This is a genomic window from Paracandidimonas lactea (assembly GCF_021653995.1).
Lineage (GTDB): Bacteria > Pseudomonadota > Gammaproteobacteria > Burkholderiales > Burkholderiaceae_B > Allopusillimonas > Allopusillimonas lactea.
Genome location: NZ_JAJJOZ010000006.1, coordinates 54,862 through 277,301 on the forward strand (window position 1 = coordinate 54,862; position 222,440 = coordinate 277,301).

Here is a 222,440-nt window from a genome sequence, read left to right on the forward strand (position 1 = left end):
AGGAACCGTTTGGCCCCTTGGTGCCCATCGCGCGCTTCGATGATATAGATTCCGTACTCGCGCGCGCCAATAGCGTGCCCTACGGGCTGGCCGCTTTTGTTTTCACTAACTCGCTCCAGCGCGCGCACCGGATATCGACGGCGCTGGAAGCTGGCATGGTGAACATCAACCACTTTGGCATGGCCTTCCCGGAATGCCCGTTCGGCGGCGTCAAGGAAAGTGGCATCGGCAGTGAGGGTGGCCAGGAGACATTCGATGGCTATCTGGTAACGAAGTTTATTACCCAGCGCTGAGCCGGTGCGTTGCGGCGGGCCACGGTTTGACGCTTCCGTCGGCTTGGCCCACCGCCGGCATAGCGTGGCGTTGCCGTCCGGTCACCGTGGTGCCGTTGTGGGTGCGGTTGGCGTCGCTGCCGCATGGCCCGACGCCGGCCCAATCATGGCCTAACGTTGCCGCATATTGTGCGGGCCGCCACCCCGGTGCATATTGCCACCACCGAGTTCTTGCGCGGCCGCTTCGATCTGCAGGGTTTCACGCTTGCCGGATGCGGCTTCGACAACCAGCGAGACGGGGATCTTCTCGCCCGCCTTTATCGGCTGCTTCAGGTCCAGCAGCATGATGTGATAGCCGCCGGGCTTGAGCATGACCGTCTGGCCGGCGGGCAGCGCCAGCGATGGGATCTGCCGCATTTTCATGACGTTCCCGTCCATGGCCATCTCGTGGATTTCCACCGTGCCGGCTATGGGCGAATCGGCTGCCACGAGTTTCGCGTCGGTCTTCGACTTCAGCGTCATGAATACCCCCGTGGCCTGTTGGCCAGAGACAGTGCCGCGCACCCAGGCATCCTCAACCGAAACTTGCGCATGGGCGGGCGTCGCCAACGCCACCGTGAGCGCCATCAGTGCTGTGCTCAGTATGGCGGTGGCTTTGTTCATGGAAGTAGGGAAAACTGTGCGCATGGTTATTCTCCTGAGAGTGCGGACGCGGGCGCGACGGCCCGTTGCAATGAAACTGAACAGTGATGAGCAAGAAGCACGTGTAAGGCGTTCGGGCGGGATCAGCCGGCTGGATTAACCGAGAGCCATTACTTTGCGGATATCGCTTACGAATTCTTCAATGGGCTGATTATGGCCAAGTGCCAGCCGCAGCTTTCCGTCTGCGTCAAAGACGTAGCTCAAGGCCGTGTGATCCATGGTGTAGGACGAGCCCGTTGGCACCTTGCGGTAGTACGCTTTGAAGTCCGCCGCCGTTGCGGCGATTTGTTCAGGAGTGCCATACAGGCCAAGAAAGCCCGGATCGAATGCCTCGGTGTAGGCGCGCAGTATCTCCGGTGTATCCCGTTCGGGATCGACTGAGATGAAGGCGACCTGCAGTCTGTTGCCATCAGCACCGAGTTCCCGTTTTACTTCGGATGCGCGATACAGCGCGGTGGGGCAGATGTCGGGACATTGGGTGAACCCGAAGAAAACCAGCAAAACTTTGCCCTTGAAGTCGGGCAGCGAGTACTGTCGCCCGTCCGCGCCTTGCAGCGCAAAGCCTGTGCCGATACCCGAGCCATAAAGATCCATGCCGGACACGTTATCGAGTTTTTTCTCGCCGCTGCATCCGGCCAGCAATAGCGTGGCCAGGCTGGTGGCTGCCAGCAGAACCGCTCTTCTGCTTATTGACATGCTGAGTGCTCCAGTCGTTGCGATCATGAGCGACATGAATAGCCGCACAGCGGTGCCGCCTGCGGAACCGCTGCCCGGCAAATGAATGCCGCCAAACGTCCATGTCTGCATTCTATCGGCACGTACGATAGAAAGTGACGCATCGCCCCAGGAAATACTCCCACTCTTTGCGCCAGATCACACTGACGCGTATATCGCAGCGATTCGGGTGTCAGATACGCCGAGCGGTGATGTGTTGGGACACCACCCGCCCCGTCAGCGGGTATGCAGGATCCGTATAGCCGTGCGTCGACGCATACCCAGGCGGCACCAATGCGTCGACCGCAGCTTCGTCTTCTTCGGTAATGCGCACCGACAGTGCCGCGATGTAGTCGGCCCATTGCGCCAGGGTTCGCGGCCCCCCGATAACGCCATTGATCAATTGATTGTTCAGCGCCCAGGCGATTGCGAACTGGGTGGGGCTCAAGCCGCGTGATTGTGCATGGGCCTTCAGTTTCTGTGCCGCGTCCAGCGATTCGGTTCGGAACTCGGTCTGCATAATGCGCCTGTCGCTGCGGCCTGCTCGCGTATCCGCGGCGGGGGCTGTGCCTGGTTCGTACTTGCCTGAAAGCACCCCGCGCGCCAGCGGGCTGTAGGCTACGACACCCACGCCATAGTGGGCGCAACTGGGAAGAAGTTCGGTTTCGATCAGGCGCGTGACGGCACTGTAGGGCGGCTGGCATGCCACAGGCTGCGGGATACCCATGCGGCGCGCGGTTTCGACAAACTGTGCCACGCGCCAGGCTCGGAAATTGGAGAGGCCGTAATAGCGAATCTTGCCTTGGTCGATGAGGCGGGCGAACGTAGAGAGGATTTCTTCGATCGGCGTGTCCGGGTCGTCGCGGTGCATGTAATACAGGTCGATCCAGTCGGTGCCCAGACGCTGCAGGCTGTTCTCCACTTCCTGCAGTAGCCAGCGCCGAGACAGGCCGCGGCTGTTTGGGTCGTTGCCAATGGGGTTGGCCACCTTGCTGGCGACGACCCAGCGTGAACGTTCCTGCGCGATCAGCCGGCCCACGATGCGCTCGGACTCGCCGTCGGCGTAGTTGTCCGCCGTGTCAATGGCGTTGAGCCCTGCGTCGCGCGTGGCGGCGACGATTTCGCGTGCGGCTGTCTCGTCGGCCTGGTTGCCGAACATCATTGCGCCCAGCCAAAGACGCGGCACCTTGAGGCCGCTACGGCCGAGTGAGTGATATGACACCATTTCGTATTGCCCCTGTATGTTTGTTTGCAAGGTTGGCAGGCGAATCACGAGCGACGAACAGCGAACGACGAATCGTCAGCTATGAATGAGGAATCGTGAATCGCCCATCGCGAACCATGAATCGCGCATCGCGCATCGCGCATCGTGAATCGCGAACGCGTCGTCGGTCGCGGCTGCCGTGTTCAGGAACTATACCCTGACGAAACACCGAGGACGAAGTTATGCCCCGTTGCCGGCAGCGGCCCACCGCTTTCACGCCTCAGGCAAGCCATGGCCGCGTTGCAGGCTAGGGAGGATCAGGAAGCGGTGTCGAAGCCGTAAAGCCTTGCGGGGTTGTCAACCAGCGTCTTGCGGCGCTGCGTTTCATCGGGAATCCATTGCGCCAGTTGGTTCCTGAGTATGCCGGTATCCACCATGCGGCTGATGTGTACGTGGGGCCAATCGCTGCCCCACAGGATATTGTCGGGCGCTGCGTTGGCCAACGTCTGTGCCCAGGCTGTGACGTCGCGAAAGGCTTGCCAGTCGTCGCTGATGCGGTACGCACCCGAAAGCTTGACCCACCAGCCATGCGCCTGGAGCAGGTGCAGGAGCGCCTGCCGGCCTTGCGCATCAGGCCCTTCGGCAACTGGCATATGGCCCATATGATCGAGCACGCCGGGTATGGGAAGCCGTTGCATCAGAGGCATGAGATCGGGCAGTTGCCGGGCGTCGAGCAGAAACTGCATGTGCCAGCCCAAATCGCGTATGCGATGGGCCAGCCGCACCATTGCATCAAATCCGATGCCGCCCTTGAACAGCACATTGAGCCTCACGCCGCGGACGCCGGCACGATGCATGGCTTCGAGTTCAGCGTCGGAAACGTCGGGGCTGACCACGGCCACGCCGCGCAGGCGCTGGGGGTGGCGCCTGAGTACATCGAGCATATAGCGGTTGTCGGTGCCGTAGACGCTGATCTGCACAAGTACACCGCGCGTCATGCCTTGCGCGGCAAGCATTCGCAGATAGTCGCCTTCTGGTGCGGGTTGAGGTGTGTAGCTGCGATCAGCAGACAGTGGGAACTGCGTAGTGTCCGGCGATACAACGTGGGCATGAGTGTCGCAGGCGCCCACCGGCAAGGTGTAGTCTGCACGCGTAAGCTCGCTGTGGGGCGGCAGGCACAGCGGGGGCTCGGTATGTGCAGTGCTCATTGTTTGCGTCCCGTTGAATTCAACAGCCCCCAACTGCGCGCCCATGCCAGGCCCGTGTCCGTATCTTCGCGGGGGGTGTACTCGCAGCCCACCCACCCCTCGAAACCCTGCGAGGCGAGAAGATCCAGGAGATAGCGATAGTTGATCTCGCCGACGGTGGGCTCATGCCGGCCGGGAACGCCCGCGATCTGGATGTAGTCGATCTCGTCGCAATATCGCCGCAGCAGGGCCGCAAGATTACCTTGCTCCATCTGGGTGTGGTAAAGGTCAACCTGTAGGCCCACGTTGGCGCATCCCGCGTGTCGGATCGCTTGTAGCAATTCCGAGGCGGCTTCAACCCGTGTCAGGGAGTAGTCGGGCAGCACCTGGCTGCTCAACGGTTCGAGCAGCAGCGCGATGCCATGGGGGGCGAAGCGCTCGGCCGCATAGATGAGGTTGACGAGCATGGTCTGGCGCACAGCCTCGCTGGGCGCACCCGCGGGAATGTTGCCCGTCAGCACATGCACATTTTGGCAGCCTGTGACGTTGGCGTAGTCGATTGCGCGCGTAATGCTGTCGCGGAAGTCCTGCTCACGCCCCGGTATGGCAGCGAGCCCGCGCTCGCCTGCCGCATAGTCTCCTGGCGGTGCATTGAGCACAGAGAGCGTCAGGCCGAATTTACGCAGTGCGTGCGCGAGGTCGTCTGCGTTGTGCTCATAAGGGTACATAACCTCGATAGCCCCGAAACCCGACTGTGCGGCCGCTTCGACACGCTGCAGAAACGGGAGATCGGGATAGAGCAGGGAAATATTGGCGGACAGCTTGAGCATCGTCGTTCGCGCACCGTTCTCAGTTCATCTTGACGTTGGCTTCCGCAGCGATCTTCTGCCATCTCTTGAGCTCTTCGGCGGTGTAGCGCTGTCCGTCCTCGAGACTGTAGGCGGCGATATCCGCGCCCAGTTGGCGCACCTTTTCCTTGACTGCGTCACTTTCCAGCGCCTTGGCCGCGGCGGCGTGCAACTGCTTCATCGTTTCGGGAGGCGTGCCAGATGGTGTCAGCACGGCCCACCATGACGTTGTCTCGAAATCCGGAAACCCTTGTTCCGCAACGGTTGGCACGTCTGGCAACTGATCCCAGCGTTTCTGCGAGCTGACGGCAAGCACCTTCAGCTTGCCGTCCTTGATCAGCGACATCGATGACAAGGGCTGGTCGACCATGAAGTCGACGCGCCCCGACACCAGGTCGGGATACGCCGCGGCGCTACCCTTGTAAGGGACACTCACCATTTTGGCTGAGGATTTGGCCTCCAGCCATTTTGCATTGAGTAGATGCATGGTTGCCCCGGTTGCATAGGCCACGCTTTCTGGGGATGATTCCGCCTGCTTGAGCAGGTCTGCAAGCGAATTAAAGCGGGAATTGGACGGCGCTAGGAATACGTTCGGCGATGACGCAATCATGGCCACGGTCGAGAAATCCTTGGCCGGCGAGTATGGGATCTGCGAGAAGATGGCCGGGTTGATGGCGTAGACGCTTGTGGTGACCATCATCATGGTGCGGCCATCGGATGCGCTGTTTTTCAAGTCGCGGGCTGCAATAAACCCTTCGGCGCCCGGTTTGTTTTCCACCACGATTGTTCTACCCAGCGTGTTTCCCATTTCATTGGCCATCAGTCGGGCCAGAATGTCTGTGGAGCCGCCGGCGGAGAATGGCACCAGCATGCGCAGCGGGCCGTCAGGCAAGGCTTGCCCGATGGCCGCGGTGCTGGCTGTGGCCGAGAGGATCAGCGTGTATACGAGCCGTTTAATCATTGTTTGTCTCCATTGGACGAATTACGGGCAATATGGGCCCGGAGCATGGCAGTGCACTCGTCAGGCACGATGTGCTGAATCATGTGGTAGGTTGTGCTGACCTGTTGAATGGTCAGATTCTTTACGTGGCGTTCCAATGTTTCCTGCTGTTCGCGGTTGGCAATGGCGCCTTGTTGGGGGTAGAGGCACAGCGTGGGTGCAGTGATATCAGCAAGGTAACGGGTGGCGTCGGCATCGAGCGCAAACTGGGCCAAAGCCGCCAGGACGTCCGTACCTGTTTTTTCTACAGTTGCCGTATACCATGCCAGGAAGCCCGCCTCGGTCTGGGGCGGAAAGCGGGTCGAAGCATTTGTGCGGTCCAGCCATTCGCGCGGGCCAAGTTTGCGGACGGCATCGGGCCAAGAACCCTGGCCCAGCGCATAAGCGGTTCGGGCACCTTGCGAAATGAATACGGGGCCGGATATGTTGGTCAGCGTTGCGACTCTGTTTGCGTATCGACCAGCAACGGCCAGGCCGACCAGTCCGCCGATGGATTCGCCCGCATAATGAAACTGCTTGATGCCGAGAGAGTCTGCGATGGCGATTACATCATCGCTCAGGGTTTCGAGCGTGAACCCTGTATCCAGGTCGAATGCCCGATCAGACTGTCCATGTCCGCGAAGATCCGGGCAAATCACTTTGAAATGACGGCACAGCTGTGGAACCCATTGGAACCAGAAGCCGCCGTTGCGCCCGTAGCCGTGTTGAAGAAACAGATAGGGTGCATCCGTCCAAGGGTCGGTGTAATCACAAAGTGTGTAGTGCAGGGAGGGAGAATCGGCGCGGGAGACGATAGGCATGGCGTAATTCCGTTCTAGGAGGCGTGGAGGCGGTGCGCCCGATTGACGCAATGCTGTAATACTACGAAGGGTTGTATCATTCGTCCAATATATGAAAAAGATGATTTGATATGTTATTGATATGGAACTGAGGCATCTTCGGTACTTCGTGGCGGTGGCGCAAGAGCTGCACTTCACCCGCGCGGCGGAGCGGCTCGGGATAGGCCAGCCGCCGCTCAGCCAGCAGATCCAGCAGCTCGAGCGCGAGCTCGGCGTGACTTTACTGCTCAGAGGGCGTCGGGGCGTGGAACTGACCGAGGCGGGGCAGGCCTTTCTCGATGAGGCCACGCGATTGCTTCAGAGCGCAGATCGCGCGGTCGAGACTGCGCGCCGTGTGGGGCGAAGCGAGATCGACACGCTGACAGTCGGGTTTACCGTGTCAGCGAGTATTCATCCCTTCGTGCCCCGCGTCATACATGCCTGCCGAGAGCGTTTTCCAAGCGTCGCCATTACCTTGCTGGAGCGCACCACCAATGAGCTGGTCAGCGCTGTCAGGGACGGCCAGGCTGACTTGGCCTTTATCCGCGCACCGGCACCGTCAGCCGCCGATGTGCAGATCGAAACGCTGCTGCATGAACCCATGGTGGCCGTGCTTCCAAGCGCGCATCGCCTCTCGGGCCGAGCCGCTATCAGTCTGCGCGATCTGAACGGCGAACCGTTCATTTTCTACCCACGCAAGGTGGGGACCGGTATCTACGACGCCGTTGTCCAGGCGTGCGCGAGTTGCGGATTTGAACCGGAGGTAAGGGTCGAGGTGCCGCAGATGACATCAGTGATCACGTTTGTGGCCGCAGGCATGGGGGTTTCGCTGGTGCCGCACACTATGCAGCAGCTGCGGGCCGAAGGGGTGGCGTACGTGCGGATTGCAGACGAGGCGGTGCCGCAGGCCCATCTTGCGATTGCCTATAACCGCCGCGCCTTGTCGATGGCGCTCAGCCATTTCATCGTTCAGATCCGGGAGTCCGCGGCTGGCTATGCGCAGGATGCGTTGCTGCGCGGTTAACGCTCCGCGCGGCGTGCGTGGGCAGTGCGGCTTCGCGGACTATGGCGCGGCGTGGGCGCTAGCGTTGCCTATATTGAGTGACACGGTGTGCGTCGGGACGCTCAGGGGCGTCGCGATGGCTGCCGGAGCATGCTGCGTGCCAACAGGTGTGCTGCGATATGCACCGCCGCCAAAGGCAAGGGGTGAGGCGGTGGCCGAAGGCCGCCAGGCATCATGTTGGCGCATGAGCATTTCGTAGTGCTGCGTCGGGCCTGTGGCCCGCGCGATGATGTACGTGCCGGCGTTGGAGGTCAGCAGGGCAGGTGGCGAGGCGGCGATGGCAGGCAGGCGCTGTGGCTGCCCGGCCTCTGTCAGCCACAGCGCGCCGCCTGGGGTTTCCAGTGTGGCGACCATGACATTGCCTGCGCTGTTCAGGGCGATGGCGGGTGGGCCGCTGAAAACGATGCCCAGGTCGCTTGTGCCCAGCCAGTCCAGCGTGTCGGCCCTGCGGGGCAGGGAGGGGGCGGACGGTGTAAGGTGCGCGGCGGCCGCGCCCAGGGCGGGCGCGGCGATTGCGCCTTGGTGGTTGGCAAGCATTGCCGGGATGATGCGCGGCGCGGCTGGATTGCGGTAGCGGCCAGTCATGCGCAGTAGATGCCCATCGTCGCGTTTGCGCAGGTACAGCTCGACATCGCCAGCGCCATCGCGTATCACAGCCATGTCGCCCTGTATGGCAGGTGCGGCCACATGCTGCCATACGGCTCCGGCCGTTGTGTTATGCCAAGCCAGGGTGTACAGACGCCCCTGGGAGTCAGCCGCGAAGGCGCGCAGGCCGCCGCTGGGTTCGCGCAGCAGGGCGGTGTAGCGCGTGGCGCCCGGCAGGGGCGGCAGGGGCTGCCAACTGCTCCAAGTGTGGGTATGCGAAGGCAGGGCTGCCCAGTAGTACAACCCGTCGTTGGCCAGCAGCAGTAGGGCGGGGGCGCCTGCGGCCGTCTGCGCTGGCAGGTGTGGCGTGCGACGTCCGCCCAGGGGCTGCCAGCCAGACCAGGCAGTACCCGCGAGTTGGTGGTTGTACCAGAGATGGCCCAGCGTATCCCGGGAAATCAAACCCGCTTGGCCGCCTGTGCCGGCGACGGCAAGCACCGGGCTGGCAGTGCGCCCGCCCAAGGCATGCCAACCCATTGTTCCGCCCTGCCATATATTGACTGCGTTGTTGTATTCGCCAGGCGCGGCCAGCAACAGGCCGCCTTGGGCGTCCAGCAGGGCGGCCGGCGGGGTGTTGCGGCGTGAAACGAAATAGGTGCGGCCCACCCATGCTGCCGCCGGCCCCGCAGGTTCGTTGCAGGTGTCGGCGCGCGCGCAATAGCGGTAGTCATTCCAGGCGTAATGCCTGAAAACGTCCGCCTTAAGGCTGGTTTCTGAATTGCTTAAATTAGCCGTTCGTTCCTGGGTGGGGTAATTCACGTACCCGATTTCCGCATAAGTGCCCGGTGCCAGCAGCATGGCGTCGCGCACCAGGCGTGCGCTGGCGATGTGATCGGGGTGGTCATGCCCGGCACAGCGCCAGCAAAGCTGGGTGTAGGGTACGCTGATCGTGTCGTCCAGGTGCCGCACGGAGGTGGGCTGGTAAGCCTGGATGATGGCCGCGAGCGTAGCGACGAGATCGGCACGGGTGTATTGCTCGCGGTAGTCGCCAAGTGTTTCGACGACCGCACCGGACACGGATTCCGTTTGGCTCAGTGGGGTCAGGCTGCCCCAGCCGCGGCCCAGCCAGGGATCCTGCAACCGCAAATGCCATAGCTCCACCCGTGGGTTGCCCTGCAGCGTAAAGCGGGCGATATGGTGATGCCCGACAACGACGCTGTCTTCGCGCCACTGGTCAGGCACGCCGGCCATATAGGCATAAGCCGCACGCACGCCGCGCTCGCGTCCCAGCATGTATGGGTTCCCCTCGCCGCGATCGCTGGCGGTCAGATACACCATGCGCAAGCAGCCGCCTGCTGCGATGCCATCGCGCAGATCGGGGTTCATGAACAGCAGATCGTCGTCCTGGTGCGCGACAAAAGCCAAGTCTTTGAGGAAATTGCAGGTAGCGGGGGCGGGCGATACCGTTGCCGCTGCGTTGGCTATTGGAACTGGAAGCGCGGTTGTTGCGCTTGGGGCGGTGGGTAATGCCACCGTTGCCGCCATGTCGGCGTATGCGCCGGCATGCGCGGCTGCGCACAGGATGGCTGCAGCAAGCAGGCGGACGAGTCGAGCCGGAAGGGTAGGCATCATACAGCCATTGCCGGGCTGGCCGCCCGCGCGCTTATGGACGCGAAGGAGTATAACGGAGCGCAGTTGTCAGCTTGCTGAATAAGGCGGCTTTTCAGCGAGTTCGAACACTAGGGATTACGCTCACAGGCGGTGCCATGTATGGCCTATGATGGCGGTTGCGCAGCACGACGCGGATGCCGCATGCCGCGGGTGTCAGCGTCAACGGCCGCCCGTGGCTGTCGTGCCTCTCCGCAACACTTGTTTTTATCTGGATGTCATGCATGTTCTGTTGATTGAAGACGACGCACTTGTGGCCAGCGGCATCTCCGCCGGCCTGCGCCTGCACGCCATGACCGTTGATCACGTCAGCAGTGCGCAGGCTGCCGAAACGTCGCTGGCCACAGGCCATTTCGATATCGTGGTGCTGGATCTCGGCCTTCCTGACGAAGACGGGATGAGCCTGCTGGCACGGCTGCGCAGCGGCGGACAGTCGTTGCCCGTTCTCATTCTTACCGCACGTGACGCCATCGAGCACCGTATTGCGGGCCTGCAGTCCGGCGCGGACGATTACCTGCTCAAGCCCTTTGACCTCGGCGAGCTTGTGGCCCGCCTGCAGGCATTATTGCGCCGAGCGGCGGGGCGCAGCGCCAATGTTGTGCAGCATGGCCTCCTGTGTGTCAATCCGGCCGATCAGCGGGTCTTGCTGGCCGGCAAGCCGGTGGAACTGTCGCGGCGCGAGTTCGCGCTGTTGCAGGCGCTGCTGAATAACCCCGGCCGCATCCTCACGCCCGAACAAGTCAAGGACAGCTTGTACGGCATGGAAGGTGATGTCGAAAGCAACGCGATCAATGTCCACATCCACCATCTGCGGCGCAAGCTGGGGCCCCATATCGTCGAAACCATACGGGGCGTAGGCTTTCGGCTCGGAGAGGCTGGTCCATGACCCTGCGCTTGCGGCTCATGGTCATTATCGGCCTGTCTTATACCGTGCTGTGGCTGGCGACGTCGGTCTGGATGTACGCCGATGTGCGGGCGGAGTTCCGCCGCGCACTCGACAGTAGGCTGGCTGCCTCCGCGAGCATGGTGGCCGGGTTGGTCGCTGATTTTTCGGGGCCGGGCGCCGCGTCATCCGAGCCGCGCAGTATTCTGGATGTGATTGCGAAAGACGGTGTGGCGTGTGAGATTCGCATGCTGAACGGGGGGGTGATTGCCCGTACATTGGACAGCCCCGAAGGGCTGGGCGCCGTCAGCGTCGGCTACCGTACCCGCACGATCAATGGGGTGCGCTGGCGCAGCTATACGCTCGAACAGGCGGGCAAACGGGTGACAGCCGCTGACAGGGTCGAAAACCGGCTTGCGCTGCTGCGCAAAATTTTGCTGTCCACCATTCTTCCTGTACTTGTCGCCATGGCGGGCAGCCTGGTGGTGCTATGGTTCGGCATACGCAAAGGTCTGGCGCCACTCGAGTCATTGCGCCAAGTGCTTGCCCGGCGTCAACCCGAAGCAACCGATGCTCTTTCGTTGTCGAGGCTGCCGGCCGAACTCACGCCGCTCGTGCAGACTATTAACTCGCTGCTCGACCGCACCCAGCGCGCTATCGAACGTGAGCGCCGATTTGCCGGCGACGCGGCGCACGAGCTGCGTACGCCATTGACTGTGGTCAAGACGCACATCCAGGTTGCGCGCCTGGCGCAGGGTGAAGACAGGGCGATCGCCCTGGCTAATGCTGAGCAGGGCGTCCAACGCCTGCAGCGCACGCTGGAGCAGTTACTTATGCTGGTTCGCGTCGAGGGGCCGTTCGATTTTGAAGGCCAGGACATCGCCTATGCCAAGGATATCGCCCGCTTCGCCATCGATGATATTCCCGCCGCCGGGGCGCGCCGCATATGCCTGCGGGCGCAAGCGCCCGACTGCCTGATCGACATGCCGCCGGTGCTGGTGATTACCGCGTTGCGCAACCTGCTCGACAATGCGCTGCGCTACTCGCCGGAGGGGACGACAGTGTTGCTGTGCGTGGAGCCCGATGAGGCGATGTGCCGCTTTGCCGTGCACAACACGGGCCAGGGGCTCTGGGCCAAGGACAGGCCATTCGTCGTCCAGCGCTTCTGGCGCGCGGGCCCGGGGCAGGGCAGCGGCCTGGGTTTGTCCATCGTCGATGCGATCGTCAGGCGTTTTGGCGGCAGTTTCGAACTTCGGCAGGATGCCGAGGGTGGAACCGTCGCGGAAATCCGCTTGCCTGTGGCGCAAGCGCAGTGAGCGCACCCTGGGGCGCCTGTGCGCCCCAGGGGCAGTTATTGCTTAAAAGACATCGAATAGGACGTCAGCGATGATGGCGGTGCCCAGCGCCACGAGGATCAGATCCCGGCCAGCGATCCGCCACTCGTAGCCATCGTAATGAGGCAGACGGGCGAGCATGGGCCCCGGTACAAGTTTTTTTGCGATGCCCGGAGGCAGCGGCTTGCCGCGCGCCAGGTTCTTGCGGATACCCGGGGGCAGCGGGGAATAGCCGTGGTAGCCGTATTCGCTGGCGTAGCTGCGCGCCGTCGCCAGCGTGATGCCGGCCCGTATCAGCACGTCTGTGCCCGAGCCACCGCGTACACTGCCGCGGTAACCGTCGCCATCGTGGCGGCCGCCGGCGCGGTAGACTTTGTCGGAGTTGCCTTTGTCGGCGCGGTGCGCGTTGCCGTTGCCTTGGCCTTTGCCGCCCGCGTTGCTTTTGCCTTGTCCATGCACTTGGCTGTTGCCTTTGCCACTGTGCCCGGGGTTGCCTTTGCCTTCAGGAGGGGCGGCATACGCTGTGCTGGCCAAGGCTGCCGACACAAGCGTCGCAATCAATAGTTTGCGGTTCATTCGTCGTAGTCCATTTGGCCCGTGGGGCCGACGAAACCAGTGTAATGGTCTCGCCCGCCCTATGGGTTGCAAATTGAAACGACGGCGACGCGATGTAAGTGGATACGACGGTCGCGTTCAGAATGTCACGTTGCGTGGATGCCGCACACGGCGATTGATGCGTAGCGCTATCAGCGTACACACGCAGCCGGACAGCAGGTATAGGCTGATCGAACCCAAGCCGAAGTAGGTCGTGAGGCCCAGCACCACTAGCGGCGCAAACGCGGCGCCCAGCAACCAGGCCAGGTCGGATGTCAGCGCGGCGCCCATATAGCGGCACTGCGGGACGAAATTGGCGGTCACCGTGCCCGAAGACTGGCCGTAAGAGAGGCCGAGCAGGGCGAAGCCCACGAGAATGAAGGCATCCTGGCCCACGACCCCGCCGGCAAGCAACCAAGGCGAACCGATGGCGTAGATTGCAATCAGGATGGCGACCAAGCCCAGTGTGGTGCGTCGCCCGATGCGATCGGCAAGCAGACCCGACAGCAGCATAAAACCGGCCGCGATCACTGCGCCAATCATTTGCACGATCAGCACATCGCCAATGGCCTGGCTTTCATTCAGCGCGATCCATGACAGCGGAAAGATGGTGACCACATGGAAAAGCGCGTAGCTGGCCAGCGACGCAAAAGCGCCGATGAACAGGTTGTAGCCCTGGGTGTGCAGCATTTCAAAAACGCGGATTGGTTTGAGTTCGCGTTCTTCCAGCATCTGGGTATATTCGCTGGCCAGCACCAGGCGAAGGCGGGCGAACAGACCGACCACGTTGATGGCAAAGGCCACGAAGAACGGGAAGCGCCAGCCCCAGTCGAGGAAATCAGCTTTCGAAACGCTCTGGTGCAGGTACAGGAACAACGCGCCAGCCACCACAAAGCCCAACGGCGCCGACAGTTGCCCCAGCATGGCGTACCAGCCGCGCTTGCGCGCGGGGGCATTCAGGGCCAGCAGCGAGGGCAGGCCATCCCAGGAGCCGCCGTAGGCGATGCCCTGCACGCTGCGGAACACCCCCAGCAGTACGATGGCTGTGGCCCCCGCCGTGGCATAGCCGGGCAGGAAGGCGATCCCCGCCGTGGCCGAACCCAGCAGGAACAATGCCGACGCTAGCTTGGCGCCGCGGCTCCAGCGGCGTTGAATACCCATGAATATTGCAGTGCCCAGCGGCCTGAACACAAAGGCCAGGGCAAACAGCGCGAAGGAATAGATAGTGCCAGTGAAAGGGTCGGCAAAAGGGAAGAAGACGTAGGGAAACACCAGGACGGACGCAATACCGTAGGTGAAGAAGTCGAAGAATTCTGAGGTTCGGCCAATAATGACGCCGACCGCAATGTCACCTGGCGTGACGGATTCGTGGCCTTGGGCGGCCCGGGCGAGGCGGGCGTCGTCATCCGCCTGGGCGCGTGCGCCGGGACCGGGGTATTGCAGAGCCTGGACATTCATAAGCTGTTCATCCTTCCAGTGTCGAAAGCACTTTCATTTGCACTGTCATTTGCTACAGTTGACGCCTCAAGCATCCCATCCGCCCAGCCGGTGCGCCATTGGACAAAACCCTTGTCTTGAAGTGTTGCGTCGATCAGACAAAGTAGGACAAAATGTCCAATTCCCCTCGGGGGAAGTTCAAGCCTATAGTAGCGGCCGTCAGTCCTCCTAAGCTATTTCCGGCCTTGCGGCAATGATTCGTATCAAATATCTGCGGCTTTTCCTCCTTTCCTCCATCGCTGTTCTCCTCTCTGGATGTAACGCTGTGTTGCTCAATCCGTCGGGCGATATTGCCGTTCAGCAGCGCGATCTTCTGCTTCTGGCCACCGGGCTGATGCTTATCGTTGTCGTGCCCGTCATGATTGCGGTGGTGGTTTTTGCCTGGCGTTACCGCGCGTCGAACACCTCGGCTCACTACGATCCCGATTGGCACCATTCCACCAAGCTCGAATTGGTGATCTGGTCCGTGCCGCTGCTGATCATCATCGCCCTGGGTATCGTTACCTGGGTCAGTACGCACCAGCTCGACCCCTATCGCCCGCTCGACCGCCTCGATGCGCAGCGGCCCATCCCCGCCGAAACGCGCAACCTTACGGTCGAAGTGGTGGCGATGGACTGGAAGTGGCTGTTCATCTATCCCGAATACGGCATCGCCACTGTCAACGAGCTGGCCGCGCCGGTCGACCGTCCCATCGAATTCAAGATTACGGCCTCGTCGGTCATGAACTCGTTCTTCGTGCCGGCGCTGGCAGGCCAGATCTACGCGATGGCCGGCATGCAGACCAAGCTGCACGCGGTCATCAACCAGCCCGGCGTCTACGAGGGTATGTCTGCCAACTACAGTGGCGCAGGCTTTTCGGGTATGAATTTCAAGTTCCATGGCTTGTCCCAGGCTGATTTCGACGCCTGGATCGAGAAGGGCCGCGCCGCTGGCGCCAGCCTTGACCGCACGTCCTACCTTGCGCTCGAGCGCCCCAGCGAAAACGAACCTGTGCGCCGCTATGCCAGCGTTGCGCCCGACCTCTACGACGCCATCCTCAACCGCTGCGTCACGCCCGGCACGGCGTGCATGCGAGACATCATGCACCTTGACGCCCAAGGCGGCGGTGGTCTGGGCAGCCTGCAGGGCGGCCGCGACGAGGCCGGGCACCAGCCCGTCGCGACCGGCGACGCCGGGCACCAACCGGCAAAGGCTGGCAGCGCCGGGCACCAGCCCGCCATGACCAACGCCGCGTCGTCCTCCCATGGAGGCCACAACATGAGCACCCCGGCCGCTGCGCCAACGAGCCATGGTAGCCATGCTGCCCACGAGGCGCGCTCGTAACTGATCCGACGTGCGCGCGTCAGGCGTCTTGGGGCGGAGTCCCCGGGCCTGCGCGCCGCGTTCGTCCTAAGCGGGCTGCCACGGCAACCCGCCCTGTTTCGCCCCGACGCGCCTTGTGCGCCGCCGTTTTTCAATCCTTGCCGTTCCGGCAAAACCAGATGTAAGACTTATGGACCTGCAAAAACTGGTATTGGGTCGTCTGACCTGGGAATCCATTCCCTATCACGAACCGATCCTGGTCGCGACGTTCGCCGCCGTGGTGTTGGGCGGCTTCGTGCTGCTCTATCTGATTTCCCGAAACCGCCTGTGGGGCACGATCTGGCACGACTGGATCTGCAGCATCGACCACAAGAAGATCGGGATCATGTACATGATCCTGGGCATCATCATGCTGCTGCGCGGCTTTGCCGACGCGCTCATGATGCGTATCCAGCAGGCAATAGCATTCGGTGATGCCGCAGGCTACCTGCCGCCGCATCACTACGATCAGATTTTCACCGCCCATGGCGTGATCATGATCTTTTTCGTAGCCATGCCGCTGGTCACGGGCCTGATGAACTACGTCATGCCCCTGCAGATCGGCGCCCGCGACGTAGCGTTCCCATTTCTGAACAACTTCAGTTTCTGGATGACGGCAAGCGGTGCGGTACTGGTAATGATCTCGCTGTTCGTGGGCGAATTCGCCAAGACGGGCTGGCTGGCCTATCCGCCGCTCTCGGGGCTTGAGTTCAGCCCCGATGTAGGGGTGGATTACTACATCTGGGCCTTGCAGATCGCCGGGGTCGGCACGCTGCTGTCGGGCATCAACATGGTGGTTACCGTCGTTAAGATGCGCGCCCCAGGCATGGGCCTGATGAAGATGCCGGTGTTTGCCTGGACGACGCTGTGTACCAACATCCTGATCATCATCTCCTTCCCCGTGCTGACGGCGACGCTGGGCTTGCTTAGCATGGACCGCTACTTGGGCACGCAGTTTTTCACGAACGACCTGGGCGGCAATCCCATGATGTACGTGAACCTGATCTGGATCTGGGGCCACCCCGAGGTGTATATCCTGATCCTGCCGCTGTTCGGCGTGTTCTCCGAAGTGGTGGCCACATACTGCCGCAAGCGCCTGTTCGGCTACACCTCCATGGTGTACGCCACGATGGTCATCACTGTGCTGTCCTATCTGGTGTGGCTGCACCACTTCTTCACCATGGGCTCGGGCGCCAGTGTGAATGCCTTCTTCGGCATCACTACCATGATCATCTCGATCCCGACCGGGGCCAAGATCTTCAACTGGCTGTTCACCATGTATCGCGGTCGCATTCACTTCGAGCTGCCCATGATGTGGACGGTCGCTTTCATGCTCACCTTTGTGATCGGCGGCATGACAGGCGTGATGCTGGCTGTACCGCCTGCAGACTTCATCCTGCACAACAGCCTGTTCCTGATTGCTCACTTCCATAACGTGATCATCGGTGGCGTGCTGTTCGGCCTGTTTGCCGCCATCAACTATTGGTTCCCCAAGGCTTTTGGCTTCAAGCTTGATGTGTTCTGGGGCAAGTGGTCGTTCTGGTTCTGGGTGGTGGGCTTTTGGGTCGCCTTCATGCCTATCTATATCCTGGGCCTGATGGGTATCACGCGCCGTGTCAGCCATTTTGATGATCCTTCGCTGCAGATCTGGTTCCAGGTCGCAGCGGTGGGCGCGTTCCTGATCGCGCTGGGCATTGCCTGCTTCTTGATCCAGATCTACGTCAGCTACCGCAACCGCGAAGCGTTGCGCGACCACACGGGCGACCCCTGGAATGGCCGCACGCTGGAATGGTCCACGTCGTCGCCGCCGCCCAGCTATAACTTTGCCTTCACCCCCCGCGTACATAGCCTTGATGCGTGGTGGGACATGAAGCAGCGGGGCTACCAGCGTCCGATCGATGGCTTCGTGCCTGTGCACATGCCCAAGAACACGGGTGCGGGATTCATTGTCGCGATGCTTAGCACGGCGTGCGGCTTCGCCCTGATCTGGCACATGTGGCCGCTGGCGGCGGTGTCTTTCATCGCCACCGTGGCTTATACGATCTATCACACCTTCAACTACAAGCGCGATTATCACATCCCCGCCAACGAAGTCGCCCGTGTCGAAGAAGCGCGTACTCTGCAGCTTGCCAACCATGTCTAATACTATCGCCATGCACCAAACGGGCGCCGCCGGCCAGCCGGCCGTGGCGGGCGCCAAGCCTGACTTCATCGTCAGGGAAGACCACCACCCCGAGAACGGCACCATGCTCGGGTTCTGGATCTACCTGATGAGCGACTGCCTGATTTTTGCCTGCCTGTTCGTCGTCTATGGCGTGCAGGGCCGGGCGTACGCGGGCGGCCCGTCGGGCGCCGACCTGTTCGACCTGAATCTGATCGCACTGAACACGGCCATGCTGCTGTTCTCGTCCATCACTTACGGCTTTGCCATGATCAAGGCGCAGCAGAATCGCGTGGGAGGCACCCTTGGCTGGCTGATCGTCACCGGCCTGTTCGGGCTCGCCTTCCTGGCCATCGAGCTGTACGAGTTCCAGCATCTGATCCACCTGGGGGCCGGCCCGCAGCGCAGCGCTTTCCTGTCCAGCTTCTTCACGCTGGTGGGTACGCACGGCCTGCACGTTACCTTTGGCGTCATCTGGCTCGTAACCTTGCTGTTCCAGATCAAGCGCCATGGCCTGATCGCTGCCAACCGCCGCCGCCTGATGTGCCTGTCGATGTTCTGGCACTTCCTGGATGTGATCTGGATCGGCGTGTTTACCTTTGTCTATCTCATGGGGGTGCTGTAATGAGCGCGAATCACCAACACCATGACGCCCACCACGGTGCCCATCACGACGAAGGCGGGCACGCCCACATTACGTTCAAGGGGTACATGACCGGGTTTATCCTCTCGGTTATCCTCACCGTCATCCCGTTCTGGCTGGTCATGGGCAATGTGTTCGAGAAGCCCGGCGTCACCGGCCTGGTGATCCTGGCCATTGGCGCGGTGCAGATGGTCGTACACATGGTTTACTTCCTGCACATGAACCCGCGATCCGAAAGCGGCTGGACGGTTCTGGCGCTGATTTTCACGGTGGTGATCGTGGTGATCGTCATGGCTGGTTCACTATGGGTGATGTACCATATGAACACCAATATGATGCCGAACATGCTCCACGATTGATGACACCTGTCCAATCACCGCATCCCCGCGCACATCGCGCGGGGGTGTTGATACTGTGGGCGCTGGCGGCCGTTATGGCCTTCAGCGCCTTTGTTGCGCTGGGCTCCTGGCAGGTGCAGCGCCTGCACTGGAAGCGCGATCTCATCGCCCGGGTCAACCTGCGCATTAATGCCGCGCCGGTACCCGCGCCCACACGGCCGCAGTGGTCCACCGTCACCGCGCAGGCCGATGAATACCGCCGCGTTACGGTCACCGGCACCTTCCTCAACCAAGACGAAACCCTGGTGCAGGCGGCCACCGACTTTGGCGCGGGCTTCTGGGTGCTTGTGCCGCTGCGTCTGACCGACAGCAGCTATGTCCTGGTCAACCGTGGTTTTGTTACGCCCGATAAGCGCGACCCAGCCCGACGCGGCTCACCCCAGCCGCAAGGGGTGGTCACCGTAACGGGTTTATTGCGGATGCCCGAACCGGGCGGCGGGTTTCTGCGCGACAACGACCCGGCCGCCGGCCGTTGGTATTCTCGCGATGTCGCAGCGATTGGGGCGCTGCACGGCGTGGCGCCCATGGCACCGTATTTCATCGACGAAATCGGGCCCGACGGCTTGCGCCAGCAGGCTGAAATCCCCGCCTTACCGGATGCCTGGCCCGTGCGAGGGCTGACGGTGGTCCATTTTCGCGACAACCATCTCAGCTACGCGATTACATGGTACATCCTGGCTGCGATGGTGGCGGCTGCCGCCGTATTTGTGGGCTTGCTGGAGCGCCGGCGCTGCCGCACGCCGGCTGCTGCAGGCGAACCTGAGGCATGATGATGGCAGCCAGCCACACCGCAGATGCTGCGCAGGCAGGCAGCAGCGGCTCAAGCCGCCAGAACTTGCGGCAGTTGATCCAGCTGCGCTGGATCGCGGTGCTTGGGCAGGTTTTCACGATCCTGATCACACGGGTCAGCTTTGGCATTCCTCTCCCGCTCGAACCCATGCTCGCCGTCGTGGTGGGGTTGGCGCTGTTCAACTTATTCAGCCTGTTGCGCCTGCGTATCCGCACGCCGGTCACACAAATAGAGCTGTTCCTGGCACTGGCGCTGGATGTGGCCGCGCTGACGCTTCAGCTGTATCTCAGCGGTGGTACCACCAACCCCTTTGTGTTCCTGTTTCTGCTGCAGGTTGCATTGGCCGCAGTGCTGCTCAGGCCTCTCGCAACCTGGGTCGTGGTGCTGCTGACGGCCCTGGCATTTCTCGGGCTTGCCTTCGCCAGCCGTCCGCTGGCCTTGCCCATCGATCCTCTGCGGGGCGTGCCGCCCCTCTTCGTGCTCGGCCTGCTGGTATGTTTCGTGCTCAATGCCGTGTTGCTGGTGATTTTCATCACGCGCATCATGCACAACATGCGGGCGCGCGACGCCCGGCTTGCCGCGCTGCGCCAGCGCGCGGCCGAAGAAGAGCACGTGGTCCGCATGGGCCTGCTCGCGTCGGGTGCGGCGCATGAACTGGGTACGCCCTTGTCGACGATCGATGTGATCCTGGGCGACTGGGCGCACGCCGAGCCCGTCAGCCGCGACCCCGATTTTGCCCAGGATGTGCTTGAAATGCAGGCACAGTTGCAGCGCTGCAAAACCATCGTTAGCGGCATCCTGATGTCGGCGGGCGAGGCGCGCAGCGAGGCACTTACCGAAACCACGGTCAACACGTTTCTGGATACACTGGTGTCACAGTGGCGGGCATCGCGGCCGGGCAATCGCCTGGCGTACGACAATCACTTTGGCGACGATGTGCGCATTATTTCCGACCGCGCCCTGCAGCAGATGATTTGTAATGTGCTGGACAACGCCCAGGAAGCCTCGCCCCGGGGCCAGCGCCTGACGGTTGCGCGCGATGGCGGTACGCTGGTGCTCGATGTTACCGACATTGGCCCGGGTTTTCCGCCGGGCATGCTTGAGCGCCTGGGCAAGCCATACCAGTCCAGCAAAGGGCGCCCTGGCGGCGGGCTGGGCCTGTTTCTGTCGCTGAATGTGGCGCGCACGCTCAGCGGCACGCTGCATGCGCGCAATCTACCCTTTGGCGGTGCGTCAGTCACTATACGGCTGCCGTTGTCCGTCCTGAGGCCCGAGGAAACCGATGATGACGATGACTGAATCCGGCGATCACGCCACGGCAGCGCCCGAGCGCCTGCTGCTGGTGGTGGAAGACGACGCGGCGCTTTCGCGTACGCTATCGCGCTCGTTCGAGCGCCGCGGATACCGGGTGATCACCGCCGACAGCCTGGAGCGTGTGCGCGCGCTGCTGGCCGAGTATTCGCCGGGCTATGCGGTGGTCGACCTGAAGCTGCATGGCGATGCCTCGGGCCTGGCCTGTGTCCAGGCCCTGCATGAGCATGATCCCGCGATGTTGATCGTGGTGCTTACTGGTTTTGCCAGTATCGCCACGGCGGTCGAAGCCATCAAACTGGGCGCCTGCCATTACCTGGCCAAGCCATCCAATACCGACGACATCGAACATGCCTTTCAGAAGACGGAAGGCAATACCGATGTCGAGCTCGCTACGCGTCAGGCCTCTATCAAGACGCTGGAATGGGAGCGCATCCACGAAATGCTGGTGGCCACCGATTTCAATATCTCCGAGGCGGCGCGCCGCCTGGGCATGCACCGCCGCACGCTGGCACGCAAGCTGGAAAAGAAACAGGTCAGGTAAGCAGCAGGCCTCACGCCACTTGAGTATGCGCTGCCATACGCCGGTGGGGCGCTCTATCGTGGTGCAAATGGGCCGGGCGCGATGGCCGGCTTATGATGCGACACCATCGATTCGAGCAATACCGCGCTGCCGCAGGCCAGTGTGAAGCCCAGCGCCCCGTGGCCGATGTTGAGCCATAGGTTGGCTGCTGCCTTGCTGCGCCCGATGATGGGCTTGCCATCGGGCGTGGCGGGCCGCTCGCCAGCCCAGGCTTCTGCCTGCCCCAGCGCCAGGCCAGGGAATGTATCATCCACCTGCTTTTTCAGAAACTCCACACGGCGCGCATTGATTACCGCGCCCGGTTGGCCCATGTCGACCATGGCCGCAATGCGCAGGATCGAGCCGATGGGGGCGTAGACAATGCGGCGTTCGTAATCGGTGACACTAATGGCGGGTACGGCGGAATCACCCATGGGCACGCTCAGGCTGTAGCCTTTCAGGCCGTACAGTAACGCGTCATCGCCCAGCGGGCGCAGAAGGGCGCGGCTGTGCAGGCCGGCGGCAATCACGAAATGGTCGGCCTCGATCGCGCCGCCGTTTTGGAATTGGGCGGCCACAATGCGGCCGCGCTCACGGCGCAGCCGAATAACGCGGGTGTTGAACATCAGCGTAGCATCGCCATTGCGCTGCAAGGCCTCCGCCAGCCCGCGCGTGAAAAGATAGCAATCGCCCACTTCTTCGCCGGGGGTATATATGGCGCCCGCTAGCCGCGTGCCCAGGCCCTCCAGCGCAGGCTCGAGCGCGACACACTGGCGCTGATCGAGCACGGATTGATCCGCCCCCTGAGTGGCTTGGTATTCGACCTGCCTGCGCGCCTTGTCCAGCAGCGCATGGCTGCGGTAGACGATGAGCTTGCCGTTGCGCTGGTGGTAGAAATCCAGCGCGGCGTCTTCCTGCCAGCGGTGCAGCGTATCGCGGCTGAGGTAAGACAGCGTCAACAGGGCAGCGGTGGTGTCGCGCACGGCATCGGCGCGGCAGGCTTTCAGGAACGCCATGCACCATTGCCATTGTTGTGGATCCAGCCTGGGCCGGAAACGCAATGGCGAGCCGCTGTCGAGCAGCCATGCGGGCAAATGGGGAAACACGCTTGGGTCGGCCAGCGGAGCAACGTAGCTATAGCTGAGCTGGCCGCCATTGGCGAAACTGGTGACTTGGCCCGGGCCGGGCTCGGCATCGATCAGTGTGACGCGCGCGCCTTCTTGCGCGAATTGCCAGGCGGTGGCGACGCCGATGACGCCGGCGCCGATGATGCAGACATGCATGGAAAGTAAATGGTGTGGTTTTTGTTACACCTATTCTTGCATGTTTGGGCCGGATTGTCCCTCGCGCCGCAGAAGCTCGCGCTTGCGGTCTATGCCCCAGCGGTAACCCGCCAGATCGCCGTTCAGCCGCACTACGCGATGGCAGGGGATGGCGACCGCCAGGGTATTGGCGGCGCAGGCGCTGGCGACCGCGCGTACTGCGCCCGGTGCCCCGATGCGGCGCGCTAGTTCGGTGTATGTGACGGTGGCGCCCGCAGGGATCTCGCGCAACGCGCGCCAGACGCGCTCCTGGAAGGCGGTGCCGCGAATGTCCAAAGGCAGGTTCAGGCCCACCGCAGGTGCTTCAATAAAACCCACCACCTGTGCCACCAGGTGCTCGAATTCAGCGTCTCCGCCCACCAACCGAGCCTTGGAAAACCTATCCTGCAGCGCGCGTACCAGCGCGTCAGGGTCGTCGCCCAGCGAAATCGCGCACAGGCCGCGGTCGCTGCGCGCCACCAGCAGGGCACCCAGCGCGCACTGCGCTACAGCGAATACGATAGTGGCCTGCACGCCGCCGTCGCGATAGTGGCGTGGCGGCATGCCCAGCAGTGTGTCGGACTTTTCGTAGAAGCGGCTGCTGGCGTTGAAGCCCGCATCATAGGCAGCCTGCGTCACGCTGGCTCCGCCCTGCGGCGCCAGTGCGCTGCGCAGCCGTTGGGCTCGGTGCGCGTCGGCATAGGCTTTGGGCGTCAGGCCGGTCTCGGCCTTGAATTGGCGATGAAAATGAAACGGGCTCATGCCAGCATGCGCGGCCAGACTGTCGAGCGTAGGCGGCGTGGCGGCCGTCTCGATCTCGCGGCAAGCCCGCGCGATCAGCGCTGCACGGCGCACCGCGTGGGCCCGCGAGGCTTGGCTGCGTGCGTCGTCATTCTGTGCCATGCGGGGTGGGGTCGTGTTGAATGGTTTGTTCGCAAAAGAATACGCCATGATCAGCCTCCTGGACAGCAGGGCCCGTGCGCAATCCAGTACATGCGGGAGGCGGGCGCCCGTGTTGTTGCATGCCTATACGATAGGCTGAACCGCCACTGAAAACATCCCGTTTCTTGCTGCGATTGTTTCATACGCCAGGCCTTGCTGAGCATGGTGCAAAGCGGCGGGGCCTGCCGGAAACCCTGCCGCCACCGCAGGTGGTATGCGGCATGCAACTGCCTTGCGGCTGCCGGCTAGATCTCGATTTGCGCGCCCAGTTCGATGACGCGGTTGCGCGGCAGGCGGAAATAATCCGCCGCCGAGCGGGCGTTGCGCGCCATGGTGACATACAGCGCTTGGCGCCAGTGCGCCATGCGGCCGCGGCCCGATGCAAGAATGGTTTGGCGCGAAATAAAGAATGAGGTTTCGAGCATTTCGAACGTCAAGCCATAAGGCGCGCATGCCGCCAAGGCGCGGGGGATATCGCGTTCTTCCTGGAAGCCGTAATGCAGATCCATCTGGTAACAGCCGTGGCCGAGTTCGGTGATCTTCATCCGTCGCGCCGCAGGTATGTAAGGCACGTCGGCATCATGCACGGTAAGGAAAATGATGCGCTCGTGCAGTACTTTATTGTGCGACAGGTTGTGCAGCAATGCATGCGGCACGCCGTCGCCTACGGAGCGGAAGAATACGGCGGTGCCGGCGATGCGGGTGATGCCGTGTGTGAACAGCGACGACAGAAAATCATCAATCGGGATCAGATGCCGTTCCATAGTTTCGGCCACCATCAGACGGCCAGTCTGCCACGTCAGCATCAGCAACATGACGCCGGCGCCCAGCAACAACGGGAACCAGCCACCGCTTGCCACCTTGAGCAGGTTGGCGCTGAGCAGTGCGACATCAATCACCAGGAACATCAGCGTGGCGCCGATGCACAGCGCAAGATTCAGGCGCCACTTGAAGCGGATGACAAAGAAAGTGAGGCAGGTGGTGGCCAACATGGTGGTGGTTACGGCAATGCCGTATGCGGCGGCCAAGTGCTCGGACGAACCGAAGCCGATCACCACCATCAGTACCAGCGTCATCTGCAGCCAGTTTGCAAAGGGGATATAGATTTGCCCCATATGCCTTTCGGACGTGTAGTTCACCTTGAGCCGGGGCAGATAGCCCAGCGCAACTGCCTGCTGCACGATTGAGAAGGTGCCTGAGATCGTGGCCTGTGACGCAATGATGGCTGCAATGGTGGCCAGCATGACCAGAGGATAAATGCTCCAGCTGCCAAGCTGGTGAAAGAACGGGTTTACGATGGCTGCCGGATTGGCCAGCAGCACCGCGCCCTGGCCCAAATAGTTCAGTGCAAGGGCGGGAAACACAGCATACAGCCAGGCAACTTGTATCGGCTTGGCGCCGAAATGGCCCATGTCGGCATAGAGCGCTTCGGCGCCCGTCAGCGCCAGCACGATAGCGCCCAGCGAAATGAAGGCGAGCCAGCCATTTTGCGCCAGGAAACCGAATGCGTGCATGGGGTTGAACGCCTCCAGCACGATAGGGTGCTGGATGATATTGAGACTGCCCATGATGGCCAGGGCGATGAACCAGACGAGCATGATGGGGCCAAACCACTTGCCGATATGGGCTGCGCCTTTGCGCTGCAACATATAAAGGCCCACCAGTATGCCCACCGCCATCGGCATGACGTAACCAGACAGTGCTGGTGTGGCGATGCTTAAGCCCTCTACAGCGCTGAGCACTGAAATGGACGGCGTGATGACACCGTCGCCGAAGAACAGCGCCGTGCCGACCAGGCCGATGAATGTCAGCACATAGTGGGTGCGCGACTGTCGCTTGAACGTTGAAAGCGCCAGCGCCAGCAAAGCCATGATCCCGCCTTCGCCTTCGTTGTCGGCCCGCATGACGAGGATGACGTACTTGAGGGTGACCACAATGATCAGGCCCCAGAGGATCAGCGAGACAACGCCAAGAATGTTATCTTGCGTAGGCGCCAGGCCATGCACCGGGGCAAAGGCCTCTTTCATGGTGTAGAGCGGGCTGGTGCCGATGTCGCCGTATACAACACCAATGGCGGCAAGCGCGAGGGTTTTGAGATTGCTGCTGGGCTGGGAATCGGGGTTGGTCAAATTGGGTCTCCGCAGCGGAGTCGGCTGCCGGTTGAAGCAGTGATTCTAGTGATTTTTGCGTTGCACAATCAACAATTTTCGATAGAAGTGGCCGGAGAATCGGCGGTTGGCACTGTGCTTGATCGATGCGCTGTCGCATTGCAGCAAAGATCGTGCCGAGGAAGGCTATGGTAGTATCCCATCGCATTGTTCCGCAGTTTTGCCAGAGGCTGATATGCTCAGGTGGTTAACGGGGCGGGGCGCGTCGCGGCGTCAGGTGGCTCGCGAGCTGGCGCTCATTTCCGCCGATGCGTGGCGCGCCGTGCTTGCCCGGTACGGCTTTCTGCACGGGCTGGACGAGCACCAGGACGCCGCGCTGCGCGAGCGCGCCGCCTGGATACTGGCCAGCAAATCCTTCAGCGGCGCCCACGGCTTCGCGGTCACCGACGACATCATGTTGTCCGTCGCCGCTCAGGCCGCGCTGCCCATTCTCGAACTCGACCCCGCCTTATATGAGGGATGGACGGAAATCATTGTCTATCCCGGTGGGTTCCTGATCCCGCGCACCGAAATGGACGAAAGCGGCGTGGTGCACGAATACATCCAGGAAGCGGCCGGCGAAGCCTGGGAGGGCGGCCCAGTGATCTTGTCCTGGGAGGACGTGTCGGCGATGCCGTGTGAGCATGTCAACGTGGTTATTCACGAGTTCGCGCACAAGCTCGACCTGTACGGCGGCGGCCCCGACGGCGTGCCGTTCCTGGGAGGGCGCCGCGACATTCCCGTGCGCGAATGGCGGCGGGTGCTGGATGCATCATTCAAACTGTTCTGCAACGCGGTCACGGTTGCCGAAGAGGCGGTGCCGCCTGATGTCGACCCCGAGTCCGACGAAGCGGCGCCTTGGTTCGATGCTTTGCCGCTGGACCCTTACGCCGCCACAGATCCCGCTGAGTTCTTCGCCGTCAGTTCCGAGACATTTTTTATCGACCCCTGCCCGTTGCTGCACGCCATGCCAGCATGGTATGACATGTTGCGCAGATACTATCGTCAAGATCCGGCGGCCCGTCTTCCGATGAGGACGATGGTCTGAGCGCATATTTATTTCATTAATGAATTAATATATTGGCTCCCTCGTTGTCTGTAATTGCATATGTCCAATCCTGTGTTGATAGAGCAGTTGCTTGCCCACTCGTGCGAGCAGTTTCCGGATTATCCGCGCCAGATCGCTGCGCTTTCGCGCTTTATTCAGCTTTCGGCCAAACGTATCCAAGAACATGGCGCCGCGACAGTGCAGCCCTGGGGCCTTACTTTTCCTGAGTTCAACATACTGATAATGCTGCACGGCACTGAAGGGCACAGCATGACACCCTCGTCGCTGGCCAGTGTGTGCGGCGAGAAAGGGCCCAACATGACTCGGCTTCTCGGCCAGTTGTCCGCAAGGGGCCTGGTTTCGCGCAGCATCGGTGAAAACGATCGCCGCAGCATTGTTGTTTCGCTCACCGATGCGGGCCGCACCCTGCTCGACGATCTGCTTCCTTATGTCAGTATGCGCCTGCGTGACGCCTTTTCCATCTTGTCGCCGGGGCAGGCGCGGCAGCTCGAACAGATGCTCAAAATGATGCTTGAACACATGGCTGTCGCAAGCTGACGCGAAACGCTGTGCCGCGCATGGCGGCCGGTGCGCTGGGCTGTGTGCTATACCTATGCTTTTTTCGACTGAGGCGGGCGGGTCTTATGTTTACAGGTATCATTCAGGCGGTTGCGCAGGTTGCCTCCATCCACGATCGTGAGGGGCTGCGCACCGTCGCCATCGACTTCCCGCAAGGCTTTTGCGAAGGCTTGGCCATCGGCGCCAGCGTGTCTGTTGATGGCGTGTGCCTCACTGTCACCGAGTTGCTTTCTCCCACGCGCGTCACCTTCGACATCATGCTGCAAAGCCTCAATCTCACCACGCTGGGCGCTTACCGGCCAGGCACAGCGGTCAATGTCGAGCGCGCCGCGCGCGATGGTGCCGAGATCGGTGGGCACCCGCTGTCGGGGCATGTAGACTTCGCTGCCGCCATCGAATCCGTGCGTACGCTGGACAACAACAAGGTACTGCGCATCCATATCCCGCGTGCGTTTCGCAAATACGTCTTTGCAAAAGGCTATATTGCCGTCAACGGTGCCAGCCTTACGGTGTCCGACGTTGATCGCGAAGCAGGCTGGTTCGAGGTCTGGCTCATCCCCGAGACTCGCCGCGCCACGGTATTCGAGCAAAAAGCCACAGGCGACCGCCTCAATATCGAGATCGAGCGGGGCACACAGGTCATGGTCGACACGGTCCGCGACGCCGTCAACGAGAGCCTCGGCCGCCTGCGGCCTGCGCTTGAACTGGTGCTCAAAGAAAAAGGCCTGTCGCTCGACGAGCTTCTAAGCACGAACGTGCCACCAGGCGATTAACGTGTAGATTCGATGAAGGTGCCGAGCTGGTCCAGGTCGTGCGACCAAAATAAGGTCAGCCCCAGATCCTGGGCCTGCTCAAGGTTGAGAACCTTGAAAACGCCAGCGAGCGCGGCTGCTGGAACCACCTGCGCTTTCCCGAACTGATTGATCCAGCGTTCTGCCTTGGCGGCAGCGTCATTATTGAGGCGCTTGACGCTGTTTGTGGCACTGTTTGAAACTTTGCACTCGATGGCCATGAGGCGAGTGTCGTGCAGGCGCACGACAACATCGGCCTTGCGTGTGCCAAGCATGCATTGAGCGTGAATTGCGGTGGTCGACGGGCCATGTAGGTGCAGAGAATCGGTGCAGGCGCCTTCAAGCCCACCGACCACCAGGCCTTGCGGTGCCTTGCGATATAGCTTTGATCCGCGCCATGTGATTGCGCCCATGACAAAAAGTCGTAGATGCGTCGCCGTTCATCACCTGTAAAATCGTCCAAATCCGCAGGCAGGTCGATGACGCGTCGTAACTCGTCGGTCGAGCGCAGATGCGCGCCGGCTAGTATCAGGTCTCTGGCCTTGGTCACGGCAGGGAGCTTGACGCGATCGGGCAGGCCTACAGCATGTTCGCCGGCGATCCAGATACTGTTGGCGCCGGTGACCTGGCCGCGATGCACACGGAACAATTCACCCAACTCAAGGCCGTCTGCTGCTGGCAACCCAGAGGGACGGATGATTGGAGACCAGCGTGCCGCAGCGCGTAGTTGCTCACGCGGAATGTCTGTTCCTGCGCGCAGATTGTTAAGGCGTTTCAATTCGCCAACGGCGCGTACGCGTATGGGCTCGAGTGTCTCGCCGACGCGAAAGCATGTGATTGCGGCTGTGGTTGCCGTGCCTGGAAAAGCTTCGACAGTCGGTTCAAGCACATGCAAGGCGATACCGCCTAGTTCGCCGACCAGTAGCCGGCGAAGCGCTGACCCGTAGTTCACATCCATCCATTCGGCTGATGTGATGAACGCGCCGATATCGCCGGCTTTTGCCAATAAACGCGTTTGCAGAAAGAAGTGCAGATGCAGACCAGCCAATGCGCTGGCCTTAATGCCGAAATCGGCAAAACGAGAGGCGTACCAGGCTTTCCAATGCTCATCAATGCCGTGATGGCGAACATAAGGAGGATTGCCAATGAAGGCCGTTATGCCGGCACAGCGCGGAAGCCTGACCTCTCGATAATCCTTGACCATCAGGTTCACCCGATCCGACCAGCCACGGGCGCTGAAATTCGCGCGCAGCATCAACGCGGCGAGCGGATCCATTTCGACCGCAATGAGCTTGGCGTCGGGAAACGCCTCGCCGGCAGCCAAGATGAAGCGCCCCGAGCCGGCACCTGCATCGACGATGCGAGTCGGCTGCCCTTGACGGGCTAGCCACGACATCATGGAGCGGACGATAGGTGCCGGTGTGTAGACCGCCCCGGCCGCGCGTCGTGCATTTGCCGGGCGAATCGACGAGAAGGCTTCTCCGAGCGGATCCGCGCCGCGAGCAATTGCCTTGCGGGTCGCCTCAATGTTCTGAGGCGCGGGTGAGAACCCACGGGCGGTTTTCGCCAGCTTGCGTTCGGCGGTGGACAGCGTTTGCTGTTCACCGATGAGCGCAAGGCACAGGGCGACCAATGTTTGTTCCGAGCACACATTCATTTCTTGCGCCTCTTGGGGGCGGCAAACAGGTCGGCCAGGCCTTGTGACTGCCTTGCTGTGGAAGCGCGGATGAGTTCTGGCAATACATCAGCGGCGTGCCGGTCTTGTATACAGCATATCTGTACGAACGCCTCGCGCGGTTTGTCGTCGACCTGAATGCGTATCCCGCAATCTTTCAGTAGCATAGGCGGCATCGTAGCAGATGGATAAATATCTGTATATTAATACAGTATTTGGCCCAGGTTTTCACGTGCCCAGCGTTCGCAGGCGTTGGCCAGATACCACGCGATGGTGTGTATCGAGGACTTGCAGGTGCGCAACATGAGCAAATCAGCGGCAGGTAGCGCCAACAAGCTGGGTAAAAACGTTCGAGCCAAATCCGGCCTGAACAAAAGCCATTCTCGATCAAGGCTAGTTCGAGTTCCGCAGGCAGCTTGAGTACAAGCTGGCGTGGGCGGGCGGTTGGCTCATTGCCGTGCCGCCGCACAACACCAGCCGGACATGCCCAGCCTGCGGCCATGTCCACGCGGACAACCGCAAGACGCAGGCGCGGTTTGCGTGCGTGCAGTGCGGCTACGAGGAAAACGCCGATCTTGTCGGCGCCCTGCGCGGGCGCATGGGCAACGTCGCGCTGGTCGTGTGCCTGGATTCTGGTGCGGGCAACTACGAGCAATTGTGAATGACCACATCGCTGCGCGGGCTGGTAAGCGGAACGTTCGAGGTGCAGGTGCTGGACGAAGGGGTGCATTCCGGCGATGCCAGCGGTGTGGTGCCGTCGAGCTTGCGCATCTTGCGCCATGTCGCCCTGGCTGGCCCGGGCTCTGGACGACGCCTCTACGTAGTATTATGGCGGCCCCTGCGGCTACATCGGGCAGCGGCACCATCCCCTGATGAACCTGTTGCAGGCGGGGTTTCCGGCCTCTCAGTTTCTGGTGTGTGGGGTGCTTGGGCCCAAGTCCAACGCCCACGGGCCCAATGAGTTTCTGCATGTGCCCTACGGCAAGAAACTGACAGCGTCTGTGGCGCACGTGATCGCCGCCATGCCGGCATAGGGTGGTTTGGCGCCTGCCTGCGGCTGTTCAGATTAGCCGGTTGGTGTTGGCGCCGTGTATGGCGGGGTCAGTGCGCCAGCAGGTCCAGTTCTAGATTCACGAACCTCGGCGGAAACTCCAGACGGGCGTAATAGATGATGCGATCGTTGGCGCAGGCGTAGCGGCGCACTTCGGCCACGCTGTCGCCGGGATTAAGCCGCAGAGCGTGGGCTGACTGGAAACCTGCTTCGATCATCGTCAGCTTCTGGCGCGACTCGGTGATCGTCAAGCCGGAGATGCGCGCCAGCACTGATGCCGCCGCGCTGGCTTTGAACCGCTTTTTGTGCGCACGGAACAGGGTGTCGTCGATATACACCTCGCTATAGCAGAAAGGTTGCCCATCGGTGCTGTGCAGCCGGCACATGTACTGATACTTTGCCGCGGGCTGCCCCTTGCATGCCATGCCTAGAGGGGGCAGTTCGGTCACCATCTGTTCCGATTCGAGGATACTCTGGGTGCCCAGCACATCGCTTAATGCCACGGCCTCCCGCCAGCTTGTGGGTATGGCCAGGGACGGCGCCTGTGGAGCACGCGGCATGACAAAACTGCCTTTGCCGCGGGCGCGACTGATCCTGCCCTCGCTTTCCAGCACGCTTAGCGCCTGCCGCAATGTCATGCGCGATACCTGGTACGAGGCCATGAGGGCTTCCAGCGTAGGCAGGCGCTGCGATTCAGGCCAGGCGCCAGACTCGATACAGTGCCGGAATTCCGCAGCCAACTGCAAGTAGATCGGCAGGCGGCTGCGGCTCATGACGGCGCTGTTCAAGCTGGTATTTGGCATGGTGTGTGTCCTGATCGGGCAGTGGCGGGCCGCACCCGCCGCCTGGAGGCGGGCTCATGCTCCCGGTGGTGTGTGGGCACCCGCAACGGATGTGTTGCGGGAGGCTGCGGCGGAACCCGGTGTGTCGAGCAAGGCCCTTGCCATCTCCTGCAGCCGTCCGCGCTGGATTTTATTCGAGTTCGCGCTTTCCACCACAGGGAAGGTGTCGATCATCGCTGCGCGCACTGGCACTTTGAAGTGCGCCAGGCTGGCTTTGCAGTGCGCGATGATTGCCGCCTCGCTGACAGCCTTGCCCGCAGCGGTGATGAAGAATGCGACTGGTACAGTCTTGCCAGCATGCTCGGCGCCGACCACTTGGCAGGCCTGTACGCCATCCAGGGTTTCGATAAAGCGCTCGATTTCGACCGGGTTGACCAGAAAGCCGCTCAGGCGCAGATAGTCTCCCTTGCGGGCGCGAAAGATGAAGCTGCGCTCGTCCAGTGCAAGCCCCAGGTCGCCAGTGCGAAAATAGCCTTCGTCGTCAATGGCTGCGCGGGTGGCCGCGTCGTTGTCCAGATATTGTTTCATCAGGCTGGGTGAGCGTATTTCGATCTCGCCCACTTCGCCATACGGCAGCAGTGCTCCCGAAGCAGTGTCGCGCACACGCACGCTGGCCTCTGGCCAAGCCAGGCGCCCGCCTGCCTGGTGACGCTGCGTCGCGGGGGCGTCGGCGGGCTGCGCCGCGATCAAGGCCTGCAGCTCGCTGGATCCGTACAGCCCCACCAGCGTAATCCCCGCGCGCGCAGCACGCTCGGGCAGGTCATTCAATGAGGGGGCGAAGCTCGCGAAACCAGCGATCCGCAGCGTTGGCAGGGGAGCGGGTTGATCGCCGGCGGTGTCCAGGATACGCGCCAGCAGTTCATTGTTGGCGAATGTGTGCGTCACGCCGTACTGCCGGATCTGCCGCACGCACTGGGCCGCGTCGAGCACCGGTGACGATACCAGTGGCGCTCCTACCGCCAGGCCCGCCAGCGCGCTGGAGAAGCCGAATGCGCCACACAGCGGCGCGCCCAACAGCACGGCATCGCCGCCGGTAATGCCTTGGAAGGCCGCCACGTGTGCGCCATGGCCCAGCAATGTACGTTGATCGTGTACCACCAGCTTGGGCAGTGATGTGGTGCCCGATGTGGTGTACACCAGTGCTTGCGTCGTATCGGCGGGTGTGGGCACCCTGTCGAGTATGCCGGCGGGGGCAGTATCTGTGTAACGCAGTACATCTTTGCCAAGTACGGGGGCCTCCGCGCCAGCGGCGTCTTCGCCTACTACCAGCACAGCCTCCAGGCCCGCCAGCAGTGCGGGCTCCACGTCATTCAGTATTTGCCTGAAGGGCAGCCCCTTGAAGCTCGGCCACATCGCTAGCCAGCGGCAGCGGCCCCGCGAGATCAGATCGCCCACTTCGCGGCTGCGAAAGCGCGTATTCATGGCCACCACGGTGACGCCCAGCCGTGCGCAGGCCAGGAAGATGACCAGCCAGGGCGTGCAGTTGGGCAGCCATAACGCAAGCCGGTCGCCCGCCCGAGCACCCCGTGCATGCAGCAGCGCGGCCACGCGGTCGGCCTCGGCGGCAAGCGTGGTGTAACTAACTGCCGCATCAACATCGTAGAACGCTGTGGCGTGGGGCTTTTCGGCGCAGTGCCGAGCGAGCAGCGCGGGGAAGTTCATGGCGACGGCGTCCTTACACAGTGGCGATGGGTGTGACCGGCGAACCCACCGCGCCCGGCAGGCGCAGCGGCGGCGCGGTGAGCAGGAAGCGATTGCGCTTGTTGTCGTGCAGCCATTGTGCAAGGTCGCGCAAGTACCACAGCTCCGCCAGCGGCAACCCTAGCTTGAACAGGCAATGGTGATGCAGCGGCAGCAGGGATTTCTTGCTGCCCTGGTTGCGGGCGGGGTAGGCTTCCACTGCGTAGTTGTCGGCGCACAGGGCGGCAATGCCGCTGTCGGTAATCCACGCCAGCAAATCGTTATCGGCGCCGTCAAGCACTGCGCCGCTGTTGTGCAGCGTATCAGCGTCCGGTTTGCCGGCCATGTCTATCACCGTTTCCGCAAAACCCGTGCGCAGCACCAGCATGTCGCCGGCTTCGACGGTCACTCCGTCCTGCTCCATGATGCGCATGAGATCGCGGTGGCCGACTACCGTCCGGCCATGACCAAAATGGCGGGCAAGGTCTACCAGCACCCCGCGCCCCTGCATGCCCTTGACGGCAAAATTCTCAATGCCCAGCTTGCGGGCGCCGAAGGTATGGTGGTCGCAGCAGCCGCCTTCATTGTCGCCGGCCGCATCGGGTATGTCGGTGCCGGCCGCATAGCCGTTGTAATAAACCTTGCGCGTCGAACCATCGCCGTGCGTGTCGAACTGCGCACCCACATGCGCCAGCGCGTCCCATTGGGTAGAGTATTGCAGCGACAGGGTTACCTGGTCATCGCTGAGTACATCGATCGATGTGGCGTCCAGTTTTTCCATGGGGAAATTGATGTACGGCACGCCATCGCGCTCGGTGGCGGCCAGGCGGGGCGGCTTGCGGCGCGGGTTCAGTACGCTGCCACCAGGCAGATCCAGCGGCAGGGACAGACAAAACACCTTGCCTTCACGCACCTCGTGCACGCCTTTCAGCACCTGCGCTTCAGTCAGCAGGTTGACACGGCCGAGTTGGTCGTCGGCGCCGAAATCCCCCCAGTTTGCGCCTTCCGGCCGTTGTGTCCAGCGTTGCTGCATCTGTGTCTCCTATGTTTTGAATAAGCTGCAATGGTGTTGCGTTGGGGGCGGTTCTTTCACAACAAGGCGGTTCATCGCGGCCCGCCTGCGCGTTAGCGGCGGGGCTGGCGCCTGACGGCCCTCAGGCCGCGCCTATGGTGATGCCGCCGCAGACGAAGTGCGTCTGCCCAGTGACGAAACCGCAGCGCGGATCGATGAAATATGCCGTTGCGTGCGCCACGTCTTCAGGTTGGCCGATGCGGCCCACCGGGATGCCGGCCAGCAGTTTCTGTGTTGCCGGATCGTCGCCGCTGTTGACGCCCTGGAAAAACTCTGTGGCAATGGGGCCTGGGGCGATGGCATTCACGGTAATGCCTGCTGGTGCAAGCTCGAGCGCCCAGGTGCGCGTCATGCCGAGCACACCCGCTTTAGTCATGCTGTATAGCGTGCGTGCGGGCTTGCCCAGCGCGGCGCGTGAGCTGATATTGACGATTCGGCCGCGGCCCAGCGATTTCATACCCGGCAGCAGTGCCTGTGCGCACAGGATATCGACTTCGACATTGAGCGCTACCGCCTTGTAGAGGTCTGCGCTGTCTACGTCCTCGAGCCTGCCGGCTGGAACAAAGCCGACATTGTTCACCAACCCGTAGAACGGCCCGCCGTTGGCAATAGTGGCGAGCGTTGCGCGGGTGGCTTCGCGGTCTGAGAGATCTGTGCAGTGGAAAGGAAGGTTTGCGGGCCAGTCGGTGGGGCGTGTGCGCGCGATGCCGGTGACGTGGTAGCCGTCGGCTGCGAGGCGCTGGCAGATGGCGCGGCCGATGCCGCGGCTCGCGCCGGTGACGAGGACATTCAGGGCGGTGGGCATAGTGTTGTCGGGTAAAGGGTTGATCTTGACGAACGCTGATGTTGGCGATTACTGTATAACACAATAGTCTATAAAGCTAGACTATTGATATAAATTTGATGGGTGCTGCTTAGCGGCGCCCCGTTGAACATAAGCACCGTATATGTGCGAGGAGACAAAAAGAAATGGAAGCGAAGAAGATCGAGGCAACTCTGGACGTGGACACTGTAGCGACCTGTGCGGCGGCGTCGCCCACGCGGGTGCTCATGCGCCATGTGATCGCTGGCGTAATCGCGGCTGCGGGCCTGGCCGTGGGTGGCGCGCCTGCCAGCGCGGCAGAATTTCCGGCACAGCCGATCAGACTGGTGGTGGGCTATGGTGCGGGTGGCGGCACCGACATGTGCTTTCGCGCGTTGGCCATCACGGCAGGCAAGAAACTGGGGCAGACCGTGGTTGTCGAGAATAAGCCCGGTGCCGGGTCGTCGCTGTCGATCGGCTATATCGCACGGCAGAAAGCCGATGGGTACAACGTTGCTGCATTGTCCACCGGGGCGGTGCTGAACCAGTTTCTGGTGCCCAATATTGATTATGACGTCATGAAAGACCTGACGCCCATTGCCATGGTGGCCCAGTATCAAGTGGGTCTGCTGGTGCGCGCCGATGCCCCTTATCAGTCCTTGAAGGACGTCATCAAGGCGGCCAAGGAGAAGCCTGGCAAGCTATCCTTCAGCACGGCGGGGGTTGGTACGCCGCAGCACCTGACGATGGAGAAACTGGGTGAACAAGTCGGTGTGTCGTGGACGCACGTGCCATACAAGAGTGGTATCGAGGCCTCCACCGCGCTGGTTCGCGGTGATGTGGATGTCATGGCCCAGACGGCTGAATGGGTGCCCTATGTGCGCGATGGCCGCTTGCGCCTATTGAATGTGTTCACCGCAGATCGCATGGCGGGCTTCGAGAAGGCCCCCACACTGGTGGAGGCTGGGTATGATCTGGTGGCGCCCAGCATCCTGGGGCTGGTGGGTCCCAAGGGTATGGACCCCACAGTGGTGGCAAAGATCGACAGCGCATTTAAGGCGGCGATCGATACGCCCGAATTTCGCCAGTGCGCAGATCAGTTCGGCTTGAAGACCGACTACAAAAACTCCGCTCAATTCTCTGACTACATCCAGAACACGATCAATACCTGGGCGCCTGTCATCAAGGGCCTGGCCAAACGCTGAGCAGCCACGCGCCCATTACAGACGGAATCATCATGATCAATGCACAAGAACATTTGTCCTGGCCTTTTTTTTCAGACATGCATGGCTCGCTGGCGCGTGAGCTCGACGCCTGGTGCGTGCAGCACCTGGCCGATATTGACGACCGCGATGTGTTTGCGACCTGCCGCCGGCTGGTCGCTGACCTGGGGCAAAGCGGCTGGCTGGCCTATTGCGTGCCGGCCGGCGAACGCGGCGAACTGGGTGGCCGCCTGCCAGTACTGGATTCGCGCGCCTTGTGCTTGATACGTGAAACGCTGGCGCGCTACCACGCGCTGGCCGACTTTGCCTTTGCCATGCAGGGGCTGGGCAGCGGCGCCATTTCGTTGGTCGGCAGCGAGGCGCAAAAGCGCCATTACCTGCCGGACGTGGCGGCGGGCCGGCGCATTGCGGCGTTTGCACTCTCCGAGCCGCAGGCGGGTTCGGATGTGGCGGCGCTGTCATGCGCGGCGGTGCGCGATGGCGGCGATTATGTACTTAACGGCCATAAAACCTGGATTTCCAACGGCGGCCTCGCGGATTTTTATTGTGTGTTCGCCCGTACGGACGCCAATGCAGGGGCGCGCGGCATCAGCGCCTTTGTGGTAGATGCGGGCACGCCAGGCTTGGTGATTGAGGAGCAGATCGACGTCATGTCGCCGCATCCGTTGGCTTTGCTGCGCTTCGATGATTGCCGTGTACCTGCACGCAGTATGTTGGGTGACGAAAACCAGGGCTTCAAACTGGCCATGCGCACGCTGGATATTTTCCGGTGCTCGGTGGCGGCGGCGGCGCTGGGTTTTGCGCGCCGCGCGCTCGATGAAGGGCTGGCCCATGCCCGCCAACGCAAGATGTTCGGCCAGACGCTGGCAGACTTCCAGCTGACGCAGGCAGCTTTTGGGGATATTGCCACCGATATCGACCAAAGCGCCTTGCTCACCTATCGTGCCGCCTGGACGCGTGATGTTGCGGGCCAGTCGGCCACGCGCGAAACCGCGATGGCAAAGATGACGTCGACCGAGTCTGCCCAGCGCGTGATCGATCGCGTGCTACAGATGTTTGGTGGGCTGGGGGTCAAGTCTGGCATGCCCATTGAGCGGCTGTATCGCGACATCCGCTCGCTGCGCATCTATGAGGGCGCAACAGAAGTGCAAAAGCTGATTATTGCGCGCGAACTGATGAAGCAGGCGGACGATTCGGGCAATTGAACACGCGCCGGATGCGACCGCGATTGCGGCTGCTGTTGATATGTTTTGGGTTATGCTTCGCAGCGCCCGGCCCCGGTGCAATAAAACGATTTGCACCGAGGCCGGGCCAAGCTCAGACGGGGCTTGTTCTCTGCTTACGCCTCATGATAAATGCGGGCGCCTTTTTCAAGAAACTCCACCGACTTCTCCCGCATGCCTTCGGTGAGGGCGCTGGATGCATCCAACCCTTTGCTTGCGGCATACTCGCGCACGTCCTGCGTAATCTTCATACTGCAGAAATGCGGGCCGCACATGGAGCAGAAGTGGGCCACTTTCATGGACTCCTTCGGCAGGGTTTCGTCGTGGAAGGACTTGGCTGTGTCGGGATCAAGGCCCAGGTTGAACTGGTCTTCCCAGCGGAACTCGAAACGTGCCTTGGACAGTGCGTTGTCGCGGATCGCCGCGCCCGGATGGCCCTTGGCCAGGTCGGCCGCGTGGGCGGCGATTTTGTAGGTGATGATGCCGTCCTTGACGTCTTTCTTGTTAGGCAGGCCCAGATGCTCTTTGGGCGTTACATAGCACAGCATGGCGGTCCCGAACCAGCCGATCAGCGCGGCGCCGATGCCAGACGTGATGTGGTCGTACCCTGGCGCGATGTCGGTGGTCAGTGGCCCCAGCGTATAGAAGGGCGCTTCATGACAGTGCTCTAGTTGCAGGTCCATGTTTTCTTTGATGAGCTGCATGGGTACATGGCCCGGCCCCTCGATCATTACCTGCACGTCATGCTTCCAGGCGACTTGCGTGAGTTCGCCCAGCGTCTTGAGCTCGGCGATCTGGGCCTCGTCGTTGGCATCGTAGCCCGAGCCAGGCCGCAACCCATCGCCCAGCGAGAAGCTGACGTCGTAGGCTTTCATGATTTCGCAGATGTCTTCGAAGCGCTCGTACAGGAAGCTTTCGCGGTGATGTGCCAGACACCACTTAGCCATGATGGAGCCGCCGCGTGACACAATGCCCGTCATGCGGTCCGCCGTCATCGGTACGAAGGGCAGCCGTACGCCCGCGTGGATGGTGAAGTAATCCACCCCCTGTTCGGCCTGTTCGATCAGCGTATCGCGGAAGATTTCCCAGGTCAGTTCTTCAGCCTTGCCGTCCACCTTTTCAAGTGCCTGGTAGATCGGCACGGTGCCGATGGGCACTGGGGAATTGCGCAGGATCCATTCGCGGGTTTCATGGATGTTCTTGCCTGTAGACAGATCCATGACAGTGTCGCCGCCCCAGCGCGTGGCCCAGGTCATTTTCTCGACCTCGTCGCTGATGCTGGAACCCAGGGCTGAGTTGCCGATATTGGCGTTGATCTTTACCAGGAAGTTGCGGCCGATGATCATCGGCTCGATCTCGGGATGGTTGATGTTGGCCGGGATGATGGCCCGGCCGCGCGCCACTTCGTCGCGCACGAACTCGGGGGTGATTGTGGCGGGGATCGCCGCGCCGAACGATTGCCCCGGGTGCTGTCGCGTGAGGCGCTTTGCCAGGCGTTCGCCATTGGGGCCGCTGGCGCGCAGCGATTCGATGTACTGTTCGCGCCGAAGGTTTTCGCGGATGGCGATGTATTCCATCTCGGGCGTGATGATGCCGCGCCGTGCGTAGTGCATCTGCGTGACGTTGGCGCCGGCCTTGGCCCGGCGCGGCGGCCGTACGCGCGGGAAGCGCATGTGATCAAGGCTGGCGTCCTGCTCGCGCATGCGCCCGTACTCGCTGGTGATGCCGGGCAATACCTCGGTGTCGCCGCGTTCGGTGATCCACCCCTCGCGCAGCGGCGCCAGGCCTTTGCGCAGATCGATGACCGCATCGGGATCGGTATAAGGCCCGCTTGTGTCATAGACGGTGATGGGTGGGTTTTTTTCGCCGCCGAACATGGTTGGCGTCGAATCCTGTGTGATTTCCCGGAACGGCACGCGAATGTCGGGCCGCGAGCCGGTTTGGTATACCTTGGTTGAGCAGGGAAGGGGCGCGACGGCGGCTGTATCGACGGCGGCGTCCTGGGCGGAAAAAGCGGTGTGGGTTTTCAAGCGATGCTCCAAGAAAAAGTTGGAGCCGATGGGAATTGTCTCGTGTTGTTATGTGTGGCGCGAGGCCGATGGATATCAACGAGTACGCTCCCAGCATCGGCGTTATCCGTACTGGTACGAAGGGTTTTATCTCAACCCGCAGGCCGCGGATGCGGCCGGCAAGTACCCCTGCGTGCTGCCTAGTATAGGCGATTGTTGCGTGTTTAGCGCCCCAGCAGCTTCATGCGCTGCTTGCGGCCCTTGACGGCGATATTGCGCAGGCGCGCAAACGCGCCGTGTGCGACGCCGCGATCAAGTGCAACGTACGACACCTGGTCGGTGACGGTGATCTTGCCCACGTGTTCGCGCGACAGCCCGCCGTCGCCCGTGAGCGCGCCAAGCAGATCGCCGGCGCGCATCTTGGCCTTTTTGCCTTCCAGCACCAGTAGCGTGACCATCGGTGCTTGTCGGGGGCGGCTGGTAGGCGCCTTCAACTTGTGCAGCGGGTTCCAGCTCAGCGGCCGCGCCAGGTATTTTTCAATGCGCGCGGCGACGAACCTTTCGTCGGGTGCGCACAGGCTCAGCGCCAGGCCTTTTGCGTGCATGCGCCCGGTGCGGCCGATGCGGTGCACGTATACCTCGGCATCGCGCGGCAGCTCAGCATTGATCACCATGGATAACTCGGGGATATCCAGGCCGCGCGCGGCCACATCGGTGGCCACCAGGATATTGCAGCTCTGGTTGGTGAACTGCGTCAGCACGTCGTCGCGGTCGCGCTGGTCGACGTCGCCGTGCAGCGCGAGGGCGGTGAAGCCCTGGCCTTGCAGATAAGCGGCAAGGTCGGCGCAGGCGGCCTTGGTATTGCAGAACACCAGCGCCGAATCGGGCGCGAAGTGCCCCAGCAGCCGGGCCGTCGCTTCGAAGCGGCTGCCGGGGTCGATTTCGTAGAAGTGCTGGCCGATTTGGGCGTCGCTGTGCAGTGCCGGCGCCTGCACCATTTCGGGGTGGTTGAGCAGGCGGTCGGCATCTTCACGGATGCTGTCTGGATATGTGGCCGAAAACAGCATGGTCTGCCTTTCGATGGGGCAGACGTTGACGATATCGACCACATCGGGAAAGAAACCCATGTCGACCATACGATCCGCCTCGTCCAGTACCAGTGTGTGCACGGCGGAGAGGTCGAGCACTTGGCGGTCGAGCAAGTCGAGTATGCGGCCTGGCGTCCCGACTACGATGTGTGCGCCATGCCCCAGCGACTCGATTTGCGGCCGGGCCGACGCGCCGCCCGTAAGCGTGAGTACTTTGACGTTGCCCAGCGCGCGCGCCAGGCGGCGCAATTCGGCAGCGACCTGTTCGGAAAGCTCGCGCGTGGGGCAGATGATCAGCGCCTGCACCACCCAGCGCGCCGGGTTCAGGCGCTGCATGATGCCCAGGCCGAACGCGGCGGTTTTGCCGCTGCCCGTCTTGGCCTGGGCGATGATGTCTTTGCCTTCCAGGATGATGGGCAGGCTGCGCGCCTGGATGGGCGTCATGTCGGTATACCCGAGCTGCTGCAGATTGGACAACTGGGCCTGGGACAGGGGAAGGCTGGAAAATGGATGTGTCATCTTGATACCTGCCTCGCGTAGCTTGAGCAGAAAGTATCAAGTCTAGCAGGTACGAACGGTCGTCTAGCGCATATCGAATGCTTCTTGGCGCATGGTTACACCTTTCAGCTCCAGCGCTTGGAAACCGTTCTTCAAACTGGCCGAAAATCCCAGGGCAGGCGCGCGCGCAACGCTTTGCCTTGGTTGATGAACGGATCGGCGGCGTCGCGCATACGGCACGCGATTCCGCCCGAGCTACCTGCTCAATCGTGCTTGCGCTTGGCTTCCTTCACCTCCCCGGACGCCGGGTTGCCATACACTTTGACGCGGTTTCCTTGTGCATCTGTGGCCTTGGCCTCGTATTGGCCATGCTCGAGCTCGATTTCGGTAATATCGCGGTAACCCGCCGCATTGAGCGCTTCGTCAATCCTGCGAAGATCAAGCCGGTCCGCCGTGGCGGCGGGCTGCGCGGCCTGTATCGGCTGAGGCGCCGCCTGTTGCTGCTGGGCGTGGGTAATGGCTGCGGTTCCGGCGAGCAGAGCAACGGCAATGCCGAGCGCGGAGGCAATTTTCTTTGTGCGGATCATCATGGTCTTTCCTTTGAGGCTGGAGCCTGGCGAGTGCCGGACTGCGACGCCATTATTTGTCTGGACGCATGAATCGTCCGTGAAGCGGCCGTTCATCTTCTGTTCATCCTGGAAGCGCTAAAACAAACCCATGAACAGCATCCCGTTCTCACACCGGCCAATCCGGTGGCGCATTTTCCGGGGCGCACTGCGCGTCGTGGTGCTTTTTTTCGCCATGGCGGCTGGCACTGCATCGGCAGACCATGGCGGTAGCCATGACCACGAAGCCGCCCGCGAGGCCGTGCTGCAGGGGCGCGTGCTGCCCTTGCGTGCCGTTCTCGACAAAGTCGAGCGCGAATACCCCGGCCAGGTCGTCAAGATAGAATTCGAAGAGGACGATGATCTCTATGTGTACAAGATCAAGGTCCTTCGCAGCACGGGTGATATCGTCAAGCTCAAGGTCGACGCGACCGACGGCCGCGTGCTGGCTGTCCGGGCACGTGAGACGCTATCCGGAGATGACTGAACAATGCGGATACTGGTGGTAGAAGATGATCCGGCACTCGCGTCCCAACTGGCCGATGCCATCTCGGACGCCGGGTATGTTGTCGACCGTGCCGGGGACGGAACCGAGGCCCACTATATGGGCGAGGTCGAGAATTACGATGTCGTGGTGCTCGACCTTGGCTTGCCCGGCATGGACGGCCTGACGGTATTGCGCAAATGGCGCGCGGCGCGGCGCAATATGCCGGTGCTCATTCTCACTGCCCGCGACAACTGGAACGACAAGGTCAGTGGCATCGATGCGGGGGCGGACGACTACCTGGCCAAGCCGTTTCACATGGAAGAGCTGCTCGCACGCCTGCGGGCGCTGATCCGGCGCGCCGGCAACCATGCAAGCGCCGAGTGGGTCTGCGGCGATCTGGTGCTCGACACACGGCAGGCACGCGCGACGGTGAATGGCCGCGCACTGAACCTCACCAGCCATGAATACCGGGTGCTGGCTATCCTGGCGCAGCGCGCGGGTGAGGTCGTCTCGCGCACCGAGTTGACAGAGCATCTGTATGCGCAGGATTTCGACCGCGACTCCAATACGATCGATGTGTTTATCGGCAGGCTGCGCAAGAAGCTGCCCACGGGCATGATCGAAACGGTGCGCGGAATGGGATACCGGCTGGCGGTGCCCGAATGAGAGCCTGGTTGCGTGCGGCCTTTTCCGGTTCGCTGCGCGCGCGGCTGCTGGCCGGAACGCTGGCGTGGATACTTGCATCGGTGGCTCTGGCCGGATGGGGCCTGGCTGATCTCTTCAGGCAGCATGTCATGCGCCAGATGCAATCCGAGCTCGTGCTGCACCTGAATCAGCTTACCGCGGCCTTCAATGTCGGCGATACGGGCAACGCCATAATCTCGTCGTCGCTTAGTGATCCGCGGTTCGAACGGCCTTTGTCAGGCCTGTACTGGCAAGTAGACGAGCTGGGGCGCAATACTCTCCTCGATTCAGGCGTTCTGCATTCCCGCTCATTGTGGGACGAGGTATTGGCCTTGCCTGCGGCGTCTGCAGCCCGGGCTGCAGACATCGGCGTACCGGGCATGCCGCGCGACCGGGTATATGAATTTGCCGGCCCCGATGGAGAGCCGCTGTTGGTGCTTGCCCGTACCGTCAACCCGCCGGAGAGCCCCTCAGCCTATCGCCTTATTGTTGCCGCCGATATGGCTACGGTGGCCGAGCCCGTGGGACGCTTCACGACAATGATGTGGCTCGCGCTGGGCGTCCTGGCGGCTGGGCTTACGCTTGCCGCGGTACTGCAGGTCGTGGTGGGGCTTCGGCCTTTGGCCCGCCTGAGGAAGCGCCTTGCGGATGTGCACGAAGGGCGCGCTGCGCGGGTAGAGGGCGGCCTGCCGTCTGAAGTGCAGCCGCTCGTCGATGAACTGAACGCAGTGCTGGCCGCGAACGAGGAAATCGTCGAGCGGGCCCGCACTCAGGCTGGCAACCTGGCGCATGCTGTAAAGACGCCGCTGTCGGTGCTGGCCAACGCCGCCAGCTGCGAAAACTCCGCCTTCGGCAAGCTCGTCGCGGAGCAAACGGCGCTTGCACAGCGCCAGGTGGCGCATCACCTGTCTCGGGCCCGTGCTGCTGCCGCAGTGCGCAACCCGAGTGTCCGCACACACGTGGAGGCGCCGCTGCAGGCGTTGGCTCGCGTTTTGCGCAAGCTATATGTCGAGCGACAGCTCGATATCGAGTTGGCGCCTGTTCCCGAGGGGGCGATGTTTCGTGGCGAAGAGCAGGATCTGCACGAAATGCTCGGCAACGTGATGGAGAACGCCTGCAAGTGGGCGCGCAGCCGCGTGGCGGTGAATGTCGGGCTCGACGGCCACGAACTGTGCATCACCGTCGACGACGACGGGCCCGGGCTGCCACCAGAACAATATGACGCCATATTCGAACGTGGCGTACGCATGGATGAGCGGCGTCCCGGTCATGGGCTTGGCCTTGCGATCGTACGGGATCTAGCGGGGGTCTACGGCGGCGGCGTCAGCGCTGCCAAGTCGCCGCTGGGGGGCTTGCGTGTGCATCTGCGGCTACCCGCCGCCGGGCGTATGCCCGGCTGAGGAAATCGGGGGCTGGCATCGACCCGGATCGCGGGTGGTGGTACAACATAACCTGGCGGTATGCACGAAGGCCTGACGCGCGGTTGGCAGGCCTGCCGCGATGTTCCCTTCCTGGAGCGACCATGAGTGCCAAAAACGACAAGCCCGAGGGGCTCGACGCTTTGCGTGCCCGCTTTGGCGGCGAAAACGAATACGCCATCCATGATCCACACTTCCACGAGATGGCGTCGCTGATCATTGAGCCGCATGGCTCGCGCCCCGCGCCTTATATAGGGGTGCCCACACTGCTCGACGCCCCGTACAGGCAGATGGACTGGGCACGGCCGGATTTCGGCGATCTACAGGTTGCACTGCTGGGCGTGCCGATGGACCTGGGCATTACCAACCGAAATGGCTGTCGCTTTGGCCCGCGTGCCTTGCGCGCCATCGAACGCGTCGGCCCTTATAACCATGTGCTCAAATGTGCGCCCGTGCATCAGTTGCGGGTGGCCGATATCGGCGATGTGCCGCTGCGCAGCCGCTTCAGTCTCGATCGCTCGCACCGCGACATTGAAACCACCTGTGATGCGATTCATGCAGCGGGAGTGCTGCCGCTGTCGGCGGGCGGCGATCATTCCATTACGCTGCCGATTCTGCGCGTACTGGGCCGCGAACGTCCAGTGGCGCTGGTGCATATCGACGCCCATTGCGACACTGGCGGGCCGTTTGAAGGCACGCGTTTTCATCATGGCGGTCCGTTTCGGCAGGCCGTGCTCGATGGCGTGCTGGATCCCGAGCGCACGATACAGATTGGCATACGCGGCGCGGCGGAATATCTATGGGAGTTTTCGTACGCATCTGGCATGACGGTGCTGCACATAGAGGATGTCGAGCGCATGGGCATGGAAGCCGTCATCGCACGGGCGCGCGATGTGGTGGGCGATCATCCTGTCTATGTGTCGTTCGACATCGACAGCCTGGATCCCGCCTTTGCGCCGGGCACGGGCACGCCCGAGGTGGGCGGGCTGACCACGCGAGAGGCGCTGGCCTTACTGCGTGGGCTGGCGGGCGTCAATATTATCGGTGGCGATGTGGTCGAGGTGTCGCCGCCCTACGATGCCACGGCCAATACCGCGCATGCGGGCGCGCAGATGCTGTTCGAGATACTGAGCCTGATGTGTGTGCGGCTGGCGGGGCAGAAGTAGCGCCCTGCGGGTGGGCGCCGCAGGGGCTTTACGAAGTTTGCGTTCAGAACCCGCACAGGGCTACGAAATTGGCCCATTGCACCCGCATGTCGGGCGTCAGGTAGCCCAGGAACGCCAGCGCGAGCACGAGCGCCAGGGCGATGCCGCCGGCAAGGCGCCAGGAGCGGCGATGCAAGGGTTGAGCGGAAGGGGTCATTACGGCCTCGATCAATGCCACGACGCCGGTGCCGTGGTATCTATGATTCTTGCTTCATTGTAGCGGCCCGGCCCGATAATGTGCACGCATCCATCCGCGCGCGTACCAGCGGCGTACGGCGGTATGGCCGTGCGCACGGGGAAAGACGGCTGGCTGGCCTGCGCGCTGCTCAGGCTGCTGCGGCAGCCGGGGCGGGCAAGGGCTTTTCGCGCACGGGCAGGCATAGTGCGGCGGCCGCCACGGCCAGGGCGATCCCGGTGAGCCATACGCTGGTATAGCTGCCGGTGGCCTGGTAGGCGTAGCCGCCCATCCATACGCCAATGAAGCTGCCGATCTGATGGCCCAGGAAGGCAATGCCCGATAGCGTGGCCGCGTAGCGCAGGCCGTAGATCTGGCCGATCAGCCCCTGCGTGAGCGGCACAGTGCCCAGCCAGAACAGGCCCATCCAGGCGGCGAATACATAGGCCACCCAGGGCGTGAGCGGCATGGCAAGAAGGAAAATGATGCCGAAGGCGCGCAGGAAGTACACCGCCGCCAGCAGGTTCTTCTTGCTCAGCCGCCCCCCCAGCTTGCCGGCATAGAAGCAGCCCCATACATTGAACAAGCCGATCAGCGCAATGGCGATGGCGCCATGCCCGGCGCTCAAGCCGCCGTCGGTGAGGTAGGCGGGCAGGTGCAACGTGATGAAGGCCGTATGAAAGCCACAGACTGAGTAGCTCCAGAACAGGAAATGAAAGGAGCGGTGCGCGAGCGCCTGGCGGATGGCGGCGCCCAGCGAGTGGCTACCCTCGGCATGCACGTCGGGTTTGCCACGCAGAAAAAATGCCAGAGGGATGCCGACGGCGGTAAACAGCGACAGCGCCCAGAGCGCGCCAGTCCAGTCCAGGCCGGAGATCAGCATCTGGCCGGCCGGCACGACGGCGAACTGCCCCAGCGAGCCGCCCGCGCTGGCAATGCCCATCGCCGTGCTGCGGTACGCTGCGGGCACCGCGCGAGCGACTACGGGCAAGATGACAGGAAAGGTGATGCCGGCCTGGCCTATACCCACTAGCAGGCCGGCTGTCAGGTAAAGCTCGGTTTCAGTGGTGGCGAAGCGCAGGCCCAGCATGCCCAGCGCATAGAGCAGCGCACCGAGCGCAACCGTGCGGCCCGAGCCGTAGCGGTCGGCCAGGATGCCCATGAAGATCGCGCCCACACCCCACACGATGTTCTGGATGGCGAAGGCCAGCGAAAAAACATCGCGGCCCCAGCCGTTGGCCAGACCCATGGGCTGCATGAACAGGCCAAAGGTTGCCCGCACGCCTAGGGCGATCAAGACGACGAACGCGCCGACATAAAGCGTACGCAGCGAGGTGGTTTGGGTTGTGGGTGACATGATAAGTGCGGTGCCTGGTGCGGTGCCGGGAGGGGGCGGGCGGCGCACCGAAGCGTTACGCTATCGGGCGCTAAAAGGAGATGACAGCAGGCAATGTTAGCACTCAATCATGATGGGGCGAGGGCGAACGGGCATCGCTGCGGGAGGCGCGTGTGGCCATCCGGTAAAATCCAGGCCTGAATAGTTTGCGTCCGCGCCTGCCTGTGCGCAGGCCACCCGGCCTGGCGGCAATGTGCGGCGCCCTGTGGTTCTTCATGTCTTCTTCCGTATCGCGCCGCCAAGTCGGCGCGCCGGCGCCTGGCCTTGTTTTGTTCGTACTGGCCATCGGCGCCTTTGCCATCGGCACCACCGAATTCGCCACCATGAGCCTGCTGCCGTACTTTGCGCCTGATCTGGGCGTGGATGCGCCCGCTGCGGGGCACGTGATCAGCGCCTATGCATTGGGGGTAGTAGTGGGGGCGCCCATACTTACCGTACTCGCCGCACGTATGGCCCGGCGCACGCTGCTGATCTGGCTGATGGGCGTCTTCGCGCTGTTCAACGGCCTGTGTGCCTTCGCGCCTAATTACGAAACCATGCTGGTGCTGCGCTTCCTGAGCGGGCTGCCGCATGGCGCATATTTCGGCATTGCGTCGCTGGTGGCTGTTTCGTTGGTGCCGCTCAATAAGCGCAATCAGGCAGTGGGGCGCATGTTCCTGGGCCTGACAGTGGCCACTATTATCGGTGTGCCATTCGCTAACTGGCTGGGGCAGGCGGTGGGCTGGCGCTGGGGCTTTGCCATGGTGGCCTTTACCGGCTTGCTGACGGCCGTCTTGGTGGCGCTGGTCGCGCCATACTCACCGCCCAAGGCAGGCGCCAGCCCTTTGCGCGAACTGGGTGCGCTGAGGCATGGGCAGGTATGGCTGACGCTCGGCGTTGGCGCAATAGGGTTTGGCGGGCTTTTTTGCGTGTATACCTATCTGGCCGATACCCTGATGGCCGTCACTGGCGTAGCGCCGGCCAGGGTGCCGGTGGTGCTTGGCATATTTGGCCTGGGCATGACGTTCGGCAACATCATTGTGCCCTGGTTTGCCGACCAGGCGTTGTTGCGCACGGCGGCCGGCTTGCTGCTTTGGAGCGCGCTGTCCACACTGTTGTTTGTCGTGGCGGCGCACAATGTCTGGGCGGTGTCGCTGAACGTATTTATGATCGGCATGGGTGGTGCGTTGGGCACTGTTCTGCAGACGCGCCTGATGGATGTGGCGCGCGACGCCCAGGGCCTGGCAGCCGCCCTCAATCATTCTGCATTCAACCTTGCCAATGCGCTGGGCCCCTTGTTGGGTGGGCTGGCAATTTCAGCGGGGCTGGGTTGGGTGTCCACCGGCTGGGTGGGCAGCCTGCTGGCACTGGGGGGGGTGTTGCTTCTGCTGCTGTCGGTCTGGCTGGACCGCCGGGCGCACGCTGCGGCGCCTTCTCTTCGGTAGCCTGGCGTGAGAAACAGTGGTCCGCCGCGCGCAACGGCGGTGCCGCAATTAAACGGCGTGGCCGCGAGGGCACGCGTTGCCGTCGGCTTGTTCTGCAACGCAGCGTCGCTCGCATATGTGCACGGCCCAGGCTGTGCGATGCGCGACACTGCGTCAGAAGGCGCGAACTGGCTTGCTTGCGTTAGGCGGCCGCAGCGAGCGCGCGCTCCAGGAAGTCCAGCCTGTCCTGGCCCCAGAAGGGCTCGTTGTTGTAAATGTACCAGGGGGCGCCGAACACTTTTCTGTCGATGGCTTCTTGCGTGTATTGGTGATACAGCTCTTCGCTTTCACTACGGTCGGCATACAACGCGGCGCCGTCCAGGCCGCATTCATTGCCAATCTGGGCCAGCGTTTCGCCATCGGCAATATCACGCTCCTGTGCCCATACAGCGCGCAGCACCGCCCCCGTCAGCTGCAGCGCCGCATCGGCGCCGTGTCGTTGTAGCGCGGTAATGATCATCAGCGAGGCAATCGATTCATCGGCGGGAAAATGACGCGGATTCAGGGCCAACGGGATACGCAAGTATTCGGACCAACGTTTCAGCTCGACCTGGCGGTACATTAGCCGCTGGACGGGCCGCTGCTTGAGCGACAGGCCGCCCGATACCGGGAAGATCGCCTTGTTCAGCGCACAGGGTCGCACCGTGATGCTTGCGTTGTGTGCCTTGGCAATAGCGATCAACCGCTCATGGCCCAGGTACGTCCACGGGGACTGCGGGGAAAAAAAATAGGAGATGGATTTCATAGTGCTGCATGCCTGCGATAATTGATGCATGCCCAAAAATGCCCGCGCTGGGGCTGGCACCGCTGCGCGCAACATGCGGCTGGACGTCGCGCACAGGGTGTGTGGTTCCGGCTGCCGGCGGTGTCAGCCGGTGCGGCAGGCCTGCCGCCCGCCGCGCGGTGCTCAGTCCTGGCGTTCGGTGACTTCAACCAGGTGGTAGCCGAACTGCGTCTTTACTGGGCCTTGCACCACGCCGACGGGGGCGCTGAAGACCACCTGATCAAACTCGGGCACCATCTGGCCGCGGCCAAAACTGCCAAGATCGCCACCCTGGCGGCTGGACGGGCAGCTCGAGTTTTCTTTGGCCACCTGCGCGAAATCCGCGCCGTTTTCGATGGCTGCCTTGAGTTCCAGGCATTTTTCTTCGGTATCCACAAGAATGTGGCGAGCGGAGGCTCGAGCCATATTGCTACTCCTGATAGGGTAAAAAGCACAGCGTAACGCAATTCGCGATTCGCTGCCTCAGGTCACGAGAGGGCAGTACCCGCCGAGTACACAGGTGGCCTGAAGGCCAGCGAACCACCTGGCCTAACTAAGCATCGCGATCGTAGAATAGGCATTGCTTCTGACACGTACTCGCCACCACCATGTCCTCCCTTCGCACACAATGTCCGCCCGGCGCCTGTATCTGCGAGCGCGACCAACTGCTGGCGCAGCCAGGCGGTGACGCGCGGGTGCTGATGTTGACGCGCGAAGAAGAAAACCGGCTGCTGGACAGGCTCAAGCGCCTGTCCAGCTTGGCAGACCTGCGCCGCATGCAGGCACGTATGTACGAGCAACTGGGCATCTCACTTACGGTCGAGCCCGGGCCCAACGAGGTGCGCACCATCATGGGCCTGCACATCGAAGTCGCACCGCAGCCGGGCTTGTGCCGCAAGACGCGCAAGTCCATCCCCGCTGCGGTGCGGCGCGGGCTGGAAGCCAATCTGGATATCGTGTTCGATCTGCTGAACGAAGGCGATCTGCTGGGCCTGGCCTCGCCGCGTTCGTAGCGCAACGACGTGTATAGTCTCATCATGGCGGCGCCGCGGGGCGCGGCCTTTAATACATTGATTGCGGGGGTCGAACGTGAAGCACAACGTCCATCTCTTGATTGTCGATCCACAGAACGATTTCTGTGACCTGCCGCCGCTATATCGCGGCATCAACCCTATCTCCCCGGCAGGCGAACGGCTGGAACCCAAGCTGCCTGTGCCGGGTGCGCACGCAGACATGATGCGACTGGCGCAGTTCATCCGTGCGCATGGCAGCCTGCTTGCCGATATTACGGTCACCTTCGATACGCATCATCATGTCGGCATTGAGCGCCCTGCTTTCTGGCAGATGGGTGATGGCGGCGCAGTGCCACCCTACACACAGGTAACAGCCGAGGATGTGCGCGCAGGCCGCTACGTACCGCGCGACGCTGCCCGGCGCGAGCGCGCCCTTGCCTATCTGGATGCCCTCGAGGCGCAGGGGCGGTATGCGCTCATGATCTGGCCGCCGCATTGCGAGGTGGGCACATGGGGGCACAACGTGCATGCGGACGTTGGCGCGGCCTACAACCAGTGGGAAGAAGAACGCGGCCATCCAGTGGGCAAGATACTCAAGGGCCTGAATCCGGGCACCGAGCACTACAGCGCCGTCAAGGCCGAGGTGCCTGATGAGAACGATCCGTCCACCGGCGTGAACCAGGGCTTGCTGGCCCGACTCGAACATGCCGACGTCGTGGTCATCGCGGGTGAGGCGGGCAGCCATTGTGTTCGCGCCACCACCGAGCACCTGCTGGAATACCTGCGCCCGCAGCGTCCGCCCGCATACGTGCTGCTCATCGATTGCATGAGCCCGGTGGAAAACTTCGAGGTGCAATACCAGGACTTCCTGGAAGACATGCGCGGCTGCGGCGTCGAAACAATGACGGCGGTGGCGTTCGCCAAGTCGTTGCGCGCGCATGCGCAGGCCGAGCCGGCCGGCGCCTGACTATGAGCCAGCGCCGGCCGCGTCGATGATACGCGGCTGGCGTGCGGCGCCTCGCATGGCTTGCTGCAAGCTCGCATGCCGCCCATCGCCACGGCAGGGGCGTGGCCGCGCGCGCATGGGCGTTGTTGCAGGCGCTGTCAGGCCGGCGCCAGGATGGGGTACAGCGAGGCGACCAGCAGCAGCGCCATGCAGACATTGAAGTAACGGATTGCCAGGCCCTGGCCCAGCAAACGCCCCACGGCGCTGCCGAACAGCGCCCACACGCTTACACTCGGAAAATTCACCACCACCAGCACCGCCGATGCCAGTACCAGATTCTGGAAAAAAGCTTGCTGCGGCATATACGTGGCCACGATCCCGATCGCCATCATCCAGACTTTCGGGTTGATCCACTGGAACGCAGCCGCTTCCAGAAACGTGAACGGGCGCTGGCGCGTCGCGCCAGCGCTGCCGTCGCCGGGGCCGGCGCAGGCGATGCGCCAAGCCAGATACAACAGATAGGCGGCGCCCAGGTATTTCAGCCCAGTGTGGAGTGCAGGCTGCGCTTGCAGCGCGGCGCCCACGCCCGCGCCTGTGAGCAGCACCACAATCGCCGCCCCCAGGCTGACGCCGAGAATATGGGGCAGGGTGCGCCGATAGCCAAACGTAGCGCCGGATGCCGTAAGCATGACGTTATTGGGGCCCGGCGTGATGGAACTGACGAGCATGAAAAGGGCGAGGGACAGCAAGATATCGGAAGTCATGGGGGAACACGCATGGCATCGGGTAATAGTCATGGGCGCGCGGCGCCCGGCAAATCGCGGGGCCGTTCCGGTTGTTCACCGTCAAGCCGCGACAATATTGATCCTACCCGTATTGAGCGGTACAGTACCGGTACAATTAAACAGTTCAAAGTTCAAACTGGCCTGGTGTGCTTTCCATGACAATTACCGATACTGACGCGCGCAACCTGGCGCCCGCGCAGCCAACTGTGGCCGAAACACAAGCCATAGCGGGCGGCGCAACGGCTGTGCGGCGCCCCGCCGCATCGCCGGGCATTCCGGTGCCGCTTGGCGCATCGCCGGGCATGTGGGCGCCGGTGCGTCGGTCGGGTATCTCGCTGGCCGATCAGTTGGCCAATCATCTGGCGGGGCAAATCCACAACCACGGCCTGCGGCCTGGCATGCGGCTGCCGCCTGTGCGCACCATGGCGCAAGAGGCTGCGGTCAGCCGCTTTACCGTTGTGCAGGCCTACGACAGGCTGGTAGCGATGGGGCTGGTGCAGTCGCGTCGGGGGTCGGGCTTCTACGTTTGCCCGCCCGTGCGGCTGGCCAGCGCGCCGGACGATGCCGGCGCCCCCGGTTTGGCGCCTGATGCCGCCTTCGATACCGCCTTTCTGCTGCGCAGCATGTTTCAGCCGGGCATGTCGGGGCCCGATGCGGCGGGCGCGGGCCTGCTGCCACCCGCTTGGCTGGATCACGACATGGTGTGCGCCGCAGTGCGCTCGGTGGGGCGCACGCTGGGGCGTGGCATTTCGGGGTATGGGCTGCCGCAAGGCTATCGGCCTTTGCGCCAGCAGGTTGCCTCCATGCTGCAGGCGCAAGACATCCCCGCTCATCCAGATAATAATTTGATGACGGTTGCCGGCGTTACGCATGGCCTGGACTTGATCGCTCGCTGTGTGGTGCGGCCTGGGGACACCGTGCTGGTCGAGGACCCTGGCTGGTTCATGATCTTCGGCCGCCTCACGGCGCTCGGCGCCAACGTCATCGGCGTTCCCCGGCGCCCCGACGGGCCGGACGTTGAAGCGCTTGCTCGCCTGGCCCAGGCACACCAGCCACGCCTGTTCATTGTCAACTCGGCTGTGCACAATCCCACTGGCTATACGCTGGCGCCTGGCGTTGCCTACGAGATCCTGCGCTTGGCCGAACGCCACGACTTTCTGATCGCCGAAGATGACACTTACGCGGATTTTCATCCGGGCGCACCAGTGCGCCTGGCGACGCTCGATCGCCTGAACCGGGTCATGTTGGTGGGGGGCTATTCCAAGACCTTGGCGGCAAGCCTGCGGGTGGGTTATGTAGCCGGGCGCGAGGCGCTGATTCGTCAGCTCACAGACTTCAAGCTTCTCAGTGCGCTTACGACACCGGAAATGAATGAACAGGTGGTATGCCGCGTTCTTGCCGAGGGCCAGTACCGCAGGCATGTGGCTCGCCTGCGCGCACGCGTGGATCAGGCCCGCAGCCTATGTCTGAAGCGTATCGCCGAACTGGGTTGGCAGGTGCGCCAGGAGCCGCACGCGGGCATGTTTGTGTGGGCCGACTGCGGCGTCGATACCGAGGAACTCGCACGCCGTGCCGCTTCGCAAGGCGTGCTGCTCGCGCCCGGGGCGTTGTTCTCGCCGCGCCAGGGCCCCTCGTCGTACATGCGTGTCGCAGTGTCCATGGTGGACAGCCCGCGCTGCTGGGAAGTGTTGGGCAGCCTGTCCGCACAGGCTTGATCGCTGTGGTCCAGTGCCCGGGTGACCGTCGAGCGCATCTGCCGCAGGATGCGCCGGGTCAATCGCATCGGCAGGGGCCGCAAAGGTATGCGGCGTGGCGATGCTCTACAATCAATCGCAGTCCCGGCGCCGGCCTCAAGCGGCCTCAAGCGCAGAAGCGCCAGTTGAATGCTGGCGCCATGCGCTACCCCGTCAAACACCTGCGCGCCGGTCGCACATTACAAGAATCACAAAGGAGAACACCATGCCCGGCTTGCTGCCCGACGTCGATCCTGACGGCCTGCTCGAATATTCCGTGGTCTATACCGACCGCGCGCTGAACCATATGTCCGCCGCCTTCCAAGGCGTGATGCGCGATATCTCCGCAACGCTCAAACGTGTCTACAAGGCCGAGGCCGCTATTGTGGTGCCGGGTAGCGGCACCTACGCAATGGAAGCGGTGGCGAGGCAGTTCGCCACCGGCAAGCGCTGCCTGGTGCTTCGTAATGGTTGGTTCAGCTATCGCTGGACACAGATCTTCGACATGGGTGGTATCCCAGCGCACACCGAAGTGTTGAAGGCGCGCCCGGTCGAGGCAGGCCCGCAGGCGCCGTTCGCGCCGGCGCCGATTGAGGATGTGGTGGCGGCCATCAAGGCTAGCCGGCCCGATCTGGTGTTCGCCGCGCACGTGGAAACCGCATCCGGAATCATGCTGCCGGACGACTATATCCGCAAGGTTGCCGATGCCGTGCATGCGGTCGGCGGCATGATGGTGCTCGATTGCATTGCATCCGGCACAGTGTGGGTCGACATGGCGGCGACCGGTGTCGACGTGCTGATCTCCGCCCCGCAAAAAGGTTGGAGCGGCCCTGCTTGTTGTGGTCTGGTCATGCTCAGCGCCTTGGCCCGCAAACGCATCGACGGCACCACCAGCACCAGTTTTGCATGCGACCTGTGCAAGTGGCTGCAGATTATGCAGGCCTATGAAGACGGCGGCTTTGCCTACCACGCCACCATGCCCACTGACGCGCTTTCTACGCTGCGGGACGTCATGGCCGAAACAGAAGCCTATGGCTTCGACAAGGTGTGCGCAGAGCAACTGCAGCTGGGCAAACGCGTGCGTGCCATGCTGGTTGAACGTGGCTTCAAGAGTGTCGCTGCACCGGGCTATGAGGCGCCGGGAGTTGTGGTCAGCTATACCATCGACGACGGCATCCAGTCCGCCAAAAAATTCGCCCAAGCCGGCATCCAGGCGGCATCCGGCGTGCCTTTGCAGTGCGACGAGCCCGCTGAATTCAAGACCTTCCGGATCGGGCTGTTCGGCTTGGACAAGCTCGCCAATATCGATCGCACGGTCCAGACACTGGCGGGGGCGCTGGATCGTATGAAGTGACGGCCGCTGCGGCCGCCATTTGATCAGGTGTGTTCATTTCATCAGGTTCGGCAGCCACATCACGGCGTCCGGCCAGAGGATGATCAGGAACACGAACAGCAGCATCACCGCCAGGAAGGGCACGGTACCCACGATCACATCGGTGATCGACCCGTGCCCCCGCACGCCCTGCACCACATAAAGGTTCATGCCGATGGGCGGGGTGATCAGCGAGATTTCCATCATGATGACCAGGAAAATGCCGAACCAGACGGGATCGAAGCCGAACTGGACGATCAGCGGCACGACGATGGGCACGGTCGCGATCATCATCGACAGCGTTTCCAGGAAGCACCCCAGCACCAGGTAGAACAGCACCAGGGCCAGGATCAGCTCGGTGGGGCTGAGGCCCAGCTGCGACACCCAGCGCGACAGGGCGCCTGGCACGCCCATGATGCCCACTACGTAGTTCATGAAGTACGCGCCGATGATGATCAGCATGATCATTGCCGTCGTGCGCGCCATCGACAGGAAACATTCGTGCAGCATCTTCAGGCTGAACTTGCGCTTGTAGATGGCGATGGCAGTAGCGGCCACCACACCCAAGGCCGCGGCCTCCGTGGGCGTGGCCCAGCCGCTGTAGATACTGCCCATCACAATGAAGAAGACGAAGGCGGGCGGCAGCAGGTCGGCCAGTGCGGCCAGCCGTTCGCGCACGGGCGCGGGCGGCTCGGCATTACCGGCCACCCCCGGACGCAGCAGTGCGCAGGCAGCGATTGTGAGCATGAAGGCGCCCGCCAGCGCGATGCCGGGCAAGATGCCGGCAATGAACAGCTTACCGATGGAGGTGTTGGTGATGGCCCCGTAGATGATCATGTTGATGCTCGGGGGGATCAGGATGCCTAGCGTGGCGCCGGCCGCCAGCGAGCCCAGCGCCATGCGCTCGGAGTAGCCACGCTGCTGGAAGGCGGGCAGGGCGACGGTACCGATAGTGGCTGCCGTTGCCACCGATGACCCCGACATGGCGGCAAAGACGGAGGAGGCGCCGATGTTGGTGTGCAGCAGGCCGCCTGGCAGGTGTTGCAGCCAGGACGACAGCGCGCTGTACATGCGCTCGGTGATGCCGCTGCGCAGCAGCAGCTCGCCCAACAGGATGAAGAGCGGTATGGCGGTGAGCAGGAAGTCGTTCAGCGTGCCCCAGAGGTTGTTGCCGAAGTTGAACAGCAGCGAGGGCGTGAGGTACATCAGCGCGCCTACCGTGGCCACCGAGAAGATTGCCACTGCCACGTGGGCGCCCAGGGCCATCAGGGCCAGCATCAGGATGAAGCCGCCGGTGATTCCGGTAATCGTGATCATGACAGGGCTCCTTCTGTATCACTGGCGACGCGGGGTTCGCCCGTGGTGGCTTTCACGTCCTCCAGTGCTTCCTGCAGCTCTTCCTCGGCCGTGCGCGGCCCCAGTTCGCGGTTAATTTGGTTGGTATTGCCGCGTGCCAGCAGCTGGATCCCGCGCAGGGCATAGGCCAGCGTCACGGCCGCGAAGGCGGCCAGACCGGCCACCCACAACGACTGGGGTATCCACAGCGGAGTCTGCAGCGGCGTGGAAGCGCGGCTGCCATATTCAAGTGTTTCGAGCAATGTGCGGATGCTTTGCCAACAGAAGAAAATGGCAAGGGCGGCAATGAGCAATGTCGCCAGCACATTGAACAAGCCCTGGCCGCGCCCGCCCAGCTTCAACAGCAGCACGTCGACCCGTGTGTGGGCACGCATGATGAAGGCATAGGCCAGGCTGAAGCTGACGCCGATGGCCAGCACATAGCCGCCGATCTCGTCCACGCCCTGCAATGAGAAGTTGAAGAGTTTGCGCGACACGACCTCAATGGCGATCAACAGCGACAGAATGAATGTCGCATAGCCGGCGATCAGAGCGCCGGCCTCGATGATCCGGGAGGCGGTTCGGGAAGGTTTGCCAGACATGGATGTCTCCTTGCGGCAGGGCGATAGGGCTTGCCGGCAGGGCCGGCGCGTCAAGCCATGATGCCGGGCACGGCGCGGCGACAGGTGCCGCCGCGCCGTGCAGGTGATGGCCGTTCAGGCCTTGCTTGGCCCTTACTTGGCCGGCGGCGCGATGCTGAAGCCCGTCGCCTTGCCGACCGTTTCGTTCCATACCGGCACGCACTCCTTGTAGCCGCGGGTGCAGCTTTCGGCCCAGGGCGGCAGCACCACCTTGTTGGTCAGTTCGACAATGCGGTCGCGGTTCTTGCCGCCGACATCGACCAGCTTCATGTCGTAGCGGCCATGATGCTTGCAATCCTGCTGGCCCGTATTGCAGCGGATCGCGTCGTCGTTATAGTCGGCGGCGATGTCCCACATGCGCGCTTCCATCTCGTCGAACTTGACCTGCAGCGTCTTCTGCTGGTCAGGCGTGAGCGAGTTCCAACGGTCAAGGTTCATCAGGTGGCCCTGCACCGAGTAAGACAGCGAGAGCGGCACGAACACCTTGGTGACCTCAGGCCATTTCCCGCTGTTGCCGGCGCTTGGCGCGGTGACACCGCAGTCCGCGACACCACGCTGCAGCGCCAGGTATACCTCGCTGAACTGCAGGGTGACAGGCGTGGCGCCGAGGGCCTCCACCAGCCGCGACATCGACGCGGTGAACACCCGCACCTTCTTGCCCTTCAGGTCGTCGACGGAGCTAATATCGCCGTTACAGAACATCATCTGCGGGCCGAAGGGCCAGAGGGTGAGCAGCTTGGCGTTGAAGCGCTTTTGCAGCCGCTCGTCCATTTTCGGCTTGAATGCCTTCGCGGCGGCGCGCTGGCTCTTCAGGTCAGCGGCGACGCCGGCCAGGTCGATACCCTCGAAGAATGGGTCGTCGCGGGCGGCCATGCCGATCTGCACCGACATGATGTCGAACGATCCCGACTTGATCATGCGCAGCGCGTCGGCAGCGTTCACGCCAATCGCGTCCATGGGGTTGTAGACCATCTGCATGCCCATGGTTTTTTCCAGGTCCTGGAAAAAGGGCCGCTCGACTTCCTCTACGTGGATTTTGTTGCCCGAAAAGTTGCCGACTACCCGCATGGGCGCCTGCGCGAATGCTGCAGCCCCGAGGGCGAGGGTTGCGGCGCCTGTGATGGCGGCCGTCCAGCGTGTCAGGTTTTGCATGGCGTCTCCTCCTGCGTTCAGACCTGATTCAGGCGATCCCGGCGATGTTTGTGCGGTGTGGTGTAAGGCCGAGATCGGGGTTGGTGAAAAGGCGGCCCCAGCGCTTGATCTGGCCGGGGTCTTCGTTGACCAGCAACAGTGATTTCCAGACGGTCAGGCTGACCGAGTCATAGACCGGGATGCCGATTTCCGCCTCGACCTGCGCGGCCAGGCGAGCCCCGCGCAGGTTGGTGCAAAGAATGGTGATGGCGTCGGGGCGCGCCTTGGCGACCTCGAGCACCATCTTGCGCAGGGTGGTTTCGTCATATTCGGAAAACGAGAAATTGCCCTTGTCTTCCAGGTGCGCCTCGGCGGGCACGGTATAGCCCGCCCGCTCGTAATTGCGCACGATGGCCTCCTGCACGGAACCCAGGTAAGGAGTGACCAGGCCAAGCCGCCGTGCGCCGGTGCGCTCCAGTGCTTCATTCAGGGCCAGCACGCTCGTGGTGGCTGGGGCCCCGGTGCGTGCGGTAATGGCCTTGCACAGCGCTTCGTCCACCTCGAAGCCCAGCCAACTGGCGGCGGTGCCGCTCCAGGCGATGGCGTCCATCCGTGCGTCCTGCAGCATCTGCGCCGCCTCGAGCAGAGGTTCATTGTCAAACTGGGCCAGAGCCTGTGACGACAACGATATCTCCCGCACAATGAACCGCTGGAAATGGGCGGTGACCCGGGGGAACAGCTCCCCGAGGACCGCGCTGGTATAGGGCTCGAGCACGGTGTTCGAGGACGGCGTGATCATGCCAAGCAGCTTTCTGTTCATGGTGCGCTTGTCTCCAACGCGAAGGGCTAATTGCTGATGCTGCCGCAGACTGCTGTAGATTGTGTTTTTAATTTTGTATACAAGATGCAGTGTGAGATAATTCTAGCCAAGCGCAATTGACTTGACAATAATTATTTGCGTGCGTTCGCCGGATGGCGGCGCCTCGCTACAGGGCACGATGCGGCCCTATAAGGAAAAACCATGAGTGTTGGCGTGTCTGAAGGCATGCCGGCGGAAGATCTGAGCCGGCAGCCCATCTTTCCTCTCAAGCGCGAGCCGCTGTACGTGGCTATTGCAAACCAGATACGGCAACTTATACTCAGGGCGGAACTCAAGCCTGGCAGTCGCGTCCAGGAACAATATCTGTCCGACCTTTTCGATGTCTCGCGCACGCCTCTGCGCGAAGCGCTGAAAGTAGTGGCCCAGGAAGGCCTCATCGAAATCCTGCCCAACAAAGGCGCGCGCATCACCGATATCGACGTCGACGAACTGGCGGAAATCTTCCAGGTGCTGTGCACGCTGCAGCGCCTGTCCGCCGAACTGATGCTGGCCAATGTCACCGAGCAGCACCTGGCTGAACTGCGTGCCATGCATGCGGCAATGCTGGCCGCCGGCAACAACGGCGAGCGCGACCGCTATTTCAGCCTGAACCAGGATATCCACCGCTACATGACCCGCATCGCCGGCAACGGTGTGCTGATCGACCTGGAGACTCAGCTGGGCTTCAAGATCTCCCGTGCGCGCTACTTGGCCAACCTCGATCCGGACCGCTGGCACGAATCGATGCTGGAACACGAAGAGATCATGCGTGCCCTCGAAAGCCGTCAACTGGATCGCCTGGTTCAGGCCATGACCACCCACATCCGCAAGACGGGGCAGGCCGTCATAGAAGGCGTGCGCCGCGCCTGAGGTCTTTCTCGCGCTTCAGGGGTCGATCGCCGTCGCGGCGGCGACGGCCTTGAGCTGCGCGATGAAGGCGCGGCTGGCCGGCGACAAGTGCCGGTTCTGGCGATAGACCACGCCGATGCGCCGACGGGCCGATTCTTCGTCGATAGCCCGGTGTTGCAGCTTGCCCATGGGCAATGCGCTCAGCGGCAGGCGGGGCAGCACGGCAATGCCCAGCCCTTGCTTCACCAGCACGACCGCCGTTGTCATATGGGTGATGTCGTAATGCAGCAGCGCGGGCGCCGGCGCCAGCCGGATCGCCTGGTCGAATTGGCTGCGCGCACTAGAGCCGGGCGACAGCAGAACAAGCTGGTGTGACGTCAAGTCATTCCAGGCAACCGAATCGAGGTCGCCGATAGGATGCCCCGGCGGGTACACGGCGCAAAAGGTGTCGTCCAGCAGTGGCTCGAATGCCATATCGGCCATGTCGCCCAATTGCGCCGCAATCGCAAACTCGACCTGATTGGTGCGCAGCATGTTCAGCAGCTCGTCGTTATAGGCTTCGACCACGCGGGTTTCCAGGCCAGGATGGCTGACGCGCAGTGCGGACAGCGTGGGCGGCACCAGCATCAACGAAGCTGAAGGCAGGGCGCCGACGACGACTTGCCCGCGGCGCACCGCAGCCAAGTCTCCCATGCTGCGGTAGGCCTCTTCAAGGTCGGCAATGGGGCGCTGGATGCGATCGCGCAGCTCGGCGCCGGCAGCTGTCAAGGCAATGGTGCGGGTATTGCGTTCGAACAGTTTCAGCTCAAGCACGTGCTCCAAGTCTTGGATCAACGCAGTGAACGAGGGTTGCGTCACGCCCAGGCGGCTTGCGCCCAGCGTGAACGAGCCGGCCTCCACCGCGTAAAGAAATGCCTTGAGCGAACGGTATTTGATATTGAGCGCCATATGAAAGCCGCCTGTTTGCTATATCAGCGAGGCGCCCCTCAAGGCGCAGCCCGTGGATACACGCCCAATTATTAGGTAAAAGCTAATAGTATCTTATTATTTTCGAATTGTTTCTATAAATGAGCTCAGGCACCATAGCGGACGCTTGTGAAAGTTTCATGGAGACAACCCGCGATGGCGACCCAAACCGTCAAACCCTTCCGGATCGGCAGCATTATTCGTGACTCGTCCGCTGATGTCGGCATCATTACTTCCATCAATCCTGCCGACGGCAGCATAGCGGGGCAGGTCGTGCGCGCTACGCCTGACGATGTGGAGACGGCCGTCAATGTGGCGTGGGATGCGTTTCGCAACAAACCATGGCGCAAGTTGCGCCCCGACCAGCGCGCCTCGGTGCTGTTTGAGGTCGGGCGTCGGCTGCTTGCCGAGCGCGAGAGCCTGGCGCATCTGCAGATGCTCGATAGCGGCAAGCCCTACAAAGAATGTTTGAATATGGTGACCTCGGCGGCGGGGCATTTTCGCTATTACGCCTCCGTGTGTGAAACCTGGCAGAACGAAGTCACCTCGCCGCGCGGGGAGTATTTCTCGATGGCGTTGGCCGAGCCTTATGGCGTGGTGGCCTGCATCACGCCCTGGAACTCGCCCATCATGAACGAGGCGCAGAAAGCAGCGCCGGCGCTGGCGGCCGGCAATGCGGTGCTGATCAAGCCCTCCGAAGAAACGCCGCAGTTAGCGCTCGAACTGGTGCGCATCTGTACCGAGGCGGGGCTGCCCGAAGGGCTGCTGATTGCCCTGCCGGGCTATGGCGAAGACGTAGGCGCGGCGCTGGTGAAGCACCCCGGCGTGCGCATGGTTTCGTTTACAGGCGGTACGGAAACCGGTCGGGTGATCGGCGCCATTGCGGGGCAGCGCCTTATACCGGTGGGCTTGGAACTCGGCGGTAAATCGCCTCACATCGTATTCGACGATGCTGATCTTGATCGCGCGGTAGCAGGTGTCATGTCGGGCATATTCGGCTCGGCCGGCCAGAGCTGCGTCGCCGGATCTCGGCTTTTCGTGCAGAAGTCTGTCTACAACAAAGTAGTGGCGGATTTGGTTGCGCGTACACAGGGCATTCGTGTGCGCCTGCCCGATGCTTCCGACGTGCAGATGGGGCCGTTGGTGTCCGCGGCGCATCGCAATAAAGTTGCAGCCTGCGTAGACCTGGCCCGCAGCGAAGGCGGCAAGATCCTGGTGGGTGGCAACATACCTGACACGCAACCCCTGGACAAGGGCATGTTCTACATGCCGACCATTATCGACGGCCTCGATAACTCGTCGCGCTCGGCACAGGAAGAGATCTTTGGCCCTGTGCTTGTTGCCATCCCCTTCGACGATGAAGACGATGTCATTGCCCAGGCAAACGACACCGTATTTGGCCTGGCAGCCGGCATGTGGACGGCTGATTACGCCCGCGCATGGCGCGTTGCCCGCGAAGTCGAGGCTGGTTCCGTCTGGATCAATACCTACAAGCAGTCCCACATTGCCACACCTTTCGGCGGCTTCAAGGATAGCGGCATTGGCCGCGAAAAAGGCCTGCATGGCCTGCGCCTGTACAGCCAGGTAAAGAGCGTGTTTTTTGGCATGCACGAAAAGAGCATGACCCTGTAATTTCCACTAAAGGAGAGACGAATGCAATTCAAGCAGTATGTTGCGGCAGCCCTTGCGGGTACAGCGTTGATGGTGTCCGGTGCGGCCCAGGCGTGGCCGGACCGCCCGATTGAACTGGTGGTCGGGTTTGCACCCGGTGGCGGCACGGACATCACGGCCCGCTCGCTGGCCAAATTCATGGAAGAGGAATTGGGGCAGACGGTTACCGTCCTGAACAAGCCGGGTGCATCGGGTGCAATCGGCCTGGCTTACGTCGGACGCGCAAAAGCCGATGGCTATACCCTCGGCATGACCAATATGCCCGGCCTGGTGAGCCTCCCCATCGAAAGGCAGCCCGGCTTCACGCTCGACAGTTTCACCTACCTTGCCAATTTGGTGCGTGATCCCAGCGCGTTCAGCGTCACCATGGATGCCCCCTACAAGTCCCTGAAAGACTTGATCGAGAAGGCCCGCGCGAAGCCCGGCGAGATCAGCTACGGCTCGACCGGTGTGGGCACGGATGATCACTTGGCGCTTGTGCTTTTCAAAGAAGAGGCAAAAGCCGTGCTGAATCACGTGCCCTATAACGGCGCCGGCCCGCTGCGCAACGCGGTGCTGGGCGGCCATACTGCCGTGGGCGGCATGAACCTGGGAGAGGCAATGCCCTACAGCGGCAAGAATCTTCGGATCCTGGGTCAGGCCAGTGAGAAGCGTTCGCCACTCGCGCCGGATGTACCCACCTTCAAGGAGCAGGGTATTGATCTGGTGTTTGCATCCGAGCGCGGGCTGGTCGGCCCGCAGGGCATGCCCGCGGACGTTACCGAACGCCTGCGCGGCGCGCTGAAGAAGATCGCCGAGAACCCTGAGTTCCAGAAGCAGATGCAGCAGCAATTCACGGAAATGGATTACCTGAACGGCGATCAGTGGCTGGCGCGCCTGAAGCTTTCCGACCAGCGCTTCCGCAAGCTCTGGACTGAGAAACCGTGGACTGAATGATTGGCAGGTGTCATCAATGAGTGTCAAGCAAGTCGCCCTTTATGGGTTGGGCAATATGGGGTACCTGGTGGCCGAGCGGATAGCCGCCAAGTTTCCGATTCAGGTGGCAGATCTGAACGAAAGCGCTGTTGAGCGGGCGCGGCAGGTATTGGGTGCCACACCTGTGCAGGTGCCCGAAGACCTCGCGCAGACCCGCGTCGTCGTGCTATGCCTGCCCAGCCCCGCCGCCTCGCAGGCCGTGCTCGCTCAGATCGCACCGCATTTGCCGAAGGATGCAGTGGTGGTTGAGACCAGCACCGTCAATCCATCCGACATCCATGCCAGTGCGCGTATGCTGGCGGGTTACGGCATTCCGCTGGTCGATGCCTCTATCATGGCGGGTGTCAGCCAGATGGCGGCGGGGTCGGCCATGCTGTTGGTGGGCGGCGACGACATCGCGCTCGCAGCATGTGAAGACGTGCTCGCGGCTATCTCGGACAAGCGCATCCATTTTGGTGGGGCGGGTTCCGGGGCCGCAGCGAAGGTGATCAACAACGCCGTGGCGCACGCCGTCATGGTGGTGGTTGCCGAGGCCGGGTCGATGGCGACCGCTGCGGGCGTCGACTGCGAGAAGTTGGTGGGCTTGCTGGCCGACAAGCAGATGGGCCTGCATCGTCCGCTCACGCACCGCTATGCCGAGCGGATCATGCAGGGCAATTATGAAGGCGGTATGCCGCTTGAGGCCGCACGCAAGGATTCGGTGCTGGCGCTGGAGCTGGCGCAATCGTTGCGTGTTCCACTGTTTGCAATCCAGGGTGCGCATAGCGTTTACGAGATCGCGGCAGCCGCCGGCTACGGCCGCGACGATTACGCCGCTATTGCGAAAATCTGGGCCGACTGGGGCTGCCCGGCAGTGCCTCACGGGGGCGCCTCAAGGGCGTAAGCGGGCGACAATAGGTCAGGCCGGATGCGAGTTTTCGCATCCGGCCTTTTTTGCGTCCACCGCACGCCCGCCGTTCGGGGGTGTTGTGTCAGGTACGCAAAGCTCCTACCATGAAGCTGTCTCCGTCATGAGGGCTGCTGCCGTCGCGGGTTGGCAGCCACTGCCTTGGCATCCGCCAAGCCGGAACGCATCACGCCACATCCGCCACAAGGAGCGCGACCATGAGCAATCACGTCTACAAGCATCTTGAGTTAACCGGATCTTCCCCCACCAGTATCGAAGACGCAGTCAGCACCGCGTTGGCCAAGGCCAGTGCGACGGTGCGCAATATCCAGTGGTTTGTCGTCACCGAAACGCGCGGGCATGTTGAAGGCGGCAAGGTCGCGCATTGGCAGGTCACGATCAAGGCGGGGTTTACGCTGGAATAATCGACGATGTCGTTGCGTATGAAGTAGGCCGTAATTCCGTGAAGGAGGGTAATACATGAAACGTACGACGAGCAATGAGGCAAGCCTGTCGAGCCTGCGCAGCGAGCAAGCGCTGGTCGATATGGAACAGCGCTTTCTGGCGCAGCAGCAGCACGACCCGGATTCTCCGTATTATCGTGGCGATACACCGCAGCAGCCCCCGGGCGGTGTCCCTGCACGCAGGCGCTTCATGCTTGGCGCCGTTGCCGCGCTTGGCGCTGCCGGGGTGCCCGCCGGCGCCAACGCCAAAATCCCGGGTGCCATCGAGCGCGCGGTACCACCAGACGCCACCAAGATACAGGGTGTAGGCGTAAAGGACGACGACGGCGGCTATGGCAGCCGATCCCAGTTCGAAACCGAAGTGCGCGAGCGCTACGCCACCAAAACCACCCAGTCGTCCTGGAGCTTCACGCCCCTGCAAAACAGCATGGGCATGATCACGCCTTCTGGCCTGCATTACGAGCGACACCATGGCGGCATCGCCACCATAGATCCGTCCAGGCACATGTTGTACGTGCACGGCATGGTCAAGCAAGCCAAAAAGTTTTCTATGGCCGACCTGAAACGCTACCCGGCGTTGTCGCGGCTGATGTTCATGGAATGCTCTGGAAACGGCCTGACTGAGTGGGCCAAGCCCACCCTCAAGACCGTGCAGGGCACGCACGGGCTCACCTCCTGTTCAGAGTGGATAGGTGTGCCGCTGTCCACCGTCCTGAACGAAGTGGGGGTTAAACCGGGTGCCAAGTGGCTGTTGGCCGAAGGCGGCGATGCCGCTGTCATGACACGTAGCATCCCGCTCGAAAAAGCAATGAAGGATTGTCTGCTGGCCTACGGGCAAAACGGCGAGGCCATCCGGCCCGAACAAGGCTACCCGATTCGTCTGTTCGTGCCGGGGTATGAAGGCAATATATCCATCAAATGGCTGCGGCGTATCGAGGTCTCCGATGTACCCTTCATGACGCGCGAAGAAACCTCCAAGTACACCGATCTGATGCCCGACGGCTCGGCACTGCAGTTCAGTTTCCTGATGGAGGCCAAGTCTGTCATTACCTACCCCTCGGGCGAGATGCTGCTGCAAGGCCCCGGTTTCTACGAGGTATCAGGCCTGGCCTGGTCAGGCCGCGGCACCATCAAGCGGGTAGAAGTGTCGGTTGACGGCGGCAAGACATGGCGCGATGCCCAGTTACACGGCCCGGTGCTGCCCATCTGCCATACCCGCTTCACACTGCCCTGGGAGTGGGACGGTAAAGAGGCCATATTGCAAAGCCGGTGCACCGACGATACCGGCTATGTGCAGCCCACAATCAAGGCGCTGGCCGACGCGCGCGGCCTGTATTCCGTCTACCACTTGAATGGTATTCAAAGCTGGAAAGTCGCCGCCAACGGGGAGGTGTCCAATGTTCACCATTACTAGACTGGGCGCCGCCCTTGCCGGCGCGGTGCTGGCCTGTACGGTTGCGCAGGCGCAAAGCACAGCCGCTGCGGGCGGGGCCGAATCGCCGCACCAATACGGGTTCGGCACACCAGTGACGGATGCCGACCTGCAGCAGTTCGTGTCGCCCTTGCCAGACGGACGCGGGCTGCCAGACGGGTCTGGCACGGTCATGCAAGGTGAAAAGGTATATGCGGCGCAGTGCCTGGCCTGTCACGGCGCCAAGCTCGAAGGAGGCATCGGCGACAGGCTGATTGGTGGGCGCGACAGCCTGGCCCGCAAAGAAGGCGCCGGCCCTCCCGTCAAGACAGTGGAAAGCTACTGGCCGTATTCCACCACGCTGTTCGACTACATCAAGCGCGCGATGCCGTTCACTACGCCCAACAGCATGTCCAATGATGATGTCTATGCCGTTACCGCCTACATCCTGAACGAGGCCGGCATTGTGCCGGCGGATGCGGTTATGGATAAGACGACATTGCCCAAGGTGGAAATGCCCAATCGCAATGGGTTCAAGCCTGCCGGCCGTTGATGGCCGGCCGCCTGCCCCGCTTGGCGGCATCGGGGCAGGCACGTTACGTGGCGCGCTGAAGACGACGGTTACCGCCCCGGCGCAGGCACAGGCGGCGACAACGCGGCCACCACCTCAAGCAGGGCGTCTTTCACCTCACCCCTGATGCGGGCTTTGGGCAGGATGCTGTCTGGCCCGCCGCAACTGATCACGAACGTGCCTTCCCCCGTCAGGGCCGTGAACGGCGCCGCCACCGCGTGGATGCCAGGCTGCCAGTCTCCCAGCCCATAGCAGCAGCCGTATTCGGCGAATTCGCGGCAGGCTTTTTCGGTGATGACAGCCATGTTGTCGGGCATGTGTGCCGAGGCCAGGATGCGGCTGCGCTCGGATGCCGGCAGGGTGGCCAGATAGGTGCGCCCCATGGTGCTGTGCATGGCCGCCCGGTAGCCGGCCGGCAGGCGCAGGTACAGGGCCGACGAGCCATGCACTGCCTCGATGTATGTCATGGATTCGCCATCGAAGGTGCCCAGTGCGACGGCTGCGCCGGTATCGCGCGCCAGCCGTTCCATCAGCGGCCGCGCGAGTTGCCGCACGTCCAGGCTCGCCAGGCAGCCGAACCCCAGGGCCAGCACCCCATAGCCCGGGGAGTAGCGGCCTGTGTCGCTGTGATAGCGCAAATACCCCAGCGTTGTCAGCGTATAGACGATGCGGCTGATAGTGGATTTTGGCAGCCCGGTGCATTCGGCCAGTTCGAGATTGCCCAGTGACCCTGTTTCAGGCGTGAAACAGCGCATCACGCTCAGGCCGCGCGCCAGCGCCTCGACGAATTCTGGTGAGCCCGTGTCGCCCGCGCCTGGCTGCCGTTTTCTGCGTGCTGGCCGCCGGCCTGCGGCGGATTTTGCGGAGCTGGGCGCCGCATGGTTCGAGAAGGATTGCAATTGCCACGCTCCAGTTTTATAGTGGACTGCAAATAAAAGGAATTGAATTCCATTGTACGGAATTCAAAAGAATAATCCATATGCAGTGCACAAAGAACGCACATAACCAGGAGACAAAAAACCATGCCAGGAGTATCAATTCGATTACTTGCCGCCATCATGCTGAGCGGCGTCGTAGGTCTTGCGTCTGCCGCGGGCTTTCCGGAGCGCGCGGTGACTGTGGTCACGCCGTTTCCCGCCGGCGGCGCCACAGACGCGCTGGCGCGTGTGCTGGCCGAGCACATGGGCAATACGCTCGGGCAGTCAGTCATCATTGAAAACCGCGCGGGTGCGGCCACCACAATTGGCGCATCGCACGTCGCCCGCGCCGCGCCTGATGGCTATACCTTGCTGTTGGCCACTAACTCCACGCTGGTTACCAATCGCTATCTGTTCAAATCACTTTCCTACGACCCCGATGCGTTTGCGCCAGTGGGCATGATAGGCGTCGGGCCTATGGTGCTCCTCACGGCCAAAAAGCATCACTTCGAATCGCTCGAAGATGTCGTCAAGGCAGCAAAAGCCAAGCCACAATCGCTCAGCATCGCGTCGTTCGGCGCGGGCACCTCGTCGCATCTGGCGGCCGAATACTTCCAGCAGATGGCCGACATCTCGCTGCTGCACGTCCCGTTCAAAGGGTCCACCCAGGCCTTGCCGCAGTTGGTGAGCGGCGATGTCGACCTGTTCTTCGATATGGTCAGCACGGGGATGCCGCAAGTACAGGCAGGCAAAGTGGATGTGCAGGCTATTACCAGCAAGGCACGCATGTCGGCGCTGCCCAAACTGCCCACGGTAGCCGAGAAGGGCTACACAGGCTTCGACATCACCGCATGGTTCACGCTGGTAGCGCCGCCTGGCACGCCGAGCGACGTCACTGCAACGCTCACCAAGGCCCTCAAGGCGGCACTGGCCGATGATGCCGTGCGCAAGCGTATGCTGGTCATGGGCATAGAGCCTGCCGATGGCGAGCCGCAAAGCATAAAAACCCAGATCCGTACCGAACAGCCGATCATCCAGTCGCTGGTGAAACGAGCCAATATAACGGTGCAATAACAATGTGCGGGTGTGAAGCACGCTGCCCCCGCAGGGGCGCACGGCAGGATAAAGCGAGTGCGAATGCGCATGAGCGGCCGGCCCGGCGCCTACCTGAATTTTTCTTCGTCGGATATCACCATGACTAGCAGCCTCTTCTGGGATTTTCCCAACGCCAGCCGCATGCCGGTGCTCGCCGCCAATGCCGTCAGCACTTCGCAACCTCTGGCCGCGCAGGCAGGCCTGCGCATGCTGCTGGCCGGCGGCAACGCTGTTGACGCCGCGCTGGCCACCGCTATTGCGCTTACGGTGGTCGAGCCCACCATGAACGGCATCGGCGGCGATGCCTTTGCGCTTATCTGGCACGACGGGGAACTGCACGGGCTCAACGCATCGGGCCCGGCGCCGCGGGCCTGGACGCCCGACTATTTTGCGGCGCGCGGCAGCATACCCGAGCTGGGCTGGGACACGGTGACGGTGCCCGGCCAAGTGGCGGGCTGGGCAGAGCTTTCCAAGCGTTTCGGCAAGCTGCCGTTCGCCAATCTCTTCGAGCCCGCCATCGCTTATGCGCGCGATGGCTTTGCGGTATCCCCCGTTATTGCGCGCCAGTGGGCGTTGCAAGCGCCCCGGCTACAGGACATGCCCGGCTACGCGCAGGCGTTCCTGCTGCAAGGTGCGCCGCCTGCGGCGGGCAGCGTGTGGCGCTTCCCCGAACAGGCCGATACATTGGCACGCATCGCCCAAAGCAAGGGGCGCGATTTTTACGAAGGCGACCTGGCAGAGAAAATCGCGGGGTTTGCGGCCGCTACGGGCGGCGCCATCACACAGGCCGACTTGAAAGACTATGTCTGCGAATGGGTCGAACCCATATCCATGCGCTACCGTGGCGATTACGCGCTGTATGAAATCCCGCCCAACGGCCAGGGCATTGCCGCACTCATGGCGCTTGGTATGCTCGATCATTTCGAGCCGCCGCGCGCGGACCAGCCGCTTGCCAATTTCCACCTGCAGATCGAGGCAATGAAGTTGGCCTTTGCTGATCTGCACGCGCACGTGGGCGATCCGGTTTCCACTGCGGAACTGACCGCGCAGTTGCTGGATGCGGACTACTTGCGCCGCCGCGCCGCCTTGATTGATACGGCGAGGGCTGGCGCGCCAGCGGCGGGCGTGCCAGGGCAGGGCGGCACGGTCTACCTCACCGCGGCCGACAGTAGCGGCATGATGGTGTCGTTTATTCAGTCCAATTACCAGGGCTTCGGTTCGGGCGTGGTAGTGCCGGGCACCGGCATCGCGCTGCACAATCGCGGCCGCGGCTTTACGCTCACACCGGGGCATCGCAACCAAGTGGGCCCGGGCAAGCGCCCTCTGCATACCATCATCCCCGCATTCATTACCCACAAGGGCGAGCCTTTCGCCAGCTATGGCGTCATGGGCGGCAATATGCAGGCGCAGGGCCATGTACAAATAATGCGGCATCTGGTCGATCTTGGTCGCAATCCTCAGGCCGCCATCGACGCGCCCCGCTTTCGCGTTGAGGCGGGGCCGCGTATCATGCTTGAAGCTCATACGCCCGCGGACATCATTGCGGGGCTGCAAGCGGCGGGCCATTATGTCGACGTACAACCGGCCGGCAGTCTCGAGTTCGGTGCGGCCCAGGCCATACTCCGGCAGGCGCATGGGCACTATGTCGCCGCGTCTGATTCCCGTCGCGACGGACAAGCGGTCGGGTACTGAAGCGGCATAAGAAAATGCCTGCACAAGCAGGCAACACACAAGGAGACAACACTGTGACAAAGCCCAGTCAATTTCCCCATGCCTTCATCCGCTACGCGTGCGCGGGCATCGGCGCGCTGACGCTGGTCGCCGCCGCGCAGGCGGCGGGCTATCCCGAGCATGCCATCACCATGATCGTGCCCTATCCACCAGGCGGTACAACAGATATCGCCGCGCGCACAGTTGCGCAAGCCATGGAAAAATCGCTGGGCCAGACCGTGGTGGTCGAAAACCGAGCCGGTGCGGGTGGCTCTATCGGTATGGGGCAGTTGGCGCGCGCCAAGCCTGATGGCTACACCCTTGCCATGGGCACCATCGGCACCCAATCCATCAACCAGTACCTGTACAAAGACCTGCCCTACGATCCCGAAAAGGATTTCTCGCCCATTGCCCTGGTGCTTACTACGCCCAACGTCATAGCGGTCAACGCCAGTTCCGATATCAAGAACATGAGTGACCTGATCAAGGCAGCCAAGAAACAAAAGCTCAGCTTCGCATCGCCGGGCGTGGGTTCGTCGGTTCACCTGACAGGCAACTATTTCGAGCAGATCGCCGGCATCGAGATGCTGCATGTGCCCTTCAAGGGCGCATCGGCGTCAATGCCCGCTGTTATCGGCGGGCAGGTTGACGTACTGTTCGACAACCTGCCCAGCTCGCTGGCGCAGATCAAGGATGGTTCCAAGTTGCGTGGCATTGCAGTCACATCCGCCAAGCGCTCGCCCTCGGTGCCCGATATCCCCACCGTTGCCGAAGGCGGCCTCGATATGGACGTCAATGCATGGTTCGCGCTGTATGCGCCCGCCGGCACGCCGTCGGACGTGATGAGCAAGCTGATTGCAGCAACCAAAGATGCGTTGGCCACCGCATCGGTGCGAAAGAAATTCGAATCGGTGGGGGCTACTGCGGGTACGTTCACTGGTAAAGAGTTGACGGCCTTTGAGCAGGCCGAGCGTGCGCGCTGGAGCAAGCTCATCACGGATCGTCACATTACCGCTCAATAAACACAACACCACGCCCCCGCGGCGCGCTGCGTTCGCGTGCGCGGGGCCTTCCCGCATTGCTTGTCTTTCCAAGGAAACCTATTACTCATGAACGGTGCAGATAGCCTTTGCGACACGCTGCTGGCCAATGATGTCGATGTTTGTTTCGCCAACCCGGGCACGTCCGAAATGCATTTCGTGGCGGCCCTGGACAAGAAGCCGCGCATGCGCTGCATACTCGGCCTGTTCGAAGGTGTGGTCACCGGCGCCGCCGACGGCTACGCCCGCATGGCCGATAAACCGGCCGCGACACTCCTGCACCTGGGGCCCGGCCTGGCGAACGGGCTGGCCAACCTGCACAACGCGCGCCGTGCGCATACCCCCATGGTCAACATCGTGGGCGAGCATGCCAGCTACCACATCCAGCACGATGCGCCCTTGCATACCGACATCGAAAGCCTGGCCGGCCCGATGTCCGACTGGGTGCATCGCATTGAGTCGGCAGGGCATGTGTCGTCCGCCGCAGCGGCGGCGGTAGAGGCCGCAACAGCCGGGCAGGGGGGCATTGCCACCTTGATACTGCCGGCCGATGCCGCATGGTCTGAAGCCCCGGCAAGCATACAGCGCGCACGGCCTGCGGTGCATACCTCTGTGGAGCCCGCCGCGCTCAAGCGAGCGGCCCAGGCTTTGCGCAACGGCCGCAGGACGGTGATGCTGCTGTCCGGCAAAGCGCTGCGCGCCGGTGCACTTGAAGCCGCCGCCCGCATCGCCGCGAAAACGGGTGCGCGCATCATGGCGCAACAGTCCAACGGCCGCATGGAGCGCGGCGCTGGCCGCGTAAAGATTGATCGGGTGCCTTTCAGTGTCGATCTCGCTGTCAAGGCCCTCGAAGGCACCGAGCAGCTCATCCTGATCGGTGCGCGCACGCCAGTGGCATTCTTTGCATATCCGGGCAAGCCCAGTGTGCTCGTGCCTGAAGGCTGCCACATCATCGAGCTGACGCGGCCGCAAGACGATTTGCCACAAGCGCTGGCGCAATTAGCCGACGAGGTGGGTGCCAAAGAGGCGGGGGTCGCGCAGCTATGTGGCCGCACGGCCACCGAACTGCCGAAGGGCGAATTCAACGCTGGCGCCATCATTCAGGCGTTGGGCGTGCTGGCACCCGAAAACGCTATCATCTGCGATGAGTCGGTGAGCTCGGGGCGCGATTCATTCAAGTCTACCTACGGCGCCGCGCCGCACGATTTTCTGCAGATCACGGGTGGCGCGATCGGCATCGGCATTCCGCTCGCCACCGGCGCAGCGGTGGCCTGCCCCGACCGCAAGGTAATCCTGATGCAAGCCGACGGCAGTGGCATGTATACGCCGCAGGCCCTCTGGACGCAGGCGCGCGAGCAACTGGACGTGGTGACGATTATTTTCGCCAACCGCCGTTATGCCATCCTGCACAATGAGCTAAAACAAGTCGGCGCCGGGGAGCCCGGCCGCAACGCGAGCCGGATGCTGGATCTGGACGAGCCCGCCATAGACTGGGTCCATCTTGCCAAGTCCGCCGGCGTCGAAGCTGCGCGCGCCAGCGACACCGCCACGTTCATTGATGTACTGCGCGCCGCGCTGGCGCGCAAGGGCCCTTTCCTGATCGAAGCGCTGATCTAGGCCAGCACCCGCATAACTTTTCTTGGATTCAATACCATCATGACGACGTTGACCCCGACACAGGAACGCGACATCCGCTATCAGCTGCACCCCTATACCAACGCGGTCAAGCACGAGCAGATCGGCCCCCGCATTATTGACCGGGGCGAAGGCATTTACGTTTACGACGACCAGGGCAGGCAGTACATCGAGGCTATGGCCGGCTTGTGGAGTGTGGCGGTGGGCTTCAACGAGCAACGCCTGATCGATGCAGCCAGTGCGCAGATGGCCAAGCTGCCGTTCTATCACACGTTTACGCATAAGGCGCATACACCGTCGATTGCTCTTGCTGAAAAGCTGGTTCAGTTGACCGACGGCGCCATGGATGCAGCCTTCTTCACCAACTCAGGCTCCGAGGCTAACGACACTGTCATCAAGATGGTGTGGTACTACAACAATGCCCTGGGCCGTAAGGACAAGAAGAAAATCATCGCGCGCAATCGCGGCTATCACGGCGTGACGGTTGCGTCGGCCAGCCTGACCGGGCTGGCGCCCAATCATCGCGACTTTGACCTGCCGCTGCCGCGCATGAAGCACACCACCTGCCCGCACTTCTATCGCGAGGGCAAGCCGGGCGAAACCGAGGCCGATTTCGCGAACCGCATGGCCGACGAGCTGGAGGCGCTGATACTGCGCGAAGGGCCCGAAACGGTTGCCGCCTTTATCGGTGAGCCGGTCATGGGGGCGGGCGGCGTCATCGTGCCGCCCGATACCTACTGGGACAAGATCCAGGCCGTGTGCCGCAAGCACGACATACTGATTGTCGCCGACGAGGTCATCACAGGATTCGGACGCCTGGGCACCATGTTTGGCGCGCAGAGGTTCAACATCAAGCCCGACATCATGGTGCTGTCCAAGCAAATCACATCGTCATATATGCCGCTGGCGGCCGTGCTGATCAACAAACCGGTGCATGAGGTGATTTCACGGCATAGCGGCGAGCTCGGGACCTTCGGGCACGGTTACACCGCCAGCGGCCATCCAGTCGCCACCGCCGTTGCGCTCGAGAACATCCGCATCATCGAAGAGCGTGGTCTGGTCGAAAACGCCGCGCGTATAGGCCAGGTGCTGCAATCCTCCCTGCGCGCATTCGTCGATCATCCGCTGGTGGGCGAAGTGCGTGGCACCGGGCTGATCGCGGCCGTTGAGCTGGTTGCGGACAAGGCCGCTCGAACCCCTTTCGATCCGGTTGGCAAGGCCGGCGCCGCCATCTACGAAGCCGCCCACAACCACGGGCTTATCGTTCGCGGCATCCAGGACAGCATTGCCTTCTGCCCGCCGCTGATCATCAACGAAGAGCAGGTGCGCGACGTCGTGCGCCGCTTTGGTAACGTCCTGGAGGACGTGGGGCCGACGCTGAAGGCATAGCACCCTGTGGTCCGCCGTACGTCCGGACGCCACCGCATTGCCATTTCGCGGTGCGGCGGCGGATTTTCATTGCACGCTCACTGGCATTACATGCCTTGCAGCCCGGGCCTTGCGTGGCACCTCTCCAATCGCACAATACACATTTTTCAACGCGGGAATCAGCCCTGCCGCGCCGGCTGTATTAGCTATTTCACAATTGAGAATAGTTTGCGATAATCCTCGCGTTCTGTTTTTATTCTGGCTCCGCGAGTCTCCTCCCGCCTCATGTTCCGTGCACGCATCCGTCTTATTGTCGTGCCTGCCGATCAGGGTTTCAGGCCAATAACGTCGGCTATACAAACCCCGCAGGCCGCGTGCCGTCTTTCCCATCCTCTCGCCTGGCGGTGCGGCCCCTGTAATTGAGCGCCGGCCCCGCACGGCAGTGCAGGGCCTTTCTGTTCACCGAAGCGGCCAGCGTTGTCGACGCAGGCAGTGCGTCCATGCGTCGGCCGTTTCACTCAGGGTCTCTCGCATCATGAATACGCATTTTCCACGCGCACCCATGCCGGCAAGCTCGCCGGTCTTTGGCGGCGCCCGCTTCTCCGTTGTGTGCCGCCTTACTCCTGCAGCTTCTCGCCCGTCACCCCTTCATATGCCTGCGCGTGCTTCGGGGGGCCAGCACTTATCCCGCTTGCGCGCGCAGGCATTCCTGGTCGCCCTCGTACTAGGCTTCGCCCAAACACCTGTGCTGGCGCAGCGGGGTTTTGCTGCGCGGTTGGCGCCGATAACGGTAAGCGGCCAGAGGCAATCCGCTGCTCCCACCGAAGGCACAGGCGCCTATACCGCGCCGGCTGCCGAGACGGCCACGCCACTGGGCCTGGCGCCGCGCGACACCCCGCAGTCTGTCAGCACGATGACCCGTCAACGCATGGACGACCAGGGGCTGAACCAACTCACCGATGTCATCGCCCAAACGCCCGGCCTTACTTACAGCTCCAGCGCCAACACGGCCACCGACCAGAGCGTTACCTACGCACGCGGCTTCCGGGTCGAGAATTTTCAGGTTGATGGCGTGGGGTTGGTGTACAGCAGCTATAGTTCTATCTTCCAGGCTAACGATATGGCCATATACGACAGGGTCGAGGTGGTGCGCGGCGCCACCGGCCTGATGAACGGCGTAGGGTCGCCTGGCGCTACCATCAACCAGATCCGCAAACGGCCTACACACGGCTTCCATGCGTCGCTCAAGGCAGAGGCCGGTGCCTGGGACTACTACCGTGGCCAGGCGGACATCTCCACGCCACTGAACGAATCGGGGTCGCTACGGGGCAGGCTGGTCGTTGCCCGCCAAAAAAACCAATCCTACATAGATCGCCTCGAAGAGCGGGCGAGCGTGCTATACGGCATCCTCGAGGCCGACCTTGGCGAGTCGACGCTGGCAACACTGGGTTTCGCTTACCAGCAGCATGATGCCACCGGGCATGCGCGGTCAGCGCGGCCGCCGTTCTATTCCGATGGTACGCGTGCGCACTGGGGCCGCAGCGACTCGGCCGCGGCTGTCTGGGCATATGGCAAGCGCCGCACCCAAGACTTGTTCGCGTCGTTGGAGCATCGGCTGGAAAACGGCTGGCGGCTAAAGGCCATTTACAGCAATGCCGTCAACGTCTATGACGAGAAGCTGGGCTACGCGATGTTTGGCGCGCCCGACAAAGTCACGGGCGCAGGTCTCGGCCTGTGGGCCGGTCGCTGGCGCGGCAAACCCACGCAACACACGCTCGACCTATCCGCGAAAGGGCCTTTCCAGCTGTTTGGGCGCAGGCATGACGCAGCAGTCGGCGTCACCGCATCTCGCGTCACCGATCGCGCGCCCAACTACAACCTCTGGTACTTTTCGGGCTGGAGCAATGCGATCCCTAATATCTACACGTGGGATGGCCGCACGCCGGCCGAGCCCCCTAACCCGTCGAACGGCAACCGACGCGAGCGTGAGAATGTCGCCAGCGCCTATGCCACAGTACGCCTGCGCCCCACCGATCAACTAGCCGTCATCGCGGGTGCCCGTGTCACCAACTGGCGCCAGAGCAAGGCTACCTATCCCATCGGTAAGCCCGCGCGTTTTGAGCATCGCGCTGAGTCCGGCCGCATTACGCCATACCTGGGTGTTGTCTACGACCTCAACGATCAGTGGTCTGCCTATGCCAGCTACACCAACATCTTCAAGCCCCAGAACAAAAAGGGCCTCAGCGGCAAGACACTCGATCCGCTCGTTGGCAACAGCTATGAAGCCGGCCTGAAAGGCGAATTCATGGATGGGCTGCTCAACGTCGCGGGGGCAGTGTTCCTGATCCAGCAAGACAATTTCGCCGTGGCTCTGCCGGGGCAGCTCGCCCCCGACGGTTCAACCGCCTACGAAGCCGTCGCGGGCGCACGCACGCGCGGTTTCGAACTCGAACTCGCCGGGCAACTCGCGCGCAACTGGCAGGCATCGGCCAGTTACACGCGTGCACTCTCGCAAGATCGAAACCATACATCGCTCAATACCCAAATACCGCAAAACACCTTCAAATTGTTCACCACCTATCGCATCCCGGGTATTGGCGGTGGCTTGACCGTGGGCGGCGGGCTGCGTTGGCAAAACCGCATCTACAGCGACAACATCGGCTCGCGCAAGGCGCGTGTCACCCAGGGCGGTTACGCGCTGGTCGACCTCATGGCGCGCTACGACATCAGCCGCAGGGTGTCGGTATACGCCAATCTGTATAACGTTTTCGACAAGGTCTACTACACGACCAGCGGCTACTCCTACTATGGCGCGCCGCGTTCCATCAAGGCTGGCCTGGATATCCGCTACTGATGATGATGCAACTTCAACGCAAAGGCGCAGGCTGGCGCCCTATGGCAATGGCACTGGTCTTGCTTCTGGCAATCGTGGCCATTGTTATCTGGAACGCGCGGCGGCAGGCACCGGTGTATCCGTCCGCGCCGGTTGTGCGGGGGGCGCTTGAGGCAAGCGTCGCAGCCATCGGTGTGCTGCAGCCGCGCCAGTATGTGGATGTTGGGGCGCAAGTGTCGGGGCAGATCAATCGCCTTCACATCAAGCCGGGCGACAAGGTGGCAAAGGGTGACTTGTTGGTCGAGATCGATCCCAGCGTACAGCAGGCGGCGGTCGACGCGGGTCGTGCGCAGGTTGCAGGGCTGCGCGCGCAGTTGCAAGACCAACTGGCCCAGCACAGGCTGGCGCAGCGCCAATACAACCGCCACACTTTGTTGGCGCGTGAAGGGGCCACGCGCGACGAAGACGTACAGGTGGCCGAAGCCGCTGTAGCCTCGGCCGCTGCCCGTGCTGATCACCTGAGAGCCCAGATCGCGCAGGTGCGGGCGACGCTCAAGGCCGACGAGGCGCGGCTGGGCTACACGCGCATCTATGCGCCCATGGAGGGCACTGTTGTTGCGGTTTATGCACGCGCAGGGCAGACGCTGAATGCGGCATATCAAACGCCCAATATCCTGCGCGTTGCCGATCTCTCCGGTATGACGGTCTGGACCGAGGTCTCCGAGGCAGACATCGGGCGCGTCAAGGCAGGCATGCCGGTTTACTTCACCACGCTGGGCGCTGGCGGCGACGACGCCGCGCGGCGTTGGCATGGCACGGTGCGCCAGGTGTTGCCCTCTCCGCAGGGCATGCCGTCTTCAGGTGAAGGCCCTGCTGGTGTGCAGCAACAGGCAGCCAGTAAGGCGGTGATGTACACCGTGCTGTTCGATGTCGACAATGCCGACGGCGTGCTTATGCCCCAGATGACTGCGCAGGTAACGTTCGTTGTCGCGCGGGTCGAAGACGCGCTGTTGGTGCCACTGACAGCGCTCGTGGCCGGCGGCCAGCCTGATCACTATACGGTTCATGTGTTGGGCCGCAGGGGCGGCCCGGCCCAGCGGGAGATCGTCACGGGTGTGCGCAGCCGCATTGCCGCACAAGTGGTCGATGGCTTGCGGCCGGGCGAGCTGGTCGTGACCGGCCCCGCCGCCAGCGATGGAGGGGAAAAATGGCTGCAATGGTAAACGAAGGCGTTGGGGCTCCAGGTGCCTGCCCACTCATCCAACTAAGCGGCATCCGTAAAGCGTACGGCGGCACTGCAGGTCAGCCTCATGTAGAGGTGCTGCGGGGCATTGAGCTGTCCATTCATGCGGGCGAATTCGTGGCTGTCGTTGGTGCGTCGGGGTCAGGTAAATCCACGCTCATGCACATACTAGGTTGCCTGGACCGCCCCAGCGCCGGCACCTATCGCTTTGGCGGGCGCGACGTCGGTACCCTGTCGTCAGACGAGCTTGCCGCGTTGCGCCGATCCGCGTTCGGCTTTGTTTTCCAAGGCTATCACCTGATCTCCACCGAAACAGCCCAAGAAAACGTAGAGGTGCCAGCTGTCTATGCTGGCTGGCCTCAGGCCAGCCGCAGCAGCCGCGCGGCCGTCCTGTTGGCGAAGCTGGGCCTGGAGGGAAAGCTCGGCCACCGTCCGCATCAGTTGTCGGGCGGGCAGCAGCAGCGTGTATCCATCGCCCGCGCACTCATGAACGGCGGCAGCATCATACTTGCCGACGAGCCCACCGGCGCGCTTGATACGCAAAGCGGCGCGCAAGTGATGGCCTTGTTGCGTGAGCTTGCCGCCGAAGGCCATACAGTTGTGTTGATCACGCATGACCGCGCCGTGGCGGCCCAGGCGTCGCGCATCATCGAAATCAGCGATGGCTGCATCGTCAGCGATTCAAGCGGCGGCGCGGCGCCTGGGCCGCCTGAGGCAGGCGCTTCAGGCGGCTGGTTGCAGAACACCTCCGTTCCGCTCAGCGCTACAGAGGGCGCCAGTATATGGGCCGATCTGCGCGAGGCAGCCCGAGGCGCCTGGCGCGGTATGTGCGTAAATCGGGTGCGAACCGCGCTGACGCTTCTCGGTATTGTCATCGGCGTGGCTGCCGTCATCGTCATGCTGGCGGTGGGCGAGGGCGCGCGGCAGCGGGTGGCCGCGCAGATGGGCACGTTGGGCACCAATATCATGTATTTGGGCAGCCGCGTGCCGCCGTCCGGTGGTCCGGCCGGAACGCTGACGCCAGACGACCTCGATGCCATCGCGCATGTAAGGGGTGTGCACCGCGTCATGCCGGTGATCGGCGACCCTGTCTCGGTGCGATACCGCAATGCCGAGCGTAGCGTATATGTGTTCTCCGCCAGCCATGAAATGCCCGACGTGCATCATTGGCGCGTTGCGGTGGGTAGGTACTATACGCGCCACGAAGACCTGTCCCTGGCGCCGGTGGCCGTCTTGGGCAGCAAGGCGCACGCCCAGTTCTTCCCCGACGGGGGTGATCCGCTGGGCCGGCTGCTGCTGATAGGCAACTCGCCTTTTGAAATCATTGGCGTCATGAGCGAGCGCGGTTCGATGTCAGGGGCGGAGGACTACGACAGGATGGTTTTCATCCCCTATCAGTCGGGGCGCGCCAGGGTATATCAGGCGCAAACGCAGCCCGACTACGTAGTGATTGATGCGAGTGCTGCCCATGACGTGCTGCGGGTCGAGAAAGCGGTGCAGGATGTGCTTCGCCTTCGTCATGGCGGTCGCGAAGACTTCTCCATCGCCAACGCCGCGGCGTGGATACGGGCCGAAATGGCCACCCGCGACACCATGACGATGATGCTGGGCCTTATCGCACTGGTGTCGCTGGCGGTGGGCGGCATCGGCGTCATGAACGTCATGCTGATGACAGTGCGCGAACGCACCCGTGAGATCGGCATTCGCGTGGCAACGGGTGCGCGAGAGCGCGACATTCTGCGCCAGTTTTTAACCGAATCCATGCTGCTTACCCTAATGGGCGGGGTGGCGGGCATTGTGCTGGCGGTTGTGGTCTGCACCGGCCTGTTGATGGCTGGCGTGCCCGCGGTGGTGTCAGTCAGGGCCATGGCGGGCGCTTTTGGCTGCGCCATCGCCACAGGCCTGTTATTCGGTTATATGCCAGCCCGCACCGCGGCGCGGCTCGATCCTGTTGTTGCGCTGGCTGGCGTGTGAGCGGCCGTTGTATGTCAGTGCCCACGGTGTCCCGGTAAAGCTGGTCATTCATTGCCGGCTGCAGCCAATGCCTCAGGCCTGAAGGCCAAGGTTTTTCGCACAAGTTGATAAAACAATGACGACTATGACAACGAAGCTGGCCACAAATATGGGTTCAACCATAGTAGCCACGCCACCCCTATCCTCGGCCTATCGATATGCCGGGTGCAAGCCGCTCGCCCGAGCCATGCCCCCAGTGTTGCACACCAGGGCGACATGCTTCGGCGCCGCGTCTTCAGTGGTACATCGCAGCCGGCGCCGAGCATCGTGCGCCGGCAAGGTGCGGCGTCGGGTTTCACGCTGCGCGATTGCTGTTTGCGCCACCGTCATCATGGCTGGATGCACGGTTGCCCGTGAGCCCAGCACGCGCGTGCTGGCGCTGCCGCAGTCCTGGTCCGCCCCGAGCGCTACAGCCTCGGCGCCAAAGGCCACGGCGCGATGGTGGGCAACTTTCGGCAGCGCCGAACTGGCCCGCTTTATCCGCGATGCTCAAGCCCAAAATTTCGGCCTTGCAGCCGCCGACGCCCGCATCCGCCAGGCACAGGCTCTGGCCGTTGCCGCAGGCGCTGCGCAATGGCCACAGATAGGTGCGCGGGTCGGCAGCAGCCATGGTCGGCATGGATCACGCTCCTCGACCGCACAGCAGTCGTTGGGCATTGAAGCCTCTTTTGATGTTGACCTCTGGGGCGCCGTCGCCGCCCGGCGCGATGCCGCGATTGCAGACGCCGCGGGTGCGGCATACGCACGTGACGCCGTGGCGCTCGAGTTGGCCGCCAACGTAGCCGCCACATACCTGCAAGCCGTATCCGCACGCGAACGCACGGGCTTTGCCCAGCAAGCGCTGCAAACCGCTGAACGCATCCTCCACCTCGTTGCAGTGCGCGTGCGTGCAGGCGCCGCGGCGCCGCTCGACCTGGCCCAGCAGCGCGGCCTGGTCGCCAGCCAGCGCCAAGCCCTCAGCGCAGTGCGCGAAACAGCACAGAACAGCATGTCGGCGCTTGCCATCCTGTTGGGGCGCGCCCCGCAGGGCATGTGGCTGAGCGCCGATACACTGGAGGGCATAACCGCAACAGATATCTCGCCCGGCGTACCAACCGACATCCTCACCCACCGTCCAGATATTGCCGAAGCTGAGCAGCGGCTGGCCGCCGCCGATGCCAACGTGGCCGCAGCGCGCGCCGCCATGTTGCCCGCGCTCACGCTCACGGCACAGGCCGGCGGCGGCGCCAGTGCCTGGGGTGCCATCCTTGAGCGGCCTTTCCACGAACTCACCGCTGGCCTGCTTGCGCCCATCTTCAACGCAGGCCGCCTTAAGGCCGGGCGGGTTCAGGCCCAGGCGCAGCGCGATGCGTTGCTGGCCGCATACCGCGGCGCCATTCTCACTGCGCTCAACGAAGTCGAAACATCCCTGACCATCGTACGCGAAGCCGATTTGCGCCACGCAGCACAAACTGAAGTACTCAACCAGGCCCAGACCGCCCTGCGGCTGGCCGAGGCCCGCTACCGCATGGGCGGTGAAACCCTGCTTACCGTGCTCGACGCGCAGCGCACCCTATACGCCGCCCAGGATGCAAGCGTGCAGCTAACGGTGGCGCGACTGCTCGCCAGGGTTGAGCTGTTCAAGGCTTTGGGGGGCGGGTGGCACGGCAAGGTCAGCAAGGGCTAAGCGCGGATACCCTAGTGCTTGAGTCGTTTGTTGCCAAAGCTCATCCAGGAGACGCTCGGGCTCGCCGACCAGGCGTGAGACAAAATGTTCGGTGTTGGGGTGATCACTGGCCTTGTGGCGGGCCACCCCTGGCCCCGCGCCCCACATAAGTGTCGAACTCCGCAAGCTGTGCCTCGCTGCGGGCGATTTCGTTCAGGCTTGTCTTGCCGCCGCTGGCGACCAGCATTGCCACGAGTGTCTGGGCGACGGCCAGGGCAGGCACCACGGACGGGAAGAGCGAGGGCGTCTGGTTGCTGAACGAGATGGTGACGTTGGCCAGTTTGGCAACGGGCGACACGGCACTGTCTGTGACCGCTATGATGCGGGCGCCCTTGCGATGGGCGTAGCGGGTTGCCGCCAGCGCATCCTTGGCATAGGGCTGACAACTGAAGACGATCAGTGCATCGCCGGCGCGGGCGCGCCGCAGGCTGTCGGCGAAGCCGCCGCCGGTGCCCGCAAGCAACACCGTGTTGTTCAGGAACATGCCGCACGAATAGCTGAAATAGTAGGCGGCGGGAAACAGGCTGCGCAGCCCCACCACGTAGATTTGCCCCGCAGTGCGCAAAGCGTCGTGCGCTTGGGTGAGCGCGCCGGCTGTTGTCTCGTCGAGCAATTGCCCAAGGTTGTCGAGGTCGGCCTGGAGGATGTCCTGAATGAGCGGGGACGTGGCTTTGCCGCGATGGCGCTGCAATTGCGTGGCGCGGGCCGAAAACGAGGTGTCGCCGCGCGCGAGCCATTGTCGGTAGACGTTGCGGAAGGCCTCGTAGCCATCGAAGCCAAGCTGCGTTGCCAGTCGGTGCATGGTGCTGGCTTGCACGCCGGCCTCGCGCGCCACTTGACGCATGGACGCCATTGCGACCGTGCGCGGATGGTCGATGGCAAACTGGGCGGCCTGCTGCAGCATCGGCGGCAGCGCCGCAAAGTCTTTTTTGATGAGGCTGTCCAGTTGGGGTTTTTCCATACCGGGTGGGGGCGTCAGTAGGCTGCCGTGGCGGTGGTTGATATGGCTGCGTCGATGGCGGCAGCTAGGATGTCTACGGCGGCGGAAAGCTCATTGATGTTGGTTGTATAAGGCGGCGCCAGCAAGACATGGTCGCCTGAGCGGCCGTCAATTGTACCGCCGCCGGGGTAGCACAACAGGCCGCGCTGCATGGCTTCGCGCTTGATGCGCGCATGCATCTGGTGTTTCGGGTCGAAGGGGGCTCCTGTATCGCGGTCGGCCACCAGCTCGACGGCCTGGAACAGCCCGCGGCCGCGAATCTCGCCCAGATTGGGGTGGCTGCCCAGCCGCTGCGCGAGCATTTCTGTTAGCGCAAGCCCCAATTCGGCGCAGCGCGCAACCAAGCCTTCGGACTCGATCACTTGTTGTACCGCTAATGCGCCCGCGCAAGCGACGGGGTGGCCGACGTAGGTATGGCCGTGCATGAAGGCGCCCGATGCCTGCACGATGGTTTCTACGATACGCCGTTGCGCCATGACGGCGCCAATGGGCTGGAAGCCGCCGCCCAAGCCCTTGGCCAGGCAAAGAATGTCGGGCTCTACGCCTTCCTGCTCGAAAGCATGGTAGGTGCCGGTGCGGCCCATGCCGCTCATCACCTCGTCAAGGATCAGCAAGACCCCATACCGGTCGCACACGTCGCGGATTGCGTGAAAGTAGCCCGGTACGGGCGCTACGGCGCCTGCGGTTGCGCCCACGACGGTTTCGGCCACGAATGCGGCAACAGTGCGCGGTGGCTGGGCCAGGATGGCCTGCTCCAGTTCGTCGGCCAGGCGAAGCACATACTGCTGCGTCGACTCGTGCTTGTGCTGATAGCGGTAGGCGTAGCAGGGCGTAACCTGTATTGTTGAGGCAAGCAGGGGCTCATACAGTGCGCGGCGGGCGACATTGCCGCCTATGGCTAATGCGCCCAGCGTATTGCCGTGGTAGCTCTGGCGCCGCGAAATAATTGTGCTGCGCTCAGGTTCGCCGTTGTCGACATGAAACTGGCGGGCCATCTTCAGTGCGGTTTCGACGGCCTCTGAACCGCTCGACAGAAAATACACGCTGTCCAGCCCAGTGGGCGAGTGTGCGGCCAGGTGTGCCGCCAGTGCTTCGGCGGGCTCGGAGGTGAAGAAGCCCGTATGTGCGTACTCGATCTGCCGCACTTGCTTTGCCACCGCATCGGCCACTGCGGGGTGAGCATGGCCAATGCAGGACACAGCGGCGCCGCCGCAGGCATCGTAATAGCGCTTGCCGCTGGCATCAATGATGAAGCTGCCCTCGCCCTGGACAGCCACGGGAGGGGTAGGGAGCAGGGGAGTGCGGTGCAGAATGTTGGTCATGGTGGGGAGAGGCGAAACGAAGGGTGGCGTAGCGCCGAAACGGAGCGAGAACGGTATCGTCTGGCCATTATAGATCAAATGATCTTGCAATATTAAAAAATGGATCATATGATCTAACAATGGTCTGCGTCGCGCCTCCACCTCCTGTTCTCATGGCCGTCGATCGAGTGCGCTGGCACAGCAGCTTATCCACATTTATCAGGCGAGGAATCATGCATTGCTTCAATCGACATTATTTCGGCAAGTTGCTGGCTCCAGTTCTAGGCGGCCTGCTGGCGTTGGGTTGTACGCCTGCGCATGCCTGGCCTGACCAGCCCATACGTATCATCGTTCCCTTCTCGGCGGGCGGTACGACCGATCTGCTTGGGCGTCTGCTGGCAGAAGGCATCAGCGGCGAGCTCGGGCAAAGCGTCGTCGTCGAAAACAAGGGTGGTGCGGGGGGCAATATAGGCGCCACGGAGGTCGCGCGGGCCAAGCCTGACGGCTACACCTTGATGATGGGCACGCCGGGCCCGCTGGCCATCAATCCGCTGGTATACAAAGACATCGCCTTCGCACCGGAGCGCGACTTTGCGCCTGTGGCCTATATTGCAGATGTTGCCAATGTGATCCTGAGTAACCCGAAAACGGGCTTCAAGACGGTGGGAGATCTGCTTGCCGCCGCCAAGGCGGCGCCAGATGCGCTCAACTGGGGGTCGCCTGGCGTGGGCAGCACCGGCCATTTGATGCTCGAGATGCTCAAGCAAAAAACGGGGGCCAAGATCACGCACATCCCATACAAGGGCGCCAGCCAAGCTGCCAACGATCTGCTTTCCGGCCAGATTCAACTTTCGGGCGATAACCTGCCTACTGCGCTGGCCATGATCAACTCGGGCAAGCTGGTCGCGCTGGGGGTGACAAGCGCAAAACCCTCGGCAGCGGCTCCTGAAATACCCGCAGTGGCAGAAACCGTGCCAGGTTATGCCCTGACTTCATGGTTTGTACTGATGGCGCCGGCGGGTACGCCGGAAGCGGTGATCAGCAAACTGAACGAGGCGGTCAATCACTGGCTGGCTCAGCCCGCCAGCCGCGAGCGTCTGCAGCGCTTGGCGGCCCAGCCGGTGGGTGGTACGCCAGCCGACCTGGGCAAGCACCTCACTGCGGAGCGGGCTAAGTATCGCGCGCTGATCGAGGCCGCGGGCATCGGCACGCGCTGAGTCCATGGGGCGTGCACTGGTGGCTAATAGCAAGAAAAAGCGGCTGGCCGTCGCCCGCTTTTGGTACGAAGGCAATGCGTTCAGCCCCGTGCCGAGCCGGTTCGATGACGTACGTCGCCGCGAATGGACACAAGGCGTCGAGGCATTGGCGGCCGCGCGCGACACGGCGACCGAACTCGCAGCCGTCGAGTATTTTGCGCGTACGCGCCCGGATTGGGATGTCACTGTATTGCGTTGCGCGTCAGCCATGCCCGCCGGCCCGATGGAAGATGATGTTTTCGATACCCTCAAGCGGGAAATCATCCAAGGTCTCGCTGGGGGGCGCTGGGATGCCATTTACTTGTCCTTGCACGGTGCCGCGATAACCGCCACCCGGCAGTCGCCGGATATCGAACTGCTGCAGGCGGTCAGGGCGTCGGCGCCTGGTGTGCCGGTGGGCGCCAGCTTTGACCTGCACGCCAATATCGGCCCACGTCACGCGCCGTTGTTGGATGTCACCGCTGGCTATCGTACTTATCCCCATATCGACATGCGGGAGGCGGCGGAGCGTGTCCTCGATGGCTTGGTTGGCATGGTCGAGCAGGGGCGCCGCTTCAGTGTCAAGGTGTTCAAGCCAGGTTTGATTCTGCCCAGCTTTAACATGCGTACTGAGGCGGGGCCGATGAAAACGCTGCAGGATGAGGCTGCCGGGTTGCGTGGCGGCGCTATCGCGGATGCCATTGTATTTGGCGGGTTCCCCTATGCGGATTCGTACGACACTGGGGCTTCTGTTGTGTTGGTCACGGACACAGGTTCGGCGCGGTATGAAGCTGCGTCGCAAGCGGCGGCCGACGTCCTGCTGAACACCATGCGCCGCCTAGCGCCCGAGTTCCAGGTCAGCCTGCCTACGCCCAGGGAGGCGCTGGACATGATCGTGGCGCGTGCCCGTACCGAGCTGGGGCTGTTCGCCATCACCGATCCCGCCGACAACCCCTTATCGGGCGGCACCAACGATACGCCGGCACTTTTTGCCGCCATGCTGCAAACCCCTTCGCTGCCGCCCTCGGTGTTTGCCTGTTTCACGGCGCCTGATGTCGTCGAACAGGCGCATGCGGGCGGTGTTGGTTCGGAGCATGATGCGATTCTGGGAGCGCGCCACAGCAGCGCGTTCGGCGCGCCGGTGGCGGCGCGCATGCGTGTGGTGAGGTTAACAGCGGGCGAGTTTGTGAACGAAGGGCCCATGGAACATGGCGTGCTTTCCCGCTGCGGCCGCACCGCCTTGCTGGAAGTGTGTGATCGTCCCGAAATCCAGGTCATTGTGAGCGAGGCGGTCGCGCCAACGCATGATCCGGGCCTGTTTACCCTGCACGGCATCGATTTGGGCCAGGTTCGCCTGCTGTGCGCAAAAGCAAAAAATCACTTTCGCGCTGCGTTTGGGCAGCGCTGCGTATCGATTATCGATGTGGATGCGCCCGGCCCTGCGGCATTGAATCTTGATTTGCTGCCTTTTAAGAATGCGGCGCCTGCACGTGAGGGCGCCGCTACATGAAGGTGTTTTGATGCGCCCCATGAGCAAGAGATCGCCCGCAGGCCGCTTTTCATAAAAATGCACCCGCGCTGGGCAAGCCCCGAAGGCGTATACGCGATAATGGGTGCGTTCTCGCAGCTGCATGCCGCTGCTGCGTGTTTTTCCGGTGATTCATGCAAAAGCGTTTGATGCCGTCAATGATGGCCCTGCAATGTTTCGAGGCCGTGGCTCGCCACATGAGTATTACGCGCGCCGCTGAAGAGCTGCATCTCACGCAAAGCGCGATCAGCAAGCAGATCACGCAGCTCGAAGCCTTGCTGCGCCAGCCGCTGTTCCTGCGCGTGCGCCGCAGGCTGCAGCTCACGCCGGCGGGTGCGCTGTATCAGGAAGAGGTCAGGAAGATCCTCAACCAGGTCGACATGTCCTCGCGCTACATCCTGACCTACGGCAGCGAAACCCAAGTACTCACTATCGGCACGCAGCCTACCTTCGGTGCGCGTTGGCTGATCCCGCGCCTTCAGGCTTTCATCGCTGCGCACCCCGACATCCAGTTGCGGGTGCGCAGCGAAACACAGCCTTTTGATTTGATGCACTCGCGTATAGATGTTTCGCTGTACTTCGGCCACGGCACGCTGCCGGGGGCTGAATGCCTGCCCTTGTTCGAGGCCGATGTTGTGCCGCTTTGCGCACCCGGCTTCCTGCCGGGCGACAAGGCCAGCAGCCTGGAGCATCTGAGCGAACAGGTGCTGATACAGTGCGCAACGCGCCCAGAGGCCTGGCACGACTACTTCTCGCACCAGAAGTTCTTGTCTGATCGCAGCTACCAAGGGCCCACCTTTGACACATTGAGCATGTGCATGCGCGCGGCCGCAGCCGGTTGCGGCATTGCGGCGGTGCCGCGCATGCTGGCCGAGCACGAGCTGAAGACGGGTGAGTTGGTGATTCCGTGGGCCTACGTGCAGCCCAGCGACGGCGCCTACTATGTGGCCTACGCCGAGCATGCCGCCCAGGTACCCAAGATCCGGCAGTTCGTGGCCTGGGTGCGGGGCGAAGCGGCTGGGGGCGATGCGCCTGCGGCAAAGCGGATGCGGAACATGAAAATTCGGAATGAATAGGGCGATTTTTTTCAATTGCCCATTGCCGGGCGACATGCTTTGATTGAGGCCGTTTTTTCAATCCTGAAGCATGTGTCATGAATCCTGAATACGTCAGCCCCGACCAGATCCGCGCCTGGTTCTCCCGTGCCATGTCCGACATGTACAAGTCGGAAGTTCCGCTTTACGGCACACTGCTTGACCTGGTGGCCGAAGTAAACGCTGCCACACTTGCTGGCGATGCTGCGCTGGCGGGCCAACTTGCCCGCACCGGCGAAATCGAACGTCTGGATATCGAACGCCATGGCGCCATCCGCCTGGGCACGCCCGAAGAGCTGGCAACCATGCGTCGCGTGTTCGCCGTGATGGGTATGACGCCCGTGGGATATTACGACCTTACCCCCGCCGGCGTGCCGGTGCATTCCACCGCCTTCCGCGCCACGCATGAGGCTTCGCTGCAGGTCAGCCCGTTCCGCGTGTTTACGTCTTTGCTGCGGCTGGAACTGATTGCCGACGAAGCGCTGCGCGAGAAGGCTGCGCGGCTGCTGGCCGCGCGCAATATCTTCACCGACCGTGTGCTGGCGCTGACCACGCAGTTCGAAGCGCAGGGCGGGTTGGGCGAAGCGGCCGCGCGCGAGTTTGTGTCCGAAGCCTTGCATACTTTCCGCTGGCATGGCGACTCCATGGCCAGCCTGGACGACTACCACGATCTGCACAATCAGCATCGCCTGATTGCCGATGTGGTGGCCTTCAAGGGCCCGCACATCAACCACCTGACGCCGCGCACGCTGGATATCGATGAGGCCCAGGCCGAGATGCCGCGCCGGGGCATCGACGCCAAGGCCGTGGTCGAAGGCCCGCCGCGTCGCAGCTGCCCGATTCTGTTGCGCCAGACCAGCTTCAAGGCATTGGCCGAGCAAGTATGGTTCAGCGATGGTAAGGGCGGCCGCGCTGTGGGCAGCCATACGGCGCGATTCGGCGAGATCGAACAGCGCGGCGCGGCGCTCACCCGCAAGGGGCGCGCACTATACGACCGCTTGCTCGACGCCGCACGGCAGCGCACCGGTGCCGCGCCCACCGACAGCAATGCCGCTGAGTACATGCGCAATCTGCAGGAGGCCTTTGCGGCGTTTCCAGATAGCTACGACGAACTGCGCCAGCAGGGCCTTGCCTACTTCCGGTATTTCCTGACGGAAAAAGGCCACGCTTACGCGGGCCCCGCGCCCGACGACGACACCGATGTGGAAGGGCTGATCGCCGACGGCTATCTGCGCGCCGAACCGCTGGTGTACGAAGATTTTCTGCCCGTCAGCGCCGCCGGTATTTTCCAGTCCAACCTCGGCGATGGCGCACAGGCCAACTATGCGTTGGATGCCAGCCAGATCGCCTTCGAGCAGGCCTTGGGCGCGCCCGTGCAGGACGAGCTTGCGCTGTACGAAGCCAGCCAGGCGCGTTCGCTGCAGGTTTGTCTGCAAGCGCTGCGCGAGCAGGGCACAGTGGAAGCGTAAGTGGCCGATGGCCGCCCGCCTGTTTCGGGTGGGTGAGCCAGCCTGCGCAAGCCGAACATAGATTCTGCGTGTGGAAGGGCGGTTTATAGGCGCGGCCTGTTTCTTGGGGTAGTGTGTTAGCGGATACCCAGGAATTTATGGCTCTGCACCGACAGCCGCCACTGCGGATGGGCAAGGCAGTAGGCGATGGCCAAATCGGTATTCTGGATACGCGTGGGGCCGTCCATGGGTTGCAGCAGCAGGTGGTCAAATTGCAGGGCGTCCAGATCCAGGTCGCCTGGCAATAGGCCCGGCTGCGGAAAAACCAACTTCAGTTCGTCGCCACGCTTTTGCACCAACGGCGCGCCCGCTTTCGGGCTGACACAGAGCCAGTCTATGCCCGCTGGCGCCGCAACGGTGCCATTGGTTTCCACGGCGATGCGGAATTGCCTCGCGTGCAAGGCATCGATCAGTGGGGCATCCAGTTGCAGCAGAGGCTCGCCGCCTGTCGCCACCACCAAGCGGTGGGCCGCATCATCCGCAGGCCACAGCGATGCAATCGCGTCGGCCAGTGCGTCGGCCGAGCGGTACTTGCCGCCCAGTGTGCCATCCGTGCCCACAAAATCGGTATCGCAGAATCTACAGGCTGCGTCGGCGCGGTCCGCCTCGCGCCCCGTCCATAGGTTGCAGCCGGAAAATCGGCAGAACACAGCCGGCTTGCCGATCTGCAGGCCTTCGCCCTGCAGCGTATGAAAAATCTCTTTGACCGCGTATGTCATGGCGTTACACCGGCAGCGCCGGGCCCGAAAGATCCAAGCCGATCACCGAACCACCGCCTTGCGAGCCGAACATGTCGACCCGCGCCAGTTGGGGGATGTCCTGCCTAACATCGTGCAGAATCCAGCGTGCGATGGATGCGGTGCCGCTGTCGCCCAGTTCGGGGCGTTCGTACAGTGGATGATGGTCCAGTGCCTTGAACACCGGCGCAAAGATCGCCTTCACGTCTCCGAAATCCACCGTCCAGCCCATCACTGCATCCAGCGGCGCATGCAGATGCAGCCGGAGAGTATAGGTATCGCCATGAATGGCGTGACGCGGATCGCCTTCGGGCGCCTGCTTGAACTGCACCGCTGAATCGATGCTGAAGTCCTTCCAGATGCGGTAGTGGCTGCCGTCGAAACTGGCGCCGCACGAAGCGGTTTCGTACACCGACACCCATTGCAGCGACGGCAGGCCGGGCTTGAGCCGCGCCCACAGCCAGGACGAGAGCATTTCGCTGGTGGGGTTGGACAGCCCCTCGATATCGTTCAGGCAGTGGTATTCCAGTTGCGCGGCCAACGGCGCCCACATAGCGTCCAGGTCTTCGTGGCTCGCACGAACTGTGCTGGGGCCGCCATCTTGCGCAACCTGGATCATCACTTCAAAGCCATGGCCGTGCATGCGGCCGCATTTATGGCCTGCCGGCACGTTTGGCAGTTGGTGTGCGGCCAGAAAGCGGTAGCGACGCCAGAGATGTGCACGGCCGTCTTCGCCTATGCCGGCGCCTTGGGACGGCGTACTCCATACCGCGACGCGGGCCGCTTGGACATCCAGCCTGGCCCTGATCCAGCGCGCGATGTTTTCATCGCTGGGGTCGGGTATCGAATCGTTCAACACGCAGTAAGTCAGCAGATCCGTGCAGGCAGCCATCTGGCGGCCCAATACGCCTTCTTCGGCGCCCGGATAGGGGGCCTGGCCTTCGGCCAGGCGTGCAAACGCCGTGGCGACAAAACCGTGGCCATGCGTGGCATGCATGCGGTGATCGCGGGGCAGCGCATTGAGATGCCGTGCCGCTTCGAAGCGGCCGCTGGCAACGGTGAGCAGTGATTCGTGTTGCATGGATGGTAGAAGCGGATGATGCCTGGGCGGCGCGGGCTGCGTGCGGCCCGATGTATTGTGCGCCGCAAAATCGATGACGAGCGGGGTATCGGCCGATTGCCGCCCCGTGCCATACGGCACGGCACAAGGAGGGACGAAAGGGCGTTATTTTAGTTCAGAATGACGGATTGCCGAGGGCCGGGCACAGGAGGGGGCGCCGAAGCCATGCCGTATTCCGCCGCCTGATGCCATAATAAGCATTCTGGCCCGCTGTTGGCGGCCGCGCATTCCAGCCCTATCAATGTGAATCACTTGTACAGGAAGGTCCCGTGAGCAGTATTCTCTTCTCGCCCCTGACACTGGGGCAGCACACTTTGCCGAACCGCATCATCGTGTCCCCAATGTGCCAGTACTCGGCCAATGATGGCTGCGCCAGCCCTTGGCACTTCAAGCATCTGGGCATGCTGGCCGGCTCGGGCGCGGGGCTCGTCGTGGTCGAGGCCACAGCCGTCGAGCGCATCGGCCGCATCTCCCATCATTGCCTGGGCCTATACAACGACGCCAATGAGCAGGCCCTGGCCAGCGTCATTGCGTTCTGCCGCACTGCAGGTGCGGCCAAGTTCGCCATCCAGCTCGGTCATGCCGGCCGTAAAGGCTCCAGCCAGGTGCCCTGGGAAGGCGGCGCCCGCCTGGGCGAGGATGCGGATCCCTGGATTACCGTGGCGCCATCTGCTACACACGATGGTACGGCCCGCGCCTGTACCACGGATGATCTGGCGCGCATCAAGAAAGCCTTTATAGACGCCGCACGGCGCGCCGTGCGCATAGGCTTCGACATCATCGAGCTGCACGCTGCGCATGGCTATTTGCTGCATCAGTTCCTGTCGCCGCTGTCCAATCAGCGTACTGACGAATACGGAGGCTCGTTGGCCAACCGCATGCGCTTCCCCCTCGAAGTGTTCGAGGCCATGAAGGACGACTTGCCCGCGCACGTGGCACTCGGCGTGCGTATCACTGGCACAGACTGGCTCGAAGGCGGTATCACGCCCGACGAAGCCGCCGCGTTCGGCATGGAGCTCGAAGCGCTTGGCTGCGCCTTCCTTGACGTCACCAGCGGTGGCGTCGCGCCCGCCAAGATCCCGGTGGGGCCTGGCTATCAGGTTCCCTGCGCCAGTCACGTCAAACGGGCAGTCGGCATCCCTGTCTGGGCTGTGGGCATGATCGTCGCTCCGCAGCAGGCCGAAGATATCGTGGCTTCGGGCGATGCCGACGCCGTTGCCATGGCCCGCGCCTTCCTTGACAACCCTCACTGGCCGTACGAGGCGGCGCGCGTGCTGGGCGGCGATGTTGCCTACCCCGCACAGTATGCCCGCGCGAACCCATCTTTGTGGCCCGGGGCGCGGCTGAAGGACGCAGAAGCAGTGGGCGGGTAAGCCCCGCACGTTGTTTGCGAGGGGCCGCGAGGCCTCCAATACGGCCGGCGGCGGGCCGCGCTTGCCCTGTGGGGCAGCGAAACGGCGTACTGTGCCAGCCGGCGCGGTCAGCGCAACATGAACGACATTGCCGACAGGCAGTTCAGCGTACGGACAACGGCCTCCATGCTGTCGCAGCCGAAGGCCAGCGTATTGGCGCGGGTACGCTCCAGCGCCGGCCATTGGCAGAATAAATCCGCCTGGCCCGGCGCCTGGGTTTCTACTTCACAACGAAAGCGCGGGCCTGACGCAGCCTCTGCGATGGCATAAGGGCACAGGCCTGGGCTTGTCGAGACGGCGCGGGCGGCTGCTTCGTATATAAGCGCACAGGCGCGCGCCGGCGCCAGCGACGTACACGTGGCATTTCCCTGTGCCTGCTTGGTTTCCACGTATTGCGCACCGGGGAAGTGGTCCAGCGTTTCGTCCAGGAAGACATCATCGCCACATAATAGAGCCACCGGTACGTTCATTTCGCCGGCCAGTGCGCCGTACAGCAACGCTTCGTTTAGTACGATGCCGTTGACCGCAACACGGCGGAACGCGAAGCTGTTGATGGTATGGGCCAGCACGCCTCGCGTACCGGCGCCGGAATGATAGCCGACCATGAATACCGCATCGCACCTTTGCTCCAAGCCTGCCATCATACCTAGGTAGCGGGGCTTGCCAGTCACCATGCAAGCGCGCGGGTCCAGGCGGTCCAGCAGCAGATTACGGAAACCCCCATGTGAATCATTCACCAGCACTTCTGTTGCACCGCCTTCGAACGCGCCGCGTATGGCCGCGTCGGCCTCGGCCGTCATCCACGCGCGTGCGCGTTCGTACTCGGGATTGCCGGGTCGAACCTGCTCGGCATGCGTGACCCCGGCCACGCCTTCGATATCGACGGAAACAAGAATTTTCATGCAAGTACCTCGCGCCAGTCGGGCATGAGTTCGGTGATGGTGCGGCGGCGATGGCCATCGCGGCCGATAACAGATTCGGCGGCCCAGAGGGCATTCACAATTGCCTGCTCGGTTGCTTCAGCGGCAGCTTCGAACAGCGGGTCCAACTGTGTTTCGTGCAGCATGGCGACCGCAGGCATGGCCTGCGCCGCATGAAAGGGGATGCGGTACGCGGTGCTGAACGCCAGCGCGATATCGCCGCTGCCGTGACCATACACCGAGCCGGTGCGTGCCAGCCCGGCAGCCGCGCGCATGGACAGGCGCCGCAGTTGACGCGTATCGAGTGGGGCGTCGGCGGCCAGCACGATAATGATGGAGCCTTGGTCTACCTGGTCTTGCTGGCCGGATGCCTCGCGTTGCAGCAGCATCTGCCCCAGTGCTTTACCGCGCACGGTCAGGTTGGCGAGCCGGCCAAAATTGGCCAGCACCAGCGCGCCCACAGTATGGCGTGCACCCGGGCCGATATCCGCCACACGCGACGCGGAGCCGATGCCGCCCTTGACCCCGAAGCACGACATGCCGCGCCCCGCGCCCACCGAACCCTGCAAGAAGCGTGTCGATGTGTCGGCGCATGCAAGGCGATAATCTGCCTCGCATACCGCGAAGGCTTGAATGTCGTTGAGATAGCCGTCATTGCATTCCAGCACAAGTGGATTTGCGGTGGGCCATTCGCGGCCGATGTCGGGGTGTTCGGCGATTGCCTGGCGCAACTGCGCGGTGGCGATTCCCCCTACCGAGAATGTATTGGTGAGTGCGATCGGGGTTTCGATCACGCCCAGCTCTTCCATCTGTAGCAAGCCTACACTTTTACCGAAGCCGTTGATAACGGTTGCCGCGGCCGGCGTGCGTTCGAGGAAAGCATCGCCGTCGTGCGGATGAATGACCGTGACGCCCGTCTGGACGCGCTCACGGGCCAGGGTTGCATGCCCGACGCGCACGCCGCGTACATCGGTGATCAGATTGAGCGGGCCCGATGGCAGGCGGCCGGTAACAGGTGCGTCGAGTTGTGAAGTTTGCTGCATGTCTTGCTTTGAGGCTCTGTGCGCCCGTCAGCGCTTCAGCGTGGCGGTTGGGAAGTACAAGGCGGGCGTAAGTGTTGGCGGCGTTGACACGGCGTGGGGCGCTGTGATCCGGATGTTTCCGACCGGTTCAGCGGTCGATCTTGGGATCCAGCGCATCGCGCAGGCCGTCACCCAGCAGGTTGAAGGCTAGCACCGTCAGGAAGATAGCCAGTGCCGGAAATATTGCCACATGCGGCGCAAGCAGCATGTCTGAGCGCGCAGCATTGAGCATGGCGCCCCATTCGGGTGTGGGCGGTTGGGCGCCCATGCCCAGGAAGGACAGGCTGGCGGCGGTAATGATGGACGTGCCGATGCGCATGGTGCCATACACCACAATCGGCGAAATTGTACCGGGCAGGATGTGGCGGAAGATAATGACGCGGTCTGGCGCGCCGATGCTGCGCATGGCCTCGATATACGTCATATTCTTCAGCGCCAGTGTGCTGCCGCGCACCAGGCGCGCGAAAGCGGGCACACTGAAAATCGCCACGGCAATGATCACGTTCACCATGCTGGAGCCCAGTACGGCAACCACGCCGATAGCCAGCAATATACCCGGAAAGGCCAGCAGTACATCGGAAATGCGCATGGTGATGCGGTCCCACCAGCCTTCGTAGTAGCCTGCCAGCAGGCCCAGCACCGTGCCGACGAGCGCGCCCAGCGCCACCGACACAAAACCGGCCGACAGCGAGATGCGCGCGCCCATCAGTACGCGGCTGAAGATGTCCCGACCCAGCGAATCAACGCCCATCCAATGTGCCCACGAGGGCGGGCTGTTCAGGGCATCGTAGTCGAAGTAGTTCTCGGCATCATAAGGCGCTACCCAGGGCGCGATCACGGCCAGAAGCACAAGGAATACGACGAATATCCCCGCCAACACGGCGAGCTTCTGTTTGCGGAACTTGCGCGAGAACTCCCGCATGGGCGTGCGTACGGGTGCATTGCGTTCGGGTGGCGGAGCCAGTTCGGCTGATGTGGCTTGCGTCATGGCGGTTGCCTACTTGTAGCGAATCGTGGGGTTGATCAGGCCGTACAGAACGTCCACGATCAGGTTGATCAGTATAAACTCCAGCGAAAACAGCAGAATCAGTCCCTGGATCACCGGATAGTCGCGCATATTGACCGCGTCGATCAGCAGGCTGCCCATGCCCGGCCAGGCAAACACCGCCTCGACCACAATAGAGCCGCCCAGCAAGAAACCGAACTGCAGGCCCATCATGGTGACCACCGGGATGAGCGCGTTGCGGAAGGTATGTTTGACGACCACAACGCGCTCGGCCAAGCCTTTAGCCCGCGCCGTACGGACGTAGTCTTCCTGCATCACTTCAATAAATGCTGCGCGGGTAAAACGGGCCATCACGGCGGCAACCCCGGCACCAAGGGTAATGGACGGCAGCACATAGTGCAGCCAGGTATCGGCGCCTACAGTGGGAAACCACCCCAACTGCACAGAAAACAGTTCGATCAGCACCATGCCCAGCGCAAAGGCAGGGAACGAAATACCGGATACGGCCGCCGTCATGCCGGCTCGGTCGGGCAGGCGGTTGCGCCATACGGCGGACACCACACCGATGACCAGGCCGAACACGACAGACCACGCCATGCTCGTGAGTGTGAGCAAGAAGGTTGGCATGAAGCGCTCGGAGATTTCGACCGAAACAGGGCGTTTGGTGCGAAGTGAATCCCCCAAATCACCCTGAAGCAGATGGCTGACGTAGCGCACGAACTGCTGTGGCAGTGGAAGATCCAGCCCCAGCTCGTGCCTTACGACTTCGACAGTGGCCTGGTCGGCCTCGGGGCCGGCAGCCAGGCGCGCCGGGTCGCCCGGCAAGAGGTGTACGAACATGAACACCACCACTGCGACCAGCAGTAGCGTGGGTATCATGCCGAATAAGCGTTTGACGATGTATGTGAACATGAGCTGCTGCGGCCCAGCGGGCGTATCCGCGCATGCGTGCGCGCACGCCGGGCCTTCTATGTTGCCGGTCAGGGGGTGAGGTCGACGTCCTTGAACAGGAAGGAGCCGTCAGGCATGACCACAAAGCCGGACAGTTTCTTGCTCTGCGCCGACAGCAGTTTGATCGTGGTCAGGAAGGCCCAAGGGGCGTCCTTCCAGATCTGCTCCTGCGCATCGGCATACAGCGCGGTCTTCTTGGTTTCATCAGTGGTGAGCAATGCGTCGGCAATATCTTTGTCGACCTGCTTGTTCGAATAGTAGGCCGTATTGTTGAACACAGGCGCCCATGCGCTGGTTGCCAGCAGCGGGCGCAGCGCCCAATCGGCTTCGCCGGTAGATGCCGACCAGCCTGCGTAGTACATGCGCACTGGCGCGGTCTTAGGGTCTTGCGCCTGCTGTACGCGTTGCACACGCTGGCCCGATTCAAGCAACTCTACCGATGCCTTGATGCCGACTTGTCCAAGCTGCTGCTGCAGGAACTGCACTACTTTTGCCGATGTGCCGTCGTTGTATGCGGACCAGAGCGTGGTGGAAAAGCCATCGGCATAGCCTGCTTCTTTCAGCAATGCTTTGGCTTTCTTGGGATCATAGGGCCATGGCTCCATCTTCTTGGCGTATTTCACGCCCTGGGGCACCACGCCTTCCGAGGGGAAAGCATAGCCGGCGAAAGCTACCTTCGCGAGCGCATCTTTGTTGATCGCGTAGTTCACGGCCTGGCGCACGCGCACGTCGTCGAACGGCTTCTGGAGCATGTTCATTGAAATGTAGCGCGCAATGATGGACGGCGCGGCGACGACTTCAAGCTTGTCGTTTTTCTCGAGCAGCTTGGCCTGCTCGAAGGGTAGTGGGAAGGCGAATTGCGCCTCGCCCGTCTGTACCATCGCGGCACGCGTGTTGTTATCTGTAACGGTGCGGAAGGTCAGCGTGTCGATCTTGGGATAGCCCTTCTGCCAGTACCCGTCGAACTTCTTCACCCTCAGGTACTCGGCCGGCTTCCACTCGGCAAACTGAAAGGGGCCGGTGCCGGTGGGGTGGAAGGTGATGTCTTTGCCCCATTTTTTCAGCGCGGTGGGCGAGATGATCATGGCTGACGGGTGGGCGAGCGCGTTGATGAATGCGGAGAACGGCTCCTTCAGCGTAATCTTGACGGTATGCGGGGCGACGACCTCAACCTTGTCAATGCGGCTGAACTGGTTGTAGCGCGCCAGGCCGTTGGACTTGTCCAGTACGCGCTCGAGGTTCGCTTTTACGGCATCGGCATTGAAGTCTGTGCCGTCCTGGAACTTCACGCCTTCACGCAGCTTGAAGGTGTACACCAGGCCGTCGGCGCTGGCGTCGTAGCCGGTCGCCAGCAGTGGCTGCACTTGAAGCTTGTCGTCGAACGCGAACAAGCCTTCATAGTAGCTCTTGCCAACCGCCTGAGCCAGTGTGGAATTGGTGTTGTAGGGGTCGAGTGAATCCAGGGCAATATTGACGGCGATGGTCACGTCTTCGGCCGCCAGGGCGGGAGCGGCCGCCGCCAGCCCGAATGCCAGCCCCAATGCGGCGGTTGTACGCCTGAGCGTGAAACTCTTCATTTCTGTTCCTCCGGATGACTAATAAGATGCACCAGCCTGTGGCTGTGCTACGTAATGGCCCGCACCGACCTGGATCAGCGGAAGAACGATGGGTTCGTCTCCCACGTCACGGACGGGGCTGGGAATTTCTCCCGCAAGCAGCTTGCGGTCCAGGTGGCGGCGGGCCGGATCAGCAATCGGCACCGCGGCCATCAACTTGCGCGTGTAGGGGTGCTGAGGATTCTCGAAAATCGCCCGGCGCGGGCCAATCTCGACAATTTGACCCAGGTACATCACGGCAACACGATGGCTGACACGTTCGACCACAGCCATATCGTGCGAGATAAACAAAAATGCGATGCCCAGTTCTTGTTGCAGATCGATAAGCAGATTAACGATCTGGGCCTGTATCGACACATCCAGGGCAGATACGGATTCGTCCGCGATCACCACTTTGGGGTTGAGGGCCAATGCGCGCGCAATGCAGATGCGCTGGCGCTGGCCGCCGGAAAACTCGTGGGGGTAGCGCTGCGCGGCTTCGCGCGGCAAACCTACTTTGTCCAGCAGCCAGAGCATGCGTTGTTCAGCTTCTTTTGGTGGCATCGTTTTGTGGATCAGCAGCGGCTCGATGATGGAATAGCCGACTGTCAGGCGTGGGTCCAGCGACGCGAACGGGTCTTGGAATATGAACTGTATATTGCGTCGCAAAGACTGCAGTGCCGGCCCTTGCAGCTTGCCTATGTGTTGCCCTTCAAATTCGATCTCGCCGCCTTGTGTCTGCACCAGTCTCAGCAGCGATCGGCCTGTCGTGGATTTGCCGCAGCCCGATTCACCCACCAGGGCAAGGGTTTCGCCAGGATAGAGATCGAAGCTCACTTTCTCGACGGCATGCACGCGACGCGTAACACGGTTGAAAATGCCGGTGCGAATATCGAAGCGGGTGACCAGGTCGCGTACGCGCAAAATGGGTTCGCGGGTGGACGGCGTGGCGGGGGCGTGCTGATCCTGCATCGGCGCATATGAGGCGCGCTGAGGAGCTTGCGTGGATTGGGGGAGGGCGTGCGGCGGGGTAGTGCGCACGGCGTCCTGCACTGCGTGGGCGGCGGCATCAGGCACTGTCTGCGCGCCTTGCGTGTTGTTTGCCGCGGGCTGTGTCGACACCGCTGGAAAGTGCGCCGGCTGGTCAGTGCCTTTCATCGAGCCCAGGCGCGGCACGGCGGCGAGCAGTGCACGAGTGTAGGTATGTACGGGGCGGTCGAAGATCTGTTGCGCCGGCCCTTCTTCCACCTTGTCGCCCCGCAGCATGACCAGTACGCGGTCGGCCACTTCGGCCACCACACCCATGTCGTGCGTGATGAAGATCACGCCCATGTTCATCTCGCGCTGCAACTCGCGGATCAACTGCAGTATCTGGGCCTGTATCGTTACATCCAGTGCGGTGGTCGGCTCATCGGCGATCAGCAGGGCGGGCTTGCAGGCAAGCGCCATGGCGATCATGACGCGTTGGCGCATCCCCCCGGACAGCTGGTGCGGATAGCGGCCCAGTACGTTCTTTGCGTCGGGTATGCGAACCTGATCAAGCATGTGCAGCGCGCGCGCCATGGCGGCGCGCTGGTCCATGCCCTGATGCAGGCGCAGGCTTTCCGCGATTTGTTCACCAACGGTGAATACCGGGTTGAGCGATGTCATTGGTTCCTGGAAGATCATCGCCATATCAGCGCCGCGCACACTGCGCAGCCTCGCGCCCGGTGCGCTGGCCAAGTCCAGCACCTGCCCATTGCGCCGGCGCAGCAGCATTTCGCCGTTCAGGATGCGCCCGCCGCCATAGTGCAGCAAGCGCATCAAGGCCAATGAGGTTACCGATTTACCCGAGCCCGACTCCCCTACGATTGCCAACGTTTCGCCGCGGTCGACGTGAAAGCTCATGTGGTTTACCGCGTCTACCACGCGTTCGGCACTTTTGAACTGCACGCTCAGGTCGGTGACGCGCAGCACACGGTCGGGTTCAAGCTCGGTGGAAATATTATGCGAAGCCGTCATAGGCTTGATTGTCCATTCAAGTGCGCCGCGCTGGTATTGCATTCAAGCGTGGCGCCTAAGTTTCGTTTGTGGGTGCCGCTGTGCATCGCATGCAGTCGTGCTTGACGATGCCCGGTGCTGCCACAGCCCTGCGGCGGGCGCTTAACGATGTATCGCCACAAAAGGTGTCTGGCCCGGCACGATGCTGCCGCGATACATGCCCTCGGTATTGAAAGGCATGGCCACGTTACCGTGCCGGTCGACGGCGATCAGCCCGCCGGCGCCGTCTATGCGCGGCAGCTTCTCGTTGATGACGCGCTCGGTAGCCTGCGCCAGCGTCAGGCCGCCATATCCCATGAGCGCGGATACATCGTAGGCGGCCACGCAACGGATGAATGCCTCGCCCTTGCCCGTGGTGGACACCGCGCAGGTGGCGTTGTTGGCATAGCAGCCCGCGCCGATCACGGGGCTGTCGCCCACGCGCCCGGGCCATTTGTTGGTCATGCCCCCTGTTGAGGTGGCTGCAGCCAAGTTGCCGTGCCCGTCAAGTGCCACGGCCCCAACGGTGCCCAACTTGGTGCCTTCGTCCAGCGGCGCGGCGGGCGTGGCCGCCTGCGCACGGGCGCCGTCGTGGTCCAGCACGATGGATTCAGTGCCGGTGCGACGGGCCGCCTCGAGCTGTTCGCGCCGGGCCTCGGTCGAGAAAAAGGTGGGGGCCACGATCTCCAGGCCGTGCTTGCGCGCCAGCGTCTCGGCCCCTTCACCCACAAAGAAAACGTGCGGGCTGTGCTCCATGACCATGCGCGCGGCCAGTACGGGATTGCGAACGGTGCGCAGATTCGCGACCGCGCCACAATCGAGCGTGCGGCCGTCCATGATCGAGGCATCGAGCTCGTGTTCTTGTGTGCTGGTGAACACCGCACCATAGCCGGCATTGAACAAAGGGCATTCTTCCAGCAGGCGCACCGCTTCGGTGACGGCGTCCAACGCCTGGCCTCCCTCGGCCAGAACGCGGGCGCCACCGGTCAGGATGTCGCGAAGCGCCTCTTCGTACTGCTGGCGCAGCTCGGGTGTGATCTTGGTGCGCGAAATCGCGCCCGCGCCGCCATGTATCGCAAGGACAGGGGTTGTCATTACTTTGATCCTTCATGAAACAGCCACGGCATGACGGATTCCGCAAGCAAAGCGGCCGCCGTGACAGAATGCCTGGACTGGTGCGCTACTGCCGCCGACAAGGCCTCAATCAGCCCCAGCGCTGCTGTCTCTGAGTTGGACAGCAACTGGCGCTGGCTATGCGCGTACAGGCAGATGTCTGCCAGCGGCACGAGCGGCGAGGAGGGTTTGTCTGTCAGTGCCAGTACGGTCACCCCTGCTGCTTTTGCGCTTTTGGCCAGCGTGATCGTATCGGCGAGATACCGGGGGAATGCTATGGCGATGACGAGATCGTGCGCGCGTATACGGGACAACTCGCGGGCGGCATGTGACACGCCCCCCGGGCCCGCCAGCGATTCCACCATGTCGCAATGCAGGCTCAAGCCTCGCTGGAGCAGGCCAGCGAGAAAGCCGCTGGAGCCGAAGCCAATGATGAATACACGCTGTGCGTTGAGCACGGCCTGCACAGCCTTTTCGCATGCTTCTTCGCTGAGCGCCAAACGTGTCAACTCGAAATTGCGCTGGTCTTCATACAGAGAGGCTGCAAAGATATCGGCAGCGCTGGCCGCCTTGCCGCGTTCAAGGCGCAGGCGCTCAACGGGTTCGAGCGCCGCCTCGAAGCCGCGCGCTAGCTCGGCGCGAAACTGTGGGTAGCCGGGCAGGCCCAATGCACGGGCAAAGCGGTTGGCCGTAGCGATAGACACCTTGCACTGCAGTGCGAATTCATCGATCGACATCGTGGCGACCTTGAAGGGATGCGCCAGCACGTAATCCGCCATGCGTCGATGCGAGGCGCTGAGCGCCTGCATAACGCTGGAAATACGTTCGGCGATAGTCGGCGCGGCCTTGCGGCGTGCTGGCGATTTGCTCACAGCGTGTAGTCCGGGAAATAGAGAGGTAGCGCGATCATCGCAATCGGAAAGATAATAAATTTACATGAAAACACTGCGCGTGAAAATAAATATTCATCGGGGTAAACCCAGATGGCGCAGTGGATTGTTATGCAGTGGAAAGCAACGCCCCTGCGCAGACATTCGGGGCGCTGTGTGGAAAACAGCCTGAGGCCGCACATGAACGAGTACGCGCCAGGAGGATATGCGCTTGAGCCTATTCAAGAGCAGCATGGAGGCCCCGCGGGGAAGCGGGGTCAAGTTTCAGAAAGTGCTGGTATTTGATGGATGTGCCTAATCTATTGATAAATAGATGTATTTGGCATCAGCGCACCCCGGTGCTCAGCCCGGACGGGGAGTTATCGCTGCCTTACCAGTTCCTTCAACTCCGGCAGCACCTGCTGTGCTGCGCGTTCGCCTTCTTCAATGGCCACGGCGGCGCGGTGAAAGTCCATCAGGGCCAGGTTGGTCAGGCGCGGGCGGATCAGGACGTCTGCGGGTTCGCCGGCCAGACGGCTGCGGGTGATGCGCACTTGCATGATGTTGAGGCTGATGCTCAGCACGTCGAATATCGACGGCATAGTGGCGGCGGCGGAGGCGGGCCCGCTCTTGAGGCGGCCCAGCCCTAGCGGGAGCTTGTCCAGTACGGATGCGAACGGACTTGGGCTGGGCGCGGGCGGGGGATCCGCGGCGTCGAAATGCCGGCCGACGAGGTCGGCGTTGAGATCCACGGCAATGACGATGTCTGCGCCCATGGCACGGCACAGTGATACCGGTACCGGGTTGACCAGTGCGCCATCGACCATCAGGCGGCCATCCATGAGCGCGGGCGTGAACAGGCCGGGCAGCGCCACCGACGCCCGCACCGCATCCACCATTGAGCCTTCGCGCAGCCACACCTCGCGCCCCGTGACCAGTTCGGTGGCGACGGCCCCGAACGCCTTGGGCAGGGCGGAGATGTCTTTGTCGGAAAAATGGGTGCGGATAAAGGTGAAGAGCTTTTCACCAAGAATCAGGCCGCCACTGACGGTGAAGTCCAGCAGGCCGACCACACCTTGCCAAGTGAGGCTGCGCACCCAGGTTTCCAGCCGCTCGAGCTGACCGTCGGCATACGCAGCGCCCACCAGCGATCCGATCGACGTGCCGCAGACAATGTCGGGCACAATGCCCGCTTCTTCGAGCACCCGGATGATGCCAATATGAGACCAGCCGCGCGCCGATCCGCTGCCCAGTGCGAGCCCGATTTTCGGAGTGTGTGATCTCATGAGCGTATTTCTCCATGGCGTACCGGCCATGCCTTGCGGCAGTGAATACGCGTTATTGTAGTCGCCGGAGAGCGTCTACAGCTTCATGCTTTTGACGATGCGGCCGAACTTCTCTCGTTCGGCTTTGACGAACTGTTCGAAGTCTGCGGTGGGCATCCCGCTGGGCTCGGCGCCCTGGTTCTGAAGCTTGGCCCGCAGGTCAGGCAACTGCAGCACCGCGTGGATGTCTTCCTGGATTTTCCCGACAACGGCGTCGGGCGTGCCTGCGGGCACAAATACACCAAACCATTGCGTCAAATCGAAGGCTTCCATGCCCTTCGTTTCGTCTACGGCGGGCACATCGGGCACGGCGGGGGAGCGGTCTTTGGCGGAGACTGCCAATGGCCGCAGTTTTCCCGACTGGACGTGGGAGTAGCCGATGGGCAGCCCGACGAATCCAATGTCTATCTGATTTGCCAGCAGCGCGGAAATGGAAGGCGCGACACCTTTATAGGGGACGTGCAGCAGGCTGGTACCGCTGAGTTGTTCGAACAGCGCGCCGGCCAGGTGCTGAGGGGTTCCGTTCCCGGACGATGCGTAGCTGACGGCACCAGGATGGGCTTTCGCGTAATCAATGAGTTCGGCGGTCGTCTTGTAAGGCTTGTCGGGATGCGTGACGAGCATAAAAGGCAGTTTGACGGCGAGCGTCACGGGGCGAAGATCCTTTTCGGGGCTGTACGGCATCTTTGGCATGATGTGCTGGCTGATCACAACCTCCGCCGTTGCTGAAAGCATGATTGTGTAGCCGTCCGGCTGAGCATGCGCCACATAAGATGCGCCGATCGTGCCGCTTGCGCCGTCCTTGTTCGATACTACGACAGTTTGGTTCCAGCGCTGGCTCAGTTTTTCGGAAAGCAGGCGTGCGACGGAATCGGTGCCGCCGCCCGCAGTGTAGGGAACGACGATGGTTACGGGTTGGGCGGGCCACGTCTGAGCGGCATAGGTGTGGGCAGTGAGGCTTGCAAGCAGTGCGCCTGCCGCGGCAATGCGTCCGAATTTCATGGTTTGTCTCCAGTGCTGTTGCTTAAAAGATGCTGCGACACGCGCTCGGCAATCATGGCCGATACGCGCATGTTGGATTCCAGGGTCACGCCTGCGATGTGGGGCGTCAGGATAAGATTGGGTGCATCGGCCAGTGCGGAGCCTGCTGGCAACGGCTCGTGGGCATAGACGTCGATGGCGGCGCCGCCCAGGTGCCCGTCTTTGAGGCTTGTCGCCAGCGCGGCCTCATCGACCACGCCGCCGCGCGCGACATTGATCAGGATGGCGCCCGGTTTCATGGCGTTAAGCTGTGTGGCGCCGATAAGGTTCTTTGTGGCGGCGGTGAGCGGAACATGAAGGGACACGACGTCGGCGCCGGCGAGCACGGCGTCAACGCTCGGGCTGCGTACAACCGTATTCAGTGTATCGGCGCGTGCGGCGGGGCTGGGGTCGTACGCCATCACCGTCATGCCCATGGCCTGTGCCAGTTCGGCGGTGCGCCCCCCCACCGAGCCCAGTCCAATGATGCCCAGCGTTTTGCCGCCGATTTCCTGGCCATTGACCAGCGCGTCGCGCGGCCATTGTCCCGCCGCAACTGCACCGGTAACGGTATACGCACGGCGCAGCAGCATCATGGCGCAGCAGATCACATACTCGGCCACCGTGTTTGCGTTGGCGCCCGTTGCGGGAAAGACGGCGATGCCGCGTTCGCCACATGCGGCGGTATCGATATTGTCCAAGCCGACGCCTAGGCGTCCCACAGCCCTCAGCCGATGCGGTTGGCTCAGCAGCGCCTGGTCAACACGTGTGCGGTTGCGCACGATCAGTCCATCCGCGTCATGTATGGCGTGAATCAATGCCTCCCGGTTTTCATGCAACTGCGAGTCGTAATGGACATCGAAGCGTGCGCGCAGTGACTCGACGGCAGCGCTGTCCATGAATTCCGCGATGATGATTTTGTTCATTGAATTCACCCTTCCTGTATAGGCACAAGATAGTTTTTTGCTTCTTCCAAGATTGGCTCAACGCCCAGCCCAGGCAGGTCGGGCAACGTGACCGTGCCATCGACCACCGTGAAGTCGGGAGCCGCGAGCGCGGCGCGCAGGGGATTCGGGTTGGCGTCGATCTCGACATAGCCATCGCCGCCGACAGCCGCTTTCAGGTGCATGGACGCACGCAGCCCGATGCCGGCGCCGAGCCAGTGCGGGCAGAACCACTTGCCGTGTGCGAGGGTGCTGCGGCCCACTTTCAGGCAACCGCTGAAGCCGCCCCATTTACCGATGTCGGGCTGGAGGACGCTTACCCCGCCTGTGGCCATGGCTTCATTGAACGCGGATTCTTCACGCAGGTTTTCGCCCGCCGCAAGGCGCTGCGTGGTGCCATTTGCTAATTGCTGCCAGATTTCCCAGGGCGTATCCGCGGCAACCGGCTCTTCAATCCAGGCAAGGCCATACGGGGCAAGGCGGTCTATCATCACCTTCGCATGGGCGGGGCTCCAGGCTTGATTGGCGTCGGCCATCACTACACCGTCGTGCCCCAAGGCGCTGCGGACAGTGCGGATATTCGACTCGTCCTGGTCGTCGCCGAAACCCACCTTGAGCTTGAACGCCCTGTAACCCTCTTCGCGTTTTTCGTCAACCACGCGCATCGGCGCGTCGGGATTGATGCCCGATGCGTAGACAGCCACTTTGGGTTGCCCCCCTAGCAGCTTCCATAAGGGCTGGTGGGCCCGCTTCGCGAGCAGGTCCCATGCAGCGATGTCGGTTGCCGCGATGACTTGGGCAAGCGGGCCCGGTTCGCCAGCCTGAATGGCCAGAATCCGCGTTTGTGCAGTGAGGGTGTCAAAGCACTGCTCGGGGGATTCCCACCATTTGCCGCACAGGATGGGCGCAATAACGGATAGAAACAAGCGAGCCCGATGCTCCGCACCCACGGCGGGGAAGTTGCACCACACCTCGCCCCAGCCGATGATGCCGTCGGCGTCTGTAAGCCTGACGAGCAAAGCGGGCCGGTTGTGCATGACACCAAATGATGTACGCACCGGCGGCCGTGCAGGTGCACGAAAGACAAAGGCGTCGGCTTTATCGATGCGAAATCTACGGGTCAATTGCTGTGATGCGTCTACCGCCATTTATCCGCCTGCTTATCTGCTGCCAGCGCGCCATGCGACACGCTGATGTATTGATTAAAGGTAAATAAGTATATACTTTATCACGGTATCGGGCGCTACGCTACACGGGGTCGCGATGCAACACATCGCGTGGTGTTACGCCGCGGCGAATCTGGGCGCGCCACATCGCGTCGATAACAGCCAATAAGTTGCGTACACTATCGTGTCGCCGCGGTTGTGCGGGGTTTACAAGCAGGCATGGGTGCAGGCCCGGTTTTCGTCAAACGCATATGAAGTCCAAGAGTCCGAGCGATGCTCGCCCAACGTCCAGTACAGCAACGCCAGATAAAGCTTGGCCGGCGAGTCATATCCCACGCTACGTGGTTATTGCCGATCGCCTGCGCCAGCGGATCGCGTCGGGCGCGTGGCGGGCAGGCACGCTGCTGCCATCGCTGCATGCGCTGGCCGACGAGTTCGCGGTTGCGCGCCCTACGGCGCGGCAGGCCGTGCAAATCCTGGTTCAGGAGGGGCTGCTCAGCAGTCAACGGGGGCAGGGTACGTTTGTGACGCAGGCGGCCACGCCGGTGAAAACAACGCCGCTGGAGACCTCCCTGCAAGCGCTTGCGGCCACCTATCACGGCTTGAAGCCAAAAATCCTGGAGATTGACGAGACGCCGCGACCTTTGCCTTGCGATCCCGACGGCGCGGCAGACTACGTCTATATGCGACGTTTGCATTCCCTGGATGGCCGCCCCTATTGCGTCATCTCGCTATACATTGCACAAGACGTTTTCAATGCCAAACCTGCGCAGTTGCGAACACAGCCCATCATTCCGGTGCTGCTGGCCCTGAAAGGGCTACGCATCAAACAAGCGCATCAGACCCTCAGCATCGCGTCCGCCGATGCCGAGACCGCTGGCCTGCTCGGTATCCCCGCCGGCGCGCCACTTGCAAACATGACACGTGTTTTTCGTTCGCAGAAGGGGAAAATCGTCTATTACGCCGAAGTCAGCTACCGGGGCGATGCGGTGCGCATTGAGATAGACCTCAAACCATAACGGGTGGCTGGCATATTCTGCGATTGATGCTAGACTTGGGCCGTCCTGTATGGACGACGACGCGGGCTTTGTTCGTGCCGCCCGCGGAACCAAACACAATAATCAAGCGGGGGCATCTATGCACTACATCATTCAAATTCTGGCCGCAATCGTGGTGGGCACCGCCTTCGGGGCCTTGCTGGGGCCGCGCAGCAGCAAGCTGTTCTTCGGGTCCATCGTTGCGATCGCACTGGGAGTCGCAGCCATTTTCACCACCGCCTGGCTGCCTCTGGCAGGCGCTGCCGCAGTACTGTTCATCGCTACTGCGCTGCACCGAGATCCGGCGCCTGTGCGCGCCTGACGACGGCGTGGGCTGCGTTGCGGCCCCGCCATATGAACTGCACCCAAAAAGTTGGACGCTGATCCAATCCTTGGGGTGCAGTTCATATGGCGGGGCTTTTTTCAACCTGCGGCGAGCATCCGCCGGAGGTCTTGCGCGACAATCTCCAGTTGCAGGCGGAACGCGTTGGCAAAATCGGGCGTCAGTCGCGACGAGGGATTGACGCGCGAGTACGAGGCAAAGGTGTTCACCTGGATGGCGGGCAGGAAGGGGCGCACCGCGACTTTGTCGGAAAACACTGGCACCAGGTAGGGGTTGACGATGCCGACGCCCAGGTCTTCCGCAGCCATCATGCACAAGGTGGCATAGTATGAGGTCTCGATATAGCTGGGCGGTTTGACGCCAGCCCTTTCAAGACGCGTCCTTAGTTCTGTACCCAATGAGTCGCCTTGGTGCAGATAGAGCAGCGCGTGCTTCTTCAAGTCGCGTACGCGGATGGCCTTTTGTGCCGTGAGCGGGTGGTGCTTGCTCATCACGCATACCGCATTGTCCGTGTGAATGGCTTCGCTGCGGCAGGCGTCATTGTCGAGAGAATTGTTGGTGAACGCGATGTCGTAGAGGCCATGCATAAGGCCCTCCTGTATCTGTGCGCTGCCCAGGGTATCGATGGTGGCATGCACCTGGGGGTGGCGTTGGCGAAACCCGCCTAGCGCGCGAGGCAGTACACCGAGGCCGAGGGTGGGGGTGCAGGCGATGCGCAATACGCCTGTGCCCGAATCCCGCAGCGCCGCCACCGCCTGTTCTATCTTTTCCGCACCCCGGTAATACAACTGCACCGTATCAAAGAGCTGTTGCGCTTCCTGCGTAGGCTGCAGCCTTCCCTTGCGCAAGTGAAACAGTTCCAACCCGGTGGCCTGCTGAGCATGGGCGATCAGCCTGCTGACTGTCGGTTGAGTGGTGTGCAGCATCCGTGCGGCCGCAACCGTCGTGCCGGTGAGCATGATTGCCCGAAATGCTTCGATCTCGTGAAAAGTAAGTGGTCTCGCCATAGCCGGCAGTATATCCCCAGGGTATATCCAGTAAGCATACTATGCGTAAGAAAAAGCATTGGTATGAATTGATAGGCTGGCCGTAGACTGCGTGACTACCTACCACAATTATTCAGGAGACACGGGCAATGAAATGGAAAACAACCTTTGCCGCGCTGGCATTTCTGGTGGCGCCACTTGCTTTCGCAGGGGCCGCCGTTGCGCAGGGTACCGACAGCTTTCCCGACAAGCCAATACGCATCGTGGCGCCGTTCTCGCCGGGCGGTACGGCAGATGTACTGGCGCGAGCGATCGCCAAAGAGCTCAACGATAAATATGGCCAGCCCGTCGTGGTCGAAAACAAGGGTGGATCGGGCGGCAACATTGGTGCAGCGGACGTTGCCAAGGCCAAGCCCGATGGATACACCCTGGTATTGGGGACCATAGGCATACATGCTGCCTATACGCTTTACAAGTCTCTCTCGTACGATCCCGCAAAAGAGCTCCAGCCTGTGGCCATCCTGGGTGGTGTGCCCACTGTGGTTGTCGTGCATCCCAGCGTACCCGTGCACACGCTGGCCGAATTGATCGACTATGCCAAGAAGAACCCAGGCAAGCTGAATGTGGGCTCGGCGGGCGTGGGCTCGTCCACGCATATGGTCAATGAACTGTTTCAGCATGCCGCGGGCGTCAAGTTCACGCATGTTCCCTATCGGGGCAGCTCCATGGCCATGAATGACCTGCTGGCCGGGCAGATCGATCTAATGTTCGAGCTGGTAACCACGGCTGGGCAGATCGTGCAGTCGGGGCGCCTGCGGCCCCTCGCCGTCACCAGCGCTAAGCGCAGCGACGTGCTGCCCGACGTGCCGACGGTGGCGGAGCTGGCCATACCCGCCTTTGAGGGCACCGGGTGGTTCACCATTGCCACGGCATCGAGTGTGCCACGCCCCATCGTCGAAAAACTAAACAAAGACATCGATCTCATCTTGCGCTCGCCCGCAATGCAGAAAACCTGGGCATCGCTGGCGTTGCAGGTGCAAGGCGGGTCGGTTGACGAAGCGCGTGATTTTATTTCCCGGGAGCGCAAGAAGTGGGGCGAGGTCATCCGGGTGGCAAACATTAAGGCAGGCTGATTGCCCTGTTATCCAGGCGCCGTATGCGGCGCCCATCATCAAGGTGTAGAAATGTTCAACGGTATTGTGCTCGAACTTTTGTGGCGGCGGCTGATTTCGATTGTCGACGAAGCGGCCGTGTCGCTGGTGCGGACATCGTTTTCATCGGTTGTGCGCGAGTCTAATGATTTCGCGTGCGTGATCACCGACGCGCAGGGGCGGTCTATCGCCCAGGCGTCTAACAGCATTCCGTCTTTTATCGGTACGGTGCCCCGCACAATCCGGTGCTTTCTGGAGCGATTTCCCGCGGATACGCTTCGGGAAGGCGATATCCTGATCACGAACGATTGTTGGCTGGGCACGGGGCATCTGCCCGATATCAGTGTGGCAAAGCCCATCTTTTTCGGCGGCAAGCTGGTTGCGTTCGCTGGCTCGGTTGCCCATGCGCCCGACATCGGCGGGCGTGTGCGCTCCGCGGATGCGCGCTCGGTGTTCGAAGAGGGCCTGCAGATACCGCCCTTGAAGATCATGGAGGCCGGCCAGATCAACCCCACGCTCGAGGCCGTGCTGCGGCAAAACGTCCGTGTACCCGACCAAGTCATGGGTGACCTGTATGCGCAGTTCACGGGCCTGCACCTGATCGAGCGCCAAGTGTGCGCGTTGATGCGGGAGCGTGGGCTGGATACGCTTGAGAAGCTTTCAGCGGAACTGCGCGCACGCAGCGAGCATGCCATGCGCAAGGCAATTGCCAAAGTGCCCGATGGAACCTATCACGCCGAAGCCATCAGCGACGGCATCGATGCCCCTATCCGCCTGAAGATGGCGCTGACCGTCGCCGGTGATGAAATCTTTATCGACTTTACAGGCTCCGACCCGCAGGTGCAGCGCTCCATTAACGTGTGCCTGGCCTATACCCGTGCGTATACGTCATATGGCGTGAAGGCGGTGCTGTGTCCTGACGTACCCAACAACGAGGGAGCACTGGCGCCGCTGCATATTTCGGCGCCCGAAGGAAGCATTCTCAATTCATTGCCGCCCGCCGCCGGCGGGGCGCGTGCACTCATCGGGCACTTCTTGCCTGCCTTGGTGCTCAGCGCGCTCGCCAAGGTGGTGCCCGCAAAAACGATTGCTGGTGTCGGCTCGCCGTTGTGGTGCGTGAACATGGCGGGCGCATACGATCATGGCAAGCCATATACCAGCCTGTTCTTCCTTAACGGCGGCTATGGCGCCAGCGCCAACCGCGATGGTGTGGAAGTGCTGTCGTGGCCCAGCAATATTTCCTCGACACCGGTTGAAGTCATCGAACAGATGGCGCCGGTGAAGATTCACTACCGGCAGTTCCGCGATATGGACGCACCGAATGGCGCATATCGCGGCGGCGCCGGGCAGGAGCTCCTGCTCGAGAACCTGAGCGCGCAGCCAACCACGATTTCGTTTATGGCCGAACGTACGCGCCCGGAATCCGCTGCGCCTGGCGTAATGGGCGGTTTGCCAGGGATGCACGGCGAAATACGCATTGATGGCGCGCTCGTCAACCCCAAGGTTCAGTACGCCATATCACGCGGCACCAAGGTATTGCTCAAGACGCCGGGTGGCGGTGGCTACGGTAATCCGGCAAACCGCGGCGCTACCTTGCTGGAGAATGATTGTTTGAATGGGTACACGAAATGAGCCAGAAACAGTATGCATTGGGCATTGATATCGGCGGCACATTCACCGACGTAGTGCTGTACGACCAAGACGAAGGCAGCGTGTTCAGCCATAAAGAGCTGACCACACCTGATGAGCCTACGACAGGCGCTTTGCGTGGCGTGCAGGTGCTGCTGGCGCGCGAAGGCGTGACGGGTGACCAGATCTCGCGCGTTGTTCACGCAACCACGCTGTTTACCAATGCGCTGATCGAGCGGCGCGGCGCTAAAACAGGGCTGATCACGACCAAGGGTTTTCGCGACACGTTGGAGATGCGCCGCGAGTTCAAGTACGACCTGTACGACTTGTTCATCGAGCTGCCTTCGCCATTGGTGCCGCGCGCCCTGCGTATGGAGGTTCAAGAGCGCATGCGTCCTAACGGTGAAGTTGATACACCGCTCGACGAGGAAGGCGTCCTGCGCGCGGCCAGAGCGCTGGTGGAGCAGGGCGCGGCGTCAATCGCTATTGTGTTTCTGCACGCATACGCCAACGGTGCGCATGAGCGGCGGGCGCGTGAACTGATCGAGGCTGCATACCCCGGTCTGTATGTTTCTGTGTCATGCGAAGTGGCACCCCAAATACGGGAATATGAACGCACGTCCACTACGGCTGCCAATGCATACGTTCGGCCGATCGCCGATCGTTATCTGGCGAGCATGGTCGAGCGCCTGGCACAGATTTCCGTACGATGCCCCTTTCTGATGATGCTGTCCAACGGCGGCTTGACGCACGTGGATGAAGCCCGACGCTTTCCCATTCAATTGCTCGAATCGGGGCCGGCGGCGGGCGCTATTGCCGCCGCATACTTCAGCAAACGTTCGGGCATAAACAGCGTGCTGGCGTTCGACATGGGGGGCACCACAGCCAAGATGAGTATCGTGCGAGACAATGCGCCGCTGATCGCCCACCAGTTTGAAGCCGGCCGCGAGAAGCGTTTTGCCGCGGGCAGCGGCTTGCCTATCAACATCTCCACGGTTGAGCTGATCGAAATCGGCGCCGGCGGCGGCAGCATTGCACACCTGGACAGCCTTGGGCTGCTCAAGGTCGGGCCGCAGAGCGCCAGCTCCAAGCCAGGCCCGGCGTGCTATGCGCGCGGTGGTACGCGGCCAACCGTCACCGATGCCAATCTTTTGCTGGGCCATCTCGATCCGGAATCGTTTGCGGGCGGCACCATGCGGCTGAGCACAGAGGCTGCGGACACCGCCATGCACACGGTAAGCGTTGGCCTGGGGATGGACGAAGACAGCGTGAGCGCGGGTATCCTGGCAGTCGTTAATGAAAACATGGCCGCCGCCGCACGCGTGCACGTTGCCGAGCGGGGGTTCGATGTTCCTGCGTTTTCGCTGCTGGTGACGGGCGGGGGCGGGCCGCTGCATGGTTGCGATGTGGCGCGCCGTCTGGGCATACGGCGGATGATTTGTCCGCCGGGCGCGGGTGTAGCCTCCGCCATTGGCCTGCTGATGGCGCCAGCGCGCGTAGATCGCTCAGCGACGATGGGGCGCGCCCTGGAGAAGGTTGGCCATGAAGAGCTCGAGTCTGCGTTCGCGGCGCTGGAGCGCGATGCAGCCACGGTGATGGCGGAAACGCTGAGCCCCGGCACACCTTATACCCTCGTACGGTCGGCCGACATCTGCTTTGCGGGCCAGGGGTTCGAGGTCATCACGCGTCTGCCCGACGGCCCCTATGGTCCCGAGACTGCTGCGCAGATCCGCAGTGCATTCGCTGAAGGCTATCGCCAGGTGTTCGGCCAAGTGCCGCCCGTCCAGTCCATTGAGATCGTCAATCTGCGCCTGACTGCCCAGGAAACCCGCGTATATCGTCCGCTGTCGCTGGATGTCTCGGGCAAACATGCATGGGTGCCGCGCCAGAGCTGCCGCGACGTCTGGAGCGAGCCCTTGCAGGCCTTTGTCAGTGCGCCCGTCCTATCCCGCGATGCCATGACGACTGGCCAGGTGCTGCATGGCCCCGTGATCGTGGAGGACGCCTCGTCCACGCTCGTTGTTCCCGCGGATGCGAGTGTCATGAGCGACGCGGCCGGCAACTTGATCATCGATCTGGGCACGGCGTTCGATGCGCATGCCGACGCCGCGGTCGAACTGGAGGCATGAGCAGGTGATCTGAACCGGTAGGCTGAACGGGGCGCGTGCCCCGCAGCCCACAGCCTCACAGCCCCGCAGCCCCACAGCCTCACAGCCCCGCAGCCCCACAGCCTCACAGCCCCACAGCCCCACAGCCCCACAGCCCCACAGCCCCACAGCCCCACAGCCCCACAGCCCCACAGCCCCACAGCGAGTGCGTGCTGCATCAGCCGTGCTGATGTCAGTATTTCCCATGGGCAATATAAGCAATGTTATAACATTGCATTCTTGGCCATGCACAAGACTGTTCAAGTGCAAGAGAAAGGGGAAATCGTGCTTCGATGCATAAAAACACGCGAAAAAGCCGTACTGGTTGCGGCGGTGCTGGGGGTGGGGGCGCACGGCGCGGCAACGGCGCAGCCAGCGGACGATGCAGCGCCCACCCTGGCACCCATTGTGGTCACAGCCACATCCGGCGAGCGCGCGTTGCGCGATGCGCCTGCAAGCATCTCGGTTGTCGAGGGCGATACATTGCGCGAACGCCCGGTACGCAATCTGGCCGATGCCCTGGAAGGGGAGCCTGGTGTGGGGCTGGCGGGCATAGGCATGGGGCGCCGCGGCGTGTCCATACGGGGCATGCGGCCTGATCATAGTTTGTTTTTAGTGGACGGCATGCGCATCAGCAATTCATCGTCGGCCGTTGCGCACTCCGACTTCGAGCTCGGCTGGGTGCCCGCGGTCGCGATCGAACGCATCGAAGTCGTTCGCGGGCCGATGTCGTCGCTCTACGGTTCCGAGGCACTTGGCGGCGTCGTCAATGTGATCACGCGGGCACCCACAGATACATGGCGCGGTGAGTTGTCCAGCTTTGGCGCCTGGCCGGAGCACAGCCGCGGCGGCGACCTGCGCACCGCCGGGGCATACGTGAGCGGCCCGCTGCTTCCGGGCGTACTTGGCATGAGCCTATGGGGCCAGTTTCAGCACCAGGACGCAATGGTGTCCGCCCAGAACCCCAGGCGTACGTCCATGGGCGAACAAGAGGCGTTCAACGGAAACATGGCCTTGACATGGACGCCTGATGCCCAGCAGCGCATCGATCTTTCCTACGGGGCGGGCAAAGAAAACCGCTGGCGCGATACGATGGGTGCGGGTCGCTACCCGCGATACTATCGTTCCGAGGAAGACCTTCGGCGTACGCGGCTTGCGCTGTCGCACGAGGGGAAATGGGGCTGGGGCGACAGCCGCGTGCGCGTGTATCGCACCACGCTCTCGCGCGACAGCGCACGTACCCAAGGCGCGCCCGTATGGGGGTCGCATCGTTTTGTGGATACTGTGGGCGATGCGCAGGTGGCGTTTTCTCCCTTGGCCGGCCACCGTTTCACGCTGGGCGGCGAAGTACGCGGCGAACATCTCGAAGACCCAACGGTCAATCATCGCGGCAAGGCCAGCCAAACGCACTTTGCCGCTTTCATTCAAGACGAAATCGTACTGGGCGACCAATGGGAACTTGTGCTGGGCAGCCGGTTTGACCGGCATTCGGCGTTTGGCTGGGAAGCCAGCCCGCGCGCCTACCTGCTTTACCACGCCACAGACGCCCTGACACTCAAAGGCGGGGTGGGCGGCGGCTTCAAGGCACCCACCCTGAAGCAGCTTTCGCCCGAGTATGAAGCGATCATCGCTGGCGGCCGTTTCACCATCGTCGGCAACCCAGACCTGAAACCCGAAAAGAACCTATCGTTCGAAGCCGGGGTCGACTACGAAGAAGGCATATGGTCCGCCCGCGCCACGGCGTTTCAGAACGATATTACCAACCTGATCCAGGCCGCGTGCATCGTGGGCTGCACGGGTCGCCCTGGTGCGCTCTGGACCTACCAAAATGTCCACAAAGCACGCATTCGCGGCGTTGAGCTGGGAGGCGGCGTCGAATTGCCTTGGAGCATGGCGCTGGATGCCAACTATACCTATCTCGATGCGAAGGACCGTACGACGGACGAGCGTCTCATTGGCCGTTCGCGCCATGCGGCCAATGCCACGCTCAAGTGGGCGCCCCTCGCGAAGCTGACTGCCTCTGTACGCGTCAACTATGTTGGCCCCCAAAAGACGTCCTCAGGCAGCGGGCGGCAGGGCGGTTACAGCTTCGTATCCGCCTATGGCGATTATGCGCTGAGTAAACATGTCAACCTGAGACTTGGCGTCGAAAACATCGGCGACGTGCGGCTCGCTGATGATTCCGACGAATACGCTTATGCGAATCCTGGGCGGCGTTATGTCGCGGGCCTGCAGGCGAGGTTCTGATTCATGCGCTGCATTGCATTGATCATCGCCGCGCTCACTATGCTGCTGGCTGCGGCGCCGGCGCACGCATCGTCGCCAGGCACGCCGCTGACAATTCGCGTACTCACCAGCGGCTTTGTATTGCCGGCCAAGTTTCGGGCGCTGCAGCCGGTAGCCGGGCGTGCGGGTGTGCACCTTGAGCATATCGATGTGGAGGCCGAGGCCGTGAAGCCCGAGCAGTGGCTGTTGGGTGCGGACTTTCTCGTACTCGATGTTCCACGCCCCAGCGACCGCGCCCGTGTCGAAGCCGCGCTGGGCGCAGCCTTGCAGTCATCAAATACACCCTGGCTCGCGATAGGCGGTGGCACGCCAGCCTGGGGTGGGCTCACCAGCAGTCAGGCGCGGCTGCTGATCGGCTATTACGCGGCCGGCGGCGCTGCCAATATGGCCGAGTTCTTCAGGGCAGTTAGTGCGCGGCCAGCGGGAGACGATCTGTTTGCGTTCCCCCCGCCACAGCGTTTACCGGCCGTGGGCTTTTACCACCCTGGCGCGTCGCAGGTTTTCGATACGCTGGGCGCCTATCTTGCCTGGGGCCAGGCGCGCTGGCGAGCGCCCGCTGGGCGTGTCGGCATCGTTATTCATAGCGGGGCGGTTGCAGACATGCAGACGGCGGTCGTCGATGCGCTGGTCGCCCGCATCGAGCAGCAGGGCCTGCTGCCCATTGTGTTCTGGTTCAACGGCGCTGATCCGCGCGGGCTGAGGGCGGTCGCGGAACCTGGTCGCTTCGATGTGCTGATCAACCTTACACATATGGTGAACGGGCAGGCGCGTAAGGCCGAGTTCGCCGAACTCGATATTCCTGTCATCCAGACGGTCGGTTTTCGTAGTGGCGGGCAGCAGGCATGGCGGGATGCCGCGTCGGGCATGCCTGCCCGCACTGCCGCCGTGCTTATGGCGGGCCCCGAAGGCTGGGGCATGATGGATCCGTTGGTGCTGAGCGTTGTCGAAAACGGCGCGCAGCTACCGTTGCCGGGCCAGGTCGACGCGCTGGCGGGCAAGGCCAAGGCGCTCGTCAGCCTGCGCCGCAAACCTGCCGCAGAAAAACAGCTTGCCCTCCTGTTCTGGAATTATCCCGCAGGCGAGAAAAACCTGTCGGCCTCACATCTGAATGTGCCCGCCAGTATCCAGGTCATCACTGCAAAGCTGGCTCAGGCGGGTTATGTGGTAACGGCTGTCGGCGAGCAAGAGATGATCGCTGCCGGCCAGGCCATGTTGGGTGCGCTATATGGTTCAGTGTCGCTGGAAGACCTGCTGGCACGCGATCTGGCAGAAGCCTTCCCGGTGCGGCGCTATACGCACTGGCTGAAAAGCCTGGCGCCGGCCAGGCGCCATGCTTATGCGCATGGCGGCGACCCGGCTGCGCATTGGGCCGTGCGTACCGTGGATGGCGAGCCTTGCTTCATCATCCCGCGCCTTAAGCGCGGCAAGCTGGTGATCATGCCGCAAATGCCACGCGGGCGCACGCCCAGTGCGCACTATCACGATACCAAGGCGCCTCCCGACCATCTGTACATGGCGGCCTACTTGTACGTACGGGAGCACGCGGACGCGATCGTGCACTTAGGCACGCACGGCACACAGGAATGGCTGCCCGGCAAGGATCGCGGGTTGGCCGCTGACGACGATCCCTTCCTGGCCGTGGGCGACGTGCCGGTGTTCTACCCATACATTCAAGACAATGTGGGTGAAGCCCTGCAGGCGCGTCGGCGCGGGCGGGCTGTCACAGTCAGCCACCAGACGCCGCCGTTCGCTCCGTCAGGGCTGTACGACGAGCTGCGCGATATCCATCACCTGGTGCACGAGTACACGCAGCTCGACGAAGGCGCGGCACGCCGCAAAACCGGCGCAGCACTGGCGGAAGCGGCTATTTCGGCCGGTATGGAGGCCGATCTGGGTTGGGCGGCGCAGGATGTGCGCCGGGATATCGACGGTTTCTTGCCTGTCCTGCACGACCATCTGCATGAGCTGGCGCGCACGGCCATGCCGTTGGGCTTGCACACCTTCGGGCAGGCCGCCTCGCCGGCGCATCGGCTTGCAACCATCGTCCAGCAGTTGGGCAAGCCGTTCTACGACGCTGTCGGCGCACAGGCCGACGAACTGTTCGCAACGGATTTCAAGGCATTGGAACAGACGGCGCCTTTCGGGACGCTTCAGGCACATCTGCACCCTGCCGAAACGGAAGCGGGCGGCACCGACGCTGGGCGCCCGGATGCGGGTGCAATGCCGCCGGGGAAGCTGGCCCCCTTTATTGCGCGCGCCCGTGCGCTGGACGCGGCGCTCGCCGCACCCAACGAAATCGAGGCGCTGCTTGCCGGTCTGGAAGGGCGTTTCGTACCGCCAGGGGCGGGCGGGGATCCCGTGCGAAATCTGGATGTGCGCAGCGGCAGAAACCTGTATGCCTTCGAGCCCGATCATCTCCCCACCCGAGCGGCATTCGACGCGGGGCGCGAAGCCTTCGATCAATTGATCCAGGCTTTTCGCGGCGATCATGACGGCGCCTGGCCCGAAAAGCTGGCCTTCAGCCTGTGGTCGTCCGAAGCCGTGCGCCATTTGGGCGTCACCGAGGCACAAGTGCTGCATGCATTAGGCTTGCGCCCTGTGTGGGAACCCAGCGGCCGCGTGCGCGCGCTGGAGATCATTCCCGCGCGCGAGCTTGGACGCCCTCGCGTGGACGTGGTGGTGCAGGTCACCGGGGTGTATCGCGACCAGTCCGATGGCTTCATGCGGCTGCTGGCCGACGCCATTGAGCGCATTGCCGCGCTGGACGAGGCAGGCAACCCCGTTGCTGCCAACAGTGCGCGCATTGCCGCCGCCCTGGGTGCGCAAGGCATGGACGCCGGGCAGGCCGCCGAGCTCGCCCGGTTGCGCATCTTCGGCAACGCACCGGGTGCTTATGGTACCGGTGTGCCCGATCTCGCCTTGCGCTCCACCGAATGGCAGGACGATGCGGAGCTGGCCAAACGCTTTCTGGATAGCGCGCAGTTTGGGTTCGGCGTGCGGCATTGGGGCGTTGCACCCCAGGCCGCAAACCTTTTTGCGGAGCAACTGAAAGGCGCACAGGCGGCGGTTCTGGCGCGATCTTCCAATCTGCACGGGGTGTTGTCCAGCGACCATCCGTTCGAGTTCCTGGGCGGGCTGTCAGCGGCCATACGCCATGTCAGCGGCGAACGTGCGGCGCTGTATGTATCGGATCTGCGCAAGGGCACGCCCGCCACAGCAACGCTGTCGCGATTTCTGTCGAACGAACTGCGCGTGCGGTATCTGAATCCCCATTGGATACAAGGCATGCAGGCGGAGGGCTATGCCGGCACCTTGACCATGCTGAACACCGCCAACAATCTGTTCGGCTGGCAGGTGATGGATCCCGCAACCGTGCGCAGCGATCAATGGCAGGCCATGTTCGATGTTTATGTAGACGACAAGCGGAAGCTGGACATGAACGCCTATTTCGAACGGCACAATCCTACCGCGCAGGCTCAGATCATTGAACGCATGGCCGAGGCGATACGGAAAGGTTATTGGGATGCGCCCGCCGAAACGCGCCAGCGGCTTGCGGCGCGTTGGCGAGAACTCGAAACCGAGCACGGTGTGAACACCGGTGCGCAGATCACCAAAGACAGCATCGCCGCGATGGCGGCAGGGTACGGCATGGCGGCGCCGGATATGCCGGCGTCTTCGGCGGATGCCGCGGATGCGCCGGCGTTGATCGAGCCCGACCATCCTGCGGACGCTGCCGAGGACGGCTCCGCGGCCAAGCAGGTTCAGGGCCTGGCGCTAGAGCCTGTAGCTCAATCAGCCGAAGCCGCCGATACTGGGCAGACGCTGGCGCTGCTGCTTGGCCTGCTGGGCCTGGCAGTGCTGGGCGGCTGCCTGCAATGGCGCGGCAATACGCTGCGCGCGCCGATTCGATGAACCATCATTATCAAGCGTGAGAGAACAATGCATGAATTTGAAGCGGGTCTTTACGACCTTTCCCACCTTTTCCTATTTCCTGTGCAGCTGCTGATCGCTGCTTCGCTTGCATATGCCAGCGTTGCCCTAGGTATGTTTCTGGTAGAGCTTTTCCAGCGCGCGCGCGGCAGTTACTGCCCTATGCTGGCAATCACGCCGGCTGTGCAAAGCCCCGATCTGGAGCTGCGCATCATGAAAAAGCTGGAAGGGCTGCGCATCGTGTCGCGCACCTCGCCCATGCTGGGGTTGGTCGCCACCATGATCCCGATGGGGCCAGCCCTGCTGGCGCTGGGCGAAGGCCGTGCGGCGGCCGTTGGCGAAAACCTCGTCGTCGCGTTTTCCGCAGTCATCCTTGCGCTGGTCAGCGCCAGCATCACCTATTTCATCCTCATCATTCGCCGGCGTTGGCTGCTGGAAGAGCTGCGCGCGGCGGAACGCAGCGGGAGCCAGCCCTGATGCGCTTTCTAGACCACGAAGACGCCGACGACCCCATTCTTTCCGTCGTCAACCTGATCGATCTCTTTCTTGTCGTTATCGGCATACTGATGATCGTCATCGCCACCAACCCGCTCAATCCCTACTCGTCCGCCAAAGTCACCGTCATCGAAAACCCCGGTGAACCCGATATGCGCATCACCATCAAAGAAGGCCGGGAGCTCACCCGTTACGAAGCCAGCGGGCAGATCGGCCAGGGCCACGGGACACGCGCCGGCACCACCTACCGGCTGGACGACGGGCGGATGATCTATGTGCCCGAAAGCAAAAAGGAAAAAGGAGATGGGAAGCCGGCCCGAACCGGGGATGGTGCCTAGCCGACCCCCATGGAACCCATGCACAAGCGGGTTACGCGAGGTGGCCCGCCAGAACATCCGCTCGTCCCGCTGCGACCGCGCGGCAAGCGTCTGTGTCCGCGCGGATTACATCGCCGTCGATGACGGGGGAGAACAGTGCCCGTCCATATGGATTCTGCTTGAGGGCTTCGAGTACTGCGGGTGCGCGCTGGGCGTCGAGCAACGCTTGAACAGGCACACGCCCTTGTTGGAGTTGGATGCTGGGCGTGCCGTCTTCCATATTCTTCGTCTCCCGCCGATTGTGTAATGCGGGGATTCTACCGAAAGCCGCAGACCCGAGAGACGGGAGGGCACGGCCCTCTGCCCATGAGGGGCGCCATGCATCAGTGTCTGCGCATCGATACATTCGAGCTGAGGAAAACGGGACTTTCTCACTTGTATTGACTTATGTTAATGCAAGAAATAGAATTTGCCGTTCGCAAGGAATCCGCACATGAGCACAACCCTGAACCGAAACGCGCAGAAGGCGCTTTATCTGCAGTTGGCTGAGAAGCTAATGGACGACATCGCGTCCAAGCGGCTGCTGCCTTTGGAGAAGCTGCCGTCCGAATACGAACTGACCCAGCTTTTCGACGTCAGCCGCGTCACGGTCAGGCAAGCGCTGCGCCTGTTGGCCGATCGTGGGCTGGTAGTCAGCCGCCAGGGCAAAGGTGTTTTTGTTTCGGGGCCCCAGGTCAGCCAGGATCTGAACGCGCTGCGCGGCTTCTATGACAGCCTGATCGCCCAAGGCCACACACCCGAAACAGAGGTGATCGATTTCACCCTGTCGGGTGCCGCGAACCCAAACCGCGAGACCCTGTTTCGCGGCTATAGCGAGGTGGCGGCGTTTACGCGTGTCTATCGCGTCAGCGATGCGGTTGTCGCAGTCGCGGAAGCAGCTGTTTCGTGCTTTGGCAAAACAATATCCAGGCAGATGATCGAGACGTATCCCGTTTATACGCTGCTGCATGACGTTATACACCGCAAGGTCGAGCGCGCCACAACGTCTATTCGCGCCGCCCAGGCGCCGCCCCGCATCGCCGAGCTCATGGGTTTGGGCGACGAAAGCATGGCACTGCAAATGGATCGAACGTCGTTCGACAGCGACGGCATTGTTCTGGAACAGACACGCTTCCATATCCAGCCCGAGATTTTTGCGTTTGAGTTGAACGTATCGGGCCCGATGCAAATCGCTCCATCGCTACGCAAGGTGGAGTAACCAACCTCTGAGAGGAGACTCAACGCAATGCGCACACTACAACACATCAAGCGCGTCGTCCTGTCTGCCGCTTTCGCGGCACCGTTTTTCATATCCCCCTGTGCCAGTGCCGCTTACCCCGAACAGGCCGTCAAGATTATCGTCGGGTTTCCCGCTGGCGGCGCAACCGATGTCATCGCCCGCATTCTGGGGGCCGAGTTGTCAAAGATATGGGGCCAGACCGTCGTGGTGGAAAACCGTACGGGGGCGGGCGGCAATATCGCAGCCGGTTACGTGGCGAAGGCGAATGGCGATGGCTATACGCTGCTAATGGGCTCACCGGCCGAAACAGTCGTCAATCCCCTTCTGTATCCCGAGATGCAGTACAACGCGCAGAAGGATCTGGCGCCTGTGTCTCAGGCCGGCAGTGCGCCATTGCTGCTGGTTGCCCACCCTTCCGTTCCCGCCACCGATGCACAGGGGCTGATTCACTACATCAAGCAGAACAACGGAAAAGTCTCTTATGCCTCGTCCGGAACGGGCGGCCCCCAGCACCTGGCGGGGGAACTGTTCAAGCTGATGACGCAAACAAATGTCCTGCATGTGCCTTATAAGGGCGGCGCACCGGCAATTACCGATCTGGTTGGCGGCCAGGTGCAGATTTTTTTCGCGGGGCTGCCGCCCGCCCTGCCGTTCGTCAAATCCGGCAAGGCGAAAGCGCTGGCGGTTACCACCCAATCCAGATCCGAACTCGTGCCCGATATTCCATCGTTGGATGAAAGTGGCCTTAAAGGCTTCGATATCCAAAATTGGCAGGGCATCTTTGCGCCCGCAGGCACATCGCGGGCCATCATCGGGAAGATCTCAGCAGATATCCGCACCGCCCTCAGCGGCGAGGCAGTCAAAGCATCACTCGCGAATCAGGGCATCTCGGCGGCACCCAGCAGCCCCGAGGGCTTCAAGCTGTTTGTCGACAACGAACGCCGTAAATACGCCGACATCATCAAAGCGGCACATGTCTCAGTTAAATAAGTGTCAGGACGCAGCGTGCTCCGGCAAGGAGCCACAAGGATAAGCATGAAACTGAACCAGGAAGAGCTCGCCATGCTCAATGGCGAAAAAGGCAAAGCGGTGCAGGAGGCAATCAAGTTCCAGATAGAGGTCGGGAAGTTCTTCAATGCCGAACGCTTTGTGCCGATCACCAACGCGCATGTCATGGGCGACATTGAAGTCATGGGCGACGGCGGTTTGGACATGATGACGCGCATCGCTGAAGAGGGCGCGAAATGCGCCGTGCCGTCCACCAGCAACGCGCGCTGTATGCATTTCAGCGACGAGCCTGCCTTGCTGCCCGACGAGGCCGAGGAAAACAAGGAACGCAAGCTGGTGATTCAGTTGCGCAAGATGGATATCAATACTACGGACACCTGCATCAACTATCAGACCGTGTATCAGCCCAAGCTGGGCGAGCACGTGGCCTGGGGAGATACCGGCACCGTCATCTACGCCAATTCGGTGTTCGGGGCACGCACCAACTTCGAAGCGGGGAAATCCAGTTTCGCGGCCGCGCTGACCGGCCGCACCCCCGCTTACGGTTTTCATCTGGACGAGATGCGGCGCGGAAACATACTGGTCAATGTAGATGCGCCAATGGAGGACCTGGCGGATTGGGGCTCGTTAGGGAAAATCGTCGGCCACCCCAATCAAGACTATTTCGCCGTGCCCGTGTTCGATGGCATTAAGGTTACGCCGCCGCCCGATGCGCTCAAGCATCTGGGGGCGTCCCTTGCCAGCTATGGTTCCATGGCCATGTTCCATATGGTCGGCGTCACCCCCGAAGCGCCCACCGCCGAGCAGGCGCTGGGCGGAAACACGCCGCGCAGCATCATCACCGTTAGCGAGAAAGACATTCAAGACGTCTACGATGCCTATCGCTATGTCGATGCGCGCAAGAACATCGTCGTGTTTTCGGGGCCGCAGCAATCGCTCTTTGAGATGCAGACGCTGGCGAAACTGTTCGAGGGGCGCACCGTGGCGCCCGATATGACGGTGGTGGTTACCACCAACCACGCAGTCTATAGCGACGCCAAACGGCTGGGGTATGTTGATACCCTGGAGAAGGCCGGCGTAACGCTGCTCCAGGGTGTCTGCTTCTATATCCTGCAGCGTCTTACGCAGATCAGGGAGGAAAACGAATGGGCTAACCTGGTTTCCAACTCCGCCAAGATCGTCAACACCATCACCGCCCATCGATTCAACACGGTACTGCGCCGCACCGCCGAGTGCGTTGACATTGCCTGTACGGGAGACCTGAAGTGAGCACTATCGTACATGTGGACCGCGCATGGGGCCCCACCGTGACCGGCCAGGTTCTCGTCATGCGCGAGGGTTTCAGCCCTCGCTACGATCTGGATCGTGTGACCGGCATTATTTCCCGCATTGGTCATAGCGTCGAAGGCGAGTCGGTCAAGGGGAAAATCCTGGTGATCCCAACCTCAAAAGGCGGTGTAGCCGGCGGCTGGGCGTTCTTCGACCTGCTGCACAAAGGCATTGCACCGCTGGCGCTCGTGTTCGGAAAGCTCAACCCCGTTATGGTGCAGGGTGCGGTGCTGGCCAATATGCCCATCACAGAGGGCTGGGACAAAGACCTTGTGCAGCTGCTCAAGACAGGAGACACGATCACGATTGATCCGGAAGGCAGGCGGATCAGTGTTGCCTAGCGGGGTGCCAAGGCTGGCGCAACGCCGCTAAAAGCAAACCGAAAAGGGCGGCGCTGCGTGGTGAGCCCATGTGGGCCGGGCTAGCACGACGGAAGCCGGCGCTGCGTCAATGCCGTCCGGCTTCATGCTGGCTTTGACAGGCTGTGCAGCGAATCGCGGTAGGCAGGGCGAACAGGCGCTCGCGGGCGATGGGCTGGCCGCAGGTGATGCATAAGCCATACAGGCCTTCCTGCATGCGGGCCTGGGCGGCTTCAATCTGTGCGAGGGTTTGCAGATCGAGTTTCAGTTCTCCATGGCGAACTTCATGCAGCCGCAGCTCTTCGGCTTCGTCGGCCATTGGGCCGACGTCCTGGTCGCCATCTGCCTGGTCCTGCGCGAACTCTGCGTTCGCTGCATCGACTTCGGCCTGTGCCTGCCGCTTGAGTGCGGCAAGCTGGTTTGCCAATGCCTGGAGATCCGCTTTGGAAAGATGACCCATACAATCCTCGCATTCGAGTTGATGACTGCACAACCTCTATTGTAGAACCCAAGTCGCGTCAGGTGTCGTGGCGGTATCCGAACGGTTGAGTTGGATCAACGCGGCGTATTGCCGCCCGGCGGCCGTTGATGGCAGGTTTGATGCCATACAGGATTAGGCGTGCCCTGTGCGGCGAATTGCTGCGCCCGGCGTGGCGCGCGCCAGACGCCGCCGCCGATGCCAGCCTGCGGTTGGACAGCGTACCAGAACCATCGCCCGTCTTCATCCTGCGCCAGCCAGTTCCACCCTGGCGGTGCGTCAGACCAATCCGGGGCGGCCGGCGTTGCGAAGGTGTCGGTAACATTCATGCGGAAAGTTTACCGCGTCGCGGATAAAATCCGACGAGACCTCTGGTTCGCCGGCGTTTTCTGTCGGCAGCCATTGTCCGCAGCGATTGTTGGCGGCCAGCGCCTCTTGCCGGTGCATAACGATGCCGGCGGGCCGTGGGCCACCATAAAACATAACGATTATCGGAGACGGCTATGGAAAACAGGAAACAGGACGAGGAAAACGGCGCGGTAGCCTGCGCGGCATTGGCGTTGGCGCCGATTGCCCGCGTGGGCGATCCCATTACCGCGATTGATACGCCCGCACTCGTTCTGGACATGGACGCCTTCGAGGCGAACGTGCAAACGATGCAGGCATGGGCCGCGCGGCATGGCGTTGCGCTGCGGCCGCATGCCAAGGCGCACCGCTGCCCGGAGCTTTCGCGGCGCCAGCTTGCGGCAGGCGCGGTGGGTGTCTGCTGCCAAAAAGTGTCCGAGGTCATCCCGTTTATTGCGGCTGGTGTGCAAGACATCCACGTCAGCAATGAAGTCGTGGGCGCCGACAAGCTGGCGTTGTTGACCCGTCTGGCCGGGCAGGCTCGAATCACGGTATGCGTCGATCACCCTGACGCCGCGCGCGCATTGTCGGAAGCGCTGGCCCAGCAGGGTAACACCATGGGTGTCCTGGTTGAAGTCGATATCGGGCAACGACGCTGCGGGCTGCAGACGCCGGAGGGGCTGGTTGCGCTTGCACGCCTCGTCCAAGATCTGCCCCAGATACATTTCGCGGGTATACAGGCATACCAAGGGGGGCTGCAGCATATCCGCGGCGTCGAATCGCGCAGGGCATCCTGGCAGGATGCCTTGGCGCGCGTACGCGCCTATCTGGCGGCGCTCGAACAGGCCGGCATCGCCTGCCCCATTGTGACGGGCGGCGGCACCGGCTCCGCCGTGTTCGACGTGGCCAGCGGCGTCTTCACCGAGATTCAGCCAGGCACCTATGCCTTCATGGATGCCGACTACGGTGCGATCGGCTGGACCGATGCGCTGTCGTTTCGCAACAGCCTGTTTCTGCTGGCCACGGTGATGAGCCTTCCTTCGGAGGATCGTGCAGTGGTTGATGCCGGTCTGAAGTCCACGACGGCCGAAAGCGGCATGCCGGGTGTAGCCGGCCGCCCTGGCGTACGCTGCGTCGCCGTCAACGACGAACACAGCATGCTGCAGATCGACGAAGGTGCGCAGGGCCCCGCGCTGGGCGACAAAATCCGCTTGATTCCGGGCCATTGCGACCCCACCTTCAATCTGCATGACAGCGTCGTTGCCGTGCGGAACGGGCGCGTGGAAGCCGTATGGCCGATCAGCGCGCGGGGGATGAGTCGCTGATTCAAAATCAGCCTCCACATCCAGTGTTCGTTACAGTGCCCGCAACTCAGCCTTTCAGCGTGTCCAATAGCTTGTAGTACGCGATCATGGCATGCACGCCGACCATGTGAAATGCATGCAAGGGGATGCGTTTGAGCGGTGTCGCCGGATAGGGCAGCCCTTCGATCGAGCCGTGGATGCAGGCGCTGGCGAGTATTTTCCCCATCATGGTGCCCAGTGCCACGCCGCGGCCGTTATAGCCCAGGGCCGTAAACACGTTGGGCGCAAGTTGGTGTAGATGTGGGACGTGATCCGCTGTCATGGCGACACGTCCCGCCCATCGATAGGGGAACTCTACATTCTGAAGGACGGGGTACAGGCGCCGTGCCATGGCGGTAAGGCGTTGAGCGTCCTGGCTGGTCGGGCGGGCGCGGAAGGGGCCTCGTGTGCCGAATATGAATCGGCCGCTTGCGTCGCGGCGAAAGTAACTGACCAGATTGCGCATATCGGCGACAGCAGGCACACCCGCCAGCACGCCGCGCCTCAACGGCTCGGTCAGCGGTTCGGTGGCGATCTGCATGGAGTAAACCGGTACGAGCGATTCGCGCAGCCCGGGCCAGAGTCCGGTCGTATAGCCGTTGGTGGCGATAAGCAGCATATCGCAGAGCACGGAGCCGTGGTCGGTGTCCACCTGCCATAGCGGCCCCTCGCGGCTGATCCGCGTGGCAGGAGAGTATGAATATAGCTGTGCGCCAGCGGCATGGGCCGCGCGCGCCAGGCCTTGTGCGTAGCTCAGTGGCTGCACGGTTCCCGCATTATTGAAGTACAGGCCCGTATGGTATTGCGGTGTGCCCGTCGCGGCCGCGAGGCGCGCCGCATTCCAGAGTTCGACGGGTGCGCCCCGAGACTGCCACTGACGAAATCGGGCCTCCAGTGTTGATGCACCGCTCCGCGTGTCGGCAACCTGTACCCAGCCTTGCTCGGGCTCGCATTGGATGTCGTAGCGGCGGATGTAATCGAAGACCGTGTCGGCGGTCGCGCCGATCATGCGAAGCATGGTTTGCCCCAATGTATCGCCATAGCTTGCGATCAGCCGGTCGGGGTCGTATTTGAACGCAGGGATTACCTGGCCGCCATTGCGGCCGGATGCGCCAAAGCCCGGTTCTCGAGCGTCCAGCACAATCGTGTCGCGCTGGTTTTCGGCCAGTGTGATTGCGGCCGACAGACCTGTGTAGCCGCCGCCGATTATCGCCACATGAGCGCGCTTGCGGCCACGCAGTGTCGGAAAGCTGCAATGCTCGGTCGAAGTGGCCTGCCATAGCGACGTCCGGAAGCTGTCGTGTTCGTCGCTCACAAACGCGGGAGGCGTGCTTGTCATCATGGCTGCGGATCGGCTGCATAGCCGTTCAGTGTGTCCCATTGCCGCATATCGGGCGTGCGGCGTGAAACGGGGCCCCAGCCGCCGCCGCCGGCGCTTTCCAGGCGAATGATGTCGCCGCGCTTGACCGGCAGGGCAATCTCCTTGGTGCTGAGCGGCCGGGTCGCCCCGTCGGCCGTCTGAAGGCTGGATCTTGCCGGCCTTCCACTGCCCCCCCCTTGGGCTCCCCAGGGTGCTGTGTCGGAACCACCCTGCTGAAAGAATACGCTCACGATCAGGTTATCGCACAGCAGCTCGTATTCTCTGCGCATGGCCAGGCCACCCCGCGATTGCCCCTGACCGCCGGAATCCGCGATCAGCTCCGAGCGTCGCACGCGGACGGGGCTGATGGTTTCCAGGATCTCCGCCGACAATACGCCACAGTTTCCGCCATGGGTATCCACGGCGGACAGGCCATCGCCACCCGCGTGACCTCCCATGCCACCGCCGATGATGTCGTGGACGATGAAGTAGCGCGGCTTGCCATTTTGCGCCAAGGTGGCCTTGCGCGTGTCCAGCCCGCCGGCACGAAACGTCGGAAATGAAATATGACATCCCGCCGCCGTGTGGTCGGGCAGCACATCCGCCATGGCTTTCAGCACGGATTCGGCAACGGCTTGTTGCGCGAAATGCCGGTTGCCCACCGCGGCGGGGCGCCACGGGTTCAGGAATGAGCCCTCGGGCACCTCAATGTCGACAGCGCGGTTGCAGCCACCGTTCGCGGGTGTATCCATCCCCGTCATGCAGCGCAGCGCATAAAGCGTCATGGAGTAGGTTGATGCCAAAGGGCAGTTCAAGGCGTTGCGGCGCTGTGCATCGCTGCCGGTGTAATCAACGCGTATCCGGTCTCCCTGTACGGTAACCGCAACCTGGATGTTGATTGGCGTTGGTCCGGATACATCGTCTTCGATCAAAATGCTTGCGTTGTACACGCCATCGGGTATGCGGCTGATGGCGTTGCGCATGAAGCGCTCCCCGTAGTCGAGAATCTCATTCATCAGATGGCTGAATCGATCCGCGCCGTACTTGGCCACCAGAGCGTGCAGCCGCTTTTCCCCCGTGCGGCAACCCGCGATCTGGGCGATCAGGTCGCCTGAGCATGCCCGTGGGTTGCGCACATTGCCGGATATGAAACGAAACACGGTGTCGTTCTGTATGCCTTCCTTGACCAGATGCATTGGCGTGAAAATCAGCCCCTCCGCAAAAACCTCGAGGTTATCCGGGGCCGTCGTGCTAGGCAGCTTGCCGCCGATGTCCACGTGGTGCGCGACCGTGGCGGTGATGGCGACAATCTGGCCTTCATGGAACACGGGGCTCATCAGCACGATATCCGGCGTGTGGGTGCAGCCCCGGTAAGGGTCGTTGCAGATCAGCACGTCGCCCTGGCGCCATGTGTGCAGGGGGATTTCTTTGGTGATGCCCAGGAACGCGTACGAAAGAACCCCGAGCTGCGCTGGGATGGTTTCCGCCTGGGCGAGCAGCTCGCCCTGAGGCGACAGCAGGGCACAGGAGTAATCCAGCATGTCCCAAATGATGGGCGAAAACGCCGACCTGCGAAGCGATGCCGACATTTCTTCCGCGATGGAGATGAGCTGGTACTGAAATACGTCGCGATCAATGATGTTGCCAAGCATGTGGTGTCAGCCTTGTGTGGAGTGTCTGGAAACGCGCAGCAATCCGCCTGCGTCTGTATAGCCGTGCTGTCCGGGCAGCAGAAGGATGGTTGTATCGGCCTGCGTAATGACAGCTGGGCCGTCGATGCGCTGATTCAACCCTAGCGTGTGGCGGGCATAGATTTCCGCATTGCAATAGCCCATTTCCGGGCCCAGGTATAGCCGGCGATGGGTCAGGGGCATTCCCGCGCAGGCGGGCGGTTTGCGTTCTTCTGTATCGGGGCGATCTATCATGCCGACGGCTTCCAGTCGAACATTGACGACTTCGCAAGGCATGGTGATATCTGAAAATCCATATGCCTGCTCATGCTGCCGCACAAAGCGCCGCACCATGTCCTCGCTGTTCCAGGAAGACGCTTGGCCCGCAACGGGTGCGGCCATGGACGTGGATGCGGCAGGCATGGCAGAGGGGTTGGGCGTGATGGGCACAACCAGTTCATGTACTTGCCCGATATGCCGCATGTCTGCCGAAAACTGGAAGATCCGGCGGTCGGTGGGCACACCGTCGCGGTCAAATGCCGCTTCGGCCTGGCGCGTCAGTGCATCGAGAGCCGATTGGATGTCTGCGGCGTCAATGTTGTCGATCTCGCGGGCGTAGGCACTCTGGAAGTGATACTTGATGTCGCTGAGCAACAGCCCCGACGCTGAGAAAACGCCCGGGCGCGCGGGGATCACGATCTCGCGCATATCCAGTTCCTCCATCAGAAAGGGTGCGAAGAGCGAACCCGCACCGCCGAAGGACAACAGCGAAAAGGCGCGGACATCGAAACCCTTCTCGACAGAAAGACTGCGTATGGCCTGCGCCATCTGGGCGTTGGCGATTGCGACCATGCCGAAGGCGGCTTCCTCCACCGATATGCCGAGTTTGTCCGCAATCTCCGTTTTGATGGCGGTGCCGGCTCGCTCTTGGTCCAGCGCAAGCCCATTGGGCAAACGCATGTCCTTATCAAGCAGGCCCATCACCAAGGCTGCGTCGCTCAGTGTGGGAAGTGTGCCGCCCTGGCCATAGCATGCGGGCCCCGGCACTGAACCCGCCGACTCGGGGCCCACGCGGATAGCGCCGCCCAGATCCACGCTGCCTATGGAGCCGCCACCCGCGGAAATGGTGGAGATGTCCAGCGCGTTCATCCGTATGATCTCGCCCGCCACGTTTCGCTCTGTGGCGGTCATGGCGCGTCCCTCCGCAATCAGCGAGAAGTCTGCCGATGTGCCGCCCATATCGAAGGTAATGATGTTGGGAATATGGTTGCGCTGACTAATCGACAGCGCTGCGACAACCCCGCCCGCAGGCCCGGACAGCAGCATGTTGATGGGTTGCCGGCGCGCGGTTTCAGTCGTGGCAACCCCACCATCGCTGCGCATGAGCAGCAGGGGGGCGGTCATGCCTATGCGCGGCAGCGCGGCCTGCAGATCCAGTAGATAGCGGTCCACGATGGGGCCGACGTACGCGGAGGTGACGGTGGTGTTGGTGCGGGGATACTCCTGCGCTTGCGGATTGATGGCTGAACTTTTGTACACCGTCAGCTCGGGGCGCAGTGCATGTATGGCGGCGGCCAGGCGATCCTCATGCGCAGGATTCAAATGACTGAACAGGAAGCTGATGGCCACCGCCTCGGGCTCCAGGGCGCAGATCCGCCGCGCCGCAGCGGTGGCCTGTGCATCGGACAGCTCGCGGACGACTTGTCCGAAGGCATCCATGCGCTCGTCCACTTCCACGACCTGCGCGCGTGGCGCAAGTGGGACCGGCTTGCCGTGCTTGAGCGAATAAGGAAAGGGGCGGCGCTGCGTGCCGATTTCAAGTACATCGCTGAAGCCTTGCGTGGTGGCCAGGATGACGCGGGCTCCTGAGCGTGTGAGCCACGCGTTGGTCGCGATGGTGAAGCCATGCACAAACACGTCGATGTCCGCAGGCAGGATGCCCGCCTTTTCCGAGATGTGTTGAATGCCGCTGATAATCGCCTGGCTGGAGCCTGGCGTCGACAAAACCTTGTCCGCGTAGATACGGTTTTGTCTTCCGTCGGCCAGAATTATGTCTGTAAACGTGCCGCCAACATCCGCAGAGATCGAGATCATGCTTTACTTCCTGCTTCGGGTCAGATAATCGTAATGGCTGAAAATACGGGTGCCGCTAGGCATGGTGGATCTGGTCATAGGGTGCTAGGCCGCCGAACACGCCAACGGGTATGTTTGCGAGCTTCTTGTTGTAGACCGTCATATAGATGCCTTCATTGGTCCAGACAAAGGGCAGGTCGGTGGTGACCTGCCGCTGGAATTCCCGGTAGATTGCCTTGCGCGCTTCCAGATCCGCTTCAGAGGCGGCCTGGCGCAGCCACGCATCGACTTTTTCGTTGACATAGCCTTCGGTGTTGGTCCAAACCTGCTGCTTGATGTTCGAAGACAGGAACGACCTGTCCACACCGACCACCGGGTCGGACCAATTGAATGTGGAGTTCATGGTCATCTGGTAATCCCAGGCGCCGATGCGTTTGGCCCAGCTTGCAAAGTCGGCACTTTTGCGCAGGGAGATGTCCAGCCCGATCTTGCGCAACTGGGGTTTCAGATAATCGGCCACCAGTATCGTGCTGTCCGGCTCGAAGGTGGGTATGTCTAGTGTGAAGCGCGCCCGTATGCCTTGTGCATCCGGGCGCAGGCCCGCCTGGTCGAGCAGAGTTTTGGCCTTTTCCAGATCGTAGCCATAGAGGGTGACGGCTTCTTCGTCGTAGTAGGCGTTGTGGCTGTGGAAGGGGCCATGCAGGGGATTTGACATGCCGCGATGCAGGCGTTCGGTAATGAACTGCTTATCGATGGCATGCGCGATGGCCTGCCTGACCCGGAGGTCGTCCAGCGGCTTGACGCGCAGGTTGAACTCCAGATAGTTCACGGGCCCGATTGCGCTGTAGCCTTCAGGGGTAACGATCAGGTCTTTGTTCGACTTGAGCCGAATGAGATCTGACACGCGAAGAAAGGAGAATGGCAGATAATCTATCTCTCCTTTTTCCAGCATCAGCGTTTTATTCAGGGAGTCCTCGCTCAGGCTGAAGGCGAGTTGCTCGAAGTACGGTTTGCCTCGGAAAAAGTTGTCGGCGCGCACCATGCGCAACTGATTCGAACGCTGCCACTCGACAAACTTGTATGGCCCTGAGCCGACAGGGTTGTCGTTTGCCGGGTTCTCGCGCAACGGGCCTGCATGTGGGCCGTACACGTGCTCTGGAAGAATAGGGGTCAGCGGCGGCGTCAGCAGGCTGAACAGGCCGGTGAACGGTCGCTTCAGCCGTATTTCCACCGTACGCGGATCGGGCGCGGCCACGCTGTCCAGTATCGCCTTGTAGGTGACGGACATCAACGGGTGATGCTCTTTGACCGCGTTGATGGAGAAGACGATGTCTTTGGCAGTAACAGGCCGCCCATCATGGAAACTCGCGTTATCGACAAGAGAGAAGCGATACAGGCGCCCATCGCTGGAAACCTCCCATGACTTCGCCAGGTAGGGTACCGGCTTGAAATGGCCGTCCATCAGCACCAGTCCGGCAAAAAGCTGTGAACCCGGCATGGCTGTTACGTTTCCCGACTGTACGGCGGGGTTCAGCGTGCGTGGATTCTGGCATCCGACGGTAAGAAGGGCCTTGGATGACGCCGCCGGGGCGGCAAGTGTCAGGCCAGGTAGAGATGCCGCCGCGGCCAGGCTTGCGGCTTGGCCCATAAACGTTCTTCTGCTGCAATGCATATCGATAGCTCCTTGTTGGCTATGTGATTACGAATGCTCGGAGGTTTGCTGCGTGAGGAGCGCCTGACTGCGGGCGCGGCGATAGAGCCACCAGCCGTACTGCGGTGGCCAAACGTGGTTATAGAATTCAGGGCCGCCCAACGCGACCGCTGCCTGTAACGGCCAATGCGGGTTGTAGAGCGCCTCCCTGGCCAACATCACCAGATCGGCCTGCTCATTCTCAAGTATGTGTTCCGCCTGCGCGGGCTCGGTGATCAAGCCGACCGCCATGGTGGGCAGGCCGGGGTTTTCCTTGCGGACCCTTTCCGCATAGGAAACCTGGAACATCGGCGGGCGCGCGGTAACCTGCGCCGTGGAAAATCGCCCGATCCCGCCTGAAGAACAATCGATAAGGTCGACGCCGCACCGGCGCAGTTCGGCAGCAAGAACAACGGTGTCTTCGATCGTCCAGCCGTCGCGCTCCGCGCCGTCCACGCACGACAAGCGGAAGAAAAGAGGCTTGTGATCGGGCCAGTTGCGCCGGCAGGCGCGCGCGATCTCCAGCGCCAGGCGCATCCGGCCGGGGCGGTCGCCGCCGTAGCGGCCGTCCATGTCGTTGCCTAGCGGAGAATAAAAGGAGTGAATCAGATAGCCATGCGCCGCGTGCACTTCCAGGATATCGAAATCGGCCTGCGCACACCGCCGCGCGGCGGATGCAAATGCTTCCACAATGGCAGGGATCTCATCCTCTCGGATCTTTGCGGGAGGCAGCCAGCCGGGGTTCTTCAGCACGGCCGATGGCGCGATAGGTGTCCAGGGATGTTCGCCCTTGGCAAACTGCGTCGGCCCCAGCATGCCGTACCCTTCCCAGGGGCGCTGGCGGCAGGCTTTGGGGCCTGTATGCAGCAACTGTGCCGCAGGCGATGCGCCGAGTGCGCGCAGGCTGCCTGCAAGACGACGAAGGTTAGGCACGAACTCATCCGACCAGACCCCCAGGTCGCCATAAGTATTGCGGCCGCGCTGCTCAACACACAGGCCTTCCGTAAACACGGTCCCGAAGCCGCCGACGGCATACTTCGCCAGATGCTGGAAATGCCAGTCCGTCAGATGGCCGTTCTCGCCAACATACATCTGCATTGGGCCGAGAACCAAACGATTCTTGAGACGGATATCCCGCAGGCGCAGCGGTTCGAATAATCTCGGGGAAGGCAATTCTGCCTGGTACATGGGGGATTCCTCTGGTAGCATCAAATCAGCAGGGCCGTTCAAATACCGCATTCCTGTGCGCGGTTTTTAATGCCTGTTGTTGATGCTCAGTCTAGGAATCGCGCACACCCCAGTCCAATCGTCATTTCTGATTGTGCGGATCACCATTCCTGATGTTGACGCGTTGCTCGCCAAGACGCGCTGCGATCGGGTCGTGGCCCGCGTTCGATGGTCACCAACGCAACGCCATGCAATTCAGTCAAATCAAAACCTTTGTTACGGTTGCCCGCCTCGGCCATCTCACCAAAGCGGCGGGGCTGTTGAATCTCACGCAGCCCGCTGTGAGCGGGCAATTGAAAAGCCTGGAAGACGAGCTGAACGTGAAGCTGCTTGATCGGACGCCAGGCGGAATGGTTCCGACGCAAGCTGGCCGCGCATTGCTGCCGCGAGCAGAGAAAATCCTGGCCTCGATCGACGAATTCCGCATCGCCGCAGAGACGCTTCAGTCCACGCTATCGGGGCAACTGCGCATCGGTGTCATCATGATTGATCCCGACTACTTGCGGTTGGGGCAGATCATAGCGCGGATGACTGCCCTGCATGCGGATGTTGGGGTGGATCTGGAGGTGTGCGGGGTGCAGCGATGCATTGCCGGTGTGGAAAATGGCACCCTGGACGGTGCTTTCTTTGCCGGGGAGAGCCCGCACGGGATCCTTGATGTATTGAAACTGGTGACGCTTCAGTATCGTATCGTTGCGCCGGCTTCGTGGGCGCACCTGCTCGAGAACGTGAGCTGGAGCAACCTCGGTTTGATGCCCTGGATACGCGCACCCAAGCCGAGCGCACACCACGCAATGGTTGCGGGCATCTTTCGCCATGCAAGCATCGAGCCGATGCGCATCCTCGAGGTCGACCATGAGTCGGTCATTATGTCCTTGGTGCGGGCAGGCGTGGGGCTAAGCGTAATAAGAGAGGATCTGGCCCGCTCCGCCGCCGCGCGCGGGGAGGTCATCGTCTGTGAGTTCGCGCAGGCCGTGCCGTTGCCGCTTTCCTTCATATTTCGCGGCGACAAGCGGCACGATCCTTGCCTGAAGGCCTGGGTCAATGTTTTGCAGGCTGTGTGGGCGGGCGATATGGCAGCCCGACAAGATGTCATCCCAGTCGGGTAAGCGCCGGCTACGCTCGGGATTCTTCTGAACTGATTAGCCCCGCTGTCAAAGCCCCCCGCAAGCAGGGCCGCCAGGTTGAGAAACGGATGTCCCGGGCGCGCGTAGGGCTGGGATGCGCGCCTGGGTGTTCTGCCGTTCGCTTACTTCTGAAGCGACAGCCCCGTCTCTTTTACGAACTTGTCCCAGCGCTTATATTGCTCGACCGCATACCGGTCTACCGTCGGCCCGTCAGTGGCCATTACTTCGAAGCCCAGGTCGGTGAGCCTCTTCTTGACGGATGGGTCGTTCAGCGCTGCCTGGAAGCCTTTGGTCAGAGTGTTGGCGATCTCGTCGGGGATGCCCGCAGGCGCAAAAATACCAATCCAGGAATAGGCTTCAAAATTGGGATAGCCCGACTCCTGCACAGTAGGTACGTTCGGTAGATCGGGCAGGCGCTTGGCACCCGTGACGGCGAGCGGCTTGATGTCGCCCGACGCGATATGCGATTTTTGCGCCGCGTAACTCAGAAAAGTGATATTGGAGACATTGCCCAACAACGCCTGGATGACGGGGCCCCCGCCGCCGTACGGAATATGCAGCAGGCTGATGCCGGCGTCGCGTTTCAGGTCTTCGGCCGCAAGGTGGTTGAGCGAGCCGGCGCCGGTGGATGCGTAGTTGTACTTGTCGGGCGCTTTTTTCACCTCGGCAATAAACTCTTTGAGATTGTTGCCCGGGGTGTTCTTGGATGCGCCGATGACCAGCGGGAAGCGCAGCGCAAAGGTGATGCCCCGGAAATCCTTGAAGGTATCGTAGGGTAGGGGGCGGATAATGGGGTTGATGGAATGGCTGTCGAAGCTGACCAGCAGCGTGTTGCCGTCGGGCCGCGAGCGCGCCACGTACTGACTCGCAACCTGTGTGGCCGCGCCGGGCTTGTTTTCGACAATGACGTTGCGGTTCAGCACTTCGGCCAGTTTGGGCTGGATAATGCGCGATGCGATATCTGTGCTGCCGCCGGGCGGGAAAGGCACCACGAGCTTGATGGGCGGCTCGTCCGCCGCCGCGGCCGACGGGGCCAACGCGGCGGCGAGCGCCAACAGGCTGCCTGCGGCCGCATGTAGCAGCCCGGTGTGCGCACGGCGCGCGGTATATGTGAAGTGCATGGTTTGTCTCCTCCTGTTTTTATCTGGGATCAGCCCATCCATTGGCTGACGGGTACAGCGGTGTCTTGTAGCTGCTGAGAGATCACGTTGATCAGCACGGGGCCGTCGTATGCAAGCGCTGCCTTTATTGTTTGATCCAGGTCGGCCGGGTTGGCTACTGTATAGGCTTTGATGCCGAACGCTTCCGCGACGCGCGCATGGTCGGTCTGGCTGAAGTCGACAGAGAAGTAACGCTCATCATAGCCGGCTTTCTGGCTGGCTTTGATCCACCCGAATACTGAGTTCGAGAACACAATCATCTTCAATGGGATGCGGCGGCGCGCGATGGTTTCCATTTCGCCGCATGTAAAGCCGAAGCTGCCATCTCCCATTACCGATACGACTGTGGCGTTGGGCCGGCCGACTGCTGCGCCGATCCCGGCCGACATGGCAAAGCCCAGCGCGCCGTGCGCGCGGTTGGTGATGAAATGCCGGCCTGCCTGGGGGGCGTTGAAGTACGCCGAGAAGTAGGGGCAGGGCGTGCCGGGGTCGGCCACGACGATTGCTTCAGCGGGCAGCAGTCGGTTTAGTGCGTCGAGGACACGTTCGGGCTTGATCGGGGTGCTGTCGGACCGCGCCAGTTCCACAAAACGCGCAAACTTTTCGGCGCGCGCATGAGCGACGATGGCGTAGCCATCCACCGCATCGGAAGGACGTTCGGCCAGGCGATCAACCATCGCCTGGTTCAGTGCGGTAAGCGTTAGCAATGCATCGCCCACCAGGCCGACGTCTGTCCGGTAGTTTGCGCCCACCACCATGGGATCGGTGTCCAGGTGGAGGATGGTCGTGTCCGCGTCCGGGAAGCGCCAGTGTTCCGTCGTGGTTGAGCCTGCCCGGCAGCCAATGAACAGGACCAGATCTGCCTGCTTGACCACATCGCGCGTGGCCATGACGCCGCCGTTGGACCCGACGACGCCCGCGTTCAGCGGATGCAGGTCGGCCAGGCTACCCTTGCCGCTGACAGTCGTGCAGACCGGCGCCTTGAGCGCTGTCGCCAGGGCTTCCAATTGCTCGCAGGCCGAAGACAGAACAACCCCGCCTCCGCAGATGATCACCGGCGCGCGCGCGGCAAGCAGTTTGTCGGCTGCTCGTTCCACGTCTGCGGGCGCCGCGCAATTGCGCATGGCCGGGAAGGTGGCGTGCTCGGGCTGGGCCCAGATATCGCGCGGGTCGACGTCTTGCTTCTGCACATCGTAGGGGAGGCAGATATGGGCTGCGCCCGGCTTGCCAGTGGTCATGGCGCGGAATGCGCCCCGCACCGCGCCGGGCACTTGGCTGGCCAGGTCAATGGTGGTGTTCCACTTGGTAAGCGGCCGATACAGTGACTGCTGGTCGAGTTCCGTCAGGGGGTATTTTCCGCGGGAGCTGACAGACACATCTGATGTGATACCCAGTACGGCCACCGACGACTCGTTGGCTTCGACCAGCCCGGGCAGCAGATAGGTGGCGCCGCCGCCGCTCGGGCCTTCGCACACGCCGACCTTGCCGGTAACACGCGCATAGCCGTCGGCCATGTAGCCCGCGCTGCGCTCGTCGCGCGTGAGGATGTGATCAATGCCGTGATCCAGACGCGCCAGAGCGTCGTAGAACGGTAGGCTGGTATCGCCGCACAAGCCAAAAATATGCTTCACGCCATAGAGCTGCAGCATCTTTACCATGGCCTCGGCGCCGTTTGTCTTGGACATGTCGCCCATCTCCCCACTATTGAGTTGAGTATTTAATTTAGTATACTTAAATGTATGCTGGAAATACAGCGGTACGTGAAAATGGGATAATCCGCATGCCTGAGCGGCACGCATACCCAGCCTTGCCGTGCCTTGACGACGGCGGCTGACGTCAACCTTTGTTTCCCTATCTATGCAAGCTAGAACCATCTCCCGGGCACGCGGCAAGCGTGGTGAAGAAGTCCTGGATCGCCTGCGCGACATGGCAATTTTTTATGATCTGAAGCCGGGCGAGAAGCTGAACGAGGCTGAGCTGGCCCAGCAACTGGGGGTCAGCAGAACGCCGGTGCGCGAGGCGCTGATGGCCTTGGCCTACGAAGGTTTTCTGGATGAGTCGGGGCGCGGCTATGTGCGGCGCCGGCTGGATGTGCGTGAAATGAAAGACCTGTACGAGTTGCGCCTGGGCCTGGAAAAAGAATGTTGCCGCTACGCCGTCGAACGTGCCAGCGACGCACAAATCGCCGAACTTGCAGACTACCTCGCTCACAGCCGCGCGGTGCCTTCGTCAGAGCCGGTCGCAAGGCTGGTCGGGTTGGATGAGGGGTTTCATCTGCGGTTGGCTCAGATGAGCGGTAATGCAGAGTTGGAAAGAATGATGGTCTGGCTTAATCGACGTATCCGCTTCATGCGCTGGATTTCAATGGACGCCGGCGTACGCGCGTCCACGCAAGGGCAGCACCAGGCACTGCTCGACGCGTTGGCCAGGCGGGATGCGGCGGCCATGGAAGCGCTCATCACCGCGCACATCTCTTTGCGGCAGGATCAAATCGTGGCCGCTGTCACCAAGGGGCTGGCAAAGATTTATCTGTAATCTGCAGCGCACGGCGGCAATCGGCCGCCGCCGCATGCGGTGATCGATTCTTTATACGTGCGGGTCGAATACCTGCAGCCGTCCGTCGCGATGGCGCACGGTGGCTTGCGCGATGCGCGCCTGCGCAAGGTCGGGTCGAAGGCGTATATGCAGCGCGAGATTGGGCAGTTGGATGATATAGCCGTCTTCTGCCGCGACTGCGTTGCCGTTTGCCAATCGGGCAAGCACCTGCGCGGCTTGGGCATCCGGTGCGTCCACGATAATGCGGGCCAGCGATTGCGCGCCGTTCGGGTGGTTCATGACCTCTGGATACCAGACGTATTCTGGCGTGAGGTGCTGACAGAAGTACACGCGCAGCCCCGCCACTGGTTGCACCGCAAAGCGCAGCGTATCAAAGCGCACCACCCCGGCGGTGCGCCCCGGCGCGGGGCGCTCAAGGCGCTGCACCTCTCCTGGCGTGAACCCATCGTCGAGCAGCCGCAGCCGGGTGGCGGCGGCATCGGCCATCCTGAACACCAGAGCGTCCAGGCCTAGCGGTTGCGCGGCGATTTCCTTGCGTTCAGGCGGCTTGCCTGGTGGCCATCCCAGCAACTCGATGTAGCTGGTGTCCAGCGTGATCAGGTGATTCATCGACCCCAGATTGTGCACGGCCAGTTCGGTGAGGTGGTAGCCGTCGCGCGCCAGCAGCGGTGCGCGATCTTGCAGCTGGTCGCGCATGATGACGACCAGGTGATCGAAGGCAAGGGGCATGTGGGACATGGATGGTATCGCGTTCATCGGTGGTTGCGGATTATTCTACGCAACTTTATGGAGACGGTGCCACGCCTGTGGGCCGCTGCTACGATTGCCGTTTACTCCCCGATACGAACGATGCCACGCCATCGCGAAACGCAGCGCTGCCGTACACGTGCTCGATCAAGTCTTCATCCCGCAGGCTTTGCTCGGCGACGATGCGCCGCAGGCTTTCCTTGGCCGCCTGCTGGGTAACGGGCGAGAGCGCGGCCAGCCTGCGGGCCAGATCGAACGCGGCCGACGTCAACGCCTGCGGGTCGCAAGCCTGGTAGACATAGCCGCAATCCAGCGCCTCCTGTGCTGTGATGTACTCGGCCAGCAGCAGCATTTTCTTGACGCGCGGCACGCCCAGCGCAGCCGCCAGCCGCGCGATGTTGCGTGAAGACAGTGTGTTGGAGAGCGTTTTGGCAATCGGCGCCCCGAATTTCGACGCAGCGCTGCAGAGGCGGAAATCACAGGCCGTGGCGAGCGCCAGACCGCCGCCCACCGCCCAGCCGTCGATCACGGCTACGGTAGGCACGGCGATGCGTTCGACCGCATCGATGACACGCTCCACGAACGCTTCGTAGCGCAGCCCCTGGCTGCCGGCCGTAAAGTCGCTGAAGTAGGAGATGTCTGTGCCCGAGATGAACGACTTTCCGCCTGCGCCGCGAAACAGGATGCATCGCAGACCCGCATCGCCGGAACAGGCGCCGATCAGCCGCAGCATGTCTTCGTACATGCTCAGCGTCATGGCGTTGTGGCGCTCGGGCCTGTCGATGAGGATCTCGGCAATGCCCGCCTCGTGCCTGATCAGCTTTACGTTGTCGCTCATGATGCCGCCTGCCCGCGTTGTGCCGGGGCGTGCGGCTTGCCCGCCTCGATTTCGGCAATGATCTCGGCGTTGTGCTCGCCCAGCAGCGGCGGGTGACGGCGCACTTGCTGCGGCGTGCCCAGCATTTTCACCGGGAAGCCGATGTTCCTGACCTTGCCTTCGATGGGATGATCGATGTCCATGCTCATGCGGCGGTGCGTGCCATGTTCGCCCTCGAAGGCTTCAGGGTAGCTCAGGATGGGGCCCGCGGGAATGCCCGCCGCCAGCATCAGGTCTATCCACTGCGCGCTGTCGCGCTTGGCGAATTCGCGTTCGAGTTCCTCAATCATGGCCTCGCGGTTCTTGAGCCGCAGCGGAATCGTGCCGTAGTCGGGGTGGTCGGTAAGGTCGGGGCGTTGCAGCAGCTCGCACAACCGCGTCCACAGCTTCTGGTTGGTTGCGCCCATCACAAAATAGCGGTCGCGCGCTTTCACGGCCTGGTACGGGGCGCTCATCTTGTTGCTGGTGCCCAGTTGGGCAGGCGGGACGCCGGTGCCCCAGTATTCGGACATGTCCCAGATGGAAAACGCCATGGCGGCATCGAAGAGCGAGGCGTCGATGTGCTGACCCTCGCCCGATTTCTGCGCCCCAATGTATGCGGAAAGCAAGCCGTACACGGCAAACAGGGCACAGCCGATGTCGGCCACGGGTACGCCCGCCTTAACCGGCTTCTCCCCCTTGTAGCCGGTGACGCTCATGATGCCGGACATGGCTTGGGCCATCAGGTCGAAGCCAGGCCGTTCCGCCCATGGGCCGCTCTGGCCGAAACCGGAGATGCTGACGTAGATGATCTTGGGGTTGATAGCCTTGATGGTTTCATAATCGATGCCCATGCGCTTGACCGCGCCGGGGCGGTAGTTTTCGACCATGACATCCGCCGTCCTGGCCAGGTCGTAGAAAAATGCGCGGCCTTCTTCGCTCTTCAAGTCCAGCGTCACCGAACGCTTGTTGCGGTTCATGTTGAGGAAGCCCATGCTGTCGGGCCCCTTCATCTTGAACCCCATTGCGCCCCGCGTTTGGTCGCCTGTGGGCGGTTCAACCTTGATCACGTCGGCACCCATGTCCGCCAGCAGCATGCAGGCAAAGGGTCCAGCCATCACCTGGCTGACATCAAGCACGCGTATGCCCTGTAAAGGCAGGTTGTGTGTGTTTTTCATAAACTCCTCTCCGGTGAGCCCGCCGATGCGTGGCAGGCCTGGTTCAACGCGCTACACGAGCACGGGGCGCGGGTGCTGGCCATGGGCTTCCAGCGTCGGCCCGGATGCCGGCGGCACGAACCACCTTGGCGTATTTATTGCGCTGGGCGGTCAGCATGGTGGCGGCGCCCGCCAGAAAACACACCGCTTCATGATGTCTCCCGCTGCTTTGTTATGGTTGATGGAGGCCATTCTTTATCGTGCGGCGTGCGGGGGCAAGGATGCGTCGAGTGTGTCTGGTTTCGCATTCTGCGAAACCAGAGCGCAACAATGTAGAGAGAGGCCTCTATTGAGGGGACAGAAGGATGTCGAGCACGTTCCGCATGGCGACAGGCTGGGCCTCGCTGTCTATGGCCGACAGCACATAGTGGCGCTCCGGCCAAGCGGCGTCGAGCGTGGCGCTGGCAATGGCTGCATCCTGGCGGAACGCGTGCAGGACGTCCGGCGGCATCAGGCCCACGCCCAGCCCTTCGCGCACCAGCGCCAGCATTGTGTCGAAACCGCTGACCACGAATCGCGCTTCGAACATGCGGCCGCGGCTGCGGTAGACACGCTGGACTGCGGAGAGGATGGCAGACCCCTTGCCCAGCGCGATAAGCGGAGCGGCCAGCACGTCATCCAGCGGTACGGGGCAGGCAGGAAACGTGAAATGTGCCCGGCTGTATACGAGCACTAAGCTGTCACTGCGATAATCGCTGCGCTGGAGCGGCAGAAAGCCGCTGGTTCGTTCGTAGATGCCGATGTCGATCACCCGATCGCGCAGCAGCTGCTGCACAATCTTGCTGTTTTCTTCGATGACGTGAACGGTGATACCGGGATACTGCCGGTGGATGCGAGCGATATCCTTGGCAAGGAATTGCATCACCACCGTCTTGGGCGCGCCGATGACGATGCGCCCGTTCAGGCCCTGACTGATGGCGTCCGCATCGTCCTTCAGGCGCAGGATCAGACTGTCGAGCTGGCGAATGTGCCGTAGCAGCATGCGACCGGATTCCGTCACCTTGGTGCCGTGCGGGACGCGCTGAAAAATGCGGGTGCCGCATTGTTGCTCGAGTTCGCTTACGCGGCGCGAGGCGGCCGCCACAGCAAGATTGAGCTTGTCGGCCGCACGCGAAATACTGCCTTCTTCGGCAATGGCCAAAACAAGCTGGATTGTAATAGCGTCTATTTTCACGGCTGGCGAAGCGGTAATGGGCCTCAGAACGACCGATTGTAGCCGCCGCGTCTGTGTTCTCGGCACCAGGGCGGCAGAAAAGAGGGGGCGGCCCGAGCTGCGCAGGCGAGGCCCCGCCCCTTGCATTGGGATGCTGCCAGGCAAAGCGCTTGGCGCTGTTCAGTCCGCATGCTATATGTCTCGAACTGCAACAATAAGAAGAGGTAGGCCATGCAACGTAGAACTCTGCTAGCCGGAACCGCGGGCGGCATTATTGCGGCGGCCTTGCCGGCGTGGGCCCGCGCGGACGCGGGCACTCCGGGCGCCATCGAACAGGCGCTGCAACACTTCGGGGCCATCACGGCAAATACGGCGGTCTGTCTGCGAATCCAGCGCCAGGGCGGCGCTGCTCGCCAGTACGCCCATCAGGCCGATCAACCGCTGTTCGTCGGCAGTGCGGTCAAAACATTCATTCTTGCGCAGTACCTAAAAGAGGTTGAAGCGGGCAGGCAATCGGAAGACATGCAGGTCGGCATAGGTCCTGAGGTATGGTCGCCAGGCAGCCCTGTCTTCATCAAGCTGCAGGGCACAACGGCCGCAAAAAGCGTGCTTGAGGCTATGATCTCGCACAGTGACAATACGGCCACCGATGCGGCGCTCAAGGCCGTGGGGCCCGATAGCGTGCGCGCGCTGATCCAGCAGTCGGGGCTGCGTGCGACACGTATCCCTGACTCGACCCGCATATTGTTCTCATATCTCGCGGGCGCGCCAGACGGTACGGATTTGGGTTGGCAAGGCATGGAGCAACTGCAGGCCGGCCATTATCCAGGGGCGCCGCGCTCGCCAATGAACGAGCGCCAGACCATGCAAAGCACCGCCGCTGAAATGGCGCAGTGGTACGAGCAAGTGCTCGCGGGAAAGGTATTTCGCGAGGCAGGCACCTTGGCTGAATTCAAGCGAATTTCGGCCATGGCGGATGCCATGCCGATGATGGTGCCGCCAGATATCATGGCTTACGGCAAGGGCGGCAGCATTGATTGGGAAGGCTTCCATTGCTTTTGTGGTGCGGGCCAGATGGTACAGCCCACGCAGCGCACCAGTTTCTGCTTCATCGTGAACTGGCAGGGGCCCGACGAAAGCGTACCCAAGATGTTCACGATGTTCGCGGAACGTTCCCGCGCCGTGCTGGCATTGGTGGCGGGGCAGTCGAACCCCGCCGCGTGACGGCGTATTGACGTTGCCCGCCAGCCATGTGGTGTGATTGTGGCGGGGCCGGGCATCCTTCGGGATGCGCGGTTGCCCGCACCAGCATCAATGCGCGAGGTCGATCGGCTTCCACCCCTGATGGTTGAAGTGTTCCCCGTACGCATTAAGGGACTGCGCGATTTTCAGCAGGCCTGCAGGCCGTGGATGGCCGGCCTCTTTGCCGCGCACGGTTTCAATGCCCTGTGAGATGTGGCCTAGCACGATGTGCAGTTGCGCGTCGGCCTCGGGTTTCAGGTGACAGTTCTGTACGATATACGTGAACTGCCCGGATACCGCCTCGGCCAGGGCGTCGTATTCTGCGTCGGTCAGTGAATTGGCATGCGCCTTGGGCAGGGCGCCCGACACCTGTTCGTGGATGGCGTTCATCCCTTTGCGCAGCGGAGCGTCGGTTTCCCACTTCTGCCCGGCATTCAGTTGCAGCGGCGTTTGCGTGCCTTGGGCATGGTCGTGCGCAGCCTCTGGCGCGGCAAACGCGCTGAGCGATACTACGGAAAGCGGGAAAGACAGGGCCACGGCAATGGCGAGTTGTTTGATGCGGTTCATGGTGTACTCCTGAAGAGAAGGCATATGCTTCACAAGATTGTGTTTGCCGGAATGCATAGTGCGTTGCGGTGAATCCATAGTAGGAGTATCGCGGCGGCAAAAAATTGACGGTGGTCAATCGGCGGCACGCGATCCAATGCCCAGGAGCAACCATGCACAGAAGCAGATCAGGCCTGCATCATCATGACGACGCGCACGCGGGAGCGGGGGCGCACTCAAAGGCGCTTTGCGTTTCGCTCGTCCCCATTTTCAACCATCTGCCCGAAGACGAACTCGAGAATGTGGCGGCCTGCGCCCACATGCGCACCCTGGAGAAAGACGCCTTCATCCATCGCGCCGGCATGCCTGCCGATCAGTTGTTCATCGTGCACGCAGGGCGTGTCAAGGTGTACAGGCTGGCCGAAACCGGCAAAGAGCAACTCGTGCGCATGCTGGGGCCGGGCGATTTCCTGGGCGAACTGAATCTGTTCAACGATGGCTGCCACGAATCTTACGCGCAGGCGACCGAGACATCACAGATATGCTCGATTGCGCAACGGGATCTGCGCGAGCTGCTATTGCGGTATCCGGCCATCGGCCTGCATGTGATGGCCGAACTGGCGCACCGTCTGGGTTCCACCGAAAAACAGGCCGCCGCCATCGGCACTGAGTCCATCGACACACGGCTGGGGCGCTATCTGCTCAAGTTGGCGGCAGCGTCCGGCAGCAACGCTATCCATCTGCCATTCAGTCATCGCGACCTGGCCTCCTACCTGGGCATTACCCCCGAAACACTGAGCCGGCGGCTGACAGCGTTCGAGGTTGAAGGCTGGATCAAACGCTCCGGGCCCCGAAACATCGTCCTGCTCCTGCCAGATCGTATGCCTGGGGCCGCCTGAGCGAATAGGGCAAGGCAAATCCGCATCCTTGTCGAGCAAAGCCCGCACAACGCCGTCGACAAGGCGAGGCAGCGCGCTCTTTGTTCGATGTGTTGCTCATATTTACTCAGTTTAAATTGAAACAAAATCTATAGAATTCCTCGCCAATGAGTCAGCGCCTACGTTGCTGGCCAGCGAATGGAGTCCAGGATGATGCGCAGGCGATCCGGATGCGCTGGCGGGGGTGCTGGCCACTCCATCAGAGGCGGAGCGGGTATCGATGACGTGCGGCAAAGTGAAGTGGCTGGGTGCGTTCGCCTATGTAATGGCGACAGCCGCTTTCCCAGTGAGTGCTCAGGTGCTTCCCGACGCGGGGCGCATCACGCAAGAATTATCCCCTCCGCGCGAGGCGCCCAGGCGGGCTGTCAACATAGATGTCCAAGCACCTGTAGCCGCGCCTGCGGAGTCAGGTGGTGCAGTGGTACAGCTGGCATCGGTGTCCTTTAGCGGCAATACATTGTTCACCGGCGAGGTGCTCTCGGCGGTACTAGGCCATCTGCGCGGCCGCACTATGGATTTCTCGGAGCTGCAAGGCCTAGCCGGGCAGATCACGGGTTTCTATCGAAAGCGGGGCTATCCCTTCGCGTACGCTTATCTGCCCCAACAAAAACTGGAGGGTGGTCAGCTTCGCATCGCTATTATCGAAGGGCGCTACGGCGAGGTGGCTGCACGCGGCGAAGCGGGGCTTGCGGTCCAGGCGCAACCATATCTAGGCGCGCTCAAGCCCGGTGAGGTCATTGCGCTGACTTCGCTGGAGCGTTCGCTGCTGCTGCTATCCGATCTTCCTGGCGTGCGCACTCAACCGATTATCCGGCCGGGCGCCGCCGCGGGCACGGGGGACCTTGATGTGGACATCGGGCGTGCGGCCCGCTATATGGGCGATGTAGGCCTGGACAACTACGGTAATTATTATTCGGGCCAGGTGCGCGGCCGTGCAGGGCTGAGTGTGAACAGCCCCTTTATGCTAGGTGATCGCATCGACATCGCGGCCGTTTATACGCAGGAAAATCTATGGATGGGCAGCCTCGCGTACAGCGTCCCGCTGGGCAGCGAAGGCATGCGGGGCTACGTCTCGCATACGCAGACGCACTACCAACTGGCTCATGGCTTCGAAGGCAACGCAGGCCTGGCACGCATTGGCAGTGCGGGGCTGGGCTATGCGATTGTGCGTTCACGGATGGCAAACCTTTCGGTGCGCGGCGACTTACAGTACAAGCGCTTTTACAACAGTTTTTTTGACGGAGCCCTCAGCGAAAAATATCACTCCGTCACGCTGCCCTTGGTGTTGTCTTTCGATCGGCGCGACACCTTGGGCGGCGGCGGGATCACCTACGGCGCGCTGACGTGGGCATATGGAGACCTTTACAAAGACGACCCGGTGCGCGAGGGAGGCTTCAACAAGCTGAGCCTGGACTTGATGCGTCTGCAGGCGCTGCCAGGTGGCTTTACGTTGTTTGGGCGTTTCAGCGGCCAGCTTGCCAATAACAATCTGGATAGCTCCGAGAAGATGTTCCTGGGCGGCCCGTTGGGTGTGCGCGCCTATCCGCTGGGTGAAGCAGGTGGCGACGAAGGCTGGTTGGTCCAGCTCGAGCTGCGTTATCGGCAAGGGAGAGTAGAGCCGTATGTGTTTTATGACCATGGCCGTGTCAAGGCGGATGCCAGGCCGAGCCAGGTTGCCATGCCTGCGGCCGATCAGACGCGCGCCGGCGTGGGTGCTGGTGTGCGCGTGGACAGCGGCCTCTGGAGCCTGAATGCCGCAGTGGCTTGGCGTACTAATGGAGGGGCGCCTGGCTCGGACACCCATTCCGATCCCAAACCGCGCCTTTGGCTGGCTGTAGCCCGCAAGTTTTGAATTTCCCGGCCTGATCCGTGTGCGCAGTGGCGCCACTCAAACCAGGATTGATTGTTTGATGCATACAAAACCTATTTATCAGTTGATCTGCAATGGCGCGATGTGCGCCCCGCAAACCGCCGCGTGGCAGGGAGAAACGGCGAACGGGCGCATGCGTGCAGTGGCGCGGCATCGTCTACAGCCCAAGGTCTTTGCGCATACAGCGTTGGTGGGGGCCACCTTTGGAGCGTGGGTGGGTCTGGCAACGGCCAGCGGCCTGCCGCAGGGCGGTGGTATTGTGGCGGGGCAGGGCGTGATCAACCAGTCAGGCGCCACCATGACCGTCACGCAAACCAGCGGCAAGTTGGTTGCAGATTGGCAGTCGTTCAACATCGCCCAGGGCAACATCGTGAACTTTGTTCAACCGTCCAGCAGCGCGGCAGTCCTGAATCGGGTGCTGGGTGCGGACATATCGGTGATACAGGGCAGCCTGACTTCCAATGGCCAAGTGTTTCTGGTGAACCCGAATGGGGTGCTGTTCACGCCCAGCGCGCAAGTCAATGTGGGCGGGCTCGTGGCATCGACGCTGCTCATCAACAAGGAAGATTTTCTTGCCGGTAGGTATCAGTTCCAGGGTGCGGGAGGCGGCAGCATTGTCAATCAGGGGGAGCTTTCCGCCTCCGACGGCGGCACGGTGGCACTCATCGCCGCCAGGATCATCAACCAAGGGAGTGTGAAGGCGCCTTCGGGCAACGTGCTCATGGGAGCAGGTAGTCGGGTGTTGCTGGATCTTGGAGGGGTCGTCAAACTCAGTGTGCAGCAAGGCGCCATCGATGCGCTCGTGGAGCAGGGCGGCGCAATCCGGGCCGATGGCGGGCTGGTGTACCTGACCGCCAAGGCAGTGGGCGATCTGACGAGCACTGTTATCAATCATACCGGCGTCACCGAGGCGCGTACCCTGGCCACCGGCGAAAAAGGCCGGATCCTCCTGATCGGGGGCTTGGAGCGCGACCGCATTTCGGTGGCTGGCACGCTGGATGCCAGTGCTCCCAACGGAGGCGATGGCGGCTTTATTGAGACCAGCGCCGCCGCTGTGCGAATTACCGATGATTTGCGCGCCACAACGCGGGCGCCGCGCGGCACGATTGGCCAGTGGTTGATCGACCCCACCGATTTCATCGTTGCTGCCAGTGGCGGCGACATGACGGGCGCGTCTTTGAGTAACCTGCTGGCCGATAGCTCGGTCGAGATTTCAAGTATTTCAGGATCCAGTGGCACCGGGGGGGATGTCTTCATCAAAGACCCGATCACCTGGAACAGCGGCACGACACTGACGCTGAGCGCCCAGCGAGACATCCGCATCAGCGCGGACATCACCGCCCAGCACGCCTATGGGAAGCTGAGTCTGTGGTATGGATTGGGGGCGCCCGCAGTCGGCAACCCCGCGTCCTACTATCTTGCGAACGGCGCAAAGGTAAACCTGCAGGCGGGCCAGAATTTCTACACCAAAGTTGGCAGCGATGGTGCTTTGCAGGGCTGGAAGGTAATCACGGCTTTGGGCTCCCAGGGCAGCGCGACGAGCACCGATCTGCAGGGGATGCAAGGAGGCCTGTCGACGCGCTATGTATTGGGCGCCGACATTGATGCGACGGCCACTACGGCATGGAATGGCGGACAGGGCTTTATGCCTGTCGGCAGCCAGGCGGCGGCGTTTATCGGCAGCTTCGACGGCCTGGGCCATGTCATCAGCAATCTGACAATCAATCGGGCCGGTACCAATGTGGGGTTGTTCGGTTACGTGAACAGTGCCAGTACCACGCTGGGTAATGTCGGGCTGGTTAACGCATCGATCACGTTGAACCCCGCGGGGCAAATGGTAGCCACTGGCGTCCTGGCGGGTTGGGTGCTTGATGGCTCGGTACGCGACGCCTATTCTACGGGCTCGGTAAGCGGCGGCAATTATGTTGGCGGCCTGGTTGGATGGTTAGGGACAGGCGCGCGCTCAACCGTGGGCACTGTTGTTCGTACCTATTCAGAGGCGACGGTGCGTGGCGCCCGTGACCTCGGCGGCTTGGTGGGGCTGAACTTCAACCATGCTATTTCGCAGTCGTTTGCCACAGGGGCGGTGACAGGGTCTGGCAATTATGTGGGTGGTCTGGTGGGCCGCATATACTACACATCTATCACTGACGCCTACGCAACCGGCGCGGTGACTGCGGCGCCGAGCAGCGTCGCGTATGGCACCGGCGGCTTGGTGGGGCTCAGCTTCTACACCACGCTGGCCCGCACTTACGCCGCCGGCGGCACGTTGCAGGGTAACCAGCCCGGTGGGCTGGTGGGGCAAATCGTTGGCGGCTCAGTCTCCAGCAGCTTCTGGGACATGCAATCCAGCGGTGTGGAGACGTCCGGGGGTGGCGCCGGCGTGGTCGGCAAATCCACCGCCGATATGCGAACGCTCGCGACATACGCCGGATGGAGCATGTCCAGCGCCGGGGGCGACCACACGACTTGGCGCATGTACGAAGGCAGTGCCACGCCTTTGTTGCGCAGCTTTCTGACACCGATAGCGCTGAGCGGCGCGCCACGGTCAGTGCCCGTCGTTAAGGTATACGACGGTACGGCCACCATGGCGACGATTGTGCCTGGCATTGTGTGGACACGCGATGGCGTGCCTTTTGCACCCGATGCGAGCCTGCTACTGGGCGATACCATTCGGCTCGCCAGCAAGGATGTCGGCCTGTATAACGCGTCATTCGACGGAAATTATTCGCGCCATACTGGTTATGACATAGCTGTGAATGTGGCGGATCCGGCCATGGTCCAGATTCAGCCCAGGCCGCTGAGCATCTCGGGCAGCTACGCGCTGCCCAAAATAGCGGATGGCTCGACGTTCGCGTTGGTTTTCCCGGGTGTGCTGAGTGGCTTGCTTGGCAGCGAAACACTTGGGGTGAGTGCGTCGGGCGTGTTCGATAGCCCGATTGCTGGTGTGCGTCGCGTAACGGCCCACTATACGCTGACGGATGGCGCCAACGGCGGGCTTGCCGGCAACTATTTTCTGCCTGGCGGGCAGATATTAAGCGGCATTATCACGCCCTCGATGCAGCCGCCTGTGACACCACCGGTGGCCTCGCCGGTCGTACCCTCGTCGCCGTCCCTAATCTCGGCGCCGGCAACGAGCCCACGCGCCGCAGGTGCTGCATCCCCCGGCATTGACGGCGCCATGACAGACGTGTCGGTGCTTGCGGATATTCCGCTTGGGTTGGGCACAGGTGTCAGGATGGCGCAGAACGTCGTTTCAAGCACCGACGCTTATCCCACCGGCATGAATCCCGGTCTAGGCGCGACCGTATCCGCTACTGACTATGCATTCAGTGGCGTGGCCATCAACCTGCCGTTGTCGGGGCAACTGACTGCAATGCCCGTCGGCGCAAATGTACTCCTTGCGACAAGTGACGTTCCCTCTAACGTAAATGTCGAGCAGCCTTCTGCATCGGGCACTAAGCCAGGGGATTAAGCGGCACCCGCTGCCGTCCTTTACACAAACCTGCCCATGCCCACGGAAGCCCACAAGCGGTGGGTAGTGGCGAAGCCATCCGTTTTGCCGCTATGCTGTAGCCCTGTATCGCCGATGGAGCAATGAATGATCGCCTGTATAAGCAGGGTTTTCGCCGTCCTGGTTCTGGGGGCGGCCGTGCTCGCCACGACTGGGTGCCAGAAAGAGGAAGGGCCGGCTGAAAAAGCAGGCAAAGAAATAGACAAGGCCATGACCGAGGCGGGCAAGCAGATGCAGGCCGCCGAAAGCAAGCTGCGCGAGGCATTTAAATAAGGCCTATGCGCCGTGCCGTGTCGGCCGCTTGCGTTATCGCCTGATGACGGCAACATAGTGGCGGCGGTGCGCCGCGGATAAACGATGAGACACGACCTGACTGACCTGCGGCTATTCATCAATGTGGGCGACGCGCTGAATCTGACGCGTGCGGCAGAGCGCACCTTTTTGTCGCTGCCGGCGGCGAGCGCGCGCATCAGAAATATGGAAGAGGCGTTCAACACGCGCTTGCTTGAGCGCCATGCATCAGGCGTGACGCTTACGCCCGCTGGCGAGGTCTTGCTCAAGCATGCCCACGCTGTGTTTCATCAACTCGAATGCCTGAACGCAGACCTGCAGCCGTATTCCAGGGGCATCAAGGGCAGGCTGCGGTTGTTGGCCAACACCACGGCCACGAACTCCTTCCTGGCCGATGCGATGTCCACGTTTCTTGCAGAGAATCCCGATGTCGATATCGAACTCGAGGAAAAATCCTCAGGTGATATCGTCCTTGCCGTCCGTGCTTCCACCGCCGACCTCGGTATCGTGGCCGGCAACGTCGACGTCGAAGGGCTTGATGTGATGCCGCTGTTCCGCGACGAACTCACCATCGTTACGTCGCTCGGTCATCCGCTGGCAAAACTGGCGTCTGCGCGATTCATCGATGTCGTTGACGCGTATCAGTTTGTCGGCATTCATCGCAGCAGCGCTATCCAGAGCTTTCTGGAAGATATTGCCACGCGCATGGGCAAACGCCTGTATCAGCGTGTTTACGTTGGCAGCTTTGAGGCGGTGTGTCGCATGGTGGAGGCGGGCGTGGGCATTGCCGTGGTACCGCGTGCCTGCGCCGTGCGCTATAGCCGTCCGCAAGGTTTGCATATTGTCCGGCTGCAGGATGCCTGGGCGCAGCGTGACCGCCTGCTTTGCCGCCAGCGGGGGCGCGACTTGCCGCACTTTGTCGAAGACTTCATCAACCACGTACTGGCCGCTGCGCGGGAGGCTGGTACGGCATGATACCGCTGCATACTGGCCGCGAACCGGGTTGCGTGACTGCGCAACCGCATCGTCGAGGCTTCAGTTTTGCTTAGGCCGGGGTTTGGATGTTCCTAAGCAACAGCCTTCCGAAATAAGACAAAATGCTTGTTGAGTCCAAGCTGAAAATTCTTATTCCTGAAGGAGCCGCGCAATGGCGCATGCGTATCGACATATTACGTTCAGTTATGAAGGAGGCGTGGGGCGCATCACGCTGAACCGCCCGGATACGCTGAACAGCTTCACGCAGATCATGCATGAAGACATCCGTGCCGCGTTGGGTTTTCTGGAAGGCCGCGACGACTTGCGCGGGCTGATCATTACGGGCACGGGCCGCGGGTTCTGCGCGGGGCAGGATCTCTCCGAGCGCAAGCCTCTGTCGGGCACCGAAAAGCGCGACCTCTCGTTGGGCATTGAGCAGAACTACAAGCCGCTTGTGCTGCGCCTGAGGGCGCTGCCGGCGCCCGTGATATGCGTGGTCAATGGCGTGGCGGCAGGCGCGGGCGCCAGCGTTGCATTGGCGTGCGACGTGGTCTATGCGGTGAAATCGGCGCGCTTCGTCCAGGCGTTTGCGCGTATCGGTCTGGTGCCGGACGCGGGCGGCACCTATTTCTGGCCTCGGCTGGTTGGCATGCCGCGCGCCATGGGCGCGGCGCTGTTTGCCGAGCCGGTCTCGGCCGAGCAAGCTGAAAAGTGGGGTTTGATCTGGCGTTGTATCGAAGATGGCGAACTGGAACAGACCTTGGCCGCGACCCACGAACGCCTGGCGCAGGGCCCCACGCGGGCTTATGCGGGCACTAAGCAAGCGCTTTACGCCACCTATGAAAACTCGCTGGAAGCGCAGATTGACCTGGAGCGTGATCTGCAGAAAACGATGGGCTACACCGACGACTATCAGGAAGGCATGCGGGCATTCGCGGAGAAGCGCCCCCCTGCGTTCCGCGGCCGCTGACGCCGGCCGCTGGATCAGTCTTGCACTGGTTCGGCATGCGCAGATAGTGAAACCAAAAAACATCAAATGGAGAAGACACATGAAATTGAAAGCCACATTGCTGTGCTCGCTTGTGCTGCTTGCGGGCGGCCCCGCCATGGCAGCCTGGCCCGATAAACCGATTACCCTAATCGTGCCCGCCGCACCCGGCGGCACGACGGATATCGCCGCACGTATCGTGGGCGAGAAGATGGCCGAAGACCTTGGCCAGAACGTTGTGGTCGAGAACAAGGCCGGTGCGGCCGGCATTATTGGTTCGCAGGCGCTGGTGCGCGCAAAGGCCGATGGTTATACGCTAATCATGGGTAACATTGGCCCCAACGCGATCAACTACAGCTTGTATAAGTCGCTGCCGTACAAGAAAGAAGACTTCAAGGCGATCACGCTTGTCATTTCGGTGCCCAACGTGTTGGTCGTCAACAAAGAAACTCCCGTCAACTCCGTCAAGGAACTCGTCCAGTATGTGAAGAGCGATGCCGCTCACCGCACGTTTGGCTCCTCTGGAAAAGGCCAGTCTCCGCATATGTCCGCGGAAATGTTCATGCAGCGCACTGGCCTGACGGCTGAGCATGTTCCCTATAAGGGTGCAGGTCCCGCTGTAACAGGCCTGCTCGGCAATCAGTACACCTTCATGATCGACAACTTGCCTAGTTCTCTGCCCTCTATCAAGGCAGGCAAGTTCAAGGCGCTTGCCGTTACCAGCGATCATCGTGTTGATGAGTTGCCTAACGTCCCAACCATGAAAGAGGCGGGCGTAGACAACATGGTTGTCACGGCATGGTTTGGTCTGTTTGCGCCAGCGGGTACACCGGACGACGTCATCGATCGCCTTTACCAAGCAGCCCACAAGGCGCTTGAGAGCGCGGACGTCAAAACTCGTTTTGCGGGCATGGGTGGTAAAGCAGGTGGCATTACGCCCGTACAGTTCCAAGCCTTTGTCGAGAGGCAGCAGCAAGACTGGACGGAGCTTGTGAAGGCCGCGAACCTGAAGATTGATTGAATATGATCAATAAAATCCTCTCCTCGCAGGCTGAAGCCTTGCAATCCATACCTGACGGAGCATCCGTGCTTGTCGGCGGGTTTGGCGACGCGGGCGTTCCGTTCGAACTGCTCGACACGCTGCGCCAGTTGGGCACGCGCGACCTGACCATCATCGCAAATAACGCAGGCACCTTCGATGTCGGTATTGCTGGGTTGATCAAGAACCGCCAGGTCAGCAAGCTTATTTGTTCGCACCCGCGCCCACCTAATTCGGAGGCATTTGCGGCGGCGTACAGGGCAGGGGAGCTCGAACTGGAGTGCGTACCGCAAGGTACCTTGGCGGAACGGCTGCGTGCCGCGGGCGCCGGCCTGGGGCCCTTTTTCACGCCGACAGGGTACGGCACTCGCCTGGCCGAGGGCAAGGAGCAGCGGGTGGTGAACGGCGTGGGCTACGTGCTCGAGCAACCGCTGCATGGCGACTTTGCCTTGATACGCGGGCATCTAGGCGATCGTTGGGGCAATCTTACTTATCGTTGGGCCGCGCGCAACTTCAATCCCGTTATGTGTACGGCGGCGCGTCATACCATTGTCCAAGTTGACGAGATCGTCGAACTCGGCGCGCTCCATCCCGAGCAGGTCATGACGCAGGGGATCTTCGTTCAGGCTGTCGTTCTTGCAGGAGTACACCATGCATAATCAGCACACTGCATTTGACGGATCGGGCGGCAACGGCCGCGCGGCAGCCGCTTTGGTCACGGCCGGCAGCACGGGTGCGGACGTGTCCGATCACGATACAAGCTACCAAGCGCTGAACCGCGACCAGATCGCCAAACTGGTTGCCGATAGCCTGCCCGATGGTGCATACATCAACCTTGGCATAGGTATGCCGACCAAGGTGGGCGACTATCTGCCGTCAGACCGCGAATTTGTACTGCATAGCGAAAACGGCATCCTCGGGATGGGCAGCGCAGCAAGTGGCGATAGCGCGGATCCCGACCTCATCAACGCCAGCCGGGTACCGGTTTCGCTGTTGAAGGGTGCGTCCATTACCGAGCACACCAATTCATTCGCCATGATGCGCGGTGGGCATCTCGACTACTCTATTCTTGGAGGTTTCCAAGTCGCCGCCAACGGCGATCTGGCCAATTGGATGACAGATGCCGATAACGCCATTCCTGCCGTGGGGGGCGCCATGGACCTCGTCGTCGGCGCCAAGCATCTGATCGTGATGATGGAACATACGACGCGCGAGGGGCAGCCTAAGTTGCTGGCGCAGTGCACGTATCCCGTGACGGGGCTGGGCGTGGTGGACTGGGTGTATACCGACCTGGCCGTCCTGCAGCCGCGTGACGGCGTGTTCGATGTATACGCCATGGTCGACGGCCTGAGCATGGATGTACTGCAAGGTAGAACTGACGCTCCTCTAGCGGTGGGATCACCCAGAATCATTAAATTGGATGAAAAAGGCCTGCCTTACTATGAAACGTGAAATGCCGGCCGGCCCCCCGGGGTGACCGCCAATAAAGCACCTACGCACACAACATAAAGCAGGCAAGGATGCTGAACAGGAAAAAATTGCCGACCGCATAGTTTGGCGCGCCGGGCGCAACGCCCAACGCCCAACGCCCAACGCCCAACGCCGTCATCCAGAGGCTGAGCGACGCTTTCAACCGCGCGACACGAGATCCGGAGATCAAGAAGCAGCTCAATGGTTACGGGTACGAGATCGAGGGAACCACACCGCCGGTGTTGACCACGCACATTCATGATGAGATCCGGAAATGAAAGGTGGCTGTGGAAAAATCCGGCGCCAACGTGCAGTAAGCCTTCCGGCGGGGCCAGCATTACAATCTCCGTTCATGCCATATACGAGGAAGACATTACGATGACTCAGCCATCCGTAGCCATAATCGACGATTACCAAAATGTCGCGCTGACGATGGCCGACTGGGGCACCGTGGCGCGCCATGCACGGATCCAGGTTTTTACGCAGGCGTGGCAAGACGAAGACGATCTCGTCCGCCAACTCGAGCCGTTCGAGATCATCTCCCTCATCCGCGAGCGTACGGCGTTTCCAGAGCGAGTGCTGGTGCGTTTGCCCAGGCTCAAGCTCATCTCCATGACGGGCGCGCGTACCACGACACTAGACATCGCGGCATGCACGCGGCTGGGTATTCCGGTGGCGGTGACGGGCGGCTCTCCCTCCCATGCCGCCGCGGAAATGGCGGTGGCACTCATACTCGCGTGCGCGCGCGGCCTGCCCCAGGGAGAGCGCGCCATGCGCACAGGAGGCTGGCAGAACGGCGTACCCATGGGTATCGAGCTAGAAGGCAAACAGTTGGGTATTGTTGGCTTGGGTAAGCTGGGCAGTCGTGTTGCACGCGTGGGGCAGGCGCTGGGCATGGACATAGTGGCCTGGAGCCAGAACCTTACCCCTGACCGCGCGGCAGACCTGGGCGTGCGCCGTGTCGAAAAAGACGAGCTCTTCTCTACGTCTGATGTGGTCTCCGTGCACCTTACCTTATCTCCGCGTACCGAAGGTATCATCGGCGCACATGAGCTGGGCCTGATGAAGCAGGGCGCTATCATCGTCAACACAGCCCGCGGCCCGCTGGTCGACGAAGCCGCACTGCTGCAGGCGCTCGGTGCGGGGCGCATTGTTGCCGGCCTGGATGTCTACGACATCGAACCGCTGCCTGTCGACCATCCGCTGCGCACACTGCCCAACGTCGTCCTATCTCCACACCTGGGCTACGTCGTTGCCAGCTCCTTCGAACACTTCTTTCGCGAAAGCGCCCGAAACATCGCCACCTTTTTGGAAGGCGGCACCCCCAAGTTGATGAACCCAGAAGTCATGGCAGGGCGCATCGCCGGCGAGCGTTAATGGGGTGGCGGGGCCGCGCCACTACTTCGTTCCCCGATCCTGAGGTTGCCGTAGCGGCTGCTTCGCGCATCCCGATAACCTGTTGTAACCAGGCTCCAATGAAGCAAGGCAAACTTAAAAAAACCCTCGCCTCGTGCCCTTGCGGCGACACCGCCAGCTACGAAGCCTGCTGCGGCCGCTGGCACCACGGCCCGCGGCATTTGATGGCGCCGGATGCGCAAACCCTGATGCGCTCCCGCTATACAGCCTTCGTGCTGGATGAGCTGCAATATCTGCTGGATACCTGGCATGTGAGCACGCGCCCGCAAACCTTGGACGGTAATGCGCCCGGCGTAAAGTGGCTGGGCCTGACAGTGCGCAACGCTCGCGCGCAGGACGCTGACCACGCCACCGTCGAGTTTGTGGCGCGGTCGCGCCACAACGGGCACGCCGTTCGCCTGCACGAAATCAGCCGTTTCGTGCGTGAAAACGGGCGCTGGTTTTATCTGGATGGCCAGTTTGTGCAGAAAGCGTAATGCGCTTGCTGCCGCAACCCCAATCGCCAACAAAGCAATGCTAACCAGGCAATGTTACGGTCCAAAAAACACCATCCTTCAGTAAATCTGCTAATCTTTCATCGCCTTCTCAATACTGAGGCATCTGTTCATTGCTTTTTAAAGGGAGCGTGCTCATGGCCGGTAAGTTCGAGATTTATAAAGACAAAGGTGGCGAATACCGATTCAGGTTGAAAGCCAGCAACGGGCAAACAATTCTTGCCAGCGAAGGCTACAAAGCTAAGGCGTCCTGTACCAGCGGCATCGAGTCCGTCAAAACCAACGCCGGCAATGATGCGCGCTATCAGCGCAAGCAATCACAATCCGGCAAGTTCATGTTCAATCTCATGGCCACCAACGGCCAAGTCATCGGCACCAGCGAGCACTACGACTCCGAAGCCACGCGTGAGGGCGGCATCGAGTCGGTCAAAAAACATGCGCCGCAGGCCTCGGTGGACGATACGTCATCCTGATACGCGTCCCGCGAAAGCGGGGCTGTGCACCACCACACTCAATGAAGCCATCCGTGCTGACGCGGGGCCGCTCGACCAGGGCGGCAACGCAGTATTGCGAAACCATTAGTCTCTTGGTTGATAATTAATATTAATAAGAATAATTCGCAATTGCATCAAAAGTGATAAACTTGCCGCCTTTAATGCCTAACGTAAATAGGGAGAAGGTCATGGCAAGGAAGGCCAGCAGAGGGCAGCGCAATCGACGCGCGGGTGTGGTGGTATTGTTCAGCGCGAGTGTTGCCGCAGCGCCTGTGGTGGCGCAAACGGGCGCCGCAGGTGGCCCCGTTGCCAAGCTATCGAACGTCACGGTGAAAGGCAGCGCCATCGATACCACGCTGCAGCACCTCGAAGCGCCTGTCGATGGCGGCGCGTTAGGCAGCCGCAAGCAGCTTGAAACGCCGTTTTCCACCACCATCGTCACCAGCGAAGACATGTCGCGCCGCCAGGTTGGCAAGCTGGGCGACGTGTTTGGGCTGGACGCCTCTGCGTCTGACAACAGCAGTCAAAGCGGTGCCTGGGCCAACTACCTTTCGGTTCGCGGGCTGGTGATCGATTGGCAAAACGGCTATCGCATCGATGGCAAGCCCTTCATCAGCTTTGGCACCACCATGCCGTACGAGCAACTGGAAAGCGTACAACTATTGAAAGGCGCTACCGGCTTTCTGTATGGTTATGCCGCACCGGGCGGGCTGGTCAACTACATTACGCGCAAGCCCACCAATGAGCCGGTGCGCGATGTAACTCTGGGGTACAAGTCCAACAACGTCTGGCGGGAAAGCGTGGATATCGGCGGCCGTGCGGGCAATGAAGGCGGGTTTGGCTACCGGCTGAATGCCACGCATGAAGAAGGCGAGACCTATAACAAGGGCGGCCTGTACCGTGATGCCGTATCGCTGGCGTTGGATGCACGGCTGTCTGAACGTCTTACCTGGGATATGCAAACGCTTTACCAAAAGCGCAAGGCAAATTCCATGGATACCACTATTAAAACAAGCGGGCTGACGGGCAGCCAACTGCCAGACCCGATCAGAAACGACAGCCGCAGGCTGGTGGGCCAGGGCACTTATGCCGACAATGAACTGCGCTACTTCTCCACCGGCCTGAAATATGCGCTGGCCCCAGACTGGAAGGCCAGCACCTACTTCAGCCATGCCACCACCCGCACACGCCGCAATGAGCAAGTCATTGCGCTGAAAGACGCGGCAGGCAACTACGATGATTTCCGTTCCGACTACGGCGAGTACTACCAGTTCAACGCCTGGCAGGCCCAGATCGAAGGGCGCTTCAATACCGGTGCTATCCGGCACGATATCGTGGCGGGCCTGTCGGGGCAAACGCAGCACAATGATTATGCCGGGGCATGGGTCTACAAACAGGTAGGTACTGGCACCCTCTGGCAACAGAACCACAACAGCTACTTCAGCCAGGGCACGATGGATCGCGGCCTGGGCATGTACCGCGCTGTTGAAATCGAACAGCAGGCCGCTTACCTTAGCGATACGATAAAGTTCTCGGATCACTGGTCGCTGCTGGCGGGGCTGCGCTATACCAATTATCGCCAAAAGGGCTTCCAGGCCACGGGCCAGATGGACAGCAGCTACAAGAAAAACGGCGTCGTGACGCCAACGGTTGCGCTGATGTACAACCTGTCTCCGCGCACCATGTTCTACGGCAGCTACATCGAGTCACTCGAGCCGGGCAAGGCAGTGCCTAACTATTATGCCAATGCCAACGCCTTGCTCGATCCGCTCAAGAGCCGGCAATACGAGTTGGGCCTCAAGACCGAGCAGGATGGCTGGGCCGCCACGGCAGCGCTGTTCCGCATAGAGAAGGCGGCAGAGTTCACCAATGCCGGCAATGCCCTGGTGCGGGATGGCGAGGCTATATATCAAGGTGTGGAAGCAGGTGCTTCGGTAGAGCTGGGCAGCAACTGGATCGTGGGCGGCAACGTGATGCTGCTGGGTTCCGAATACCGAAAGGGCTTGGCCAATATTGGCCAACGCGTGGCCGGCTCGCCGCGCTTCGTTGCCGCGTTGCAGGTGGGCTACGATGTGCCGCAACTGCCTGGCTTGCAGCTTTTTGCGGATGCCAAGTACACGGGGGCGACGCCTCTGCGTCCTGCCAATGATATCGATGTCGATGGCTACACGATATTCAATGTGGGCGCTAACTACGAAACGCAGATCAACGGCTATGACACCACCTTCCGTCTGGCGGTGAACAACCTTGCCAACAAGAAGTACTGGATGTATCAATATGCCGATTACATCAAGGCGGGAGATCCACGCACAGTCAACCTGAGCGCGACGTTCAGGTTCTAAGCAAGGCGGGCGCAGCAAGGCAGCGGCATCGCAGGCCCAGTGCGCGATTGCGTTTGGTGATGTATTCGACAAAAGCGCGGATCCGCGATGGCAACTGCTTCTGGCTCACAGATAGCGGCTGCCATCGTTGGGGATACTGCGGCAGGTGCCGATCAGGTGAGATTGGCTTTGTCCAGGCCAAACGCCTTGTCGGCCGAGTCGGGTGTTGTGCGAAAGGCAACGCCCACGCGGTTCCATCCATTGATGATGCCAAAGTATTCATTGGATCGTTCAATTTCGATCTTCGCTCGGCCAGGCTGAACACTGAACTTGGATTCATCGTCGACAGCCCCAACCTTGCCAAGACTATCAGCGAAATATTCCTGGACAAGGTGCCCAAAACTGCCTATGAAGTGTGGTTATCGGAGGATGGCGGCCTGTATTGGTTGGAACACAAGGATGGCCAAGTCGTACGCCACGATAGTGAGCCCGGGGCCAGCATCTGGCGACGGATGCTAGTTGCGGTGCTATCGCATTTACCGATTGAATGGTTGTTGTGAGGCGATGTGTCGTCATGCATGCGGGGTTGCAACATGCGTGACGGTATTCAGCCCAATCAGCCCTTCTTACGGGCTTCGAAGAATTCCCGCATATAGTTGCCGGGCTCGTCGCTTTCGAATGCCTGGCCGAAATGCCCGATGCTGTCGCGGGTGGCTTTCTGCAGGTACGGGGCTTCCCAGTCGATTAGCAGTTCTTTCTGCTTGCGCATGCCGGTTTCGCCATGCGATGCCAGCTCGGCGGCAAAGTCCGCCACGATGGCAGCCATCTCGTCGGTGTCGCCGATTTCGTTGAGCAGCCCCCATGCCATCGCGGTGGACGCGTCGATGGCGCGGCCCGAGAGCATCAGCCAGCGTGCGCGGCCTTCACCGATCAACCGTGCCAGCAAGGCGCCCTGTATTACAGAGGGGATGCCGATCTTCACTTCTGGCATCGTGAATTGCGCGTCGTGGGTGGCATAACGCATATCGCAGCACGCGGCGAGTTCCAGACCGACGCCGATGCACCAGCCTTGGATGTGGGCGATGGTGGCACGGGGGAACAGGCGCACGGCTTCGCACAGTTCATAGAGCGCGGTAATGAAGGTGCGCGCGGATGCGGGATCCAGCGCCTGCATTTCCTTGATGTCGGCGCCGCCCACAAAGGTTTTTACCCCAGTGCCGCGTATGACCAGCACTCGGACGCGGCTGTCTTCGGCGAGCGCGCGCAGCGCCTGTGTCAGCTCCCGGGCAACCCGGCTGCTAATGATGTTGAGCGGGCCGCCGTTGTTGATGATAAGCGTTGCAACGCCGTGCTTATCGATTGTGATCATTTCCATGTGTCGTTCTCCTGTTCAGGCCGGCTTGGTGCGGCCGTCGTGTATGACGCTGTCGTTCAGCAATGCCTGTATACGGGCGTCTTCCACGCCCCAGTCGGCCAGCGCCTGGACGGTGTGTTGTCCCTTGATCGGTGGTTCGCTGTGGGCGCGATCCACATTCTTGTTGATCGCCCGGTAAACCGTGCCGGTTTGCGAATGCCGGTAATGGGGCAGAAAGCCGATGGCCTCCAAATGCGGGTCCTCGACCAGATCGGGCACCGTATTGACGGTCGTGCAAGGGATGTCTGCCGAGCCAAGCGTGGCGATCCAATCAGCGGTTGTTCGGCTTGCGATGACACCTTCGAGGTAGGTGTAGATCAGGTCGTAATGGCCTGCGCGGCCGGCTGCGGTCGTGAAACGCGTGTCGCTCAGTTTGTCCGTATCACCCGTCAGCGTCAGAAAACTCTGCCAATGCTTGTCGTTGTAGACCAGCACAGCGACGTAGCCGTCCAGGGTTCGATATGGACGCCGGTAGCGCGTCATGAGCCGGGAATAATATGGCGCGCCATGCTCGGCATCGAAGGTGAGCCCGCCCAGATGGTCAGACAGCGTAAATTCCGCCAGCGTCTCGAACATCGATACATTGAGATAACCGCCTTCGCCGGTGCGCTGGCGGTGAAAAAGCTGCGCCACGATCCGATGTGCGGCCGCCGTGCCGGTGTAGCGGTCGGCGATCAGCGCGGGCAGGTAAGCTGGCGCTTCGCCGGTGTGTTCCGCATACAGCGCGGGCACGCCTGTCTGTGCCTGGATGATGTCGTCGAATGCGGGCCGCCCCGCATAAGGGCCGTCTTCGGCATAGCCGGTGAGGGCGGCATAAATCATGTCGGGCCGCCGCGCCCGAACCGATTCGTAATCCAGCCCCAACCTGCGTATGGCGTCTTCTCGGATATTGTGGACGAAGACATCGCACTGCCCGGCCAGCTCGCGCACCAGCGCGGCGCCATCGGGGTGCTTAAGATCAATGACGGCGGACTGTTTGTGATGGTTGACATGCAGAAACATGGCACCCATGCCTGGGTCGCGACGCGCGCCCGCATGCCGCATGATATCGCCTGCGGGCGGCTCGACCTTGAGGATATCGGCGCCGTATTGCCCCAGTATCTGGGTGCAGGCCGGCCCCATGATGACTGAGGTCAGATCCAGCACCCGTATACCGGCCAATGGCAGCGCAGCAGACGTGCGGGCCATTATTGGGCCTCGATCCCGGCCGCCTTGACGCGTGCCGTCCAGACGTCTTTTTGCTGCTGCGTGAACTGCGCATGCTCGGCGACGGAGTTGGGTGCTACTTGCATGCCCAGGCCCTTGAAGCGTTCGACGACATCGGGGCTGGCCAGTATCTGCGCCACCTCTTTGTTGATGAGCGCTACCACGTCCTCAGGTGTGCCGGCCGGCGCGGCCAGCCCCACCCATACGGTGATGTTGAGTTTGTAGCCCAGCTCATCCAGCGTGGGAACATTGGGAAAATCGTTGAGGCGGGCATCGGATGATGCTGCAATACCGCGCAGTTGCCCATTCTTGATCAGTGCGGTGACAACCGACAGGTCGCCGAACAGATAATCGATATGCCCGCCCAGCAGATCAGTGATTGCCTGCGGCTGACTCTTGTAAGCGATGCGGTTGTCGGTGAGCCCCGCTTCCAGGTTGAAGGTGGCGCCCGCAGTCTGTGCGGAGGCCGAGCCATAGCCATAGTTCAGCCCACCGGCTTTTGATGTTTTGACCAAGTCGGCGACGGAGTTGATTTTGCTGTTGCCATTCACTACCAGCATCATCGGGATCGTGGCGATGCGGATGACATGTGTGAAGTCGGTAACGGGATCGTACGGCAGGTTCTTGAACAAGGCAGGTGTCGCCGAGTGCGTGGAGCTGCTGGTCAGGATAAAGGTATAGCCGTCATTCTTGGCCCTTGCGACTTCGCGCGACCCAATGGTGCCCGACGCGCCTGCCTTGTTGTCAACCACGACGGGTGTCTGAAGACGGGCGCTAAGTTTCTCCGCCACGATGCGCGCGGTAGTGTCGCTGGCGCTGCCGGTGGAGAAAGGCACGATGATCTTGATGGGATGGGAGGGGTAGGCGGGCGCGGCGGAAGAGGCCGCCGTGGGGATAAGTGCCAGCGCCGCGGCGAAACCGGCAAGCATGCGTGTGAGCATTTGTGTCTCCAGCTATTGTTGGGGGATGAGTGAAAAATTCTAGGCGGTGTAGTTATTCCAAACAAACGAATAATTATCATCAATAAAGTCTTTTATGGAATGAATATTCGGTCACGCCAGACGAGGGCAGGGTTGGCTGGCAGGGCTGCGTGGGTCACGGGAGCTCCGACCGGGGCCGTGACTGGCCTGCCGCAGGGGCGTGGCCGAGCCTGTATTGCGCTTGCGGCTCAGGTTGCAACGGCGGGCGCTGTGGCTGCTTCAGTAATGCCTGGTGGTTCGGCGCCGTAGCTCAGGTTCTGGGGGTGGGGCCGTCCGAATGCGCGGCCTTCCGTCTGGAAAGATAGGCCAGCAGCTCGTCCTGGAAAACCCGCGCCGCCATGGATGGCATGGCAGGGTAGCGCAATACGAGCGAAATCGGGTGGCGATAACCATTCGCCCCCGAGATGACACGCGTCGCAATGCCGAGCTGCTGTGCGAACTCACACACATAGCCCGGGATCACGGTAATGCCCATACCCCTGCGCACCATGGACAATGCAGTGGTGAGCATATTGGTCTGAATGGTGGACGGCTGTTTGATTGGATACACCGACATCAGTGTATCCACCGCCCGCCGTACGCTATAGCCTTGATGCAGCGCGATATGGGCATAGTGCACCACGTCGGGCCATTGCACGCGCCGCTTTGCCGCCAGAGGGTGGTCGGCGGGGCAGGCTACGAACATGCGGTCGCGGAATACTTCGCGCACCATCAGCTTTTCGTTATTGATGTTGGACGAAACCAGCCCCATATCGGCTTGCCCATTCAGTACCGCCGCGATGGTCTGGTCTGTGGTGGTTTCAAGCAAGTTCAGCTTGACCCGCGGATAGCGGGCGTGAAAATCGGCCAGCACATCACCAATGAGCCCTTGCATCATCATGGGTGATGCCGCGACATTGATCGAGCCGCTTTCCAGATTGCGCAGATTCGACAGGCTGCGCTCGGCGGAAAGCAGCGAGCCGAGAATTTCCCGCGCGTGTGCATACAGCACATCCGCGCCGTCGCAAGGCTCTACGTGCCGGGTTGAGCGTTCGAACAAAGGCAGGCCGAACTCTTTCTCGAGTTCAGCGCACAGCTTGCTGACCGCCGATTGCGTCAGATGCAGCGCCTGCGCAGCCTTGGTGAAGCTGCGCAACTCGTAAACCGTGCAAAAAGCGCGCAGTTGCTTGAGGGTGAGGTTCATGCGGGACTGAAGGGGTGTAATGCGGCGAGCGTAGCACGCCTTTCCCATTCGTGACGAGCAGGTTCCGGGCGAGCGATTGGCACTCGCTACATGCAGATGAGTTCAATGAACGTGTGCTAGCCGTTCCTAGGGAATCCCCTAGCTAGGCATGCTCGGCGTCACTTCGATACGATCTGAAAATTACATAAATATGAAAATTTCAGAAAAATGAAGTTTTCAGGCGGGCTAAGAAATGGCAGGCAGACAACCTACGGAAGCGAAACTCTTGCACACCAACGCTTTCATCGATTTTTGGCTTGGCCAGCGGCTAAGGGAGTTGCGCAAAGCGCAGAATCTTTCTCTGAGTCAGCTCGCGGCCGCGTGCGGTATGTCGGTTGGCTTGCTGAGCCAGATCGAGCGCGGGCTCAGTGCAGTGTCGCTGAAGAATCTGAGATCCTTGGCGCGCGAACTGAATGTATCCGTCAACTCGCTTCTCGAGAATTTCGAACGAAGCGAGGATGAGCTGGGGGGATGGATCGCACGCAAAAAAAATCACACACGCCTGCAGATGAGCGACCGAAAGATCATCAAAGAGATCATCTCTCCCCCGCAGGCGAGCGCCATTGAGCTGTATCGCGCACGCATCAAACCAGGCGGATCCTCGGGCGAAGAGTTGTTTGTCACGGCTCGCGGCACCATGGTTGGCACGGTACTGGAGGGTGTGCTGGAGCTGTGGATTGAAAAAAGCACAGTTCTATTGGCGGCGGGAGACAGTTTTTGCTATTCCAGCGAGATGCCCCGGCGCTGGCGCAATCCGAGCAACGAAGACACAGTCGTCCTCTGGGCAATATCAAAATAATCGTTTCGCCTATGCAGCGAACGTTCGATTCGTTTTTAGCGAAGTTGACAATCAGTACTGCAGGAAGCTCCTGCAGCTGAATTAAAAGGGAGACAGTATGAAACTCAAAACAGTTATCGCCGGTTTTGCGGCATCGCTCATCCTTGCGGCCAATGTGCACGCGGCAAGCGAACCAGTAATCAAAGTGGGCTCCACGCCCACGGGCGTGCCATTCACTTTCCTCGATACGAAAACCAACACGATCGAAGGAATTATGGTCGATCTGGTTAAAGCGGTTGGCAAGGAAGTGGGCTTTTCAGTACAGATCGAGCCTATGCAGTTCAGTGCACTGATCGGCTCTTTGAATTCCAAACGCATCGACATTATCGCGGCGGCCATGCTCACAACCCCCGAGCGGCAGAAGGTTGTCAGTTTCACCAACCCGGTCATGGCCTATGGAGAAGCCTTGCTGGTTCCTAAAACCGATGGGAAGTCATATCACAGCTTCGCCGACATGAAGGGGATGAATATCGGCATACAGGTGGGCACGAGCTATATCGCGCCTGCCGAGAAAAGCGGCGCTTTCTCTGAAATCAAGCTGTACGAAACGTCCACGGATCTGATGCGGGATGTGAATAATAAACGCATTCAGGCGGGTTTGATGGATTACCCCATCGCGGTTGCCGCCATAAATGACGGACGCGCCCCGGAAATGCGGATCGTCAAAAGCTATAAGTCCGTGATTGTGAGGGATCTGGGTCTGATTACGCGGCATGAAAACACTGAACTGCTGGAGAAGATGAACAAGGCAATCGACAAACTCAAGGCCGATGGCACCGTCGATAAGATTCTCGTGAAGTGGGGTCTTGATCCGCAGCAGCGCAAATAGCGAACGGTTGACGAGTTTTATATGTATCGGATGCGGTTTCAATCCAGTTCGGAATCGAAGTGGCATCTGATACACGATTTGCGGATGGAACGTTTATGACCGAGCTTTTCGATAAGATTGTTCAGTACATGCCTGCGCTGTTGAAAGGCGTGGAGCTGACTATCATTGTTACCCTGGGATCCCTGCTTTTATCGACAGTTTTGGGAATGTTTTGGGCGCTATTGCGGGCCTCCAATATCAATATATTGGTTAAAGGCAGTGAGTGGGCAATCAATCTGCTCAGAGGCATTCCCATAATCGTTCTGCTGTTTTATATCTACTTCGTCATGCCGGATATCGGCATCTCGCTTACCGCAGTGCAGGCAGGCATTATTGGACTCGGCATTGCCTATTCCGCCTATCAATCGGAAAACTTCCGGGCCGGTATAGAGGCTATTGATCGGGGGCAAATCGAAGCTGCGATGGCGATGGGCATGGGTTGGGGTACGACGATGCGGCGTGTCGTCCTGCCGCAAGCCTTTCGTATTGTGCTGCCACCGTACGGCAACACAATGATCATGATGCTGAAAGACTCTTCGCAGGCCTCAACCATAACGGTGGCCGAACTTGCAATGCAGGGGAAGCTGGTGGCGCTGTCGACGTTCGATAATACGACGGTTTTTACCATGGTTGCGCTCATGTACTTGGCCATGTGTCTCCCGCTGATCATGATTGTCAAATATCTCGAGAAAAGGAGTGCGCGGGCATGATAAAGATTGAGAACATGCGCAAGAGTTATGGCACACATGAGGTTTTGAAGGGGATCAATGCCGAGGTGGCAAAAGGCGAGGTCGTTTGCATTATCGGCCCGTCAGGGTCAGGTAAATCGACGATCCTGCGCTGTATTAATGGCCTTGAATCCTACCAAAGCGGGTCCATTACTGTTGACGGCCAGAAAGTCGACAACAAGTCGAAGTCCATCACCGCGTTGAGAACCGAAGTGGCGATGGTATTTCAGCGGTTCAATCTGTTTCCACATCGAACCGCCCTCGAGAACATCACCGAAGGCCCCATCTATGTGAAGAAGGAGCCGGCCGCCGAAGCGCTCACGCATGGGCGGGAGCTGCTGGAGAAAGTGGGTCTGGCCGACAAAGCGGATTTTTATCCTCATCAATTGTCAGGCGGACAACAGCAGCGTGTGGCAATAGCGCGGGCGCTGGCCATGCGGCCCAAAGCCATCTTGTTCGATGAACCGACATCTGCCCTGGATCCGGAGCTGGTGGGCGATGTACTGCATGTGATGATTTCGCTGGCAAAGGCCGGCATGACAATGGTGGTTGTCACGCACGAGATGGGTTTTGCCAAGGAAGTCGCGGATCGGGTCATTTTTGTGGACGGTGGTGTCATCGTCGAACAAGGGCCCGCCAATGAAGTTCTTAATCACCCGTCGAACCCTAGAACTCAGGATTTTCTGCATCGGGTTCTGAACCCGATCTGAAGGAGAAAGGTACCTTGTTTCCCTCTGAACGTTTTCCGCTTACTCCTTCTCTCTGGGCGGCCACCGCAGTTGCGCCGCCCCAAGCCGAATCATTGAACGATGCGGTGTCCGCAGATGTGGCAATCATTGGCGCAGGCTACGCGGGGTTGAGCACGGCACTGCATTTGGCCCAGCGCGGCATCAAAGTAATTGTTCTGGAAGCCAGAGAGATCGGGTTTGGCGCTTCAGGCCGAAACGGCGGTCAGGTCGTTCCTGGGTTGAAGCTTGATCCGGACGAGATCGTTCAGCTGTATGGACGCGAGCATAGCGAAAAGCTGCTGGATTTTTCAGTCGGGACAGCCGATACGGTTTTCGACATGATCGACCGTCACAGCATGCAGGTTCCATATACGCGCAGCGGCTGGATTCAGCCGGCCCACAACACGAAGGCGTTGGAGACGGTGCGGCGCAGAGCTGAGCAGTGGGAGAGATTAGGCGTATCGGTATCTTGCCTGGACCGCGCGCAAACCGCTGCGTTGATCGGCAGTGATACGTATCTTGGGGGCTGGATCAATCGGCGCGGCGGCTGCGTTCAGCCTCTCAGCTATACGAGGGAGCTTGCCCGTGCCGCCATCGCGGCGGGCGCGAGCATTTATACCGACTCACCGGTGGAAAGTTTGTCATTCGATCGATCAAACTGGACACTGCGTATCGGTCAGGGTGGTTCCGTCAAGGCGGCGCGCGTGGTGGTCTGCGCCAATGCCTATAGCGACGGCCTCTATAAGGGCCTGAAGGAGTCGATCATCGACGCCAATACGTTCCAGGTTGCCACCGAGCCGCTGCCCGACAGTCTTGCAGCATCGATATTTCCCGAGGGGCATGTTGCATCAGATACCCGAAATTTGCTGCTTTATTTTCGCAAGGATCACACGGGCAGATTCCTGATGGGCGGCCGCGGGCCGTTCCGTGAGCCCAGGAGCGCCGCTGACTGGGCGCACTTGAAGACAGCGATCGCCAAGCTTTTCCCGCAATTGGCCGGTGTCCAGTATCAGTATCACTGGTGTGGGCGCGTGGCAGTCACGCGCGATTACATGCCGCATTTGCATACGCCAGCGCCGGGTCTTCTGATCAATATTGGCTGCCAGGGCCGGGGCATTGGTTTGCAGACCAGCATGGGTATCGCAATGGCAGAGTATCTGGCCACAGGTGATGAACAGGCGCTGCCGCTCCCCGTCACGCGTGTCAAGCCTTTGCCTTTGTATGCATTGCGCAGGCTATATGTGAGTGCGTTGATCTCGTGGTACAGATTTTGCGACGAACGGGCGTGATTGCGGCGATGATGGGGGGGCGGGGCGCACCCTCTCCGGCCCTTAGGGCCGGAGAAGTCTTTTTGTGCCAATTTCCCGATGCAAGGCCCGCCATGAGTACCCGGTTTGCGCACATTGATCGCAATGCGCCAACCGGGCTGGGCCGTGTCACGGTATCAATAGATTCTGAACAAGCCGGCCGCACCCATGCCGCCGCCGACACACATCGTGACGACTGCCCATTTGGCGCCGCGGCGCTTTCCTTCGAGCAGAATATGACCGGTGAGCCGTGCTCCCGTGACGCCGAAGGGGTGGCCCAGAGAGATTGACCCTCCATTCACGTTCAGGCGTTCCATCGGAATACCAAGCTTGCGCTGGCAATAGAGCGCTTGCGAAGCAAAGGCCTCGTTCAGTTCCCACAGGTCGATGTCATCGACCTTTAAGTTGTGGCGCTCGAGCAAACGGGGTACGGCATAAACGGGGCCGATACCCATTTCATCCGGTGCGCAGCCGGCGACCGCCATACCTACAAAGGCCCCGAGAGGCTCAAGGTTCGCGCGCTCCGCATCGCGGGCGTCCATCAGGACACACGCTGCGGCACCGTCGGCCAACTGCGAGGCATTGCCCGCGGTGACAAACTGGCCCGCACCCATGACGGGGGCCAGGCTGGCCAAGCCTTCAGCGGTCGTGGATGGCCTGTTGCAGTTGTCCGCACTGACCGTGGCCTCTTTGCGGGCGGTGGTGCCCGTGGCCTTGTCGGTAACCTCCATCGTGGCCAGAACGGGGATGATCTCGTTGTCGTAGCGTCCCGTTTGTTGTGCGGCGGCGGTCAACTGCTGGCTGCGAAGCGCGAATGCGTCCTGATCTTCACGGGTGATGCCATAGCGTTGCGCCACGATATCGGCGGTTGCGATCATTGGCATGTAGAGCTCAGGAATCTCGGCCTTGAGCCAATCATCGATCCCGCTCACACCGTCGTCGCGTGTGCGCAGCAAGGAACAGCTTTCCACACCTCCAGCAACAACGACGCCGGATTGGCCCATCACCACACGCGCGGCGGCGTCGGCGACAGCCTGCAGGCCTGAAGCACAAAAACGGTTAACGGTGGCGCCGGCCACGCTCAGCGGCAGGCCTGCACGAATTGCCGCCTGGCGTGCGACGTTGCGTCCGGTCGCGCCTTCCGGGTAACCGCAACCCAGAACAACGTCCTCGATACTGGAAGGATCCACGCCGGCTCGCTCCACAGCGGCGCGAATGGCATACGAGGCGAGGGTAGGGCCTTGGGTGATGTTGAACTCGCCGCGCCGCGCCTTGGTCAGTGGCGTGCGTGCAGTGGAGACAATGACTGCTTCTCGTTTCATGGATGCTCTCTCAGTTGGATTGATTCAGGCTGCCAAAGGTGGAACCCTCACGCGCAAGGCGGCGCAAGAGTTCGGCGGGCGCCCAGAAGTGGGGATCTTCTTTTGCATAGGACTCAAGATCGGCCAGGATGGCGGGCAGGCCGATGTCATCGGCGTACTTCATCGGGCCGCCACGCCAGCGCGGAAACCCGTAGCCATTGATCAAGACCGTGTCGATGTCAGCGGGGCAGCGTGCAATACCATCATCCAGGACCTTCGCGGCTTCATTGATCAACGCGGCCATATAGCGCCGCACGATTTCTTCGTCGGTGAAAGCGCGGGCCACAATGCCGCGCGCAGCGCGCTCGTCGTCGATCAGAGCCAGAACCTCCGGATCAGGCCGGCCCTTCTGGCCGCGTTCGGGATACAGGTAGTAGCCCCTTCCCGTCTTCTGGCCGAACCATCCCTTTTCGCACAGCCGGTCGGCCACGCGCACGTAGCGCGCTTCGGGTGGGCGCGTTGCCGCCTTCCGTTTGCGTGTGGCCCAGCCAATGTCGCCCCCCGTCAGATCGGCGGTACGGAAGGGGCCCATGGCGTAGCCAAACTGTTCCAGTGCCTGGTCGATCTGGTAGGGTGAGGCGCCATCCTCCATCATGTGCGTTGCGGCTTCGCGATACACATAAAGAACGCGGTTGCCGATGAAGCCATCACAGACACCCGCGCGCACCGGCACCTTGTCCAACCGGCGCGCCAGCGCGAAAGAGGTGGCTACAACGTCGTCGGCAACGCGCGCGGGAACCACAATCTCCAGCAGCTTCATGATGTTGGCGGGCGAGAAAAAGTGCAGGCCAATGACATCCTGCGGTCGTGATGTGCTCGCGGCAAGCAGGTCAATGTCCAGATACGAGGTATTCGTGGCCAGAATGGCACCCGGGTGGCAGACGCGATCCAGCTCGGCGAACACCTGTTTCTTGACGTCCATGTCTTCGAAGACGGCTTCGATGACAAGATCGACCTCCGCCAGCATTGCGTAGTCGGTAGCGGTGCTCAGCCGTGAAAGACGTTCATCGCGTACTGCCGCTTGTATGCGGCCGCGCTCGACTTGGCGTCGATAGATGTTCTCGATGCGGTCCTGGCCGGCTTGCAGTGACGCGTTGTCGCGTTCGATCAGCGTTACATCCATGCCCGCATCCAGCATCGCCACGGCGATGCCGGCGCCCATGGTGCCACCGCCTATGACGCCGGCGCGCTGTACTTGACGGCCGGCCCCACCCGGCACTTTGGCAGCGTGTTTTTCCGCGAAGAACGCATGCGTGAGCCCCCGGTGCTCCGTGCTGTTTGTGCATTGCTGGAACGCCTGCCGCTCGAATCGCAGCCCTTCCTCCAGCGGCATTTCGATGGCGGCCTGTACACAATCCAACAGCAGGCGTTGGGCGGGCAGCACATGATGCTTGGCATCCAGGCGCTGGCGCTGTGCCATCACGACTTCCAGGTTCGCACGACGGGAAGCTTCGTCGATCGAGGGCTCAGGCGGCAATGCGGAACACAGCGCCGCCGCGCGCTCCTGGGCGGCGTCGAGCAGCGCGGCTTCGTCGCAGATTGCATCCAACAGGCCGAGCTTCAGCGCCGTTTCGGCGTTGATGATGCGGCCTTCCATCATCAGGGACAAGGCAGGCTCGACGCCGATCAGGCGTGGAAGACGCTGCGTGCCGCCTCCGCCTGGCAATAACCCTAGTTTCACTTCGGGCAGGCCCAAGCGCGTCCCGGGTGCGGCGAGGCGAGCATGCGCGGCCAGCGCTAATTCCAGGCCGCCGCCAAGCGCTATGCCTTTCATTGCGGCCACGATGGGTTTGCGGCTCGCAGCAATGCGCCGTGCGACATCGCCGGTCCACGGTGATTGCCGTGGCCGATCAAACTCGCGGATATCGGCGCCGGCACAGAAAACCTCGTGATCGCCATACAGGACAATGGCTTTGACGGAATCCTGCTGTTCAGCCATGGCCAGCGCGTCGTCAGCTTGACGACGCAGCGTGTGATCAAGCGCGTTCAGGGGTGGATGACTCAAGCGCAGAAACAGGATGCCATCGTGGATGGCGGAATGCACATGACTCGGTTCAATGGTAGACATGGAAACACTCAACAATCAGTCTTCGATGCGAAGGGGGCGTTGGCAACAAGGGATAGGTGATCGTCCTGCGAGCCGAAACTTGCGTCGCAGCACAACAGCTTGCGGTAATAGTGTCCGATGGGATACTCGTACGCCATGCCCATGCCACCGTGCAACTGGATCGCCTGGCCGCCGACATGTCGCGCACTGCGCCCCACGGTGAGCTTGGCCAGGCTGAGATCGCGGCACGCCTCGGGGTCGCCCGCGGCGGCGGCGTCCGCGCGGATGGCGGCAAGCAGTGTCATGGATCGTGCACGCTCAGTTGCGATCAGCATGTCTACGTAACGATGCTGCAGGGCCTGCTGCGCCGCCAATGGCTTGCCGAACTGGCTGCGCTCGTGCAGATAATCCCGGCAGATTTGCAAAGCTTTGTCCATGGCGCCCAGCGCTTCGGCGCAGCTAGCCGCCAGACCCCGATACACTGCGCGCAATAGAAGAGATTCCGCGCGCGATGCGTCGGCCAGGCAGGCGACTGCGGCAACGTTGTCAAAAGCCAGGTCGGCGCTATGGCTGCCATCGGCTAACGGGGCACCTTGACGGGTCAGGCCATCGCTGTGTGCATCGATCAACAACAGCACGATGCCGTCTTCATGTCGTGCAGACACAATCAGCCAGTCAGCGTGCGCGCCGTTGTCCACCAGAATCTTGTGTCCGGAAACGCGCCAGGTTGAGCCGTCCTGTACAGCACGAGTTTCGATGCGCAATGGTGCAAAGCCTTGATCGCTTTCGGCCCATGCCAGGGCTAGGCTGGCGTCGCCCGCGATGGCGGCTTGCAACGCATGTGCGGCCGCCGGTTCGCCAGCCAGCAAAGGCGCGCCGAGTACGGCAGTGGACAGCAAGGGTTCTGTATTGAGCGCGGCGCCCGCCCCTTCCATCAGCAACATGGCTTCCTGCGGCCCCAATCCCAGCCCACCGTCGCTTTCGGGCACGGTCAGACCCAGCCAGCCGAGCTCTCCCATCGCTTTCCACGCCGTGGCGTCGGGCCGCTGCTGCCGCCCGAGGCGGTCGAGGTGGCGTTCAAACGCATAGGCGCTTGAGAAGTAGTCGAACACGCTTGCGCGTATCATCTCCTGTTCATCGGAGAGTGTCAGGTTCATGGCATATCCTCGCTTAATTCTGGAAGCGGCTCTTGACGATCACGTTCTTCTGAATCTCCGAGCTGCCGCCGTAGATCGTGGCCACCCTGTTGAACAGATGGTCGCCAAGTAGACCGTGGGCAGTGTCGTCGCCGAGCGGCGACTGTGTGTAGCGGCCGGTATACACCATCGCATAACGGCCAGCCATGTCTACGAGGAGCTCTGTGAGGGCCTGACAAATCTCAGAGCCTTCGATTTTCAACATGGAAGAGTCGGCAATATCGAAGCCTGCGCCGGGGCGGTATGCGGCCAAGGCGCGCAGTTCGGTCAACTCAAGGGCTCGCAGGCGTGCTTCGATTTCGCACAGGCGGTGGCGGTACAAAGGGTTGTCGATAGGGCGGCTTCCGTCAACGCGGGGATGAGAGGCAAGGCGTTGAGCGCGCGCCAGTTGCATGCGCGACCGACCGACACGTGCAATCATTGCCCGTTCATGGCCCAGGAGAAACTTGGCATATGTCCAGCCCTCGCCTTCCTTGCCTACGAGCCCCGACTTTGGCACACGCACATCGTTAAAGAACACTTCGCAGATGCTGGCGCCCTCATCAATCGTGCGTACCGGGCGCACCTCGATGCCTGGGCTCTTCATGTCCAGAAGCAGGAAAGATATACCCTCCTGCGGCTTGCCGGTGTCGATTGTGCGTGCGAGGCAGAACATCATGTCCGCAAAGCGCCCGTGCGTCGTCCAGGCTTTCTGCCCATTGAGTAGATAATGGTCGCCACAGTCCACGGCACGCGTGCGCAGCGATGCAAGGTCAGAGCCGGCGTTGGGCTCTGAGAAGCCCTGGCACCACCACGTATCTGAACTAAGGATGTCCGGTAGATACTGTTTCTTCTGCTCGTCTGATCCGAAGGTATAGATCACCGGCCCAACCATGGAGATGCCAAACGGAATGGTTTCAGGCGCGCATTGCAGGGCGAGTTCATGGAGGAACACACGCTGCTTACCCAGGCTCCAGCCTGTACCGCCGAACTGTACCGGCCAGGCGGGCGCAATCCATCCTTTACGGTGCAGATGTTTTTGCCAGTCGACATACTCCTGCTTCTCGAGCTTTTCGCCGTACAGGACTTTGCGGCGCACCGTCTCAGGCAGATGTGCTTGTGCGAACGCTCGTACTTCTTGGCGGAACTCGAGCTCTTCCGGCGTTACTTCAAGATCCATGATGATGTTTGCTTTGCTGAAGGTTTAAATCGGCTATATGTTCAAATCGGCTGTATGGGGAAGGCTGCCTTGATATGTATTGGCACATCGGGTAGAAACTCGGCTGCTACGTCGTTGACCGTGCTGGGGATGTCTTCCAGGCGCGCAAGCACATCCTTTTTAGGGCCAGCTACAGCCAGGGCCATCAGCCCGGCATGAACGCCAGCTCCTGGGTCGGTGACCAGCGCAAACGAAAAAGATGCACGGTTGGCGCTTTGAAGCCGATGTGAGTACACGAAGCCCGCTTGACGCGCCTTGTCAACGATATCCAGAACCTGCCTCAAGGAACTGACCGGCGATGGATGCTCGCCTCGTGCCAGGCAAGCGTTGGCGATGGCGCACACATCATCATCGGGGAGCTGTGCCAGCAGGGCATAGCCCATGCCAGTATCGATCAATGGGCGAACCACACCAATCGGTACCTGGCTCTTTCGGTCTTTGGGCGCATACAGAACGTGTGCATACTGTACGTAACGGCCACTGCGCTGACCAAGGACAATCGTCAAACCAAGCCGTTCTTCCAGTGCGCGCATCGCCAGGCGCAAATTGCTGTGCGGCAGTGCCAGATCGTGCACCCAGCCTCCAAGCATATTCAGCCGGAGGCTGGGCATATAAGTGCCGTTGTCTGGGTTATGGCATAGGTAGCCCATACGCATCAGTGTTTGCACCAGCATCCAGGCACTGGACTGAGGATAGTCGCTCGCCCGCACAATCTCCGCCAACGTAACCGGGCGGCCCAGCTGCTCGAGCAGCTCCAGGAGCTCGAGCACGCGCTGCGCCGATTTGACGGCACGCGTACCCAGGTCACGTGGGCCATCTTTGATGGTCGGGTCTGGCAGCTCGAGCGGGCGGAGGGAACGGGACATGGCGCCTGTAAATCAGTCGGTGCGGATGTTGGCCGATTTCGCCAAGTCCGCCCAACGTTCGATGTCAGCATGGAAGAACTCGGTGAACGAAGCGGAATCGCTGCCTACTGGATCAAGGTTCATGCCGACCAGCTTGGCGCGTACGTCGGGTGCGGCGACAGCATCAGCGACCTGCTTGGCCATGGCCTGAACGATGGGCTGGGAAGTGCCCTTGGCGGCGAACAGGCCGAACCATGCGCCTAAATTGAAGCCAGCATAACCGAGCTCTTGCATTGTGGGGATATTCGGCAGGGATGCCATGCGCTTCTCGCCGGTTACGGCCAAGACAGTCACACGATTGGAGTTTAGATGCGGCAAGGCCGAGCCTATATCGGGAAAAGCATAAGCGACAACGCCCGCCAAAAGGTCGGTCATCATAGGCGCAGCCCCTTTGTATGGAATGTGCTGCGCACTGCTGCCCGTGGTTTGGCTGAACTGCGCGCCCAGGAAATGACCAGTGGAGCCGTTTCCGTAAGAGCCGTAGCTGTGCTTCTGCGGGTTTTCCTTCAAAGCTTTGATCAACGCCTCGACGGAATTTGCCTTGATGACATTTGGATTGATGGCGAGAACATTAGACGACCTCGCAACGAGAGAAACCGGTATGAAATCACGCTTTGCGTCGTACGGCAGCTTGACCGTCGTCGTGGCCGGGAGCTGAGACATCGTGGTGAAGCCCAGCATGAACGTGTAGCCGTCAGTGCCGGCATTTAACAGTGCATTGCTGCCGATGACGCCAGTGCCGCCGGGGCGGTTTTCTACAACGATAGGTTGCTTGAGCACGTCACCAATGTGCTTGGCCAACAGCCTTGCCACGGTGTCTGCGCCGCCGCCCGCCGAACTCGGCACGATAAAGCGGATCGGTTGCGACGGCCAGTCGCTGCCCGACGCTGAAGCTGGCACGCTATGCGTCAAGGCCAGTGCCGCGGCTGCGGCAATAAATTGTCTGCGTGCAATAAGGGCCACGTCTCTCTCCTGTATGAAAATGAATATATTCTCTAGACGTTTTGCGTGTGTTCCGCGAGCGCTAGATCCATGACAGCTTTGCGCAGAATCTTTCCGTTGCTCGCCGTAGGAAGCTGCGCAAGTACAACAACTCTTTGTGGCCGTTTGTAGGGAGCAAGCCTTTGGCGCACTGAATCCAGCAGCGCTTCAGTCTGAATTGACACACCTTCCTCGGCTTCAATGAACGCGACGATTTGCTCGTCTCCGTTCTGAGGTACGCCAACGACGCACGATTGGCGCACCTCAGGCAGTGCGTTGATCACGGCTTCAACCTCACTTGGATACACATTGAAGCCGGATCTTATGATTAGATCCTTGATACGCCCCATAACGAACAGAGCACCATCCGGGGCCTCGCATAAAAGATCACCGGTTCGCAGCCAGCCGTTCTCGTCTAGCACCTCGGCTGTCTGTTGAGGCGCTTTGTAATAGCCCTTCATCACATTTGGGCCGCGCACAAGCAGTTCGCCAATCTGGCCGTGCGGCAGGGTTTGCCCTTGCTTATCAACAATGCGCGATTGCATGCCCGGAATTAGGTAGCCCACGCTAAGATCATCGCGACGCTGCCTGTACGGTACCGCGCTGACCGTGGGGGAAGCCTCGGTAAGCCCGTATCCGTTATTGATCGGCTCGCCGAAGATGGCCTCGATGCGCCCCTTCAACGAAGGGTCCAAAGGCGCGCCGCCACAGTGCAGCAGCCGTATCTGTGGCGCCACGATGCGAGTCCCTTGATCATGAGCCTGCAGCAGACGCAAGTACATGGCAGGTACGCCGTGCAGCATCGTAACGCCATCGGCTAAAGCCGTAATCGCGTGTGCAATATCAAAACGGCTGGTCAACTGCAGTGTGGCACCTGCGCCCAAGGCGGCCAGCGCCACTGTGCTCAGGCCATATACGTGTGCCACAGGCAGCGCCGAATACACGCGATCAGAGGGCTTTGTGCCGCGCGCGTTGCGCGCTACCGCCGACGAGTGGCCAAGGTTCGCATGCGTCAACATGACGCCCTTGGGTGTGCCGGTGGTGCCGCTGGTATAGATCAATACGGCTACCTGCTCCGCCGAATTTGCGTGTGTCGGTTCAGCGATCACATTCGGATCCGCGTCGGTACATGAAAACCGCAGTCCGGCGATCTGTTCTTCGCGGGCGCCATGGCGTGTGCCATGATCACGTGCATCCTTTGACAAGCCGCTGGTGGCCAGTGACAGCCTGGGTTGGCAATGGGCCTTAATGGTGTCCACCTCCATCCCTGTCATGCGGGCATTGACGACGACCGCCCAGGCGTCCAGGAGACTACAGGCAAAGATGGCGGCCAATTGCGTCGTACCGCTTTCGCCGATGACGAGCAAACGGTCTCCGGCGCGCAGACCGCGGTCCCGAAGCAAGTCGGCCATGGCGCGGACAGCGTTGTCGAGCGCCTCATACGTCCAGATACCCTCGTCGGTGATCAGGGCGGTTTGGTGAGCAAGGTGGGAAACATGCCGGCTGACGAGCTGGTGGATGCGGAAATCAGGATCAGGTAGGTCGATGGACATGAGGAAACGGCGGGCTGCTCGCTGCGGTTACTGGTGCAGGTCATCATAGGTATGAAGCCCTTCCATTTCCATCACATATGTGAATTGTTTGCCTCCGATATGCGCTGGCGCGCAATGCCACCGAGGTGCCGCAAACCGGACGGCGTCAATCCAGCGATAATCCTGCGCGGTCGATGACCGCCTTCCATTTCGTGCGGTCGGCGGCGATCAGTTCGCCGAATTTTTCGGGCGTCATGGGGATAGCTTCATAGCCGTGTTCCGCGAGATTCTTGCGGACGTCCGGCATGTTCAGGATGGCGGTTATCTCTTTGTTCAAATAACGGACAATCTCGGTCGGTGTTTTAGCGGGAACCACAATGCCGTGCCAGTTTTGCACCTCATAACCCGTTACGGTTTCTGCGACAACAGGTTCGGAAGGGTGTTGGGGCGAGCGCTCTGCAGACGTGGTGGCAAGCGCGCGCAGGCGGTTGGCTGCGATCAGTGGTTGGCTGGGCTTCTGGCCTCCGAAATTGAAGTCGACCTCGCCCGACACAATGGCATTGGTTGCACCTGACGAGCCTTTGTAAGGGATGTGCGTGGCCGAAATACCTGTCATCGCGACAAACAGCTCGCTGGCCAGATGCGCAGCGGAGCCCGCGCCGGCTGTCGAATAGGTAAGCCCATGTTCGGCGCGCTTGCCCTGTTCGATCAGTTGCTCGACCGTCTGGATGCTGGATGCCGGATTGACCACCAGCACCAGGGGCGCACGCACCATCGCTGTGACTGGAGCGAAATCCTTTTCGGGCTCATAAGACAGCTTCTTGTAAAGAACCGGGTTGATGGACAGTGTGCCCACATGGCCCGCAAACAGGGTGTAGCCGTCAGGTTCGGCGCGGGCGGCATGGCTGGCCCCTATGCTGCCGCCCGCACCGGGCTTGTTTTCGATGACAATACTCTGCCCGGTTCGTTCGGTCAGTTTTTCGCCGATCAGTCTGGCGACAAAATCCGTGGAGCCGCCGGGCGTGAAGGGAACGATCAGCTTGATCGTTCGGTTGGGATATGCCTGCGCGGCATGTGTGTCCAGGCTGTTCAAGGCCAGAAAAGAACTCGCCAGGGCGAGGGCCAGCATAATAGGGTTGCGCATGTCTTCTCCTGATAATTGCTTGCGGCGCCGAGTTGAGCGGGGCGCGTTAAAGTCCGAGCATTGTCCGGGTTTGGGCGGCAGTCGCCACGGGTCTGCCCAGCGCCTTGCACAGATCGGCGATGCGTTGAACCAGATATGCGTTGCCAGGTGCTTGCCGGCTGCCGTCCACATCGAGCACAGAGTCTTCAAAACCAACTCGCACGTGGCCCCCCAACGCAATCGCCAAGGCGCTCAATTCAAGCTGATAGCGGCCACCTTTGGCGCACCACCAATAGGCGCCCTGCGGCAGGCGGGCAGCCAGATTCATGAGCTTGCGCGCGCCGGCCTCGAAGCTATCGGGTGCGCCCAATATCAGGCCAAAGCAGTAGGGTTTTTGCACAGCGCCCGCATCGATCAAGGCGAGCGCGGTCTCGAGCATGGCCTCGTTATAGACGCTCATCTCTGGAATGGCGCCGCTGGCAGCGACCTTCGCGGCCATGGCGTCCAATGCAGCCTTGGCGTGCGCGATATCGGGGCCTTCCAGTCGCAGCGGCAGCGAGACCATCTCGGGCTGCAGCGACAGCGGCGCCACAGCCTGCTCCACGGTGAATCCGCGCGTGCCCAGGGACAGTTGCAGCACGGTCTCGGCGCGCGCCCGGACGCGGATCACGATCTCGCGAAACGTGTCTACATCGTGGGCAGGGGATTCATCGGGCGCGCGCGCATGCAGGTGTGCAATCGCGGCGCCGGCCTGAAGGCATTCCGCCACCGTGTCGGCGATGCTCTCAGGCGAGATGGGAACCTGCGGGTGGTCGGCGGTGCGCACGCGCGCGCCATTTGGGGCGACGGTGATGATGACGGGGCTATGGCTTACGCGCATGGGCGGGCTCGGTTTGCGTGTTTATGATGATGCGGCGCGCGGTTGCGTCGCCGTGCGTGGTGCGGACGTGTGCCGCATCGGTGTCGGGCAGCGGGCTTCTCATGTGAGGATGAGCGGCCAGCCAATACCGCAAATAGCCGCTGGTTCCACCTTGTTCGATGATGGGCTGCAGCACCGGCGGCATGCCCTGACAGGCGCGTACTGCGCCGGTACTGACGTTGGAGACCAGACCGCTGGCGTAGTCCACCTCGAGAATATCCCCCGTTTTCGCGAAGGTGTCGGGATCGGCCAGGCCCGTGATCACTGGCAGGCCCTGCGCCACCGCGCGCCGCATAGCCTTGAACGGCATGGACGCACAGACAATGCCCAGCTGCAGCGCCGCCATGGCGATAAAACCCTGCACATGCGTCTTGCCGCACGCGAACTGTTTGCCGCCCAGTATGATGTCGCCAGGTGCGACGCGGCTGGCAAAACCGGCGTCCAGGGTGGCGAACAAATGCGGTATCAAGACGTCGGGCCGTGTTTCGCGGCCTATCGCCAGGCTGAAGGGGATGAAGCCTTCATCCAGCGGTATATCGTCGCCAAAAACATGGCATGTGCCGCGCCGACGCAAAGGGTGATCCATGGCGGTTCCTTATTGTTGCGTGGGGTGAGCGGCGGCGACAACGCCACAGATCGCGGACGCCGCCACCGTCAAAGGGCTTGCGAGATAGGCCTGGCCGTCAGGCGAGCCGAAGCGCCCGGCGTGATTTGTCGCGGCTGTCGAAATGGACACTTCGCCAGGACCCAGGGGCGCCATGAGGCCGCCCGCGCAGGGGCCACAGCCTGCGGGCAGAAGGACAGCGCCCGCTTCCTGAAATATCTGTTGCAGCCCATCGCGGGCCATGCGCGCCGCAGTGGAGACGGTGCCTGGTGTCACGAAAAGACGCACGCCCGGCGCCACCCGCTTGCCTTTCAATACGGATGCGGCAGCGGCGAAGTCTTCATACATGCCGGAGCCGCAAGCGCCAAGAAACGCATGATCTATACGCAGGCCCGCCACGCTTTGCAGGGTTGCTGCGCGTTCGGGCCCGCCGGGCAGTGCGACCTGGGCCGTGATACTGGAAAGATCCAGGTCTATCGTATGTGCGTAGGCGGCATCCATGTCGCTGAACACGGCGCCTGCCGTGCCAGCGGGCGGTGGAAACGCCACATTCGCCACCCCGATTTCAGTGATCGAATTGCAGAGGGCGACGCGGGCGGCCAGATCGAGCTCGGACAAGCCAGGCCCGGCGAATTCGATGACCCGGTAATCAGGCGAGACGCCCCATAGGCCGCTCGACAGACCGCTTGCCAGCACAAAGCCTACGTCGCGCGGGTGTACCCCTGCCTGGAGCTCGCCGTGGACATTCACACGTATGGTTTCAGGCACTTCGATCCACAGCGTCCCGGTGGCCAGGACAGTGCTGATCTCGGGCCCCGCGCCGAACGCCAGGGCACCCAGCGCACCAAAATTGGTGCAGTGCATGTCGTAAGCGAACAGAAACATGCCGGGGCGAACCAGCCCTTGCTCGATGGGAAACAGGTGCCCATGCCCCCCTTGGCCCACGTCGTAGAAATGCCCCACCTGCCATTGACGGGCGATGTCCCGGATTCGCGCGCCGCGGGCGGCCGCTTGCGGCGAGCCATACAGAACCTCGTGATCGGTGACGAACATCACTTTTTCGGGCGACGCAATACGTCTGTAGCCCAGCTTGTCGAGTTCGCGAAAGGCAGTTTCGACATAGCCGTCATGGATGATGACCAGCTCCGGCACAGGGTGCAGTACATCGCCGGGCTGCACGTAGCGCTTGCCTGCAGCCCGGGCGAGCACTTTCTGCGTAAGGGTTTGCTGGCCTGGATTCATACTGCTGCCTTGCGTACGAGCGTGGGGCTTGTAGCCGGAGGTGTCGTGGGCGTGCCTGGATCGGCAAACCCGGTACTGCGCAGCCGATGCAGTGCGACCGCCTTGCCGTGCTCGTTGTGCAGCACAATGGCTGCCTGCGCCGCCTCGGGCGAGCGGTTGCGTATGGCGCGCAGCAACGCACGCAGCTCTGTCGCGCTTTCTTGCGGCCGATTGGGCATGGTGAGCGACGAAGACCACAGAAAACTGAGGCGAGCATTGAGTTGCCGCAGGTATGTACCGATTGCCGCGTTGTGCGACCCCTGCGTCAGGACTTCGAAAAACACACTCTTGGCCGACCTGATCTTGTCGGGTGTTTCCGATTTGAGCGCCGCCTCGAAGTTTTCGAGACAGTCCTCCAGTGCCTGGATATCTTCTTCTGTGCCATAGAGCGCGAATCGCTTGACTGCGACGCATTCTATGGCCAGCCGAACTTCCCAGAGCTCAAGCACCTCTTCAGCCGATATGACCCGCACCGATGGCCCGCGGTTAGGGACAATGTCGATCAGGCATTCTGCCTCGAGTTGGCGTAGCGCTTCGCGGATGGAGGGGCGGCTGACGCCGAAGCGTTCGCAAAGTTCGCGCTCTACCAGCCGTTCGCCGGGTTTGAACCTGCCTTCGGTGATGGCGGCGCGCAATTGATGCACTAATTGCTGCCGCACCGGCAGGGTGTCTGGATCTGCGTCCGTAAGGTTTTTAGTGTCCATGCGGCAAATTGTCTGACAACTAATAATTTAAGTCAAAGCAAAAGTAGACAAAACAAGAAACGCAGGAGAATAAAATAAATATTGTCAGGCAATTGAGGCGATCGCCGCCTTAGTTAGCAGCCAGCAGCCAGCAGCCAGCGGCTTGTGGCGGTTGTGCGATCCAGTGCACGCAGGATGCTTGCAAGTTTCTTGACGGCAGGCTCCATTTCTCCCGGTGTATGGGCGGCAAAGCCCATCAGGAAGCCGGCTCTATGCTTACCGGTGCCGGTGCCGGGAGAACGGGTATGCAAATCCGTCAGGCCCAGCAAGTCTATGCCTGCCCGGTGCGCCATTGCCACCGCTTCGCCTTCCGCAATGGCACGGATAAGGAGGCAAGGCATCTGCATGCCGCCCGCAGGGATTCGGGGTTCCAGAAAATCTGGCAGATATTTGCGTACCAGCCTGGCCAGTACATCGCGCCGCTCCGCGTAAACGGCGCGCATGGTGCGTACGTGGGCGCCAAAATGCCCGCCTTCCAGGAAGCGCGCCAGCGTCAGTTGGGGGATGGGGGCGCTGTGCCCGTCCAGCAGGGTGCGCGCCACCGTCATGGGGGCGACGAGCTGCGGCGGTAAAACCATATAGCCGATGCGCAGGCCCGGGAACAACGACTTGGTAAAGGTGCCGATGTAGATCGTGCGCTCGTGTGGATCGAGCCCCTGCACGCAGGCGGTGGGCTTGCCGGCATAATGGAACTCGCTGTCATAGTCATCTTCGATGATCCACGCTTGCTCCCGCTGCGCCCATTCTATGATGGCCAGGCGCCGATCCAGCGCGAGCGTCGCACCGGTCGGGAACTGGTGAGAGGGTGTCAGGAACACGGCCTTGGCGGGCTGCGATCCATGCAGGTGCTCCACGTTCATTCCGTCGCCATCCAGCGGCACCGGCACGCATTCCAGGCCCGCCGCGTCGAACGCCTTGCGGGCACCCTGATACACGGGATCTTCAAGGAAAATACGCTCGCCGGCGTCCAGCAGCACATTCGCGCATAAGGTCAATGCCTGCTGCGAGCTGGTCAGCACCAGCACGCGATCATGCGTGGCGCGCGCACCGCGTTCCAGGTTGACGTAATCGGCGATGGCCCGCCGCAGCGGCTCCATGCCTTGAGGCGGGCTGTGCAGCAAGGCTTGCGTACCGTATTGTTTGAGCACCTGGCGCTGCAAGCGCTCCCAAGTGTGCAACGGGAAATTGCGCGTTTCGGGCACGCCGGGCGCAAAGGCGCGCGGCGCCAGGAAGTCGCGCACCCCTCCGCTTGCAAACATTGCGTCGCCGCGCCGGCTCAGGCGCGGTGCGGGTTTGCGCACGGCGGGGCGCCGCACCAGGCCGCGTCCTGGCAGGCGCTGTATCTGCGCAGAGACAAAACTGCCGCTGCCGACGCGCCGCTCAATGAAGCCCTCGGCGTGCAATTGGCTGTAGGCAGTTTCTATTGTGTCGCGCGAGACGCCCAGTGATAGCGCCAGCGCGCGTGACGCCGGCAGCGGGCGCCCGACGCCGAGCGTGCCGTCCAGGATCAGTTGCCGTACCGCGCGCTGTATGCGCACATGCAGTGGCAGTGCGCTGTACGCGGGATCGGTAATCCAAGCTTTGACGGATTCGAGTTGCGCGTGCTTGAACAATTGGTCTGGGTGCCTTACTAAAAGTGGTGGGGTTTGTCGTGCCATTAAAGACATATAACTGAGACACCCACCCCGGTCAATCACCTTTTTCAGAGGCAGTGCGAGCGTCATGTCATCCGCCCAGTCACTTTCGTCCCTTCGCATGAGCGATCTCACCCATCCCGTCGTGGCAGGCCTGATCTCGGTCATCGTCAACTATGGCGGCACCTTTATCCTGGTGTTCCAGGCGGCCAGGGTGGCGGGCCTAAGCCCGGCGTTGACCGCCTCGTGGGTGTGGTCGATTTCAATTGGCGTGGGTGTGACGGGCCTGTTTCTCAGCTGGGTGGCCCGTGAGCCCATCATCACAGCCTGGTCTACGCCAGCCGCCGCTTTTCTTGTGACGGCGTTGGCAACGACGCCGTATGAGGAAGCGGTGGGTGCGTATCTGATTTCTGCCGCCGCGTTTGTGGCGCTTGGGCTGTCGGGTTACTTCGAGAAAGTCATCCGGCTGATTCCGCCCGGCGTGGCGGCTGGCCTGCTGGCGGGCATTTTGCTGCAATTCGGCATTCAAGCCTTTGGCGGCATGAACGTGGATCCTGCACTGGCGGGGCTGTTGATCGTGGCCTATGTCGTGCTCAAGCGCGTGACGGCCCGCTATGCTGTCGTTGGCATTCTGGTGCTGGGGCTGGCGCTCCTGCTGTTGCAGCGTCGCGTCGATCTGTCTGGGTTGTCGCTGGAGTTCGCCGCGCCGGTGTTTACCATGCCGGCATTCTCGCTCAACGCCTTGCTCAGCGTTGCGCTGCCCTTGTTCCTGATCACGCTGACGGGCCAATACATGCCCGGCATGCTGGTATTGCGCAACGACGGATTCAGAACCAGCGCCAATCCCATTGTGACCGTCACCGGTCTGGGCTCGTTGCTGATGGCACCGTTTGGATCACACGCCTTTAATATCGCCGCCATTACAGCAGCCATCGCCACCGGCCGGGAGGCGCACGAAGACCCTTCCAAGCGCTGGATCGCCGGCGTTGCCGCAGGCGTGTGCTACATCTTTGTCGGTGTGTTCGGGGTAACGCTGGCTGCGGTATTCATGGCTTTCCCGGCCACCTTCATCACCACGCTTGCAGGCCTGGCGCTGTTGGGGACCATAGGCGGGAGTCTCGCCAGTGCGCTTGCCGATGCAAAGACCCGCGAAGCTTCGCTAATCACCTTTCTCGCCGCTGCGGCCAATATCACGCTGCTGGGCATAGGTGGCGCGTTCTGGGGGCTGCTCATCGGTTTGCTTTCTTACGCGGTGCTCAATGGCCGGCTGCCCAGGCAATATCAGCAGGGCCAGCCAGTGGACGCCGCCGGCATCCCGGCTGCCGTCAGGAAGGGGTGAATCATGTCCGCACCAAGCTACACCCCTGTTCACCACGATCGCCACGGCCTTTATCCGCAAGCGCTTACCGTTGAAGATTTTCGGCGCAATATCGCCGCCGTGAACGCGCGCATTGCCGCCGCGTGCCAGCGCGTCGATCGCGACCCAGCCAGCGTGCGGCTGCTGCCTGTCAGCAAGACTAAACCCCAAGCCAGCCTGCGCCTTGCTTACGCGGCGGGCTGTCGTGTCCTGGGCGAAAACAAAGTGCAGGAAGCCTTTGGGAAATGGGAAACCATGCAGGACTTGGCAGATCTGCGCTGGTCGGTGATCGGCCACCTGCAAACCAACAAAGCCAAGTTGGTGGCGCGCTTTGCCAGTGAGTTTCAGGCGCTGGACAGCCTGCGTGTGGCGGAGGCACTGGATCGACGCCTGCAGTCCGAAGGGCGGTCCCTCGATGTATTCGTTCAGGTCAACACATCCGGCGAGGCCAGCAAATACGGCCTGGCGCCCGAAGATGTGGGCGCCCTTATCCGGCAACTGCCAGCCTATTCTGCATTGCGCGTGCGTGGGTTGATGACGCTGGCGCTGTTTTCCGCGCAAGCCGAGCGTGTGCGGCAATGCTTCATCCTGTTGCGCGAGCTGCGCGACACGCTGCGGCAGAGCGCGCCGGTTGGCATCGACCTGGCCGAGCTGTCCATGGGGATGTCGGGGGATTATGAGATTGCCATCGAGGAGGGCGCGACTGTCGTGCGCGTGGGACAGGCTATCTTCGGCGCCCGTGCTCTGCCAGACGCCTACTATTGGCCGGCAGACCATCCTGGCGTCTGACAAGTGTCGGCGTGTTTTGGCAGGCTTCGACCGGCAGCTATCGCCGGTAACGGAAGGGGTGTTCAGCAAGAAAGCCGAGGCTGAGCTGGAGCGCCAAGGATATTTTTGCTCGCTGCTTGCGTCGCCGTATTAACCACACAGCGCTCTGGCGGCGCCGATTGCCAGCGGTGCGAACTTTCGCGCAAAGCCTTCGGGTTCCCATTCGGAGCAGGATCCTGCGATATGCACGGCGCCCACCGGCCGGCCGTCATGATCGAGGATCGCACTGCCCAGCGCGATTTCGCCCAAGAGGCTTTCTTCCACAGCTAATGCATAGCTGCGCGTTCGCGCTTCGGCAATTTTTTCGCGCAGCTGATCGGGATCGGTAATGGATTTAGGTGTGAGCCGTACTAGTGAGGAGCGGCGGATGATGTCATCCGCATCCGCAGGACTAAGGCTGGCCAGAATCGATCGCCCGCCGGAGGTGATGAACGTGGGCATACGGCGCCCGACCAAGGTTGAATAGTAGGACTGCCGTTTGGTTTGCCTGCGCAACGCGTAAATAATCGACAAATCATCGAAAAGGCTCAGGTCCACCCGCTCTCCGCACTCTTCCTGCAAGGCCGTCAAGATAGGCGTCGCACGCTCGATCAACGGATGGCTGCGCAGAAAGTCGAATGTGCGATCCAGGCATTTGCTGCCAGGCAGATAGCCGCGGCCGTTCGCGCCGCGCTCAAGGTATCCCAGCGCGACGAGTGTGTGCGCAACGCGCTGCGCCGCGCTGCGGTCCAATGAGGAATACGTGGCCAGTTCATTGAGGCTTAAGGGCCCCGGTTTAGTGGAGAACGCTTCAAGCAGCGCGAATCCCTTGGCCAGAGAACGGACAAACAGTTTGTTTTTATCGTCACCGGTAGAAGAGTGCATGTGTGTCCTTGTGTTCAGCTACATAATGCGAGAGTATATTAATCTTTCGATAAGTAAGTATTAAATAGCAATACTCAAAGGCGTTTTTCATCAACGGCTTTCCTTGAGCACTTGTCAACAAGTCGCTTCCATTGAGCCGGTTGTTGGCGGCGCACGTGCTTGGCCAGGCAACATAAATCATCGCTGTGCGGGGCGCTGGGCAGCGTTTTTATTATTGAAGAATAGGCACAACAGCCTTGGAGATAGTCTATGCGACGATTTGAGGATCGGGTGGCCGTCGTGACCGGCGCAGCGTCGGGCTTGGGGCGGGATATCGCGATAAGCCTGTGTCGAGAAGGGGCCGCGCAAGTCGTCCTGATGGATATCAACCCCCAAGGGCTTGCCGAAACGGCGGAGTTGGCGGGTTCCGCATCGCGCATCAGTATCTGCGATGTATCCGATCCGGGTTCAGTGGCCACAGCCTGGCAAGCGCTGCAACTTTCCGACGGCTTGGATGTGCTCGTTACTGCCGCCGGCACCATTGGCACTTCCGCCGATATTGAGCACTGCGCACCAGCCGATTGGGATCGTCTATTTGCCATTAACGTACGCGGCACGTATCTGGCCGTCCAGCAGGCACTGCCTTACCTGCGTATCAGATCAGGCTGCATCGTGACAATGGGCTCAACGGCAGGGTTGGTGGGCAGTCGTGCACTGGGGCCATACTCGGCCAGCAAAGGCGCGATTACCACGATGACGCGCAGCCTTGCACTTGCACACGCGGCCGACGGCATACGGGTCAATTGCGTCTGTCCCGGCTCAATCAATACGCCCATGCTGCAAGCGACATTCGACGCGGCGGGCGATGCGGCGGCGGTTGAAGCCCGCAAGGCGGCGTATTTGGCACGCTACCCCATGGGGCGCTTTGGCGAGGCGCACGAGGTTGCCGAAGCCGTATTGTTTCTGGCCAGTTCAAGTGCGTCATACATGACCGGCGTCATGCTGCCGGTGGATGGGGGCGTGCTGGCATGAGATTTGATCAATGCAATGTCATCATTACGGGGGCGAATAGCGGCATCGGCTTGGCGGCGGTAAAACGTTTCCTCAGCGAGGGTGCCCGCATTCTCGCGGTCGATGTCAACGTCGCCGCATTGGGCCAGCTTCCGGTCGAAAGCCTCAAGATTGATCTTTCCGCGGTCGACGCACCGGCCCGCATTGCCGGCAAGGCCGCCGAGCTTTTTGATAATGTCGATGCGCTGATCAATAACGCGGGCATAGGTGGCGCCCGCACGCTGGCGCTGAGTGACGATGCCTTTATCGACCGCGTTCTCGATGTCAACCTGCGAGCCGTTATGCGGCTTACGCGCGACGTACTGCCGTTGTTGCGCAAGCCCGGCGCCAGCATTGTCAACGTTACATCGGTTTACGGCGAAACAGGCTACCCCGGCTCGGCGCCTTACGCTGCTTCCAAAGGCGCCATCTCCCAATTGACACGCCAGTTGGCGGCCGACCTGGCGCCTGAAGGGATCCGTGTCAACGGTATTGCGCCCGGTGTGATTCGGACAGCAATGACCGAAGCGCGCCTGGATAGCGATGCGTCATACTGGGCGGCGATGGTAGAGGCCACGCCCTTGGGGCGAGTCGGCGCACCGGAGGAGGTCGCCTCGGTCATCGCCTTTCTCTGCTCCCCGGATGCCAGTTATGTGGTCGGGCAAATCATCCCGGTGGACGGAGGCTGGTTGGATTGCCGTACGCGTCCCGCTATAGCCGCCGCTGAGCCGTCGATCAAATCAAGATAAAAAGGGCGAGATCTTTTGCGCGGCGACGCTGCTGTCGTCTCGTTGAGAGCGCCAGGCATGGGCAAGCTCTTGGCCCGTCGCATACCAAACACCCGGGAATGTTCGCGTATACGCGATGAATTGCCGCAGTAGTTCAATCCGTGATGGACGACCGATGGCCTGTGGATGCATCACCAGCGTGAATAAGCCGCCCCATTTATAGATTTCGCGGAACTCGGCACACCAGATTTCCAGAATGTGGCTGTTGGTGAAAATAGGCCGGTGCGCCTTGATGGACGACAGCATGAAAGGCGCGTCGTCCAGACTCCAGTGCCAAGGCAATTCGACGGGGCCGATGCGCCCGTCAGGCAAGACGTGATCATAGGGATTGATATCATCCATCAATGAGCTGTCGTAGAGGAATCCATAATCGGTGAGCAGCTTGATGATGTTGGGTGAGGTCTCGCCGGCCGGCGACCGGTAGCCCAAGGGGCGGACGCCCACATGGCGCTGCAGCGACTCGAGCCCCTTGACGAGCTCTTCAAGCTCCTCTTCGGGTTTGTCGGGATCCACCCATTTATGCAGGTAGCCATGATGGCCCACTTCGTGGCCGTTCGCCAGGATCTGTTCGACGCGCTCAGTGCGGTGCTCGGCCACCCAGCCAGGCACGAAGAATGTGCCGCGCAGGCCTTCTTCTCGCAGCAACTCCAGCACTTTGAGCACACCCACTTTGGCGCCGTAAGTGCCTTGCGAAAGCGTGCCGGGCCGCTTCATGTTCTCGGGGTCGCGTGATATCCAGTTGGTTTCCGCGTCGAAATCAAAAGTGAACTGGACGGCGCACTGTGCACCGCCCGGCCAATGTATGGAAGACATTGCAAATACTCCAGGCGAAAGGGTGGAGTGAAGTGAGAGGAAGTGATAAAGACTTAGCGGTGTGAACGATAGGCGGCTGGCCGCGCTGAGGCGCGCAGCCAGCGCGAACATCAGGCCTTCCAGCGCATTTCGTCCCAGGGCCCAAGCGGCCCCCAGACCGTGGATGGCACATTCACCAGATTGGCGTCATAGATGGTGAACAAGGGTTCTTCGTTCGTCCAGATCAGCGGAAGCTCGTTCGTTACGATCTTCTGGAACTCGCCATACAGTTCCTTGCGCTTGTTGAAATCCTGCTCGCGCCCGGCGGCGGCCAGGATCTCATCAACACGGGGGTTGCTGTAACCCTCTGTGTTGGAATAGATGACGCCTTTCTTTTGGTTTGTGCTTAGATAGGCGCGATTCACCCCGATGACTGGATCCGGGTAATTCCACATGCCGTTCATCGTCAGGTCGTATTCCCAATTGCTGACGCGTGTGCTCCAGGTGGGGAAGTCGGGGTTGGCGCGCAATTCGATATTGATGCCTACTTTACGCAACTGTGCTTTCAGGTATTGAGCCACCGGTTCCTGGCTGTTGACGTTGACGTCGGGCAGCCATTCGAGCGTCAGCGACACCCGGGAACCATCGGCCTTTCGTGCAAGGCCTGCCGCATCCAGCAGTGCGTTGGCCTTTTCAATGTCATACGCGTAAATCGTCAGATCGTCTTTACTGTAAAAGACATTGGACTTGGTCAGCGGGCCGTCCATGCGTTTCGCTTTGCCGGCCAGGAGCTTGTTGGCGATAAAGTCCTTGTCCATGGCGTGAGCAATGGCCTGCCGCACTCGCACGTCGTTGAGCGGCGTCTTGCGATGATTGATTTCCAGGTAGTTGGTCGCGCCCAGTGCTTCGTAGCCGTCACTCGTGACGCGGATTTTCGGATTGCTCTCAAGGCGCCCAAGATCGCGCACGCGCACGCCGGCAAACGGCAGGTAATTGATCTCCCCGCGCTCCATACTGATCAGGCTATTGATCGAATCCTTGTTGATGCGGAAAATCAGCCGGTCGAGATACGGGCGGTTTTCACGGAAAAACCGAGGATTCCTTTCCATGATGATGTGTTGGCCGGCCTTGAACTCCACCAGCTTGAACGGCCCCGACCCAACCGCTGCGGTATTGGCCGGGTGGCCCTGTATCGGCGCTGTTGAGTAAACGTGCTTGGGCAAAATGGGCAGCAGCAAAGGCGACAATGCCGCCGGCAGCGCAGGCTGTGGATAGTCCAGGCGCAAGATCACCGTATGGGCGTCGGGCGTTTCAACCTTACCCACGGCCTTGAACATAGAACTGCCAAACGGATGATTGGCTTTTACGATGTCCAGCGAGAAAGCTACATCTTCAGACGTGATCGGCTTGCCATCATGAAATACCGCGCCTTCCACCAGTTTGAACGAATATACCAAGCCGTCGTCCGACACCGTCCACGACTTCGCAAGATAGGGATGAGGCTGAAACTTGTCGTCCATTTGCAGCAGGCCGGCGAACAATTGAACCCCCGGCACCCCCGTTGCCTGCCCGGATTGAATCGCCGGGTTGAGGTGGCGCACCGTTGTGTGGCCGATAACCAACGTACCCGTCTGGGCTTGCGCATAAGCGTCGCGCATCGGCAGACCGCTCAGGGCCAGCACGGCGGACGCACCCGTCGCATTCAAAAACCGGCGTCGATTGATCGAGAGATCTGAAAAGTACTTCATGGTTTGTCTCGCTTGTTATGTGCGTCATGCACGATGTTTTAGTTGCCTAGGTATTGCTATGCAATACCTATATATCGCCAAAAATCACTATGCGAGAACGATCATCGAAAGTCAAGAAAATCTTGAAGGCACGTTGTCACCCACCATCTCCAGACGGTCTTGTCGCAGCTTGTTGGCAAACTCGGGGTAGGTTTCCGAGAGTTCCTCCATGACTCGTGTGCGCAGTAGTTCCAAGGTATCGGGATCCGGAAGCGGCGTTTGGGCGGGAGTGTCGGCATGCGAGAACGCGAACCCCGTCGCCTGCTTTATGCTGCTCAGGTCATGGCCGGGGTGCAGGCTTTCCAGCACGAAGCCTGGCTTGTCTTTGTCGAATCGGAACAAGCATTTGCTGGTCAATAACGCGACGGGGCCTCCGGTTCTGTATGTGGCGCTGTCGCTGATGCCTGGCGCACTGATGAAGTCGACCTGGTCAACGAGCACCCTTGGTGTGTGTTCTTCGCGAAAAAGGATGACGCGAGGAACCACGAAATAGAGATAGGCGGAGCCAAAGGATCCAGGCCACCGCACGCTTGAACGCGGATAATCGCCTGTTCCGACGAGATTGATGTTGCCCTGCCCATCGATCTGGCCGCCTCCCAGGAAGAAGGCATCGATACGGCCCTGGGCAGCGCAATCGAAGAGCTCCATGCCGCCGTTGGTAAAAAGTTGTGCTTGACGGAGCCCAGGATGGAAATGCGTACTGGTGGGGCGCCTCTTTTCTCTTCGAGTGCGCGCAGGAGCATGGCACCCGCCGCAGGCATTGGGGAAGAGGCGCCGACTGCCACATGACGCACACCCTGAAGCAGCCTGGAAATCGTATAGATCAGCAGCTCTCGATCAAGTGTTGCGTTCATTCAGCAGCCTCCAACTGGCGAGACTTTATGTACTCGGCAAACCCTTCCGCGGTTTTGGCCGCCTTTGCGTATCGCAGGATCTCCGCAGTGTCTGTCGCGTACTCGCCCCATAGCCCATAAGGCCACGCACCCTTTGGCGCCACTGCAATGGCGTTGATATACAGCGCAGGCAGCGTGCCTGCGGCATTGAGTTCGGACTCGAGCAGGTTCTCGTCGACAATCTTCTCGACGGTCACGAGCGTCTGGGAAGACGCATAGGCCATCAGCGCGAGTTCACGTCGTCTGCCAATCCAGACGTTGCCGTATCGGTCTGCTTTTGGCGCATGGAAAATAGCAATATCGGGCTTGATGGCGGGCACCAGAACGATATCGTCCTGGTCTTGGGAAAAGGGGTTTTGAATCACACGCCAGTCGTCGCGATACTTGAGGATGTCGGTGCCGATCAGGCCGCGCATGGGCATGAACGGAAGCCCCCTTTGCGCCGCCAGAAAAGCCGCATGCACGGCTGGGCAGGTTGCGTCACGAACCTTGATCGTTCCGTCTTTGACCGCCTGGTTGAAGCGCGGTGCCCCGCCTGCTTCTCCCAGGGTGACGGCACTGGTCTCGACTGAGCTCACCAGCCCGGCACCGACCAGCAGGTCGACCTGCATGCCGCCCGTCGGTACGCAAACAAGATTCAGATTGCCTGCGCCGTGCGCTATCAATGGCCGGTTCATTGCCATCGAAACCCCACCGTAATCAACGGGCAGCGCCAGGCGCATGCCTGACTTGACGTAGCGCGCCATCGTGTTCAGGTCAGTCGGCATTCCCCTTTCCCCTTCGTTTGAATACTGCCGTGCCGCATTCAGTGACGCTGCGGTTCGAACCTATACCAACACACGGACGCTACTGATACTGTCCGTCGGTGTTTGTCAAACTTTAGCGAGGCTGGCGCTCGTGCCAGGTGCGCAGGGCCTCCAGCGTATTTTTTACGTGATAATCGGGCTCCATCGCCGTATATTCATAGATGACTTCGCCAGTAGGTGAAATGACGTACGACATTCGCGTGGCGCGGCCGGGGCGCGTTCCCAACGCTGCGTCGTAGGCGCGGATCACCTTGCCGCTCGTGTCGGCGCCAACGGCGAATTTGCTGCCGCATGGGCCGAGAGAGAATGCTTTCAGTGTGTCGATATCGTCTGCTGATATGCCGATTACCGTTGCCCCTAGGGCTTTGTAATCGTCAATGGCTTCGGCGAACGTGTGTGCTTCGATCGTGCAGCCTTTAGTAAAAGCAGCAGGGTAAAAATAAAGCACGACAGGGCCCTTTTGCAGGGCTTGCTTCATCGAGAAGTCGAATGTCTCTCCCGCCAGGGCGATCTGGAGGGCAAAGTGGGGAGCGGGTGCGCCGACGGCCAGCGCCGCATGCGCTGCTGGCGTCCATACGGCCGAAATGACCGCGGCGGCGGCGAAGGCCGCGGAAAGCCCTATGAGCGAGCGTCTCATCAACAATCTCCGGGTGCACGAGGAACATCCATCCATCTAGCGTAGATAGATTTGGCCCGGGCTGCAAGCATCGATACGTTCAGAGATGGCTCTATTCTTTCGCATGCGAAAGTTGGGAGATCAATAGACGCGATACGTTGTTTGCTAGGTTTCTGTGCGCGGATGAATATGGTTTAGTGTCTGTAGCGCCAGCGTCGAATGCGCATAGGCGGCCCCTGCACGCATCTCGGCGGCTACCCATATGGCTTCCATGATTTGCGCCTCGCTCGCGCCGGCCCGCACCGCGCCTTCTGTGTGGCCCTTGATGCAATAAGGGCACTGCGTGACGTGCGCGACGGCCACCGCGATCAACTGCTTGGTTCGCGCGTCCAGTGCACCCGGTGCAAACACTGCCTTGCTGAACGCCTTGAAAGCAGCCAGCGGCTCTGGCGCGAGCTCCGCGCGTTTGCGGGCCAAGTCTGCGGTGATATCGGGATACATGGCTTTATCCATAATGGGGCTCCTTGAAGCGTAGGGTTTCGACCATCATAGATCTGCCACGCCAATTCTCGGCCAACGCCTGCGTTACCTTCGTGGCTACTTGCCTGGCGCCAACTGCAAAACGCTGGTCATAGCCACGCGCGTACCTTCGTTTTGTAAGCCGCATAGTCGGCGCCGAACTTTTCCATCAGGGCGCGCTCTTCCGGCCGGATCTGGTAGCGCTGGATATATACGGGAAACGCGAACGCAAAAATCAGCGACCACACATTGCCCAGGTAAAAGCCCCATCCGATCAACAGCAGCAGGCTTCCAAGATACATAGGGTTGCGCGTCACGCGATAGACGCCGGATGTCACCAGCGCCGTTGCCGCCCCGGGTGTTCTAGGGTCGGGCGTGGTGTGCGCGCGCTTGAACGCCAGAATGCCCGCCACGCCAAAGAGAATGCCTGCTGCGGCAAACACGATCGCTGCCCACGTGTTGTGCAGCGCGGCGAACGCGAAGCGGGGCAGGAGAACAGAAAGCAGCCACATCGCCAGCGCCGTCGCCAACATGATGAATGGCGGAGGGATGGCCAATTCGAGGGACTTCATATCTGCCTCCTGCAAATACTTCCGGCGTCGACCGGAACGGTGGCTTCAATCGTACCCGGAATCCGTGTCCGCCAGCGTCTTTTGATCAAGATGCCTCCGGAGCACGTCTAGATATTCGCGCCGCCATCGACGAGCAGACTTGCCCCCGTGATGGCGCGAGCAGCATCGCTGCACAGATACAGCGCCAGCGACGCAACTTCGTCGGGGCGGTTGAAGTCCGGAATAGCCCGCAGCAGGCGCTGTGGCGCGGCGTGCGGGCCGTCGGCAGGATTCATGTCGGTGTCAGTCGAGCCGGGCTGGATAATGTTCACAGTAATGCCGCGCGGCCCCAGTTCACGTGCGACGGCCTTCGTCAGCCCCCACACGGCTGCTTTGCTCATGGCATACACGCTGAGGCCGGGGTCGGGTACGCGCTCGGCGAGGTTGCTGCCGATGCTGATGATGCGGCCGCCGTTCTCCATCGTCTGCGCTGCGCGTTGCATGGCCGCGAACACCGCCTTCGTATTGATGGCCATCTGCTCGTCGTATTCGCCGAGAGAGAAGGTTTCAATCGGTTTGGCCTCGAAGACACCTGCGTTGTTGACCAGGATATCGAACTTGCCCCAACGCGCTTTTACGTCAGAGATTACCTGCTGCACGTGTTCGCCGTTTCGTGAATCAACGCGCACGGGCCAGATGTCCACGGATTCCGGCGCAGTGCCCAGGTTCGTCAGTTCATTCTTCAGTTGCCGTACCAGCTGTTCCGCAGCATCTGCGGAGTTGTGATACGTGAACGCAACGCTTGCTCCGTTCAGGGCGAGCTCGCGGACAATCGCTGCACCGATGCCTCGGGCCCCGCCCGTGACCAACGCGACCTTGTTCTTCATGGTGTTCATGGTTTCTCCGTTTCGTTGTGAGTGGTTAGCGCGCCACCGGGCACGCAGCGGTGCCCAGTGATGAGGTGTCTGCCTCGTGTGAAGTAAGGGATGGCGCCGGCTTGACGCGCAGGCCTATCAACATGACGGCGCCGAGCAACACGCATGCACCAAAAGCAAAGACATCGCTGGTATCGCCCAGGCTCAAGATCAGCCCGCCAGCCGCTGCGCCCGATGCAATGGAGGCATTGATGGCTGCAACCAGAAGCCCGCCCGCACTTTCTGCTTCATCGGGAACAGTCTGCGCAACCCATTGAGACTACGTGCCCGGTACGGTTCCGAAGGCCAGCCCCCAAAGGTGATCGACAGGGCACGCGCCAAGTGTGCAGCAAGCACAAGCCGCATGACGATGGCCGTTGACATCGCCCAGAATCCGCCGAGCCCGATGCCAAGCAACACACGGCCAGCCAGCAGGAATGAAAAATTGGGGGCGAACGCGACCAATAGATTCGCGATGATGAGAAGGACTGAGAAGCTCAGCAAGACACGGCGCCGATCCAGGCGGCTCGTGATGCCCGGCACCAGCAAGCTGGCGGTAAACCCCAGCACTGCGGTGGTGGAGACTGCCTGCCCGGCAAGGCTCTCGGAAATATGCAGGTCGGCCGCCATGGGCGTGAGCAGGCTGACGGGCAGGAATTCGGCGGTGACGAGGGCGAACACGCCCAGCATCATGGATATGACGGCGCCCCAAAGCGGCTTGCTGTCAGGTGGCGCGTGGGCATTATCTGTGGGTGTAGAGATCATATTGCGTCCTGGATAAGGTTCTAGTGATCGAAGTCAGGCATCAGGTTAAACTCGCATGAACGGACAATCTATGACGTTAAGTACGAAATGTTTGATCATTCGTCTGCCATTTCAGAAGCAGCACAAACCAATGGCGCCGCCAGCGACGTCGTCAGCGAGCTGCTGGCCGGCATGCGCCTGCGGGGCCTGGATTACCAGCGCCTGCAGATCACGCCGCCGTTCGGGGTTAGTTACGGCGAAGATCCTGCAAAGGCTCAATTCCATTTCATTGCACAAGGCAGCGTCTACCTATACGGGCCTGACAAGGCGCTTTACCACCTGGGGCCAGGAGATGCCGTTCTGCTGCCCCGTGGGGGCACGCACGCCCTGGTGTCCCAGCTCGATGTTGAATGCCGGCTGATCGCGCAACTGCCGGGCAGCGTCATCTGTGAAGCAGTCAAGGACATCGTGGTATGTTGCCCGGACATGCGCCAGGAAGATCGCGTGGTTGTATTCAGCGGTGCCATGGCATTTGAACTGGGCTCCATGAATTCCCTGGTCAGCCTGATGCCAGCGGTTCTGCACGCGAGTACGCTGCTCGAGCGCAACCCCGAAATACTGCCGATTCTCGAAGCCATGGAGCGCGAGACCCGAACCGCGCGGGCAGGTTTCGCCGGAATCCTCACGCACCTGGCGGAAGTGGTCTCGGCATCCATCGTGCGCGGGTGGGTGGAAAGCGGGTGCGGCGATGCGGGCGGCTGGATCGGGGCCCTGCGCGATCCGCGTCTGGCCAGGGTGATAGCGGCGGTGCATCGGGATCCCGGTCGCGACTGGACTGTCGAAAATATGGCTGCGCAGATGGGCAGCTCCCGGTCTGTATTCGCCGAGCGATTCCAGGCAGTCACCGGTATTACGCCGTTGCGCTACGTCACCGAGCTTCGCATGCGTATGGCAATGCAGTGGATGGTCCGTGACCGGTTATCCATTGAGCTAGTGGCCGAGCGTCTGGGTTATGGGTCCCAGGCCGCCTTCAGTCGGGCATTCAAGCGGGTAACCGGGCAGTCGCCAGGTGCGGTGCGCGCAGGCAGGGAGATCGAAAAGGCGGTGACCAAAACCGGCAAGCAGCTTCAGGCTGCCGGAAACAAAGTGCGCAAGGCATACAAGTAAAGCGTGCACACCCGACGGCTGTATCGTGCCGTGATTTCCCGGCGCCACTTTGCCGCAGCCTATTATTGGCTTGTTTGATTCCGCTGATGCCCTACAGCCACCGCCCGATCACGGGTGCCATTAACCCCAGCCCCATCGCAATCAGCAGCACAAACGCGATTCGCCTCATTGCCTCGGACGAGAACGGCGGCGGATAGCGCTTTCCGGCCACCGTGGCCACGGCCACCAAGGGCAGGCAGACGGCGCTGAGAATGATCTCCTGCGCGTACAGCTGGCCCTGTATGGCCACAAACAAGCTGCGCGATCCGGCTATTACAGCATTCAGGAAAATCAGCGCCGTGCGAATCTGCGCCAGTGTCATAGGCTGGCGGTACAGTTGGAAAATAAGCGGCGGCCCCGGAATCCCGAACATGCCGCCGATCACCCCGCCCAGGAAACCGTACCAGGAAAACGATAGCAGGCCGGATACCTCGGGGACCGGGCGTGGCCGCCAGGCGAAGTTCAGGCCGCCGTAGACAATGACCAGGCCCAGCAATACCTGGATCACATCGGCGGCTTCGCTGCTGAGGTAATCCAAAAGCACGACCCCCAATACGCTCGCCGGCAACACAGCCAGAGTCATCATGCCGGTGGCCCGCCACGGCACATGATGAAGATTGCCTCGCAGGGCAAACCCGCTGTTCATCAATGTGACGATGCTGACCACGCTGGCGAGCGTGGCCACCGAGAGGATGCCCGCGCCGCTGGCCAGGCCCATGATGATCATCGCCAGGCCGAAGCCCGTTACGGTGTGGAAGTAGACCGCGGCGATGACTACCAGGGCAAATGGCAGTAGGGCGGATAGACCGGGGGCCATAGCTCCTATCGTGTCGGGATTAGTCCCAATGACAGCCAGGGAATGAACGCGATCATGAGCCAGGCGATCACCAGGCCGCCCAGGTACAGCATGGCTGAAGGGACAATGCGCATATAGGGTATGCCGGTAATGCCGCTGGCCACAAAGAGGTTCAGGCCGAACGGCGGCGAGATAAACCCGATCGCCGCGCCCACCAGGAAGATCACAGAAAAATGCACTGGGTCTACACCCATGGCCACCGCGATGGGCGCCAGGATGGGTGCAAAAATCACCGTTACCGGCAGGCTTTCAAGGATGCATCCGGCTGCCATCACGATAGCCATGCAGACCAGCAGCACGATTACCGGACTTTGTCCGAACAGCGAAATGAACTCCGCAACCGTTTGGCTGACGCCCAACAGTCCGAACACCTGCTGCATCACAATGGATACGGCGATCATGGGCGCCAGCATCCCGGTCAACTGCCCCGATCGCAACAGCACATCCGGTAGTTCCCGCCACTTGATCTCGCGCGTGACGAACAGGCCGGCGAACAGGCAGAAACCTACAGTGATAGCCGCGGCCTCGGTCGGCGAAAATATGCCCGAATAGATGCCGTAGATCACAATGAAGACGGCAAAAAACCCCAGGTAAGCCCGGCGCGCCGTGCGCCATACATTGCCCATGTCCAGCGGTGTTTTCTGCCCCATGTCATCGCGCCGACAGCGCCACCAGCACACCGCCATCATGGCTATTACCATGAGGCAGCCCGGCAGGATGCCGGCAATGAACAAGTCTGAAATCGACAGGTTCATGATGAAGCCATAGACAATAAAGATGATCGAGGGTGGGATGATAATTCCGACCGTTCCCCCCGCTGCCGCTGTGGCAGCGGCGAACTTGGGGTGATAACCGTCTTTTACCAACAGCGGATGCATAATGCCGCCGATGGTGGCAGTCGTGGCAGCATTGGACCCGGAGATCGCCGCAAATAGCCCGCACGACCCGATTGTGGCCAGCCCTAGCCCGCCATGCATCCAGCTCAGGCACGCGTGTGCGAAGTTGGCAAGGCGCCTGGCGATGCCGGCTGCCGCGATCAGGTCGCCCGTCAAGATGAACAGCGGCAGCGCCAGCAAGCCAAAGAAGTTCAGTCCTTCGAAAAGCGTGACGCCTATGTTGGCAAGGGTGAAATCTATGGCCAGCGACGCGCCCACCACCCAAAAGCCCAACACCAGGAATATCGGCACGCCAAGTAGGAACAGGCCGACGACGCCTGCGGTGATAAGGGTAAGCAGCAAACTCGTATCCATGGCATTCCCTCAGACTGTACTGCTGCCGACGCTTTGAATGTCGACAATGAATGGTTCGTTGCGGCGATAACGTCCAACGTCCGCGGCCAGATTCTGCAGGGCGCGGAACATCAGGAGCACCCAGGCCACTGGCGTGGCGCAATAGAACCACCATTGCATGAGATTGTCGGTACCCTGCACGATGGAGAAGTTGTTATAGGCCAGCATGGTCTGCTCCGTGGTGTAGTACACCACCAGCACGCCGAAAACCAGCCAGAGCAGGGCGTCCAGCCACATGCACGCAAACTGTGCCCGATACGACATGCGAACGCGAAACTCGTTGAAGCACAAGTGTGAACGTCGCCTCACGTTATATGAGCAGCCTATCCACGTCACCCACAAGAAGAGATAGATGGGAATCGAGCCGCTCCAGGGGATCTGCGTGCTGAACAGATAGCGTTGCGCCACCGCAAACACGATGATGCCCGCCATGGTGGAGTAGGCGACGAGGATGAAGGCGCGCTCCACGTTACGATCCAGCCAACGCAATATGGAAATCATCGGTGTCATTGGTCAATCCTTTCTGAAGCATTGCGCCGTGTATGCCGGTGGCCGTATCGCCCCTAGCCCTTGCGTGACCGCAGCGGCGAGGGGCGATGGCGGGCTTCTGCGCGCAACATCAATGGAGGGGTGGCCCCGCCATGGCCGCCGCAGAAAAATGGGAGCGTGGCGGCGATAGCGGTACCCGTGTGTTGGCTCAAGCCGCTTCCCACCATTTGCGCGGCTTGACGCTCTCCACAGTGGCGTCCAGGGGAATCTCGCGCGCAATCTTGTAGATCTCCTGGTAGGTGTCAGCACCGCCTTGCATCTTGCTGAGCCGCTCGCGCCATTGTTCCCACGGCTTGGGGTTGAACTCCGGCGAGCAAGCCTGTTCTGCCTTCTTGATTTCTTCCGGCGGCAGCACGGCGACACGCACCTTGTTCTTTCCGAACAGGGTTTCGGGCCCGGGGGCAGGGGTGGCGCCCACAACCTCCACCAGCGCCCGCTCATTCTCGCGTTGCGTGTATTGCTGCGCGGCGTAGGCTGTTTCCATGACAACGTCCTGGAGCTCAGGCGGCAGCTTCTCGAACGTCTTGTTGTTCATGGCTGTGTGCTCTGTGCCGCAGAAAAAACGCAAGTCGACAGCCTGCGACAGTACGGGCGAAAGGCCGCCATATCCCGCTGCGCCCATCCACGTTTCTGCGCCGTCGATCAGGCCAGACTTCAAGCCATCCACCGTTTCTTCCCACGCCAGCGGCACGGGTCCCAGGTCCATCAGTTCCATGGCGATGCGCCCCAGCTGCGTGCCGGTGACGCGGTTCTTGGTGCCGGCAAGTTCGGATACTTTCGAGACGGTCGGCTTATTGGCGAACTTGGATCCCATCATCAGGCCGCGCAGTTCGCAGTGCGTGAAGAGGAACTGAACGTTATGCAGGCGTCGGAGCGGCTCGCGCAGCAAGGCTTCGCTTTTCGGGTGATAGAAGAAATAGTGCTGCGATGCCCGGCTGGGGAACATGTAGGCAAAATCCAGCACGTTGTAGTAGGGTGCTGCGCCGGCGGAGTTCTGCGTGCTGGCGGTGAACATGTCCACAATACCTTGCTGCGTTTTCTTCACGCAATCGAGCTGGTTGCAGATCTGGTTGCTGCCGATGAAGTCAACGCGGATCGCGCCGTCGCTGCGTTTCTCCAGCTCGCGCGCAAACCACAACTGGCCCGATTCCTGGATCTTCAGGTTCTCTTCATTGAACCCCGCGGCACCCATCTTGAAGTTGTACTTGGCCGTGCCGTTGCGGCCCTTGGCTGTCTGTGCCGCCGCCTGCCCCACGCCTTCCAAGGTAAGCGGGCCGAACATGCCGACCGCGCCAAGCAAGGTTGAGCTCAGGCCATAGCGGCCCGCAATTCGCATGAAACCACGGCGATCCAAAGGTGTCTTCGTTGTCATGTCTTGTCTCCATTATTGGCTGTCTCCAGCCGGTCGACTACTGCCGCCTTTTTTCGCGTATAAGATGCGCCGCCTTCTCGGCCATCATGATCACCGGCGCATTGGTATTGCCCGATACGAGCGTGGGCATGGAAGAGGCATCGATCACGCGAAGGCTCTTCATGCCGCGTACCCGAAGTTCAGCATCGAGTACAGCCATGGCATCCCCGTCGGGGCCCATGCGGCATGTTCCAGTGGGATGAAAAATCGTGGCGCCCGTATCGCGCGCAAACGCCAGCAAATCTTCATCGGTTTCAGCTTCCGGGCCCGGCTTGACCTCGCGCTTGACGTAAGGCTGCATGGACCTGGATCGTGCAATCTGCCTGGCTGCCTTAATGGCCGCTACCGTAGTACGGCGATCGAGGTCGGTGTCCAGGTAGTTGGGCTGGATCTCCGGCGTAACAAGGGGATCCACCGATTTGATACGCACATGGCCCCGCGACTCCGGCCGCAGTTGGCACACCGAAAACGTAAAGCCGGAGTAATCATGGACCTTGCCGCCCGCCATGTCGGCCGACAAGGTTGCTACGTGAAACTGAATATCGGGTGTTGCCGCATCAGGCAAGGCGCGCATGAAACAGCCCCCCTGATTGATGCCCACAGCCAGCGGGCCTTCGCGCCGTACAAGCCATTGCATGCCCATGCGTATGCGGCCCAGAAGGCTGTTGAGCGCGTCGTTGGTGGTGATCGGCCGTGTGCACTCGAAACCCAGACGTATCTGCAAATGATCCTGCAGGTTCTCACCTACGCCGGGCAGGTTGGCTACGACCGGGATGCCATGCGATTGCAGCAAGCCCGCAGGGCCTATACCCGAGAGCTGAAGCAACTGCGGTGAATAGATTGCCCCCGCCGAAAGCAGCACCTCGCCGCCATCGTTGATCTCGGCGCTGCGCGCTTCACCGGCTTGCAGATAATTTATGCCTGCCGCCCGGGCGCCATCCATGATCAGACTGGTCGCCGCGGCGTTACTGCACACGACGAGGTTCCGGCGGCCGCGCGCAGGCCGAAGATAAGCCGTGGCTGTACTGCAACGCAGGCCTTTATGCGTCGTCAACTGATAATAGCCGGCACCTTCCTGCGTCTTGCCATTGAAGTCTGTCGTGCGCGGAACGCCAACCTCGTGCGCACCTTTCAGGAACGCTTCGATCAGCTCATCCTGATGGTGGATGTCGGATACCCTGAGCGGGCCTTTGTCGCCGTGGAACGGCGAGGCGCCCCGCTCATTCGACTCGGAGCTGATGAAATAGGGCAACACATCGTCATAGCTCCACCCAGCGTTGCCCTGCGCGGCCCAATGATCGTAATCTTGCCGCTGGCCGCGGATATAGATAAGCCCGTTGATAGCGCTGGACCCACCCAGCGTTTTACCGCGCGGCCAATAGATGCGGCGGCCATTCATATTCGGATCGGGATCGGTGTATAGGCACCAGTTGTACTTTTTGCTCCACATCGTCTTGCCATACCCGATCGGCAAGTGCAGCCAGATCGAGTGATCGGGAGGGCCGGCTTCGAGCAGCAACACGCGCACCGACGGATCTTCGCTGAGCCGGGCGGCCAGTACACACCCGGCTGATCCGGCACCCACAACGATGTAGTCATACCGTCTAGTCATGTGCTGCCTTCCCGGAGAGGAGATGGATCGTTTTAAAATGGAACGATTCGTTCTGATATGATCTTATGGTATAGATCCCGCCGGGCAGTAACAAGGCATAATCCGTTGGTTTTCCTTAGGATTTTCCCGTGAATTCTGTTCCGAATTTTGAAGATCAAAGCGAAAATTCCGAAATCTCTGGCGGCGCGCCAGCCCGTGCCTTGCGGATCATCGACTTGGTCTCTGCGTACGGTGGCGCCATGACTCTGGCCGAGATCGCCGACGCACTGTCCTTGCCCAAAGGTACCGCCCACCGGCTTTGTACGCTGCTCGTTTCGCTCGGATATCTGATGCGCGATGTCGACGAACGCAGCTACGCCGTTGGCAAATCGCTGCGACGCCTCGCGCTCAATACACTGAAGCATCGGTCCGTGCAGAGCTTGCGCCACGATATCCTCGTCGAGCTTGTCAGGCAGGTCGGTGAAACGTGCAACTTCACGACGCTGGATGGCACACAGGTCGTGTATCTGGATCGCGTCGAAGGCCAGTGGCCGCTGCGGCTTATTTTCGATGTCGGTTCCCACGTGCCGCTGCATTGCACTGCCAGCGGCAAACTCCTGTTGGCGCATATGCGTGCCGGCGAAGCGGCCCGCATTCTGCCCTACCTGAAGCTTGAAGCCTGTACCCCCAGCACCATTACTTGCCTTATGGCGCTTGAGCGCGAATGCAGGAAGATCCGCGAACAAGGCTATTCTACTGATCGCGAAGAGTTCATTGCTGGTATGGTTGCCGTCGCGGTGCCGGTGCACGACACCCGGGGCGAAGTACAGGCGGTTATTGCCATGCACGCGCCCACGGCGCGTATGTCTATAGAGCGTGCAATCGAGTTGCTGCCTTATCTAAACAAGGCAGCGCGGGATATGAAGGGTGTGCTTTGATGGGGCTTTCACGGCATAACAGTACCGCAGCAAGTCAGTCACCCTGTATTTCGCCATTCAGCGTGCAGTCACATTGTGGTCATTTCGCCCGTAGCTTTGTGGCAGTGTCGCACCTGTTCTTCTCAAAGCTCGTCAGTGTCGGAGCTCATCCAGCGATGCAGGCCCTTGACCCAGGTTTCCGCAGGCAGGCCTAATGTGGCGCGGATCTCTGTGGCGCGTGTGTGCAGATCGTCAAAGTCCACGGAAGGCGGCTGCTTGAAGGCGATGGCCACCATGTTGCTGTCGTGGACCTCGGGCAGCCATGCGACGGCGTCGAAAGACTGCTCCATGAGCTGGATGTGATGCAGATGTTCGGGCCAGTCGCAATACAAATTTACGGTCATCATTCCGCCGATGGTCAGGCAGTTGGCGCACGCGGCATAAAAACTGGCCGTGCTCAGCAGTGGCCCCCGGGCCGGCGCATCGTACAAATCGACCTGCAGGATGTCGATGGTGCGGCGCCGGGAAAAGTCTGTCACATAATCCCGGGCGTCCATATTCAGAATGTGCAGGCGCTCGTCGTCTGGCGGGAGTGCGAAGTGCGTGCGGCACGCGTCGATCACATCCCCGCTGAGCTCCACAGCAGTAACCCTGGCCGGCGCCAACCGGTGGTAACAGAACTTCGTGAGCGCTGCAGTGCCTAAGCCGAGCTGCACGATATGGGCGGCTTCCCGGCGAAAGAGCAGCCACATCATCATTTGCTGGACATATTCCAGTTCGATATCGATGGGGCGGTCAACGCGCATCGCGCCCTGCACGGCCAGCGTTCCGAAATGCAATGTGCGTACGCCGTCGGTTTCAAGAATATTGAGCATGGAATTTTGAGTGGGCGTGGATAAATGGAATTATCGCCAATGGAGGGATAGTTTTTTGTTTCAATGCAGCGATGTGGTGTGCTGTATAACACGGTTAAACTAAACCGGTCGTTTTCCGCATTACAGTGTCGTACTTCTATTGATCCACGCTCCAATCCCCAACGACCTTCCCCCCGTTCTCGCGGGCCCCATACTGCGCCGCCTTGAGCCGAACCGTCTCGTGCTGTGGCTCGTTGGCAGTGCGCCGCTGAGCCTTACTTTGCTGTTGGAACCAGCCGGTGCGCCAGCGCAACGCCTGGTGCTCGACGCGACAAGCTGCCGTGTGATTCCTGTGGGCCGCCATGCATATGTGCATTTCATCGATGTCAGCCCTGTCGAGCCGCTGCCTCAAGACGCGGTGATCGAGTACGACGTGATGGTGGCCGGCAGTGACGGCACTGAAGCCCCAATCGCACATTGGGCGCCGCATCTGCTGCATGACGGCACGGCGCGGCCCAGCCTCGTGTTGCGCAGCCGCGCCGACAATATCTTGTTCGGTTCTTGTCGCAAGCCGCACCACCCCGCGCACGACGGGCTCGCATATGCCGACGGCCTGCTCGCAGGCAACAGTAACCGCGCAGAGGCGCGGCCTGCCATGCTCATCATGTGCGGCGACCAGGTCTATGCCGACGACGTGGCCGGGCCAATGCTCGCGGCCATCCATGCGCTTATACGACGCCTCGGCCTGTATGGCGAATGCCTGGAAGGCGCCGTCGTCGCAGACAGCGAGGAACTCTATGCCCATCCCGCTGGCTACTACCGGCGCGAAGATTTGCTGCCTGCGTTCAAATCCAACGAGGCGCTGCGCGAGCGTTTTTTCGGTGGGGTTGAGAAGCCTGTCTTCACGACAGCCAACGCACATAACCACCTCGTGACGCTGGCTGAAGTGTTGGCTATCTATATGCTGGCGTGGTCTCCGGTGCCGTGGCAACTTATTGGCGACGTGGCAATGCCGACGCTCGATGCGGAACATATGCGGCGCTGGCAACGGGAGGCCAATGCGCTGGACGGATTCGTGGCCGAACTGCCGCGTGCGGCGCGCCTGCTTGCACATGTGCAAACATTGATGATTTTTGACGATCACGACATTACGGACGACTGGAACCTATCGGCCAAGTGGGAAGCGACCGCATACGAGCATCCATTCTCGCGCCGCATCGTAGGCAATGCCCTGATCGCGTACATGCTATGCCAGGGCTGGGGAAACCGTCCCGATGCATTCGGTGCGGTGCTTGATGACATGGCGGCCCTCGCGGCACGGCCCGACGCACAAGGCAGGCTTGATGCGCAGGCACAAGACGCATTGATCGGCCGCTTACTATCGTTCAGGCAATGGGATTACGTGCTGCGTACCCAGCCAACTGTCATCGTGCTCGATACGCGCACGCGTCGTTGGCGCAGCCGCCGGCTGCCCAGCAGGCCGTCGGGGCTGATGGACTGGGAATCGCTTACCGAGCTGCAACACGAGTTGCTCGATGAAAAGTCTGCCGTCATCGTGTCACCGACGCCCATGTTCGGCGTCAAACTAATCGAAGTCATACAGCGTATATGTGCGTTCGCCGGCCACGCACTTACTGTCGACGCCGAAAACTGGATGGCGCATCGCGGCGCGGCCAGCGTCATGCTCAACATCTTCCGGCACTCCCGCACGCCCGGCAATTATGTTGTCTTGTCCGGCGATGTGCATTACTCCTTTGCCTACGACGTGCAAATTCGCGGCCGCGATCGCACGCCGCATATCTGGCAGATCACAAGCAGCGGCATCAAAAACGAGTTCCCACGCCGGCTGCTCGACTGGCTGGATCGCCTCAACCGTTGGCTGTATTCACCACGCTCGCCCTTGAATTGGTTTACCCAGCGCCGCGAACTTGCGATCAAGCCGCGCTTGCCCGACCAGCGCCGCAGCGGTGAACGCGTTTGGAATGGCGCAGGCATCGGCCAGCTATGGCTCGACGACCAAGGTCGCCCAGCACGGATTGTGCAGCACAATGCGGACGGGCGGGCGTCTACCGAGTTTCTTGCAGCGGATGATGCCGCGTCGGCTGCCACGACGATCGGGCGGCCGAAACCAAGCGCTTGAATGCTTGAGGAGCACGGCTCCTTATTGGTCGGCAGGCGCGGTTTGCCCACGGGGCTGTGAGATCCAGTTGGCGGCACTGCCTGGCCAGAGAACATGGGCTTAGCCGGGAAGCGCCCAGGCTGGATTCCATGCCACTTCCCACAGGTGGCCGTCCGGATCCTGGAAATAGCCAGCATAGCCACCCCAAAAGGTCTTTTGTGCTGGTTTCACAATCCTCGCGCCAGCATCCGCCGCCTGCTGCATCACACTATCCACTTCGGCAGTTGACGCTACATTGTGCGCCAGGCTGAACGCTGTGCCGGCAGGTTTCCCGGGGGGCAATCCGGCATCCTTCTCCAAGCTGCTTCGCGGAAAAAGGGCTAGTCTCAGATTCGATTCCAGCTCGAAAAACGCCACCGCGCCGTCCTCGAACTCTTGGCCGACAATGCCTTCGGTAGGGAGGCCCAGGCCGTCGCGGTAGAAGCGGAGCGAACGTTCCAGGTTTTGGACGGCCAGGGTGATCAAGGAAATTCTGGGTTTCATTTGAGTCTCCGAGTAATGCACTGGATGCTTGATTGCATATGCCGCGCCATGAGCTCGGCAACCCAGTCCATAAACACGCGCAGCTTCGCGCTTACATGGCGGTTCGGGCGGAATGCAAGGTACATCGGCATGGGCTGCAGGCTCCAATCCTGGAACAACTGCACCAACGCCCCGTCTTCAATGTGTCCCTTGGCCATGTAGGCCGGCATCCACAGCACTCCCATCCCGGCCAAGCCCGCGGCAAGATAGGCGTTACCGTCATCAACCGCGAGGGCATAGCGGCCTTGTATGGTCAGGATTTCGCCGTCGCGGTGCAATGTGCGCGGCAGCACACGCTGTGTACGTCCCCCGCCAAAGCTGACGATGCGATGATGGGAGCCTTCGAGCGCATGTGGATGGGTGGGCACGCCTGCCATCGCCAAGTAAGCAGGCGCTGCATACACGCCCATGCGAAGGTCGCCGACATGGCGCGCCACCAGCGATGGGTTGGTGACTTCGCCGCCTCGCACCACGCAATCCACATTCTCGTCGATTAGATCCACGACTCGGTCGCTGACCCCCAAATGCAACTCGATATCCGGATATCGGGCATGAAAATCGGGTAGGGCGGGTACGAGAATCAGGGTGGCAAAGGGGCTGGGTACATCCACCCGTAGTCTGCCTCGGGCCGACATTGAGGCGCTGGACAGGCTGGTCTCCGCATCCTCCATATCAGCCAGAAGCTTTTGCACCCGTTCATAATAAACAGCGCCGTCGGCGGTAACGTTTACCTTACGGGTGGTGCGGTTCAGCAGCTTGACACGCAGGCGCGCTTCCAGTTGCTGAACCAGCTGCGTCACGCTGGTGCGGCTCATGTGCAGTGTCTCGGCGGCCTTGGTAAAGCTTCCGGTTTCCACGACGCGGGCGAATGCTTGCATTGCATCGAAACGGTCCATCGATACTCCAGGCGGTTTGATTGTTTGCGTTTTGCAAACAATGTTGAGTGCGATTGCCAGTTTATCGTCCACGCCCGGATCATTAAAGTTCTCTTCATGATCAATTTCGGCCGAAGCAGGCCGCCCAAGAATGGAGATGCTTCAATGACAACACGCAAGGTCGTTTTCCCACATGGTCGTCAGGATTTGTACGAGCGAAATCGCTATTCGCCCGCCGTTCGCGCCAACGGTTTCTTGTTTGTGTCCGGGCAGGTCGGCAGTCTGGATGACGGCTCCCCGGAGCAAGGACTGGAAAAACAGGTTCGTCAGGCGTTCGATAACTTGAATGGTATTTTGGCTGCCGCAGGCTGCAGCTTCGACGACGTGGTCGATGTGACGGTGTTCATGGTCGACCCACAATCGACATTCGAGACGATCTGGGGCGTGGTGCCCGATTATTGGGGGCAGGCCCCGCACCCCACATTGACGGCGGTGGGCGTGACATGGCTGTATGGCTTTGACTTTGAGATCAAGGTGATTGCGAAATTACCGGAGGCTGCGGCTTCGGGCTCGTAATCTAGCTTCGGGCGTGCATCGGCGCATTGCGGAGCGCCCTGCTCATGTAATAGGCCGGGCCGGTATATGTTGACAGCAAGGCCTGTTGTGGCTGCGATAGATTTTCTACCACGCGATAGCCGTGCCGCTGCCAGAACCTCACCGAATTCTGTACGGAAATCAGCGCGGAAAATGGGTAACCCTGACCTTCAGCATAACGGATTGCCTCATGAATCAAAGCTTGCCCCATCCCTGCCCCGTTTGCCGCAGAGGCGACCGCCAAGTCATGCAAATACAGGCAGTCTGGATTGGCTGCACACTGAAAATTCGCCCCCAACGCTGTCAACGAGCCCAGCCGTGAAGGGTAGGTCACCAGATAAGCCTGTACGCCTTCTTTATTTTGCGCTACCCAGGCAGTATCCGGCGCCGTCGTCAGACGTGCTGCAATCACTGTCGCTTCTTCAATGACGTCGTCGCTATAGGCATCAGCCTGGATAGCCAATACCGCATCGATATCAGTAGTGGCCATTGATCTGATTACGAACATAAATCCATAACATTTTAAAACCCGACGCAGTGCTCGCCATGAAGCCCGCCATGCGAGCGCATGCAACAGAGACTGCAAACCGTTAACAACCAAGCCCTGCCAGCTGACGGGCCTTGATTAATGACCCCCTCACAGTAACCCGGCAAGACTGGATAAGCAAAACGCCCTGGTCGCCGTCTGTCGTGCGAGCAATTATGAAGTCAATCTGAGCCACTACGCGCGTGGGTGTTCAGCACTGTTGCTAAATTGGTTGGTGTTAGACGAACAAAGCTGTATAACCGAAACAGCGAGCTATATGGTGGAATGGAACGGATACTCATGGGTACGGCCATCGAACGCCTGGCGTGATGCGTTCTAAAGCCAATAGGAAGATTTATCGTTATGACAGACACGATCAGCGTTTCTGAGCGGAGCCGTGTCATGTCGCTGGTCAAGGCAAAAAACACGCGTCCTGAGATACTTGTTCGGCGACTTGTGCATGGTGCTGGCTATCGTTATCGCCTGCACGGAGCAAAACTGCCCGGCAAGCCGGACCTTGTGTTTGCCGGTAGACGCAAGGTGATCTTTGTGCATGGATGCTTCTGGCATCGACACGATAATTGCGTGTTGGCGCGGATGCCTAAATCCAATAAGGATTTTTGGGCGACCAAGCTGGAAAGAAACAAGGCTCGGGATTTCGCCAATTGCCACAGGCTTCAGGAAATGGGTTGGGAGACGATGGTGATCTGGGAGTGCGAACTACGAGATATGGATGCGCTTTTGCGACGGGTTGTTCATTTCCTTGGCCCGCGGGGTAGGGCGCTGCCTATGCCTCGATGAACTGCCCCGACAAACAGGCGGGCGGCGTTCTCAAATAGGTGGCTGCGTCCTGTGCGATCTGCGCCGGTGTTTCTGGGCGTTCCGCGAGATTCATGGCCCAGGCACGGCCGGGATGCAAGACATCCCAGCGTGGCCGCATGCCGGCGTGCCTGCCCTTGCCAGGGTTGTGATTGCCGAAGCCATCGATTAGAGAATTCCAGACGGGGGTGAAGCGGGCGATGATGAGCGACTCGCCCAGGGGTATCCAGATGTCATCCACCACCAGAAAGCGGCAATGAAAATCTTTGATATCCAGGTTTTCGGCTGCCTTGACGCTGTCGGCGTGCTCCCTGAGCCGTTTGTACAGCACTTTGCCGGAAGGCAACTCGAGGCTGGCGCCCATGCGGGCGCCGGCGGGCACCGCCTTGCCGACGTAGATCGGCCAAAGAAATTTGTCGTCACGGTTGAATCGGGCCACGGATTGGTAGGCCTCGAAGTTGCCGGTGTAGTAGATAGCGTAGATTCCCGCGCCCTCGAAGGAGGCGACCTCGCCCAGAGGACGGGGCTCTTTGGTGAGTAGCGCTTCGGCGACGCTCGCGCCAAGATTCTTCTTGTCCAGCGGGTTGAATGGAATGACCTTGGCTGTCACGCGCTCATCCTTCTATTGCTTCTTTGTGTTTTTTCAAGGGTGCGCAGCTCGGCCAGCGCCAGTTGCTCCGCCACGCTGCAGGCCACGCGCTGCGCGAGCAGAACCGGCACGGCGTTGCCCAATTGGCGCATGGTTTCGGTCCAACTGCCATGAAAGCGGAATCCATCGGGGAAAGTCTGGATGCGGGCGCTTTCACGCACCGTGAAATATCGGACCGAGCCGTCGTCGTTAACCAGCATATTCTCGCCGCCAGGCACGCCATGATCGCCGGCTTTCAATGTCTTGGCCGGTAGATCAAAGGGGCTGCCGGTGTGGCCGGGGTAGCTGCGCGCACCCGCCTGGAACACATGATTGGGCACCCGCGCCGCCGCGCGCGAGCGCGGGTCGGGCAACCCCTGGATGGCGTCTCGGACCGTGCGCCAGGCGAGCGTGTCGAAGAGCGCTGTCTGGCGCAGCTTGGCCACCCGGTTTGCCAATTTTTGGGGAACGGGCGGCATGCGCATGCCGTGTCGCTTCCAGTAGGCGCCGGTTATCCATTGGTCGCGCAGCAGTGCGTCATAGCTGTGAGTGGGCGCCGGAAAGGACCATTCAATGCCCAGATCGTCTCGAAAGCCGATGATGAAGACCCGCTCACGCTTCTGGGGGACGCCGTAATCGGCCGCGTTAACCAGCGTGGGCACCACGTTGTAGGTGAGCCCACGGCCCTTGCGCCTGCCCGACGTTTTCTCAACCTGGAGGCGGGCAAGGTGCTCGGACCAGTCTTCGTTTTTCAGCGGAGGAACTTCGGGGAACTCCAGTTGGAGCTGAATGTAGCTGAAATAATTGGCGAAGGAGGCGCGCGTCAACCCCTTCACGTTCTCGACGATGAAGGCCTTGGGCTTGAGTTGCCGGATGATCTCGACTGTTGCGGGAAACATATCGCGGTTGTCGGCATGGGCCTTGTGCTTGCCACCGATGGAAAAGGGCTGGCATGGGGGGCCGCCGGCCAGCAGATCAATGCCCGGCGGCACGGAGCTCCAATCGAAAGCTCGCACGTCGCCTTCGTGCAGCACCCAGTTGGCCAGCAGGGGGTAGCCGCGATTTTGGTTCTCGCGCACGGTGTCGCAGGCCCATTTGTCCCATTCGACCACGGCGAGATGGGTGAAGCCCGCGATCTCGCAGCCCATGGCCAGCCCGCCCGCGCCAGCGAATAGCTCCACCGATTTCATACCGCACCCTCCCGTGATAGAAAGACTGTATGTAAAAACAGTATTCTATCAGAACCTTAGTTGCCGGACCACACCGCGTTTCCTGGGCGCATCCGTATCGAGCCGTTAGTATAGTCATGCCTGCGGCGGCGTCGCGGAAAAGTTTCAAATGCGTCTACGCGCGCCGCTCGCAAGGCGGAACTAGGCAGGTGGTGGGCTGCTATTTTGATAATTCCGCCTATACACCTCTTCCCCCATGGCCTGCACTTGCTGGTCGATCAGCGCCCTGAACGGAATCAGCAGGCGCTCGAACCCGCCGGCGGGTTCGAGTATGGACAAACTTCGGGCGATGGCTTCGATGGTCGAGACTGCCGCCGGCTCACGGGTTTTGCGTATCCGATACTCGGAAGGCTTACCGGCGGGTAGGCTGAAGCGCGGCAGGGCGCCGAGCACAGGGTTTGCGCGGACAATCTTGCGTGCCTTGCGCCATGTGCCATCGGGCACGATCAGCAGCGACGGTTGGGTCTGAGTTGCAGGCACGGTCGCCTCGATCGGGTGCCCTTCTTTTGCCGGGAACAAAAGAACAGCGCGCGTCGCTGATGCAATGATGGCCTCCAACTGAGGAAAGTGCTCTCCAACAAGTATCTGCGCATTGGCCAGCCCCGACACTGCCAGGCGGGCGGTGTTCAAACGATGGCTCGCTTCATCTGTATGCTGCAGAACCAAGACACGCGTGCGGTTGGACATTCGGCTCATACATGCGCACAGGCAATGAGAGGCAGGTCGCCGGCAATGCGCGCAGCGAAGACGGGGTGTTTTCTTCAGTTCCGACATGCGCACTATTTTACAAAACCTTGCTACCACGCTGCCGCGTTCGCGTACTGGTGCGAGGATGGCCCCATTGTTGGGTGCCAGTACAGTAATTCGGCGAGCGCCTCGCTGGTGTGCGTGATCTTCTGGTGCCGCCAGCGATTGCGATGAAGAGTATGAGTACTGCGAATTTGGCTGTGTTGGAAAGGCCGCTGTTTTTCATTCGCTGATTCTTGTGGCACTGATACTGCGTTGGTAAATGGCAAACACGCCGGGCGCAGTGCGTTGGATGCTTGCCATATCGCTCGCCAATAGCGATTGCGTCACGAGCCCCTGGATGGTGGCGAGATACAAAACAGCGGCGGCCTGCACATCTAGCTGGGCATCGACCTCGCCTAGCTTCTTTCCCGCATCGAGCAGGCGTTGCAAACGCTCGTTGTACTGGCAGGTCAAAGCCTGCACCAGTCGCTTGGGCAAAGTCTCGCCCACGCGCTGCAGTTCGCCAGAAAGCATTCTTGGAGCACCAGGGTATTCAGATACGAAATCGATATGCGTCATGAACATTGCCGCTAATGCGGCGAGCGGTGACGCCGTACTTTCCGCCGCCCGGTCTATCCGCGCCAGTAAACGCTTTTCGACCCGCGAAACGACTGCCTGGAAGAGGGCGTCTTTGCTTGGGAAATAACGAAAAAACGCACCCCGTGGCAGATCCGTCGGCGCTGCGATGGCAGTATTGGTGATATCGCCAGGGTTCTGGTTACTGGCTAATGCAACGAGCGCTTCCGTACTCGCCGCACGGCATTCATCGGCAGGGAGGTGTTTGGGGTGTACATGCATTGCCTATCCATATCAAAGCAAGTAATCTATTACTAGCTTATCATGTTGCTGACGCTTTGTAAGATGGGGCCGACACCGGGGGCGCTGATGCATCGCAAGTTCGAATCCGCGCCGGCACCATCAGAAATGGAAACCATCTCAATACAAGCATTTCGTTGTTCCAGGAGAACGTCTATGTATTCACGGCTCATGGTGCCGCTTGACGGCAGTTCTACATCCCTTTTGGCTCTAGATCATGCGGCGAACCTGGCGCGTCTGAGCGGTGCCACTGTGGTGCTGCTGCATATTATCGAACCGACCCGCTACAACACGGATTTTGTGCCCCCCAAGGTCTATCTGGAGGACGTTCGGCCTCGTTTTCTTGCAGCCGGACAAGCCTTGTTGGACGACGCTGCGAATCGGTTGCGCCAAGACGGCATTGACACGGAGATGGTGCTGCTTGAAGCCACAGCGGAGCGGATATCAGCGCAAATTGTCCGCCAAACCGAGGAGCGCGGCTGTGACCTGATCATCCTGGGCACCCACGGGCGCCGTGGCGTGGATCGGTTGCTGCTGGGCAGTGATGCGGAGCAGGTGGCGCGCATTGCGCCGGTTCCTGTGATGCTGGTTCGTCAGTCGCGTCACAAAGAACGCATTGAATCAGAAAATCTCTGAGGGGGTACACGCCGGGTTCGGTGAACTCGGCGTACATATAGGTGGCACGCCAACGCAGGCTACGACGCCCTCATGGCCGGAGACGGCGTGAAACGTCGACGTTCAATCGAGTCGTCAGAAGGAGAAGCACTTGGCTTGTGCCGCATGGTGTCGTCTGGTCCTGCTTCTGGCTGTCAGCATGCTGGCCGGCCATACGATATCCCGAGGTTTAACCGTTTAACGCTTGTGGGTCAGTTCAAACTCGGGGCGGTTCATGAGATCGTTTCTCGGACATGCGAACGGAAGGACATGGAATCCGCTTTTGGAGTGAGAAAGCTGCCGCGCCTTAAGCCTCTCTTAATTCTGCCAGTGCATCATCTACAGAAATCACTTCAAGGAGCCCAGCTTGCCTGTTCACCGGATCGCCCATGCGGCGTTGAGTTTGCACTGTTTTGCCATGGGCGCCGCCTGGGCAGGCGGGGGTCTGTTCTCTTCAAGGGAAGAACCCGAGTTTCCTGACCCTGTAGCAGTACTCACGTTGACGCATACGCGGGAACAGGGCGACGAGTATATGGTGCAAGGCCATATGGCAGGCCGCTCGGACGCGGCAGGTGTGTCATGACTGGCATTGGGCCATTCCCTATACAGGTCGTCATCGTCATCGCTGCCGTTGTGCTGGCTTGGCTCACAGCGCGTATCGTCGGCCGGCGCATGCCGGATGTTCGCTACAAAGCGGCGGGGTCAATGATTCTTGACGCCGTGTTCTGGGGTCTCCTGGCGGCTCGTCTGGTCTATATCGTGCAATGGTGGGATGAATACTCGGCCGCGCCCAGGTCCATGATCGCTATTGGCGATGGCGGGTTTACCTGGTGGGCTGGTGTGCTGGCGGCCGTGGCCTATATCTGGTGGCGAACCCGATCGGCGCATGCCTTGCGTCGCCCCGTGCTGACGGGCGTGTTGGCGGGCGTCCTCGTCTGGGCCCTTGCGGCGGGAGGGCTGGCCTTGTTGCTGCGTGCTGTGCCGCCGCTGCCACGTCTGCAGTTGGCAACCCTGGATGAGCACCCCGTTTCGCTGGGCGAATACGCAGGGCGCCCCATCGTGCTCAATCTCTGGGCAAGCTGGTGCCCGCCATGCCGGCGTGAAATGCCAGTGCTGGAGCAGGCTCAGGCGGCGTTTCCAGGCGTCTCGTTCGTTCTGGTGAACCAGGGCGAAAGCGCGCAACAGGCCAAGGCGTTTCTTGAGCGGGAAGGCTTGAGCCTGAGGAATGTTCTGCTCGATCCATCGTCTGGCGCCATGCGCGAAATGCGAACCGGCGGTCTACCCACCACCTTCTTTTTCGATGCCCAGGGGCGCATGGTGGATGTGCACCTGGGCGAGATCACGATGGCCGGCCTCAGGGACAAGATGTCACGCCATTTTTAATCGGAACACCACGTCGGCAATGACGTGGTACTTGTTGCCGCTGATGTTGAAGACTACGCAATTATTTGCCCAGTCGAAGTTGCCGCAAACTCACCCTTACAGGCCATCCTCGACCATCCGTAGCAACCGCAGGCTCAGTGCTTTGCGCACATCAGGCGGTGCACCGCGTAACGGCCCGTCAATAATGAGGAGCGCGAGCCCGTGTACCGCAGACCATGCCAGAAATTCGGCGCCCGGTCGCCTGTCCGCTGCCAGGACGCCGGCATTCGCCAGGGCGTCCAGCGCGTAGTTCAATAGCTCGAAGGGATTCAAGCCTTTGCTAGCCGTACGCGCCGGGTCTGCCGGCGCCTCGAGATCGAAGGCACTGAACGCGAACGCGGTGCGAAACCATCCGGTTTCTGCTTGTGCAAACCCCAAGTATCCACGTCCCACTGCGGCCAGCATGGCGCGGGCGCGTTCGGCCGGGTCGTGTAACGCCTCCGCCTTGTACAGCTCAAGCTCCATCGCGTGCGCCAGCGCGCCCAGTGCTGCGGCGCGTACAGCTTCGAACAAGGCCTGATGACTGGCGAAATGACGGTATGCGGCATTAGGCGCTACCCCTGCACGGCGCGTGACCTCGCGCAGCACTACGGCCTCCGGGCCGCCTTCGCGCGCCAGGGCCAAGCCCGCTTCGACGAGCGCGGCGCGCAGGTCGCCATGGTGATACGTCTTGCGCGATCGGGGCGAAGCGGAGGAGGGCAGATCAGGCGTTTTCAGAGTACGAGGCATTGCTTACAAGAATGTACGTTTTCGATGTGGACATTGTCCATTTTAGTCTTTAGCATATGTGGACGGTGTCCACAAGTGGAGACGCCAGGAGGGATGCAGGCATGCGTCGCGCTCGTGCGATTCGCAGAGCTTGTCGAACCCCGATATCGCTGATAAAGGAGTTACTCATGCATTATGTTGATGGTTTCGTGTTGCCCGTACCGCGCGCTCGTCTGGACGATTACCGGGCAATGGCGCATAAAGCCGGCGAAGTATGGATGGAGTATGGTGCCCTGCAATATTTCGAATGCGTGGGCGATGACGTACCTGTCGGCAAGGTGACGTCGTTTCCCCAGGCGGTGCAACTTAAAGAAGATGAAGTGGCCGTATTCTCATGGATCGTCTACGCTTCGCGTGCGGATCGCGACCGCATCAATGCACTGGTAATGAAAGATCCGCGCGTCGCGTGTACGCCCGAGAACATGCCCTTCGATGGCATGCGTATGTTCTGGGGAGGCTTTACCGGCCTGGTGGAAATGGGCTGGGAGGCCAGCACAGCGGGGGCCTGATGGCGATGCTGATCCTGATGGTGTTCCGGCCGTTTCGTGGAAGAGGTGGTGGGGTGGTGCGAACGCTGCCGGAATATTAGCCGATGAGCGGGAAGCAGGCCCCATCATGCAGACATTTAAGAGATGGGGCCTCGATCTATTTTTGTTAAGGCTTCTTGTACTGAAAATATCTTTCCATTGACGTTTGGTACACCGAAACCATGGAGCCGTGCCGTGTGCATTGCCAGATAGGCCTCAGCGTTCGGGCGGTCTCGGAAAAGATAGATACCGCCGGCTTCGCCAGCGGTTTCGTTTACGGTCCATATTTTCCAGATGAGGCCTGGCTCTTCAGCTATCGAACGAGCCAGGTCTTCCATCGCCGCGGTCATTTCATCGCCCCAGGGGCCGGAATAAGGAAAATCGACTTGAAGGATATAGCTCATGTAACTCTCCGGTTGAACAGCCAAAACCAAACTTAGCATGGATTGCTAGTCAAAAATGATTTCTGGTGGATGCTTGTGCTTGTGCTCAGAGAATAGCGAATAGTTGATGAAGTGTTTGTGAAATGGCCCCAGGCGTTTATGCGGTTTGGTACGTTGTGTCCGCCATCAAGACTGTATGACTTCTAACGCACAAAGGATTTCGCCAAGGCGGCTCAAAAGTGCCCTTAACTCAGTCGGAGCAAATCCCATCTCCAGTCCTAATTGCAGAATTTCGAGCTATTTTGTTTTTAAAGTGTTTAGCTTATCAGTGTCGACGGCGCAGTATGTTGAGTTTGTAGTCATGAGCGATCGGATGTGTAGTCAGTGATCTGAATGGGTAAAATTTCGCACCGACGGCACCTCACAGGGCAAGCTTCATCCCCTCGTGTGAGGCTGTGAATCCAAGTCTTTCATAAAACCGCAAGGCATCCGAACGCTGCTTGTCAGTGCTCAACTGAACCAGGCCGCAGCGCGCCGCCCGCGCCAGGTTTATGGCGTGCTCGAACAGCGCCTGGCCAATGTTTTGTCCCCGGTGCTTTCCGCTTACCCGCACACTTTCAATCTGCGCGCGCAGCATGCCGCCCCTGGAAAGGCCTGGGATCAAGACGAGTTGCAGCATGCCCACCACTTCAGTGTCCTGCACTGCGAGAATAATGGAATTTCCGCGTTGAGCCTGTATTTCCGTGAGCGCTTCCGCGTATGCGGACAGGTGCTGAATGCCGTCGCGCTTTGCGCCTAGCTCGTCATCGGAGAGGAGGGCGGAGATTGCTGGCAGGTCGTTGTGGGTAGCGGGGCGGAAGGAGAGGTTTGGCATCATTTACTTCATTGTATATATGCTGGGCGAACTGAATCGAACCGGGTTTTGAGGAGGCTTCAATTCTTGAGAGAATGGAGTCATGAGCAAGAACAACAAGTTTTCCCC

Annotated in this window: 201 protein-coding genes and 6 pseudogenes (1 of these 207 running past the window's edge); 96 read left to right on the plus strand and 111 right to left on the minus strand. The window is 61.3% G+C overall.

What is annotated here, in order from left to right; all coding sequences use genetic code 11:
* On the plus strand, window positions 1–293 hold the 3' end of the coding sequence (locus LOL23_RS11930; RefSeq protein WP_160981124.1) for an NAD-dependent succinate-semialdehyde dehydrogenase. Its footprint begins 1,135 nt before the window's first position; the window shows 293 of its 1,428 coding nt (coding positions 1,136–1,428); the start codon falls outside the window, past its left edge; it ends in the stop codon at window positions 291–293.
* Between the two features lie 150 nt (window positions 294–443).
* Here the strand turns inward: LOL23_RS11930 and LOL23_RS11935 are convergent, their stop codons facing one another.
* The 7 genes from LOL23_RS11935 to LOL23_RS11965 all read right to left on the minus strand — a co-directional run bounded on the left by LOL23_RS11935 (window position 444) and on the right by LOL23_RS11965 (window position 6,778).
* Window positions 444–959 (minus strand): copper chaperone PCu(A)C, encoded by a 516-nt coding sequence (locus LOL23_RS11935; RefSeq protein ID WP_237173643.1) that lies wholly within the window; start codon window positions 957–959, stop codon window positions 444–446.
* A 111-nt stretch (window positions 960–1,070) separates the two neighbouring features.
* Window positions 1,071–1,670, minus strand: coding sequence for an SCO family protein (locus LOL23_RS11940; protein WP_237173644.1), 600 nt, complete (start codon window positions 1,668–1,670; stop codon window positions 1,071–1,073).
* A gap of 211 nt (window positions 1,671–1,881) precedes the next feature.
* A complete protein-coding gene (locus LOL23_RS11945; protein ID WP_202411775.1) occupies window positions 1,882–2,913 on the minus strand; it encodes an aldo/keto reductase in 1,032 nt (343 codons plus the stop codon).
* A gap of 296 nt (window positions 2,914–3,209) precedes the next feature.
* Window positions 3,210–4,100: an amidohydrolase family protein gene (locus LOL23_RS11950; RefSeq protein WP_160981122.1), complete on the minus strand. Its 891-nt coding sequence runs from the start codon at window positions 4,098–4,100 to the stop codon at window positions 3,210–3,212.
* Window positions 4,097–4,909 (minus strand): hydroxypyruvate isomerase family protein, encoded by an 813-nt coding sequence (locus LOL23_RS11955; protein ID WP_237173645.1) that lies wholly within the window; start codon window positions 4,907–4,909, stop codon window positions 4,097–4,099. Before LOL23_RS11955 ends, LOL23_RS11950 begins: the two co-directional genes overlap by 4 nt.
* A gap of 19 nt (window positions 4,910–4,928) precedes the next feature.
* Window positions 4,929–5,888, minus strand: coding sequence for a Bug family tripartite tricarboxylate transporter substrate binding protein (locus LOL23_RS11960; RefSeq protein ID WP_160981118.1), 960 nt, complete (start codon window positions 5,886–5,888; stop codon window positions 4,929–4,931).
* Complete coding sequence (locus LOL23_RS11965; protein WP_160981116.1) at window positions 5,885–6,778, minus strand: alpha/beta fold hydrolase; 894 nt, start codon at window positions 6,776–6,778, stop codon at window positions 5,885–5,887. The genes LOL23_RS11960 and LOL23_RS11965 overlap by 4 nt, the downstream gene beginning before the upstream one ends.
* 70 nt (window positions 6,779–6,848) lie before the next feature.
* Between LOL23_RS11965 and LOL23_RS11970 the strand changes: the two genes are divergently transcribed.
* A complete protein-coding gene (locus LOL23_RS11970) occupies window positions 6,849–7,769 on the plus strand; it encodes a LysR family transcriptional regulator (RefSeq protein ID WP_160981114.1) in 921 nt (306 codons plus the stop codon).
* 39 nt (window positions 7,770–7,808) lie between these two features.
* Here LOL23_RS11970 and LOL23_RS11975 read toward each other — a convergent pair whose 3' ends face one another.
* Window positions 7,809–10,025: a DUF8189 domain-containing protein gene (locus tag LOL23_RS11975; RefSeq protein ID WP_237173646.1), complete on the minus strand. Its 2,217-nt coding sequence runs from the start codon at window positions 10,023–10,025 to the stop codon at window positions 7,809–7,811.
* Window positions 10,026–10,281: 256 nt separating this feature from the next.
* Between LOL23_RS11975 and LOL23_RS11980 the strand changes: the two genes are divergently transcribed.
* Window positions 10,282–10,947, plus strand: a complete 666-nt coding sequence (locus tag LOL23_RS11980; protein ID WP_160981112.1) for a response regulator — start codon at window positions 10,282–10,284, stop codon at window positions 10,945–10,947.
* Window positions 10,944–12,260, plus strand: coding sequence for a sensor histidine kinase (locus tag LOL23_RS11985; protein ID WP_160981110.1), 1,317 nt, complete (start codon window positions 10,944–10,946; stop codon window positions 12,258–12,260). Before LOL23_RS11980 ends, LOL23_RS11985 begins: the two co-directional genes overlap by 4 nt.
* A gap of 42 nt (window positions 12,261–12,302) precedes the next feature.
* Here the strand turns inward: LOL23_RS11985 and LOL23_RS11990 are convergent, their stop codons facing one another.
* Together LOL23_RS11990 and LOL23_RS11995 are read right to left on the minus strand one after the other, a co-directional pair.
* A complete protein-coding gene (locus LOL23_RS11990; protein WP_160981108.1) occupies window positions 12,303–12,854 on the minus strand; it encodes an anti-virulence regulator CigR family protein in 552 nt (183 codons plus the stop codon).
* A gap of 117 nt (window positions 12,855–12,971) precedes the next feature.
* A complete protein-coding gene (locus LOL23_RS11995; protein WP_237173647.1) occupies window positions 12,972–14,330 on the minus strand; it encodes an MFS transporter in 1,359 nt (452 codons plus the stop codon).
* A 232-nt stretch (window positions 14,331–14,562) separates the two neighbouring features.
* Here LOL23_RS11995 and cyoA point away from each other — a divergent pair, with 232 nt between their 5' ends.
* From cyoA to LOL23_RS12030, 7 genes are all read left to right on the plus strand, one after another.
* Entirely contained in the window at window positions 14,563–15,693 is a 1,131-nt protein-coding gene (cyoA, locus tag LOL23_RS12000; RefSeq protein ID WP_160981104.1) for a ubiquinol oxidase subunit II, read from the plus strand.
* Between the two features lie 169 nt (window positions 15,694–15,862).
* Entirely contained in the window at window positions 15,863–17,854 is a 1,992-nt protein-coding gene (gene cyoB, locus LOL23_RS12005) for a cytochrome o ubiquinol oxidase subunit I (RefSeq protein WP_237173648.1), read from the plus strand.
* The gene (gene cyoC, locus LOL23_RS12010) at window positions 17,847–18,497 is read left to right on the plus strand and encodes a cytochrome o ubiquinol oxidase subunit III (RefSeq protein ID WP_160981100.1); all 651 of its coding nucleotides are present in this window, start codon (window positions 17,847–17,849) and stop codon (window positions 18,495–18,497) included. Before cyoB ends, cyoC begins: the two co-directional genes overlap by 8 nt.
* Entirely contained in the window at window positions 18,497–18,874 is a 378-nt protein-coding gene (gene cyoD, locus LOL23_RS12015) for a cytochrome o ubiquinol oxidase subunit IV (protein ID WP_160981098.1), read from the plus strand. Before cyoC ends, cyoD begins: the two co-directional genes overlap by 1 nt.
* Complete coding sequence (locus tag LOL23_RS12020; RefSeq protein ID WP_202411774.1) at window positions 18,874–19,683, plus strand: SURF1 family protein; 810 nt, start codon at window positions 18,874–18,876, stop codon at window positions 19,681–19,683. The genes cyoD and LOL23_RS12020 overlap by 1 nt, the downstream gene beginning before the upstream one ends.
* Complete coding sequence (locus LOL23_RS12025; RefSeq protein WP_160981229.1) at window positions 19,683–21,002, plus strand: ATP-binding protein; 1,320 nt, start codon at window positions 19,683–19,685, stop codon at window positions 21,000–21,002. Before LOL23_RS12020 ends, LOL23_RS12025 begins: the two co-directional genes overlap by 1 nt.
* On the plus strand, window positions 20,995–21,558 hold the full coding sequence (locus LOL23_RS12030; RefSeq protein ID WP_160981227.1) for a response regulator transcription factor: 564 nt from the start codon (window positions 20,995–20,997) through the stop codon (window positions 21,556–21,558). The genes LOL23_RS12025 and LOL23_RS12030 overlap by 8 nt, the downstream gene beginning before the upstream one ends.
* 53 nt (window positions 21,559–21,611) lie before the next feature.
* On the opposite strand, the gene LOL23_RS12035 is transcribed toward LOL23_RS12030, so the two are convergent.
* From LOL23_RS12035 to LOL23_RS12045, 3 genes are all read right to left on the minus strand, one after another.
* The gene (locus LOL23_RS12035) at window positions 21,612–22,859 is read right to left on the minus strand and encodes a D-amino acid dehydrogenase (RefSeq protein WP_160981096.1); all 1,248 of its coding nucleotides are present in this window, start codon (window positions 22,857–22,859) and stop codon (window positions 21,612–21,614) included.
* A gap of 30 nt (window positions 22,860–22,889) precedes the next feature.
* Window positions 22,890–23,780 (minus strand): bifunctional DNA-binding transcriptional regulator/O6-methylguanine-DNA methyltransferase Ada, encoded by an 891-nt coding sequence (gene ada / locus LOL23_RS12040; protein ID WP_237173720.1) that lies wholly within the window; start codon window positions 23,778–23,780, stop codon window positions 22,890–22,892.
* A gap of 284 nt (window positions 23,781–24,064) precedes the next feature.
* Window positions 24,065–25,948 carry a potassium transporter Kup gene (locus LOL23_RS12045; RefSeq protein ID WP_160981092.1) on the minus strand — a complete coding sequence of 628 codons (1,884 nt, stop codon included), beginning with the start codon at window positions 25,946–25,948 and terminating at the stop codon, window positions 24,065–24,067.
* 214 nt (window positions 25,949–26,162) lie between these two features.
* Between LOL23_RS12045 and LOL23_RS12050 the strand changes: the two genes are divergently transcribed.
* The 3 genes from LOL23_RS12050 to LOL23_RS12060 all read left to right on the plus strand — a co-directional run bounded on the left by LOL23_RS12050 (window position 26,163) and on the right by LOL23_RS12060 (window position 28,366).
* Complete coding sequence (locus LOL23_RS12050) at window positions 26,163–27,014, plus strand: M90 family metallopeptidase (protein ID WP_237173649.1); 852 nt, start codon at window positions 26,163–26,165, stop codon at window positions 27,012–27,014.
* Window positions 27,015–27,074: 60 nt separating this feature from the next.
* Window positions 27,075–27,572 (plus strand): MarR family winged helix-turn-helix transcriptional regulator, encoded by a 498-nt coding sequence (locus tag LOL23_RS12055; RefSeq protein ID WP_160981090.1) that lies wholly within the window; start codon window positions 27,075–27,077, stop codon window positions 27,570–27,572.
* An 86-nt stretch (window positions 27,573–27,658) separates the two neighbouring features.
* The gene (locus tag LOL23_RS12060) at window positions 27,659–28,366 is read left to right on the plus strand and encodes a riboflavin synthase subunit alpha (RefSeq protein ID WP_160981088.1); all 708 of its coding nucleotides are present in this window, start codon (window positions 27,659–27,661) and stop codon (window positions 28,364–28,366) included.
* Here LOL23_RS12060 and LOL23_RS12065 read toward each other — a convergent pair.
* The 3 genes and pseudogenes from LOL23_RS12065 to LOL23_RS12075 form a co-directional block, all read right to left on the minus strand.
* The gene (locus LOL23_RS12065; RefSeq protein ID WP_369414122.1) at window positions 28,363–28,797 is read right to left on the minus strand and encodes a XamI family restriction endonuclease; all 435 of its coding nucleotides are present in this window, start codon (window positions 28,795–28,797) and stop codon (window positions 28,363–28,365) included. The genes LOL23_RS12060 and LOL23_RS12065 overlap by 4 nt on opposite strands.
* 521 nt (window positions 28,798–29,318) lie before the next feature.
* Window positions 29,319–30,041: pseudogene (locus tag LOL23_RS19160) on the minus strand (Eco57I restriction-modification methylase domain-containing protein); the annotation flags it as partial.
* Window positions 30,038–30,226, minus strand: coding sequence for a plasmid-related protein (locus LOL23_RS12075; RefSeq protein WP_237173652.1), 189 nt, complete (start codon window positions 30,224–30,226; stop codon window positions 30,038–30,040). The pseudogene LOL23_RS19160 and the gene LOL23_RS12075, both read right to left, overlap by 4 nt.
* A 290-nt stretch (window positions 30,227–30,516) precedes the next feature.
* Here LOL23_RS12075 and LOL23_RS19165 point away from each other — a divergent pair.
* Both LOL23_RS19165 and LOL23_RS12085 read left to right on the plus strand, forming a co-directional pair.
* Window positions 30,517–30,588 (plus strand): annotated as a pseudogene (locus LOL23_RS19165) (hypothetical protein); the annotation flags it as partial.
* A 12-nt stretch (window positions 30,589–30,600) separates the two neighbouring features.
* Window positions 30,601–31,093 (plus strand): annotated as a pseudogene (locus LOL23_RS12085) (hypothetical protein); the annotation flags it as partial.
* Window positions 31,094–31,160: 67 nt separating this feature from the next.
* Here LOL23_RS12085 and LOL23_RS12090 read toward each other — a convergent pair.
* The 4 genes from LOL23_RS12090 to LOL23_RS12105 form a co-directional block, all read right to left on the minus strand.
* Entirely contained in the window at window positions 31,161–31,913 is a 753-nt protein-coding gene (locus LOL23_RS12090; protein ID WP_202411773.1) for a GntR family transcriptional regulator, read from the minus strand.
* 54 nt (window positions 31,914–31,967) lie between these two features.
* On the minus strand, window positions 31,968–33,614 hold the full coding sequence (locus LOL23_RS12095) for an AMP-binding protein (RefSeq protein WP_237173653.1): 1,647 nt from the start codon (window positions 33,612–33,614) through the stop codon (window positions 31,968–31,970).
* Window positions 33,615–33,627: 13 nt separating this feature from the next.
* Window positions 33,628–34,665 carry a cyclase family protein gene (locus tag LOL23_RS12100; RefSeq protein ID WP_160981084.1) on the minus strand — a complete coding sequence of 346 codons (1,038 nt, stop codon included), beginning with the start codon at window positions 34,663–34,665 and terminating at the stop codon, window positions 33,628–33,630.
* Window positions 34,666–34,786: 121 nt separating this feature from the next.
* Window positions 34,787–35,509, minus strand: coding sequence for an SDR family oxidoreductase (locus tag LOL23_RS12105; RefSeq protein ID WP_237173654.1), 723 nt, complete (start codon window positions 35,507–35,509; stop codon window positions 34,787–34,789).
* Window positions 35,510–35,673: 164 nt separating this feature from the next.
* Here LOL23_RS12105 and LOL23_RS12110 point away from each other — a divergent pair, with 164 nt between their 5' ends.
* The gene (locus LOL23_RS12110) at window positions 35,674–36,711 is read left to right on the plus strand and encodes a tripartite tricarboxylate transporter substrate binding protein (protein WP_237173655.1); all 1,038 of its coding nucleotides are present in this window, start codon (window positions 35,674–35,676) and stop codon (window positions 36,709–36,711) included.
* 32 nt (window positions 36,712–36,743) lie between these two features.
* On the plus strand, window positions 36,744–37,934 hold the full coding sequence (locus LOL23_RS12115) for an acyl-CoA dehydrogenase family protein (RefSeq protein WP_160981080.1): 1,191 nt from the start codon (window positions 36,744–36,746) through the stop codon (window positions 37,932–37,934).
* Between the two features lie 134 nt (window positions 37,935–38,068).
* On the opposite strand, the gene thiC is transcribed toward LOL23_RS12115, so the two are convergent.
* The 3 genes from thiC to LOL23_RS12130 all read right to left on the minus strand — a co-directional run bounded on the left by thiC (window position 38,069) and on the right by LOL23_RS12130 (window position 42,137).
* On the minus strand, window positions 38,069–39,982 hold the full coding sequence (gene thiC / locus LOL23_RS12120; RefSeq protein ID WP_237173656.1) for a phosphomethylpyrimidine synthase ThiC: 1,914 nt from the start codon (window positions 39,980–39,982) through the stop codon (window positions 38,069–38,071).
* 203 nt (window positions 39,983–40,185) lie between these two features.
* Window positions 40,186–41,568 (minus strand): ATP-dependent RNA helicase DbpA, encoded by a 1,383-nt coding sequence (gene dbpA, locus LOL23_RS12125; RefSeq protein ID WP_237173657.1) that lies wholly within the window; start codon window positions 41,566–41,568, stop codon window positions 40,186–40,188.
* Window positions 41,569–41,810: 242 nt separating this feature from the next.
* The gene (locus LOL23_RS12130; protein ID WP_237173658.1) at window positions 41,811–42,137 is read right to left on the minus strand and encodes a PepSY domain-containing protein; all 327 of its coding nucleotides are present in this window, start codon (window positions 42,135–42,137) and stop codon (window positions 41,811–41,813) included.
* Window positions 42,138–42,264: 127 nt separating this feature from the next.
* Here LOL23_RS12130 and LOL23_RS12135 point away from each other — a divergent pair, with 127 nt between their 5' ends.
* The 4 genes from LOL23_RS12135 (at window position 42,265) to speB (ending at window position 45,907) form a co-directional block, all read left to right on the plus strand.
* Window positions 42,265–42,639, plus strand: coding sequence for a PepSY domain-containing protein (locus tag LOL23_RS12135; RefSeq protein WP_369414123.1), 375 nt, complete (start codon window positions 42,265–42,267; stop codon window positions 42,637–42,639).
* Between the two features lie 3 nt (window positions 42,640–42,642).
* Window positions 42,643–43,305, plus strand: a complete 663-nt coding sequence (locus LOL23_RS12140) for a response regulator transcription factor (protein WP_160981073.1) — start codon at window positions 42,643–42,645, stop codon at window positions 43,303–43,305.
* Window positions 43,302–44,723 (plus strand): ATP-binding protein, encoded by a 1,422-nt coding sequence (locus LOL23_RS12145; RefSeq protein WP_237173659.1) that lies wholly within the window; start codon window positions 43,302–43,304, stop codon window positions 44,721–44,723. Before LOL23_RS12140 ends, LOL23_RS12145 begins: the two co-directional genes overlap by 4 nt.
* A 122-nt stretch (window positions 44,724–44,845) precedes the next feature.
* Entirely contained in the window at window positions 44,846–45,907 is a 1,062-nt protein-coding gene (gene speB, locus LOL23_RS12150) for an agmatinase (protein WP_160981071.1), read from the plus strand.
* A gap of 43 nt (window positions 45,908–45,950) precedes the next feature.
* Here the strand turns inward: speB and LOL23_RS12155 are convergent, their stop codons facing one another.
* Together LOL23_RS12155 and LOL23_RS12160 are read right to left on the minus strand one after the other, a co-directional pair.
* Entirely contained in the window at window positions 45,951–46,103 is a 153-nt protein-coding gene (locus LOL23_RS12155) for a hypothetical protein (RefSeq protein ID WP_202411771.1), read from the minus strand.
* Window positions 46,104–46,272: 169 nt separating this feature from the next.
* Window positions 46,273–47,478, minus strand: a complete 1,206-nt coding sequence (locus LOL23_RS12160) for an MFS transporter (protein WP_160981069.1) — start codon at window positions 47,476–47,478, stop codon at window positions 46,273–46,275.
* Between the two features lie 254 nt (window positions 47,479–47,732).
* Here LOL23_RS12160 and LOL23_RS12165 point away from each other — a divergent pair, with 254 nt between their 5' ends.
* A complete protein-coding gene (locus LOL23_RS12165; RefSeq protein WP_160981067.1) occupies window positions 47,733–48,941 on the plus strand; it encodes an MFS transporter in 1,209 nt (402 codons plus the stop codon).
* Window positions 48,942–49,122: 181 nt separating this feature from the next.
* Here LOL23_RS12165 and LOL23_RS12170 read toward each other — a convergent pair whose 3' ends face one another.
* Window positions 49,123–49,725, minus strand: a complete 603-nt coding sequence (locus tag LOL23_RS12170) for a 2-hydroxychromene-2-carboxylate isomerase (RefSeq protein ID WP_160981065.1) — start codon at window positions 49,723–49,725, stop codon at window positions 49,123–49,125.
* A 162-nt stretch (window positions 49,726–49,887) separates the two neighbouring features.
* Window positions 49,888–50,169, minus strand: coding sequence for a peptidylprolyl isomerase (locus LOL23_RS12175; protein ID WP_160981063.1), 282 nt, complete (start codon window positions 50,167–50,169; stop codon window positions 49,888–49,890).
* A 182-nt stretch (window positions 50,170–50,351) separates the two neighbouring features.
* Here LOL23_RS12175 and LOL23_RS12180 point away from each other — a divergent pair, with 182 nt between their 5' ends.
* Both LOL23_RS12180 and LOL23_RS12185 read left to right on the plus strand, forming a co-directional pair.
* Entirely contained in the window at window positions 50,352–50,756 is a 405-nt protein-coding gene (locus LOL23_RS12180) for a hypothetical protein (protein WP_160981061.1), read from the plus strand.
* Between the two features lie 76 nt (window positions 50,757–50,832).
* Complete coding sequence (locus LOL23_RS12185) at window positions 50,833–51,723, plus strand: cysteine hydrolase family protein (RefSeq protein ID WP_160981059.1); 891 nt, start codon at window positions 50,833–50,835, stop codon at window positions 51,721–51,723.
* A gap of 137 nt (window positions 51,724–51,860) precedes the next feature.
* On the opposite strand, the gene LOL23_RS12190 is transcribed toward LOL23_RS12185, so the two are convergent.
* Complete coding sequence (locus LOL23_RS12190; protein ID WP_237173660.1) at window positions 51,861–52,466, minus strand: LysE family translocator; 606 nt, start codon at window positions 52,464–52,466, stop codon at window positions 51,861–51,863.
* Between the two features lie 335 nt (window positions 52,467–52,801).
* Between LOL23_RS12190 and LOL23_RS12195 the strand changes: the two genes are divergently transcribed.
* Together LOL23_RS12195 and LOL23_RS12200 are read left to right on the plus strand one after the other, a co-directional pair.
* Window positions 52,802–54,202, plus strand: a complete 1,401-nt coding sequence (locus LOL23_RS12195) for an aminotransferase-like domain-containing protein (protein ID WP_369414125.1) — start codon at window positions 52,802–52,804, stop codon at window positions 54,200–54,202.
* Window positions 54,203–54,446: 244 nt separating this feature from the next.
* Entirely contained in the window at window positions 54,447–55,574 is a 1,128-nt protein-coding gene (locus LOL23_RS12200) for an aminotransferase class V-fold PLP-dependent enzyme (RefSeq protein WP_160981055.1), read from the plus strand.
* A gap of 33 nt (window positions 55,575–55,607) precedes the next feature.
* On the opposite strand, the gene LOL23_RS12205 is transcribed toward LOL23_RS12200, so the two are convergent.
* From LOL23_RS12205 to LOL23_RS12220, 4 genes are all read right to left on the minus strand, one after another.
* The gene (locus LOL23_RS12205; protein ID WP_160981053.1) at window positions 55,608–56,909 is read right to left on the minus strand and encodes a TRAP transporter large permease; all 1,302 of its coding nucleotides are present in this window, start codon (window positions 56,907–56,909) and stop codon (window positions 55,608–55,610) included.
* The gene (locus LOL23_RS12210) at window positions 56,906–57,529 is read right to left on the minus strand and encodes a TRAP transporter small permease subunit (protein ID WP_160981051.1); all 624 of its coding nucleotides are present in this window, start codon (window positions 57,527–57,529) and stop codon (window positions 56,906–56,908) included. The genes LOL23_RS12205 and LOL23_RS12210 overlap by 4 nt, the downstream gene beginning before the upstream one ends.
* A 132-nt stretch (window positions 57,530–57,661) precedes the next feature.
* A complete protein-coding gene (locus LOL23_RS12215; protein WP_237173661.1) occupies window positions 57,662–58,720 on the minus strand; it encodes a TRAP transporter substrate-binding protein in 1,059 nt (352 codons plus the stop codon).
* Between the two features lie 28 nt (window positions 58,721–58,748).
* Entirely contained in the window at window positions 58,749–59,519 is a 771-nt protein-coding gene (locus LOL23_RS12220) for a maleate cis-trans isomerase family protein (protein ID WP_160981047.1), read from the minus strand.
* Between the two features lie 201 nt (window positions 59,520–59,720).
* Between LOL23_RS12220 and LOL23_RS12225 the strand changes: the two genes are divergently transcribed.
* A complete protein-coding gene (locus tag LOL23_RS12225) occupies window positions 59,721–60,428 on the plus strand; it encodes a GntR family transcriptional regulator (RefSeq protein ID WP_237173662.1) in 708 nt (235 codons plus the stop codon).
* Window positions 60,429–60,443: 15 nt separating this feature from the next.
* On the opposite strand, the gene LOL23_RS12230 is transcribed toward LOL23_RS12225, so the two are convergent.
* The gene (locus LOL23_RS12230) at window positions 60,444–61,355 is read right to left on the minus strand and encodes a LysR family transcriptional regulator (protein WP_160981043.1); all 912 of its coding nucleotides are present in this window, start codon (window positions 61,353–61,355) and stop codon (window positions 60,444–60,446) included.
* Between the two features lie 174 nt (window positions 61,356–61,529).
* Between LOL23_RS12230 and LOL23_RS12235 the strand changes: the two genes are divergently transcribed.
* The 6 genes from LOL23_RS12235 to LOL23_RS12260 all read left to right on the plus strand — a co-directional run bounded on the left by LOL23_RS12235 (window position 61,530) and on the right by LOL23_RS12260 (window position 67,333).
* A complete protein-coding gene (locus LOL23_RS12235) occupies window positions 61,530–63,005 on the plus strand; it encodes an aldehyde dehydrogenase (protein ID WP_237173663.1) in 1,476 nt (491 codons plus the stop codon).
* Window positions 63,006–63,026: 21 nt separating this feature from the next.
* A complete protein-coding gene (locus tag LOL23_RS12240) occupies window positions 63,027–63,980 on the plus strand; it encodes a tripartite tricarboxylate transporter substrate binding protein (protein WP_160981040.1) in 954 nt (317 codons plus the stop codon).
* A 16-nt stretch (window positions 63,981–63,996) separates the two neighbouring features.
* Window positions 63,997–64,902 carry an NAD(P)-dependent oxidoreductase gene (locus tag LOL23_RS12245; protein ID WP_160981038.1) on the plus strand — a complete coding sequence of 302 codons (906 nt, stop codon included), beginning with the start codon at window positions 63,997–63,999 and terminating at the stop codon, window positions 64,900–64,902.
* 221 nt (window positions 64,903–65,123) lie between these two features.
* Window positions 65,124–65,330, plus strand: coding sequence for a dodecin (locus LOL23_RS12250; RefSeq protein WP_160981036.1), 207 nt, complete (start codon window positions 65,124–65,126; stop codon window positions 65,328–65,330).
* A 229-nt stretch (window positions 65,331–65,559) separates the two neighbouring features.
* Window positions 65,560–66,783 (plus strand): sulfite dehydrogenase, encoded by a 1,224-nt coding sequence (gene soxC / locus LOL23_RS12255; RefSeq protein ID WP_202411789.1) that lies wholly within the window; start codon window positions 65,560–65,562, stop codon window positions 66,781–66,783.
* Window positions 66,767–67,333: a c-type cytochrome gene (locus tag LOL23_RS12260; RefSeq protein WP_160981034.1), complete on the plus strand. Its 567-nt coding sequence runs from the start codon at window positions 66,767–66,769 to the stop codon at window positions 67,331–67,333. Before soxC ends, LOL23_RS12260 begins: the two co-directional genes overlap by 17 nt.
* 68 nt (window positions 67,334–67,401) lie before the next feature.
* Here the strand turns inward: LOL23_RS12260 and LOL23_RS12265 are convergent, their stop codons facing one another.
* A complete protein-coding gene (locus LOL23_RS12265; RefSeq protein ID WP_202411769.1) occupies window positions 67,402–68,250 on the minus strand; it encodes an IclR family transcriptional regulator in 849 nt (282 codons plus the stop codon).
* Between the two features lie 123 nt (window positions 68,251–68,373).
* Between LOL23_RS12265 and LOL23_RS12270 the strand changes: the two genes are divergently transcribed.
* The 9 genes from LOL23_RS12270 (at window position 68,374) to LOL23_RS12310 (ending at window position 82,871) form a co-directional block, all read left to right on the plus strand.
* On the plus strand, window positions 68,374–69,342 hold the full coding sequence (locus LOL23_RS12270; protein WP_160981032.1) for a Bug family tripartite tricarboxylate transporter substrate binding protein: 969 nt from the start codon (window positions 68,374–68,376) through the stop codon (window positions 69,340–69,342).
* Window positions 69,343–69,462: 120 nt separating this feature from the next.
* Window positions 69,463–71,055: a gamma-glutamyltransferase family protein gene (locus LOL23_RS12275; RefSeq protein ID WP_202411768.1), complete on the plus strand. Its 1,593-nt coding sequence runs from the start codon at window positions 69,463–69,465 to the stop codon at window positions 71,053–71,055.
* Between the two features lie 170 nt (window positions 71,056–71,225).
* Complete coding sequence (locus tag LOL23_RS12280; protein ID WP_237173722.1) at window positions 71,226–72,095, plus strand: Bug family tripartite tricarboxylate transporter substrate binding protein; 870 nt, start codon at window positions 71,226–71,228, stop codon at window positions 72,093–72,095.
* A gap of 87 nt (window positions 72,096–72,182) precedes the next feature.
* Window positions 72,183–73,730 (plus strand): acetolactate synthase large subunit, encoded by a 1,548-nt coding sequence (locus LOL23_RS12285; protein ID WP_237173665.1) that lies wholly within the window; start codon window positions 72,183–72,185, stop codon window positions 73,728–73,730.
* 39 nt (window positions 73,731–73,769) lie between these two features.
* Window positions 73,770–75,137: an aspartate aminotransferase family protein gene (locus tag LOL23_RS12290; RefSeq protein ID WP_160981026.1), complete on the plus strand. Its 1,368-nt coding sequence runs from the start codon at window positions 73,770–73,772 to the stop codon at window positions 75,135–75,137.
* A 631-nt stretch (window positions 75,138–75,768) separates the two neighbouring features.
* Window positions 75,769–77,970: a TonB-dependent siderophore receptor gene (locus LOL23_RS12295; RefSeq protein WP_237173666.1), complete on the plus strand. Its 2,202-nt coding sequence runs from the start codon at window positions 75,769–75,771 to the stop codon at window positions 77,968–77,970.
* Complete coding sequence (locus LOL23_RS12300) at window positions 77,970–79,172, plus strand: efflux RND transporter periplasmic adaptor subunit (RefSeq protein WP_237173667.1); 1,203 nt, start codon at window positions 77,970–77,972, stop codon at window positions 79,170–79,172. Before LOL23_RS12295 ends, LOL23_RS12300 begins: the two co-directional genes overlap by 1 nt.
* Window positions 79,157–81,166, plus strand: a complete 2,010-nt coding sequence (locus tag LOL23_RS12305) for an ABC transporter permease (RefSeq protein WP_305072130.1) — start codon at window positions 79,157–79,159, stop codon at window positions 81,164–81,166. Before LOL23_RS12300 ends, LOL23_RS12305 begins: the two co-directional genes overlap by 16 nt.
* Window positions 81,167–81,536: 370 nt before the next feature.
* A complete protein-coding gene (locus LOL23_RS12310) occupies window positions 81,537–82,871 on the plus strand; it encodes an efflux transporter outer membrane subunit (RefSeq protein ID WP_237173668.1) in 1,335 nt (444 codons plus the stop codon).
* Window positions 82,872–82,974: 103 nt separating this feature from the next.
* On the opposite strand, the gene LOL23_RS12315 is transcribed toward LOL23_RS12310, so the two are convergent.
* Both LOL23_RS12315 and LOL23_RS12320 read right to left on the minus strand, forming a co-directional pair.
* On the minus strand, window positions 82,975–83,871 hold the full coding sequence (locus LOL23_RS12315) for a MurR/RpiR family transcriptional regulator (RefSeq protein ID WP_160981020.1): 897 nt from the start codon (window positions 83,869–83,871) through the stop codon (window positions 82,975–82,977).
* Window positions 83,872–83,885: 14 nt separating this feature from the next.
* Window positions 83,886–85,232, minus strand: a complete 1,347-nt coding sequence (locus tag LOL23_RS12320; RefSeq protein ID WP_160981018.1) for an aspartate aminotransferase family protein — start codon at window positions 85,230–85,232, stop codon at window positions 83,886–83,888.
* Window positions 85,233–85,444: 212 nt separating this feature from the next.
* On the opposite strand from LOL23_RS12320, the gene LOL23_RS12325 reads away from it, so the two are divergent.
* The 4 genes from LOL23_RS12325 to hglS all read left to right on the plus strand — a co-directional run bounded on the left by LOL23_RS12325 (window position 85,445) and on the right by hglS (window position 90,537).
* The gene (locus LOL23_RS12325) at window positions 85,445–86,428 is read left to right on the plus strand and encodes a Bug family tripartite tricarboxylate transporter substrate binding protein (RefSeq protein ID WP_237173669.1); all 984 of its coding nucleotides are present in this window, start codon (window positions 85,445–85,447) and stop codon (window positions 86,426–86,428) included.
* A gap of 4 nt (window positions 86,429–86,432) precedes the next feature.
* Window positions 86,433–87,956 carry a M81 family metallopeptidase gene (locus LOL23_RS12330; protein WP_237173670.1) on the plus strand — a complete coding sequence of 508 codons (1,524 nt, stop codon included), beginning with the start codon at window positions 86,433–86,435 and terminating at the stop codon, window positions 87,954–87,956.
* A 215-nt stretch (window positions 87,957–88,171) separates the two neighbouring features.
* Window positions 88,172–89,050, plus strand: coding sequence for a LysR substrate-binding domain-containing protein (locus LOL23_RS12335; protein WP_237173671.1), 879 nt, complete (start codon window positions 88,172–88,174; stop codon window positions 89,048–89,050).
* Window positions 89,051–89,127: 77 nt separating this feature from the next.
* Entirely contained in the window at window positions 89,128–90,537 is a 1,410-nt protein-coding gene (gene hglS / locus LOL23_RS12340; protein WP_160981010.1) for a 2-oxoadipate dioxygenase/decarboxylase HglS, read from the plus strand.
* A 116-nt stretch (window positions 90,538–90,653) separates the two neighbouring features.
* Here the strand turns inward: hglS and queE are convergent, their stop codons facing one another.
* Both queE and LOL23_RS12350 read right to left on the minus strand, forming a co-directional pair.
* The gene (gene queE, locus LOL23_RS12345) at window positions 90,654–91,295 is read right to left on the minus strand and encodes a 7-carboxy-7-deazaguanine synthase (protein ID WP_160981008.1); all 642 of its coding nucleotides are present in this window, start codon (window positions 91,293–91,295) and stop codon (window positions 90,654–90,656) included.
* Between the two features lie 4 nt (window positions 91,296–91,299).
* On the minus strand, window positions 91,300–92,394 hold the full coding sequence (locus LOL23_RS12350) for a 6-carboxytetrahydropterin synthase (RefSeq protein ID WP_160981006.1): 1,095 nt from the start codon (window positions 92,392–92,394) through the stop codon (window positions 91,300–91,302).
* 308 nt (window positions 92,395–92,702) lie between these two features.
* Between LOL23_RS12350 and LOL23_RS12355 the strand changes: the two genes are divergently transcribed.
* Window positions 92,703–93,806 carry an NADH:flavin oxidoreductase/NADH oxidase gene (locus LOL23_RS12355; protein WP_160981004.1) on the plus strand — a complete coding sequence of 368 codons (1,104 nt, stop codon included), beginning with the start codon at window positions 92,703–92,705 and terminating at the stop codon, window positions 93,804–93,806.
* Window positions 93,807–93,913: 107 nt separating this feature from the next.
* Here the strand turns inward: LOL23_RS12355 and LOL23_RS12360 are convergent, their stop codons facing one another.
* The 12 genes from LOL23_RS12360 to LOL23_RS12415 all read right to left on the minus strand — a co-directional run bounded on the left by LOL23_RS12360 (window position 93,914) and on the right by LOL23_RS12415 (window position 107,837).
* Window positions 93,914–94,747: a M55 family metallopeptidase gene (locus tag LOL23_RS12360; protein WP_160981002.1), complete on the minus strand. Its 834-nt coding sequence runs from the start codon at window positions 94,745–94,747 to the stop codon at window positions 93,914–93,916.
* Window positions 94,744–95,808, minus strand: a complete 1,065-nt coding sequence (locus LOL23_RS12365; RefSeq protein WP_160981000.1) for a DmpA family aminopeptidase — start codon at window positions 95,806–95,808, stop codon at window positions 94,744–94,746. The genes LOL23_RS12360 and LOL23_RS12365 overlap by 4 nt, the downstream gene beginning before the upstream one ends.
* A gap of 127 nt (window positions 95,809–95,935) precedes the next feature.
* Entirely contained in the window at window positions 95,936–96,835 is a 900-nt protein-coding gene (gene gsiD / locus LOL23_RS12370) for a glutathione ABC transporter permease GsiD (protein ID WP_237173672.1), read from the minus strand.
* Window positions 96,836–96,844: 9 nt separating this feature from the next.
* Complete coding sequence (gene gsiC, locus LOL23_RS12375; RefSeq protein WP_160980996.1) at window positions 96,845–97,765, minus strand: glutathione ABC transporter permease GsiC; 921 nt, start codon at window positions 97,763–97,765, stop codon at window positions 96,845–96,847.
* Between the two features lie 68 nt (window positions 97,766–97,833).
* A complete protein-coding gene (gsiB, locus tag LOL23_RS12380) occupies window positions 97,834–99,381 on the minus strand; it encodes a glutathione ABC transporter substrate-binding protein GsiB (RefSeq protein ID WP_160980994.1) in 1,548 nt (515 codons plus the stop codon).
* Between the two features lie 18 nt (window positions 99,382–99,399).
* Window positions 99,400–101,400: a dipeptide ABC transporter ATP-binding protein gene (locus LOL23_RS12385; protein ID WP_160980992.1), complete on the minus strand. Its 2,001-nt coding sequence runs from the start codon at window positions 101,398–101,400 to the stop codon at window positions 99,400–99,402.
* Window positions 101,401–101,541: 141 nt separating this feature from the next.
* Window positions 101,542–102,513, minus strand: coding sequence for an isoaspartyl peptidase/L-asparaginase family protein (locus tag LOL23_RS12390; protein WP_237173673.1), 972 nt, complete (start codon window positions 102,511–102,513; stop codon window positions 101,542–101,544).
* The gene (locus tag LOL23_RS12395; protein ID WP_369414124.1) at window positions 102,513–103,403 is read right to left on the minus strand and encodes a MurR/RpiR family transcriptional regulator; all 891 of its coding nucleotides are present in this window, start codon (window positions 103,401–103,403) and stop codon (window positions 102,513–102,515) included. Before LOL23_RS12395 ends, LOL23_RS12390 begins: the two co-directional genes overlap by 1 nt.
* Before the next feature lie 377 nt (window positions 103,404–103,780).
* Entirely contained in the window at window positions 103,781–104,686 is a 906-nt protein-coding gene (gene rssA, locus LOL23_RS12400; RefSeq protein WP_237173674.1) for a patatin-like phospholipase RssA, read from the minus strand.
* 75 nt (window positions 104,687–104,761) lie between these two features.
* Window positions 104,762–105,727, minus strand: coding sequence for a Bug family tripartite tricarboxylate transporter substrate binding protein (locus LOL23_RS12405; RefSeq protein WP_160980970.1), 966 nt, complete (start codon window positions 105,725–105,727; stop codon window positions 104,762–104,764).
* Window positions 105,724–106,671, minus strand: coding sequence for a hydroxyacid dehydrogenase (locus LOL23_RS12410; protein ID WP_160980968.1), 948 nt, complete (start codon window positions 106,669–106,671; stop codon window positions 105,724–105,726). The genes LOL23_RS12405 and LOL23_RS12410 overlap by 4 nt, the downstream gene beginning before the upstream one ends.
* 5 nt (window positions 106,672–106,676) lie before the next feature.
* Window positions 106,677–107,837 (minus strand): mandelate racemase/muconate lactonizing enzyme family protein, encoded by a 1,161-nt coding sequence (locus tag LOL23_RS12415; RefSeq protein ID WP_160980966.1) that lies wholly within the window; start codon window positions 107,835–107,837, stop codon window positions 106,677–106,679.
* Between the two features lie 269 nt (window positions 107,838–108,106).
* Here LOL23_RS12415 and LOL23_RS12420 point away from each other — a divergent pair, with 269 nt between their 5' ends.
* Both LOL23_RS12420 and LOL23_RS12425 read left to right on the plus strand, forming a co-directional pair.
* Window positions 108,107–108,874, plus strand: a complete 768-nt coding sequence (locus LOL23_RS12420) for a GntR family transcriptional regulator (protein ID WP_160980964.1) — start codon at window positions 108,107–108,109, stop codon at window positions 108,872–108,874.
* Between the two features lie 118 nt (window positions 108,875–108,992).
* Window positions 108,993–109,214: a hypothetical protein gene (locus LOL23_RS12425; protein ID WP_160980962.1), complete on the plus strand. Its 222-nt coding sequence runs from the start codon at window positions 108,993–108,995 to the stop codon at window positions 109,212–109,214.
* A 101-nt stretch (window positions 109,215–109,315) separates the two neighbouring features.
* On the opposite strand, the gene LOL23_RS12430 is transcribed toward LOL23_RS12425, so the two are convergent.
* Window positions 109,316–110,242, minus strand: coding sequence for a LysR substrate-binding domain-containing protein (locus LOL23_RS12430; RefSeq protein WP_237173675.1), 927 nt, complete (start codon window positions 110,240–110,242; stop codon window positions 109,316–109,318).
* Window positions 110,243–110,370: 128 nt separating this feature from the next.
* Between LOL23_RS12430 and LOL23_RS12435 the strand changes: the two genes are divergently transcribed.
* The 7 genes from LOL23_RS12435 (at window position 110,371) to LOL23_RS12465 (ending at window position 122,197) form a co-directional block, all read left to right on the plus strand.
* Window positions 110,371–111,354, plus strand: a complete 984-nt coding sequence (locus tag LOL23_RS12435) for a Bug family tripartite tricarboxylate transporter substrate binding protein (protein ID WP_160980957.1) — start codon at window positions 110,371–110,373, stop codon at window positions 111,352–111,354.
* 51 nt (window positions 111,355–111,405) lie between these two features.
* Window positions 111,406–113,004, plus strand: a complete 1,599-nt coding sequence (locus LOL23_RS12440) for a hydantoinase B/oxoprolinase family protein (RefSeq protein WP_237173676.1) — start codon at window positions 111,406–111,408, stop codon at window positions 113,002–113,004.
* Window positions 113,001–115,130, plus strand: coding sequence for a hydantoinase/oxoprolinase family protein (locus LOL23_RS12445; RefSeq protein ID WP_160980953.1), 2,130 nt, complete (start codon window positions 113,001–113,003; stop codon window positions 115,128–115,130). Before LOL23_RS12440 ends, LOL23_RS12445 begins: the two co-directional genes overlap by 4 nt.
* A 264-nt stretch (window positions 115,131–115,394) precedes the next feature.
* The gene (locus LOL23_RS12450; RefSeq protein ID WP_237173677.1) at window positions 115,395–117,395 is read left to right on the plus strand and encodes a TonB-dependent receptor domain-containing protein; all 2,001 of its coding nucleotides are present in this window, start codon (window positions 115,395–115,397) and stop codon (window positions 117,393–117,395) included.
* 3 nt (window positions 117,396–117,398) lie between these two features.
* Window positions 117,399–121,346 carry a cobaltochelatase subunit CobN gene (gene cobN / locus LOL23_RS12455; protein ID WP_237173678.1) on the plus strand — a complete coding sequence of 1,316 codons (3,948 nt, stop codon included), beginning with the start codon at window positions 117,399–117,401 and terminating at the stop codon, window positions 121,344–121,346.
* Between the two features lie 27 nt (window positions 121,347–121,373).
* Window positions 121,374–121,841: a MotA/TolQ/ExbB proton channel family protein gene (locus LOL23_RS12460; RefSeq protein ID WP_160980945.1), complete on the plus strand. Its 468-nt coding sequence runs from the start codon at window positions 121,374–121,376 to the stop codon at window positions 121,839–121,841.
* Window positions 121,841–122,197: a DUF2149 domain-containing protein gene (locus LOL23_RS12465; protein ID WP_160980943.1), complete on the plus strand. Its 357-nt coding sequence runs from the start codon at window positions 121,841–121,843 to the stop codon at window positions 122,195–122,197. The genes LOL23_RS12460 and LOL23_RS12465 overlap by 1 nt, the downstream gene beginning before the upstream one ends.
* 31 nt (window positions 122,198–122,228) lie before the next feature.
* On the opposite strand, the gene LOL23_RS12470 is transcribed toward LOL23_RS12465, so the two are convergent.
* Window positions 122,229–122,456 carry a hypothetical protein gene (locus LOL23_RS12470; protein WP_160980941.1) on the minus strand — a complete coding sequence of 76 codons (228 nt, stop codon included), beginning with the start codon at window positions 122,454–122,456 and terminating at the stop codon, window positions 122,229–122,231.
* Window positions 122,457–122,669: 213 nt separating this feature from the next.
* Between LOL23_RS12470 and LOL23_RS12475 the strand changes: the two genes are divergently transcribed.
* Genes LOL23_RS12475 through LOL23_RS12490 form a run of 4 tightly spaced genes read left to right on the plus strand, consistent with a single transcriptional unit; the run spans window position 122,670 to window position 126,133 of the window.
* On the plus strand, window positions 122,670–123,434 hold the full coding sequence (locus tag LOL23_RS12475) for a GntR family transcriptional regulator (protein WP_160980939.1): 765 nt from the start codon (window positions 122,670–122,672) through the stop codon (window positions 123,432–123,434).
* 27 nt (window positions 123,435–123,461) lie between these two features.
* Window positions 123,462–124,445, plus strand: a complete 984-nt coding sequence (locus LOL23_RS12480) for a Bug family tripartite tricarboxylate transporter substrate binding protein (protein ID WP_160980937.1) — start codon at window positions 123,462–123,464, stop codon at window positions 124,443–124,445.
* A 45-nt stretch (window positions 124,446–124,490) separates the two neighbouring features.
* Window positions 124,491–125,732, plus strand: a complete 1,242-nt coding sequence (locus LOL23_RS12485) for an aconitase X (protein ID WP_237173679.1) — start codon at window positions 124,491–124,493, stop codon at window positions 125,730–125,732.
* Entirely contained in the window at window positions 125,729–126,133 is a 405-nt protein-coding gene (locus LOL23_RS12490) for an aconitase X swivel domain-containing protein (protein ID WP_160980933.1), read from the plus strand. Before LOL23_RS12485 ends, LOL23_RS12490 begins: the two co-directional genes overlap by 4 nt.
* A gap of 106 nt (window positions 126,134–126,239) precedes the next feature.
* On the opposite strand, the gene LOL23_RS12495 is transcribed toward LOL23_RS12490, so the two are convergent.
* Together LOL23_RS12495 and LOL23_RS12500 are read right to left on the minus strand one after the other, a co-directional pair.
* Window positions 126,240–126,611 carry a TraR/DksA family transcriptional regulator gene (locus tag LOL23_RS12495; RefSeq protein ID WP_237173680.1) on the minus strand — a complete coding sequence of 124 codons (372 nt, stop codon included), beginning with the start codon at window positions 126,609–126,611 and terminating at the stop codon, window positions 126,240–126,242.
* A 95-nt stretch (window positions 126,612–126,706) separates the two neighbouring features.
* Window positions 126,707–126,958, minus strand: coding sequence for a hypothetical protein (locus tag LOL23_RS12500; protein ID WP_160980931.1), 252 nt, complete (start codon window positions 126,956–126,958; stop codon window positions 126,707–126,709).
* Between the two features lie 174 nt (window positions 126,959–127,132).
* Here LOL23_RS12500 and LOL23_RS12505 point away from each other — a divergent pair, with 174 nt between their 5' ends.
* Window positions 127,133–128,299 (plus strand): DSD1 family PLP-dependent enzyme, encoded by a 1,167-nt coding sequence (locus tag LOL23_RS12505; protein ID WP_237173681.1) that lies wholly within the window; start codon window positions 127,133–127,135, stop codon window positions 128,297–128,299.
* Window positions 128,300–128,345: 46 nt separating this feature from the next.
* Here LOL23_RS12505 and LOL23_RS12510 read toward each other — a convergent pair whose 3' ends face one another.
* Genes LOL23_RS12510 through LOL23_RS12530 form a run of 5 tightly spaced genes read right to left on the minus strand, consistent with a single transcriptional unit; the run spans window position 128,346 to window position 136,298 of the window.
* A complete protein-coding gene (locus LOL23_RS12510) occupies window positions 128,346–129,659 on the minus strand; it encodes an NAD(P)/FAD-dependent oxidoreductase (RefSeq protein WP_160980927.1) in 1,314 nt (437 codons plus the stop codon).
* Window positions 129,656–131,329 carry a hydantoinase B/oxoprolinase family protein gene (locus LOL23_RS12515; RefSeq protein WP_160980925.1) on the minus strand — a complete coding sequence of 558 codons (1,674 nt, stop codon included), beginning with the start codon at window positions 131,327–131,329 and terminating at the stop codon, window positions 129,656–129,658. Before LOL23_RS12515 ends, LOL23_RS12510 begins: the two co-directional genes overlap by 4 nt.
* A 6-nt stretch (window positions 131,330–131,335) precedes the next feature.
* Window positions 131,336–133,441 (minus strand): hydantoinase/oxoprolinase family protein, encoded by a 2,106-nt coding sequence (locus tag LOL23_RS12520; RefSeq protein WP_237173682.1) that lies wholly within the window; start codon window positions 133,439–133,441, stop codon window positions 131,336–131,338.
* 55 nt (window positions 133,442–133,496) lie between these two features.
* Window positions 133,497–135,068 carry an ABC transporter substrate-binding protein gene (locus LOL23_RS12525; RefSeq protein WP_237173683.1) on the minus strand — a complete coding sequence of 524 codons (1,572 nt, stop codon included), beginning with the start codon at window positions 135,066–135,068 and terminating at the stop codon, window positions 133,497–133,499.
* Between the two features lie 51 nt (window positions 135,069–135,119).
* Entirely contained in the window at window positions 135,120–136,298 is a 1,179-nt protein-coding gene (locus tag LOL23_RS12530; RefSeq protein ID WP_160980919.1) for an NADH:flavin oxidoreductase/NADH oxidase, read from the minus strand.
* A 227-nt stretch (window positions 136,299–136,525) separates the two neighbouring features.
* Here LOL23_RS12530 and LOL23_RS12535 point away from each other — a divergent pair, with 227 nt between their 5' ends.
* A complete protein-coding gene (locus LOL23_RS12535; protein WP_237173684.1) occupies window positions 136,526–137,446 on the plus strand; it encodes a LysR family transcriptional regulator in 921 nt (306 codons plus the stop codon).
* 140 nt (window positions 137,447–137,586) lie between these two features.
* Here LOL23_RS12535 and LOL23_RS12540 read toward each other — a convergent pair whose 3' ends face one another.
* Together LOL23_RS12540 and LOL23_RS12545 are read right to left on the minus strand one after the other, a co-directional pair.
* On the minus strand, window positions 137,587–138,585 hold the full coding sequence (locus LOL23_RS12540; protein WP_160980915.1) for a tripartite tricarboxylate transporter substrate binding protein: 999 nt from the start codon (window positions 138,583–138,585) through the stop codon (window positions 137,587–137,589).
* 29 nt (window positions 138,586–138,614) lie between these two features.
* Window positions 138,615–140,309, minus strand: coding sequence for a thiamine pyrophosphate-binding protein (locus LOL23_RS12545; RefSeq protein WP_237173685.1), 1,695 nt, complete (start codon window positions 140,307–140,309; stop codon window positions 138,615–138,617).
* Window positions 140,310–140,481: 172 nt separating this feature from the next.
* On the opposite strand from LOL23_RS12545, the gene LOL23_RS12550 reads away from it, so the two are divergent.
* On the plus strand, window positions 140,482–141,159 hold the full coding sequence (locus LOL23_RS12550) for a GntR family transcriptional regulator (protein WP_160980911.1): 678 nt from the start codon (window positions 140,482–140,484) through the stop codon (window positions 141,157–141,159).
* Window positions 141,160–141,210: 51 nt separating this feature from the next.
* Here the strand turns inward: LOL23_RS12550 and LOL23_RS12555 are convergent, their stop codons facing one another.
* The 4 genes from LOL23_RS12555 to LOL23_RS12570 all read right to left on the minus strand — a co-directional run bounded on the left by LOL23_RS12555 (window position 141,211) and on the right by LOL23_RS12570 (window position 145,174).
* Window positions 141,211–141,918: a VOC family protein gene (locus LOL23_RS12555; protein WP_160980909.1), complete on the minus strand. Its 708-nt coding sequence runs from the start codon at window positions 141,916–141,918 to the stop codon at window positions 141,211–141,213.
* Window positions 141,919–141,997: 79 nt separating this feature from the next.
* Window positions 141,998–142,765: an enoyl-CoA hydratase gene (locus LOL23_RS12560; RefSeq protein ID WP_160980907.1), complete on the minus strand. Its 768-nt coding sequence runs from the start codon at window positions 142,763–142,765 to the stop codon at window positions 141,998–142,000.
* Window positions 142,762–143,961, minus strand: coding sequence for a CaiB/BaiF CoA transferase family protein (locus tag LOL23_RS12565; protein WP_160980905.1), 1,200 nt, complete (start codon window positions 143,959–143,961; stop codon window positions 142,762–142,764). Before LOL23_RS12565 ends, LOL23_RS12560 begins: the two co-directional genes overlap by 4 nt.
* Before the next feature lie 325 nt (window positions 143,962–144,286).
* On the minus strand, window positions 144,287–145,174 hold the full coding sequence (locus LOL23_RS12570) for a LysR family transcriptional regulator (protein WP_237173686.1): 888 nt from the start codon (window positions 145,172–145,174) through the stop codon (window positions 144,287–144,289).
* A 210-nt stretch (window positions 145,175–145,384) separates the two neighbouring features.
* Between LOL23_RS12570 and LOL23_RS12575 the strand changes: the two genes are divergently transcribed.
* Entirely contained in the window at window positions 145,385–146,377 is a 993-nt protein-coding gene (locus LOL23_RS12575) for a serine hydrolase (protein WP_160980901.1), read from the plus strand.
* Window positions 146,378–146,464: 87 nt separating this feature from the next.
* Here LOL23_RS12575 and LOL23_RS12580 read toward each other — a convergent pair whose 3' ends face one another.
* Window positions 146,465–146,962 carry a hypothetical protein gene (locus LOL23_RS12580; protein WP_237173687.1) on the minus strand — a complete coding sequence of 166 codons (498 nt, stop codon included), beginning with the start codon at window positions 146,960–146,962 and terminating at the stop codon, window positions 146,465–146,467.
* 152 nt (window positions 146,963–147,114) lie between these two features.
* Here LOL23_RS12580 and LOL23_RS12585 point away from each other — a divergent pair, with 152 nt between their 5' ends.
* The 13 genes from LOL23_RS12585 (at window position 147,115) to LOL23_RS12645 (ending at window position 162,772) form a co-directional block, all read left to right on the plus strand.
* On the plus strand, window positions 147,115–147,840 hold the full coding sequence (locus LOL23_RS12585) for a Crp/Fnr family transcriptional regulator (protein ID WP_237173688.1): 726 nt from the start codon (window positions 147,115–147,117) through the stop codon (window positions 147,838–147,840).
* Window positions 147,841–148,099: 259 nt separating this feature from the next.
* Window positions 148,100–149,731 carry a ShlB/FhaC/HecB family hemolysin secretion/activation protein gene (locus tag LOL23_RS12590; protein WP_237173689.1) on the plus strand — a complete coding sequence of 544 codons (1,632 nt, stop codon included), beginning with the start codon at window positions 148,100–148,102 and terminating at the stop codon, window positions 149,729–149,731.
* Between the two features lie 58 nt (window positions 149,732–149,789).
* Window positions 149,790–153,224, plus strand: a complete 3,435-nt coding sequence (locus tag LOL23_RS12595) for a two-partner secretion domain-containing protein (protein ID WP_237173690.1) — start codon at window positions 149,790–149,792, stop codon at window positions 153,222–153,224.
* 126 nt (window positions 153,225–153,350) lie between these two features.
* Window positions 153,351–153,536 carry a hypothetical protein gene (locus tag LOL23_RS12600; RefSeq protein ID WP_160980893.1) on the plus strand — a complete coding sequence of 62 codons (186 nt, stop codon included), beginning with the start codon at window positions 153,351–153,353 and terminating at the stop codon, window positions 153,534–153,536.
* 84 nt (window positions 153,537–153,620) lie between these two features.
* Complete coding sequence (locus LOL23_RS12605; protein ID WP_160980891.1) at window positions 153,621–154,529, plus strand: LysR family transcriptional regulator; 909 nt, start codon at window positions 153,621–153,623, stop codon at window positions 154,527–154,529.
* Window positions 154,530–154,701: 172 nt separating this feature from the next.
* A complete protein-coding gene (paaG, locus tag LOL23_RS12610) occupies window positions 154,702–155,499 on the plus strand; it encodes a 2-(1,2-epoxy-1,2-dihydrophenyl)acetyl-CoA isomerase PaaG (protein ID WP_237173691.1) in 798 nt (265 codons plus the stop codon).
* 79 nt (window positions 155,500–155,578) lie between these two features.
* Window positions 155,579–156,538, plus strand: coding sequence for a Bug family tripartite tricarboxylate transporter substrate binding protein (locus LOL23_RS12615; protein ID WP_160980887.1), 960 nt, complete (start codon window positions 155,579–155,581; stop codon window positions 156,536–156,538).
* 2 nt (window positions 156,539–156,540) lie between these two features.
* Window positions 156,541–157,215, plus strand: coding sequence for a 3-oxoacid CoA-transferase subunit A (locus tag LOL23_RS12620; RefSeq protein WP_160980885.1), 675 nt, complete (start codon window positions 156,541–156,543; stop codon window positions 157,213–157,215).
* A complete protein-coding gene (locus tag LOL23_RS12625) occupies window positions 157,208–158,008 on the plus strand; it encodes a 3-oxoacid CoA-transferase subunit B (RefSeq protein WP_160980883.1) in 801 nt (266 codons plus the stop codon). The genes LOL23_RS12620 and LOL23_RS12625 overlap by 8 nt, the downstream gene beginning before the upstream one ends.
* Before the next feature lie 396 nt (window positions 158,009–158,404).
* Window positions 158,405–159,403, plus strand: coding sequence for a D-2-hydroxyacid dehydrogenase family protein (locus tag LOL23_RS12630; RefSeq protein WP_237173692.1), 999 nt, complete (start codon window positions 158,405–158,407; stop codon window positions 159,401–159,403).
* Window positions 159,404–159,501: 98 nt separating this feature from the next.
* Window positions 159,502–159,918: a YchJ family protein gene (locus tag LOL23_RS12635; protein WP_160980879.1), complete on the plus strand. Its 417-nt coding sequence runs from the start codon at window positions 159,502–159,504 to the stop codon at window positions 159,916–159,918.
* Between the two features lie 155 nt (window positions 159,919–160,073).
* The gene (locus LOL23_RS12640; protein ID WP_160980877.1) at window positions 160,074–160,409 is read left to right on the plus strand and encodes a YegP family protein; all 336 of its coding nucleotides are present in this window, start codon (window positions 160,074–160,076) and stop codon (window positions 160,407–160,409) included.
* A gap of 209 nt (window positions 160,410–160,618) precedes the next feature.
* The gene (locus tag LOL23_RS12645) at window positions 160,619–162,772 is read left to right on the plus strand and encodes a TonB-dependent siderophore receptor (RefSeq protein WP_160980875.1); all 2,154 of its coding nucleotides are present in this window, start codon (window positions 160,619–160,621) and stop codon (window positions 162,770–162,772) included.
* A gap of 152 nt (window positions 162,773–162,924) precedes the next feature.
* On the opposite strand, the pseudogene LOL23_RS12650 reads toward LOL23_RS12645, so the two are convergent.
* Window positions 162,925–163,017, minus strand: a pseudogene (locus LOL23_RS12650) (carboxymuconolactone decarboxylase family protein); the annotation flags it as partial.
* Window positions 163,018–163,068: 51 nt separating this feature from the next.
* On the opposite strand from LOL23_RS12650, the gene LOL23_RS12655 reads away from it, so the two are divergent.
* Window positions 163,069–163,311, plus strand: a complete 243-nt coding sequence (locus tag LOL23_RS12655) for a phospholipase D-like domain-containing protein (RefSeq protein ID WP_237173724.1) — start codon at window positions 163,069–163,071, stop codon at window positions 163,309–163,311.
* A 56-nt stretch (window positions 163,312–163,367) separates the two neighbouring features.
* Here LOL23_RS12655 and LOL23_RS12660 read toward each other — a convergent pair whose 3' ends face one another.
* The 4 genes from LOL23_RS12660 to LOL23_RS12675 all read right to left on the minus strand — a co-directional run bounded on the left by LOL23_RS12660 (window position 163,368) and on the right by LOL23_RS12675 (window position 167,534).
* Window positions 163,368–164,126, minus strand: coding sequence for an enoyl-CoA hydratase (locus tag LOL23_RS12660; protein ID WP_237173693.1), 759 nt, complete (start codon window positions 164,124–164,126; stop codon window positions 163,368–163,370).
* A gap of 15 nt (window positions 164,127–164,141) precedes the next feature.
* The gene (locus tag LOL23_RS12665) at window positions 164,142–165,353 is read right to left on the minus strand and encodes a CaiB/BaiF CoA transferase family protein (protein ID WP_160980869.1); all 1,212 of its coding nucleotides are present in this window, start codon (window positions 165,351–165,353) and stop codon (window positions 164,142–164,144) included.
* The gene (locus tag LOL23_RS12670; RefSeq protein ID WP_160980867.1) at window positions 165,353–166,312 is read right to left on the minus strand and encodes a Bug family tripartite tricarboxylate transporter substrate binding protein; all 960 of its coding nucleotides are present in this window, start codon (window positions 166,310–166,312) and stop codon (window positions 165,353–165,355) included. The genes LOL23_RS12665 and LOL23_RS12670 overlap by 1 nt, the downstream gene beginning before the upstream one ends.
* Window positions 166,313–166,601: 289 nt before the next feature.
* The gene (locus tag LOL23_RS12675; protein WP_160980865.1) at window positions 166,602–167,534 is read right to left on the minus strand and encodes a LysR family transcriptional regulator; all 933 of its coding nucleotides are present in this window, start codon (window positions 167,532–167,534) and stop codon (window positions 166,602–166,604) included.
* A 265-nt stretch (window positions 167,535–167,799) separates the two neighbouring features.
* On the opposite strand from LOL23_RS12675, the gene LOL23_RS12680 reads away from it, so the two are divergent.
* From LOL23_RS12680 to LOL23_RS12700, 5 genes are all read left to right on the plus strand, one after another.
* Window positions 167,800–168,372 carry a helix-turn-helix domain-containing protein gene (locus tag LOL23_RS12680; protein ID WP_237173694.1) on the plus strand — a complete coding sequence of 191 codons (573 nt, stop codon included), beginning with the start codon at window positions 167,800–167,802 and terminating at the stop codon, window positions 168,370–168,372.
* A 97-nt stretch (window positions 168,373–168,469) separates the two neighbouring features.
* A complete protein-coding gene (locus tag LOL23_RS12685) occupies window positions 168,470–169,240 on the plus strand; it encodes an ABC transporter substrate-binding protein (RefSeq protein ID WP_160980860.1) in 771 nt (256 codons plus the stop codon).
* Window positions 169,241–169,335: 95 nt separating this feature from the next.
* Window positions 169,336–169,989: an amino acid ABC transporter permease gene (locus LOL23_RS12690; protein ID WP_160980858.1), complete on the plus strand. Its 654-nt coding sequence runs from the start codon at window positions 169,336–169,338 to the stop codon at window positions 169,987–169,989.
* Window positions 169,986–170,717, plus strand: coding sequence for an amino acid ABC transporter ATP-binding protein (locus LOL23_RS12695; RefSeq protein ID WP_237173695.1), 732 nt, complete (start codon window positions 169,986–169,988; stop codon window positions 170,715–170,717). The genes LOL23_RS12690 and LOL23_RS12695 overlap by 4 nt, the downstream gene beginning before the upstream one ends.
* Before the next feature lie 14 nt (window positions 170,718–170,731).
* Entirely contained in the window at window positions 170,732–172,024 is a 1,293-nt protein-coding gene (locus LOL23_RS12700) for an NAD(P)/FAD-dependent oxidoreductase (protein ID WP_237173696.1), read from the plus strand.
* 155 nt (window positions 172,025–172,179) lie between these two features.
* Here the strand turns inward: LOL23_RS12700 and LOL23_RS12705 are convergent, their stop codons facing one another.
* The 13 genes from LOL23_RS12705 to pdxR form a co-directional block, all read right to left on the minus strand.
* A complete protein-coding gene (locus LOL23_RS12705; RefSeq protein ID WP_237173697.1) occupies window positions 172,180–173,364 on the minus strand; it encodes an acetyl-CoA C-acyltransferase in 1,185 nt (394 codons plus the stop codon).
* 10 nt (window positions 173,365–173,374) lie between these two features.
* Window positions 173,375–175,471: a 3-hydroxyacyl-CoA dehydrogenase NAD-binding domain-containing protein gene (locus LOL23_RS12710; protein WP_237173698.1), complete on the minus strand. Its 2,097-nt coding sequence runs from the start codon at window positions 175,469–175,471 to the stop codon at window positions 173,375–173,377.
* A gap of 8 nt (window positions 175,472–175,479) precedes the next feature.
* Window positions 175,480–176,607: an acyl-CoA dehydrogenase family protein gene (locus LOL23_RS12715; RefSeq protein ID WP_237173699.1), complete on the minus strand. Its 1,128-nt coding sequence runs from the start codon at window positions 176,605–176,607 to the stop codon at window positions 175,480–175,482.
* Window positions 176,608–176,620: 13 nt separating this feature from the next.
* Window positions 176,621–177,805 (minus strand): acyl-CoA dehydrogenase family protein, encoded by a 1,185-nt coding sequence (locus tag LOL23_RS12720; RefSeq protein ID WP_160980848.1) that lies wholly within the window; start codon window positions 177,803–177,805, stop codon window positions 176,621–176,623.
* A 41-nt stretch (window positions 177,806–177,846) separates the two neighbouring features.
* A complete protein-coding gene (locus LOL23_RS12725; protein ID WP_160980846.1) occupies window positions 177,847–178,710 on the minus strand; it encodes an IclR family transcriptional regulator in 864 nt (287 codons plus the stop codon).
* Between the two features lie 12 nt (window positions 178,711–178,722).
* On the minus strand, window positions 178,723–179,712 hold the full coding sequence (locus LOL23_RS12730) for a Bug family tripartite tricarboxylate transporter substrate binding protein (protein ID WP_160980844.1): 990 nt from the start codon (window positions 179,710–179,712) through the stop codon (window positions 178,723–178,725).
* Window positions 179,713–179,744: 32 nt separating this feature from the next.
* The gene (locus LOL23_RS12735) at window positions 179,745–181,283 is read right to left on the minus strand and encodes a class I adenylate-forming enzyme family protein (RefSeq protein WP_237173700.1); all 1,539 of its coding nucleotides are present in this window, start codon (window positions 181,281–181,283) and stop codon (window positions 179,745–179,747) included.
* Between the two features lie 145 nt (window positions 181,284–181,428).
* Window positions 181,429–182,406: a Bug family tripartite tricarboxylate transporter substrate binding protein gene (locus tag LOL23_RS12740; RefSeq protein WP_160980840.1), complete on the minus strand. Its 978-nt coding sequence runs from the start codon at window positions 182,404–182,406 to the stop codon at window positions 181,429–181,431.
* Between the two features lie 46 nt (window positions 182,407–182,452).
* Window positions 182,453–183,265, minus strand: a complete 813-nt coding sequence (locus LOL23_RS12745; RefSeq protein ID WP_237173701.1) for a beta-keto acid cleavage family enzyme — start codon at window positions 183,263–183,265, stop codon at window positions 182,453–182,455.
* Complete coding sequence (locus tag LOL23_RS12750; RefSeq protein ID WP_160980836.1) at window positions 183,249–183,890, minus strand: 3-isopropylmalate dehydratase small subunit; 642 nt, start codon at window positions 183,888–183,890, stop codon at window positions 183,249–183,251. Before LOL23_RS12750 ends, LOL23_RS12745 begins: the two co-directional genes overlap by 17 nt.
* A 9-nt stretch (window positions 183,891–183,899) precedes the next feature.
* Window positions 183,900–185,150: a 3-isopropylmalate dehydratase large subunit gene (locus tag LOL23_RS12755; RefSeq protein WP_160980834.1), complete on the minus strand. Its 1,251-nt coding sequence runs from the start codon at window positions 185,148–185,150 to the stop codon at window positions 183,900–183,902.
* Window positions 185,147–185,893, minus strand: a complete 747-nt coding sequence (locus LOL23_RS12760) for a GntR family transcriptional regulator (RefSeq protein ID WP_160980832.1) — start codon at window positions 185,891–185,893, stop codon at window positions 185,147–185,149. The genes LOL23_RS12755 and LOL23_RS12760 overlap by 4 nt, the downstream gene beginning before the upstream one ends.
* A gap of 113 nt (window positions 185,894–186,006) precedes the next feature.
* Window positions 186,007–187,545 (minus strand): MocR-like pyridoxine biosynthesis transcription factor PdxR, encoded by a 1,539-nt coding sequence (gene pdxR, locus LOL23_RS12765; protein ID WP_237173702.1) that lies wholly within the window; start codon window positions 187,543–187,545, stop codon window positions 186,007–186,009.
* Between the two features lie 109 nt (window positions 187,546–187,654).
* Here pdxR and LOL23_RS12770 point away from each other — a divergent pair, with 109 nt between their 5' ends.
* Entirely contained in the window at window positions 187,655–188,905 is a 1,251-nt protein-coding gene (locus LOL23_RS12770) for a benzoate/H(+) symporter BenE family transporter (protein ID WP_237173703.1), read from the plus strand.
* 3 nt (window positions 188,906–188,908) lie between these two features.
* On the plus strand, window positions 188,909–189,712 hold the full coding sequence (locus LOL23_RS12775) for a YggS family pyridoxal phosphate-dependent enzyme (protein ID WP_237173704.1): 804 nt from the start codon (window positions 188,909–188,911) through the stop codon (window positions 189,710–189,712).
* Between the two features lie 129 nt (window positions 189,713–189,841).
* Here the strand turns inward: LOL23_RS12775 and LOL23_RS12780 are convergent, their stop codons facing one another.
* Entirely contained in the window at window positions 189,842–190,615 is a 774-nt protein-coding gene (locus LOL23_RS12780) for an IclR family transcriptional regulator (RefSeq protein ID WP_160980824.1), read from the minus strand.
* 249 nt (window positions 190,616–190,864) lie between these two features.
* On the opposite strand from LOL23_RS12780, the gene LOL23_RS12785 reads away from it, so the two are divergent.
* Window positions 190,865–191,626 (plus strand): SDR family NAD(P)-dependent oxidoreductase, encoded by a 762-nt coding sequence (locus LOL23_RS12785; RefSeq protein ID WP_237173705.1) that lies wholly within the window; start codon window positions 190,865–190,867, stop codon window positions 191,624–191,626.
* The gene (locus LOL23_RS12790) at window positions 191,623–192,393 is read left to right on the plus strand and encodes an SDR family NAD(P)-dependent oxidoreductase (protein ID WP_237173706.1); all 771 of its coding nucleotides are present in this window, start codon (window positions 191,623–191,625) and stop codon (window positions 192,391–192,393) included. The genes LOL23_RS12785 and LOL23_RS12790 overlap by 4 nt, the downstream gene beginning before the upstream one ends.
* Here LOL23_RS12790 and LOL23_RS12795 read toward each other — a convergent pair.
* The 9 genes and pseudogenes from LOL23_RS12795 to LOL23_RS19170 form a co-directional block, all read right to left on the minus strand.
* Window positions 192,385–193,245, minus strand: a complete 861-nt coding sequence (locus LOL23_RS12795) for a polysaccharide deacetylase family protein (RefSeq protein ID WP_160980818.1) — start codon at window positions 193,243–193,245, stop codon at window positions 192,385–192,387. The two genes, LOL23_RS12790 and LOL23_RS12795, sit on opposite strands and share 9 nt — an antisense overlap.
* Window positions 193,246–193,355: 110 nt before the next feature.
* Window positions 193,356–194,972 carry an ABC transporter substrate-binding protein gene (locus tag LOL23_RS12800; protein WP_237173707.1) on the minus strand — a complete coding sequence of 539 codons (1,617 nt, stop codon included), beginning with the start codon at window positions 194,970–194,972 and terminating at the stop codon, window positions 193,356–193,358.
* 111 nt (window positions 194,973–195,083) lie between these two features.
* A pseudogene (locus LOL23_RS12805) lies at window positions 195,084–195,698 on the minus strand (CoA-transferase); the annotation flags it as partial.
* Between the two features lie 163 nt (window positions 195,699–195,861).
* Entirely contained in the window at window positions 195,862–196,671 is an 810-nt protein-coding gene (locus tag LOL23_RS12810) for a CoA transferase subunit A (RefSeq protein ID WP_160980812.1), read from the minus strand.
* Window positions 196,672–196,783: 112 nt separating this feature from the next.
* A complete protein-coding gene (locus LOL23_RS12815) occupies window positions 196,784–197,347 on the minus strand; it encodes a peroxiredoxin (RefSeq protein WP_237173708.1) in 564 nt (187 codons plus the stop codon).
* Between the two features lie 144 nt (window positions 197,348–197,491).
* Complete coding sequence (locus tag LOL23_RS12820; RefSeq protein WP_160980808.1) at window positions 197,492–197,839, minus strand: carboxymuconolactone decarboxylase family protein; 348 nt, start codon at window positions 197,837–197,839, stop codon at window positions 197,492–197,494.
* Window positions 197,840–197,955: 116 nt separating this feature from the next.
* Complete coding sequence (locus tag LOL23_RS12825) at window positions 197,956–198,417, minus strand: methyltransferase family protein (protein WP_160980806.1); 462 nt, start codon at window positions 198,415–198,417, stop codon at window positions 197,956–197,958.
* Window positions 198,418–198,524: 107 nt separating this feature from the next.
* On the minus strand, window positions 198,525–199,292 hold the full coding sequence (locus LOL23_RS12830; protein ID WP_237173709.1) for an SDR family NAD(P)-dependent oxidoreductase: 768 nt from the start codon (window positions 199,290–199,292) through the stop codon (window positions 198,525–198,527).
* Window positions 199,293–199,619: 327 nt separating this feature from the next.
* A pseudogene (locus tag LOL23_RS19170) lies at window positions 199,620–200,075 on the minus strand (MFS transporter); the annotation flags it as partial.
* 87 nt (window positions 200,076–200,162) lie between these two features.
* On the opposite strand from LOL23_RS19170, the gene LOL23_RS12840 reads away from it, so the two are divergent.
* A complete protein-coding gene (locus LOL23_RS12840; RefSeq protein WP_160980802.1) occupies window positions 200,163–201,221 on the plus strand; it encodes an AraC family transcriptional regulator in 1,059 nt (352 codons plus the stop codon).
* Between the two features lie 91 nt (window positions 201,222–201,312).
* Here the strand turns inward: LOL23_RS12840 and LOL23_RS12845 are convergent, their stop codons facing one another.
* The 5 genes from LOL23_RS12845 to LOL23_RS12865 all read right to left on the minus strand — a co-directional run bounded on the left by LOL23_RS12845 (window position 201,313) and on the right by LOL23_RS12865 (window position 206,977).
* Window positions 201,313–202,077, minus strand: coding sequence for a sulfite exporter TauE/SafE family protein (locus LOL23_RS12845; RefSeq protein WP_160980800.1), 765 nt, complete (start codon window positions 202,075–202,077; stop codon window positions 201,313–201,315).
* 5 nt (window positions 202,078–202,082) lie between these two features.
* Entirely contained in the window at window positions 202,083–203,366 is a 1,284-nt protein-coding gene (locus tag LOL23_RS12850) for a TRAP transporter large permease (protein ID WP_160980798.1), read from the minus strand.
* 9 nt (window positions 203,367–203,375) lie between these two features.
* On the minus strand, window positions 203,376–203,915 hold the full coding sequence (locus LOL23_RS12855; RefSeq protein WP_160980796.1) for a TRAP transporter small permease: 540 nt from the start codon (window positions 203,913–203,915) through the stop codon (window positions 203,376–203,378).
* A 187-nt stretch (window positions 203,916–204,102) separates the two neighbouring features.
* Window positions 204,103–205,326, minus strand: a complete 1,224-nt coding sequence (locus LOL23_RS12860; RefSeq protein ID WP_160980794.1) for a TRAP transporter substrate-binding protein — start codon at window positions 205,324–205,326, stop codon at window positions 204,103–204,105.
* A 37-nt stretch (window positions 205,327–205,363) separates the two neighbouring features.
* A complete protein-coding gene (locus LOL23_RS12865) occupies window positions 205,364–206,977 on the minus strand; it encodes a GMC family oxidoreductase (RefSeq protein ID WP_237173710.1) in 1,614 nt (537 codons plus the stop codon).
* A 128-nt stretch (window positions 206,978–207,105) separates the two neighbouring features.
* Between LOL23_RS12865 and LOL23_RS12870 the strand changes: the two genes are divergently transcribed.
* Window positions 207,106–207,894, plus strand: a complete 789-nt coding sequence (locus tag LOL23_RS12870) for an IclR family transcriptional regulator (RefSeq protein WP_237173711.1) — start codon at window positions 207,106–207,108, stop codon at window positions 207,892–207,894.
* A gap of 122 nt (window positions 207,895–208,016) precedes the next feature.
* Here LOL23_RS12870 and LOL23_RS12875 read toward each other — a convergent pair whose 3' ends face one another.
* Window positions 208,017–208,748 carry a spermine/spermidine synthase domain-containing protein gene (locus LOL23_RS12875; protein WP_237173712.1) on the minus strand — a complete coding sequence of 244 codons (732 nt, stop codon included), beginning with the start codon at window positions 208,746–208,748 and terminating at the stop codon, window positions 208,017–208,019.
* A 220-nt stretch (window positions 208,749–208,968) separates the two neighbouring features.
* On the opposite strand from LOL23_RS12875, the gene LOL23_RS12880 reads away from it, so the two are divergent.
* A complete protein-coding gene (locus tag LOL23_RS12880) occupies window positions 208,969–210,867 on the plus strand; it encodes a metallophosphoesterase family protein (RefSeq protein ID WP_237173713.1) in 1,899 nt (632 codons plus the stop codon).
* Window positions 210,868–210,966: 99 nt separating this feature from the next.
* On the opposite strand, the gene LOL23_RS12885 is transcribed toward LOL23_RS12880, so the two are convergent.
* Both LOL23_RS12885 and LOL23_RS12890 read right to left on the minus strand, forming a co-directional pair.
* On the minus strand, window positions 210,967–211,389 hold the full coding sequence (locus tag LOL23_RS12885) for a VOC family protein (protein ID WP_237173714.1): 423 nt from the start codon (window positions 211,387–211,389) through the stop codon (window positions 210,967–210,969).
* Window positions 211,386–212,324, minus strand: coding sequence for a LysR family transcriptional regulator (locus LOL23_RS12890; protein ID WP_160980784.1), 939 nt, complete (start codon window positions 212,322–212,324; stop codon window positions 211,386–211,388). Before LOL23_RS12890 ends, LOL23_RS12885 begins: the two co-directional genes overlap by 4 nt.
* Before the next feature lie 144 nt (window positions 212,325–212,468).
* Here LOL23_RS12890 and LOL23_RS12895 point away from each other — a divergent pair, with 144 nt between their 5' ends.
* A complete protein-coding gene (locus LOL23_RS12895; protein WP_160980782.1) occupies window positions 212,469–212,879 on the plus strand; it encodes a RidA family protein in 411 nt (136 codons plus the stop codon).
* Window position 212,880: 1 nt separating this feature from the next.
* Here LOL23_RS12895 and LOL23_RS12900 read toward each other — a convergent pair whose 3' ends face one another.
* Window positions 212,881–213,387, minus strand: coding sequence for a GNAT family N-acetyltransferase (locus LOL23_RS12900; RefSeq protein ID WP_160980780.1), 507 nt, complete (start codon window positions 213,385–213,387; stop codon window positions 212,881–212,883).
* 399 nt (window positions 213,388–213,786) lie between these two features.
* Between LOL23_RS12900 and LOL23_RS12905 the strand changes: the two genes are divergently transcribed.
* Window positions 213,787–214,224 carry a very short patch repair endonuclease gene (locus LOL23_RS12905; RefSeq protein ID WP_160980778.1) on the plus strand — a complete coding sequence of 146 codons (438 nt, stop codon included), beginning with the start codon at window positions 213,787–213,789 and terminating at the stop codon, window positions 214,222–214,224.
* Here LOL23_RS12905 and LOL23_RS12910 read toward each other — a convergent pair.
* From LOL23_RS12910 to LOL23_RS12925, 4 genes are all read right to left on the minus strand, one after another.
* Window positions 214,211–214,852: an Eco29kI family restriction endonuclease gene (locus LOL23_RS12910; RefSeq protein ID WP_160980776.1), complete on the minus strand. Its 642-nt coding sequence runs from the start codon at window positions 214,850–214,852 to the stop codon at window positions 214,211–214,213. The two genes, LOL23_RS12905 and LOL23_RS12910, sit on opposite strands and share 14 nt — an antisense overlap.
* Window positions 214,849–216,060 (minus strand): DNA cytosine methyltransferase, encoded by a 1,212-nt coding sequence (locus tag LOL23_RS12915; protein ID WP_160980774.1) that lies wholly within the window; start codon window positions 216,058–216,060, stop codon window positions 214,849–214,851. Before LOL23_RS12915 ends, LOL23_RS12910 begins: the two co-directional genes overlap by 4 nt.
* 180 nt (window positions 216,061–216,240) lie before the next feature.
* Window positions 216,241–216,873: a tRNA-uridine aminocarboxypropyltransferase gene (locus tag LOL23_RS12920; protein ID WP_255772761.1), complete on the minus strand. Its 633-nt coding sequence runs from the start codon at window positions 216,871–216,873 to the stop codon at window positions 216,241–216,243.
* A gap of 195 nt (window positions 216,874–217,068) precedes the next feature.
* Window positions 217,069–217,686, minus strand: coding sequence for a TetR/AcrR family transcriptional regulator (locus LOL23_RS12925; protein WP_160980770.1), 618 nt, complete (start codon window positions 217,684–217,686; stop codon window positions 217,069–217,071).
* Window positions 217,687–217,728: 42 nt separating this feature from the next.
* Here LOL23_RS12925 and LOL23_RS12930 point away from each other — a divergent pair, with 42 nt between their 5' ends.
* Window positions 217,729–218,340 carry a universal stress protein gene (locus LOL23_RS12930; RefSeq protein ID WP_237173716.1) on the plus strand — a complete coding sequence of 204 codons (612 nt, stop codon included), beginning with the start codon at window positions 217,729–217,731 and terminating at the stop codon, window positions 218,338–218,340.
* A gap of 597 nt (window positions 218,341–218,937) precedes the next feature.
* Complete coding sequence (locus tag LOL23_RS12935; RefSeq protein ID WP_237173717.1) at window positions 218,938–219,741, plus strand: TlpA disulfide reductase family protein; 804 nt, start codon at window positions 218,938–218,940, stop codon at window positions 219,739–219,741.
* Here LOL23_RS12935 and LOL23_RS19085 read toward each other — a convergent pair.
* Both LOL23_RS19085 and LOL23_RS12940 read right to left on the minus strand, forming a co-directional pair.
* Window positions 219,727–219,786 (minus strand): hypothetical protein, encoded by a 60-nt coding sequence (locus tag LOL23_RS19085; RefSeq protein WP_369414126.1) that lies wholly within the window; start codon window positions 219,784–219,786, stop codon window positions 219,727–219,729. The two genes, LOL23_RS12935 and LOL23_RS19085, sit on opposite strands and share 15 nt — an antisense overlap.
* A 51-nt stretch (window positions 219,787–219,837) precedes the next feature.
* On the minus strand, window positions 219,838–220,509 hold the full coding sequence (locus LOL23_RS12940; protein ID WP_237173718.1) for a TetR/AcrR family transcriptional regulator: 672 nt from the start codon (window positions 220,507–220,509) through the stop codon (window positions 219,838–219,840).
* A 167-nt stretch (window positions 220,510–220,676) separates the two neighbouring features.
* Here LOL23_RS12940 and LOL23_RS12945 point away from each other — a divergent pair, with 167 nt between their 5' ends.
* Entirely contained in the window at window positions 220,677–221,057 is a 381-nt protein-coding gene (locus tag LOL23_RS12945) for a DUF1428 domain-containing protein (protein WP_237173719.1), read from the plus strand.
* A gap of 116 nt (window positions 221,058–221,173) precedes the next feature.
* On the opposite strand, the gene LOL23_RS12950 is transcribed toward LOL23_RS12945, so the two are convergent.
* Window positions 221,174–221,479 carry a monooxygenase gene (locus tag LOL23_RS12950; protein ID WP_160980760.1) on the minus strand — a complete coding sequence of 102 codons (306 nt, stop codon included), beginning with the start codon at window positions 221,477–221,479 and terminating at the stop codon, window positions 221,174–221,176.
* Window positions 221,480–221,879: 400 nt separating this feature from the next.
* Window positions 221,880–222,335, minus strand: a complete 456-nt coding sequence (locus LOL23_RS12955) for a GNAT family N-acetyltransferase (RefSeq protein ID WP_202411765.1) — start codon at window positions 222,333–222,335, stop codon at window positions 221,880–221,882.
* Window positions 222,336–222,440 lie beyond the last annotated feature (105 nt).

Excerpts from the sequence above, each read along its gene's own strand:
- LOL23_RS12640 (WP_160980877.1), top strand. The coding sequence starts at position 160,074 with ATGGCCGGTAAGTTCGAGATTTATAAAGACAAAGGTGGCGAATACCGA.
- gsiD (WP_237173672.1), bottom strand. The coding sequence starts at position 96,835 with ATGACGCAAGCCACATCAGCCGAACTGGCTCCGCCACCCGAACGCAAT.
- LOL23_RS12545 (WP_237173685.1), bottom strand. The coding sequence starts at position 140,309 with ATGTCCAAGACAAACGGCGCCGAGGCCATGGTAAAGATGCTGCAGCTC.
- LOL23_RS12670 (WP_160980867.1), bottom strand. The coding sequence starts at position 166,312 with ATGCTCACACGCATGCTTGCCGGTTTCGCCGCGGCGCTGGCACTTATC.
- LOL23_RS12850 (WP_160980798.1), bottom strand. The coding sequence starts at position 203,366 with ATGGATACGAGTTTGCTGCTTACCCTTATCACCGCAGGCGTCGTCGGC.
- LOL23_RS12535 (WP_237173684.1), top strand. The coding sequence starts at position 136,526 with ATGCAATTCAGTCAAATCAAAACCTTTGTTACGGTTGCCCGCCTCGGC.
- cyoB (WP_237173648.1), top strand. The coding sequence starts at position 15,863 with ATGGACCTGCAAAAACTGGTATTGGGTCGTCTGACCTGGGAATCCATT.
- LOL23_RS12250 (WP_160981036.1), top strand. The coding sequence starts at position 65,124 with ATGAGCAATCACGTCTACAAGCATCTTGAGTTAACCGGATCTTCCCCC.
- LOL23_RS12260 (WP_160981034.1), top strand. The coding sequence starts at position 66,767 with ATGTTCACCATTACTAGACTGGGCGCCGCCCTTGCCGGCGCGGTGCTG.
- LOL23_RS12750 (WP_160980836.1), bottom strand. The coding sequence starts at position 183,890 with ATGGATCACCCTTTGCGTCGGCGCGGCACATGCCATGTTTTTGGCGAC.
- LOL23_RS12915 (WP_160980774.1), bottom strand. The coding sequence starts at position 216,060 with ATGAAATCGGTGGAGCTATTCGCTGGCGCGGGCGGGCTGGCCATGGGC.
- queE (WP_160981008.1), bottom strand. The coding sequence starts at position 91,295 with ATGACATACGCGGTCAAAGAGATTTTTCATACGCTGCAGGGCGAAGGC.
- LOL23_RS11955 (WP_237173645.1), bottom strand. The coding sequence starts at position 4,909 with ATGCTCAAGCTGTCCGCCAATATTTCCCTGCTCTATCCCGATCTCCCG.
- speB (WP_160981071.1), top strand. The coding sequence starts at position 44,846 with ATGAGTGCCAAAAACGACAAGCCCGAGGGGCTCGACGCTTTGCGTGCC.
- LOL23_RS11960 (WP_160981118.1), bottom strand. The coding sequence starts at position 5,888 with ATGATTAAACGGCTCGTATACACGCTGATCCTCTCGGCCACAGCCAGC.
- LOL23_RS12025 (WP_160981229.1), top strand. The coding sequence starts at position 19,683 with ATGATGGCAGCCAGCCACACCGCAGATGCTGCGCAGGCAGGCAGCAGC.
- LOL23_RS12410 (WP_160980968.1), bottom strand. The coding sequence starts at position 106,671 with ATGAACAAAATCATCATCGCGGAATTCATGGACAGCGCTGCCGTCGAG.
- LOL23_RS12435 (WP_160980957.1), top strand. The coding sequence starts at position 110,371 with ATGAAATGGAAAACAACCTTTGCCGCGCTGGCATTTCTGGTGGCGCCA.
- LOL23_RS12030 (WP_160981227.1), top strand. The coding sequence starts at position 20,995 with ATGACTGAATCCGGCGATCACGCCACGGCAGCGCCCGAGCGCCTGCTG.
- LOL23_RS12320 (WP_160981018.1), bottom strand. The coding sequence starts at position 85,232 with ATGACCAACATTCTGCACCGCACTCCCCTGCTCCCTACCCCTCCCGTG.
- LOL23_RS12755 (WP_160980834.1), bottom strand. The coding sequence starts at position 185,150 with ATGAATCCAGGCCAGCAAACCCTTACGCAGAAAGTGCTCGCCCGGGCT.
- LOL23_RS12470 (WP_160980941.1), bottom strand. The coding sequence starts at position 122,456 with ATGGAAGACGGCACGCCCAGCATCCAACTCCAACAAGGGCGTGTGCCT.
- LOL23_RS12935 (WP_237173717.1), top strand. The coding sequence starts at position 218,938 with ATGACTGGCATTGGGCCATTCCCTATACAGGTCGTCATCGTCATCGCT.
- LOL23_RS11995 (WP_237173647.1), bottom strand. The coding sequence starts at position 14,330 with ATGAATGTCCAGGCTCTGCAATACCCCGGTCCCGGCGCACGCGCCCAG.
- LOL23_RS12385 (WP_160980992.1), bottom strand. The coding sequence starts at position 101,400 with ATGACGGCTTCGCATAATATTTCCACCGAGCTTGAACCCGACCGTGTG.
- LOL23_RS12675 (WP_160980865.1), bottom strand. The coding sequence starts at position 167,534 with ATGAACCTCACCCTCAAGCAACTGCGCGCTTTTTGCACGGTTTACGAG.
- LOL23_RS12890 (WP_160980784.1), bottom strand. The coding sequence starts at position 212,324 with ATGGACCGTTTCGATGCAATGCAAGCATTCGCCCGCGTCGTGGAAACC.
- LOL23_RS12745 (WP_237173701.1), bottom strand. The coding sequence starts at position 183,265 with ATGCGCGTAAGCCATAGCCCCGTCATCATCACCGTCGCCCCAAATGGC.
- LOL23_RS12180 (WP_160981061.1), top strand. The coding sequence starts at position 50,352 with ATGTCCTCCCTTCGCACACAATGTCCGCCCGGCGCCTGTATCTGCGAG.
- LOL23_RS12595 (WP_237173690.1), top strand. The coding sequence starts at position 149,790 with ATGCATACAAAACCTATTTATCAGTTGATCTGCAATGGCGCGATGTGC.
- LOL23_RS12420 (WP_160980964.1), top strand. The coding sequence starts at position 108,107 with ATGAAGTCCAAGAGTCCGAGCGATGCTCGCCCAACGTCCAGTACAGCA.
- LOL23_RS12235 (WP_237173663.1), top strand. The coding sequence starts at position 61,530 with ATGGCGACCCAAACCGTCAAACCCTTCCGGATCGGCAGCATTATTCGT.
- LOL23_RS12305 (WP_305072130.1), top strand. The coding sequence starts at position 79,157 with ATGGCTGCAATGGTAAACGAAGGCGTTGGGGCTCCAGGTGCCTGCCCA.
- LOL23_RS12245 (WP_160981038.1), top strand. The coding sequence starts at position 63,997 with ATGAGTGTCAAGCAAGTCGCCCTTTATGGGTTGGGCAATATGGGGTAC.
- LOL23_RS12560 (WP_160980907.1), bottom strand. The coding sequence starts at position 142,765 with ATGAGCGACAACGTAAAGCTGATCAGGCACGAGGCGGGCATTGCCGAG.
- LOL23_RS12145 (WP_237173659.1), top strand. The coding sequence starts at position 43,302 with ATGAGAGCCTGGTTGCGTGCGGCCTTTTCCGGTTCGCTGCGCGCGCGG.
- LOL23_RS12485 (WP_237173679.1), top strand. The coding sequence starts at position 124,491 with ATGAAACTGAACCAGGAAGAGCTCGCCATGCTCAATGGCGAAAAAGGC.
- LOL23_RS12770 (WP_237173703.1), top strand. The coding sequence starts at position 187,655 with ATGTCATCCGCCCAGTCACTTTCGTCCCTTCGCATGAGCGATCTCACC.
- LOL23_RS12095 (WP_237173653.1), bottom strand. The coding sequence starts at position 33,614 with ATGAACTTCCCCGCGCTGCTCGCTCGGCACTGCGCCGAAAAGCCCCAC.
- LOL23_RS12645 (WP_160980875.1), top strand. The coding sequence starts at position 160,619 with ATGGCAAGGAAGGCCAGCAGAGGGCAGCGCAATCGACGCGCGGGTGTG.
- LOL23_RS12530 (WP_160980919.1), bottom strand. The coding sequence starts at position 136,298 with ATGTACCAGGCAGAATTGCCTTCCCCGAGATTATTCGAACCGCTGCGC.
- LOL23_RS12295 (WP_237173666.1), top strand. The coding sequence starts at position 75,769 with ATGCCTGCGCGTGCTTCGGGGGGCCAGCACTTATCCCGCTTGCGCGCG.
- LOL23_RS11990 (WP_160981108.1), bottom strand. The coding sequence starts at position 12,854 with ATGAACCGCAAACTATTGATTGCGACGCTTGTGTCGGCAGCCTTGGCC.
- LOL23_RS11940 (WP_237173644.1), bottom strand. The coding sequence starts at position 1,670 with ATGTCAATAAGCAGAAGAGCGGTTCTGCTGGCAGCCACCAGCCTGGCC.
- LOL23_RS12300 (WP_237173667.1), top strand. The coding sequence starts at position 77,970 with ATGATGATGCAACTTCAACGCAAAGGCGCAGGCTGGCGCCCTATGGCA.
- LOL23_RS12520 (WP_237173682.1), bottom strand. The coding sequence starts at position 133,441 with ATGATCTCGATCTCTGCGGATGTTGGCGGCACGTTTACAGACATAATT.
- LOL23_RS12705 (WP_237173697.1), bottom strand. The coding sequence starts at position 173,364 with ATGAAACGAGAAGCAGTCATTGTCTCCACTGCACGCACGCCACTGACC.
- LOL23_RS12285 (WP_237173665.1), top strand. The coding sequence starts at position 72,183 with ATGAACGGTGCAGATAGCCTTTGCGACACGCTGCTGGCCAATGATGTC.
- LOL23_RS11975 (WP_237173646.1), bottom strand. The coding sequence starts at position 10,025 with ATGATGCCTACCCTTCCGGCTCGACTCGTCCGCCTGCTTGCTGCAGCC.
- LOL23_RS12315 (WP_160981020.1), bottom strand. The coding sequence starts at position 83,871 with ATGGAAAAACCCCAACTGGACAGCCTCATCAAAAAAGACTTTGCGGCG.
- LOL23_RS12280 (WP_237173722.1), top strand. The coding sequence starts at position 71,226 with ATGATCGTGCCCTATCCACCAGGCGGTACAACAGATATCGCCGCGCGC.
- LOL23_RS12760 (WP_160980832.1), bottom strand. The coding sequence starts at position 185,893 with ATGGACACTAAAAACCTTACGGACGCAGATCCAGACACCCTGCCGGTG.
- LOL23_RS12115 (WP_160981080.1), top strand. The coding sequence starts at position 36,744 with ATGATCAATGCACAAGAACATTTGTCCTGGCCTTTTTTTTCAGACATG.
- LOL23_RS12785 (WP_237173705.1), top strand. The coding sequence starts at position 190,865 with ATGCGACGATTTGAGGATCGGGTGGCCGTCGTGACCGGCGCAGCGTCG.
- LOL23_RS12200 (WP_160981055.1), top strand. The coding sequence starts at position 54,447 with ATGCCCGGCTTGCTGCCCGACGTCGATCCTGACGGCCTGCTCGAATAT.
- dbpA (WP_237173657.1), bottom strand. The coding sequence starts at position 41,568 with ATGACACATCCATTTTCCAGCCTTCCCCTGTCCCAGGCCCAGTTGTCC.
- LOL23_RS12440 (WP_237173676.1), top strand. The coding sequence starts at position 111,406 with ATGTTCAACGGTATTGTGCTCGAACTTTTGTGGCGGCGGCTGATTTCG.
- LOL23_RS12695 (WP_237173695.1), top strand. The coding sequence starts at position 169,986 with ATGATAAAGATTGAGAACATGCGCAAGAGTTATGGCACACATGAGGTT.
- LOL23_RS12290 (WP_160981026.1), top strand. The coding sequence starts at position 73,770 with ATGACGACGTTGACCCCGACACAGGAACGCGACATCCGCTATCAGCTG.
- LOL23_RS12020 (WP_202411774.1), top strand. The coding sequence starts at position 18,874 with ATGACACCTGTCCAATCACCGCATCCCCGCGCACATCGCGCGGGGGTG.
- LOL23_RS12105 (WP_237173654.1), bottom strand. The coding sequence starts at position 35,509 with ATGCCCACCGCCCTGAATGTCCTCGTCACCGGCGCGAGCCGCGGCATC.
- LOL23_RS12325 (WP_237173669.1), top strand. The coding sequence starts at position 85,445 with ATGCATTGCTTCAATCGACATTATTTCGGCAAGTTGCTGGCTCCAGTT.
- LOL23_RS12100 (WP_160981084.1), bottom strand. The coding sequence starts at position 34,665 with ATGCAGCAACGCTGGACACAACGGCCGGAAGGCGCAAACTGGGGGGAT.
- LOL23_RS12950 (WP_160980760.1), bottom strand. The coding sequence starts at position 221,479 with ATGAGCTATATCCTTCAAGTCGATTTTCCTTATTCCGGCCCCTGGGGC.
- LOL23_RS12075 (WP_237173652.1), bottom strand. The coding sequence starts at position 30,226 with ATGCTACTGAAAGATTGCGGGATACGCATTCAGGTCGACGACAAACCG.
- LOL23_RS12525 (WP_237173683.1), bottom strand. The coding sequence starts at position 135,068 with ATGGGCCAAGCCGCAAGCCTGGCCGCGGCGGCATCTCTACCTGGCCTG.
- soxC (WP_202411789.1), top strand. The coding sequence starts at position 65,560 with ATGCTTGGCGCCGTTGCCGCGCTTGGCGCTGCCGGGGTGCCCGCCGGC.
- LOL23_RS12065 (WP_369414122.1), bottom strand. The coding sequence starts at position 28,797 with ATGGGCGCAATCACATGGCGCGGATCAAAGCTATATCGCAAGGCACCG.
- LOL23_RS12165 (WP_160981067.1), top strand. The coding sequence starts at position 47,733 with ATGTCTTCTTCCGTATCGCGCCGCCAAGTCGGCGCGCCGGCGCCTGGC.
- LOL23_RS12565 (WP_160980905.1), bottom strand. The coding sequence starts at position 143,961 with ATGAAAAACACACACAACCTGCCTTTACAGGGCATACGCGTGCTTGAT.
- LOL23_RS12945 (WP_237173719.1), top strand. The coding sequence starts at position 220,677 with ATGCATTATGTTGATGGTTTCGTGTTGCCCGTACCGCGCGCTCGTCTG.
- LOL23_RS12625 (WP_160980883.1), top strand. The coding sequence starts at position 157,208 with ATGCATAATCAGCACACTGCATTTGACGGATCGGGCGGCAACGGCCGC.
- LOL23_RS12825 (WP_160980806.1), bottom strand. The coding sequence starts at position 198,417 with ATGAAGTCCCTCGAATTGGCCATCCCTCCGCCATTCATCATGTTGGCG.
- LOL23_RS12855 (WP_160980796.1), bottom strand. The coding sequence starts at position 203,915 with ATGACACCGATGATTTCCATATTGCGTTGGCTGGATCGTAACGTGGAG.
- LOL23_RS12135 (WP_369414123.1), top strand. The coding sequence starts at position 42,265 with ATGAACAGCATCCCGTTCTCACACCGGCCAATCCGGTGGCGCATTTTC.
- LOL23_RS12895 (WP_160980782.1), top strand. The coding sequence starts at position 212,469 with ATGACAACACGCAAGGTCGTTTTCCCACATGGTCGTCAGGATTTGTAC.
- LOL23_RS12460 (WP_160980945.1), top strand. The coding sequence starts at position 121,374 with ATGCATGAATTTGAAGCGGGTCTTTACGACCTTTCCCACCTTTTCCTA.
- LOL23_RS12885 (WP_237173714.1), bottom strand. The coding sequence starts at position 211,389 with ATGAAACCCAGAATTTCCTTGATCACCCTGGCCGTCCAAAACCTGGAA.
- LOL23_RS12635 (WP_160980879.1), top strand. The coding sequence starts at position 159,502 with ATGAAGCAAGGCAAACTTAAAAAAACCCTCGCCTCGTGCCCTTGCGGC.
- LOL23_RS12940 (WP_237173718.1), bottom strand. The coding sequence starts at position 220,509 with ATGCCTCGTACTCTGAAAACGCCTGATCTGCCCTCCTCCGCTTCGCCC.
- LOL23_RS12330 (WP_237173670.1), top strand. The coding sequence starts at position 86,433 with ATGGGGCGTGCACTGGTGGCTAATAGCAAGAAAAAGCGGCTGGCCGTC.
- LOL23_RS12955 (WP_202411765.1), bottom strand. The coding sequence starts at position 222,335 with ATGATGCCAAACCTCTCCTTCCGCCCCGCTACCCACAACGACCTGCCA.
- cobN (WP_237173678.1), top strand. The coding sequence starts at position 117,399 with ATGCGCTGCATTGCATTGATCATCGCCGCGCTCACTATGCTGCTGGCT.
- LOL23_RS12630 (WP_237173692.1), top strand. The coding sequence starts at position 158,405 with ATGACTCAGCCATCCGTAGCCATAATCGACGATTACCAAAATGTCGCG.
- LOL23_RS12190 (WP_237173660.1), bottom strand. The coding sequence starts at position 52,466 with ATGACTTCCGATATCTTGCTGTCCCTCGCCCTTTTCATGCTCGTCAGT.
- LOL23_RS12900 (WP_160980780.1), bottom strand. The coding sequence starts at position 213,387 with ATGGCCACTACTGATATCGATGCGGTATTGGCTATCCAGGCTGATGCC.
- LOL23_RS12575 (WP_160980901.1), top strand. The coding sequence starts at position 145,385 with ATGCAACGTAGAACTCTGCTAGCCGGAACCGCGGGCGGCATTATTGCG.
- LOL23_RS12415 (WP_160980966.1), bottom strand. The coding sequence starts at position 107,837 with ATGGCGGTAGACGCATCACAGCAATTGACCCGTAGATTTCGCATCGAT.
- LOL23_RS12715 (WP_237173699.1), bottom strand. The coding sequence starts at position 176,607 with ATGAACCTGACACTCTCCGATGAACAGGAGATGATACGCGCAAGCGTG.
- cyoA (WP_160981104.1), top strand. The coding sequence starts at position 14,563 with ATGATTCGTATCAAATATCTGCGGCTTTTCCTCCTTTCCTCCATCGCT.
- LOL23_RS12800 (WP_237173707.1), bottom strand. The coding sequence starts at position 194,972 with ATGAAGTACTTTTCAGATCTCTCGATCAATCGACGCCGGTTTTTGAAT.
- LOL23_RS12140 (WP_160981073.1), top strand. The coding sequence starts at position 42,643 with ATGCGGATACTGGTGGTAGAAGATGATCCGGCACTCGCGTCCCAACTG.
- LOL23_RS12720 (WP_160980848.1), bottom strand. The coding sequence starts at position 177,805 with ATGGATCTTGAAGTAACGCCGGAAGAGCTCGAGTTCCGCCAAGAAGTA.
- LOL23_RS12335 (WP_237173671.1), top strand. The coding sequence starts at position 88,172 with ATGAGTATTACGCGCGCCGCTGAAGAGCTGCATCTCACGCAAAGCGCG.
- LOL23_RS12830 (WP_237173709.1), bottom strand. The coding sequence starts at position 199,292 with ATGAACACCATGAAGAACAAGGTCGCGTTGGTCACGGGCGGGGCCCGA.
- LOL23_RS12425 (WP_160980962.1), top strand. The coding sequence starts at position 108,993 with ATGCACTACATCATTCAAATTCTGGCCGCAATCGTGGTGGGCACCGCC.
- LOL23_RS12500 (WP_160980931.1), bottom strand. The coding sequence starts at position 126,958 with ATGAATGTTACCGACACCTTCGCAACGCCGGCCGCCCCGGATTGGTCT.
- LOL23_RS12615 (WP_160980887.1), top strand. The coding sequence starts at position 155,579 with ATGAAATTGAAAGCCACATTGCTGTGCTCGCTTGTGCTGCTTGCGGGC.
- LOL23_RS12665 (WP_160980869.1), bottom strand. The coding sequence starts at position 165,353 with ATGGCCCGCACGTCTGCTGCGCTGCCATTGGCCGGTATACGGGTGCTG.
- LOL23_RS12585 (WP_237173688.1), top strand. The coding sequence starts at position 147,115 with ATGCACAGAAGCAGATCAGGCCTGCATCATCATGACGACGCGCACGCG.
- LOL23_RS12930 (WP_237173716.1), top strand. The coding sequence starts at position 217,729 with ATGTTGCTGACGCTTTGTAAGATGGGGCCGACACCGGGGGCGCTGATG.
- cyoD (WP_160981098.1), top strand. The coding sequence starts at position 18,497 with ATGAGCGCGAATCACCAACACCATGACGCCCACCACGGTGCCCATCAC.
- LOL23_RS11950 (WP_160981122.1), bottom strand. The coding sequence starts at position 4,100 with ATGAGCACTGCACATACCGAGCCCCCGCTGTGCCTGCCGCCCCACAGC.
- gsiC (WP_160980996.1), bottom strand. The coding sequence starts at position 97,765 with ATGTTCACATACATCGTCAAACGCTTATTCGGCATGATACCCACGCTA.
- LOL23_RS11945 (WP_202411775.1), bottom strand. The coding sequence starts at position 2,913 with ATGGTGTCATATCACTCACTCGGCCGTAGCGGCCTCAAGGTGCCGCGT.
- LOL23_RS12350 (WP_160981006.1), bottom strand. The coding sequence starts at position 92,394 with ATGCAACACGAATCACTGCTCACCGTTGCCAGCGGCCGCTTCGAAGCG.
- LOL23_RS12865 (WP_237173710.1), bottom strand. The coding sequence starts at position 206,977 with ATGACTAGACGGTATGACTACATCGTTGTGGGTGCCGGATCAGCCGGG.
- ada (WP_237173720.1), bottom strand. The coding sequence starts at position 23,780 with ATGGCACAGAATGACGACGCACGCAGCCAAGCCTCGCGGGCCCACGCG.
- LOL23_RS12090 (WP_202411773.1), bottom strand. The coding sequence starts at position 31,913 with ATGCCAAATACCAGCTTGAACAGCGCCGTCATGAGCCGCAGCCGCCTG.
- LOL23_RS12555 (WP_160980909.1), bottom strand. The coding sequence starts at position 141,918 with ATGTCCCACATGCCCCTTGCCTTCGATCACCTGGTCGTCATCATGCGC.
- hglS (WP_160981010.1), top strand. The coding sequence starts at position 89,128 with ATGAATCCTGAATACGTCAGCCCCGACCAGATCCGCGCCTGGTTCTCC.
- LOL23_RS12620 (WP_160980885.1), top strand. The coding sequence starts at position 156,541 with ATGATCAATAAAATCCTCTCCTCGCAGGCTGAAGCCTTGCAATCCATA.
- LOL23_RS12130 (WP_237173658.1), bottom strand. The coding sequence starts at position 42,137 with ATGATGATCCGCACAAAGAAAATTGCCTCCGCGCTCGGCATTGCCGTT.
- gsiB (WP_160980994.1), bottom strand. The coding sequence starts at position 99,381 with ATGAAGAGTTTCACGCTCAGGCGTACAACCGCCGCATTGGGGCTGGCA.
- LOL23_RS12810 (WP_160980812.1), bottom strand. The coding sequence starts at position 196,671 with ATGCCGACTGACCTGAACACGATGGCGCGCTACGTCAAGTCAGGCATG.
- LOL23_RS12170 (WP_160981065.1), bottom strand. The coding sequence starts at position 49,725 with ATGAAATCCATCTCCTATTTTTTTTCCCCGCAGTCCCCGTGGACGTAC.
- LOL23_RS12690 (WP_160980858.1), top strand. The coding sequence starts at position 169,336 with ATGACCGAGCTTTTCGATAAGATTGTTCAGTACATGCCTGCGCTGTTG.
- LOL23_RS12710 (WP_237173698.1), bottom strand. The coding sequence starts at position 175,471 with ATGTCTACCATTGAACCGAGTCATGTGCATTCCGCCATCCACGATGGC.
- LOL23_RS12225 (WP_237173662.1), top strand. The coding sequence starts at position 59,721 with ATGAGTGTTGGCGTGTCTGAAGGCATGCCGGCGGAAGATCTGAGCCGG.
- LOL23_RS12905 (WP_160980778.1), top strand. The coding sequence starts at position 213,787 with ATGACAGACACGATCAGCGTTTCTGAGCGGAGCCGTGTCATGTCGCTG.
- LOL23_RS12845 (WP_160980800.1), bottom strand. The coding sequence starts at position 202,077 with ATGGCCCCCGGTCTATCCGCCCTACTGCCATTTGCCCTGGTAGTCATC.
- LOL23_RS12740 (WP_160980840.1), bottom strand. The coding sequence starts at position 182,406 with ATGCGCAACCCTATTATGCTGGCCCTCGCCCTGGCGAGTTCTTTTCTG.
- LOL23_RS12360 (WP_160981002.1), bottom strand. The coding sequence starts at position 94,747 with ATGAAAATTCTTGTTTCCGTCGATATCGAAGGCGTGGCCGGGGTCACG.
- LOL23_RS12840 (WP_160980802.1), top strand. The coding sequence starts at position 200,163 with ATGTTTGATCATTCGTCTGCCATTTCAGAAGCAGCACAAACCAATGGC.
- LOL23_RS12215 (WP_237173661.1), bottom strand. The coding sequence starts at position 58,720 with ATGCAAAACCTGACACGCTGGACGGCCGCCATCACAGGCGCCGCAACC.
- LOL23_RS12240 (WP_160981040.1), top strand. The coding sequence starts at position 63,027 with ATGCAATTCAAGCAGTATGTTGCGGCAGCCCTTGCGGGTACAGCGTTG.
- LOL23_RS12480 (WP_160980937.1), top strand. The coding sequence starts at position 123,462 with ATGCGCACACTACAACACATCAAGCGCGTCGTCCTGTCTGCCGCTTTC.
- LOL23_RS11970 (WP_160981114.1), top strand. The coding sequence starts at position 6,849 with ATGGAACTGAGGCATCTTCGGTACTTCGTGGCGGTGGCGCAAGAGCTG.
- LOL23_RS12205 (WP_160981053.1), bottom strand. The coding sequence starts at position 56,909 with ATGATCACGATTACCGGAATCACCGGCGGCTTCATCCTGATGCTGGCC.
- LOL23_RS12110 (WP_237173655.1), top strand. The coding sequence starts at position 35,674 with ATGGAAGCGAAGAAGATCGAGGCAACTCTGGACGTGGACACTGTAGCG.
- LOL23_RS12160 (WP_160981069.1), bottom strand. The coding sequence starts at position 47,478 with ATGTCACCCACAACCCAAACCACCTCGCTGCGTACGCTTTATGTCGGC.
- LOL23_RS12365 (WP_160981000.1), bottom strand. The coding sequence starts at position 95,808 with ATGCAGCAAACTTCACAACTCGACGCACCTGTTACCGGCCGCCTGCCA.
- LOL23_RS12495 (WP_237173680.1), bottom strand. The coding sequence starts at position 126,611 with ATGGGTCATCTTTCCAAAGCGGATCTCCAGGCATTGGCAAACCAGCTT.
- LOL23_RS12050 (WP_237173649.1), top strand. The coding sequence starts at position 26,163 with ATGCTCAGGTGGTTAACGGGGCGGGGCGCGTCGCGGCGTCAGGTGGCT.
- LOL23_RS12175 (WP_160981063.1), bottom strand. The coding sequence starts at position 50,169 with ATGGCTCGAGCCTCCGCTCGCCACATTCTTGTGGATACCGAAGAAAAA.
- LOL23_RS12220 (WP_160981047.1), bottom strand. The coding sequence starts at position 59,519 with ATGAACAGAAAGCTGCTTGGCATGATCACGCCGTCCTCGAACACCGTG.
- LOL23_RS12735 (WP_237173700.1), bottom strand. The coding sequence starts at position 181,283 with ATGTCCATCGACCTACCTGATCCTGATTTCCGCATCCACCAGCTCGTC.
- LOL23_RS12790 (WP_237173706.1), top strand. The coding sequence starts at position 191,623 with ATGAGATTTGATCAATGCAATGTCATCATTACGGGGGCGAATAGCGGC.
- LOL23_RS12795 (WP_160980818.1), bottom strand. The coding sequence starts at position 193,245 with ATGTCTTCCATACATTGGCCGGGCGGTGCACAGTGCGCCGTCCAGTTC.
- LOL23_RS12815 (WP_237173708.1), bottom strand. The coding sequence starts at position 197,347 with ATGAGACGCTCGCTCATAGGGCTTTCCGCGGCCTTCGCCGCCGCCGCG.
- LOL23_RS12685 (WP_160980860.1), top strand. The coding sequence starts at position 168,470 with ATGAAACTCAAAACAGTTATCGCCGGTTTTGCGGCATCGCTCATCCTT.
- LOL23_RS12605 (WP_160980891.1), top strand. The coding sequence starts at position 153,621 with ATGAGACACGACCTGACTGACCTGCGGCTATTCATCAATGTGGGCGAC.
- LOL23_RS12920 (WP_255772761.1), bottom strand. The coding sequence starts at position 216,873 with ATGTCGGAACTGAAGAAAACACCCCGTCTTCGCTGCGCGCATTGCCGG.
- LOL23_RS12155 (WP_202411771.1), bottom strand. The coding sequence starts at position 46,103 with ATGACCCCTTCCGCTCAACCCTTGCATCGCCGCTCCTGGCGCCTTGCC.
- LOL23_RS12820 (WP_160980808.1), bottom strand. The coding sequence starts at position 197,839 with ATGGATAAAGCCATGTATCCCGATATCACCGCAGACTTGGCCCGCAAA.
- LOL23_RS12405 (WP_160980970.1), bottom strand. The coding sequence starts at position 105,727 with ATGAAATTCGGACGCATTGCCGCGGCAGGCGCACTGCTTGCAAGCCTC.
- LOL23_RS12600 (WP_160980893.1), top strand. The coding sequence starts at position 153,351 with ATGATCGCCTGTATAAGCAGGGTTTTCGCCGTCCTGGTTCTGGGGGCG.
- cyoC (WP_160981100.1), top strand. The coding sequence starts at position 17,847 with ATGTCTAATACTATCGCCATGCACCAAACGGGCGCCGCCGGCCAGCCG.
- LOL23_RS12925 (WP_160980770.1), bottom strand. The coding sequence starts at position 217,686 with ATGCATGTACACCCCAAACACCTCCCTGCCGATGAATGCCGTGCGGCG.
- LOL23_RS12540 (WP_160980915.1), bottom strand. The coding sequence starts at position 138,585 with ATGCACTTCACATATACCGCGCGCCGTGCGCACACCGGGCTGCTACAT.
- paaG (WP_237173691.1), top strand. The coding sequence starts at position 154,702 with ATGGCGCATGCGTATCGACATATTACGTTCAGTTATGAAGGAGGCGTG.
- LOL23_RS12275 (WP_202411768.1), top strand. The coding sequence starts at position 69,463 with ATGACTAGCAGCCTCTTCTGGGATTTTCCCAACGCCAGCCGCATGCCG.
- LOL23_RS12210 (WP_160981051.1), bottom strand. The coding sequence starts at position 57,529 with ATGTCTGGCAAACCTTCCCGAACCGCCTCCCGGATCATCGAGGCCGGC.
- LOL23_RS11935 (WP_237173643.1), bottom strand. The coding sequence starts at position 959 with ATGCGCACAGTTTTCCCTACTTCCATGAACAAAGCCACCGCCATACTG.
- LOL23_RS12550 (WP_160980911.1), top strand. The coding sequence starts at position 140,482 with ATGCAAGCTAGAACCATCTCCCGGGCACGCGGCAAGCGTGGTGAAGAA.
- LOL23_RS12035 (WP_160981096.1), bottom strand. The coding sequence starts at position 22,859 with ATGCATGTCTGCATCATCGGCGCCGGCGTCATCGGCGTCGCCACCGCC.
- LOL23_RS12055 (WP_160981090.1), top strand. The coding sequence starts at position 27,075 with ATGTCCAATCCTGTGTTGATAGAGCAGTTGCTTGCCCACTCGTGCGAG.
- LOL23_RS12060 (WP_160981088.1), top strand. The coding sequence starts at position 27,659 with ATGTTTACAGGTATCATTCAGGCGGTTGCGCAGGTTGCCTCCATCCAC.
- LOL23_RS12580 (WP_237173687.1), bottom strand. The coding sequence starts at position 146,962 with ATGAACCGCATCAAACAACTCGCCATTGCCGTGGCCCTGTCTTTCCCG.
- LOL23_RS12390 (WP_237173673.1), bottom strand. The coding sequence starts at position 102,513 with ATGACAACCCCTGTCCTTGCGATACATGGCGGCGCGGGCGCGATTTCG.
- LOL23_RS12775 (WP_237173704.1), top strand. The coding sequence starts at position 188,909 with ATGTCCGCACCAAGCTACACCCCTGTTCACCACGATCGCCACGGCCTT.
- LOL23_RS11980 (WP_160981112.1), top strand. The coding sequence starts at position 10,282 with ATGCATGTTCTGTTGATTGAAGACGACGCACTTGTGGCCAGCGGCATC.
- LOL23_RS12725 (WP_160980846.1), bottom strand. The coding sequence starts at position 178,710 with ATGTCCCGTTCCCTCCGCCCGCTCGAGCTGCCAGACCCGACCATCAAA.
- LOL23_RS12465 (WP_160980943.1), top strand. The coding sequence starts at position 121,841 with ATGCGCTTTCTAGACCACGAAGACGCCGACGACCCCATTCTTTCCGTC.
- LOL23_RS12860 (WP_160980794.1), bottom strand. The coding sequence starts at position 205,326 with ATGACAACGAAGACACCTTTGGATCGCCGTGGTTTCATGCGAATTGCG.
- LOL23_RS12510 (WP_160980927.1), bottom strand. The coding sequence starts at position 129,659 with ATGATGACAAGCACGCCTCCCGCGTTTGTGAGCGACGAACACGACAGC.
- LOL23_RS11985 (WP_160981110.1), top strand. The coding sequence starts at position 10,944 with ATGACCCTGCGCTTGCGGCTCATGGTCATTATCGGCCTGTCTTATACC.
- LOL23_RS12430 (WP_237173675.1), bottom strand. The coding sequence starts at position 110,242 with ATGGCGAGACCACTTACTTTTCACGAGATCGAAGCATTTCGGGCAATC.
- LOL23_RS12590 (WP_237173689.1), top strand. The coding sequence starts at position 148,100 with ATGACGTGCGGCAAAGTGAAGTGGCTGGGTGCGTTCGCCTATGTAATG.
- LOL23_RS12475 (WP_160980939.1), top strand. The coding sequence starts at position 122,670 with ATGAGCACAACCCTGAACCGAAACGCGCAGAAGGCGCTTTATCTGCAG.
- LOL23_RS12515 (WP_160980925.1), bottom strand. The coding sequence starts at position 131,329 with ATGCTTGGCAACATCATTGATCGCGACGTATTTCAGTACCAGCTCATC.
- rssA (WP_237173674.1), bottom strand. The coding sequence starts at position 104,686 with ATGAGATCACACACTCCGAAAATCGGGCTCGCACTGGGCAGCGGATCG.
- LOL23_RS12310 (WP_237173668.1), top strand. The coding sequence starts at position 81,537 with ATGGCTGGATGCACGGTTGCCCGTGAGCCCAGCACGCGCGTGCTGGCG.
- LOL23_RS12875 (WP_237173712.1), bottom strand. The coding sequence starts at position 208,748 with ATGCTCAATATTCTTGAAACCGACGGCGTACGCACATTGCATTTCGGA.
- LOL23_RS12230 (WP_160981043.1), bottom strand. The coding sequence starts at position 61,355 with ATGGCGCTCAATATCAAATACCGTTCGCTCAAGGCATTTCTTTACGCG.
- LOL23_RS12505 (WP_237173681.1), top strand. The coding sequence starts at position 127,133 with ATGGAAAACAGGAAACAGGACGAGGAAAACGGCGCGGTAGCCTGCGCG.
- LOL23_RS12270 (WP_160981032.1), top strand. The coding sequence starts at position 68,374 with ATGCCAGGAGTATCAATTCGATTACTTGCCGCCATCATGCTGAGCGGC.
- LOL23_RS12780 (WP_160980824.1), bottom strand. The coding sequence starts at position 190,615 with ATGCACTCTTCTACCGGTGACGATAAAAACAAACTGTTTGTCCGTTCT.
- LOL23_RS12445 (WP_160980953.1), top strand. The coding sequence starts at position 113,001 with ATGAGCCAGAAACAGTATGCATTGGGCATTGATATCGGCGGCACATTC.
- LOL23_RS12660 (WP_237173693.1), bottom strand. The coding sequence starts at position 164,126 with ATGGAAATGATCACAATCGATAAGCACGGCGTTGCAACGCTTATCATC.
- LOL23_RS12450 (WP_237173677.1), top strand. The coding sequence starts at position 115,395 with ATGCACAAGACTGTTCAAGTGCAAGAGAAAGGGGAAATCGTGCTTCGA.